Genomic DNA, 230,686 nt, shown 5'->3' with positions numbered 1-230,686 from the left:
TGTACGGACGCAACGGCACGCCGTGAGACCGACGTGATAGCGACGTGAGGCCGCCACCAGGCCGCCATTAGCCTATTACGGCGCGGGTTGCTTTCGCTGCGTCCGCATTCCTTCAGCGCTGCGCCGACGTCGCCTCGGCCAACGTCTCGCGCATGACCTCGGCCAGCGCGATGACACCCGCTTCGATGTGCTCAAGCCGGATCGACGAAAAGCCGAGCCGGAACATGTTGCGCGGCGGGCGATCCCCCATGAAAAACACGTCGCCCGGCTCGATCAGAATGCCGCGCGACTTTGCCCGCGCCGCCAGCACGTTCGCGTTCAACTGCGACGGCCCCTGCACCCAGCACGACGCTCCGCCCTTCACACGCACGAACGACGCTTCCGGCATGTGCGTCGAGAGCGCCGCGCTCAGCACTTCGGCACGCTTGGCGTACGTGTCGGCCAGACGTCGCAACAGCGCGTCGTGATGGCCAAGCGCGAGGAACATCGAGAACGAACGCTGAATGAACGCCGACGGGTGACGGATCATCAACCGGCGCAACGCACGCAGCTCATTGACCAGCGCCGCTGGCGCGACGATATACCCCAGCCGCAATCCGGGCGCAAACGACTTCGACAGACTGCCGATGTAAATCACCCGGTCGCTGCGGTCCAGACTCTTGAGCGCCGGAATCGGAATGTCCGAATAGCTGTTCTCGCTCTCGTAATCGTCCTCGATCAACACGAAGTCGTCGGCCTCCGCGCGACGCAGCAACGCCTCGCGATGCGCGAGCGGCATCGTCGTGGTCGTGGGGCACTGGTGCGACGGCGTGACATACACGTAATCGCACTGCGACAAGCGCTCGTCCACCGGCAACCCGTGCTCGTCGACCGGCAGCCCGACCAGCTTCGGCGTGCGCATCGCAAAAATGTTTCTGGCATCGGGATAACCGGGGTCTTCGACGCCCACGGTCGTGCGTGCGCCTACCAGCAAATCCGCGAGCAGATACAGCGCCTGCTGCGCACCGTTGGTGAGCACGATCTGATCGGCATCGGCCCACACGCCGCGACGCGGCAACACGCGCGTGCGAATTTGCTGGATGAGCGTTTCGTCGTCGCGCGCGATCATGTCCGGCGCCCAGTCGCGAATCTCCATGACGGTAAGCGCCTTGTGGCAGCACTCGCGCCAGTCGGCAGTCGGGAACATCGTGGGATCGAACTGCCCGTAAATGAAGGGGTACTGGTACTGCTGCCAGTCGATGGGTTTGACGATGTTGCGCTGCGCCGAAGGCCGCACGACGTAGCGTCCCTCCCAGTCGGGCGTGGACGGATCCAGCGGCGCAATGGTGCCAGCGGATTCCATCGCGTCCCGTCCTTCCTGCGCGTGCTTCCCATCACGACCGTCACGACCGTCACGCCCCCCCCGGTCGCGCGCACTCGCGGGCTGCGACCCCACGCGCGGCGCGAGGATATCGCCATTGACGAAGTAACCACGCCGCTCCCGCGCGATCAGATAGCCTTCGTCGACCAACTGCTGGTAGGCCAGCACCACCGTGTTGCGCGCCACGCCCAGCCCTTCGGCCAGCTCGCGTGACGACGGCACGGCCGCACCGCGCATCAGACGCTCGTCCAGAATCGCCGACACGAGCATCTGACGAATCTGGCTCTGCAAACTCATGCCCGCTCGCGCCGACACCAAAAACAACTGGTTCCACATCGCCGCGGAAATCCGGCTCGACATCGCGTCCCCTTTTTGTCTGTCACTTCTAGAACGTCAATTATTACTCATGAGACGGTGACGTTTATTCCGAATTGGGGTTTATCCGCAGACGAGCGAAAACAGGCGAGATTCGAGCATTCATGCGGCTTGCAGGCCGATCATGGGGCAACTGGACCAGTTGGCATCATCAAATGCGGCCAACTGGCTCTAACGAACAAAAATGTGCGCGGCAATGATGCAGTCACTTGACGCCGATTTGTCATGCCAGATGCGTCAACCCGAGAGTTCCACCGAAAACCTTTCGAACCGAGGTGAACCATGACTGGACTTCCGAACCGACTGCGACGGGTGTTCGCGGCGACGGCGCTGGCGGCTGCGGCCTTGCCCGCAACCCTGGTGCTCGGATTGGCGGCACCCGCAACAGCGCAGGCGCAGGAGAAAGAGGTGACGATTGCGTACCAGCAGATCGTCGATCCGTGGCTGGTCGCCATTTCGAGCGGCGAATTCGAGAAAGCGACGGGTTACAAGATCCACTGGCGCCAGTTCGAATCGGGCGCCAAGGTCGCCACGGCGCTGGCCTCGGGCGACATCAAGATCGGCGTGCTTGGCTCCAGCCCGATGGCGGCGGCCGTCTCGCAAGGGCTCGACCTGCAACTCTTCTGGATCCTGGACGACATCAATCAGGCCGAAGCGATGGTCGTGCGCAACGCGTCGAACATCAAGACGCCGACCGACCTCAAGGGCAAGAAGATCGGCGTGCCGTTCGTCTCGACGACGCACTACCACACGATGTTCGCCCTGCAGCAATGGGGCATCAAGCCGACCGAAGTCCAGGTCCTGAACATGCAGCCGAACCAGATCGTAGCTGCATGGGAGCGCGGCGACATCGACGCGGCTTACGTGTGGGATCCGGCACTCGCGCAGATCAAGCAAAGCGGTCATGTGCTGATCACGTCGGGCGAATTGTCGAAGCAGGGCAAGCCGACGTTCGATGGCATCGCGGTCGACCGCAAGTGGGGTGAGGCGAACGCCGATTTCATGGCGAAATTCGTCAAGGTGATCGCCAGCGCCGATGCGGCTTACCGTCCGAATCAGGCGGCGTGGACGGCGGGCTCCCCGCAGGTGAAATCCATCGTCAAGACGATCGGCGGCAAGCCGGAAGACGTGCCGGGCGCACTGTCGCTCTACGCTTATCCGTCGGCCGAGCAACAGGCATCTGCGGAATGGCTCGGCGGCGGTAAGGATAGCCGCGCAGCGAAGGCACTGAAGGACACCGCCGACTTCCTGAAGCGTCAGCAGAAGATCAACGCTGTCAAGGCGGACTACACGCCGTTCGTCACGTCGCGTTACGTCGACGCCGCGCTCAAACTGAAGTAAGCCGCACCGGGGCCGACGCGCCGGGCAGTCGTGCGGCGCGCCATCCCCTCCCCCGATCGCTGGATTCGCTGGATCGACTGGAGAAGGGCTTCATGGAACAACTCATCGTCAACGACGTGAGCGTCGTATATCCCGGCCGGCGTCCCGGCGAGCAGGTGCAGGCGCTCGCCCACGTCGATCTGACCATCGCACCCGGTGATTTTGTTGTCGCGCTCGGCGCTTCGGGCTGCGGCAAGACCACGCTGCTCAGTCTGATGGCTGGCTTCATCGCCCCGACGTCCGGTGAATTGCTGCTCGGCGACGCCCCCATCGAGGGCCCCGGCGCCGACCGTGGCGTCGTCTTCCAGAAGCATGCGCTGCTGCCGTGGCTGAGCGTGATGGAAAACACCGAATTCGGTCTGAAGCTGCAAGGCATTCCCAAGACGGAGCGACGCGCCCGTGCTGCACGCAATCTCGCGCTCGTCGGCTTGCAGGACTTCCACAATCACATGATCTATCAGCTCTCTGGGGGCATGCAGCAGCGCGTGGGGATCGCGCGTGCGCTGACCTGCAATCCATCGATGCTGTTGATGGACGAACCGATGGCAGCGCTCGACGCGCTCACTCGCGAGACCATTCAGGAACTGTTGCTCGATGTCTGGCGCGAGACGCAGAAGATGATCTTCTTCATCACGCACAGCGTGGAAGAAGCGTTGTTTCTCGCGAGTCGCCTGATCGTGATGTCGCCGCGCCCCGGACGCATCACGCACACCTACGAACTCGACTTCAACAAGCGCTATCTCGAATGCCGCGATGCGCGCGCCATCAAGTCGAGCCCCGATTTCATCGCCATGCGCGAGACGGTGCTCAGCATCATCTACGGTGACGAGCGTGCCGGGCAGACTGCGTCTGCCGGTGCGGTCGCGGCCTGATGTGTCTGATCGAAGCCGGAGACGAGCCATCATGTTGACCAAACCCGTCACTACCCCGCAGGCGCCGTCCGCCACGAATGGCAGCGGCATGCAGCGCCCGCCCTCTGCCCTGAATACGCCGCGCGCACCGCGCCGCAAGGGGTTCTTCGCCCGCATGTTCGCTCCGCGCCCCGTGAAGGCCGGTGAATCGTTCGGCGCACCCGGTCAGGGACCGAGCCTGGCCATCAGCGTCGTGACCGTCTTCGCGCTACTGGCGATCTGGATCGCCATTACGTCGTCGGGAATGATCAAGCCTCTTTTCCTGCCGGGACCGCGCGCCATCGTCGAGAAGTTCATTCAGGTGTCGACCGAGGGTTTTGCAGGCTCGACGCTGTGGCAGCACACGCTCGCCAGTCTGTACCGCGTGTTCGGCGCGTTTGCGCTCGCATGTGTGACGGCGATTCCCGTCGGCATTCTGATGGGCGTCTCGCGCATCGGACGTGGCGTGTTCGACCCGCCCATCGAGTTCTATCGCCCGTTGCCGCCGCTGGCCTATCTGCCGCTCGTGATCATCTGGTTCGGCATCGGCGAGTTCTCGAAAGTGTTCCTGATTTATCTGGCGATCTTCGCGCCGCTGGCGATTGCGGCGCGGGCGGGCGTTCGCTCCGTTTCGATGGAGCAGATTCACGCGGCGTATTCGATGGGCGCATCGCCGCGCCAGATCGTGATGCACGTGATCGTGAAATCGGCGCTGCCGGAAATCTTCACCGGCATGCGCATCGGTATCGGCGTGGGCTGGACCACGCTGGTGGCCGCCGAAATGGTGGCGGCATCGAGCGGTCTCGGTTTCATGGTGCTCAACGCGGCGGAATTCCTCGCGTCGGACATCGTGATCATGGGGATCATCGTGATCGGCTTCTTCGCCTTCGGGTTCGATCTCATCATGCGCTATCTCGAGCGCGTACTCGTGCCCTGGAAAGGCAAGGTCTGACAAGGCAGAAGCAGTTGCGTTGGTCATCACAAAAAGACGCAGGGCGGCGCGCCCCCCGGTTCCTACCGCGCCGCACCTGAGGTCAAACAAGGTGTTAAGGAGGTTGTGTGGCAGTTGAGACATTCATCGGCAGTTCCCCCCTCGTTGCAGTCCTCGCAGTGATCCCCCGCTTCGCGCACCCGCTCACAGGAGGTCGTCATGGCCAATCGTGAAAACGGAACGCATCTGCAATCGAGCCTCAAACAACGTCACATGAGCATGATCGCGCTGGGCGGCGTGATCGGTGCCGGTCTGTTCGTCGGCAGCGGCGTGGTCGTGCACGCGGCAGGCCCCGCAGCGGTGCTGTCGTTTCTGATTACCGGCGCGCTGGTGGTGCTGGTCATGCGCATGCTCGGCGAAATGGCGTGCGCCATGCCTGCCGTGGGATCGTTCTACGAATATGCGCGGCTGGCGTGGAACGACAAGCCGGTCGGCGGCGAACTGGCCGGTTTCCTGACGGGTTGGATGTATTGGTACTTCTGGGTGATCGTGGTCGCCGTCGAGGCCGTGGCCGGTGCGAACCTGATCCAGTTCTGGTTGCCGGACATTCCGGCGTGGGCCATCAGTCTCGTGCTGCTCGTGGTGCTCACGCTGACGAATCTGGTGTCGGTCGCGTCATACGGCGAATTCGAATTCTGGTTCGCGTCGATCAAGGTCGCGGCGATCGTGGTGTTTCTGTTCCTCGGTGGACTGTTCGTGTTCGGCATGTGGCCGGGCGCGGTCGCCAGCACCGGACATCTGCTCTCGCACGGCGGCTTCATGCCGAACGGCATCGGCCCGGTGATGTCCGGAGCGGTAGCGGCGACAGGGTTCTACTTCGGTGCGGAGATCGTGACGATTGCCGCTGCCGAAGCCGCCGAGCCGCAGCAGGCGGTGGCACGTGCCACGAACTCGGTCATCGGCCGGGTGCTGTTCTTCTACATCGGCTCGATTCTGCTGGTCGTGATGCTCGTGCCCTGGAATTCGGCCGGTATGGCAACGCCGTATGTGAGTGCGCTCGAAGCGATGCGCATTCCGGCAGCCGCGCACATCATGAACGCCGTGGTGCTGACGGCGGTACTCTCCGCACTGAACTCGGGGCTGTACGCCTCGTCGCGCATGCTCTTTGCACTGACGCGTCGTGGCGACGCACCGCGCTCGCTTGCGAAACTGAACTCGCGCGGCGTGCCGGTGCGGGCGATTCTCGTCGGCACACTGTTCGGTTACGTGGCTGTGGTGATGTCGTATGTCTCGCCGGATACCGTGTTCGCGTTCCTCGTGAACTCTTACGGCACCGTGGCGATCTTCGTGTACGTGCTGATCGCGTTCTCGCAGTTGAAGCTGCGCAAGCGACTCGAGCGCGAAGCACCGGGCCGGCTCAAGATTCGTATGTGGGGATTTCCGTACCTCACGTGGGTGGCGATTCTCGGGATGTTGTCCATCGTCGGTGCGATGGCCTTCATTCCCGATCAACGCACCCCGCTGGCGCTGGGTGTCGTGAGTCTGACGGTGCTGCTGGTCGCGTTCACCGTGCGCTCGATCTGGCGCAAGCTGCGCTCGTCGGATCCGGAGTTCGACTCGCCAGTCTAGGCGGGAAAGCCGGAATTCGATGCGCAAGAGAGGCGACATGTGGGTACTGGCGCCCTCTCTTGCGCATCGCGTTATGGTGGAGCGCGACTCACTCGGACCGACGTGTGGCATCAGGCGGGGCGGCCCTCGATCGCTCGAGTCTTCTCTCGCCTAACAAACTTCTTATGTTCGACAAAAGTTGCGAGTGTATTTCCTCGGCCCGTGACAGTTGCCTCGCCCACGCAGCCTCAAAATCAGACCGGCTGATGTGTTCGACAAGCGCGGGGAGCGGCACGGGTTCATCGCCCGCTCCGGTTGTTGCTGGCACGTGCAAACGGCGCACACCCCTTAACTCGGCTTCCCCCGCGTACGCGCACAGTGCCATTTGCTGGCTAGCGACGGCTCTGCTAGTTCGACCGTCTTTCCAAAGCGCGAGCGCATCTCTGGCGAGCACGCTTGCCGCAAGCTTAGCTGCGTCTGCACCTTCGGCTGCGTTGCGTTTAGCGGAATAGAATTTCGCAAGCCTCAATAAGGCAGCCCCACAGTGCATATGATCCCCGACAAGAAAATACGCCTGCGCGCTATTGACGAGCATACGACGGATTGGAAATTCCTCGGTGTCCCCGTGCGTGCAGACACGGTCCGTAAGCGTCATCAGGGTAAATGCCAGTGCTTCCAGAACCGCCTTCACCTCGCTGAATTCTGCAATCGGTCTGCGATCAATGTATCGGTCGATCAGGTCGGACCAGACATGACATGTCTCGGTATCGGGTGTCTGCTCGTCAAAGTGCGCAAGCTTTGCGGAAAATATCTCCAGTAGCCAGTGACATCCATCCTCCTGATACATCAGCAGCCCCCGTACCTCATGGGTCGTCAATGCACCCTCGCCGGTTCCTAGCGAGGTACGTCCGAGAGGGATATGCAACCCGATATCCGGGACGGGAAGGACGATCTGCCCCCGAGGACCCACGTACGCGCGGTCGATCATCTTCGCTCTAACCTCTGCGGACAACGCGCCAAGCAGCGCTGCGCAATCCTGATCGACGAGATGAAGCTGGTTGGATTTGGCGAGAAACTCGCGGCCCCGACCGAACGAACCCACGTGGCAGCGCGCTGCGGCACGCAGGATCTCCTCCTTTTTTTCTTCGGACAGCCCGCGAAGCACAGGACCCAACAGTTCCGTGGAATCGAAGTTCCGCATGAAGTCGTCGATCACCTGCTCCGAGGGACAGTTGCCATCGTTGAACTGACGAGTGAAATCTTTCAGTTGAGCGATGGCGCTATCGCGATGACTTTGGGGCGGCGCGCCCGATACCGTGAGGATCTGGCCAATGATTTCAGAGATATTTGGCATACAGGATTACATCGGTTAAATACGAGATTTACGTTCGGCCCACAACGTTTCAAATTCGGATTGAGAGATATTTGTGCCGAGCGTGAGAGACGGCGAAGATCCTTCCTCCTCGGGAGGTACGGTGGCGCTCGCCTCACCTGCGGCGGCCGCTAACGCCCTTTCGGTCACATAGGCCGTGTATGCCAATTGTCGGCACTCGTCTGCATCCACATATCGCCCGACGTTCCAGAGGCCGAGCGCAGCACCGGCAAGAACATTTGCCGCAATCTTGTTCGCCCATGCCGCGTTGCGAAAATCGCTTCTTCGTTGGTGAAAATCGCCCATTTCGATCAAGCTTTCCGCACAGGATTTGGGATCGTCGGCATGAAAATACGCTATCGCACTATTGGTGAGCATGCGTGGTATTGGAAATTCGTGATGGAGCCCGCGCGCCGATACACGACCCGCCAGTGCTCTCAGTACAAATGCCAACACGCCCAACATCGTCCGATCATTGCTGAACTGATCGATCGGCTTGCCGTCGACGCATCGCTCAATCAAGTCGTTCCAGACATGGCATGCCTCGTTGTCCGGGTAGGCTGCATCGACACGCCCGAGCCCGGCGGAGAACTTCTCCAGCAGCGATTCCGACCGTCCTTCCTGATACATCAGCAGTTGCCTCACTTCGTACATCGTCAATGCGCCCTCTCCGGTACCTAACAAGGTACGTCCGAGGGGAATGCGCAATCCGATGCCCGGGAACTTGAGGACGATCTGCCCGCAATCGCCGAGACTTGCGAGAGTGATCATCGTCTCTTTGATCCGCGCGGGAAGCGCACCGATCAGGTCTGCAGAATCCTGGTCAACTTGGAGGAGCAGCCCACGGCGCTCAAGAAAATCGCGGCCCGCGCCGAACGTCGCCACGTGACTTCGCACCGCGCGACACAAGATCGCTTTCTTGTCCTGGTTGGCCAGCCAGTCAAGCGCCATATCGCCCGGTCCCATATGTGCAAAGCGACTCATGACCGCGTCGATTGCCGCGTCCGTGGGCGGGTCTGCGTCGACGAACAGATCGGTGATGCGCGTCAACTGATCGATTCGGCTTTCGCTGAGCCTATGGTTCGGATAGTTCGGGACCCGAAAGTTTGGCGGCGGGGCGGAATAGATTTCTGGCATGAACGTCGTCTCGCAGAGGCTTGGAGCCACCAGTCTGCGCCGGGGCTTGAGACGTTCTCTTTCAGTTTTCGCCGCGCTCGCGATCAGCGAATTCCCATCATCGGCGCGGCGAAGCCTTCATGAAGGCAAGTGAGATCTTGAACGCTGGTCTACGGGGTATCGCTATGGATTCCCGCAGCATTTACCGGTTCGTCCGGGGCTGCGTGCGCCTGCGCGACGGTCGAGCCGGAAGTGCCGCTGCTCACCGCCGCATTCGCGCGATGAGCCGCCGCCTTTTCATAAGCGTCATGCGCTTGCACCAGGCATTCGTTCCCTTCGGCCGACTTCCCCTGCGCCATCAATCGTTCAGCTATCTGATGGAACCTTCCCCCGGCACGCATGTACGCGCTGCTCGCGCGTTGTTCATCTCCGGCTTGCAAGTGGTAGCCCGCGATATCGATCCATCCTAATGCGACGTTCTTCCCATCCTGTGCGTGGTCGAATGCCTCCAGGCTGTCGCCAAGAATCCGAAAAAGCGGAAGATCGCTGGCGTACGAACATCCGGATACCCGGCTTCCCAACGCTCGCAAGGCCAATCCGAGTGTTCTCAATTCGGCGGGATCTGCGCTGAATTCTCTGATCGGTTTTCCACCAATGCAGCGCCCGATACAGGCATACCATGCCGCCCAGACGTCAATATCGGAATACGGCGTACGGGTATGGTCCATCTCATTGGAAAATTGCTCCAGAAGCGATGGTGTGTCCCCGTCGCGACCAAGGAGCAGTGCCCTGGCCTCGTCGTACGACAGCGCCCCCGGCTCGGCCCCGAAACACGAACGCCCCAGCGGAAGGTTCAGCGCAAGTTCGGGAAATGACAGGACGATCTGGAAACGCGGGCCAATCCACGCGCGCCGCAGCATGTGGTCCCGGGCATCGGAATGCAGTGCGCCCAGCAACTTTTGGGAGGCATCGATGGCATGACCCAGCATTTGATCTCGCACCAGAAAATCCCGTCCAGCGCCATACGACGACACGTGACATTGCCCGGCCCAGATCAGAATGTCCTGCTTGTGCCCGCAGGTAAAGCAATTACGTAGCGTGTCGATAGGCCCAAGATTCGCGAACCGCGCCAGGAAGCCCCGAAACTCGGCGTCGTCGGGCCACCCCGCTTCTTCCAGACGGCGGTTGAAGTCGTCGAGCAACGCCATCCGTCGCTCGCTAAGATTGGAATCCGGGTAGCGCTGTACAGGAAAGTTGGCGCCAGTGAGGGATGAGGTCGAAATCATGACTGTCGGGCAGACGGAGTGGGAGAACAATTAGTCTGAGTCCGAATGCACGATGCCACCTTTCATTTTTCGCCGTAGGGGTATCATCTGTCTTTCGCCACGGATCCGGTAAGCGCAGGTCCGCAGCAGGTGCTTGGACGAGCCCTGCTAGGCAAGACAGGGCGATGATTCGAGACGAGTCGCCTCCAACGCACTTTCGAATTTCGAGATTTCCTCATCCGACAGCACGCCGATGAAGACCATCGACGACGGCTGCACAGGCAGTTCCGGGCGCGCTCTGAATGTCACGCGTGCCCCCACGACATGCATCTCGCTGATGCCACCGGTCGGCGACACGACGAATCCTTTCGCTCGCAACAACTTACCCCGGAACATCAACATTGCCGCCCGCAGGCGATTGCGGTCCAACGCGCCGTCCATTTTCCAGACGAAGCTTCGCAGACCACTCGGCAACGCGTGCCCCGATGCGCGCAGCGGCCTCGGGCTTAGCAAACCGGGCAAATTCAGCGCTTCGTCGGGGAACAGAATCGCCGGTGGCACCACGCCGTTATCTGCCGTCACGACGATCTGCGTCGCACCGAGTCCGGCCAGCCGTTGGCGCGCCGCCTGCAACGCGTCGGGCGTCACGAGATCCGTCTTCGTCATGACGAGCGTGCTCGCCGCCATGATCTGCTTATGGGCGATGTCGCCGACATAGCGGTCGGCGAGTGTCTCCTCGACGCCGCACGCGTCAACCGCGACCAAAATGCCGTGCAATCGAAACGCTTTGTCCAGCAGCCCCACCTGGGCGATGCGCATGGGATCGGACACCCCGCTCGCTTCGATCACAAGCAGGTCGGGGCGCTGTGCGCGCTCACCGATGGCGATGAGCGTCTCCACAAGGCGCCCGCCGATGGTGCAGCACACGCAACCGTTTTCCAATCCGATCACGTCGTCGCTACGCTCCCGGATGAGCGATGCATCGACGTTGACCGAGCCGAAGTCGTTCACGAGCACCGTTACGCGTAAGCCATCCGCGTTGCGCAGCAGCGCGTTGACGAGGGTCGTTTTTCCAGCACCGAGATAGCCACCAAGGACGATCATCGGCACCGGTTCCCGTGCGACTTCGGCGTGGACTCGCGCGTCGGGCGTCTGGACGGTCATCATGTCGGCGCGCGGAAAATTTCGCCACCGAGGACAGTGCCCCACACAGGCATCTGACGCAAATCGTCGGTGGGCACCTCGTAAGGATCGGCTTCCAGCACCGCAAAGTCCGCGTACTTGCCGACTTCGACGCTGCCGATCAGATGATCCATCCCCAGCGAGAATGCTGCCCCCAGCGTAACGGCACGCAAGGCGTCGTCGACCGGCAAGCGCAACGACTCACCAAGCACCCGGCCGGACGACGTCTCGCGTTTGATGGCGCACCACGCGGTGAACAGCGGATTGAGTTGCGTGATTGGCGCGTCGGAGTGCAGTGCAAACGGCAAGCCCATCCGACGTGCGATCTCGGCCGCATCCATGCGATTCGCGCGATCCGGCCCCATCGTCTGCGTGTAATGCGCGTCGCCCCAGTAGTAGACGTGATTCGCGAAGAAATTCACGCACATGCCGAGGCGCTGCGCGCGCGTGAGTTGTGCGACGTCGGCCATCTGGCAGTGCTGCAACGTGTGACGATGGTCGGCGCGCGGATGCACTTCGAGCAGTTTCTCAATGGCGTCGAGCACCACTTCCGTGGCTTCGTCGCCATTCGTATGAATGTGCATTTGCAGCCCGGCCGTGTGGAACGGCAGGAATGTTTCGACCAGTTGCGACGGCGCGATCAGCCACAATCCGTTGGGCTTGCCGTTGTGATAGCCCGGCCAGCGAAGACGCGCCGTGAACCCTTGAATCGAGCCGTCAACGATGAACTTCACCGGTCCGTAATGCAACTTGTCCGTGTTGCGTTCGCGCGCATCGAGCACGCGTTGCGGCCCACCCTCTGGGCAACGCTGCGGGGCGAAGGCGGGCACGATGCGAATCGGATACTTCGCATCGGCCGTCGCCTCATGGAGATTTGTGTTGCCGGTCGGCGTCAGGTCGTTGACGAGATCGGTCGCCGTGGTCACACCGGCGAGTTGCGCGACACGGCCGAAATTCCAAATCGCGCGCGGACTCTCGCTCGCTGCAATCGACAGCCCCTCGCCGATGACGCGATACACCGGAAACATCGCCGCGAACTCCTGCAACTCTCCGGTCGGTTCGCCATCGTCACCGAGGACGATGCCCTCGACGTCCGCGTCGCCATCGATACCTGCGAGTTCTAGCATCGGCGTGTTCACGTTCATCAAATGGACGCTGGCATGCAGGATCGCGATGGGACGCGTCGCCGACACCGCATCGATATCGCGCGCGACCAGCGGCGCGTCGTCGAAGAAGATCGGATCGTAACCCCACGCGAGCAGCGGTTTGTGGTCGTCCGTCATGCGTTGCTCGGCGTCGCGCAGGCGGGCCAATACGTCGGACGGCGTCTTCAACCCTTCCCACAGATGACCGTCCGGGCCGCGCCGGTCGTAGTAACCGACATACACGGCGTCCCACATCGCGCCTTCCATCAGGTGGCAATGCCCCTCGACCAGACCGGGCATCAGCACTTTGTCGCGCAGCGTGTCGATGGGCGCAGCAGCCGTCCAGCGGCGCATGTCGTCGGCACCGCCCACGGCGAGAATCCGGCCATCGCACACCGCAACGTGGGTGGCCACAGGCTGCGCCGGATTCATCGTCACGATCTTGCGGGCGACGTACACGCGAATGTCGTCGCGGCTGGCGGTGTTGCTGTCCTGGTTGCTGTCTCCGCTGCTGTCTCTGCTGCTGTCTCTATCTGTCATCTTCACTTCTTGTAGGGGGAAAGCGTGCCCACCCCGGCGTCCATCGAACGGGCGGCGCGATGGCCGCCGAGGAGCAGGTTGAGCACCGACGTCACCACGACGTTGACGATCAGGCAAATCAGCCCGAGGTTGACGCCGCCGAGGTCCGGATTCTTGTAGTAAAGCACGAGTGCGAGGCCCTGCCCTGCCAGCACACCGGCGGCGACGGCAGTAGCGCGCACGCGCATGCGGAACACCACCGCGATCACGCCCGGCAGGAACTGCGTCACGCCGTAATACGCCATGTTGATGAGCGTGAGCATGAGGTTCGGCGTGAACAGCGTCAGCACGATGGAACCCAGCAGGTACAGCACGATCACCCCCTTCGAGCTGGCCTTCTGACGATGCTCAGGCATACCCGACAGAATGTTGCGCGTAACGATGGGGCCGAGCGCAAGGCAGATGCCTGCGAGCACGAGCAATCCCGAGAGCGCCGCCCCTGCGGCCACGAGGCCGACGAGCCACGACGGCAGCAACTGTGTCACGGCGGCGAAGAACGCTTCGTTGGGCGAGGCGAGCTGGATGTTCTGGCTGATCGCGTAGTACGACGCCAGCACCAGGAACGGATACATCAGCATATACAGCGGCATGGCGACCTGCGTGCGCCGGATCGTGGACGCACTCTTCGCGGTGAAGAAGTTCTGCACGCCAAACGGCATCACGTACATGCCGAGCGACTGGAACACGATGGTCGTCATCGCGAACGTGAGTTGTTGCGTGCTCATCGCGTTGCTCACGTGCTGGCTCGCGGCCTGAAAGACGGGCGTCACGCCGGACTCCCACGCCACCGCGACACCGGTGATCACGATGGCGGCGACCATCAGCACGTCTTTGAGCACCGCGATGTAGGCAGACGCCCGTACCCCGGCAATCGCGATGTAGACGAACGCCAGCAACGCGGAGAAGCTGATGAGCCACAGCGGCTGAAAATTCCACCCGAGTCCCTTGAGCGCCGCCACCAGCCCGGTGAACTGCAACTGCCCCCAAGGCAACAGGAAGACGATAGCCGTGATCGCGACCACCAGTTCGAGAAAGCGATTCTGGAAGTGCCCCTTGAACAAGTCAGGCAGCGTGATCGCGTTATAGCGCTTACCGGCGTCCCAGATTTTCGGGCCGAGAAAGTAGCCGACGGGATAGGCCAGCAGAATGTAGCCAAGGAACCACACGCCGTAGGTCGGCCCTTTGGCATAGATGCCGCCCGGAAAACCGACCATCGTGCCGATGCTGTAGATCTCACCGGCAGCGAGGAAGAATACGAGCCACGCGCCGAACTGGCGCGATGCGACAAAGAAGTCGTGCACGCTCTGCGGGCCGCGTCCGCCGCGCGCTCGCAATGCGAGGTAGACCGACAACAGAATGAAGCCGGCAAAGATGAGGGTTGCCATCGACGCAATCTCCGGAATTCGGAAAGTAATTCGGCACGTACGCGGGATCGGGGTGCCGTGGGTGCTGGCTCGGGTGAGCGCAGCACCGATTCAATGCGCGCTAAACGCGCCTGAGGCGAAGTCGCTAAGGAAGGACGCAGGACGTGCGCGTGGCGCATCGCATCACGCGGGGTCCTCGACGATATGCCGGTCGAAGAGCGTCCAGCACAGCCACAGGCAGACGGACGTGAGTACGAACCACAGGAAGATCCAGCCGTAGATAAACGGCACGCCGAGCACGTAGCGCTCGACGGAAGCTGCCCAGGGCAGCAGACCTACAACCCCGAGATACGGCAACCCGAGGCCAATCAACAATCTGAGCATGTCCCTTCTCCGTTGCGATCGTTACGGCCGCGAAAGTTCACGCGCCTGAGGGCGGCGCGGACCAGCAGACCTGTTGTGAGATTCAGTATCCCCGGCCAAAAATCGCGCCGTTTAGAGCCACATGCCAGAAAAGTTTGGTGCCAGAGAGGCGTGATACGCGACGCGTCTCATGTATCCGCAGCTTGGTGCCGACTTACGGTCTATAGCACTAAGTGCTACAGTTTTCGGCCATAATGCACGCATGAAAGCCATATGCCTTTAGCAAGGAAGGGAGTCAGCGAAAGCTGTGAGGGGAGAGTGCGGGTCTTCAAAACCCGAAGGTTTGCAAATGATGCCCGGGCTGCCGAAATATCCAACGATGAGTTGTACCGTGTGGCGATGAGGTGGGCCAGCGAAGGGGTTTGCGGTAATGCGCTGGACGCTGGCGTCGTCAAGGCGCGACTACGTAATGGAGATTTCCGAGCGCTACTCGTCGAGAAGGAAGAGGTATGGATCATCTTCGCATATCTGTTTGATAAGCAAGATGAAAAGAACGTCGGACCGAAAGCGCTGAAGGGCTTCAAGAAGCTGGCCAAAGACCTCAAGGGATTGCCGAAAAAGGGCATTGGAGACCATATTGCAGGCAGGTGCCTTAGTGGAGATTTGCGGAAAATGACCAAACCAGTTGTGGTATCCAAAGCCGCGGCCAAGCCTGGCCGGAAGGCCGCCATCAAGACGACCGATGCCTCATCCCGAACACGCATTGCGAGAGTGCGAAATCGCTCCTGTGTCGATGAGTCCGAGGCGCTGACCGCTATTCACGAGATTGCGAAAGACATGCACGTCGCTGGCGGCATCAATAAGCGGACGATGCGCGAATATGACGAATTGTGCGTTCCCACCGTTCCCAAGTACACAAAGACCGCGATCATCAAAATTCGCAAGAGCGTTCATGTAAGTCAGGGTGTTCTCGCGGCATATCTCAACACCAGTGCGTCGACGGTTCAAAAATGGGAAGCGGGCACGAAGAGGCCGAGCGGTGCAGCGGCAAAACTGCTTCAAGTCATCGAAAAACATGGACTCGCGGTGCTGGCGTAATCAGTCCACTACGCTGGCGCCATGTTCACGAAAAATGTGGCGCCAGTCAGGGACTTCCCTGACGAAGTCCAGGCCGTAGCCATGCGGCGATGCACTGGCACCATCACAAGTCTTCGGTGGTACTAATCCCACGAAATTGTTCTTGGCAGTATTGGCTCATTCTTTTCAGGAGCCAAACGTGGGTACGATTGAATCCTTCGCGCTGGATCGTCGCTCCGCAGCGCCATACGATCCGCTTTACGATCCGTTAGTCTCGTCCACCCCCGGGCTGGGCATGGACTATGCGCCGACCTATTGGGTGGCCACCGCAGGCGAGCCGCCGGAAGACGACGGACCGCTCGCAGGCGATGCCGATGTCGACGTGGTCATCGTCGGCGCAGGCTTCACCGGCCTGTCCACGGCGCTGTTCCTCGCACGCGAACACGGCATCCGGGCCACCGTCCTCGAAGCGAACCAGACGTGTTGGGGGTGCACCAGCCGCAACGGCGGTCAGGGCCAGAACGCCAGCGGACGTCTCTATCGTTCGCAATGGATCGATCGCTGGGGCAAGGACACCGCACTGCGTCTGGACGCCGAAATCCGCGAAGGCTTCAACACATTCAAATCGCTCATCGCCGAAGTGCCCGAGTGCGACCCGCAGCCGGGCGGCCATCTCTACATCGCACACCGCGACCGCAAGATGGACTTCCTGCGCAACGAAGCGCGCGTCATGCGCGATGTCTTCGGCTACGACACCCGCATCCTCTCGCGCGACGAAGTCCGCGAACAATACGTCGACGATCAGGAAAACTGCGGCGCACTGCACGAGCCCGACGGTATCGGCGTACACCCGCTCAAACTCGCCTTCGGCTATCTGCGCATGGCGCGTGCGCTCGGCGCGCGCGTGCATCCGTCGACGCCGGTGCTGGGTGTGGAGACGGTCAACGGCGTGCATCACGTGCGCACGCCGCGCGGTGTCGTGCGCGCCAAGGCCGTCGCGTTCGCCACCGGCGGCTACACGCGTAACGACGTCACGAAAGCGCTGCGCTCGAAGATCATGCCGATCCTGTCGAACTCGCTCGTCACACGCGTACTGACGCCAGACGAGATCGCCGCAACGAACTTCCGCACGCACGAGGTCATCACCGACACGCGCACGCTGCGCTATTACTACCGTCTGCTGCCCGATAAGCGGTTGCAGATCGGCAGCCGCAGTTCGATCACCGGGGCCGATGCGCAAAATCCGAAACACATGGCCGTGCTGGTCGAAGGCCTGCATCGCAAATTCCCCGCGCTCAAGGGCATTCGGATCGACTATTCGTGGTGGGGCTGGGTAGACGTGAGTCACGACATGATGCCGCGCGTCACACAACCCGATCCGCGTCAGAACCTCTTCTATGCCGTGGGCTACGGCGGCAACGGCGTGTCGTTCTCCGCACACGCCGGACGCCGCCTCGCCCAACGCATTGCCGGGCAGCGCGACCCGTCGTGGGATCTGCCGATCTACGACTCCGCGCTGCAATACCCGAACGTGTTCGGCACGGTGCAATGGCAAGGCTTCGCGCCATTCCGCCGCATCGGCCAGCGCTTTCTCTATCAGCGATATCACGCGCAGGACGAAGCCCGCTGATCGCGCCCATCCCGCCTATCCCACCTATCTCGCCTCTCTCTCGAATTTGGAATCTGCAATGACGACTCAGAACGACACCGCCGCCATCCAGTTGCTCACCACGTTCAACGACGCCTGGAACCGCCACGACATCGATGCCCTCATGGCTTGTATGACCGACACATGCGTGTTCCATGCCGTCGCGGGCCCCGACATGCTCGGGCGCACCTTCGAAGGCCGTGAGGCCGTGCGCGCGGCGTTCCAGTCCGCGTCGGAGAACTTCCCCGATGCGTCGTGGACCGAGGGCGTGCATTTCGTGGACGGCGATCGCGCCGTATCGGAATCGACGTTCCGCGGCACGAAGGCGGATGGCTCGCGTGTGGAAGCGCGCATGGTCGACGTGTTCACCCTGCGCGACGGCAAGATCGAAGTGAAGAATGCGTTCCGCAAGGACCGCCCGGCGTTCTGATCACGCCCTGAAGAATGCCCAGCTTGCCCGCCCCGCCCGACGGGGCGTTTTTTCTGAACGACGGCGACAGGCCTTCCTCGTCATCCAACAAACGTTTATTTATTTTTTTCAATACAAAACGTACCAAATAATAAAAATACCAATTGACGACGACGGCTTGATCCCCTAGATTTCAAATCAATCAACGAAATCGGAATTATTTGTTCCGTTTATTTTTCACTGGAGACACCCCATGAACGCCAAAGATCCGGCTACGGCCACCCAGCAACTGACGGCTTCCGATGCCGGTCCGCAAACGATGACGCCCTCGGAAGCGTTCGTCGAAACGATGGTCGCCAATGGCGTGAGCGAGATGTTCGGCATCATGGGTTCGGCCTTCATGGACGCGATGGACATCTTCGCGCCGGCCGGCATCCGTCTGATTCCGGTGGTGCACGAGCAGGGCGCTGGCCACATGGCCGACGGTTACGCTCGCGTGTCGGGCCGTCATGGTGTCGTGATCGGCCAGAACGGCCCCGGCATCAGCAACTGCGTGACGGCCATCGCCGCCGCGTACTGGGCGCATAGCCCGGTCGTGATCGTCACGCCCGAAGCGGGCACGATGGGTATCGGCCTCGGCGGTTTCCAGGAAGCGAAGCAACTGCCGATGTTCCAGGAATTCACGAAGTACCAGGGTCATGTGACGCACCCGGCACGTATGGCCGAGTTCACCGGCCGCTGCTTCGACCGCGCCATGGCCGAAATGGGCCCGACGCAACTCAACATCCCGCGCGACTACTTCTACGGCCAGATCAAGGCCGAGATTCCGCGTCCGCAACGTCTCGATCGCGGCGCTGGCGGCGACGAGCGTCTGAACGAAGCCGCCGAGCTGCTCGCGCAAGCCAAGTTCCCGGTCATCATCTCGGGCGGTGGTGTGGTCATGGCCGACGCCGTCGAAGAGTGCAAGGCACTGGCTGAGCGCCTCGGCGCACCGGTCGTGAACAGCTACCTGCACAACGACTCGTTCCCGGCCAACCATCCGCTGTGGTGCGGCCCGCTCGGCTATCAAGGCTCGAAGGCAGCCATGAAGCTGCTCGCACAAGCCGACGTCGTCGTCGCGCTCGGCTCGCGCCTCGGACCGTTCGGCACGCTGCCGCAGCACGGTCTGGACTACTGGCCGAAGAACGCCAAGATCATCCAGATCGATGCCGACCACAAGATGCTCGGCCTCGTGAAGAAGATCTCCGTGGGTATCTGCGGCGATGCGAAGGCTGCGGCCGTCGCCCTGTCGCAACGTCTGGCTGAGCGCACGCTCGCCTGCGACGCCACGCGTGCCGCCCGCGCCGACCAGATCGCCACGGAAAAGGCCGCCTGGGAGAAGGAACTCGACGACTGGACCCACGAGCGCGATCCGTACAGCCTTGACATGATCGAAGAGCAGAAGCACGAGAAGACGTTCAACGGCGGCGAGTATCTGCACCCGCGTCAGGTGCTGCGCGAACTCGAAAAGGCGATGCCGGAAGACGTCATGGTCTCGACCGACATCGGCAACATCAACTCGGTGGCCAACAGCTACCTGCGCTTTAACAAGCCGCGCAGCTTCTTCGCCGCCATGAGCTGGGGCAACTGCGGCTACGCGTTCCCGACGATCATCGGCGCGAAGGTGGCCGCACCGCACCGCCCGGCCGTGTCGTACGCGGGCGACGGCGCGTGGGGCATGAGCCTGATGGAAACGCTCACGTGCATGCGTCACAACATTCCGGTCACGGCCGTGGTCTTCCACAACCGTCAATGGGGTGCCGAGAAGAAGAACCAGGTCGACTTCTACAACCGTCGCTTCGTCGCCGGTGAACTGGACAGCCCGAGCTTCGCCAACATCGCCCGTGCGATGGGTGCGGAAGGCATCGTGGTCGATCGTCTCGAAGACGTCGGCCCGGCGCTCAAGAAGGCCATCGACATGCAGATGAACCACGGCAAGACGACCATCATCGAAATCATGTGCACGCGCGAACTGGGCGATCCGTTCCGTCGCGACGCGCTCTCGAAGCCGGTGCGCATGCTCGACAAGTACAAGGACTACGTCTGACGCGGTAGCGGTGCTTCGTGTGACAGCGCTCCCGGCTCTGTGGGTGCCGGGGGCGCATTTTTTATTTCTTCGACATCATGAAAGCCATCAACCGCATTATCGATACCGCGCGCCGTGCCCCGATGCGCATCGTGCTGTGCGAGTCGGACGACGCGCGCGTGCTCGCGGCCGCCGCGCGCGCCACGCGTGAGGGCATTGCGCGCATCGTGCTCGTCGGCGACATCGCCCGAACGCAGCGCGCCGCTGGGGACGCCCGCATCGATCTCGCCGGGATGGAGCTGATCGATCCGGCGACCTCGGACATGACCGAAGCCTTCTCGCATATCTGGTACGGCGTCCGCTCGAAGAAGGGCATGACGCGCGAGCAGGCGCTTGCGGAAATGCGCACGCCGCTAGGCTTCGCCAACATGATGGTGCGCCTCGGTCACGCGGACGGCTCCGTCGCGGGCGCCGTCAACACCACGGCCGACGTGGTCCGTATGGCGATTCAGATCATCGGTGTGCAGCCGTCGTTCAAGCTCGTGTCGAGCTTCTTCCTGATGATGCTCTGCGAGCCGTTCCACACGATGAAGGGCGGGCTGATCTTCTCGGACTGCGCGCTCGTCGTCGATCCCGATGCAGAACAACTCGCGCAGATTGCGCTTGCCGCGGCCGATAGCGCCGCTGCGTTGCTCATGGAGCCACCGCGTGTCGCCATGCTGTCGTTCTCGACCAGCGGCAGCGCCAAGCATGCGGCTGTCGACAAGGTCGTGGAAGCGACGCGTCTCGTCAAAGAAGCACGGCCGCAACTGGCCATCGACGGCGACGTTCAGCTCGACGCCGCCATCGTCTCCGAAATCGCCCAGCGCAAAGTCGTGCACTCGCAGATCGAAGGGCACGCCAATACGCTGATCTTCCCGAGTCTGGACGCAGGCAACATCGGCTACAAGCTGGCGGAACGCATCGGCGGTGCGAAGGCCATCGGCCCGCTGCTTCAGGGGCTTAACCGCCCGGCGAACGACCTGTCGCGCGGGTGCAGCGCCGACGACATCTACTACGTGATCGGCGTGACCTGCGTGCAGGCGCAAGCCGCTCGGGCCAAGCTGACCGGCGTGTCGCCGCTCGCCATTCGTGCATGAGTGCGTATGAGCGGACATGAACGAGCATGACCTGGCACGCCGTGCTGACCGGGCTGCTGGCCCATCTGCCGTTGATGTTGTTGTTGGGCTTCGCCACGTACTTCCAGACGGTGACGGGGTTCGGCCTTGGGATGATCGTGCTGGGCGGGGCCAGTGGCTTCGGACTGGCGCCCGTGGCCGACGTCGCCATCCTCGTGAGTCTGGTAACGCTTGTGAACAGCGCGCTGGCGTTGCCCGGCACGTTGCATCTCATCGACTGGCGGGCGGTGCGGGCGGCAACGCTCGGCATCGTCCCGTCGGTCGTGGTCGGTGTGCTGCTGTTCGATTATCTGAATGGCACGGCCTCCAACGTGCTGCATCTGCTGCTGGGCGCAGTGGTGCTGTATGGCGGCATCGGCTCCGCCCTGCGTCCCGCGCCGAAGACTGAGCGCTCCGCCGATACGGGCTTCTTTCTGAGCGGCATCTTCGGCGGTTTGCTGAGCGGGATGTTCGGTATTTCCGGGCCACCGCTGATTTTCTACTTTTATCGTCAGCCGCTCACACTGGTCCAGATTCGCTGCGCGTTGATTCTGCTGTTCGCCGTCACCGCGACGATCCGCACCACCTATAGCGCCTTTGCAGGGCAGTTACCGGCGTCGATGTGGTGGCAAGCGGCGTTCGCGTTTCCCGTCGTCACATTCGCCACGCTATTCGCACGACGTCATCCCCCACCGCTTTCAGGCGTCACCACGCGCCGTCTCGCGTTCATGACGCTGATCTTGCTTGGCGTGCATCTGATGGTGAGCGCAGTGCTGGAGATAGTCTGACGCCGGGGGGTGCCGCGTCAGTCGCCTGACCGACGCCCGCCGCTGCCGATCCAGTCGACCAGCTTCACCAGCATCGTCATGTCAGGCGACGACGTGAGATCGAGCGCAAGCGAATTCCGGTAATACGGGCTGAGATCGAGGCCGACGCCAAGGCCCAACACATCCACATCGCCACGCGCCTGCTGCTGAGCCACGACTTCCCGAAGGTGATGGTCGAGGTAGTGCGCGTCGTTGACCTGATTGGTGGCGGCGTCCATCGGGCTACCATCGGAAATCACGATCAGCAGGCGTCGGTTGACGCTACGCGAACGCAGACGACCGCACGCCCATTCGACCGCTTCGCCGTCCACGCCTTCGCGGAACAGGTCCGCCTTGTACAGCGATGCGATGTCGGTCCGCGCACGCCGCCAAGGGGTGACGGCATCCTTGAAGACGAGATGCGAGACCTCGTTGAGACGGCCGGGAAAACGCGGTTTGCCACGCGCGAGCCAGTCGGTGCGGGCACGTCCGCCGTTCCACGCACCGGTGGTAAAACCCAGAATTTCGTTGGTGACGCCCGCCGCATCGAGCGCGCGGGAGAGAACGTCCACAATCATCGCGACGGCGTCGATCTGCGCCTTCATCGACCCGGAGCAATCGATGAGAAAACTCACCATCGATTCGGCAATGAGCGTGTGCTTCTCCAGCCGAAACAGACGCCGCTCGGCAGGCGAACTGACGAGTTGCGCGAGCCGTCGTCCGTCGATGCGGCCTTGCTCTTCGCCGAACGACCAGCCGTCGCGCTGCGGTACGGCGAGCGCCGCCTTGAGCGAGCGCGCCAGCCTCGGCACATTGATCGCCTGAGCGACGATGCGCTCGTCGAGCCGTTCGCGGAACTCGGTCAGCAACGCGCGGCGCACGAGCGTGCCCGCGTACAGTTCACGATCGTAGCGATTCGTGAACACGCGATAGCCTTGCTCGGACGCCGTCAGCACACGGCTGTCGCCCGAATGCGCGAGCGTGATGCCTTCGTCCTCCTGCTCGTCGAAATCGAGAAACAGTGAGAACGCGTTGCGAACGCCCTTCTCGTCTTCCTCGTCCTTCGCCTCGTCTTCCTCGTGCTCACCGCCTGCCGCACGGATCAGGCCCGCGATGTCGGCGGCCAGTTCCAGCGCGTAAGCCGCGAACGCCGCCTGATCGGTACGCGTTCGACGCATCCCCGCGAGCGCGCCGCCAATGCGCGGCGCGATGGCCATGCGCGTGGCTTCGATCAGCCCTTCCGTCTCTTCGATGACGGGGTAGCCAGTCAGTCGCGACCAGCTCATCTGCGCCACCGTGTACAGCAGCAACCCCACGTGACTGTCCGCAACGCCCGTGACGTGCATCGCGCGCGACCACGCTTCGAAGCGCTCGCGCAGATTGCTGGCGAGGCCGGGCATACCGGCAGGAATGAACGTCTCGCAGCGCAGTTGCTCCAGCAGTTCGAAGAGCAGTCGCTCCAACGGCGCATCCGGTTGCAGACGGCGATGCAATGCCGCGTCGCAGTGACGCAGCCGAAGCGCCGCGCCGTCCGCCGCACCGCGCAACGTGGTCAGTGGGTCGGCTGGCGGTGGCAGCGTTTGCAGATGAGGCGCATGCAACGGCAACGGTCGCATATTCCGGCACAGGCGCGCCCCGCTGTAATGCAGCGCGGGGTCGCCAGTCAGCGCGCGCACCGTGGCGGCGCACAACGCCTCGCCGCATGCGGCGCGTCGGGCCGCCTCGCGCTCCGAGAAGGTCCCACGCGTCATGAGGCATCGGCCAGCAGCGAGCGGCTGCCGTCGGTCGACGGCAATTCGCGGCCGAACGCGCGCTGGTAATACTCGGCCACCACGGCGCGCTCCGCTTCGTCGCACTTGTTCAGGAACGTGAGACGGAACGCGAGACCGGCGTCGTGGAAGATGCCCACGTTCTCCGCCCAGTTGATCACTGTACGCGGCGACATGAGCGTGGACAGATCGCCCGTGGCAAAGCCCTTGCGCGTGAGTTCCGCCACGCCGAGCATCGATTCGATCAGCGTGCGGCCAGCGTCGTTGTCCAGTTCCGGCACGCGCGCGAGTACGATGCCCGCTTCGTCTTCACGCGAGAGATAGTTGAGTGTCGCGACCACGTTCCAGCGATCGATCTGCGCGTGATTCAGCACCTGCGTGCCGTGGTAAAGACCGTTGAGATTGCCCAGACCCACCGTGTTGGTCGTCGCGAACATGCGAAAGCCGGGATGCGGATGGATCACGCGGTTCTGGTCGAGCAGCGTGAACTTGCCGTCGCGCTCCAGAATGCGCTGAATGACGAACATCACATCGGGACGTCCCGCGTCGTACTCGTCGAAGATCAGCGCGACGGGACGTTGCAGCGCCCACGGCACGATGCCTTCCTGAAACTCGGTGATCTGATGACCGTCTCGCACGACGATGGCGTCCTTGCCGACCAGATCGAGGCGGCTGATGTGGCCGTCGAGGTTCACGCGCACGCACGGCCAGTTCAGCCGCGCCGCCACCTGTTCGATGTGGGTGGACTTGCCTGTGCCGTGCATGCCCTGCACCATCACACGCCGGTTGTTTGTGAACCCGGCCAGGATCGCCAGCGTGACGTCCGGATTGAAGCGGTACGCCGTGTCGATCTCGGGCACGTGGTCGTCCCGCTCGCTGAACGCCGGTACCTGAAGATCGGTATCGATGCCGAATACGGTGCGGGCATCGACCATGCGATCCGGCTGTTGGGTTGCGATCTCCATCACGACGTCTCCAAAGGGCAAGCCATGCCCAGGCAATACCAGGCAATACGCCCCATCGAGATGCGGGGCAGTTTCAGCGCATCATAGCGTTAACCATTTTTAGATACAATTCGTTCCGATTAATTAAAACACTGATTGACGATGTGCCGTGGCGTCGACTAGATTCGAATGAACTGAACCCGAACCTAACCGAACCTTTTGTATCTGGACCCTGCCAATGCCGGTCGATAACCTGTTTGGGTACAATACCGCTGATCCATTTTCCGGAACGGCGCATATGAACGATGTAGCGATTGCCCACGACTCCCCGTCGGACAACAAGGCGGACACCCCGACCCTGCGGGCGTTCGCACTGCTGGAATACCTCGTGGCGGCCGACGCGCCCGTCTCGCTCGCCGACATGGCGCACGATATCCAGATGCCCAAGGCGTCGTTGCATCGCATGCTCGGCTCGCTTGAAGCGGGCGGTCTCGTGATCCGCGAACCGGGTCAGAAGAACGCTTATGTGATCGGCCCGCGCTTGGCGCAGTTGAGCCTGGGCGTCATGATGCAGGCGGGCGCGCGCCGGATGCGTCACGCGATTCTCGGCCGTCTCGTGGCCGATCTCGGCGAGACGTGCAATCTCACGATGCTGCATGAGACCGAGGTGCTGTACCTCGACCGCATGGAAGCGCCGTGGCCGTTGCGTCTCGATCTTAAGCCCGGCTCGCACGTGCCTGCGCACAGCAGCGCGAGCGGCAAGCTGCTGCTGGCGATGATGCCCCGAGAGCAACGCGCGGCGTTGCTGCGCGCCATGAAGCTGCAACGCTTCACGCCCAACACCCTCACCGATCCCGAACTGCTGGAAAGCGAACTCGATCGCATCGCGCACAAGGGTATTGCCGTCGATAACGAGGAATTCGTACTGGGGATTGCCTGCGTGGCCGCGCCTGTCCTCAAGGAAGACGGCGGATGTATCGCCGCAGTGGCGGTGCACGCGCCGGTGTCGCGCACGTCGCTCTCCAAGGCGATGGAATTCGTGCCGCGCCTGCAAGAAGCGGCCCGGGAACTGGCGAAGACGTTCTGACGCGTCAGCTTGCGGACTTTTCCGTCGTTGGGACGGCCTTCGCGTCCTGCGCGTCCGCCCGCTTCGCCAATGCCTCCAGCTTGCTTGCCCGCTGCCAGTCGAGCAGCGGCGCGAGCGCCGTCGCCGTCTCGCGCAGCGTCGGCACCCATCCCATCAGTTGTTCCAGCGTGACACGCGCCGTCGGTCCATGTACGGCGAGGACCGCACGCACGTGTCCGTCCCCCGGCGCACATACGGGCACGCCTACGGCGACCATGCCGCGCACGAACTCTTCGTTGTCGATGCCGACGCCGCGCGCCGCCAGCCGGTCGAGTTCCGCTTCCAGCAGGCTCGCGTCGGTCATCGTGCGCGGCGTCATGCGTTTGAGCGACAGCCGCGAAATCACCGCGCGACGCTGCGCCACCGGCATTTGCGACAGGAACAGTTTGCCGCTCGCCGTGCAGTGCAGCGGCACGCGCATGCCGGGATGCATCTGCATGCGCAACGGCTCGTTCGTTTCCACGCGTTCGATGTAGAGCACCTCGTCGCCATCGAGTGCCGTGAGGTTGACGGTCTCGCCGACGCGGTCGACGAGCGCACGCAGTAGCGAGCGTGCCGCGCGCGTGAAATTGTTGTTCGCCAGCGTGACCAGGGCGAGCCGCGCCGCACGCGGGCCTAGCGACAGCCCGCGCTCCGAGCCTCGCGAATCCGGCACATGCGAGACGTAGCCACACACTTCCAGCGCCTCGATCAGGCGCATCAGCGTGGCCTTCGGAATCGACAGGCGCGTGGCGAGCTGCGACAACGTGTAGGGCTGGCCTGCCATGGCGAGCCGCTCAATGACGGCCAGCGCGCGCAGATTTCTCGCTTCGTCGCTCGCACGCAACTCGGCATCGTCGAGCGTACCCGCTTCCCGGGCCCCCTCACGTACGCCCTCGCGCGTCCCCTGCGTCCCACGCGTTTCGTGCATTCCGCCTCCTGCTGTCATCGCTTCGAATCGTCTTCCGGCGTCTGACGATTCACGCCGCTCGAAACTCGCCGCGAAATAAAAGAAACAAAATATACCAATTAATTGACATCCATCAGCCTCGGGAATACCCGTGAGGGTCGTGCGATGTCGCGGCAATGGCGTTCGTCCCATCCTCTGCATCGCCGCCGCATCGACTCAGTGAAACCCCGCAGATGCGCTGCAGCAATTGCCTCGTTCTGAGACGCCAAGCGCGAATTCCGTTTCAGTTTCCGTCTCCCGACATTTTTTCGCTTGGCATTTGCCGATCGCTCGCCGACATTGAATCGAAACAAACCGAAACGGATCGTTTCATCCTGCGGGAGAGACGTCGTGAATTGTTCAGCAGGAGACAGGCAGTATGGAATACGAAGTGGACTATCTGATCGTCGGTGCGGGCTCTGCCGGATGCGTGCTCGCCAATCGTCTGAGCGCAGATCCCGCGAACCGGGTGCTGCTGCTCGAAGCCGGCGGCCCCGATAACAATCCCTGGATTCACGTGCCGGTCGGCTACTTCAAGACCATGCACAACCCGGCGCTGGACTGGTGCTATCGCACCGAAGCCGACGCCAACGTGGCGGACCGTCAGATCGACTGGCCGCGCGGCAAGGTACTCGGCGGCTCCAGTTCGCTCAACGGCCTGTTGTACGTGCGCGGCCAGCGCGAGGACTACGATCATTGGGCGGCGCTTGGCAATCGCGGCTGGGGTTACGCCGACGTGCTGCCCTACTTCCGCAAGTCGGAAGATCAGGAACACGGCGCAAGCGAGTATCACGGCGTGGGCGGCCCGCTCAAGGTCTCGGACTTGCGACTGCGCCGCCCCATTGCAGAGCACTTCATCGCCGCCGCGAAGGACACCGGCATCCCCTTCAACGAGGACTACAACGGCGCGACGCAGGAAGGCGTCGGCTATTTTCAGCAAACGGCCTTCAAGGGCTTTCGCTGGAGCACCGCAAAGGGATTTCTCAAGCCGGTACGCGAGCGCCGCAATCTGATCGTGCAGACGCGCGCGCAAACCTGCCGCGTGCTGTTCGAAGGCAAACGCGCGGTGGGCGTCGAGTACTTGCAGGACGGTCAGCGCAAGAAAGCGCGAGCCAGAGTGGAAGTGATTCTCGCCGCAGGGGCCATCGGTTCGCCGCAGTTGTTGCAGAACTCCGGCGTCGGGCCGACGACGGTCCTCGCGAAGGCCGGTGTCGCGCTGCGACATGTGTTGCCGGGCGTCGGTCGGAATCTTCAGGACCATCTGCAAGTGCGGCTCGTCTTCAAGACCCGTGAGCGCACGCTTAACGACGAAGTGAACAACCCGCTGCGAAAGGCGCTTATCGGCCTGCAATACGCGCTGTTTCGCACCGGCCCGCTCACGCTGGCTGCCAGTCAGGTGACGATCTTCACGCGCTCGCGCCCCGACGTCACGCGCCCCGACATCCAGTTCCACATGCAACCGTTGTCGGCCGACAAGCCGGGTCAGGGCGCGCATCGCTTTTCCGCCTTCACGTCGTCCGTCTGCCAGTTGCGGCCGTTCAGCCGGGGCAGCGTCGACATCCGCTCCAACGATCCGCTGCAATACCCGGCGATTCACGCGAACTATCTGTCCGACGAGCGCGACCATCGGGTGGTGATCGACGGCATCAAAGTGGCGCGTCGCATCGCGGCCGCCTCCTCGCTCGCGCCGCACATCATCAGCGAGTTCATCCCCGGCGCGCATTACCGGAGTGACGACGAATTGCTTCAGGCCGCGCGCCAGTTCAGCCAGTCGATCTATCACCCGGCAGGCACTTGCAAGATGGGCGACGACAACATGGCCGTCGTCGACGATCGTCTGCGTGTGCATGGACTTGCGGGGTTGCGCGTCGTGGACGCGTCGATCATGCCCGAGCTGGTGTCGGGCAACACGAATGCACCGACCATCATGATTGCCGAGAAGGCGGCCGACATGATTCTCGAAGACCGCAAGCGCGCGTCGGGCATGCAGGAAGACATCCACGGTCGCGAGGAGGCGCCCGCAGAAGTCGCCCTGACGGTTGAGTCAGTCGCGTAAGGCGCAACAGTCACGTTAGCCCCCAACCAATACAAGATTCGGAGACAACCATGAATGCATCGACCAGGACCGACCCGCGGCAGATGCGCCGTGTCGTCGTCGCCAGCCTCATCGGCGCCACCATCGAGTGGTACGACTTCTTTCTTTACGGTGTCGTCGCCGGCATCGTGTTCAACAAGCTGTACTTCCCCGGCAGCGACCCGCTCATCTCGACGATGCTCGCCTACGGCACGTTCGCGGTGGGCTTCCTGAGCCGTCCGCTCGGGGGCGTGATCTTCGGTCACTTCGGCGACAAGCTCGGACGCAAGAGCATGCTCGTGATGACGCTCACCATCATGGGCGTCGCCACCATGCTGATCGGACTGGTGCCCACCTATGCGCAGATCGGATTGTGGGCGCCGATTCTGCTGCTGTTGCTGCGCGTGCTGCAAGGTATCGGCCTCGGCGGCGAATGGGGCGGCGCAGTGCTCATGGCGTTCGAATATGCGCCGAAGGAAAAGCGTGGCTATTACGCGAGCATTCCGCAGGTCGGTCTTGCGCTCGGCCTGTGTCTCGCGTCGGGTGTGGTGGCCGTGCTGTCGTACACGCTGACGAATGCGCAGTTCCTCGCGTGGGGCTGGCGTCTGGCGTTCTTCCTGTCGGTCGGGCTCGTGGCCATCGGCATGTACATTCGCCTGAACGTGATGGAAACGCCGGAGTTCGCGAAGATCAAGAAGGCAGGGGCCGAGATCAAGATTCCGATTGCGGAAGTGCTCACGAAGAGCCCCGGCAACGTGCTGGCCGGTATGGGGGCGCGCTTCATCGACGGCGTGTTCTTCAACATCTTCGGCGTGTTCTCGATCGCCTACCTGACGCAGACGCTCAAGCTCTCGCAGACCGAAGCGCTCACCGGCGTGATGGCGGCTGCGTTCGTGATGATCTTCACCATCCCGTTCTTCGGCAAGCTCTCCGACCGCATCGGGCGCACGCGCATCTACTTCTGGGGTTCGCTCGCGACCGGCCTGTCGTCGTTCGGCGGGTTTTGGCTGATGAAGGCGAGCGGCGGCAACGTGATGCTCGTGTGGTTGTCCATCGTCATTCCGCTAGGGGTGATCTACGCGTCGGTCTACGGTCCCGAAGCCGCCCTCTTCTCCGAACTCTTCGACGCCAAGGTTCGCTATACCGGCATCTCGTTCGTCTATCAGTTCTCCGGCATCTTCGCGAGCGGCCTGAGCCCGATCATCGCCACGTACCTGTTGCAGAAGAATGGCGGCGAGCCGTGGATGATCTGCATTTACGTTCTGGTGGCCGGGCTCATCAGTGCACTGTCGGCCGCGTGGATCGGCAGTCGCAAGCGACGGCAGCAGGTGTGGCACGGCGCTGGGGTGACGGAGCACTGATCTCCGTCTGACGCATCCGATGCACGACGCCGCTGACGAGGAAGCGGCGCTGACACAAGGCGTATCCTGCATCGGGACACGCCTTTATTTTTGGTTCATTGAGCATTACCGGGGAAGGCGGCGCGGATTTTGAGGAAGAAGTATTCCTGGTCTCGGTAGCCGTAGGCGCGCCGCTTAATGACCTTGATAGTGTTGTTAATGCCCTCAACGATGCTGGTGTTTAGACGATGTCGGCATCTGGCCAGGATGCCATGCAGATAGCCTTTCAGACGCTGAGCGAAGGTGTTCAAGGGGGCTATTCCGCTTTGCTCGGCCTGCTCGCACCAGTGGTGCCAGGCTTGTTTTGCCCAGGCAGGTCTTCGGTAGAACCAGAGCCGCTTGAGTTCGTCCCTCAGGACATAGACCGTCAGCAGCGGCTGGTTGGCTTGCAGCAATTCGTCGAGCCGGACGGCCTGCTGCCGGTCTAGCTTGTCGCGGTTGCGCAATAACAGCCAGCGGCTCGATTTGATGACCCGGCGCGCGGGACGGTCCTGGCGCAGTTGGTTGGCCTGATCCACGCGCACCCGATCAATGACCTCTCGTCCGTACTTGGCCACGACATGGAACAAGTCATAGACGATCTCCGCCCGTGGGCAGTGGGCCTGGATTTCTAACTCGTAGGCCGTAGTCATGTCGATGGCTACGGCCTTGATGCGTTGGGCGACCCCACGCGGCAATTGCTCGAAGAACGCCCGAGCCGTCTCGCGTGAGCGTCCTGGGCCGATCCACAGCACCTGCCTGCTGATCGGATCGACGACTACCGTCGCGTACCGATGCCCTTTATGCAGGGCGAACTCGTCCATCGCTAAATACTCGATCCTGGACCAATCCGGTTCGCGCACTGACGCTCGGAGCCGGGCCTTGTCCAGCGTCTTGACGGTATGCCAACCCAGCTCGAAGAACCTCGCCACCGCCTGCACGTTGCTCGATTGCAGCAATTGGCTGCAGGCCGCCGCAAGCCGATCCGTCACCCGCTGGTAGCGACCCAGCCAAGTAAGCCGCTCCAGGCGCGGGCCACCGCATTGCTCACACAACAAGCGCCGGCGTGGAACATGAAGAACAACCCGGTACTCAAATAACGGCAGATCTCGCACCCGGCGCACCGTGGTCTCATGGACCTGGCGACATCGTGCGCCGCACTGCTCGCACAGCATCACCTTGGCGGTTGGCTTCAAATAGATCGACAGCGTGCGCCCTGTGCCCTCGGGCCACTCCACGCGTTCGACGGCATAGCCCTGCCAGCCTCCCAGCGACTCCAGCAGCTTGCGATCCAGCATCTCCACGCACTCCTGATGGCAAATTCCTGCCATCAAGAGTACGAAAACTTGTCAAATCCCTCCACGCTATTGCGCGATGAACCTTATTTTTTGGGTACGACAGTGCACGCGTCACCGTGGTCAGTTCGCCTAAGTGTCGTCATCGTGCGATGATGAAAGCTCGTGCAAGCCTTTGCCCCCAATTCTCTGGCCCGCGAGCCCTCGCAATCGAATGCAACGCGATCCGTCGCTAGATACTGCCATTGCCGAAGACGAGCCCGATCGTCCCGGCCCGCTGTCCGAAGCCTCGCTGCTGGGCGCGCCATCGACGCCGCCCGGCCCAGCCCCGGCCGACGCCGTCCCCCTGCCCATCAGCGTCTATCCCGCGCTCATGGGCATTCTGCTGGGCTACGGCGTGCTGGTCGTGGGCAACGGGCTGTTCGTCACCGCTGTGCCATTCCGTGCCCTGAAATTCGGCGCATCGACGTTCACCATCGGGGTGATCCAGTCGTGCTACTACGCGGGCTTTCTGCTCGGCGCGTTCTGCAACCGGTCGCTGATCGAGCGCATCGGGCAGCATCGCGCGTTCGTGGCGTTCACCGCGCTGGCAGCGCTCTTCGTGATGGGCTTCGCCGTCTCCGAATCGATGCCGCTGCTTTGCCTGCTGCGCGTGGGGACGGGCCTCGCGCTGATGGGCATGTACACCACGGTGGAAAGCTGGCTCAACGGGTCGGTGCCGAACACCATGCGCGGACGCGTGTTCGGCTCCTATCTCACGATCAACTACCTCGCAGTGAGCACCGGCCAGTTCCTGCTTAATATCGGCGAGGCGGGCAGCGAGGGGCAGCTGCTGCTCGTCGCCGGATTGTTCGTCGCCGCCATTATGCCGATCACGCTCATGCAGGGCTGGCCCACGCGCGTGGCCGACGAGCGCCTCGTCAAACAAGCGGCGACGAGTCTGTTCGACAGCATCGCGGAAATGGCGCGCGCCACACCGATTGCCATTCCGGGCTGCATTCTCGCCGGGTTCTTGTACAGCGCGTTCTACGCGATGATGCCGGTGTATCTCACCCGCATCGGCTTTTCCATCGGGAGTCTGTCGACGCTCATGGGCGTGGCGCTGTTCGGCGCGCTGCTCATGCAATGGCCGGTGGGACGTCTGTCCGACCGTATGGACCGGCGCACGGTGTCGCGGCGTCTGGCGCTCGCGTCGGTCGTGTTCTGCGCACCGCTCATCTTCATTCAGGCGCACTGGCTGGTCTTCGTGCTGATGTTCCTGTTCTCGGCCGTGAACTTCACGCAGTACGGGCTGATCGTCTCGCATGTGAACGACCGCACCGAGCCGGAGCGACGTATCGGCGTAAGCGCCACGTTGCTCATCCTCTTCTCTGTCGGCGGCCTGCTCGGCCCCATGATCGCCTCGCTGGCGGTGACGCTGCTCGGCCCGGGCGGGCTGCACGTCTTCAATGCGGTCTGTGCGCTGGCGCTCGCACGCGTGGCCCGGCGGGCGCAGACGCTCGCGCCGTAAATGCAGGGACGGGGCGTCGGATCGCTCCCATTGCAACGTCCCCCCCGATAGGCCCAGTGGTCTGCGGCGCGGCGACGCCGCAAATCCAAGCGCTCCCCTCTCCGGTCTCCATGCCCCACTTTGGGGCGAACGCAGCACGCTCTGGTGCGTCGCGTCACAAGTCTCCCGAAAAACGCCTTGAAAATCGGGGACAATAGCGCGCGCCTTTGAGCACGCTTCTTGCTCTCCTATTCTGTACATATCCTTAAGCCTAGCCCCCGCGCCTGTCACGACTATGACCATCGATCTCGACGCTCCCGGACTCCTGCCGCCACGAATGACGGCGGCCGACGACGGCCGGCGCATCGTCATATACGGCGATTTCACGATCTCCAGCGTCTTCCAGCCAGTGTTCTCGGTCTCGCACCGACGTGCCATCGGCTATCACGCTTCGCTGCGCGCCCACGACGCGCAGGGCCGCCATATGCCGTCGCACGAAGTATTCACGATGGCCGCGCGTCATGGCGACATGCTGGAGCTTGGGCGGCTCGCCGAGTCGCTGCACCTGGGCAACTTCCACGAATTCGACAGCCGCGATGCGTGGCTCTTTCTGAATTTGCACCCTGCGGCGCTGATGGATACGGTCTACGGCGATGCGCTGATCGCCACGCTCAAGGCGACGGGTCTGTCGCCACAGCGCGTGGTGCTTGAAGTGCCCGAACAGGCGGGCGGCGACACGCCGCGCTTTGGCGCGATCGTCGGCAGCCTGCGCAAGGCCGGTTTCCTGATCGCGTTGGGCGGCTTCGGGGCGAAGCACTCGAACATCGACCGTGTGTGGGATCTGCGTCCGGATATCGTGGTGCTGGATCGCGGCATTCTGGCGCAGGCCGCCGAGCAATCGCACCTCGCGCGCGTGCTACCGGGCCTCGTGTCGTTGCTTCACGAATCGGGACAGTTGGTGATGATGGGCGGCCTCACGACGGATCGCGAGGCGCTGATCGCGCTGGAATGTAACGTCGATTTCGTGCAAGGCCAGTATTTCGCCGCACCGGACTTCGATCCTGTGCCGCCGAAGGTGGCGGCCGAGCGCATGGACGCGCTGTCGTCGGCCCTGCGCACGCAGACCGTCGAGCGCGAGCGGGCACAACATGCGCGACTCGCGCCGTACGTCGCGGGCATCGAATCGGCGGCTGCGCGCATCGCTCAGGGACAGGACATTCGTCAGGCGACGCACGACCTGCTCGCCCTGCCCGACGCCGCACGCTGCTTTCTGCTCGACGCCGTCGGCCGCCAGATCGGCGACAACGTGCTGCCGCACAGCCATTCGTCGCAACGCGCCAAGCGCTTCCGTCCGCTGCTGCATTCGGAAGGCGCGAATTGGGCGCGGCGTCCGTACTTCATCGAGGCCATGCGTGCACCCGGCGAAGTGCATTTCACGCCGCCCTATCTCTCGATCAACGAAGCGCACCTGTGCGTGACGGCCTCGATTGCGTCGCCCGCGAAGCAGGGGCTGCATGTGCTTTGCGTGGATATCAACTGGTAAAGCGCGGCTTTTCAATCGTTGCCACGTCCTCGTCGCCCTTCGACACGTTGGGCGAACTCCCACTCGAAATGGCAAGACATGACCTCCCCCGATTCACCTTCGTGACGTTGCCCAACGATACGTCACGCGATCGTCACACCTTTTCGTTGGGCAGGAACAGCATTCACGAGTGAGTCATCAAAGACGTCCAAGTTGCGAACGGCGCAACGCAAAGGGTGTCAGCGCAGCCGAATGCCCGATATGGAATCTCGTGAAAATGCCCAGCGTCGAAAACACAGGCGTCCAGCCTGTCTCCCCCCCTCCCTACTGCCTGCCGGATCGCTCTGCGGGGTTCGAAGCGCCAATCGCTGGGGACCTCGTCGACGTAAGACCTGCCCTTGCCTCACCCGCGCCCCCGGTACCTTCGGAACCTCGTCGTGCTTTACCGGCAGCGACACAACTTCGCTGCGAGTTCGAAGGCGCGCATTGCGCTTTCGCAAACGGACGAGCGCCGAGACGGACACCGTTGCAGGAGAGGGCATTTACGGAGCGTCTGACATCGCTCACGCCGAAAACCCGATTGGGGACTAAGTCCGACACGCCACCCGGCAGGACGTTGGCGCATCATATCGGCGCAGCACGGGTCGACCCAATCCCCCTTACCCGAAACGTCGACGGCGACTCGCTGGCCGCGCTGCTTGCCGAAACGCTGGATCACCTTCCTCGCGTCTGCTCGCATCGCGTTGCGCGTGCGCGAAGCCATGAATCGACAGCCATGTCTCACTCGGGAAGCACTCACAGAGCGCTGCCAGCCGTATCGCAGGCGCAGTTTCTGTCGTGTCTCTCGGAGGCGGGCAAGCGTCGCGATGGCGCGCCTCTCGATGTCGCAGCGTGCCTGACAGCGGCCGGGTTCTCGACGCAATTGTCATCCATCACGCTTAGCGCCGACACCCCGCTGACACACGCTCTGCTCTGCGGCGTGCAGTTTCTCAATTGCACGATCGACTGGTGCTCGTTCAATGCGTCGAGTCTTTCGGGCAGCCAATTCATCGCATGCAATCTGAGGAACGCGTCGTTCATCGATGCCTCAATCGAGAACTGTCTGTTCCGGGACTGCATCATGCGCGAAGTCATGATGGCGTGCGCCTCGCTCGACGGCGTCGGTTTCGAACGGTGCGACCTCGTCATCGGGAGCTTTGAAAACGCGCGAATTCTGAGTTCTCGTTTCGACACGGTCACGATGGCCGGAACCCATTTCCTGAACGCCGAGGTCAGGGACTCGTCGATTCGAAACAGCAATCTGGAGAATTCGGTGTTCTTCGATGTTTTGCGCGATTTCGATGTGGATAGCGACTCTCGCAAGACGGTCGGGACTACCCGGCCGACGGCTGTCCTGCCGGTCGATCCGGCGGATCGCGGCACATCGATTCCCAGAGTCCTCGTGAAGCTCGATCAGGCCGCTGGCATGATCCCGCTGCGTATTGCCATGCGCTCGCCTTCGATAGATCGCAGAAAATTCGATCATGAGATTGGCGTCGCGTTGCAGCGCATCGCGGTGAGTCCGGCGGGCGGCCTCCCGATCCCCCAGCGCCTGCTGCAAACGGTCGACGACGACCCTGAGACATTCGCGCAGTTGGCCAGCATCACGGCAAAGGCGAAAACGTTGAGCGCAAACGTCAATGCCATCGTACTGCCTGGCGGTGAGGATATTCCTTCAGCCTTGTATGGAGAGGAGGAAGACACGCCCCGTTCGGGGAGCGACTACCGTCGTTCTCTGCTGGAGTTGGCGCTACTGCGCGAATCCCTGAATCGGGGTGTTCCCATGATGGCCATTTGCCGTGGCTTCCAGTTGGTCAACGTGTACTTCGGCGCGAAAATGTTGCAAAACGTTGAGGGACAGCGTGGCACGCGAGATTTCAATCTGACGCAGGGCAGCCGAAACGGGATATACGGCGAAGCCATGCGAGAGACGCTTGCCAGCGTGGTGTCGCACCATCAGGCGATCCCCGTATCCGCGCAGTCGCTTGTCGAGCATCTGAAACCCTCTGTCGTACACGAAGGACTGGTCGAGGCGGTTGAAAGCCCTCATGCGGGAGGAGTGCCGGCCCTCATGCTGCAATTCCATCCTGAGTTTTTCAGGACGGAACCCATGTACAGAGCGCCAGAGAGCTTCGTCTCCCGCAGTGAGAGCCTTCCGATGTCTGCGGCCAACCAGATTTTCTGGCAGATATTCTCCGACGCCGCCGGCGCCCACCGCGCGAAGCAAGCGGTTATCCGCGAATTGAAAGGCCCTCGCTCCGTGCCCCCGTCTGCCTCTGCCATCTGACGAACGCAAGCGCAAACGCCAACGCCCCCGGCGTCTTACGACGTCCGGGGGCGTTGTATTTCAGGCTATGCAGCGGCCCGCTTGATCTGACTTAGGCGGCACGCGGTGCGCGATAGCGCTCAAGCCAGTGGGCGTAAGGGGCGGGCAGCACCCACGTCGGGCGCTTCTCGTCGAGTTCGCGCGCAGCGAAGTACGGCCAGTGCGGGTTCGCCAGATGAGCGCGGCCCACCATCACGAGATCCAACTGGCCGTCGGCCACGATACGGTTGGCAACGACAGGATCGTCGATGCCCCAGGCCGATGCCACGGGAATGCCCGCTTCCTTCTTCACGCGCTCCGAAATCGGTGCGAGGAACGGCGTCCCCCACGGAATGTTCGCCTTCCGCGTCGAGAAGCCGACGCTCACGCTCAGCAGATCCAGACCGCCCTCGCGCATCTGACGCGCAAGCGTGATCGATTCGGCCAGCGTTTCTTCGTCGCGGCCATCGTATTCGATGACGCCGAAACGCGCGGTGAGCGGCAGATGCTCCGGCCACACTTCGCGCACGGCAGCCAGGGTCTCCAGCAGGAAACGGCTGCGGCCAGCGAGGTCGCCACCGTAGTTGTCTTCGCGATGATTGGCGTGCAAAGAGAAGAAGCTCTGCGCCAGATAACCGTGGGCAAAGTGCAGCTCGAGCCATTCGAAGCCAGCGGCGAGCGCACGGCGTGCGGCGGCGACGAAGTCTGCCTTCACGCGGGCGATATCGTCAAGCGTCATGGCCTTCGGCACCTTGCCGAGATCGCCGCCGAAGGCGACGGCGGACGGCGAGATCGTCGGCCAGCCGCGCGGGTCGTCTTCACCAATATGGTCGTCGCCTTCCCACGGACGGTTGGCACTGGCCTTGCGTCCCGCGTGGGCAATCTGGATGCCCGGCACCGCGCCATGCGACTTGATGGCCGCGGCGATGCGCGCCATGCCAACGGTCTGCTCGTCGTTCCACAGACCGGTGCATCCCGGCGTAATACGGCCTTCGGGCGACACGGCGGTCGCTTCGACGATCACCAGACCCGCCCCTCCACGCGCCAGGCTGGCGTAGTGGGCGAGGTGCCAGTCGTTGGTCACGCCGTCGACGGCGCTGTACTGGCACATCGGCGGGATCGCAATGCGGTTGCGCAACTTCGCGCTCTTCAGTTCAAACGGGGAAAACAGGGCAGACATGAGGTTTCTCTAATGGGGGGGCATTGTCGGGGCACAGCGGTGCCGGTCGGCGGAGCCTGCGGCTCGGGCCGGTCTTCACGGCATCTCGACCGGTTCGGTCGACGCAAGCAATGGTAGCCCCACATAGCTATAATGGAAACTATCTGCAAATTATAGATTCGATAACACTTCATTATGGTTAATCCCCAGTGGCTCAAATCCTTCGCCACGCTTGCCGAGTTGGGTAACTTCACTCGTACCGCCGACCAGTTGGGGCTGACGCAGGCAGCGGTCAGCCAGCACATCAAGCATCTCGAAGAGGAATTCGGCCCGTTGCTCGTGCGACGCCCGCGTGCCGTGGAACTGACGCCCGCCGGTCAGGCGCTGCTCGTTTATTGCGAACAGGTAGAGTGCGCGGGCCGACACTTGCGCTCCAGCCTCGAGGACGCGAACGAGGAGTGCGGCAACATCAACCTCATCACGCCGGGGAGCATCGGGCTGTATCTGTGTCCGATCCTGCTCGACATGCAACAGGCGAATCCCGCGATGGCCGTGCGTCATCGTTTCGCGCCCGACCGCGAAGTGCTCGAAGGCATTCTTCAGAATCACTTCGAGTTGGGTCTCGTGACGCTGCGCCCCGACGATCCCCGTCTCACGGCGACGCCTTTCACGCAGGAGCCGCTCGAACTTGTGGTGCCCGCTGGTGAGGACGTGCACAAGTGGGAAGATCTCAAGCGCATCGGCTTCATCGATCACCCCGATGGCGAGGCGATGTCGACGCGCTTGCTCAGTCGCCGTTTTCCGGGCAATCCGGGGGTGCAGAGTCTGCCCTGCAAGGGATGCACGAATCAGATCAGCCTGATTCTCGAATACGTCGCACGCGGTCTCGGGTTCACTGTCATCCCGCAGTACGCGCGGCAGGCGTTCGCGTCACAGGATGCCATTCGCGTCGTGGATTGCGGCCCGCCCGTAGTGGACACGCTGTGGCTGATTCATCGCGCAGAGTGGCCGCTGTCGGCACGCGCACAACGGGCGGTCGAGTTGCTGCGCGAGCGCGTCGATGCGCCGCGTCCGCGTGCGTTCGGTGGAGAAAAGGTGTTGCAGCGGGCGAGCGCCTGAGATTCTGCCCGCCCCGCCAACGGCCCCGCTGGCAGGAAGTGCGGCATCGTTGTCATTGCGGGTGTTCGACGGGAATCGGTACGCTGAGAGCCTTCTCGTTGCATTCGCCCTGTCATGCGCTATCCCCGCCTTTTGCTCGCCGCATTGGTCTGCCTCTCCTTCGTGACGGCAGGCGCAGCAGCGGACTCACCTGAAGTCGATGCGGTCCCGCAAGCGCGTCAGGATTTGCTCGCTGCGCTCGCCAACCGACCGAAGGACCCCGTCGTCGCCGTCATGGCGCTCAACGATGGCACCGAGACCACCGATTTCCTCGTGCCCTACGGCGTACTCAAACGAGCGGGCATCGGGCAGGTCGAGGCCGTCGCGGTCGAAGCGGGAGACGTCACGCTGATGCCTGCGTTGCGCATTGTCCCCGACACCACGCTGACCGCTTTCGATGCGCGTTATCCTCGCGGTGCCGACGTCGTGATCGTTCCCGCCATGCACGTCGACAACGATCCTCGTGTGCTGCAATGGCTGCAACGTCAGGCGGCGAATGGCGCGCTAATCGTCGGCATCTGCTCCGGTGCCAAGGTGTTGAGTCAGGCTGGCTTGTTGCGTGAGAAGCGATTCGCGGGCCATTGGTACGATCGCGACGATCTGCGCAAAGACAATCCCACCGCTCGCTATGTGTCGGACGTGCGCTATCTGTATGACGACGGCATCGTCACGACGACCGGCGTCAGTGCGTCGTTACCGCTATCGTTGGCGCTGGTGGAAGGGATTGCCGGAGAGAAGCGTGCAGCAGACGTCGCACGTTCGCTCGGTGTCACCGACTGGTCGGCGCGCCATGCCAGCGCGGGATTCCGGCTCGATGCGTCGAGACTCTGGACGATTGCCAGTCACTGGCTAGCCTTCTGGCGACACGAAACGCTCGCCATTCCCGTCAGCGATGGCGTCGACGACGTCTCGCTCGCGCTGGTGTCCGACGCGTGGTCGCGCACCTGGCGTAGCGAGGCCATCGCCGTGCATGAGGGGACGCGGACCGTCAGAATGGCCAGCGGGTTGCGGCTTGTTCCTCAGATGGACATTTCCGTAACACCGGTGCGCACCATCGCGCTCGCATCCCACACATCGGCAATGGCGAACTTCACGGCAGCGCTCGATGCTATCGGGCAACGGTATGGCGCATCGACGCGCGACCTCGTTGCGCTGTCGCTGGAGTATCCGGACGGCTTGCGCTAGCGCCGGACGCCCCCCCCATCACTGGACCTGCCGATGCGCCGACACCGGCTCGCCAAACGCCTCGCGAAACGCCCGTTGAAGTGCATCGACGCTGCGAAAGCCGCTGCGCTGCGCGATGCGCGCCTGCGTCCACGCCGTCTGCCGTAACAACGATCTGGCGAAATGGACCCGCGCCCGCGTGACGTAACGGGCAGGCGACACACCGGTATCGCGGGAGAACGCCCGGGAGAAATTGCGAGGACTCATGCGGGCGACGGCGGCCAATGCGTCCACACTGAGATCGGCATCGAGATGGCTCTCGATCCATGCGATGACATCTCTCACCGGCGACGTCGCACCCTGCTGCATCGCCAGCGAATGGCTCACTTGCGATTCCGCGCCGCCGCGCAGCACGAACAACGCCAGATCGCGCGCGATATCCATCGCGACATCGCGGCCGAGATCCGCTTCGATCATGCCCAACGCCATGTCGATGCCGGTGGTCACACCGCCCGACGTCCAGAGATCCCCGTCGCGTACGAACACGCGGTCGTGCTGCACGTCGGTGGCGGCGCACATCGATGCCAGCAGATCGCACGCCCGCCAATGTGTGGTCGACTGACGCGCATCGAGCAGCCCTGCTGCCATCAGCACGAACGCCCCGGTGCAGACACTTGCCATGCGACGCACGTGCGGCGCCGCCGAGGCAACCCACTGTTGCGCGCCATCTTCGAGTACGGCGCGGCGCAACGCGTCCTCCTCGCCACCTGCCACGATGATCGTGTCGAAGCCGGACGCAACGTCCAATGACGAGAGTGGCGTCGTATCTGCAATGGCGAGACCCGCGCTCGTGAGGACGTTGCCGCCACGCGGCGAGGCCACCGTCAGACGATAGGCGTGCGGCACCGCCATCGAAGCCTTCGCGAAGGCGCTTGCCGGACCGGTGATATCGATGGCTTCAGCGCCGTCGAACACCACGATGACGACGTGACGACTGATGGTTGGCGCGCCGGAAGACGGCGCGCTGGGAGCACTGGCTGACACGCAATTCCCCTGAGAGACGGGCGCCCCGCCCGCCGGATGGCGTGCATTGTAGCCCTTGCGTGTGGTTCGCCGGTGCTTAATGTCTGCTTAATGCCTGCTTAATGCGTGCTTACTGTGTGCGATGCAACTCGCTTACCGCGCCGCCTGCGTGAACTTGTTGAACGACGTATCGAAGAGGCCGCGCACGTCGAAGCCCTTCGTCAGCGTGCCGGTTTTAACGAAGTCGTCGACGCTCTTCTGCGCCTCGGCAATGGCGGCGTCGGTCAGCGGTTCATACCGAATGCGCGAGGTGCTGAACCATTGATGCGCCAGCTTCGGATCGACGCGCGACTTCGCGGCCCAGACGTCGGCGTAGCGCTCGATGTGCTTCGCGTCCGCCAGCGACCATTCGCGCGCACGTTGATAGCGCTGCACGAAGTCCCCCAGCAATTCGCGCTTGCTGTCGATCACCTTCTGCGTCGTGGACAGATAGCTCTGCGCGGCGATCAGGCCACGTGCCGTCACAACGGTGCGCGCGCCCGCCTGACGCAAGCGTGTCACGTACGGCTCCCACGTCGCCGTCGCATCGACCTTGCCCGCCTGTAACGCGGCGGCCGAATCGACCGACGCCAGATACGAGTACTTCACCGAATCGAGCGGCAGCCCGGCCGACACCAACGCCGCCTGCACCAGTTGCTGCGACCAGCCGCCGCGCGTGATGGCCACCGTCTTACCCTTCAGATCGGCGACCGTCTTGATCTGTGTGTGCGGTCCCGCGAGCAGTACCACGCTGTCCGGACTGTCGCGATAGATGCCGATGACCTTGACCGGCGCCCCCTGCGCGGCGAGGAACAGCACCGGGCCGTCGCCCTGCAACCCAACGTCGAGCGCACCGGCATTCACTGCTTCGACGACCGGCGTGCCTGCGGGAAATTGCTTCCACGAAACGGTATAGGGGGCGTCCTGCAAAGCGCCGGACGCTTCGAAAAGACTCTGCGCGTTGTACGCCTGATCGCCCACGACGAGCACCGGCTTGTCGGCTGCGCGGCTCGAGAACGGCAGGATCGCCGCGACGCTCAGCGCCAGCGCCGCCCCACGACGCAAGCGCGCACGCCACGTCGGCCAGCGGCCTTGCGCACACGCTCGCAGGTCGCGCTTCGCCGAGCGTGCCAGCGTGGCACGCACCATCGCGGCCCGCGACGGAGCGGAGACGTAGAGCCCGAAGGCGATGGCGGACGCCGCAATGAACGCGTCGAGCACGGGACTGACCGGCGGGGCGGCATGAGAGGCAGTGTTCGTCATGGCATGTCGCCGCGCATCGGCGCAGCTTTGAGAGTGGGAGGATGTGCCAGTCTAGGCACGCCCCGGCGCATTCCCAACCATCGATTGGTGCGATCCATAGCCCGTGGCGCGCGAGTTTGCTTATGGCGGTTTGCTTATCTGATTTCGTTGTTTGTGGCGACGTGTGTCGTGCGCCTATCGTTATCGTTTACCGAAATCGAGAGAGCAAGCCCATGACGCAACCTGCCCGCAAACTCCGGCTGGGCGCCTACATGTCGGGTTCCGGCGTGCAGGGCGACAGCTGGCGTCACCCCGACACCGACACGGACGCCGACTCGCAGTTCGCGCGCTACCGACACTACGCGCAAGAGTTGGAGCGCGGTCTGTTCGACGCCCTGTTCTTCTTCGACAACCTCTTCGTGTCGACGGACCCGGTCGCGCTCGCGCACAGCCCGGGCGCGCCGCGCTGGGACCCGGTCGTGCTGCTCGCAGGACTGGCCGGGGCGACGAAGCACATCGGCCTCGTCGCCTCCGTCAGCACCACCTACAGCGAGCCGTACAACGTGGCGCGCGCGTTCGCATCGCTCGACCATCTGTCCGGCGGGCGCGCCGGATGGAATCTCGTAACGTCCACCGGCGGCGGCGAAAACTTCAATCGCGACGATCACGTCGACCACGCGGTGCGCTACGAGCGCGCAAACGAGTTCTATGACGTCGTCACCGGCCTCTGGGACAGCCACGCCGACGACGCCTTCCCACGCGACAAGGCGACCGGCCAGTGGGCCGATCCGTCGCGCATCCGCACGCTCGATCACCGGGGTAAGCACTTCCGCGTGCGCGGGCCGCTCAGTGCGCCGCGTCCGGTGCAGGGCTGGCCGGTCATCGCGCAGGCAGGGTCGAGCGAGGCGGGACGTGAGTTGGCCGCACGTGCGGGCGAACTGCTTTATACGGCGGCACAGGATATCGAGGATGCCCGCGCGTTCTATACCGACGTGAAGACACGTGCGTTGAAGTACGGACGCCAGCCGGAACACATCTTCATCCTGCCGGGTGTCTCGCCCATCGTGGGACGCACGCAAGCGGAAGCGGAAGACCTTTACGACAGCCTGCTGTCGCATCGCGATCCGGCGGTCGTGCTCAATGCGCTGACGAACTATGCGAGCCTCGGCATCGATCTCGGCAGCCTGCCGTTCGACGCGAAGGTGCCGCTGCCCGACCACGTGCCTGAGACGAACTCGCACAAGAGCCGTCAGAAATTGGTGGTGGACTGGATACGACGCGAGCAGCCGACCGTGCGCGAGCTATATACGCGCTTTACCGGGGGCGGACACCGCGTGCTGGTCGGCACACCGGCATCGATTGCCGACGATTTTCAGCACTGGTTCGAGACGGGCGCGGCCGATGGCTTCAACATCATGTTCCCGAGCGCACCCGCAGGCATCACGTCGTTCGTCGATCTGGTGGTGCCGGAGTTGCAGCGACGCGGCCTGTTTCGCACGCAGTACGAAGGCCGCACCTTCCGCGAGAATCTCGGCGTACCGGCAGTGCCCAACCGGTACTTTGCGCCGCGCGACGTTGCATCGGCGGCGCATGCTAGCTCAGTGGATCAACCGGCCGAGACGGCTGCCGCAATCGCCTGACCCACTTCGGTCGTGTTCGCGCGCCCGCCCATGTCGCCGGTGCGCGGACCGTCTTTGATGATCTGCGTGATGGCGGCGAGGATCGTGTCGTGGGCGGCGCGCGTACGCGCATCGCCCCGACCGATGAAGTCGAGCATCATCGCGGCGGTCCAGATCATGCCGATCGGGTTCGCGATGTTCTTGCCCGCGATATCCGGCGCCGAGCCATGCACCGGCTCGAACAGCGACGGGAACTTGCCTTCGGGGTTCAGGTTGCCAGACGGCGCAATGCCGATGGTGCCGGTACACGCAGGCCCCAGGTCCGACAAAATGTCGCCGAACAGATTCGAGGCGACGACCACGTCGAAGCGATCCGGATTCAGCACGAAGCGCGCGCACAGAATGTCGATGTGCTGCTTGTCCCACGTGATGTCGGGATACTTCGCGGCCGTCTCGGCCGCACGCTTGTCCCACCACGGCATCGAGATCGAAATGCCGTTGCTCTTCGTTGCGACCGTCACATGCTTGCGCTCGCGCTGCTGCGCAAGCTCGAATGCGAACTTCAGCACGCGCTCCGTGCCCTGACGCGTGAACACCGACTCCTGCACGACGAACTCACGCTCCGTGCCTTCGAACATCACACCGCCAATCGACGAATACTCGCCTTCGGTGTTCTCGCGCACGATCATGAAATCGATGTCGCCCGCCTTGCGATTCGCGAGCGGCGACGGCACACCGTCGAACAGACGCGCCGGGCGCAGGTTGATGTACTGATCGAACTCGCGGCGGAACTTCAGCAGCGATCCCCACAGCGAAATGTGATCGGGCACCGTCTCGGGCCAGCCCACCGCACCGAACAGAATCGCGTCCACGCCATCAAGCTGCTGCTTCCAATCATCCGGCATCATCTGACCGTGCTGAACGTAGTAGTCGCAGCTCGCCCACTCGATGTGCCGATACTCGACGGGAATGCCGAAGCGCTTGCTGGCGGCGTCGAGCACGCGCAGGCCTTCGGGCATCACCTCTTTACCGATGCCGTCGCCCGGGATCACGGCGATCTTGAACGGACGCTGGGGGCGTTGGGACGCTTCGGTCATGGTCTGTCTCCTGAACGTTTGACGAATGTTGCTAGGTTATTCCATTCCAACGTGGATAAAATCCCCCAATCGGTTAATCCACTATCCACGAATCGTGAATAAACCCCTGCCCGTCAATCCCAATCTCGACGATCTGCGCGTGTTCTGCCAGGTCGCGCGCCGCGCCAGCTTTTCGGCAGCGGCCGAGGCGCTGGGCGTCTCGCCAGCCTACGTGAGCAAGCGCGTGGGCATGCTGGAGGCCGACCTCGGGACACGCCTGCTGCACCGCTCGACACGGCGCGTGGCAATCACCGACGCCGGCGAGCGGGTCTACGCGTGGGCAGAGAAGATTCTCGACGACGTCAGTCATCTGATGGAGGACGTGTCGAGCACGCGTCAGGTGCCGCGCGGCACGCTGCGAGTGTCGAGCAGCTTCGGCTTTGGGCGGCACGTCGTGGCGCCCGCGATGTCCCGGCTCCGTGCGCTGCATCCGCAACTCAATGTCCGGCTGGACCTGTTCGACCGCATCGTCGACGTGGCGGCGGAGGGTTACGACCTCGACGTGCGCATCGGCGACGAGATCGCACCGCATCTCATTGCGCGCAAGCTCGCGGATAACCATCGCGTGTTGTGCGCATCGGCAGCGTATCTGGAAGCGCATGGCACGCCGCGCCAATTGAGCGATCTCGCGGGGCATGCCTGCATCGTCATCAAGGAACGCGATCACCCGTTCGGCATGTGGCGGTTGCAGCAGCGCGGCGAGTCCGTCTCGCTCAAGGTGACGGGGCCGCTCTCGACGAACCACGGCGAAGTCGCGGTGCAGTGGGCGCTCGACGCTCAGGGCATCGTGCTGCGGTCGATGTGGGACGTGGGTGCGCTGATTGCGCGCGGAGAACTGGTGCAGGTGCTGCCGGACGTCACGCAGCCTGCCAATGTCTGGGCGGTGTATCCGTCGCGCGTGGCGTCGTCTGCCAAAGTGCGCGCCTGCGTGGAATTCCTTGCGGGGGAATTCCAGTCGCAGGCGTGAGGCTTACCGTTATTGAAGCGTGAACGTCGCTTGCTGGACGTTCTGCGAATCGAGCCCGATCTGCACGTTGAAGTCGCCCGGCTCCGCCACGTATTGCAGCTTCGCGTTGTAGAACTTCAGCAGGCTCTCGTCGATGGCGAACTGCACGGTGCGCGACTCGCCCGGCTTCAGGTTCACCTTCTGGAAACCCTTCAGTTCCTTGATCGGACGCACGATCGACGCCGCCACGTCCTGCAAGTACAGTTGCACGACCGTCTCGCCTTCGCGCTTGCCGGTGTTGCGCACGGTCACGCTCGCCTCCACCTTGCCGCCGCTCGCCAACGTCTTCGCCGAGAGCTTGACCTTCGACACGTCGAACGTCGTGTAGCTCAAGCCGTAGCCGAATGCGTACAGCGGACCGGCGTCCTCCTCGAAGTATTGCGACGTGTAGTTCGCAGGCTTGCCCGGCGTGAACGGACGGCCGATGCGCAACTGGTTGTAGTACGTCGGAATCTGACCGATGGAGCGCGGGAACGAGATCGGCAGCTTGCCCGACGGGTTGTAGTCGCCGAACAGCACGTCGGCCATCGCATGACCGCCTTCGGTGCCCGCGTACCACGTCTCCAGCATGGCGTCGGCATTGACCTTCGCCCAGTTCAGATCGAGCGGACGGCCGTTCATCAGCACCACGACAAGCGGCTTGCCCGTTGCCTTGAGCGCCTGCAACAACGCCAACTGGCTGCCCGGCAACATCAGGCTCGTGCGGCTCGACGCTTCATGCGACATACCGCGCGATTCCCCCACGGCCACGATCAGCGTGTCGGCGTTGCGCGCGACCTGCACCGCTTCGTCGATCATCTGCTGCGGCGTGCGCTTGTCCTGCACGACTTCCGGATTGTCCCAGTCGAGGAAGTTCAGGTATTCGACCACGCGCGGATCGTCGGTGATGTTCGCCCCGCGTGCGTACGTCACCTGCGCTTTGTCGCCAAGCGTATCGCGCACGCCTTGCAGCAGCGAGACGGCCTGCGCCTGCTTTCCCGCCGCCGACCAGCTGCCCATCATGTCGAGCTTCGAATCGGCGAGCGGCCCGATCACGGCGACCTTGCCCGTCTTCTTCAGCGGCAACGTGTCGTGCCGGTTTTCGAGCAGGACGAGGGACTTGCGCGCGAGATCACGCGCAGCGTCACGGTGCAGACGGTCGTCGGCGTACACATCTTTCGGGTCTTGCGCCGCGTTGCCGATACGACGATAGGGATCCGCGAAGAGGCCCATGTCGTACTTCGCGCCGAGGACTTCGCGCACGGCGTCGTCGATGAAGCGAATCGGCACGTCACCAGATTTCAGGAGATCGGGCAACTGCTTGAGGTACTGCTGATCCGCCATGCTCATGTCGACGCCCGCCTCGATGGCGAGCTTCGCGGCTTCACGGCCATCCTTCGCCACGCCGTGACGCATCAGTTCTTCAATCGCGCCGTGATCGCTCACCGTCACGCCCTTGAAGCCCCATTCGTCACGCAGCAGGTCGCGCAGCAGCCACTTGTTCGACGTCGCGGGCGTGCCGTTCACGGAGTTCAGCGCGATCATCACGCCACCTGCGCCTGCATCGATACCGGCGCGGTACGGCGGCAGATAGTCCTGATACATGCGCATCGGGCTCATGTCGACGACGTTGTAATCGCGTCCGCCCTCCACCGCGCCATACAGCGCGAAGTGCTTCACGAACGCCATCAGGCTATCCGGATTGGCAGACGAGGTGCCCTGAAAGCCCTGCACGCTGGCGCGCGCGCTCTGCGACACCAGATAGGGATCTTCGCCGAAGCCTTCCGAGGTGCGGCCCCAGCGCGGGTCGCGCGAGATGTCGACCATCGGCGCGAACGTGGCGTCCAGACCGTCCGCGCTCGCTTCCTGCGCGGCCACGCGTGCCGCCTGCCTGACGACCGTCATGTCCCAGCTCGACGCGAGGCCGAGGCTGATCGGGAACACAGTGCGATGGCCGTGCACGATGTCGTAAGCAAAGAAGATCGGAATCTTCAGACGGCTTTGCTTGACGGCGGCGTCTTGCAGCGGACGATTCTCGCTGCGCGTGACCGAATTGAACGTGCCGCCCACGCGACCGGCCGCGATTTCCTTGATGAGTTTCGGCTGCGGCATGTCCGCGCCGATGCTGATCAGACGCAGTTGACCGATCTTCTCTTCGAGCGTCATGCGCGCGATGAGATCGTCGACGAAACGTTGCTTGGCGGACGCCGAGGGCATGGCGACGGGAACACCGCCGTTGCTGCCGTTGTCGGAGGCTTGAGCGGCGTTGGCAAAGGCCGGCGCCATCACGGCCCCGGTGGCGAGACTGGCAGCGAGGGCCAGCGCGGAGAACATTGTCATCTGTGAGCGATCCAATGTGGCGCGACGCAAGCCGGGAGCGATGTCGCGGGCATCGGCAAATGCCGACGCGTCGACACCATACCGCCCGGTCCCGTCGTATCAACTGGAGTTATGCCGTGCGGGCCGTCAAAACCGCAGACGCCCCGGATGCATAACGCGAAGTGCGATACTTTGCCACAATTGAAATTTTCTGAGCGATTTCGCTTCGCTATCGGTCGCGCCCTTGCATGACAACAGGCGCCGACCGGCCTACATCGAGCAACACGGGACACGGTGCGTCGCCGCATCCGGGCGTCCCCCAACTACTGGAGAGATTCGTGGTTCAGTTTTCCCCCGCCATGTCCTGGCATCGACGCGCTCGTGCGCTCGTGCCCACGCTCCTGGCCGGTGCCGCCCTGCTGGGTGCCGCGCATGCCAATGCGTTCTCCCTCGACGACGTGACCGCCCGCGCGAAGGCGCTCGCCGACAAGCCCTACGCGGCCCCGGCGAGCAACCTCACACCGGCTTTCGCAAAGATGCAGTTCGGCGACTACATCAAGATCCAGCCGCGCCGCGAAGCGTTCGAATGGAACGACCAGCCAACGGCGTTCAAGCTCGGCTTCTATCATCAGGGCATGCAGTTCAGCACGCCGGTGAAGATCAACGAGATCGTGGGCAGCGGCGCTAACGCGAAGATCGACGAGATCAAGTACGACAGCAAGCGCTTCGATTTCGGCGATCTCAAGCTCGACCGGAGTGCCACGCACGACCTCGGCTATGCGGGCTTTCGTGTGCTCTACCCGATCAACGAACCCGGCAAGCTCGATGAAGTCATGAGCGTGCTCGGCGCGAGCTATTTCCGCGTGATCGGCAAAGGCCAGATCTACGGTCTGTCCGCGCGCGGTCTTGCCATCGACACCGGCCTGCCCATCGCCGAAGAATTCCCGGCGTTTCGCGAGTTCTGGATCGAACGCCCGAACGCGGGCGACAAGCATCTCGTTTTCTACGCATTGCTCGATTCGAAGCGCGCCACGGGCGCTTATCGCTTCGATCTGACGCCAGGCGAGGATTCCGTTCTGAAGGTACAGGCGCGTGTGTTTATGCGCGACAAGGTGACCAAGCTCGGCATCGCGCCGCTCACCAGCATGTTCCTGTTCGGACCCAACCAGCAGCGCGACCCGTACAACTTCCGTCCGGCGCTGCACGATTCGAACGGCCTGGGCATTCACGCGGGCAACGGCGAATGGATCTGGCGTCCGCTGAACAATCCGCGCAACGTCGCCATCAGCCAGTTCCAGGTGACCAATCCGCGCGGCTTCGGCCTGCTTCAGCGGGGGCGCGATTTCTCGCAATACGAAGATCTGAAGGACCGCTACGATCTGCGCCCGAGTGCGTGGGTCGAACCGCAGGGCGATTGGGGCAAGGGACACGTGGAACTGGTCGAGCTTCCGTCGCCGGACGAAACCAACGACAACATCGGTGCGTTCTGGACGCCCGATCAACTGCCGCCCAAGGGCACGCCGTTGCAGGCCGACTACAACATCCGCTGGACGATGAACGAGCGCGGCATCGTCGAGCGCAATCTGGCATGGGTGAAGCAGACGCTGCGCACCGCAGGCGAAATCACGCAGGCCAATCTGATTCGTCACTTCGACGGCAGTACCGGCCTGATCGTGGACTTCGACGGCGGCCCGCTCGCCACGCTGCCGCCCGGCGCGATCACACCGCAAATCAGCGTGAGCGATAACGCCACCATCATCGAGCAGACGCTGCAACCAAATCCGGTCACGCACGGCATGCGCCTGAACCTGCGCGTGATGGTCAAGGACCCGGCCAAGGTCGTCGAACTGCGCGCCGCGCTCGTCTCGGGTGGGAAGGCGATCAGCGAGACGTGGAGCTATCAACTCCCGCCCTTCTCCGTCGCCAAGCAATAAGTTGCATTGATTCTGTCCGTGCGGCGGTGGTCTGCCGCCGCACACCCTACCGCTCCCACCACATCTCCCGCCACAATTAAACAAATACTTACGAGCGGCGTTTTCTCATGTAAAACCCTAGAAACGTCAAATTCGCCTTGCAGTCGACGTCCGTTTCGCGTTTACTGCATGCACGATATTGCATGAATAGCCACCCATCGCAGGACATAGAGGTGGTTTGCTTCTTTGGTGACGGCCTCACGCTGCCCCACTGAAGCTCGGCCTAGCTGCCGCGTGCGTCGGTCATAAAAGAATTCCCAAAGACTCTCCGCGATCCGACGGAGGGCGGATTCGTTTATGGAGACACCCGCATGCGACACATCGACGTACATCATCTGGCCGACGAAGCGCGCTTCAACGGCTATCACGGACGCATCCTGCTCTGGTGCGCACTCATCATCATCTTCGACGGCTACGACCTCGCGGTCGCGGGCATTGCGCTGCCGTCGATCATGAAGGCGATGAATGTCGACGCGACCAGCGCCGGTTTCATGGTCAGCTCCGCCCTCTTCGGCATGATGTTCGGTGCGATCGTGATGGGCATGGTCGCGGACAGCATCGGCCGTCGCAAAGCCATCGCCATCTGCGTGCTGATGTTCTCGCTGTTCACCGCAGCGGCCGGTCTCACGCATGAGCCGATCAGTTTCTCCGTCACCCGCTTTCTGGCTGGCGTCGGCATCGGCGGCGTGATGCCGATTGTCGTGGCGCAGATGACGGAATACTCGCCGCGACGTCTGCGCGGCACGCTCGTCACACTCATGTTCTCGGGCTACTCGGTCGGCGGCATGCTCGCAGCACTCCTCGGCAAGGGGCTGATCGAGTCGTACGGCTGGCAGTCCGTGTTTCTCGCAGCCAGCGTGCCCGCGCTGCTCGTGCCGTTCGCGATGAAAGCACTCCCCGAATCGATGCCGTTCCTCATTCGCCGCGGACGTCTCGACACGCTCAAACAAGTCCTCGGCCGCCTCTCGCCTGACTATGTTGCGCAACCGGGCGATCAGTTCGGGTTGCCAGGCACGGACCGCAAGCAAGCTGCGCCGCTCTCGCGTCTGTTCCAGGACGGTCGCGGCTTCAGCACGGTCATGCTGTGGGTCGCGTTCTTCATGTGCCTGTTCATGGTGTACGCGCTCAGTTCGTGGCTCGCGAAGCTCATGGCCAGCGCCGGTTACAGCCTCGGCTCGGCACTCACGTTCGTGCTCGTGCTGAACTTCGGCGCGATGCTCGGTGCAATCGGCGGCGGCTGGCTCGCAGATCGCTTCAACATCAAATACGTGCTCGTGGGGATGTATGCACTCGCCGCCGTGTCGATCACGTTGCTCGGTGTGAAGGTGCCGACGCCGGTACTGTTCGTACTCGTGGGACTGGCTGGCGCATCGACCATCGGCACGCAGATCGTGACGTACGCCTACGCGGGTCAGTTCTATCCGATGGCAGCGCGCGGCACGGGAATCGGCTGGGCATCCGGTGTGGGACGCAGCGGTGCGATTCTCGCGCCCATCGTGATCGGTGTGCTCGTGAGCATGTCGCTGCCGTTGCAGCAAAACTTTATGGCAATCGCGATTCCCGCCGTCATTGCGGTGATCGCCGTGTTGCTCATCGACCACAAGAAATCGGCGTCGGTGCAGCAGCAGGCCGCGATGCACTCGAAGGGGCGTTCGACGGGATTGGCGAACGGCGCGGGAGAACCTGCGTAATCTCGCGCGTCAAGCGCGGTTCGGGTGAATTTTTGCGCGCAGGCATGACGGCACGGCGACGTGTCGTCATGCGAGAATGCGCGCCGCGGCGGTCACGGGAACGACTGCGGCTTTCGATGTAGCGGCACGCCGAAGCAGGGGCAAACCAATATCGGCAAAGCGTGCGCGCGACACACGAAAAACATTCAACCCGAGCGCCTCAGGCGCCGTTATCCAGATATCCGTCCCAACGGACGATCTGGGGAAGACCAACATGCCGCGTCTCGCTTCGCTGAGTGCTTTCGTGCTGGCCGTTGCCAGCGCTTGTGTTTCCCTCTCCACCGCCGCTGCCACACCCGACGACGCCAGCGTCGTCCAGCTCTCCACCCGGCAGACCATCGCAACGGACGCCGTGTTCAACGGCCATCCGACCGTCGTCGCATCGCTTGGCGCCGATGCGCTGCGCGACGCTCACGGCAGCTTCGGCGTGAACGCCGCCGCCGGTGCGCTCAACGTGCAGTCGAATCAGATCGTGATCGCGCAAGCGAGCCGCGTGTCGATCGACACGACCCAGACGATCCGCAATGCGGCCACGGTGACGGGCGCGATGAACGCGTCGCTCGGCGAGTGCGCGCTGATGGGTGCCGCAGGCAACATCGGCGTGAACGTGGCGGCAGGTATCGCGAACGCGCAGTCGAACGCGCTGGCGATTCACTGACGCCACGCGTTGGCGCTTTACCGTCACCACCGTCGCTATGTCGCTATATCGCCGTGGTGCGCTGCGCACGCATTGCGTCGTCGGGACGCTGACGTCAGCCCTCTGCCGGGAACTGCGCTTGCAGATTCCGGAGCCAGCGCGCTACGACGCGCAGCTCGGCTTCGGTGAAACCGTCGTGTAACAGGTCGTTGAGTTCGGCCAGCACTTCGCGCGCACGTGCGATGGCTTTGTGACCGGCGGCGGTGATGCGCAGACGCGTAGCACGGCCATCGTTGGCGTCGGCCCAGCGTGTGAGCAGACCGGCGACGACCATACGGTTCGCCAACCCGGTCATGGATGAGGGGGAGAGTTGCAACGCTGCGCCGACTTCGCCGACGAGCGCGTCCTCATGATGCAGCAGGTAAAAGAGCACGCCCGCCTGCGCGGCGCTCACGCCCGCGTTCTCGGATGAGCGCGCGTCGATCCACTGCTGCACTCGACGTTGTCCGACATTGAGCAGGAAGAACAGGCGTCGGTCGGCCGCTTCGGTCGTCGACTTGCTTTGCCTCACAGTTTTTTCGGTCGCAGGGGACGCCTGGCGTTTGGGCATGCCGTCTCGTCAGTCTGAAGGATTCGGGATCAAGGGATTGCGGGCGATCCTGCCGTCGTACGTCGACACATCCGCTCCCGTGCGACGCTCCCCGGCATTCACTGCGCCCGTCGACAACAACCAGTCGATGGTGTCCGGCCATGCAAATGCGCCGGAACGCTGGCGGAAGTATCCCATATGCCCGATCGATCCGGTGTCCGAAAGACTTGCCGAAATCTCCCGGCGCGTCACGCTCGCGTGACGAAGCCGTGATACGAGCATGTCGATGCCCAAGATCGTCGTCGACACCGAGTGAGAGGATCGGCGTGCGCACGCGGGCAAAACGAGCGTCGGCATCCAGCGACGGATCGTCGAAGAAGTAGTTCGGCAATCTCGTCCAGCCACTCCATTCGAGCAGAACGTCTTTCGGCAGGTCCTCACCGATGCCGAGGTGGCTGCCCGGCATATAACCCACGAGACGCGCGAGCGGCGGTGCGAGCCAATGCATCAGCAATGTCACGCGTATGCGTTCGCGACGGTTCGTCACCACGCGCATCGCCCCCGCATGCGACGCCACCTGAACCGCTGCGCGCAGCAGGTTCGAGCTTTCGCACAATCCGATGGCGTGACCGCCGAAGCTATGACCTACGGCATAAAGCGGCAGCGACGGGTAATGAGTACAAGCCCAACGCGTGACGCCCTCGGCATCCAGATCGGCCCAGTCGCGCATACGCGCCTGAAATCCTCTGAGCGAAGACGGACGCGATCCGTCAATGCCCCGATAGCTGTAGGTGACGGCAATCAAACCACGCTCGGCGACGTATTTCGCAAACGCGAAGTAAAGCCGCTCAGGTACGGCCGTCGCCGGGTGCACCAGCACAAGGCCCTTCGCGGGTAATGCCTCGGGATACCAGACATGCGCGCCGAGCGGATAACCGTCGACAGCAGGAATCTCAGCAGCAAGTGACGTCATGATACGGCTCCCCGGCACTCGCATGTCCGGGGGGATGTGCAGCACCTTTCAGTAACCTATTTCCAAGTCACACATAGTTCGCACACGAAGTATATTTTAATTTTTATTTCGTGCACGAAATAAATTAGAGGGGGACGTCTGCGCAACGCACCCTCAACGAATCTGAGGCAATGAAAAACGGGAACCGAAGTTCCCGTGTTTTATTCAAGTTCGCGCCTGTTGTGCGATTGTCACCGCACCTATCACTGCACGCCCGCCAGACACGCTGTCGACAACGCCGACTTCACGCGTTGCGAGAACGCAGGCCAGCGGCACGCCCTGGCGTGCGGTCCGTCGTTGCAATCGGGCAGCGCGAGGGCGACGCGCTTCGCCGGTTCATCCAGCGACAGCGACGTCAGTTGACGCAGTTGCTGCATCGACTGATACACCAGTTCCACGCGAACGAACGGTTCGCCCGCCGGATTGCGCCACAGCGAGAAAACGAGTGCGCCGTCGGGCGGCGTGTTGTCCGGCTGGCCCGGCAGTTGCCAGTCGAGCTTCAACATGCCTGCGAGGTTGGCGAGATTAGTGTCGTGTCCCGTCAGCACGAAGACGCGATTGCCCGTCGGCAGCGCCGGGCCGCGTACGGCGGTCGTTGGCGTTGCACTCGTCGCTTCGGCGCGCGTGAGTGCGTCGAGCACGGTCGCGAGCAGCGGCGTGCCGTTCGTCGCGGCGAGATACGGCGTCTTGTTCAGCAGGTCGCGCTGCGCGTTGTGCGCTTCGAGCAGCAGCGTCCAATCCTTGTCGTCGCGAATGCGTCCCCACGCCACCTGATTGTCAGGCAAGCCTTCGGCCGCTTGCAGCAAGAAAACTTCCGACGCCTTCGCCGCGCTGCCCAACGCGCCACGCAGCGTTACACCGCTGCCGTCGCCTTCGACACGCAGACGTGTCGGCACTTCCTCCAGCTTGCATCCGCCCGGCGCGCCGCAGGCGGGACTGTGCGCATAGTCGAGCACCTCGCCCATGCGCGCGAGTGTTGCGCGGTAACGCTTGTTCAGACCTGCGACGCCCTCCGGCGCCAGACGCGACTCGATGGCCCCACGCGCCGCGCCCGGATCGAGCGGGCAATCGCCTGCTGCGACCGGCTGAAAGACGGCGTCATACGTCGTGAGATCGGTCTGGTGCGACGTGCGCATGTCGCACCCCGGTGCGATGCCTTGCAGCAACGCATTCCCGGATTCGCGCGTGCGCTGATCGATGTCGGCCCATCCGTAGACAGCGCCGGGGGCCGGACAGGCATTCTCCGGCAGTACGCGCCGCGCGCGCAGCCAGTCGCCGTAGTAACGGCCCATGCGCTCGGACAGCGAACCGCCGCGTGCCGTCAGATAACCGGCGGGCACCGGCCAGCCGGGCCAGGCGTCCGGGCTAAGTTTGTCCAGTGGGGGATGGGCGTGAGTCGGGGATCGTACACCGTGCCGGCTCACGATCACGGTGGAGACGAGTGTCCAGTCGGCGGGCATGCCGTCGATGCGGACGGCAGATTCAGGCGGTTTCGCGGGGCCGGGCTGCTGCTGCGTCGGGGTCGTGCAGGCGCTCAGTGCACCTACGACGCTCAGCGCGACGATACATGTCCGCCACCGCGCGCCGTGGCGCGTGAGTCCCCTGAGTCGCCTGAGCCACCGGCGGGCCGGAACACGCTTATTGAAAACGTCGGGAGATCGAACGGGCTCACGGGTCATCGCGCGGGTCATGGCAGCAGTCATGGCAACAGGTCGGGGTGGCAGGGAAAAACGAGGGAAACGAGGGGAACGGCGAGAGCGCGGGTGGCGCTGACGTTCATCTTACCGTGCGTGCGCGTCTCCTCGGCGACCATCTGCCCGGCGTGGCGGAAATACGTCGCCGTAGGCCGAACGACTACGCCGACGCCTCGTCCATGCGCCCCACCGCGCCGAAACGCCACGACAACCGATGCGCGGCAGCCCGCAGCGCTTGCGAGGGGGCGGCGTCAAACGCGGTTTCGAAACTGCCCGTCGACCCCATCAGCGCGAGCACCAATGTCACCTCGCCGGTGTGATCGAACACCGGCACCGCAATCGTATCGATACCGGGCACCGGATTGCTCAGCGCCGTATCGAATCGCTGCTCGCGAATCCCGCTCAGACGCGCGCTGTAGTCGGCAGAGGGTTTCCCCGCGCGCGCCTCCGCGCCCAGGCCGGCCATGCGCACCGGCTCCTGCGCGAGCAAACCGTCGAGCACGGCCCGGGGCAGAAAGGCGGCAAACGTGCGGCCGATGGCCGTGTTCACCAGCGAGAGTACGGTGCCGATGCGCAAGCTCACGTGCTGCGGACGCATCGCCTCTTCAAGACGCACGACCGTCGGTCCCACCGGCCCCAGGACCGCCATCGCGGCCGACAGCCCTGTCGCCTGCGCTAGCGCCAGAATTTCCGGCTCGGCTTCGCCCGTCGGCGACAGCCGCTGCAACGCCATCAGCCCGAGATCCAGACTCAGCGCGCCCGCTTCGAAATTGCCGTTTTCGTCACGCGAGAGCAGGCCCGCCCGCTGTAGGCTGACGAGATGCGGGTGCGCCTTCGCAGCCGCCATTCCGGCTTCGCGCGCGAGCGCGTTGAGCGGCAGCGGACGTCCCGCCGCCACCAGCGCCTCAAGCAACACGCCCGTGCTCTCCAGCGCCTGAATGCCGCGTTGCGGCTTGGCGATACCGCTTCCCATCTCGTCCTTTTCCATCTGGGGTTCGCTACGGTTCCGGGTCGCGCTCATGCCGCCCCCTCGCCGTCGCCGCCCGAGGTCCCGATCTGCGCTGCGATGGCGGCGGCCGTCGCCCGCAAGGCGTTCGCGGCGGCACCGTCCCACGCAACGTCGAGCGCCGCCGTCGGACCGATGGCCGTCAGCGCGAGGCGCAAATGCCCACTGGCATCGAACACCGGCGCACACAGGCTACTCACCGATGGGCTGGGCGTATTCACGCTGCGCGACATGCCGTGCTCGCGCGTCTCGTCGAGCAAGGTGTCGAAGCGCGCCCGCTCTGCCGCGTCGCCCGCCATCTGTTCGTGCCACGCCGGGGACCATTGCGTCTGTGGCGTGAAGGCGCAGAACGCGCGGCCGGTCGACGTCGTCGTCAGCGACATGACCGAGCCCACATGCAAGTTCACATGCAACGGGAACGCCGCCCGCTCGAAATGCACGACGACCGGCCCTTGCGGCGCGCAGGTGCAGATTGCCACGCAGAAGCCCGTCTCGCGCGCCAGCGCCATCACGCGCGGCACGGCGGCGCGGTAGGCCGGATCGTTTTCGAGATGCAGGAGCGCGAGGCGCAGCGTCATCGGCCCCGGCGCGTAATCGCCGGACATGGGATCACGCTTGAGCAAACCCAGCCGCGTGAGACTCACCAGATACGGATGCGCCTGTGCGGGCGGCAGCCCTGCGAGCGTGGCGATATCGCCGGGGCTCAGCGGGCGGCGCGCCTGCGCCAGCGCCTGAAGCACGCGCGCCGCGACATCCACGCTTTGCACGCCACGCGAACCACGGCCGGGCTGGCCTGCCGCCTGCGCACCGTCAGTCGCGTCGGTCGGGCTGTCCATCGGAATTCGATTCATGCAGTTTCGGGAGCTGCGCTCCCTCGAGAAAATGGCCTAGATTTTAAACGGGTAGGCAGCGAGATTCCCGGACATTTACCGAATGCCACAGGGTTAACCCGCGCCGAAAACCCGCCTCGATCACTCACGCCGCAACATTAGCAAATAACAATCAGATTTGTCATTGACAAATAATCTGAGCGTTTCGTAAGATGCCCTCACTTAGGATCTGTTCGCCCTACAGCACCCTCCCCGCAGACGAGATAAGAGAGAGACAAGCATGGCCAAAGCATTCGCCTCGCAAGCCGACCTGGAAGCCAAGAAGGTCACGTTCACCCAACTGTCGGAAAACACGTGGGCCTACACCGCCGAGGGCGACCCGAACTCGGGCGTCATCATCGGCGACGACGGCGTGATGATCGTCGACACGACGGCCACGCCCGCCATGGCGCAGGACCTGATCGCCAAGATCCGTACCATCACCGACAAGCCGATCAAGTACGTCGTGCTCTCGCACTACCACGCCGTGCGTGTGCTGGGCGCGTCGGCCTACTTCGCCGAAGGCGCACAGCAGATCATCGCCAGCCGCGGCACGTACGAGATGATCGTCGAGCGCGGCGAAGCCGACATGAAGTCGGAGATCGAGCGCTTCCCGCGTCTGTTCGCCGGTGTCGAGACGGTGCCCGGCCTCACATGGCCGACGCTCGTCTTCGAAAAGGAAATGACGCTGTTCCTCGGCAAGCTCGAAGTGAAGATCGCGCACCTCGGTTCGGGTCACACGAAGGGTGACACGGTGGTGTGGTTGCCTTCGCAGAAGGTGCTGTTCTCAGGCGACCTCGTCGAGTACGACGCCGCCTGCTACACCGGCGACGCACAACTCGCCGAATGGCCGGCCACGCTCGACGCCCTCGCAGCCCTCGGCGCTGAGAAGCTCGTGCCGGGTCGCGGCCCCGCGCTGACCACCCCCGACGAAGTCGCCAAGGGCCTCGCGTACACCAAGGATTTCGTGACGACGCTGTTCGAAGCCGGTAAGCAAGCCGTCGAACAGAAGCTCGACCTGAAGGGCGCGATGGCGCTTACGCGCAGCCAGATGGATCCGAAGTTCGGCCACGTCTTCATCTACGAACACTGCCTGCCGTTCGACGTGACGCGCGCGTTCGACGAAGCGTCCGGCATTACGCATCCGCGCATCTGGACGGCGCAGCGCGACAAGGAAATGTGGGCCGCGCTGCAGAACTGAGGACGCAGCGTTAGCTCCGGGCGCAGCCAGGCACGGTGCGCCCGCGGTAGCAATCAGCAGTCAAAGCAAAAGTAGAAAAACGTCACCCACCGACGCTTGCGCGCCGGTGCGGTGCCGACGATGGAGACTTTGCATGAGCAGCATCGATTACCAGCGCCTGACGTTCGAATACCGGTCGTGCGCCGAACAAAACGCGCACGCCGACCCCGTCACGCATCCCGTCATCGTAGTCGGTGCAGGTCCCGTCGGCCTCGCCACCGCCATCGACCTCGCGCAGCAGGGTGTGTCCGTGATCGTGCTCGACGACGATTGCACGCTCTCGAACGGCTCGCGCGCCATCTGCTTCGCCAAGCGCACGCTCGATATCTTCGACCGTCTGGGTTGCGGCGAGCGGATGGTGGAAAAAGGCGTGCGCTGGAACGTGGGCCGGGTATTCCTGCGCGATCAGGAGGTCTACAACTTCGATCTGTTGCCCGAAGCAGGCCATCATCGTCCGGCCTTCATCAACCTTCAGCAGTATTACGTCGAAGGCTATCTGTTCGAGCGCGCACGCGAACTGCCGAACATCGAGATTCGCTGGAAGAACAAGGTCGTCGGTCTCACGCAGCAGGGCACGCCCGGCTCGGCGGACGCGAGCGTCACGCTCACGGTCGAGACGCCGGACGGCGAGTACCAGACGACTGCGCGCTACGTCGTTGCGGCGGACGGCTCGCGCAGCCCCGTGCGCAAGCTGATCGGCGTCGACAGCCACGGACGCACGTTCAAGGACCGCTTCCTGATTGCCGACGTGAAGATGACGGCGGACTTCCCCGCCGAGCGCTGGTTCTGGTTCGATCCGCCGTTCCACCCGAATCAGTCGGTGTTGCTGCATCGTCAGCCGGACGACGTCTGGCGCATCGATTTCCAGTTGGGATGGGACGCCGACCCGGTCGCAGAGAAAGCCCCCGAGCGCGTCATCCCGCGCGTGCAGGCGTTGCTCGGCCCCGATGCGAAGTTCACGCTGGAATGGGTCAGCGTCTATACGTTCTCGTGTCTGCGCATGGACGACTTCCGTCACGCTCACGTGCTGTTCGCAGGCGACTCCGCGCACGGCGTGTCGCCGTTCGGCGCGCGCGGGGCCAATAGCGGTGTGCAGGACGCCGAGAACCTCGCGTGGAAGCTCGCGCTGGTGCTGGCCGGTCATGCACCCGACACGCTGCTCGACACGTACGCTCGCGAGCGTGAGTACGCCGCCGACGAGAACATCCGCAACTCCACGCGCTCCACCGATTTCATTACGCCGAAGAGCCCCGTGTCGCGCGTGTTCCGCGACGCCGTGCTGACGCTCGCCCGCGATCATGCGTTTGCGCGTCAACTGGTCAATAGCGGACGTCTGTCCGTGCCCGCCGTGTTGCACGAATCGACGCTGAACACCGCACAGACCGACGCCTTCGCCGGACGCATGACACCGGGCGCCGCTTGTGTCGATGCGCCGCTCGCGCGGCATCGTCAGGAGGGCTGGCTGCTGCCGCGTCTGGGCGGACGTTTCGTCGCGCTCGTGTTCGGTGCGCCTTCGTCGCTCGATGCGGCGTCGCTCGCCGCGCTCGAAGCCCTCGCGTCGGAGAGCGTGCCAGTGATACCGGTGTTCGTCACGCCGGATCTCGAAGCGGCATGCGATACCCACGACACGCACAGCATCTGGCACGACACGCAAGGCCTTGCCGCACAGCGTTACGACGCCGCGCCCGGCACGGTGTATCTGATTCGTCCCGACCAGCACGTGTGCGCGCGCTGGCGTTCGGTCGACGCGACGGCCATCGCCGCCGCACGCGAACGCGCGCTGGGACGCACCGCACCGGAAGTCGCGCCGCTGCAATGCGCAGCGTGAGTGCATAACGTCAATCCGACGACACAAGTCAAGCAGGCAGGAGGCACTTCATGGCACTCGATACTCAACCGCGACTGACGCGTCCCGACGACTTCTACGAAGCGCTCATCGACATGCATCGCGATCTCGACGAAGCGCAAAGTCAGGCGGCGAACGCGCAATTGATTCTGCTGCTCGCCGATCAGGTCGGCGATCACGACACGCTGCTCTCGGCGATTCGTCTTGCGCGCGCCGGGGCGCTCGGCAACGCAGCGCACTGAGCGTCAGCCATTCGGCTGCGTTAATGCAAAGGGGGCATCCGTAAACGGGTGCCCCCTTTGCTTGCGACGACGTTCGCCGTGTCTAATCGTTCATCAGCGTTACACCACCACCATCTGAGAGATCTTCTGCGCGGCCCGTTGCAGCGGTGCGAGGAATTTCGTTTCCATCTCGGCGGCCGACGTCCGGTTCGCCTGACCGCTGACGTTCATAGCGGCGATCACCTGCCCGCCGCGATTGCGGATCGGCGCAGCAATCGAGATCAGCCCCTCTTCCAGTTCCTGGTCGACGAGCGCCCAGCCCTTTGCGCGCACATCGAGAATTCGCGTGCGCAGCGTGTCGATGTCGGTGACGGTGCGTCGGGTGTGCTGGCGCAGGTCGGCGCGACGCAGGATGGCGTCGAGTTCGTCGTCCGGCAAAGCAGACAGCATCACGCGGCCCATTGATGTGCACCACGCTGGCAGGCGGCTGCCGATCGAGAGATTGATCGACATCACCTTGCGCACCGGCACCCGCAGCACGTAGACGATATCGTCGCCGTCGAGCACCGACGCGGAGCTACTTTCCTGCACCTCCTGGACCAGCGCCTCCATGAACGGCTCGGCCAGATTCCACAGCGGCATCGACGTCAGATACGAAAAGCCGAGATCGAGAATGCGCGGCGTCAGACGAAACAAACGCCCTTCGCTGCGCACATAACCCAGTGCTTCGAGCGTAAGCAGAATGCGGCGCGCCCCGGCCCGCGTGAGACCGGACGCCTGCGCCACTTCGGAGAGCGTCTGCGCCGGGCGCGTCGCGTTGAACGCCTTGACCACGGCCAGCCCGCGTGCAAACGACTGTACATAGGAGTCGCCCGGCTTCTTGTCGGTCGCATCGGGGGTGTCGTTCGTCGCTGGGGTCATTGGGTCGGTGAAAGTCGGAGAAAGTTGAGCTTTGCGTGAACGGCAAGCGTAATGGATTTGCGCCGCCGGTTCTACCGTGCGCATTCGTCCCCTGCTTCCATCTTGCTTCCGTCTCGCTTCCGTCCTTCTCAGGACCGTCTCACGCCGTGCGCATCGCAAAGACTCCGGGCAGCCCCTCGCTTGACGGCCAACGACGGAAGGCTTACGCTGTTCTTATAGCGAATATTTGTTCGCTATAAGAACATTATGCGCCAGACGATGCCGCCGCACAAGACGTCATCGCCCGGAGACAGCCGCCGCAAACGCGATTGCCTTAGCGCGTTCATCCGGTTGGAATGTGGATTTGCGAATTGACGGAAATGCCCAGGAGGCACGTGTGATCAACAAGATTTACGACTCGCTCGCCAGCGCTGTCGCGGACGTCCACGACGGCGCGACGATCATGATTGGCGGCTTCGGCAACGCCGGGATGCCCTCGGCGCTCATCGACGCGCTGATCGAACAAGGCGCCCGCGACCTGACCATCGTCAACAACAACGCCGGCAACGGCGAAACGGGTCTCGCCGCCCTGCTCAAGGCGGGGCGCGTGCGCAAGATCATTTGCTCGTTCCCGCGTCAGACCGACTCGCAGGTGTTCGACGGCCTTTACCGCGCTGGCAAGATCGAACTGGAACTGGTGCCGCAAGGCAACCTGGCCGAGCGCATTCGTGCCGCAGGCGCGGGCATCGGCGGGTTCTTCACACCGACCGGCTACGGCACGCTGCTTGCCGAAGGCAAGGAAACGCGTGTGATCGACGGCAAGTCGTACGTGCTCGAATCGCCCATCCACGCCGATTTCGCGCTTATCAAGGCGCTCAAGGGCGACCGCTGGGGCAACCTCGTGTATCGCAAGACCGCCCGCAACTTCGGTCCGATCATGGCCACGGCGGCGAAGTGCGCCATCGTTCAGGTGAGCGAAGTCGTCGAACTCGGCGCGCTGGATCCGGAAGCCGTGGTCACGCCCGGCATCTTCGTGCAGCGTGTGGTCGCCGTACCGTCCACCGCCGCCTGATCCCCATCTGAACCGGAGCAAGACATGAACCGACTGACCCGCGACCAGATGGCCGCCCGCGTCGCCCAGGATATTCCCGACGGCGCTTATGTGAACCTCGGCATCGGCCTGCCCACGGCAGTGGCCAATCACCTGCCCGCCGAGAAGGAAATCATTCTCCAAAGCGAGAACGGCGTGATCGGCATGGGCCCGGCCCCCGCCAAGGGCGAAGAGGACGAAGACCTCATCAACGCTGGCAAACAACCCGTCACCCTGAAGCCGGGCGGTGCGTACTTCCATCACGCCGACTCGTTCGCGATGATGCGCGGTGGCCACCTCGACTTCTGCGTGCTGGGCGCGTTCCAGGTTTCGAAGACCGGCGACCTCGCCAACTGGCACACGGGCGCGCCCGATGCGATTCCGGCCGTGGGCGGCGCGATGGACCTCGCGAGCGGCGCGAAGCAGGTGTTCGTGATGATGGAACACCAGACCAAGCAGGGCGAGAGCAAGATCGTCGAGCAATGCACGTATCCGCTCACCGGCGTGGGTTGCGTCACGCGCATCTACACCGACCTGGCGGTCATCGACGTGACGCCCGAAGGGCTGCGCGTCGTCGATATGGTCGAGGGCCTCGCGTTCGACGAACTACAACGCCTGACCGGTGTGACGCTGTTGCCCTCACCGGCCGTTGCCTGACACTGCGCAAGACACCTTCGCCGGGACATCCCATGATGTGACCGGCGATTTTTTTGACGTGAGCGCGCCCCCTGCCGTGTCCGGCCAGCCCCACGTCACACGTTCCATCCATTCGGTGAGGTAGTCAAATGAGTGAAGTCTTCATCTGCGACGCGATTCGCACCCCTATCGGCCGCTACGGCGGCGCACTGTCGTCGGTGCGCGCCGACGATCTCGGCGCGATCCCCCTCAAGGCGCTCATGGCGCGCAACGCGAACGTCGACTGGACGCAAGTCGCCGACGTGATCTACGGCTGCGCCAATCAGGCCGGCGAAGATAACCGCAACGTGGCGCGCATGTCGGCGCTGCTCGCGGGCCTGCCGCAGGACGTGCCGGGTGCCACGATCAACCGTCTGTGCGGCTCGGGCATGGACGCCATCGGCACCGCCGCGCGCGCCATCAAGGCAGGCGAAGCGGGTCTGATGATTGCGGGCGGCGTGGAAAGCATGAGCCGTGCGCCGTTCGTGATGGGCAAGGCAGCCAGCGCGTTTTCGCGTCAGGCGGAGATGTACGACACGACCATCGGCTGGCGTTTCGTCAATCCGCTCATGAAGGCGCAGTACGGGGTGGATTCGATGCCCGAGACGGGCGAGAACGTGGCGACCGATTTCGGCATCAGCCGCGAAGATCAGGATCGCTTTGCCGTGCGCTCGCAGGAGAAGGCGGCGCGCGCTCAGGCAAACGGCACGCTGGCCGAGGAAATCACACCGGTGTCCATTGCCCAGAAGAAGGGCGAAGCGATCCTCGTGGATCGCGACGAACATCCGCGTGCGACGAGCATGGAAGCGCTCGCCAGACTTAAGGGCGTGGTACGCCCTGATGGCACCGTGACCGCCGGTAACGCTTCTGGCGTCAACGACGGCGCCTGCGCTCTGCTGCTGGCAGACGAGGCGAGTGCGGCGCGCTATGGCCTGACGCCGCGTGCCCGTGTGTTGGGCATGGCGACGGCAGGTGTAGCACCGCGCATCATGGGCATCGGTCCGGCTCCCGCAACGCAAAAACTGCTCGCGCGGCTCGGTATGTCGCTCGATCAGTTCGACGTCATCGAACTTAACGAAGCGTTTGCGAGCCAGGGCCTGGCCGTGTTGCGCCAACTCGGCGTGGCCGACGACGATCTGCGCGTCAATCCGAACGGTGGCGCCATTGCGTTGGGCCATCCGCTCGGCATGAGCGGCGCACGTCTGGTGACGACGGCGATGTATCAGCTGCGGCGTACGGGTGGTCGCTTTGCGCTGTGTACGATGTGCATTGGGGTCGGCCAGGGCATCGCTATCGCCATCGAAGCGGTGTAATACGGCATCACCACCGATGTTCTCGGGCCGGGAGTGCGTGCGCTCACCGGTAAGTTCCGCCGCGCCGCTCCCGATGTCCCGCCCGCACGATCAGTGCGGGACGGGACGCTTCTGCCCAATGTCTCCTTCAGTCCTTCCTGTCATTCCTTAGCGTTCGCTGCTCAGACCGCCTTCGCCACGTCGCGCATCACGGCGTCGAAGAACTTGGCCTGTGCGTCGGCATCGCTGCGTGCGTAGGCACGGTTGATGCCGCTGATCACCGCACGAATCGAGGCCGTCGTCAGATTGGCGTCGATACCCACGCCGAACGCGCTGCCCACAATCGTTTCGCCCGCCATTTCCGCGATGGCGATGGCACGTGCGTCTGCGCCCTGCGTCAGTGCGCGCTCCTCGTAGTGCTGCACGCGAACCGGCGTGCGCATCGCGTTCATCAACGCGTCGAGCGGACCGTTACCGGCCCCCGACACCGTCGTGCGCTGGCCATGCACGTCGATGGTCACGGCGATGTGCTGGCGGCCGTCGCGCTCGGACAGCGTGTGCGCGACGTAAGCCACCGGATCCGTCGACGCCACGTATTCCTTCTGGAACAGTTGCCAGATCTGCGAGGCAGTGACTTCCGCGCCCGTCTCGTCCGTGTAGCGCTGCACGGCCGAGCTGAAGTCGACTTGCAGGCGACGCGGCATCTGCACGCCGTACGTCTGCTCCAGCAAGTAAGCGATGCCGCCCTTGCCCGACTGGCTATTCACGCGAATGATCGAGTCGTACGTGCGGCCAAGATCGCTCGGGTCGATGGGGAGATACGGCACTTCCCATACGGCATCCGACTTCTGCGCGGCGAGGCCCTTCTTGATGGCGTCCTGGTGCGAACCGGAGAACGCGGTGAACACGAGATCGCCGACATACGGATGACGCGGGTGCACCGGCAACTGCGTGCATTCTTCCGACGTGCGGGCGATTTCGTTGATGTTCGAGAAGTCGAGTCCCGGATCGACGCCCTGCGTGTACAGGTTCAGACCGAGCGTGACGAGATCGACGTTACCCGTGCGCTCGCCGTTGCCGAAGAGGCAGCCTTCGATGCGATCGGCCCCGGCCATCACGGCCAGCTCGGCGGCGGCGACCGCCGTGCCACGGTCGTTGTGTGGGTGGACGGAGAGAATCAGCGAGTCGCGACGCGCGAGGTTGCGGTGCATCCACTCGATCTGGTCGGCGTAGTAGTTCGGTGTGCCGATTTCGACGGTCGCGGGCAGGTTGACGATGCACTTGCGCTCAGGCGTCGGCTGCCATACGTCGAAGACGGCGTCGCACACTTCCTTGGCGAAATCGAGTTCGGTGCCCGTGAACGTCTCCGGGCTGTACTGCAACGTCCATTGCGTTTCGGGCGCGGCGTCGGCGCAGCGCTTGATCGTCTTCGCGGCGGACACGGCGAGCGCCTTGACGCCCGGCTGATCGAGATTGAAGACGATGCGGCGGAATTCGGGAGCCGTGGCGTTGTAGAGGTGAACGATGGCGCGCGGTGCGCCCTTGAGCGAAGCGAAGGTGCGTTCGATGAGGTCGTCGCGGGCTTGCGTGAGCACTTCGATGGTGACGTCGTCGGGAATGTGACCGCCTTCGATCAGCTCGCGCACGAAGTTGAAATCGGTGTCGGAGGCCGACGGGAACGCCACTTCGATTTCCTTGAAGCCGATGGCGACGAGCGTCTTGAACATGCGCATCTTGCGCTGAGCGTCCATCGGCTCGAAGAGCGCCTGATTGCCGTCGCGCAGATCGGTGCTCATCCAGATCGGGGCACGCGTGATGGTGCGGCTCGGCCATTGTCGGTCGGGAATGTTGACCGGGTTGAACGGGCGGTACTTCGTAGCGGGGTTCTTCAACATGGCGGTATCTCGATTGTCAGCAAAAGTGTCAACCGGACGACGCACAGACGCAGATAAGCTACGACCTCCGGTTGGATGAACCGGGGCTCAGGTCGGCGTAACTGGGGAAAATCAGCGGTGCTTCAGTGAGGAATTCAGACGATGCACGCGCGCAGCAACGGACCAAGCCCGGTGGAGCGGGCTAGTAGTCGTAGCGAGAGGGAGAATTGCGCGGTGATCATGTGGCACATGAAATCACAGATTTTCGGACGCTGTCAACCATGATGTGTCGCCTCGCGAGTTTCCCACGACATGAAATGGGCGCCGTCGCCGATCGGGACGCATTGCCGCCATCAAAGCGGCACGGCCGACGTGCACTTGATCTCGTCGAGACAGACGCTCGACTTCACCGCGCTCACGCCGGGGATGCGCATCAGCGTATCGAGCAGAAACTCGGACAGCGCCTTCAGATCGCGCGCCACGACTTTGAGCACGTAGTCGATGTCGCCCGTCACGGAAAAGCACTCCTGAATCTGCGCGAGTTCCGCGACCAGTCCCTTGAAGTTCGACAGGTCGCGGATATGGCCGCGCTCCATCGTCACGTGGACGAACGCGACCACGCTGAAGCCGAGCCGTTGCGCGTCGAGCCGGGTGTCGTAGCCCTTGATCACGCCCATTTCTTCGAGACGCCGATGACGCCGCAGCGTCTGCGCGGGCGAAAGCTTGATCGCTTCGGCCAGTTCGAGATTCGAAATCCGTCCGTGGCTCTGCAATATCCCCAACAAGCGTACGTCAATCCGATCAATTTCAATGCTCTGCATTTTTATTTCCCATCAATGCCGATTTACGAAATATTAGTGCATAACCTAGGGTTTCCCTAGCGCATTTACGAAATCCTATTTTGCGCCGACGCACTTACACTGCCCCTGATGAAATGACGAAAATGGGCGAGAAACACTTGCAACAGCAAGGATTTCGACGAACGGAACCCGCGGATTGCGATTACCCGACCCACCGGTCGATAAAGCACAATTTTGTTGCACGATCCGAAGTCGTCTGTATTGGCCGGGACGTCACCTCCGGCCGGCCCATGCGTCCAACGAATCTGTCATCCCTGCAAATCACTTCACCCAGCCGAGACGATCATGGCCGACCTGTTTGAAAATCCGATGCAATTGATGGGCTTCGAATTCGTGGAATTCGCTTCGCCTACGCCGAACGTCCTAGAACCCATTTTCGAACAGATGGGCTTCACGCTCGTGGCGCGTCACCGCTCGAAAGACGTGGTGCTGTACCGTCAGGGCGAGGTCAACTTCATCGTGAACCGCGAGCCGAACAGCGAAGCGGCCTACTTCGCCGCCGAGCACGGCCCGAGCGCCTGCGGCATGGCCTTCCGCGTGAAGGACTCGCACAAGGCCTACGCCCGCGCGCTGGAACTCGGCGCACAGCCCGTCGAGATCGAAACCGGTCCGATGGAACTGCGTCTGCCGGCAATCAAGGGCATTGGCGGCGCGCCGCTGTATCTGATCGACCGCTTCGAAGAAGGCAAGTCGATCTATGACATCGACTTCGAGTACATCGAAGGCGTCGACCGTCACCCGGTCGGTCACGGGCTGCGCCTGATCGATCACCTCACGCACAACGTCTATCGTGGCCGCATGGCTTACTGGGCCAATTTCTACGAGAAGCTGTTCAACTTCCGCGAGATTCGCTACTTCGACATTTCGGGCGAATACACCGGCCTGACCTCCAAGGCGATGACCGCCCCCGATGGTAAAATCCGCATTCCCCTGAACGAGGAATCGGCCAAGGGCAGCGGCCAGATCGAGGAATTCCTGATGGCCTTCAACGGTGAAGGCATTCAACACATCGCCTTCCTCACCGACAACCTGCTTCAGGTCATCGACAACCTGCAAATGGCAGGCGTCGATCTCATGACCGCGCCGAACGACTTCTACTACGATGCGCTCGAGACCCGTCTGCCGGGTCACGGTCAGCCGGTGGGCGAACTGAAGGCGCGCGGCATTCTGCTCGACGGTACGACCGAGAACGGCAAGCCGCGTCTGCTGTTGCAGATCTTCTCGAAGACGCTGCTCGGCCCGGTGTTCTTCGAGTTCATCCAGCGCGAAGGCGACGACGGCTTCGGCGAAGGCAACTTCAAGGCGCTGTTCGAATCGCTTGAGCGCGACCAGATCGAGCGCGGCACGCTCAAGGTCTGAGTTCCGGGGAGACAAGATCGTCCGCTCGCACGGACGATCCCAAAGGACACGGCGATGGCGCCATAAGCGCCGCGCCGTGGCGGCTCAACGCTTCCGGTTCGTGCTCACCGCATGAAAACAGAGAAGCGCGTCGCGTGAATACGAAGGTAGGGTAAGGAACAGACATGTCCGCCAACGCAGCAAAAGATGGCTCGCTCCACCGCGGCCTGAAGAATCGTCACATCCAATTGATCGCGCTCGGTGGCGCGATCGGCACCGGCCTCTTTCTCGGCATCGCTCAAACCATCAAAACCGCTGGCCCCTCAGTCTTGCTGGGCTACGCCATTGCGGGCGTCGTCGCGTTTTTCATCATGCGCCAACTCGGTGAAATGGTCGTGGACGAACCCGTTGCCGGGTCGTTCAGCTACTTCGCCAACAAGTATTGCGGTCAGTTCGCGGGCTTCGTCTCCGGCTGGAATTACTGGGTGCTTTACGTCCTCGTCTCGATGGCCGAACTCTCCGCCGTCGGGATCTACGTTCAGTACTGGTGGCCCGGCATTCCCACGTGGGTCTCGGCGCTCGTTTGTTTCGGCGTCATCAACGCCATCAACCTCTCCAGCGTGAAGTCGTATGGCGAGATGGAGTTCTGGTTCTCCATCGTCAAAGTCGCCGCCATCGTCGGCATGATCGGCTTCGGCGGTTATCTGCTCTTCTCCGGCAATGCAGGTCCGCAAGCGAGCGTCGCCAACCTGTGGCAACACGGCGGCTTCTTCCCGAATGGCGTGTCGGGCCTCGTCATGGCGATGGCGGTCATCATGTTCTCGTTCGGCGGGCTTGAGCTGGTCGGCATTACGGCGGCGGAAGCGGACGACCCGTCGCGCACCATTCCGCGCGCGACCAATCAGGTCATCTACCGCATTCTGATTTTCTACGTCGGCGCACTCGGCGTGCTGCTCTCGCTGTATCCGTGGGAAAAGGTGGTCTCCGGCGGTAGCCCGTTCGTGCTGATCTTCCATGAACTGAACAGCAACTTCGTCGCGCACGTACTCAACGCCGTGGTGTTGACCGCTGCGCTGTCCGTCTACAACAGTTGCGTGTATTGCAACAGCCGCATGCTGTACGGTCTGGCCGGTCAGGGCAATGCGCCGCGCGCGCTGCTCAAGGTCAACTCGCGCGGTATTCCGCTGACCGCCCTTGGCGTCTCGGCAGTCGCAACGGCCGTGTGCGTGGTGATCAACTACTTCATGCCGGGCAAGGCGTTCGAACTGCTGATGGGCCTGGTCGTGTCGGCCCTGATCATCAACTGGGCAATGATCAGCGTGATCCATCTTGCTTTCCGTCGTGCCAAGGCACGCGCTGGCGAGACCACGTTTTTCAGGAGCCTCGGCTACCCGTTCACGAACTACCTGTGTCTGGCGTTCCTCGCAGGCATTCTGGTCGTGATGTATCTGATCCCGGATCTGCGCATCTCCGTGTATCTGATCCCGGTGTGGCTGGTCGTGCTGGCCGTCGGCTACCGTCTGCGTCAGAAAAACGCGGCCACGGCGGTGCCGGTCAGCGCAGCGCGCTAAATCGATCAACGTCGCACGCCGGGCTTTCGACGCCCGGCGTACACCCGGCAGTGCCGCACTAGCGGTATCATCGGAAGTTACCCATCGTTATTCCATCGCTATTCCAGGAACTGCCATGTTCGAACACATCGATGCCTATCCCGGTGACCCGATCCTCTCGCTCAACGAGAATTTCGCGAAAGATCCGCGTACCAACAAGGTCAACCTGAGCATCGGCATCTATTACGACGACGCTGGCCGCCTGCCGGTCATGAACGCGGTTCGTCAGGCCGAAGCGCTGCTGCTGGCCGAAGTCGGTCCGAAGCCGTATCTGCCGATGGCTGGCTTTGCCAACTACCGCGACGCCGTGCAGGGTCTCGTGTTCGGCGAAGACTCGCCCGCGCGCAAGAACGGCAGCATCGCCACCGTGCAGACGCTCGGCGGCTCCGGCGCCCTGAAGGTGGGTGCAGATTTCATCAAGCGTTACTTCCCTGGCTCGCAAGTGTGGGTGAGCGATCCGACGTGGGATAACCATCGCTTCATCTTCGAGCGCGCCGGTTTCACCGTGAATACGTATCCGTATTACGACGAGGCGACCGGCGGCCTGCAATTCGAAGCGATGGTCGACGCCATCGACAAGCTGCCTGCACGTAGCGTCGTTCTGCTGCACGCTTGCTGCCACAACCCGACCGGCGTCGATCTGAACGATGCACAATGGGTGCAACTGATCGAAGTGCTCAAGAAGCGCGAACTGCTGCCCTTCGTCGACATGGCATATCAGGGTTTCGGCTCGGGCATCGAGGCCGACGCCTTCGTGATTCGCGAACTGGCGCGTCAGGGCCTGCCCGCATTCGTCGCCAACTCGTTCTCGAAGAACTTCTCGCTGTACGGCGAGCGTTGCGGCGGCCTGTCGGTCATCTGCGAATCGTCGGAAGCTGCCGATCGCGTGCTGGGCCAGTTGACGAGCGCCGTGCGCTCGAACTACAGCAATCCGCCCACGCACGGCGCGAAAATCGTCGCCAAGGTGCTGAGCACGCCGGATCTGCGCAAGTCGTGGGAAGAAGAGCTTGCGGCCATGTGCCAGCGCATCACGCGCATGCGCGGCGCGATTCACGACGGTCTGCGCGGCCATGTGCCGGACAACATGCTCTCGCGTTATCTGGAACAGCGCGGCATGTTCACGTACACGGGGCTGACGGCCGCACAGGTCGACGTGCTGCGTGAAGCCCACGGCGTCTATCTGATCCGCTCTGGCCGCATGTGCGTGGCCGGGTTGAACGAGAGCAATGTGGCTGTGGTGGCCGAGAGCATCGCCAAGGTGCTGAACGGCTGAGCTTGCGCTCACCGACGAAAAAAGGGACGGCGATGCCGTCCCTTTTTCATTGGCGCGACGAAAGGCTTACGACGCCTTCTTCAGGAATTCAAGCAAATCCGCGTTCACCTTGTCCGCCTCGACCGTGCACATGCCGTGCGCGCCCCCCGGGTAGATCTTCAGCGTTGCGTTCTTGACGATCTGCGCGGTGAGCTTGCCCGAAGCGTCGATCGGCACGATCTGATCGTCGTCGCCATGCAGCACGAGCGTCGGCACATCGATCTTCTTCAGGTCTTCGGTGTAATCGACCTCCGAGAACTCCTTCACGCACAGGTACTGGCCGAGGTGCGAACCCCACATGCCCTGCGCCCAGAAGGCGTCGATCACGCCCTGCGATTTCTTGGCGTTCGAACGGTTGTAGCCGTAGAACGGAACCGCCAGATCCTGATAGAACTGCGAACGATTGGCCGCGACATTTGCGCGAATTTCGTCGAACACACCGATCGGCAGACCGCCCGGGTTCTTGTCCGACTTGAGCATGACGGGTGGCACGGCACCGATGAGCACGGCCTGCGCCGCGCGCTTCGTGCCGTGACGGCCAAGGTAATGCGCGACTTCGCCACCGCCGGTCGAATGGCCGACGAACGTCGCGTCGTGCAGATCGAGATGCTCGACGAGGGCGGCGAGGTCGTCGGCGTAGGTGTCCATGTCGTTGCCGGTGCCCGGTTGATCCGAGCGACCGTGCCCCCGTCGGTCGTGCGCGATCACGCGATAGCCGTGCTGCACCAGAAACAGCATTTGTGCGTCCCAGGCGTCGGCGCTCAGCGGCCAGCCGTGGGAGAACACGACCGGTCGGCCCTTGCCCCAGTCCTTGTAGAAAATCGCGGTGCCATCCTTCGTCTTGAACGTGCTCATGGTGTCATCCTTGAGTGAGGGGGAGTTCGTGCACCGGCAAGAAGGTCGGCGCGAGCGAAGGCTTTTAATTTAAGGCGTCGATGAGCGCCGTTACAAGGTGAGATTTTTTGATGCGCGCGTGAGTAACATTCACGAAACCTGTCCCATGGCTGTCATGAAGTTCGGAGCCCTCAGGGTCCGGCACAACTGCGCTGCATGCAACGACGTCGACGGTGCACGCGCCAGCACGTCCGCACGCTTGGCGTTATATTGGGCGTCCCGCGGCGCTGTTGGCCGCTCATCCCGAATGCGTCGATCCCCATGTCCGATCAATCCGCCGAGTTGTCCCAGTTTCCGATCACGCGCAAGTGGCCTGCCGCGCACCCGGAACGTCTGCAACTGTATTCGCTGCCCACGCCCAACGGCGTGAAGGTGTCGATCATGCTCGAAGAAATCGGGCTGCCGTACGAGGTGCATCTGGTCAATTTCCAGACCAACGATCAGCTCACGCCGGAATTCCTCTCGCTCAACCCGAACAACAAGATTCCCGCGATCCTCGATCCGAACGGTCCCGGTGGCAAGCCGCTGCCGCTGTTCGAGTCGGGCGCGATCCTCTGGTACCTCGCCGAGAAGACCGGCAAGCTGCTGCCCGTCGATCCGGCCGCGCGTTACGAGACGCTGCAATGGGTGATGTTCCAGATGGGCGGCGTCGGCCCGATGTTCGGCCAGTTGGGCTTCTTCAACAAGTTTGCAGGCAAGGACTACGAGGACAAGCGTCCGCGCGAGCGTTACGTCGCCGAGTCGAAGCGCCTGCTCGCCGTGCTCGATGCGCGTCTGGCCGACCACCAGTGGCTGATTGGCGACGAATACACCATCGCCGATATCGCCACGTTCCCGTGGGTTCGCAATCTCGTCGGCTTCTATGAGGCGGGCGATCTCGTTGGCTTCGATCAGTTCAAGCACGTGCAGCGCGCGCTGGGGGCATTTGTGGCGCGTCCGGCGGTGATTCGCGGGCTGGAGATTCCGAAGCGTCCTGCCTGAGCGCGGCGTGATTTGACGTGACGTGCGACCCGCGACGCCCAAAAAAGACCGGTGCATCGAGACGACGCACCGGTTTGAGATCGCGATGTTGCACGAGGAGGTACGCCCCCGCGGGACGTCGGACCGACGACCCGGCGGGTACAGCCATGAGGTACTCGTTGCGGATCGGACGGTTCTCGAAGTAGCACTCCAGGATTTCACGCGTACCGGCGGCGTAACGTGTCTGCGCCGACAGGCTCGTGCCCGAGATGTGCGGGGTCATGCTGTGGTGCGGCATGCTGCGCCACGGGTGATCGGACGGTGCCGGTCGCGGGAACCAGACGTCGCCGCCGTAGCCCGCGAGCTGGCCGCTTTCGAGCGCCGCCGCGACGGCGTCGCGGTCGCACAGCTTGCCGCGCTCCGTGTTGATCAGGTACGCGCCGCGCTTGAAGTGCTTCAGGCTGTCGGCGTTGATCATGTGCTCCGTTTCCGGGTGCAGCGGGCAGTTCAGCGTGACCACGTCGCACACCTTGGCAAGGCTCTCAAGGCTCGTGTGATGCGTGAGGTTGAGTTCCTTCTCGACCGATTCCGGCAGACGGTGACGATCGAGGTAGTGCAGATGCGTGCCGAACGGCTTCATCAGCCGCAGCACGCGCAAGCCGATACGCCCTGCTGCCACCGTGCCCAGATCGTACGAGCGCTCGACGCAGTCGGCGATGTTCCAGCCGTCCTTGCTCGAGGTCACGACGAGTTCGTGGCCGTTCGATTCGAGATACTTGCGCAGCCCCAGTTCGCCCGACACGCTACCGAGCAACGCGCGCGGCTGGAAGTCGATGGCACGCGGCGTGGGCAGCGTCTGGCCATCGGGGTAGCACTCGATCTTCGGCAGATCGTCGCGGGCGTAGGTCTTCGGGTAGCCGGTAACGGGGTCGTCGTACAGTACACAAACAATCTTGGCCATGGTGTCTCGCTCCTGAAGGGTTATCTGCAAGATGTCTGCTTGGCGACGCTGGCGTCGTTAGCGTCGCTGCATTGAGGCCAATAATCGGTGTATGCGTTTCGTCTGGAAAATCGTTCTGACCGATCGGTTGATCGGCCAGACCTATCAAAGCGATGTGGATGACGCGCGGTGACGTCAGACGTCGCCAGACGGTGCACGTGCGCGAAGGTGCCAGCATGCCGAGGTGAAGCGCACCTCGCCCTGCGCGACGAATGGCGCGTAGGCGTCGACGATCGCGTCTACGACGTGCGCCCGCTTTGCCGGATCGAGACCGGCCAGCGCCAGTCCTACTGGCCCGAGACGCGACGCGTAATCGCGCAAGTCGGCCTGCGCGAACGTGCAGTCGAAGTGCACGGGCTCAAGCCGGACATCCTCCCACCCTGCCGAAGACAAGATGGACGCGACGCGCTCGCGATCCGCGAAGCCGAACTGTCCCGGCGCACCCGGCTGTCGGGGCGGCAGACCGGAGAACAATGGCGCGGCGGCACGCTCGGCCACGGTCATGAACGGATTCTCCGACGGGCCTCGCCACACGAGCGCGTGGAGCGCCGCCCCCGGGCGAGCGCACGCGCGCAAATTTGTGAAGGCGGCGACAGGATCGTCGAAGAACATGACGCCAAGTCGAGAGACGATGAGATCGAAGTGCGCTTGCGCAAACCCATGCGTCTGCACATCGGCGCAAAGAAACTCGACCGGCGCACGCGCATGGGCTGCGCGCGTGCGCGCCGTCTCGATCATCGGTGCGGAGATGTCGGCCCCCGTGAGTTGCCAGGAACGGCCCAGCGCGGTGGACAACGCGAGCGTTGCGCCGCCTGTGCCGCATCCGACGTCGAGCAGGCGCCCCGAAGGCGTTTGTTGCGCAACTTCGCGCGCGCGGTCGATAAGAAACCGCGCGAGCGGCAGGAACATCTGGTCGAGCGCGGCACGGTTGTCCACCCATGCACTGCCCGAGCGGCCGTTCCAGAGTTCGGACTGGTCGTGATTGGCGTTGTCGGTCATTTGGCATCTCTCATGTCGATACGATGGAGGCGCATGCCAATGCGGACGTCGGTCGATCCCCGCGATGTCCCGAACTTCCCCCGGCATGGCGCATGTCGTGCAGTGTCGCAATTCAAGTCGACTTTAGGTCAAGAGCTTTTTGCCCGATTACCTGCCACCCGGCGCTGGCAACGACTCACGCGGTGGCGTTGAACGCGTCGTGATAGGCGACTGTACCGGTCGGCATCGGGCCGTCGAAATGCGTCATCTGAAAATACTCGGCGGGCACGTCCGGCAAACGCCAGGACGGGTCTGCGCGGAACCCGAACCGTCCGTAGTAGGACGGCTCGCCCAGCACGACGCACCCGGCCGCATCGCGTCGACGAAGCGCCTCGATGGTGTCGACGTTACTGTGCGGGGGCCGAGGGGGCGGGGCTTTGCGGTGCGGGCGACGGGGAAAGCACGATCCCGCCAAGCGACGTTGAGGGTCCGGACGGTGCCGACGGCGTGACCGGTATCGATGCCCCACCCGACCCCGCCCCGGACGAACCGCCCGGTCCGTTCCACTCGCCCGGCACGCCCGGGATGGTCGTGCCTTGCGGAGAACTCGCGGATGGGGGGGCGGGTTGCGTGTATTGCGGCTGAGCGAGCACCGCCGATGCGACCGGCACGGGCAAAGGCCCGCTGTCGCTGGCAGCATCCGGCGTGGAGATCGATGGCGCGGGGGCCGGAGCAGGCGACGGCGCCTGCCGCTTGACCGGCGCTTTGGGCTTGGGCTCCGGCTTCCTGGCGAAGAGGCCCGTCACCCAGTCCGAGGCGCGCGTCCACCAGTCGCTGTACCAGTGGTGATTGTCAGGCGCTTCGAACTTCGCGCTGCCGTCGATGACCTTTGCGCGCAACGCACGCGAGACGACATCCCCGACAATCGGCAATGCGCTGTGTGCGCCCTGCCCCCAGTAATCGCTGCGTAACGTGATGCGGCTGTCGTTGAAGCCGACCCATGCGCCCGCCACCAGTTGGGGCTGCATCAGAATGAACCAGCCGTCGGCGTTGTCCTGCGTGGTACCGGTCTTGCCCGCGACGTCGGCCCGAATGCCGAAGCGCGTGCGAATCGCATTGCCGGTCCCGCGATTGATGACACCGCGCATGGTGTCGAGCAGCGTGTAATCGTCGTTCTCCGAGAGCGCGCGCTCGGGTCGCGCGGGTGAGAACGTCGCCAGCACGTCGCCTTCGCTGTTCGTGATCTGCGTGACCATTGTCGGCTCGCGATACTCGCCGCCATCGGCGATCGTGCCGTAGGCCGCGACCATCTCCTTGAGCGAGACCGGACTCGTGCCCAGCGCCAGCGACGGCACCGGGTCGAGCTTGCTCTCGCGCACGCCCATCGCGCGAGCAAGACCGACCACGCGCGACGGCCCGACATCCTGCATCAACTGCGCCGTGACGGTGTTGCGCGACTGCGCCAGCGCATCGGCGAGTTTCATCGGCTTGTTGGTCGGCGCGGTGTCGTCGCTGGGTCGCCAGATTTCGCCGCCGGCGAGCGGAATCTCCACCACCTGATCGACGATGGTGTCGTCCGGCTTGCGTCCCTTCACGAAGGCCGCGCCGTACACAAACGGCTTGAACGTCGAGCCCGGCTGACGACGCGCCTGCTGCACGTGATCGAAAGGATCGGTCGTGAAGTCGCGGCTGCCGACCCACGCGCGGATTTCGCCGGTGCGCGGATCGATGGCGAGGAAACCGGCCTGAACGCGCGTCTTCGTCGTGCGCAGGTTTTGCATGAACGTCTTGTCGGCTAACAGACGCTTCATCGCCGCTTCGGGCGCTTCACTGCTGGCCACGGCATTGCGGTATTCCGCCGTCTCGCGCACGAACGACTGGACCAGCGCCGTACTGTCGCGCCAACCGCCGCGTGCCGACCAATTCGCGTCGGCAATGCCCTGCAATTGATTCGCCTGACGCGTGAGCGCTTGGGTCGCCATCGACTGCAAGCGCGCGTCGATGGTGGTATGCACCACGAGACCGTCCGAGTAGATGTTGTAGTCGTTGCGATCCGCCCAGCCGATCAGCCACTTGCGCAATTGCTGTGCGAAGTGCGGTGCAGGCCCCGGCGCTTCGGTCTGACGTTCGAAGTCGACACGCAAAGGCCGCTTTTGCAGCGTCGCGAGCTTCGACGCGTCGAGGTCGCCGAACTTCACCATCTGCGCGAGCACCGTGTTGCGGCGTTGCAGCGCGCGCTCGGGATTGATCACCGGGTTGTAATAGCTGTTGCCCTTGAGCATGCCAACGAGCGTAGCGGCTTCGACGACGTCCAACTGATCGGCGGACTTATCGAAGTACGTGCGCGCGGCCATTTCGATGCCATACGCGTTGTACAGGAAGGGCACCGTGTTCAGATAGGTCTCGAGAATCTCGGGCTTCGTGTACAGCGCCTCGATCTTGAGCGCGGTGATTGCTTCCTTGAGTTTGCGCGTGAGCGTGGGGGCGCGACCGATGTCGTCCGGGTACAAGTTGCGGGCGAGCTGTTGCGTAATCGTCGAGCCGCCCTGACGATCACCGGAGAACGTGCGCAGCGCCGCCCCCGCCGTACGCTTCAAATCGATGCCATGGTGTTCGTAAAAGCGATGATCTTCCGTCGATACGAGCGCCTTGACGACGTTGGGCGAGATGTCCTTCAACGCCACCCACTCGCGATTCGACGGCCGGAACTCGGCCAGCAGTTTCCCGTCGACAGACAGGACCTGCGCAGGCTGGTCGACCTTTGCCCGGCGAATGTCGCGAATGCTCGGCGTGAACGGAATCAGAATCAGCGTGTAAGCGACGAGCAGACCAGGAAGCGCTGCCATGGCGATCAGCACACCGCGACGCGTGGGATGGCGCAGGTGATGCCAGGCGCGCGCCGCATACGGACAGAGCGGTTGCAAAAGGCGAAGACCCCGCCGACCCGCTTGGGCGACGGCGTGCAGCAGCGAAGAAAACAGCGACGAAATCGGGCGCTTCACGATGGGGGAATGCGTGGCAAAGTCCGCATCCTACCAAAACCGCGGCGCGCGACAGTTTGTCGCATCACGCGTGCGCGCTGCCTCTGGCTTGACGCGCATCAAGTTCCGCAGCGCATCGTGCTTCTACCATCGGTCGTGCTCTCTCACGACTTTGGACAACATCATGAAGCACTCCCTCGGCGCCACGGCTCTCGCCGCCGCACTGGCTATCGGTGCCGCCCTCTCCAGCGCATCCGCATTCGCACAAAGCACGGCACCGGCCACCGACAATGCGGCCACCACGAAGACCTTCGGGTTCATCAAGGACAGTTCGCAGGGCATCTACGCAGGCGACATCCTCGCGCGCGTACGCGCCATCGGCATCATGCCGGACTCGCATGCGAGTGGCAGCGTTCTGCCGACGCTGGGCGTCACCGTCAACAACGCCATCGTGCCGGAACTCGACTTCACGTACATGATTCTCGACAACGTCGGCGTCGAACTCATTCTCGGCATGTCGCGCCATCAACTCACGTCGAGCCTCGGGCATCTCGGCGGCGTAAACGTGCTGCCGCCGACACTGCTGCTGCAATACCACTTCAACCACGCAGGGAAGGTGCGTCCCTATGTCGGCGCGGGCATCAATTACACGCGCTTCTGGAATAGCAACCTCAATGCAGGCGGCACGCCCATCTCGATCAAGAACCACAGTGTGGGACCGGCGCTGCAAGCCGGTGTGGACATCCAGATGACGAAAAACCTCTTCTTCAACATCGACATCAAGAAGATCTGGATGAAGACCGATACGTCGCTCGCGGGCACCGACCTCGGCACGTTGCATATCGATCCCCTGATCGTCGGCGTCGGCGTTGGCATGAAGTTCTGATATCCGGTGTGGGGCGCCACGTGCCGGGGGGCCGCGGCGCCTTTTTTTTGGTTCCAACGGACGACGCGGCAAATTGTCGCGCCGTCCCTACATGCGAACGCAAAGCATTTACGCCCCTCGACAAGACACCCTACAATGCCTCCTTTCCCGAGCGCCGCCTGAGCCGCGTCTTTGCCGTCGCGGTTATCCGATTACGTGATGAGCTTATGACGTAACCGTGAGATGCGCTCGCAGGATGAGCCGCCAGACGGCCCGGCGATTCCCGTATTTTTCGTTCATCCGCTTAATCCGCTTAATCCGCTTATTCCGATCCGGCCCAGCATGCGCAAGCTTCGTCAGCATCGCGTCGCAATCGGGATCGCCCTGCTGGCGATCCTGCTGGCTGCGCTCATGCCCGCGATTGCGCAATGGCGCGCCGCCATGCAGGCGGATCCGTTTGCGGTCTACTGCACGGTGCAGGGCACGCAGGCCTCGCTGGGCACGAACACCACCGCGCGCGCCGTCGCCCAACGCGAACCTGCGCATGACGGCCACAGCGGCCATGACGACGCGCAGGCGCCGCCCGCGCATCGTGCTCATCCCGTACCTCCCGCTCAGGCAGAGGTCACCGGACTGCATAGCGAGCACGGCAACGTCGGCCACTCGCTCGACTCGGCAGATCATTGGGAAAAGTGCGGTTATTGCGCCTTGTGGACGCATCAGCCGCTCGTCACCACTGCCTTCCAGCTCCCCCCGCCTGTCGCGTCGGCGGGTATCGTTGCCGCCCCCCGGGCGCCGATACCGCATTTCCCGCGCGCCCGTTTCTCCGACGCCCTAGCCCGCGCGCCACCGTCCCTCGCCGTCTGATCCTCCCGCCTTCCGGCCATTGACCGTCAATGCCGGTGGTTCCCGTCGAACCCGTTTTGCGCTGCGTGCCTTCCGGCTGGCCCTGACGTTCGCGCTCGTCTCGCGAACGTGTGGCTCGCCATGCGTACCGGGCCGTCGACGCACACGTTCGACACTCACGATCATCAGGCGGCCGTCATTCGGTCGCGAGAGAGACATTCATGTCACGTTTCATGACGCAGAAGCCGTTGCAAGCGGCCATCGCGCTCGCCTTCGCCTCGCTAGGCAGCGCAGCACACGCACTCACATCGAACCCCGCAGCTTCGGTCGCCCTGGCGGGCGCCGCTGCCGTGAATCCTGCGGCCCCCGTGGCCACAACGGTCCTTGCCGCAGACACATCCGGAGTCGCCGCGACGACCGCACCCGCCACGCCTACCGCCACGTTGCCCGTCACCCACGTGAGCGCCCCGGCAGAGTCGCTCACGTCCCCCAATGTGGAGGAGCAGAAGGCCAACCTTTTCCAGACCGCCGGATCGGTCGGCTTCGTTGACGCCGACAGCTACCAGAACACCTACGCGTTCAACCTGCGCGACGTGCTGAAGGACAGCCCCGGTGTGTATGTCCAGAATCGCTACGGGCAGGAGCTACGCGTGTCGATTCGCGGCTCCGGTATCGCACGCGGTTATCACGTACGCGGCCTCGAACTCCTGCAGGACGGGATTCCCACCAACTCGGCCGATGGCAGCGGCGACTACTATCAGATCGACCCGATGGGCCTGCGCTCCACCGAGGTCTACAAGGGTGGCAACGGCCTCACCTACGGTTCAACCACACTGGGCGGTGCGCTGAACTTCGTCACGCCCACGGCCTACACGGCAGAGGCCCCCAACCAGTTCCGGCTCGAAGGCGGTAGCTTCGGCACCGTTCGCGCGAGCGGACAGATGTCGCGCATCTTCGGGCCGCTCGATGCGCTCGCGACCGTGACGCTCAACCGGTCCGACGGTTATCGCGATCACGCGAAAGGCAACTATGCCCAGATCAACGCGAACATCGGCTACAAATTCTCGCCGCGCGTGGAAACGCGTTTCTTCTTCGGCGCGTACATCGTCGATCAGAAGCTGCCGGGCACGTTGTCGCTGTTCGACGCGCTCAACAATCCCACCAAGGCCGCGGCTTCCGCAGTCGCCGGCGATCAGGCGCGTAACACCCGCACCGAGCGTCTGGGCAACCTGACCACGATTCGTTTCGACGTCGGCCAGCTCGATATCGCGTCGTGGGTCATTCACAAGAGCCTGTATCACCCGATCTTCCAGGTCATCGATCAGGACGGCTGGACCTACGGCGTAGCTCCCCGCTACGCGGCGAACCTCACGCTCGCGGGCATGCGTAACGACCTGATCGTGGGTGCGCGCTTCTTCGGTGGCAATACGAAGGCCGATCAATACGTCAACGTGAACGGCAATCGCGGTGCCCAGACGCTCGACGCCCGCCAGAGCGCTTACAACTACGAGGCGTATTTCGAGAACCGCCTGTTCTTCCTGCCGACGCTCGGGCTCATGGTCGGCGCCAAGGCGTACCGCGACGTGCGTCAGTACATCGATTACGGCGGCGTACCCGGCGACGTCAACTATCGCTCCACCAGCGCCGCCTACTCCGGCGTGAATCCCAAGATCGGCCTTCTCTGGGAGCCGCGCAAGGACGTTCAGGCGTTTATCGACATCACCCGTAGCGCCGACGTGCCCGACTTCACCGATCTGTCGCAGACATTCGGGGCGACGTCGCGATTCGTGCCGCTGGCATCGCAACATGCGTGGACGATCGAAGTCGGCACACGCGGCAAGCTCGATCGCGTGGCATGGGACGTCACAGCCTATCGTTCGATCGTGCGCGACCAACTGCTCCAGTACACGACGTCTCCCGACGTGCCGGCATCGACCTTCAATGCGAACAAGACCGTGCTTCAGGGTCTTGAAATCGGCGCGTCCGTCGACCTGTTCAAGAACGTGGCGACCACCGGCGACCGCGTGACATTGACGCAGATCTGGAACTACAGCGACTTCCGCTTCCGTGACGATCCGCAATACGGCAACAACCGCATTGCAGGCGTGCCGACCAATGTGCTGCGGACAACGCTCGGCTATGCGCTGTCGAATCGATTCCAGATCGCGGCGTCCCTCGACTGGGTGCCCACTGGCGCGTGGGTCGATTACGCCAACACGATGCGCGTGCCCAGCTACACACTGATCGGCTTGCAGGCGTCGTATCTGATCCAGCGAGGCGTGACGTTCTATGTCGATGCGCGCAATCTGACCGACAAGCGTTATGTATCGGATTTCAGCACCGTCACCGACGCACGCACGGCCAACACTGCCGTGTTCTACCCGGGAGACGGCCGCAGCGTGTTTGCCGGTGTTCGCGTCGCGTTCTGATCAAACCACACGCGCGCTCGAAAAAACTTCGGGCGCGCGATTCTCTCGCGTCGCCCTCATCCGCTCGGATCGAATCCTCACAGCATGCGACGCAGCGTGTCGTCACGACGGAAATAGTGATGCCACAACGCTGCCAACGCATGCAAACCGATCACCCAGTAGAACGCGCTTCCCAGCGTTTCGTGAATCTGCTTGATGGAGCGACGCATTTCGTCGTCTTTGCCGATGACCTGCGGCAGCGCGATATCCAGCCCCGGAATCGTCAGCACATGCCCGCCTGCATTCAGCGTGAGATAGCCCAGCACCGGCTGCGCGAAGATAAACAGGTAAAGCAGCAGATGCACGAGTGACGACCCCATGCGTACAAGCCATCCCTGACCGGGCAGCGGCCCCGGCGACCCCTTGATCAGACGCCAGAGCAAACGCGGCACGGCGACGACCAGCACGGCAATTCCCGTCCACTCGTGGATCGCCATGCTCAGCACTCGCGGCGCACTGCCTTTCGGCAGATATCCCTTCGTGATCACAGCGGCATACGCCATCACGATTAGCAGCGCCACCAGCCAGTGAAAAAAAATCGCGGGCGGTGCGTAGCGCTGAGCGGAAGAGAGCGGTGAGTCGAGTGAGTGGAACTTGATCGCTTTGGCCATCTCGGGGGGGACTCCTCTACTTTTTTTAGGTTCATTGAGCATTACCGGGGAAGGCGGCGCGGATTTTGAGGAAGAAGTATTCCTGGTCTCGGTAGCCGTAGGCGCGCCGCTTAATGACCTTGATAGTGTTGTTAATGCCCTCAACGATGCTGGTGTTTAGACGATGTCGGCATCTGGCCAGGATGCCATGCAGATAGCCTTTCAGACGCTGAGCGAAGGTGTTCAAGGGGGCTATTCCGCTTTGCTCGGCCTGCTCGCACCAGTGGTGCCAGGCTTGTTTTGCCCAGGCAGGTCTTCGGTAGAACCAGAGCCGCTTGAGTTCGTCCCTCAGGACATAGACCGTCAGCAGCGGCTGGTTGGCTTGCAGCAATTCGTCGAGCCGGACGGCCTGCTGCCGGTCTAGCTTGTCGCGGTTGCGCAATAACAGCCAGCGGCTCGATTTGATGACCCGGCGCGCGGGACGGTCCTGGCGCAGTTGGTTGGCCTGATCCACGCGCACCCGATCAATGACCTCTCGTCCGTACTTGGCCACGACATGGAACAAGTCATAGACGATCTCCGCCCGTGGGCAGTGGGCCTGGATTTCTAACTCGTAGGCCGTAGTCATGTCGATGGCTACGGCCTTGATGCGTTGGGCGACCCCACGCGGCAATTGCTCGAAGAACGCCCGAGCCGTCTCGCGTGAGCGTCCTGGGCCGATCCACAGCACCTGCCTGCTGATCGGATCGACGACTACCGTCGCGTACCGATGCCCTTTATGCAGGGCGAACTCGTCCATCGCTAAATACTCGATCCTGGACCAATCCGGTTCGCGCACTGACGCTCGGAGCCGGGCCTTGTCCAGCGTCTTGACGGTATGCCAACCCAGCTCGAAGAACCTCGCCACCGCCTGCACGTTGCTCGATTGCAGCAATTGGCTGCAGGCCGCCGCAAGCCGATCCGTCACCCGCTGGTAGCGACCCAGCCAAGTAAGCCGCTCCAGGCGCGGGCCACCGCATTGCTCACACAACAAGCGCCGGCGTGGAACATGAAGAACAACCCGGTACTCAAATAACGGCAGATCTCGCACCCGGCGCACCGTGGTCTCATGGACCTGGCGACATCGTGCGCCGCACTGCTCGCACAGCATCACCTTGGCGGTTGGCTTCAAATAGATCGACAGCGTGCGCCCTGTGCCCTCGGGCCACTCCACGCGTTCGACGGCATAGCCCTGCCAGCCTCCCAGCGACTCCAGCAGCTTGCGATCCAGCATCTCCACGCACTCCTGATGGCAAATTCCTGCCATCAAGAGTACGAAAACTTGTCAAATCCCTCCACGCTATTGCGCGATGAACCTTTTTTTAGCGGGGTCCTATTATCGCGCCCGCCTCATGCCGCGAACAGGCCGCAAATCGTCACATTTTGTTACGCAAAAATTCTCCTCGACATTCGGATTCCTCCTCCCCATCGATTCGCCGACTGTGCCGACAATATCCCCTCGGCGCACAGACTCGCTGCGGTGCCACATCGATGAACCTCCTTGGCCGGCGCACGCCCGGCCGGCCTTTAAAGCCCCGCTCGCGGGGCTTTCTTTTTCTCTCCTTCCGCTCTTTCGTCCGCATCGTTCGACAAGGTCCGACACACATCGCAGGAGCCATCACCGAGCCGTCTCGCTGCGGAGCAACATTCGCAATGTGCATCGGTGAGATCAGCCTATCGCGTCGCAGCGATGAAAGGTTTGTGAACTATCCGAGAGAATGGGTACACGAATGCAGAAGCGGCAATGTCTGCACCGTGACTAGGACGAATCCGATCCAAAAGATAGGACGACACCTTGAAGTGTTGCGTGAAGCCCTCACAGCACTGGTCACGGCTCGACTTGCAGGCAGATAATGTTTATCAAAATCCAGGAGGACAGATCATGCGAAACATCACTTTCCCCCAAGGCGACACCGTGCCGGTGCTCGGGCAGGGCACATGGATGATGGGTGAGAAACCCGAGCGCCGTCGCGACGAGATCGCCGCGTTGCGTCTGGGCGTCTCGCTCGGCATGACGCTGGTCGATACCGCCGAGATGTATGGCGAAGGCGCGACGGAAAGCCTCGTTGGCGAAGCGCTTGACGGCTTGCGCGACGAGGTGTTTCTCGTGAGCAAGGTGTATCCGCATAACGCCTCGCAACGTGGCGTCATCGCGGCGTGCGAACGAAGCCTCAAGCGTTTGCGCACCGACCGCATCGACCTGTACCTCTTGCATTGGCGTGGCGATGTTCCGCTCGAAGACACCATCGCCGGTTTCGAAGCGCTGGTCGACGCGGGCAAGATCCGCCAATGGGGCGTGAGCAATTTCGATCTGGACGACATGGACGAGTTGTTCGACGCACCGGGCGGCACAGCATGCGCGACGAATCAGGTGCTGTTCAATCTTTCGCGACGCGGCCCCGAATACGATCTGATGCCTTGGCTTGCGACGAATCGGCTGCCGATGATGGCCTACTCGCCGATCGAACAAGGGCGCTTACCGACGAATGGGGTCCTTAGCGAGATCGCACGCAAGCGTCACGTCGAGCCGCTTCAGATCGCGCTGGCCTGGGTGCTGAGCCGTCCCGGCGTCATCGCTATCCCGAAGGCCGGGTCCGAGGCCCATGTGCGTGCGAACCGTGCGGCGCACGACATCAAGCTGAGCGACGAGGAACTGAATCTGCTCGATCACCACTTCGAAGCGCCGTCCCGCAAACGTCCGCTGGAAATGATTTGATGCCGGATCTGCGCCCTGATCGGGAAATGGCCTGGAGAACGCACCGGGATTTTGAGGGCGCTCGGTCGCGCAGGCCTGACGCAGTACACTAGACGTTTTCGAATTTTCGCAGGACGTCTTCATGAGCGATTCACGTCCCGTCGTCGTTATCGGGGGCGGTTTGGTCGGCGTGTGTACCGCCGCATATCTTCAGCGCGCGGGGCACGCCGTGACGCTCGTCGACCGGCAGTCGACGCGTCAGGCGGCGTCGCTGGGCAATGCCGGGTGCATCAATGGTTCGTCCGTCGTCCCTATCGCGATGCCGGGTGTGCTCTGGCAAGTGCCGGGATGGCTGATGCAACCGGATGGGCCGCTGGTGCTTCGGTGGGGCTACCTGCCACGTATGGTGCCGTGGTTGATGCGCTTTATCGCGGCGAGTCGGCCCGCACGGGTCGCCCAACAGGCACGCGCGTTGCGCGCCCTGCTCGGCCCGGCACTCGACGCCTATCAACCCCTGCTCGACGATGCCAACGCCAACGATCTCGTGACCCGTCGCGGGTATCTCATTGCCTACTCCAGTGAGAACGGCATGGCAGGCGACGAAGGTGGCATGGCCTTGCGGCGTGACAACGGCGTGCAGATCGAAACGCTGGACGCCGGCGCGCTTCGCGAGTTCGAACCCACGCTATCGAACGATTTCATCGGCGCGCGTTATATCAGCGAGACGGGGCACACCTCGGATCCGGGTGCGTTGGTGGCGCGTCTGACCGCTCAGGTCGTGGCGCGAGGCGGACGCCTCGTCGATGCGGCGGCGACAGCCATCGAGACCAACGGTGCACAGGCCGTTGCAGTGCATACGGACAAGGGACGCGAAGCCGCGAGCGCCGTCGTCGTCGCGGCCGGCGCGTGGTCGGCCCCCTTCGTGCGGCAGTTGGGCGACAGCATCGTCTTCGACACCGAGCGCGGCTATCACGTGGAGATTCCGACGCCACACGAGATGCCGTCGCGTCCCGTGATGTGGGCGGAAGGGAAGTTGTTTGCGACGCCGATGAACGGCCGCCTTCGCGGTGCGGGCACGGTGGAGCTGGCAGGGCTCCAAGCGCCGCCGAATTGGCGACGTGCCGATCTGCTGCTGGGCCAGCTTCACAAGATGTTCCCCGGCGCGGTGCCGGGAGTGAAGTCGACGCAGTCGGTCGACGGCGCACGCTGGCAGGGTTTTCGCCCGAGCACGCCGGATTCGCTACCGGTACTGGGGGCTGCGTCGAAAGTGCCGAACGCCTTTTATGCCTTCGGACACGGCCACGTGGGTCTCACGGCGGCGGCCTCGACCGGACGCACGATCGCGGGGCTGGTGAGCGGCGAGCGGCCGTCAATCGACCTCTCACCGTTCTCCATCGGGCGATTCCGCTAGCGCATCCGGCGCGCCCGCCCCACGCGTCCCCCATCCGGCACCGTCTGCGGCATCGCCTTTGCGCCCAATCAGCGCTCAGTCCTTGCAGACGGACGCGACGATGTCGCACGAACGCAAGCGCAGCGCCGGATCGTAGATGTCGGTCACGAGCATCAGTTCGTCGGCTTGCGTGCGTTCGACGAGATCGGACAGGCCCGATTTGATTCGCTCCGGCCCGCCGACGACGGCCACGCCGAGGAACGCCTCCACCGAGTGCTGCTCCGCCGGATCCCAACGCTCGTCCATATCGTTCACCGGCGGCTGCAACTTCAGGCTCTGCCCACGCATCAGCGCGAGGATCTTTTGCTGCGACGACGTCGCAAGGAATTTCGCTTCCTCGTCCGTGGGGGCTGCGACGACGGGCGCGCCGACCATCACGTACGGCTTGTCGAGCACGGCCGACGGGCGGAACATCTCGCGATAAATGCGAATCGCATCGAACAGGAAACGCGGCGCGAAGTGCGATGCGAAGGCGTACGGCAACCCTAGATGCGCCGCGAGCTGCGCCGAGTAAAGCGACGAGCCCAGCAACCACACGGGAATGTCGCTGCCCGCGCCCGGCGTGGCGACCAGTCGTTGCCCCGGTTGCGCCGGCGCGAGCAACGCGCGCAACTCCGCCACTTGTTCCGGAAAGTCGTCGCCATTGCCGAGACGGTCGCGTCGCAATGCGCGCATCGTCGCCTGATCGGCACCCGGCGCGCGTCCGAGGCCCAGGTCGATGCGTCCCGGGTACAGCGCGGCGAGCGTGCCGAAGTTCTCGGCGACGACCAGCGGCGGGTGATTCGGCAGCATCACGCCGCCTGAACCGACGCGAATGCGCGACGTCTTGTCGGCAATGTGCCCGATCAGCAACGCGGTGGCAGAACTGGCGATGCCATCCATGTTGTGGTGTTCCGCAAGCCAGAAACGCGTAAAGCCCAGACGCTCGACATGCTGGGCCAGTTCCGTGGACTGCTTCAGGGCTTCAGCCACCGTGCCGCCCGCGCGCACCGGCACCAGATCCAGCATCGAGATGGCTGTTTTCGACAAACTGCTCATGGAGTTCTCCGTTAGCTTGCGCGCGTCGCACCCCGGTCGGTCGATGCCTGATCTCGTCTGATCGGCGCACTCCAGGTGACGCGTACTATCGTGCCAAAGTATAGTGACGAAGGGTCAAAATCCCCAGTAGGCACCTTTTAGTTGAATAGTCACCATTTAGTTACCATGAGCAAACCCGAACCCTTCGTTTTCGAGGAAACCTGCGTGCCGCGTCGCGTGCTGGAGCTCTTCAGCGTGAAGTGGACGAGCATGGTGCTCTACGCGTTGCAGTGCGGCACGACACGTACAGGCGAGCTTCAGCGCCGTCTGCCGGGCATTTCGAAGAAGATGCTTACGCAAACGCTGCGCGAACTGGAGCGCGACGGCCTGATTCACCGCGAGGTGTATCCCGTCGTGCCGCCCAAGGTCGAATACCCGCTGACGCCGCTCGGCGAGCTTTTCATCGAGCCGATCGAAATGCTGTACCGCTGGGGCAACCAGCACGCGGACGTGCTCGCGCAACTGAGTCTGCGTCGTGGCAAACCGTCGCAGGACCTGGCGGGCGGTGGCACCGATGACGAGGTTGCCCATTTCACGGTTATCTGAGACAGTGGTTATGTTGCAGCGCAAACTGCGTACCTGCTGCAACCGTACTCTCGTAACGACCCCCGCGGCTGACGCCCCCCGGCACGACGCCGCATCGCCGAGGGATCATGCCACGCTCCGAATCCACCTTGCGGGCGCAGCCATCGCCCGCTGCGTCAGCCGCCGCGACCGGCGCACGCGCCACCGCCCACGGCGCGCTGCCGGTCGATCTCGCCCTGCAAGGCGGCGGCGCACATGGCGCGTTCACCTGGGGCGTGCTGGATCGTCTGCTCGAAGCCGTTTCGCACGACACCGACAACGCCCCCTTTCGCATCGAGGGCATTTCCGGCACCTCCGCTGGCGCAATGAATGCCGCCGTGCTTGCGACCGGATACGCGCGCGGCGGCCCCGACGCGGCACGCGGCGCGCTGGAACAGTTCTGGCGAGATGTGGCGCATGCGGGACGCTTCAGCCCGTTGCGGCGCACACCGCTCGACATCGTGCTCGGGCGCTGGTCGCTCGATAACTCGCCGTTCTTCATGTTCTTCGATCTCGCCGCCCGCGTCGTGTCCCCCTACGATCTCGCGCCGCTCGAATTCAACCCGTTGCGCCGCCTGCTGGCCGATCACATCGACTTCGACGGCATCTCCAGACGCGCCGACGCCAACCCGATCCAGCTCTTCATCACAGCGACTAACGTGCATACCGGACGAGGTCGCGTCTTCCGCAACGCCGAAATCACCCCGGACGTCCTGCTCGCCTCAGCGTGCCTGCCCATGCTGTATCGCGCCATCGAGATCGATGGTGAGCCCTACTGGGACGGCGGTTACGCGGGCAATCCGTCGATCACGCCGCTGGTGCGCGAGACCGTGTCGTGCGACACCATCCTTGTGCAGGTCAATCCGGTCGAGCGCAACGAGGTGCCGCGTTCGGCGCGCGAAATTCTGAACCGCGTCAACGAAGTTCCCTTCAACGCCACGCTGCTCAAGGAGTTGCGCATGATTGCCGTGCTGCGTCAGGTCGTGGATGCCGGGAGCGACGAAGGCAAGCGCTGGGCGCAGATGCGAATGCACCGGATCGCGAGCGACATGATGACGACGCTCGGCTATTCGTCGAAGCTCTCGGCGGAATGGGACTTCCTCGTGATGCTGCGCGACGAGGGCCGTCGCTGCGCCGACGCCTTCCTGCACGAACACGGCGCCGATCTGGGCAAACGCTCCTCGCTCGATCTCGATGCCCTGCAGGAGACCCTCTGAATGGAGCTTGCCGGCATTCTTATCGGTCTGGCGCTGCTCGTCTGGCTCGCCTATCGTGGCTGGAGCGTGCTGCTGCTCGCCCCGGCCGCCGCCATGCTTGCTGCGGCGCTCTCAGCCGAACCTGTGCTCGCACACTGGACGCAGACGTTCATGCAGAACGCCGCGCGCTTCATCGCGCAGTTCTTCCCGTTGTTCCTGCTCGGGGCCTTGTTCGGCAAGTTGATGGAGGACAGCGGAGCCGTACGCGCTATCGCCGCGTTTCTCACCGAGAAGCTCGGTTCGCGCCGCGCGATGTTCGCGGTGGTGCTGGGCGGCGCGCTCGTGACATACGGCGGCGTGAGTCTTTTCGTGGCGTTCTTCGTCCTCGCCCCGATGGCGCACGCGCTGTTCCGTGAAGCCAACATTCCCGTGCGACTGATGCCCGCTGCCATTGCGTTGGGGACGTCCACCTTCACGATGTCCGCCATGCCCGGTACGCCTGCCATCCAGAATGCGATCCCGATGCCCTTCTTCGGCACCACGCCCTTTGCCGCGCCGGGGCTGGGGCTGATGGCCTCGGCCATCATGCTCGGCGTAGGCCTCTGGTGGCTGTCGTGGCGCGAGGCACAGGCGCGCCGTGCAGGCCACGGTTATGCCGAGAATGAAGTGTGGGACAAGAAGGCGGACCCGACTGTCGTGCGTGAGCGCGCCAGCGTGGCACGCGAATTCGATCCGGCGGAAATCGACGCCGGTCATCGCAACAACGCGCTGCCGGGGATTCTGACGGCCGCATTGCCATTGCTCGTGGTGATCGGCGCCAACTTCGTGATGAACGTGATCGTCTTCCCGCGTCTGAACGCAAGCTTTCTCGCGGAGCCGAGATGGGGCGGCATTACGCTGCAAAGTGTGGCGGGCGTGTGGGGCGTATGCGTCGCGCTCGCAAGCGCGATCCTCGTGCTCGTGATCCTGCAATGGCGACGCCTGCCCGCACTGCGCAAGACGATGGACGCCGGTGCAAACGCGTCCGTCCTCCCGATCATGTGCACGGCGAGTCTGGTGGGCTATGGCGGCGTCATTGCCGCGCTGCCCGGCTTCGAGCTGGTGCGCGACTGGGTGCTGTCCATCGACGGCGGTCCGCTCGTGTCGCTGGCGCTCTGCGCGAACCTGCTTGCGGCCATCACCGGGTCCGCCTCGGGTGGTCTGACGATTGCCCTGGACGCGCTCGGTCCCGCCTATGTCGGCCTCGCTGCGCAGCACGGCATCGATCCCGCGCTGATGCACCGTGTGGCCGTGATGGCGTCCGGCACGCTCGACAGTCTGCCGCACAACGGCGCGGTCGTCACCTTGCTGGCGGTGTGCGGCAGCACGCACCGCGAAAGCTACTTCGACATCGTCATGACGAGCATTGTCAGTGCGCTGATCGCCCTCGTCGCGGTCATCGCGGTCGGCTCGCTCGTCGGGACATTCTGAACGTTCTGAACGTCCTCGCAGCAACGAAAAAGGGCCGAGATAATCCTCGGCCCATTCGGAACGACTCAGCGACTGACGTCCGTCTTAGCGATCCAGCAAGCGCCCCAGACGCATCATCGTGACGTTGACCCCGAGGTGACGCATCGACGGCTGCACGATCACGCAGTTGTCGTAAGGCGTGACGATCACTTCGTCGCCGTCGCGGGCAATTTCGGTGCCCGCCTTCTCGATCACTTCCAGTCCCGTGAACGGCTGCGAGAAACGGAAGTCCATCGAACGCGCCACGACCGGCTGCGTGATTTCCACAAACTTCTGACGCGCAGGCGCTTGCGTGAGGAACCGCGCAACGTCGGCCTCTGCCACCACGCCCGCGTGCAGCAGGAAGCGCGCTGCGCTGTCGAGCGCCACATCGCGCGCGCTCTTGGCGAAGTGCTGTCCCGTCTCGATAAGCAGCGCGTTCTTCGGGCTGGCAGGATCGCCGAAGCCACCGTAATCGCGCATGCGCGTGCCATTGGCGTGACCCTTGTCGATGATGACGTGCTCTGGCGTGCCGAGTTCGGCCGCCAACGCAATCGCCTTTTCCAGCGGACCGGTCATCATCAGCGGCGCCGACGCTTCGTGCATCGAATGGATGTCGAGCAGCAGATCGACCGTGTCGATGAACGGGCGCATCGCACGGGCGCGCGTCAGTTCGCGGCTCTGACGTTCGCCGTCGAGCGTCGAAGGCGTCCACACACGGTTCATGTCTTCGTCGAGAAAGCGCGTAGCGTCTGCATTCTCGGCGCTGAACTGTTCGTACGCGCCGATGTTGCCAAAGCCCAGCGAAACGCGGCCCGACGACGGACGCAGTCCGGATGCGAGCAGCGCGTCGACGGCGATTGCGCCGCTCACTTCGTTGCCGTGCGTGAGCGCGAGGATCATCACGTGCTTGCCGGGCATGCCGCTATCGAACGTGTGTAGATAGTCGATGCCGGTGTTGCCTTCGCGCCAACGGGTGATGTCGGGGAACGAGACTTCGATGGGGTACGCCGGCAAGGCGGCGCGAATCGCTTCGAGCGTGGTCATGGGTAAAGCTCCGCAAGGGATGCCGCAAAAAAAGAGACGACGTCGCCCAGGGGGGTGGCGGACGTCGTCGTTGCGGCTCAAATCAGGACATCGAATATTGGGACGAAGTTATCGAACGCTATCGGGTCTTAGGCCTTGGTCGCACGCGGCGAGGCGTGCGACTGGCTCGTGAGCCCGGCGATCTTGCCTGCACGCACACGGCGGGCCAACGCCGTTACAGCCGCCACACTGAGTACTGCGGTTGCCATCACGTAGAAGCTCGGTGCGAGCTTGTTCTGCGTGGCGTCGATCAGCCACGTCACGATCAGCGGGGCGAAGCCGCCGAACAGCGTGACCGAGAAGTTGTACGACAGCGCCAGACCCGTGCCACGGGTGCTCGTCGGGAAGATGTCTGCGAGCAAGGCGGGCAGCGGGGCGAGACTCACGGCGATCAGCAGACCGACCAGTGCCTGCACCAGCAGCAGCGTCTGGAACGTCGGATAACGGTTGAGCAGCACAAACAGCGGGTAGGTCGTCACGCCCACGGCGATCAGCGCGTAGAGCATCACGCGAATACGGCCGAAGCGGTCCGACAGATGGCCGACGACCGGTGCCGCGATCATCAGCATCACGCCGGTCACTACCGCACCGATGAACGACGACGTCGCCGGAATGTGCAGTTGCTTGACCGCATACGTCGGCATGTACAGCTTGTGGACGTAGTTGAACGCGGTGGCCGCAGCCACAACGCCTGCGCCGAGCAGCATGTTGGCGCGGTCACGCCCGAAGACTTCGCGCAGCGGCGACTTCTCGCGTTGCTTTTCGCCGAGCTTCTTGAAGTCGGCGGTTTCGTCGATGTTGCGACGAATGTACAGACCGACCGGGCCGATGAGCAGACCGACGGCGAAGGCGATACGCCAACCCCACGCACTCAGTTGGTCAGCGGTGAGCAGCAGGCTCAGTAGTGCCGATACGCCGGCGGCGAGCACCGTTGCGAGACCTTGCGTCGACATCTGCCAACTGGCGAAGAAACCGCGACGCTTGGCGTCCGCATGTTCGACCATGAAGGCCGTGGCAGCGCCGAACTCACCGCCCGTCGAGAAGCCTTGCAGCATACGCGCGACGATGATCATGAGCGGCGAGAAAATGCCGATCTGCGCATATGTCGGCGCGAACGCGATCATGGCGGTGCCAACCATCATGAGGCCGATGGACACCGTGAGCGACGCCTTGCGACCGGCGCGGTCGGCGTAGCTGCCGAGGATGATCGAGCCCAGCGGGCGCGTGACGAACGAAATGCCGAAGGTGCCCACGGAGAGCAGCAGCGAGGTCGTTGCGTCGTGAGCGGGGAAGAACAACTGGCCGATGACGATGGCGAAGTAGCCATAGATCAGCAGATCGTAGAACTCCAGTGCGTTGCCGATACTCGCCGCGCAGATCTCGCGCCACGGGTTGTGGGGTTTGGTGTTGCCGGTCATTCCTGCTCCTCGGGATCGCTGGCGTTGGAAGTCGATGTTTGGACGCCCCCGCATACGCCCGTTGCATACCGTGCAACAAGGTCGAGCCGGGGCCATCTGCCAGTCTCAGGAAGCGGAGTGTAGGTGGCGGAAAAAACAACTCCGTGCCGTTTCGGCACGCAAAGGTGCTAATTGAGGGCGAGGGCCGCAGGTGGTGTAGTGGTCAATCGACACTCCGGCCTGCCTGGCGCGCCCGATTGCGAACAAGATGTCGCTCGGGACGACGAAGGCACGCTGAGCAGCGCGGAACGCTCCTGAGAAAACTAAACCGATTCCTTGAAGCTTTTCGTGACGCGTTGTGCATCATGGAAACCGCCAATCGATGATCTGAACGAAAACAGCGGGATGTAGTACCGGATGTAAGCCAGCAGCAAAAGCAGATTGAGATAGAGGCAGCCAACGCCCATGTACGGCGCAAATATGCGGTCGAAGCGATGATTCAGAACGATCGCGTTGTACCAGACGACGAACGACACCGGCAGCAGCAACACCAGCCCAAATGGCACAAAGATGTCAAACAGCAGACATAGCCCGCCCAGGATCTCGCAGGTCTTCACGATATGGAATAGTCCGATCGAGATCATCGTCACCAACATATCGTTCGACGCGGGCAACGTCCCCAACGGCTGCGGCCACACTGGCGTATAGCCCCACACCGGCAGCCAATAGCTCAGCCCGCTGACGATCATCCATCCCCCGAGGTATAGCCGCATTACCGTCAACACGGCGCGGCCCAGCGAACGCGGTTCGGTCAGCGTTTTCTGCAGTTGTTCAATCATCTTTTGTCTCCGGATTTTTTGACGGGGTAGTGCTCAACGCGCGGTAGCAAACATTGCGCAGCGCTCATCCGAGGCGGCCGGCTGCGCTATACGAGTTCGCTCCACGATGCGCCCGTTCTTCGTGCGGAAAATGTCAACAGCGTTCAGCGCCGGGTCATCACCTGCAGCCGAAATGCAATGGTGCACCGCCACTGAGAGCCCCTGCGCGACGACGCCCAGGGTGTCATGACGAATTGGCGGGCCATCTTTTCGATCGGCCGAGAGCGGATTCCGGTCTTTCGCGTCCGGCGTGAAGTAATCCTTCGCCGCCTGCACGCCCCTGCCATCGCCATAAGCCTCGCTCATGAATCCCTGGACGATTTCCACCGGTAACTTGCCGGCGCCCGGCCCCCAGTCCCATTTGGTATTGAAGTGCAGGTCGTACGCGATCCAACACGTCAGCGCGATGCCTAACAACGTGACGCCAGCGGACTGACGTTTGAGCTGTCGGCGCGTCCCCTCACGATGGATGCCTTCGCCCGCGACTACGCCTTTCATTTCCATTTGCCGTCTCCCTCGGTCGATCAATTCATTTGCATTCTGTTTTGAATGCAAAAATTCTAGACAAAAGATGATTGATCACGCAAGTGCTGACACATGATTCACGGGTTTACACCGGGACACCGTCGCCGATTAGCCTCACTGCCGCCTCGTGTTAACCCCGAATCGGAGGAATTCGGATTGCCTCATCGGCGCACAATAAATACTATTAAGAATACAAACTTAAATACTATCAACGGAGACAACATGAACTTCCCCCTCGGGTACGCGACCTCTCCCCCGCCCCGGTCGATTGCCCCTTCCGCTCACCTAAAGCGCATTGCCAAATTCTGCATCGTCGGTATCGCTTTGAGCGTCGCTGTCATCAAACCCGCGACCGCAGCCAATGTCATGCTCTACGGCGTGATGGACACGTTTCTCGGCTACTACAAGAACCATGAAACAAGCGTGGTGAACCTGAACTCCGGGGGTCTCGCCGGATCACGCTGGGGTATGCGCGGCGAAGAGGATCTGTCCGGCGATCTCAAAGCCCGGTTCGTGCTGGAAGGCGGCATCAATGTCACCACGGGCACTGCGGCGCAAAGCGGCCGCTTGTTCGGGCGGCGCGCCACCGTGGGCCTGATCAGCAAGTCGCTGGGCAAAATCGAAATCGGCCGACAGCCGACCCCCGGTTACGACTGGGGCACGATCTTCGACCCGATCCTGGTTGCACCGGCGTCGGTTATTGCATCGCTCACCGGCGAAATCGACAACCCGTGGATGTTCAATCCTTTGACAGACCCGGCGCGACTCGACAATCTGATTCGTTACAACTCCCCTCTTCTCGCGGGGCTGTCGATTTCGTTGTCGCACTCGATCGCCGGCAACACGTCACCCACCAATCAGGTCAAGACCTACGATGTCGGATCGTTGATCTATCAATACCAGGGACTTCAGTTGGGATATGGCTTCGGTCGAAGCAGCGGCACCACCGACCTCACGCCCGATACGAAGCGTCAGATCGAACATGCTTTCGGCGCGATCTACAGGTTTCCCTGGTTCTCCGTCTACCTGACATATCAGTTGCGTATGCCGAAGGACTCGTCGGCCGACAAGGCATGGCAGGTCGGGATGCGCATCCCCTTCGGTATTCGGCATGCGGTACACCTGGGTTGGGGCGGGCGCAATGGTGGTTTGCCAGACGCGGCGCCGGCAAACACGCTCACGCAAGACGTTCGTGTGTGGGCCGCAGCGTATATCTATGAGATGTCGAAACGAACGTCGCTCTACGCCTACTTCAAGCGACTGGAGAATCGCGGAAGCTCCAGACTGACCATTCTGCCGCCAGCCGGTCTGCCGAATCCTGCACATAACGGGGAAGACGTCACGACCTTCGGTATCGGTATCAACCATCGCTTTTGAGCGCGCGCAGCGTCGTGTCCGGGCAAATCGATCGTCCGGACACGGTGCAAGAACCAGTCCTCGCGTGTCAGAGGCCGCGCCCTGCCAGCACCGCAATCATCGCGGCCATGATGCCTTCGCGCTCGGCCTGATACACCGCCAGTAATTGCTCGCGATCCTTCGTCGCGATGGCATCCAGCAGCGCGTGTTCGAGGTGCGCTTTCAGACGCTCCCCCGGGCGCCCCGACTCCGTCGCAAGCGCCCGATACCGGTCCGTCAGCTGAATCAGGCGAAGCGCTTCGCGACGGATGATCTTCTGCGGAGACAGGTCGAACAGGAAAGCATAGAACGCGTAGTACTGATCGATCCATTCGGCGCGACGGTGATCTTCAAGATAGCCGTCGAGCAACTTCAGCATGGCTTTGAGTTCGCGGGTCTGCTCGCGATTGGGCCACTCGATCGACTCGAACAACTCGCGCTCCACCAGATAGCGATACCGATACAATTGCCGGGCTTCATCGGAAGACAATGTCGCAACGAAGAACCCCCGGTTCGGGTCATGAACGACGACACCGGTCGCCGACAACAGGTTCAGTGCTTCACGCACCGGCACACGGCTGATGCCAAACCGATCCGCCAGTTCCGACTGCCGCAGTTGCACCCTGGGCGAAAGCACGCCCTGGTTGATCAGTTTGCGGATCTCGTTCGCCACCTGCGCGGGAACATCAGTGTCTTTCAGTTCGATTGTGCTCACTTTGTCGTCGGTCGAGTGATTTGCAGCCGGTATTCTATTTGATTCCGGCAACGGCACGACGAACGACACAGGCAAGGCTGGTCGGCGTTCTCAATTCTCTTGCAGCACCGCAGCGCTCATGCGCGGCAAGCCAGTTCGATAGGCCAGCGACGCCATCAGGTAGCCGATACCGCAAATGGCAAGCGCTATCGGCGCAGACAGGTAAGCCGCGACCCAGCCCCAAAAAAGCGCCCCCAGCGGCGAGACCCCCATAAATGCGACGACATACAACGTCGCGATGCGCGCTCGCATCCCCGACGGCGCGGTCAGTTGAAGAACGGTATTGATCGACGCAGACGTCAGGATGGTTCCCATGCCGATCAGGAACAGCATCGCCATGGCAAACCCGATACCCGGCGCAACGCATAGGCCAAGGGTGGCCAGTGCGGCAACGATGCTCGAATGCATGGCGGCACGAATGAGTCCCGCCAGACCTCTGCGTGTAGCAAGATAAGCCAGTCCAGCCAACGCCCCCAACCCGGCCATGCCCATCAGATTTCCGAGTGCGGCGGCATCGGCATGAAACCGTTCCCGCACGAACCAGGGCATCAGGCTCGCGTGCGTCTGGATCGTGAAGCTAAGGCAGGCAAGCAGAAGCAATCCGTTACGGCATGGCACGTACGCTCTGGCGTGATTGAGCCCTTGCGCGAACGAATGCCACCACGACACGCTGAGCACCGGTCTCACTGCGGCTATCGTTCGGACAGCCCCGAGTGCGGCAATGACCGCCACGCGCAGCGTGGCGTTCGCACAAAATGCGCCGACGTGCCCGAACCACCCGATCGTGTAGCCCGCCAGCATTGGGCCAATGAAGCGTGCAGCCGACATCATGATGGAATTCAGCGCGATGGCGTTAGGCAGATCGTCGGCCCGATCCACCATTTCGGAGACCAACGCCTGGCGGCCAGGCGCATCAATAGCGTTGATAATTCCCAACACGAGGTTACCGGCAACGATGTGCCAAACGTCCATGACGTCCAACCATAGCAGGCTCAACATCGCGAGCGACTGCACACACGCGACCGTGTTTGTCATCAGCAGGATCCGCCGCGCCTCGAATCGATCCAGCATTGGCCCCGCCAGCGGCGCAACCAACAGCATCGGGATCTGCAACGCGAACGCCGCAACGCCGACAAGCAGCGTTGAGCCTGACAAGGTGTATGCCAGCCACGACGTGGTAATCAGTTGTTGCCAGTTGCCGATCTGCGCGCAACCCTGGCCCGCGATAAAGCGGCGGAAATTGGCATAGCTCAGCGCTCGCAGGCCGTAGGGAAGAGTCATCGGGTAGGAAAATTGATCCACTGCCAGTGGACGGAACAACGAAGAAGCGCCCCAACGACGCTTTAACGCGTGATGGGGCGCGAGTGAAAAACCGACCGCCGGGATCGACTACTGACCGGCTAAAGCTCAGACGTTATGCCCGCCCGGCCCGGCGATCCATCAGCAGCGTGACGATAAAGCCCGCCCAAGCCACTCCGAGGCCAAAGTAGTCGAAGTTCCGTAGCGGACGGTAGTCCGCATAGCCCAACCCTGTCGATCCGATACATGCCAACACGGTGAGGAACAGGCAGATCCACACGGCAATCCAGGTTTGCTTTTTCATCATCTTCCCCCTTAAACGTTGCTATGTTCCGCCTTCGGCATCGAGATCGGGGCATTTCGCGTGCCCGGTTCATTCACCTTCGCACCATCCCAGAGCCATTGAGGCATCAGACGCGGCCGGAAAATTGCTGCCATATAGCCGCTGTACGCCAACAGCAGTAGCCCGTTCATCAGCAACTCCTGCGGACCGGTAAACAGTTGGCGCGGCGTCGCGACGATAAACGTGTTGAGCCAGAAAATCGTGACCGTCGTCGGCATTTCCAGCACCAGCGCAAGCAAAACGAAGCGGTTCGAGAGCAGCATCAGCCCGAAGATGCACTCCATGTACTTGACGGCCGGATACAGATAAATCGTCGTCGCAGCATTCACGTAGGCGCCGCCGTCCCCCGGAATTTCGGGAACGTAGCGCGTCATGATGTAGCGAATGCCAGAGTAAAAAAGGTGGGCACCAAAATAAAGTCGGAGCCAGGTCACCACGTAATACCAGGGGGCTCGATCTGCACTGCTCATAGTTTGTCTCCTGAGGGGTTGAGTTATTGCTTACGAAATCGGCGTCCGGCATCTTCCGTGCCTGATCGCGCGCGCCGAATGCCCGTTGGCGACCACCCCGTTCACCCGCCGCTTCCCCCCGAAAGCAACAGACAACGACGTGGCCGCCTCCGAACAATTCGGAAGTTAAAGAGCCGCGACCCTGCCAGCCTGTCCTGGCGTACGAATGGTTTCCAACAGGGCTTCATTGATGCGAATGCCGAAGCCGGGCGCGTCGTTTGGCACCACGCAACCGCGTGCGAAACGCTGACCGTCGAGCGCCAGGTCTTGCCCGGCAGGGATAAGATCGCTATGCCATGCGGCATGCACCGCGAGCGGCCCGGCGCTTTCGCTCATGAACTGAGACGCCCAATGGTTGGCGACCCACAGATGCGTGCTCGGGCAGGCCTCGACACCGGAGCCAATGAGCGTGCTGCAGAACACAGGGAGATCGAGCATCTGAGCGACGCTCAGAAAGCGCTGCGCCTTTATCAGCCCGCCGACCTTCTGTATCTTGAGAATCACACCGTCTGCCGCGCGGCGATCGGCGATTTCGCGCAAATGATGGAGCTCCTGCGCACCTTCGTCCGCATAGATCGGCGTTCGAACCCGCTCGCGCAGGCGCGCCATCCCGTCGAGATCCCAATGGGGGAGCGGTTGCTCGATGAAGTCCAGATCGAAGGCGTCGAGACGACGCACGGTGCGCAGCGCCTGCTCGTAGTTCCATGAACCATTCGCGTCGAGACAGATACGCGCGCGATAGCCGATGGCCTCGCGCACCGCCTGCGCCGTCGCCACATCGTTGTCGAAGGTACCCCGTCCGACCTTCAGCTTGAAGGCCGTGAAACCCTCTTCGAGGGCTACCAGCGCCAGCTCGGCCACCTTATCGGGTTGCCCCGCCGAGAGCACCCACCCCAGTGGCACCGATTCTCGCGTTCGGCCACCGAGCAGTTGATACACGGGAACGCCAAGGTGCTTGCCCTTCAGATCGTGAAGCGCGCAGTCAACCAGTGCCTTGGCCTGATTGTTGTCGCGTGCGAGGGTGTCCATCGCACCGACGATTTTCTCGATGTTGCACGGGTCTTCTCCCAGCAGTATGCGTGGTGCGAAGACGTCGCAGATCATGGCCGATATCGACGCCTGAGTCTCGCCCCGATACCAGGAAGACGTGTCGCCAGACTCAGCGACGCCCACCAGGCCGTTGTCCGCATGGATGCGCAGCAGGACTGTGTTCAGACAGGTGATAGTGATGTTCGGAAGCACGATGGGCTTCGCCAACGGCATGGACACCGGTGTGCATTCAACGCGAGTGATTTTCATAGGATTGAGCATGAACAGGTGACGATCAGGCCGCCTTCAATGACGACTGACGAATGGTTCGGGATACACGCACCAGCATCAGGACCGCGATCGCTACCGCCAAGACGTAACACGTGACGAACGCGTGACCAAGGGCATTCGGTCCCGCAAAAAAGAGCTTCGCCGCGAAGGCAATGACCGTCGGTCCGAGCGCCAGACCGAACAGGTTCGTGACCAGGTAATAGATGGCGGTCAATTTGCCCATCATGTTGCCCGGCGTGAGATTGGCCATCGTCGCGCCGCCGGCGACTGCAAAAATTGCAAAGAAGAAGGTTTGCGCAGCGTAAGCCGCAACGCCCACCATAGGCGATTGAATCAGTGGAAACAGCGCTGTAACGACGGCTGCGATGGCGGTCGATCCGATCGCCACACGCACCGGCGCATCGACCATGCCGCGCTTTTGCAGCCAGTCGGCCAGGCTGCCCATGATGAGCAAACCAGCGGGCGACGCCACAAGGGCCGCCGCACCAAGCGTCTGGCCAATCACCGGACGCTCGATACCCATCGACCGGGAAATGATTTCCGGCAACCACGCCATCTGACTGCCAATGGCAATGCCGTATAGACAGATCGCCACCCACAGGGGAAGGTAAATGCCCTTGTGAGCCCACACGTAACGGAGTGCTTCGCGGTAGGTCACCTTATCGTCCGAACGCACGTCGCGACGCGCCGGTTCGCGCAACATCCACACAATCAGCGCGAGCGGAATGCCCATCAGCCCCGGGACTACCAACACGAACTGCCACGGCTTGAGCGAGCCGAGCAGCGGGACGCCCGCCAGGTGTCCCGCCGATGCGAAGTGCAGCAGGAAGCCGCCCAGCATCAGTGCAAGTCCCGTGCCCAGTAACGGCCCGATGTTGTAGATGCCGAAGGCAAGTCCGCGACGTTCCGGCGGAAACGCATCGCGAATCATCGAGGACGCCGCCGGCGGCAACACCGCCTCCCCCACCCCCAGACCGATGCGTGTGACGAACAAATGCATGTAGGTCTGGCTAAGGCCGCAAAGGATCTGGACGCCGGACCACAGCAAAATGGCACCACCGAGTAAACGCTTGCGCCGATACACATCGACGAGATATCCCGCCGGAATGCCCAGCACGCTGTAGAGCAGCATGAATGACAAGCCCAGCAGCCAGCTCACCTCGAGATCGGAAGCGCCAAGGTCTTCCTTGATCGGACCGACGACCAGTGACATGGCACCGCGATCGATGAAGGACACGACGTACACGATCGTGAGAATCGCAAGCAGCGGCCAGCCGCCTCGCGCAACCGATGCCTGAGTCGCGCCGGTTGTCTGTGCTGCGCTTGTGGCGGGGGGTGCATCTACGGATGTCAGCGGCGCGCCGTCTCTCGGCGCGGTGCCTGCTGTGGGGGTCTCGTACATGGTTGTCTCCTGTGTTGCCTTTATTTTTTGTAAACCTCGGCGGGACACGCAAGCGGTATCAGTCGTCCCAGGCGTGCTGCTCCATCGCGTCTCTCGCTGCGGTGGTGCCCGATACGATGAACTCTGCGATATCACCCATCGAGTTATACGACGGTCCCCACAGCGACCCACACTCGCCGATCGCGTACAACCGTGGGATCGGATCGTCACGATGATCGAGCACACGTTGTTTCGCGTCGTGCTTCGGCCCGCCGTGAGTGTTCAGGTAAGTGGGGAACATCGGGCCGACGGCATAGAAGGGACCGGTATCGAGAGGCACCAGGAAGTTTTCGCGCCCGAAGTCCGGGTCGGTACCCGCCTGGCAGTTCGCGTTGTAGCGCTCGACGGTTGCCTTCAGTGCTACCGGATCAAGATGACCTGCGCGTGCGACGCCGGGGATGTCGGGCCATTGGCATTTCAGTGCCAGTTCCTCCAGCGTGTCGGCGCGAATCACCGTACCCTCCTCCAGCTCGGCGAGGTTGTCGGCACTCCACGCCGGTGTGCGCGAATTGAGCGTAGTCATCGCCGCGCCACCCGCACGCACCTTCTCGTCGAAGATCTGGAAAGCCGGGACATGCGTGAATTCCGGCACCTCGGCCGTTGTGGCCAGCCATGTGTCGCGATTCGCAAGACCGTGGCGAACGTCGGCGGTATCGGTGGTTTCGTTATGGAAGCGCCGAGCGTGCTTATCCACCCACAACAGGCTGCCTGCGTCCTTGAACGCGCCCGAGTTGTAGCCGAAGCCTGCGATGCGGTTCAGGTCGTACGTGACGTAGACGTGTCCACGCTTCGATTTCACGCCCCAGCTCAATGGTCCTGCGACGGCGTTCATGTGCCACAACTGCGCACCGACTTCCTGCGCCATCCGGATACCGTCGCCGGTCAGATTCTGGCTGCCCAGGAAATAGATGGGACACGGCGTGAGGAACTGGCGGCACATCTGCTCGTCGGCCTCAAAGCCTCCGCTGGCGATGACCGTCGCCTTGCGCCCCTTGATCGCGATCGCTTTGCCCTCGGCGGAAATTGCCTCCACACCGAGCACCTCTTTCGTCACCGGGTTCTGCACGAGACGCGTAACGGTCGTCTTGCACTGCACACGTGCGCCATGTTTTTCGGCGACCGCAGCAATTGCGTTGTACAGTCCCGCGCCACCCGGTGCCGCGACGACACTCATTCCCTTCACGCTGTCACTGCCCGGTGCGCCGGGAAACTCCGGAAAGAATCCGGGCGCGGCGAACGGCTTTGGATCGGGCTTGAGGGGAAGCTCAAGCTTATGCTGAAAAGCCGGAATCTCTTTCAGGCCGCTGACGAAGTGGCGCAACACCGACGCATCGGTCTGCCCCGCGCAGAGCCAGTTCATGTAGTCGAACGTTGCAGCCTCGTCGACGGACGTCATGATCAATCCGCCAGCCACGCACACCGAGTTCCCGCCGCCCTGTTCGCCTTTCTCCAGGACGAGGACGTCCGCGCCGTTCTCCGCAGCAGCGAAGGCGAAGGTCGCGCCCGCACCGCCATAGCCGACGACAACGAAGTCGGCCTCCTGATCCCACTTCGGTGCGCGCCAGCTGACCACCGTCTCATCGTTTTTCATAGATGACGTCTCAATACGGTTGGTCACGCTCAGGCGGCGGCTTCGGCTTGTGGCTTTTCCTGCTCGCGCAAACGGTCGTAGATCTCGTTGTAGCGAAGCACCGGTGCGTCCATCGCGAGCATGATCATCTTGCGCTCGGGTGAACGGTCGATCAGGTTCTGCTGCACTTCGATAATGGCTTTGTCCTCCTGGAATGCGGCGGCCGCAATGCCGAAGCAATGCGCCTTCAATGCGTCGCCGTTCGCCCACGGACCAAAGTTGTAGAAGAATTTCGACCGGGTCTCACTGATCGGCGTGATCATCTGGTTCGTGCAACGCGCGAAGATGGGAGCCTCCGTTGCCTCGCCATCGACCAGACGGTCCTGAATACCCGGTGCATAGGAATGGATCGTGAGGATAAACACGCCCGGCACGAGGAACGTGCTGACAACCCGATCATCGGACGGGACTTCGCCAAAATAGGGGTTCGACTGACGTCCGCTGTGCCAGCGGTCGGCGCGTACACCACGATCGAGCACAGTCACGCCTCGCTTGTTCTCGCCGTCCTTCATGAGCTTGAGCGACTTCATGTCGCTCGCGCCGAACGTCGATTCATGCACGAAGGGGGCGTGCGACAGGTCGAGGAGATTGTCTGAAATCAGTTCGGCGTTGGCTTCGATATCGAAGCTTGCGCACACCATCGACCATTCCGGATTGTCCGGGCCGATGATCGGCGGAATCAGCGCCTTGTCGGCCTTCTCCGCCTCACCCATCCAGACCCAAGCGGCGCCATGCATTTCTTCGATCGGGTAGCTGCGCACGCAGACCTTCGAAGAAATACGATCCTGACCGGGAATTTCCGTGCAGCGGCCGTCTGCAGCGAACTTAAGTCCGTGGTACATGCAGCGCAGCTCATCGCCTTCCTTACGACCAACGGTCAGCGGCACGAGGCGGTGCGGGCAACGGTCTTCCAGTGCGCTCAGGCTGCCGTCCATCTTGCGATAGATCGCCAACGGCTCGTCCATCACGGTGAATGGCACGATTGCGTCCTGCGAAAAATCCGTGCTCCAACCCACCATATACCAGGCGTTGCGAATAAACATTGCTTGTCTCCTCTTCAATGCGCCCGTGCCGGCAATGGAGGCCGATGCGCACGGCGTCGGTACGAAACTATTGGCGATTGCCTCGTCAAATAGTATTCAATTTAGTATGCATCATGTTATACGCTGAGAGCCGGATGGTTCAAGCGATAACGATGACGGGTTTACCCGCGACGGTTACAGTCCGCGAGCTTCAAGCGATGCGACGAGCGAACATTCGACTTCGCTGCGATCGTCGTGATAGACGCGCAGTAATGCGTCGCGATCATGCATGGCCAGTGCGTCGACGAGGTTGTGTTCCGGCTTTGCCGGATGTTGTGTGGCCCCGAGCGGCATCCGCGGGGCAAGCGCCCGGTAGCGATCGGTTTGGCGCATGAGACGTAGCGCCTCTCGTGCCATGATTCGCTCCGGAGAAAGCCCGAAGATCAACGAGTGAAAATGTCGGTGAGCTTTCAGCCACGCAGCGCGCTCCGACATCGCGAGAAGGTTATCGAGTTCGGCAAGACGAGCGCGTAGTACGCTGAGTTCGTCGTCGCTTGGCCAGCGTACGGTCGCCAACACTGCCGATTCGATCAGATGCCGCACACGGTACAACTGGCGTGCTTCGGTGCTCGAAAGACGCGCCACCTGAAACCCCTTGTTGGGATCGTGTTCAACAACGTTCTCTGCCAGCAGCAGTTTCAGAACCTCGCGAATCGGTGCCCGACTCACACCAAAGCGTGCGGCCAATGCATGCTGCGCAAGCTGCGCGCCCGGCGCCAGGATGCCGTCGTTGATCAGTTCGCGGATGTCCTGCGCAAGCCTCGACGGCAGATCCACGGGATCGAGCGAGGTGATGTCATCGAGACGCTGATCGACGGCAGCAAGGCCCGCGAGCACACCACGCTCATCGATCGTCGCTGTGTCTGCCCAACCGCCGCGCAACATTTTATTCGCCCCAATACACGGCCGCCGCAGTGCCGTGCAACACCTTGCGTTGATCGGCGCAGGAGAGCGAAGACACCGATTCGTGGGCCATCCCGACCATATCTGCGTATTCGCCTTTCGACTGGGCAACGTCGGAGCCCCACATCACCCGATCTGCGCCAAACGAACGGACCACGCGCTCGACCACCGGCGCAGACGGCAGCTTCAAGGCTGCGAGTTTTCCGAGGTTGATCATCGAGTACAGCAGATAGACGTTGGGCGCATCCACAAAGCGCAAAAGCGCGTCGTCAACGCCATGGTCGGGCGCACCAGCTTCCCCCACGATATTGGAGAAGTGATCCAGCACCACGGGTGTGTTGGGATAGCGCCGCACGATCGGTGCGAGCGCTTCTAGTGCAGCCACCCGATTCCATCGATAGAAGTGCAGACGTACCGAACCGCCGGCGTCCGCAACGGCATCCCACGCGCGAAGGGCGGCATCGGCGGCAAACCAACTGCAATCAGCGCCCTTATGCGGCTCGGTCATGCGGATTCCCACCGACCCGCGCTCGCCGACCCAATAACGTACGGTTTGCGCGGCGTCGTCGGCCAGTGCGTCAATCATGCACAGCGCTCGCAGTCGCTCCGGATACTGCGCCGCGGCGTCGCAGACATAGTCGTTCTTGAACCCGTAGATGTGGGCGCGCTGCACCGCCAGCGCGCGATCGATGCCGTTCGCATCGAGTAGCGCCAGCAGACGCTCCGCAGTCACGGGATTGTCGAACGCGCTGTCTTCCAGCGTTCCGCTAAGCGGCGCCGGTACATATCTCACCCGATCGTCCGAGATCAGATGGGCGTGGCTGTCAATCATGGTGTCTCCTGCAAGAAGTCGTTGTCCGTACGGCGCATCCGTTCTCGACGTTGCACCGGGTAGATAGGTGTCGGGCTACTTCCACGGGTCGACGCAAACATGAATCGCCCCCTCTACACCACGCCCTGCCGTTGCGAGAATCGCTTCATGCGTTTGCGCCAGACCGAACGTGTGCGAACACACTTCGTCCAACGGATATTTACCCGACGCGATGTAGCGCAGCGCCAGTTCCACGGCGCCATAGCTACGCCCGCGTGGCGCGCGCACCGTGAGATAGCGCTTCTTGATTTCGCCGATAGGTACGTGCTGATCCAGCCCGTTGAGGCTCAGGTATGCGCCTTTGGCCGCCAGTTCGATTGCCTGCGCTACCACGGTTCCCTCGGGATCGCCGGTCGTATCGACAACGACATCGACTCCCCGGCCGTTTGTCAGGCGCATCACCTCGGCTTTGAGATCCTTCTCCTGCACATCGATTGCGTGGTCGGCCCCAAGGCGCGTGGAGAGGTCGAGTCTTGTCCGGTCGCGCGTCATGCCCGCGAGGATGACGGTCAACGCTCCTGCGGCTTTAGCCGCGAGCACACAGCCAAGACCTTGCTGGCCAGGTCCAAAGACAAGCACCGTTTTCCCCGGTCCCGCTCCGCCGTCGTTGCACGCCCACTGAACGCCGTTGCCGAACGGCACCGCCAACGTCGCGTGCGTTGCGGGCAAGTCGTGTGGAATCTTGTGCATGACGGTATTGAGCGGGAGATGCATGTACTGTGCATACCCGCCCCAAAGGTGCGGCGCAATTTCACACGTCGACATGCCGAATCGCAGCGTATTCAGGCGATCCTTGACGTTGAAGAAATCGACTTCCATGCACAGCCGGAAATCGCCTTTCATGCACCATTCACAGTGCCAGCACGGCAGGTACTCGTGCAGCGCCACGCGATCGCCTGCCTTTACGCCCCAGCGCCGTTCGGCGATAGAACCGACGGCTTCGAGCGTACCGACGTTCTCATGCCCCATGATGACCGGCACGTGGCCGGGTTTGCGGTACACCTCCGGATCGCTGCCGCCAACGCCACTCGCTTCAACGCGCAGAATGCCGCTGTCCGGCGCAAGCGACGGGTAGTCGAACTCGCGCAGTTCCGTGGTTTCGACCGCAGTCTTGACTGCGGCCAATACTTTTTTTGTCATGTTTCTCTCCTGCCGTCTTGCATCGTGATTCTGGAAATTGCGAAACGCGACCCAGAACGATCTAGCGTGGACCGAAAACGCGTAATGCGTTGCCACCGAAGATCGCTGCGAGCGCCGAATCGGATTCGCAGCCCAACGCGGCTCGGGGAATGCCCAGCGACTGCCCATAACCTTCTCTCGAGCCGACCACGGGGAAGTCGCTTCCCCACATCAATCGCTCGGGCCCAAAGACGACCAGCGCATCGGCAACCGCTGCGGGCAAGCCTTCACCGAATGGCCGACCGTCACGCAATGCCGACGGCGAGCGCGTCACCACTTCGCCGAAGCCCGGCAACTTGAGCATCACGTTGGGCAACGCTGCAAGTGCGAACACGTTGCGGCGCGCCGCGATTTCCGCTTCGGTGGACGGCGCCGTGCTCGTTGCGCCAAGATGTTCGAGTACGACGGAAATCTCGGGCAGTGCTTTCAGCAACGTGGTGAAACCCGCGTCTGCAAATGCCGCACTATTCCCCACGCAACTGATCGCCAATCCGCACGCCGCCGCCGCGGCCCACGCCGACGGCAGCGCTTTATTGGCGGCATGCACGGCAGGCCGTAGCCGGATGCCGGATGCGCCCTCCTGCGCATGTCGCTCGATCGTCGACACAACATCGGGGGCGTCAACATCTACCCAGACCACGCTCGTAAAGCGGGTCGGGTAGCGTTTGACGCACGCCGATTGATAGCTGTTGTCCGTCTGCCCGATCATCTGTGTCAGGACGGCACGTTCAACGCCGTAGCGGTCCATCTGACACAGGAGCGCTTCCACCGGCTCGTACCAGATGGGCGACACATGGGCGTGGCTATCGACGATCATGTGACTCACGTCGTCAGCGCCACATCGGGATTGAGCGGCACTTCCTGCTTCCAGGTCCGCTCGTTGCTGAAGATCACCGTCGCCGCCCGGATCTGTTGCCACGGAATCGTCGCGCTCAAAACGGTCGGCACTTCCTTGCGATCTGCAAATGCGCGTGCCGTGCGAATCATCTGGCGACGCCAGGCGACGACGGCGACGTCCGAGGTGCCCAGATGCTCTTTCGTACGATCGAGAATGCGACCCTGCGTTTCGCTCACCGCATGATCCTGCGTGAGAATTCCCTTGATGCCGGACATCGACGCCGTCTTCATTGCCTCACGATCCTGCTCATACCAGTTGTCGATGTTGAGTTTCTTGCGGAAGTTCTCATCTACCCAATGACCGCCCTCTTCGACGCGGTAGGCAATATCAACGGGTTGCGTTTCGTCGAAGAACCATTGAATGTGCCACGTCGATTCGTCGTCACGCGGCACGAACGCATTGGCCATGCGACGGTTTTTGCGCACTCCGAAACCGTCCGGCGGAATCAACGTGAAGAACGGCAGCACCACTTCCGTCACACGGGCGTGGAGCTTTCCCTCTTCGCGGAAGTTGCGCACACCGGCGTAGCGCAGACCGTACTTGGTGTATTCGACCTCGATCTTCGGCTGCAAATCGCGCTCGTGATCGTATTTCGCGGGCGCGCTCCACGGTTGCTCGCGGTGCAGCACACCGGCGTGCGCCGAGTCGATCGTGCCTTCCACGGCCTGCGCGTAGTTGCAGTCTTCAAGCACCTTGAACGGTGCCACATTCGCGGTGGGGTATGACAGAAAGTCGAACTCGGGGAACTGGGGAATGTCGGCCTGATCGCCCATGTACGCCCAGATCACGCCCGCCACTTCACGCGTGGGGTAGGCGAGTGCACGAATGCGCGAACAGAAGGCCGAGCCACTGGGTTCGGTCGGTGTGTCGAGGCAAGTGCCGTCGGTCGCGAACTTCCAGCCGTGATACAGGCAGCGCAGACCGCCGTCGGAGTTGTCCCCCAGCGCGAGCGATGCGCGGCGATGCGGACATTGCTCTTCGAGCAGGCCGACCTTGCCGTCGGTGTCGCGAAACGCGACCAGGTCCTCGCCCATCAGGCGAACGCGTACCGGCTTGCCGCCCGGCTCCGCAATTTCCGATGCGAGCAGCGCCGGAATCCAGAAGCGACGGATCAGTTCGCCCATCGGCGTGCCCTTGCCGACCTGCGTGAGAATGTTGTTGTCTTCGCGAGAAAGCATGTTTCCTCCTGGCTTTGATATAGCTTTGCTATTAGTTGAGTGGGGGGGGCGCAGCGCTCAGGCGAGCGACATCGCCTGTGACAGCCGCGAATTCGCACCGGCGGTGTCACTGTCGTTACCAATCAGATCGTGCGCTTCGATAATCAGTTGGCGCAGGCAGAGCAGTCTGGAGAGCGCCTGATCACCCAGTCCGATACGGCCAGCACTGGCAACATCGGCATCGAGCAGACGCCAGACTTCGTCCAGCTCGGACTCCCGATACACCATGTGCTCGACTTCGCTCGAGACAGCAATGCGTTGCGAGATCGCCTGCAATGTGGCGGGGGAATAGTCGTCTATCGATACGAGATCGTCGGCGTGCATGGAAAGCTCCTGTCGATTGGCTAAGCGAGATGAGGTCAGCCTTCTCAGCGTCCCTTAGGACCGAATTTCGACGGCGGCAAACCAAGCGCCGTGCGGCCGTAGTTCGTCATAGCGCTGTCCCAGGTGAAGGCAAAGTGCTGCGCGGCCGAATTGGCGTCGCGCCATACGCGCTGCAACTCGGAATCGTTGTAGATCCCCGTGCCGCCCGCCGCCTCGAAGAGACTGTTGACGGCACGACGCGCGGTTTGCGCGGCGAACGCCCAGTCGCGAGGGATACGCGACCATTGCAGCGCCGAGATAGTTTTGGGATCCGCCGCCGAATCGACCATGCGAGCGTCTTCGCGAACCAGGGCGAAGGCAGCATCGATCTCGGCCGATGCCTGGGCAAGACGGGACATCGTGGTCGACTGCTCAGCCATCTGTTCGCTGTCGAACGATTTCAAACGCGGGCACAGACCGTCCGAGAACGAACGAATCGCGCCACGAGCCATGCCAAGGGGTGCGCCGATCAGCGAGAACGGCGTGACGTTCTGGAACGGCATACGGTAGATCGGCGCGCGCACAGAACCGGCGGCATCGGACTGGCCCGACATCATTTCTTTAACCGACACGGACCGATGCGCCGGGATGAAAGTGCGCGCGATGCGAATCGAACGGCTGCCCGTGCCGCGCATTCCGGCGGTGAACCAGTCGTCAATCACTTCGACGTCTGCGATCGGCACAACGAAGAATCGCGGCTCTGGCGGCTGACCTTCGCGTTGCACGGCGTTGCCGACAATGACCCACTGTGCATGGTCGATGCCGGAGCAGAAGCGCCCTTCGCCGCCTACCAGCTCATAGCCGCCATCGACTTCGGTCACCGTGCCGCCAAGACGGAACACCGTAGCGGTCAACGCACGATCGTCGCCCATCACGTCACGCTGCGCCTGGAGCGGAAAAAGGTTAAGCATCCAGCTATGGCCGGCCAGTACGCCGAACACCCAGCCGGTCGAACCACATGCCGACGCAAGTTCGGCGGTCACTTCCACCAGAGTGGCAAAACCCAGCTCCGATCCACCGAACAGGCGTGGCGTCACGATGTTAAATAGCCCGGAGTTGCGCAGTTCGTTAATGGTCTGCGCCGATACGATGCGATCACTCTCGGTTTGCACCGCACGCGAGCGGATGCTTTCGTGCATGGCGCGCGCGGCCGCCACCGCATCGTCGTGGGTCGCGAACGCAGGCAGTTCGCCAGCGGCGGAATCGGCCGGGGCGTTGGGGGATGTGCTCACGGTTGTCTCCTGTGTGAGTCCCGGGCAGCGCGTCTTGTGCAACTGCTCCGGATGCTTTCTCTGAATTTCGTCGAATGCCGTCGTTTGGCACTCAGCCGTTCGCGCGCATCTTTTCTTCAACGCGCTCGCGTTCGCCGACATCGAGGAACCAGCGGTAATGACCGCCTTTCGATACGGGGGGCAGTTCGTCCGACACGACGTACCAGTTCGCGCCCTCGTCTTCCGTGGCGTACACCTCGCCCGTCGCCGTTCCGGCAATGAGCATGATCCGGTCGCCCCAGTGATAAAGACCCATGCCCTCGATGTTGCCGATGATCTCGGCAGGAAGACCATTACGGATCGCCTGCCACGTCTCGCCGCCGTCGGTGCTGCGCAGCACCGTGGCATCTGCGCTCTTCTTCGCTGCCCAGTCGCGCGGCGCGTTGCCGGGACCGCCAAGGTAAAGGGTGTTTTCGTTACGAGGGTCGATGAACATGGCATCGGGGTAACCGATGGTGTCGGCACGAGTCATCAGATGCCGCCACGTCTCGCCCGCATCCGCGCTGTAGTGCAATCCCTCGCCGCCACACATGAAAAGCTGCGCGGGATTTGAGCGGCGAATCAGCACGCGATGATTGTCGTGATAGAACTTGTCGTTTTCCGACTCATAGCTGCGCGGCTCGGTCCATGTCTTGCCGCCATCTACCGTTTTGAGCAAGGCACCTTGTTCGATGCAGACATACAGCGTTTCAGGCTCGGCAGGATGGAACGCCACGTTCTTGACATGCGCCACGTGCGGCGGCGGTGGGAAGGTCCATTTCTCCTGTCCCGGGACAGTCATCATTTCCTTGATTTCCACCCACGACAGACCCAGGTCCGTGCTGCGATACAGCGCCGATGGCTCGGTGCCCGCATAAAGCACGACGCCCGCGTTAGTTTCCTGCGCCGCAAGCGTGTAGATATGACCGCCTGCGATGCCGGTGCCGCGTGCCGCCCACGTAAGCCCGAGGTCGGAACTCACCCACAGTCCGCCGTTGCCGTGCGCACCGGCAAAGAGCAGGCCGGACTTGGGCTCATACAGCAGCGCGCTCACGTGCAGATGTTCGAGCGCGCGGCGTGTGGGTCGCCATGACTCTCCTGCAGAGCCTCGTTCGAACACATGCATGCCACGCAATGTGGCGACGAGCAGCATCGTTGCCGCCTCGTCGCCATGGGTCACCGTGCCGCCATTACAAGACAAGATCGCGATCAATTTCTTCCCTCCGTTGGATTTCCACCAGTAAGACCCTCCCGCCACGCGGTGACATCGCCGCGACCTGACCTCGGGATGACCCTTACCGAGAGTCTTTGACTTTTCTTTTGTTAGTCGAAATAATATGCAAAAAAGAATTACGGGTCAACTAACAATCTTTCGGGAAATGCGCCTGACGCGTGTTGACGGCACGTTGTCACTCGAAGGCGCGCGTAGCGCGATGTTGTGTTGGCAGACCCAGAACGAAGGACAAAATGGAAATCAGGAGATGGTCATGAACGAGCCCAATTCCCCCGCCGGCGCGCTGTTGAAGATGCGCCTGGCATCGATTCAATATCTCGCTCGCGACACGCTCGCCTATGCATTCGAAAGTCTCGACGGCTCGCCGTTGCCGGCGGCCGAGCCCGGTGCGCACATCGGTTTGCATCTGCCGAACGGTCTCGTGCGGCAGTACTCGTTACTCGAAGGCAATGCGAATCCGCGCAGCTACCAGGTAGGCGTCAAGCGCGATGCGAAAAGTCGCGGTGGGTCGCGCTTCATGCACGAGGAATTGCGTTGCGGCACGGTGCTGTCGGTCGAAGCGCCGCGCAACAACTTCCCTTTGCACGAAGACGCGGCACATACGGTATTGATTGGGGGCGGCATCGGTATCACACCGGTGCTTTGCATGGCGCGACGACTCAAGTCGCTAGGCCGGTCGGCCTCGCTTTATTACTCGTGCCGTGAGCGTGTCGACGTTGCATTCGCCGACGAACTGGCGCGCTACGACAACGTGCCTGTACACGTCGACGCCGAAGTCGGCGGTGTTTTGAACATGGCGAAAATCGTCGCAGAACACCCGGCCGGTGCGCACTTCTACTGCTGCGGTCCCGGCCCCATGCTTGCGGCTTTCGAAGAGGCCACCGCCTCGCTGCCTCGCGAGCAGGTACACGTCGAGTACTTCACAGCCAAACAGGAAGCCGCTCTCGACGGCGGCTACACAGTGGAACTGAGGCGCAGCAACAAGACGCTGTCGGTCCCACCTGGGCAAACGATTCTGCAGGTGGTTCGCGATGCGGGCGTGGACGTGCCCTATTCCTGCGAGCAAGGCGTGTGCGGCGCATGCGAGACACGCGTCATCGAGGGCCGTCCGGACCACCGGGACGCAATCCTCTCCGACCCTGAAAAAGCTGCCAACGAAACGATGATCATCTGCTGCTCCGGCTGCAAAGGTGATCGCCTCGTTCTCGATCTTTAAGTTCCATTACCCGAAGGAGACATCTGATGATTATCGATTGCCATGGTCACGTGAGCCCGCCCGCCGAACTCTGGGTCTATAAGGCCCACATTCTTTCGCATCGCGGTGAACACGGCCGGAAGATGCCCGAAGTCACCGACGAAGAAATTCTGCATTACGCGAATCGCAAGGAAATGGGGCCCGCCGGTCACATCGATCTGCTGGATCGCGCGGGCACGACGGTGCAACTGCTCTCACCGCGCCCGTTTCAGATGATGCATAGCCAGAAGCCGGGCAAGCTCGTGCACTGGTTCACGGAAGAGACAAACAACATCATCGCGCGCACGGTGAAGCTGCTGCCGAAGCGGTTCATCGGCGTGGGTGGCCTTCCGCAAGTCGCCGGAGATCCGATCGAAGTCGTTTTGCCCGAGCTTGAGCGCTGTGTGAAGGAACTGGGTTTTCGCGGCGTGCTGCTCAACCCCGATCCGTTCGAGAACAGCGGTAGCGAAGCGCCACCTCTGGGCGATCGCTACTGGTATCCGCTGTATGAAAAGCTTTGCGAACTCGATATCCCGGCACACATCCACGCCACTGGCTCGCATTCCGCACGCTCACCTTACACCGTTCACTTCATCAATGAAGAGACGATTGCCGTGTTCGGCCTGGTCAATTCGGACGTGTTCAAGGATTTCCCGAACCTGAAGATTCTCGTCTCGCACGGCGGCGGATCCATCCCTTACCAGATTGGCCGTTTCCAGTCCGGTGCGGCGCGCGCCGGTCGCGACTTTCTGGCCGGCATGCGCAATCTCTACTACGACACCGTGCTGTACTCGGAAGAGTCACTTCGTCTGCTGATCAAGACGGTCGGCGCCGATCGTTGCCTCTTCGGTGCCGAGTGCCCGGGCGTCGGCTCGGCACTCAACCCTGCAACCGGCCGCACATTCGACGACATCAAACCCTTTATCAAAGGCTTCGACTGGTTGTCACCGGAAGAGAAGGACATGATTTTCTTCGGCAACGCCCGAGATCTCTTCAACCTCGACCTGTCGGCTTACCGCTGATCGTTCTGCGCGGAGTCATTTCATGGCGAAAATCGTTCTGGGCATGGGGACATCCCACGGCCCAATGCTCGTCACGCCCCCGGATACCTGGGGTTCGCGTCTTCCCGACGACAAGCGCAGCGTGCATCACTTCGAAGGCCGCACCTGGCAATTCGACGAACTCGTTGCCTATCGCGCGCCGGAGAACCTGGCCAGTCAGATCACCCCTGACGCGTGGCGTGCGCGTCATGTCCGGTGCATGGACGCCATCGAGCGCATGTCGCAGATGCTCTCCGATGCCCGGCCCGACGTCGTGGTCATCGTTGGTAACGATCAGATGGAGATCTTCGGCAACGACTGCATTCCCGCGTTCAGCGTGATGTGGGGCGAGACCATCGTCAACAACATGATCAGCGACGCCAAGCTCGCGGCACTGCCTCCTGGTGTTGCCCACGCGATGCCTGGATATATGCCCGACACGGCAACCTACGAGGGCGTACCCGCGCTGGCGAAGCACATCATCGAACGTGCAACGGCCGAACGTTTCGATGTCGCGGCGTTAAAGCGTTTGTCGGAAACCGAAACGCCGCACGCGTTCGGTTTCGTGTTCCGCCAGTTGATGAAGGATCGCGTGGTGCCCACGGTTCCGGTCCTCATCAACACTTTCTATCCGCCGAATCAGCCTACCGCCGGACGTTGCCACGAGTTCGGTCGAGCGCTTGGCCGAGCGATCGAATCGTGGGACAGCGATGCGCGTGTGGCAATCATTGCCTCGGGCGGGCTCACGCACTTCGTCATCGACGAGCGCGTAGACCACCTGATTCTCGACGCAATGAAAGCACACGACTTTGCCCCCGTCGAGGCATTGGGCGAGGCGATCTTCCAGGCGGGGACGTCCGAAATCAAGAACTGGATTCCGGTGGCCGGGGCCATGGACGAGCTTGGTTTCGACATGGAAGTCATCGATTACGTGCCGTGCTATCGCAGCGAGGCAGGCACCGGAAATGCGATGGGCTTCGTGTGCTGGCGCCCGCCTCAGAACGTCGCCTGAACTCACCCCGCCAACAACGCAGCAAACAGTAAGGATGGAATTTATGACTCAGGAAAAGGACTTCGTGCGACGTCTGCGGCGGCTCGATTGCTGCGCGCTGTCGGATGCCATCGACAAAGTCGGACTCGGCAGCGTGGTCACCGGCGTGCCGCAACAAGCCGGCGACAAACGCGTTGCCGGGCGCATCGTCACGATCAAGCTCGGTACCGGCGCGCCGCCGTCGGGCACGCCACGTCACCTTGGCACCACGGCGATAGAACTGGGCACGAGCGACAACGTGATTGTTGTCGAGCAACGCTCAGGCGTTGAGGCGGGTAGTTGGGGGGGTTTGCTTTCGCTCGGTGCAAAAGTGAAAGGCATCGCCGGGGTCATCGCCGACGGTCCGGTACGCGATATCGATGAAGCCCGGGAGATGGGTTTCCCCGTGTTCACCAGCGCGTTGACCGCACGCACGGCGCGCGGCCGGATCGTTGAGAAGGGAACGAATGTGCCCATCGAGGCGTTCGGTGTCGCGATTGAACCGGGCGATTACGTCGCGGCGGATCGGAGCGCGCTGATTTTTATCCGTGCGGCAGACATCGAAACCGTGCTTACGGCAGCCGAGGCCATCGTCGCACGTGAAGCGCATATGGCCAAAGCCGTGCTCGCCGGCGTCCCCATGAGTGAGGTCATGGGCGGCAACTACGAATTCATGCTTAAGGACTAAATCATGACGACGCAAATCGACAATAACGTCGCACGAGCCGCACGCCTCGATACGGCGACGCTCAGCGATGCCATGGATCGCGCAGGTATTAACGGTCAGTGTCGCGCCATCAAACCGCGAGATGCTCGCTTTCGATTCGCGGGACGCGCCTTCACGGTGCTTTACGGTCCGGCGGCGACGCCGCCGGGAACGGTTGGCGACTTCATCGACGATGTGCCGCCCGGTGCTGTGATCGTGCTCGATAACGGCGGGCGCACCGATGCCACGGTGTGGGGCGACATCATGACCGAGATCGCCCATCGTCGCGGCATTGCTGCGACGGTGATCGACGGCATCAATCGCGACGTGTCGCTGTGTCTCGAATTGGGTTATCCCGTGTACTCACGTGACAACTGGATGCGCACCGGCAAGGACCGTGTTCAGGTTGAAGGCGTGAACGTGCCGGTAAACATTGGCGACGTGCGCGTCGCGCCGGGTGACCTGCTGCGTGGCGATGCCGACGGACTGATCTCCATTCCGCACGAGCACGAAGACCGGATTCTCGCGATTGCGGAGGAGATCGAAGAGGCGGAGAACGCCATTCGTGCTGCGGTGGCGACCGGTATGCGCCTGGACGACGCCCGCCGCGAATTCAAGTACCACCAGTTGCAAACCCGTGTGACGCAGACGTCGGAGGCGAAATCGTGAGCGAACACATTGATCGGTTCGATCCGCGCGAAACCACACAACTCGACATCCGGAGACTGAGTCCGGCCCTCGTCGAAGCAGCCCGCCAACTCCCCAGCGCAACGTTGCATGAAGCGGCAGGAAAGGTAGGTGCGTTGCCGGCCGCCATTAAACCTGCTGCGCCGTCGTTTCGGGTTTGCGGATCGGCGGTGCCGGTGCACGCGCCCGGCGGCGACAACCTTTGGCTTCACCGCGCGATCTACGCGGCAGCACCTGGCGATGTGCTGGTGGTCTCGGTTGCAGACGCATACGAGTACGGCTACTGGGGCGAGGTGATGTCGACTGCGGCGCTCGTCCGACAGCTGGGCGGTCTGGTGATCGACGCCTGTGTGCGCGACGGCGGGTTGCTCGAAGGCATTGGCTTTCCTGTCTTTGCGCGCGGTCTCGCAATCCAGGGCACAGGAAAGGACTTTGGCGCTCGCGGCTGGATCAATGCCCCCACCCGGATGGGCGGCGTCACCGTCCATCCGGGCGATTTGATCGTCGGTGACGAAGACGGTGTGGTTTGCATCCCGCACACGTCGGTCGAAACGGTCATCGCGGCGTCTCATGCCCGCGAAACGGCAGAGGCGGACCAGCTGCGCCGACTGAAGGCCGGGGAAACCACGCTCGCCATTTTTGGGTGGGAATAACCGGGTACACAGCGCGCTGAGCGGGTGTCGTTAGCCGGGAACTGGCGGTAGTCGACATCCGCGCTCATTTCACGAGGGAACCAATGAGCGCTCAGGAATCGCAGTTTAAGGCAGCGATGCGCTGCCTGACCGGACACGTATGCCTGATAACGACGGGTTCGGACGAGGGGCGCCGCGCAGGCCTGACAGCCACCGCGGTGTGCTCAGTCAGCGCCGTACCACCGATGTTGCTTGTGTGCGTGAATCGCGCCAATGCGTCGAGTCAGAGCATTCTCGCGGCCGGACAGTTCTGCGTGAACGTTCTGCCCTGGTCTGGTGTGGGATTGGCGAATCACTTCGCCAGTCCTGTCGCACCCGAACAAAAGTTTCTTGAAGGCGACTGGCAAACCGGAAGCACCGGATTACCGCTGCTCACCAGCGCGCTCGCCACATTCGAGTGCCGGATTTCCCAAATTGTCGAGGCCGGCACACACAACGTCTTCATCGCGGATGTGCTCGGCACCATGGTTCGACAGACCGATGCCGGTCCTCTGCTCTATTCGGGCGGCGCGTACGGGCAACTCGCGCCTGCCGGCACCCGCGCGATTCACGAACTGCTCTGGGTCTCCAACTGGGACCCGGAGAACACATTGAATACGACATTACTTACGGAGGAGACCGGCACCATCAGATAAGCCACAGGCAGTTGCGCTTCACTCACTAAGCCGTCGGGTAACAACCCACCAATAATAATGAGGAGCACACATGAAGTCCCGAATGATCGGAAGGAGACACCGATCCACATTGCCGTTGGTATGTGCATTGATGTGTTCAGGCGCTGCGCCAGCGTTCGCGCAAAGCGGCGTCACGATAGGCGGATTCCTTGACGAAGGTGTCGCCGTGTATCGTGATTCAGGCGGTGCCCGCCTGTACCAGATGCAGGACTCAGCCATTTTCCCCAGCAAGTTTTTCATCCGTGGCAGCGAGGATATGGGTGGTGGACTGAGGGCGAACTTCAGCCTCGACTCGATGATCAGCCTGAGCACTGGCTCGCTCGATCCGCAATCGCGCGGCGCGCTCTTCGAGAACTCGTCATGGGTCGGACTAAGTCAGACCGGGATCGGCAGTTTCCGCATCGGACGGCAAAACGATTTCGCCTTCGACTATTACCTGATCGGTGGGATCGATCCCGCAACGGGTGTGGCAGGTGGCATGCTCAACTTCCGAACGGGGAGCTTCGGCGCGGATCTCCTGGGTGTTTCCGGCCCGGCGCAGATTGCCGGTGCAGTGGCAGGCGGGCCGTATTCGCCCGTCACAACAAATGGTGCGATCTCGGGTCTTGCCGCCATCAATTGGGACCGTGTCGGCGGCAAGCGCATGTCGAACGCGGTGAAGGTTGTCTCCGATGAATATGCGGGGCTGTCTGCCGGCGTGATGTACAGCTTCGGCGGCACTGCCGGTGACTTCAACAACGGCTCGGGAAAAAGCGCTGCGATCAGCTTTCGCCATGACGAGACGCGCGCCGCCGTCGTCTATACCGAGCAGAACTATGCGCCGGTCAACGGCGGACATAGTGGCATTGCCAACCTGCTGGCAGGCGCGCGTACCAAATACGCCGGATTCACGGTGGCAGGGCTATACAGTCAGGCACGCAACACTTACACCGGTGCAAAGATCTACGCGCTCTCGGGTGGTGTCGGGTACGACTTCTCGCCCGCGTGGAATCTCGGCGGAGCTTATACGTATGAAAAGGGGAATGACCTGTTGAAGAACGTGGTGATCAACCAGGCCGCGCTTCAGCTCACCTACTCCATTTCGAAGCGTACAGCGGTATATGCAGTGGGCGTATTTCAACGCACCAATGGCGCGTACGCCGCAGAAATCGGCAATATTGTCGCCAACGGCAACATCCAGTCGGTCGCCGAACTGGGCATGATGCATCGCTTCTGATGCGCGTCTGACTCGCGGCGGCGGTGGCAATTTTCGTCATCGCTGCTGCGGGAATCACGCCTCAAATTCATCCAATGCGCCGTTCGGCATTACGTCTGCAAGTGCGCTCAGGCACCACGTGCAGCCAGCACCGCCATCAGACCGCCCAACACGATTGCTCGACCCTTGTCATACGTTTCCCGAAGCAATTCGCGGTTCTTCGTCTCCAGCGCCTTCACCAGTTGCTTTTCGATTTTGGCGTTGAGATGTTCCCGCTGTGACGAGATATCGGCGGCAAGCGCCCGATAACGATCCGTCAGGCGCATCAGGCGCAGGACCTCCCGCTTGAGAACCTTTTTGTCCGAGAGATCGAAGATCGAGTCGTGAAAGGCGCGGTGACGCTCAATCCACCCATCGCGGTTGCCCTGGGCCAAAAAATCGTCGAGTTCGGCGAGCATCGCTTTGAGTTGTTTGAGCTGTGCCGGCTTAGGCCACTCCACGCTGGCCAAGAGCTCCGCTTCAAGCAGGTGGCGCATCCGGTAAAGTTGGCGAGCCTCATCGCTGGAGAGCTGCGCGACAAAGTAGCCGCGATTCGGATCATGCTCAATGATGCCTTCAGCGGCAAGTAGCTTGAGTGCTTCCCGGACCGGCACCCGGCTGATGCCAAATCGATCGGCGAGATCGGACTGTCGCAGTTGAAAGCCCGGAGCCAGCGTGCCCCGATTGATCAGCTTTCGCGTTTCCAACGCGATCTGAGTGGGAAAGTCGACCCCGTCAAGCTCTGGAAGTGCCACGGCATCCTCTTAGCAAAGATTTTTTTATACAAAATAGTATTATATATGGAAGTCAAAGTGCACCGGCAATACTGCGGTCGAAAAACAGAGATTTGGAATATTCGCGGCGTCAAAGCACCATATCCCCGGACCAGAATCACAGGGGAATAGATCAAGGAATGTGTCTTCTCGGCGGATTTAGGGTGCCTGAGCCCGGCCGGATTCCGTCGGGTTAGCAAATGTCGCGCGACCACTGTGGCCGTGATCGTCTGGAGACGGCTCGAACCGCAAGCGGCCGGGATTGCCCGCACGCGTGCTGTCGCGAGAACAGTTTCTTGCGATGTCGCACATCGCAGTGACGTCGACGGACTCAAGCCATTTTCTGATCGAGGAGACGCTCAACGGTGGAGGCTTGCAGCGCAGGCTGGCGATCAGCGTGCCGCACTTTACGATCGTGCCGGAGATCCTCGAGAGGACAGATCGGGTTGCGACATTACCCAAGGGGGTCGCGCAGATCCTGAATGCCTCAGGGAAGTTTGCGATTTACCCGTTGCCGATTGAAGCGCCCGAAGCGGAGTCGACAGTCCACTGGCATCAGGCATTCGACGCGGACGAGGGGATAAAGTGGTTTCGTCAGTTCGTGGTGTCGGTGGTGGATGCTATCGGGATCGACCATGGAGGCAGAGGTGCAACGAGAACTGCGTTGCACCCCGGATCGAAAACCCGACGCGCCTGAGTTTCAGCGCAGGACAAGGCCGACCGAATGTCAATGCGCCAGAAAATCGAGGACCATGCGATTGAACGCCGCGGCGTGCTCCCACTGCACCCAGTGACCGCAGCGATTGAACACGTGCAGTTGGGCGTTGGGCAGCCCGGCAAGCAGGCGCAGACCAACGTCCATCGGGACGAAACGGTCCTCGCGCCCCCATACGATTAACGTAGGCGCAGCGATTTCGCCAAGACGGGCGCCGTAGTCCGTGAACTGCTTCGGGTTCGCCGCGAGGCTCTTCACGAAATTGTCGAGATGCTCGCGAGACGCGAGCATGTTGTCGAGCCTCGCCTGCATCAGATCGTCGGTGATCGCGCTGGCATCGAAGACAAACACGTTCATCATCCGCTTCAGATTCTCGATGGTCGGCTCCTTGTATAGCCCGTTGAGCAGCTTGATGCCCTCGGTGGGCATCGCCACGAACTGGCTAGGCCCGCCAGTGCCGCCCCCCATCAGAATCAGCTTGCCGACACGCGACGGGTTCGACAACGCAAAGGCGACCGTGCTGTGGCCGCCCATCGAATTGCCGATGATGTGCACTTGCTCGATATGGAGTTCATCGAGTACCGCCTTGAGCACACGGGCATTAAGCTCCGAACGCGATCCGGTGTTGACCACGGGATCGCTTTTGCCCCAGCCGGGGCAGTCGACGAGCAACACGCGATATCCGGCGTCGACCAACGGTTCGACGTTTCGGTTGAAATTGGCCCAGCCCGTGGCACCCGGCCCCGACCCGTGCAGCATCACGACCGTCTGCGTGCCGCTGCCGGTGTCGTTGTAGTGGATGCGAAACACGGTGTCCGCGTCGCGAATGGTGACGAAGCGACTTGTCGACGCTTCAGTGATTGCCGTCATGATGACCTTCCCTAATCAGAATCGGTGACTCGGAGATTCAAGAACTCAGAATCGAAAAATTTCAGCGTTTCGAAAAGCGCATGTTCAACGTCCCGGCTGGACTACGCCCGCCACGACACGCGGCGCGAATGTGCCCACGACGGTCAATGCGGCGAAGGCCGCGATCAGGATCAGTGGAATGCTCGACGACACGAGCATCGACGCGCTCTGCCCCAGCGCAAACAATTGCCCGGCAATCAGCGGTCCGAGAATCGAACCGAGCCGACCGATCGCCACCGCTGCGCCAACACCCGTTCCGCGAATTTCGGTGGGATAAGCCTGTCCCGCCATCGAGTACAGCACCGACTGCCCGCCCACGAGAAACAAGCCGCAGAAGAACGCACCGCAAGCCATCGTCAACGCTCCGATAGCGCTCGACAGCCCGGCCAGCGACAGCGCAATGCCGAGATACATGCCGATCACCGTCAGGCGCGGCGAAAAACGGTCCATCACGTTGGAAATTCCGATGGCGCCGAGGCCGCCACCGATGTTGAACATCATGATTGCCACGCCCGCCTGCTCGCGGGACAGCCCGTTGGCCACGACCATCGACGGCAGCCAGTTCATCAGGAAATACAGCACGATCAGCGTGCCGAGATAGCTGACCCACAGCGCAACGGTCGTGCGCGTGCGGCCTTCTTTCCACAGCGCGTGCGTTACCCCGGGTGTCACGTTCGGCAATGCGGCATTCGAAGTCCGCGCAAGTCGCGTTGCGACGAACTGCGCGGACTCGCGCAGGCACAGGCCAAGCAATGGCACCATCAGCAACGGCCCCAGGCCGCCGACGTAGAACACATGACGCCACCCCTCCTCGCTCGGGCTGACGATGCCGATGACGGCGGCGAGCGCCGCGCCGAAAGGCATGCCGCAGTACATTGCACCCACGGCAATGTTGCGATGCCCTTGCGGCGCCGCTTCGGCACACAACGCAATGAGGTTAGGCATGGCAGCACCGAGGCCCAGACCGGTGAGAAACCGTGCCGTCAACAGCGATTCGAAACTCCACACGTGTGCCGTAAGTAGCGAGAAGACGCCGAACAACGCGACGGACAGCATCAGCAAGCGTTTGCGGCCCCAGCGATCGGCCAGCCGTCCGCCCAGCGCCGCACCCGGCAGCAGTCCAATGGCGCCGGCGCTGAACGCCCACCCCATCTGCGCCACGCTCAGACCGAACTCCTTTGCGATGCGTGGTGCCGCCACGCCAGCCGATTGCAGATCGAGGCCTTCGAGCAGTGCGATGGCCAGACACAAACCGATCGTCGCGAGGCTTCCCTTCGAGGGCGCGACGCCCTGGGATGATGCGTTCATTGCTGAGTCTCCAGATTTACGAGATCCGCTCTTGATGGCGGTCATGTTGTCGACGGCGAAATCACCGCCATGGCGGGCGACGCCGGTGTTGCCCTGTAACGCCGGGGGATCGGATATCGGACGCCACCTGCCTCACGCAAAAACGGCGCGTACGCTGCCCAGTCCCCCGATCTCGGTGACGAACGTGCCAGCCTCCATGACGGGCACCATCGGACCGAGCGCACCGGTGAGCACGACATCGCCCGCACGCAACGGCGTGCCAAGTTGCGCCATGCGATCCGCCAGCCAGACAGCCGCGTTGAGAGGATTGCCGAGGCACGCCGCGCCGTTGCCGCGCGACAGCACCTCGCCGTCGCGCGAAAGCGTCATCGCGCAGTCGGCGAGATCTACGTCAGAGAGTTTCACGGGGCGGCTGCCAAGCACGAATAGCGCGCTCGATGCGTTGTCGGCTACGGTATCGACGAAGCGGATATTCCACTGCTCGATACGGCTATCGACGACCTCTACGGCCGCCACGGCGTAGGCGCTCGCGCGAAGGATGTCGGCAAATGTGTGCTTCTCGTGCGTCAGATCATGTTCGAGCACGAGTGCGATTTCGGCTTCGACCTTCGGCTGGATGAGGCGGGCAAGCGGCATCGGTTGCGCATCGCCGTACGCCATGCTCGCGAACAGTGCGCCGAAGTCGGGCTGGTCCACGCCGAGCTGCTTTTGCACGGCAAGCGACGTCAGGCCGATCTTGCGACCGACGATGCGCTCGCCGCTGGTCACACGCGCATCCACATTGCGCTGCTGCACGGCGTAGGCGGTCGCCATGTCGTCGAGCGCGATCTCGCCGCGCACGGGCGCAATCGTTTGACGCGACGCCTCCGCGTCACGAAGGCGGTCGGCAAGCGTTTGAATCAGTTGGGCATTCGACATCGGAAAATCCTCTTGTTCGTCTCGCTCTTCTTGATCAGGCCGCAGCGGCCAGCGACGGTTGAGACACCGCGTGCATCGCGGCAAAGCCCGCGATCCATTCGGGAATCGGACGGTAGTAATCGACACTCGCGTGGTATTCGCCATAAGCCGCGAGCATCGCGAACGCGGCAACCCACGTGCGGATCTCGTGCGCAGATTTGCCGCCTTGTCGCGTAATCGTGTCGTTGCTCATCGCGTCGACGGCGCGCCAGTCGCCCTCCGTCAGGATTTGGAGGAATTCGCGGTCCCATTGCGGATTGAGCGGATGCATGTGGCTGTCGCCCGCCGTGAAGGCCTTCGCCGCAGCAACGGTGCGCGCCTGACGCGCGGCACGAGATTGCGCCGACGGATTGCGTCCGGCGATCAGACGCTCGGCAACTTCATCGGTCGCGCCGATAAGCTCGGGAACGGGAGGCTCGTGCGAAATGCCGCCCGAGCCGATCACGAGCACGCGCTTGTCCGTTTGCGCGAAGAAGCGGCCGATCGCATCGCCAAGCAACCGTGAGCGGCGAAGTGTCGCCATCGGGGGCGCGACCGAGTTGATGAATACCGGCACGACGGGGTACGCGTCCAGACGGCCCGTCAGGACTTCCAGTGCGTAGGCGAAGCCATGGTCGACTTGCATGCGGTAGGACAGCGCAACGTCGATATCGACCGACAATACGTGCTCGGTCAGTGCATGCGCGATGTTCGACGGCACAGGCAACGGGCCTGCCAGGCTCTTGAAGTCGCCGATAGCCGTGGCCTTTGCGCCAATACAGAACGCGGGCATGACGTCGTAAAAAAAGGTTCATTGAGCATTACCGGGGAAGGCGGCGCGGATTTTGAGGAAGAAGTATTCCTGGTCTCGGTAGCCGTAGGCGCGCCGCTTAATGACCTTGATAGTGTTGTTAATGCCCTCAACGATGCTGGTGTTTAGACGATGTCGGCATCTGGCCAGGATGCCATGCAGATAGCCTTTCAGACGCTGAGCGAAGGTGTTCAAGGGGGCTATTCCGCTTTGCTCGGCCTGCTCGCACCAGTGGTGCCAGGCTTGTTTTGCCCAGGCAGGTCTTCGGTAGAACCAGAGCCGCTTGAGTTCGTCCCTCAGGACATAGACCGTCAGCAGCGGCTGGTTGGCTTGCAGCAATTCGTCGAGCCGGACGGCCTGCTGCCGGTCTAGCTTGTCGCGGTTGCGCAATAACAGCCAGCGGCTCGATTTGATGACCCGGCGCGCGGGACGGTCCTGGCGCAGTTGGTTGGCCTGATCCACGCGCACCCGATCAATGACCTCTCGTCCGTACTTGGCCACGACATGGAACAAGTCATAGACGATCTCCGCCCGTGGGCAGTGGGCCTGGATTTCTAACTCGTAGGCCGTAGTCATGTCGATGGCTACGGCCTTGATGCGTTGGGCGACCCCACGCGGCAATTGCTCGAAGAACGCCCGAGCCGTCTCGCGTGAGCGTCCTGGGCCGATCCACAGCACCTGCCTGCTGATCGGATCGACGACTACCGTCGCGTACCGATGCCCTTTATGCAGGGCGAACTCGTCCATCGCTAAATACTCGATCCTGGACCAATCCGGTTCGCGCACTGACGCTCGGAGCCGGGCCTTGTCCAGCGTCTTGACGGTATGCCAACCCAGCTCGAAGAACCTCGCCACCGCCTGCACGTTGCTCGATTGCAGCAATTGGCTGCAGGCCGCCGCAAGCCGATCCGTCACCCGCTGGTAGCGACCCAGCCAAGTAAGCCGCTCCAGGCGCGGGCCACCGCATTGCTCACACAACAAGCGCCGGCGTGGAACATGAAGAACAACCCGGTACTCAAATAACGGCAGATCTCGCACCCGGCGCACCGTGGTCTCATGGACCTGGCGACATCGTGCGCCGCACTGCTCGCACAGCATCACCTTGGCGGTTGGCTTCAAATAGATCGACAGCGTGCGCCCTGTGCCCTCGGGCCACTCCACGCGTTCGACGGCATAGCCCTGCCAGCCTCCCAGCGACTCCAGCAGCTTGCGATCCAGCATCTCCACGCACTCCTGATGGCAAATTCCTGCCATCAAGAGTACGAAAACTTGTCAAATCCCTCCACGCTATTGCGCGATGAACCAAATTTCAGCCGATCCGGTCCAAACTGCCACGTCTCATAAGACGAGAACGAACGCCAGGAACGGCTGAACCGCCCGTCAATGCGACGCCAGCCTCGTGAGGCCCCCACGAGCGCACGCCGCGCACTAAGCAAAGCAAAAAGCATCAGTTGGGCTAAGACCGGCACGCTTTTAGAATGGGGAGGTCGTCCATTCTCTGTCGGGAGCTGTCGTGTCCAGTCGTTATGTCCCGGGGGGCCGTTTGTCCGCCTTCGTGCCCACCATCTCGTTTACCTCCCTCGCCCCGTTCTCCCTCCAACGCAGCGGAGGTCAGGCATGAGCCAGATTCCCGCACCGGTACTCGATCACGTCGTCATCAACGTGAAGGGCGAACTCGAAGCGTCCGTCGACACGTATCGCCGTCTGGGCTTCGCCCTGACCGAGCGTGGTCATCACTCGCTCGGCACCAGCAATCACCTGGCGATCTTCGGCGAAAACTATCTTGAGCTGCTCGGCTTCGAGGCTGGCAAATCGACCGCACGACCCGATGTGACGCAAGCCCCGCTCGGGCTGACCGGCCTCGTCTTCAAGACGCAGGACTCGCACGCTCTGTTCACCGCCTTGCAGGAACGCGGTGTCGGCGTAGAGACACCGGCCGAATTCTTCCGCCCGGTGCGTCTGCCCGACGGCACGACACAAGACGCTCGCTTTCGCACGGTGCGACTTGCCAGCGAACTGGTTCGCAACGGCCGCACGTTCTTCTGCCATCACTTCACACCGGAGCATGTCTGGCGCGACGAATGGCGCGATCATCCAAATGGCGTGACCGACATCGTCGGCTACGTCGTTTCGACGCCGAATCCCGCAGTCACTGCGGCCCTTTACGACCGCGTCTTCGGCCCGGGCATCCTGAGCGCCACCGGTGACAAGGGGTATACCTTCACCGCCGGGCGCGCCCGCGTCCACTTCGTCACACCTGCGGAAGCGGCGCAACGCTTCGGCAAAGTCGAGACGACGGACGACGGCAGCGAGCGCAGCGTCGCACTGATCCTGCGCACCCGCTCCCTTGCCCAGACCCAGGCCACGCTGCGCGAAAACGGCGTGCCCTGGACGACGCTCGACGATGGCGCCGTGCTCGTGGCCGCCGCCGACGGCTTCCACGTCGCGCTCCAATTCGTCGAAGGGGAGGCAGCATGAGCCTTCAGCCAACCTGGTGGCAGGCGTTCGGCGTCGACTATGCAGACGCCCGTCAACGCTTTCGCACCGCGGCCGACCACGCAGGCGCGAGCCTGACCTCCTATGTTCACCCCGATGCCACAGCCCCGGACGGCAGCGAACTGAGCGTCGACGTCGCACGGCTCGGTCCGGCGCATGCACCGCATCAGTTGCTTGCCATTAGCGGCACACACGGTCTGGAAGGCGGTGCGGGATCGGCCGTTCAGACGGCCTGGCTGACGCATGCGGCGCAGACGTTGCCGCCCGACGTCGCCGTGACCTTCGTGCACGCCATCAATCCGTACGGCTTCGCACACGCCACGCGCACGACAGAACACAACGTCGATCTGAATCGCAATTTCATCGACCACGACAAGCCACATCCGGTCAATGCGCATTACGCGTCGCTTCACGACCATCTGATTCCGCGCGAGTGGACGTCCGACGGACTGGCGCAAAGTGCGCGCGCCATCGACGCCTTTCGCGCCGAGCACGGCCCCGACGCACTTTTCAACACACTCGCGAGCGGTCAGTACACGCACGCCGACGGCCTGATCTACGGCGGACGTTCCCGCGAATGGTCGAACGTCACGTTGCAGACCATCGTCGAGCGCGAACTGTCGCAAGCGCAGCGCATCGGCCTGATCGACTGGCACACGGGCATCGGCGAATACGGTGAGCCGTTCTTCCTGTGCTTCAACGCGGAGGGTAGCGACGCGCAACGCGAGGCTGCCCGCTGGTGGAGCGCCGAGCGTGTGCTGAATCAACGCCCGCACGGGTTGCAGCGTCCCGACTATCAGGGCCTCGTGTTCCGTGGCGTCGAACAGTTCGCCAAGGGACGCCCGGTGATCGGCGCTGTCGTCGAATTCGGTACGCGGGGCTCGAATGCAAGTATCGCCAACCGCCTCGATCAGTGGCTGCGCTCACGCGCGCAGGCCCATCCGGACGCGGCACGCGACCGCCTGCTGCGCGCCGACGTGCTGGACGCCTTCGTGCCCGTCTCGTCGGTGTGGCGCACCAGCGTGCTCACGCATGGGCTGCATATCACGGCGCAGGCGCTGCAAGGCCTCGCGACGTCCGCCTAGGCGCACCGGTGCTGAGCGTATGAACGCGTAAGCGCCCGAAGCCACTCACCTCTTTCCGTTTATCAACAAGGATCGGCGCGGCCCGAGGGGCTCGCTCATCCCGAAATCGACCGAAGACCCAGCATGAAAGCCATCGTATTGCGCGAGCACGGCGACAACAGTGCACTCAAACTCGAAACCGATTTCCCGGACCCCGTCGCGGGCGAAGGCGAAGTCGTGCTGCGCGTGCGCGCGTCGTCGCTGAACTACCACGACGTGTTCACCCGACGCGGCATGCCCGGCATCAAGCTGCCGTTTCCCGTCATCATCGGTCTGGACGTTGCGGGCGAGATCGCCAGCATCGGCCCCGGTGTGCAGGGCTGGTCCGTCGGCGATCGCGTGCTGGTCGACCCGATTAATCGGGTGACGGGCGGCCTCGTCGGCGAGACAACCCACGGCGGGTTGGCCGAACTGTGCCGCGTACCCGAACATCAACTCGTGCGCCTGCCCGACGGCGTGTCGTTCGACGATGCCGCCGCGCTGCCGGTCGCCTACGGCACCGCGCTGCGCATGATGCAGCGTATCGGTCAGATCAAGGCCGGGGAGCGCGTGCTGATTCTCGGCGCGAGCGGCGGCGTGGGCGTATGCGCCGTGCAACTGGCCAAGCTCGCCGGTGCCGAAGTCATCGCCTGTGCCGGGTCGCGAGAAAAGGGCGAACGCCTGCGTGAGCTGGGTGCGGACGACATCATCTATTACACCGAGGAAGACTTCGTCGAAGTCGTGCGTGCGCGCTACGGCAAGGCGGCGCGTCGGCGCGGTGCTGCCAACAACGGCGGTGTCGACGTTGTCGTGAACGTCACCGGCGGCGACACGTGGACGCGCTCGCTGCGCACCCTGCGCCAGGGCGGGCGCGTGCTGACGTGCGGCGCGACGGCGGGCTTCGACCCGAAGGAAGACCTGCGCTTCATCTGGACCTTCGAGTTGCAGATTCGCGGCTCGAACGGCTGGGATCGCGAAGACCTCCACGAACTGCTCGAACTGATCGCCAGCGGCAAGCTGCGCGTGCTGGTCGACAAGAAGTGGCCGCTGGAAGACGGCGCACAGGCGCTCGCGTCGCTAGAGAACCGCCAGATCGTCGGCAAGGTCCTGGTGGGCGCATGAGCACGACGCCCCGCACCCTGTCTGTCGAGCAGGTTCAGCAAGCCTTCGACAACTCGACGTTCATCGCATGGCTCGGGATGCGCGTCACGGCGCTCGACCACGAAGCGCAGACCATCGAAGTCGACATCCCGTTTCAGAACGCATTCGAGCGCGGCGCCGGTACGCGTCAGTGGCACGGTGGCCCGCTTGCCGCCGTGATCGACACGGTCGGTGACTTCGCTGTCGGCATGCTCGTCGGCCGTGGACTGCCGACGGTCAACTTTCGCGTCGACTACCTGCGCCCGGCCATCGACACCGATTTGCGCGCCATCGCCCGGGTGCGACGGCTCGGCAAGAGCATCGGTGTAGCCGACGTCGATCTGGTCAACGCGCAAGGGGCGCTCGTCGCCATCGGTCGCGCGAGTTATGCCACGTTGCCGCCTGCGTAGCGTACGTCGGCATCGCGCCGACCACCCGTTTCCACCCCTTAGCTGATTGAAGATCATCAGATTGAAGACGTCGGCGAGATCGCACCGGCGTCGCGTTTTTCGGAGTTCATCATGCGTAAGTTCCGGGGTTCGTCCCATTCCCGTTCACGTCGTCAGTTCCTGTATCGCAGCGCTGGCGGCGCGCTGGCCGCCACCTCCGCTGCGCTCGCGGGAACGACCGGCTGGCTCGTCTCACCGACGCGCGCCGTTGCGGCGGATGCGTCCAGTGCCGTCACGCCGCGTCGCGGCGGCACGCTCGTGGCCAGTTGGGGCGGACTGGAACCGCAGGCGCTGTTCGTGCCGGGCGGCGGCGGCTCCAGCCCGTTCATGACGTCGACCAAGATTCTCGAACGTCTGCTCAAGATCGACGAGAAACTCGCTTTCCAGCCCGTGCTCGCAACGGACGTCAAAGCGTCGGCCGACTTCAGGACATACACCGTTGCCCTGCGCAAGAACGTGCTCTGGCACGACGGCAAACCGTTCACCGCGGACGATGTCGTCTACAACGTGCAAGAGCACTGGAAGCCCATCTCGGCCGGTGTCGCGCTCAAGGCGCTCAAGCGCGTAAGCGCCCCCGATGCGCACACCGTCAAACTCGAATTCTCCACGCCGGTGCCGGAGTTCTTCTTCAAGTCGATCCTTGCCGGTCAGTATCAGGTGGTCGTGCCGAAGCATCTTTACGCAGGTAAGGACATCATCACCAACCCGCTCAACAATGCGCCGGTGGGCACCGGTCCGTGGAAGTATGGCCAGTGGGTGCGCGGCAGCTACGTCTCGTACACACGCAACGAGCAATACTGGAACGTCGCACAGCCGTACCCCGACAAGCTCGTCGTTCGCTGGTGGGGCGACCCCGCTTCGCGCTCGGCCGCACTCGAGACAGGCGAGTTGGGCGTTGCCTTCTCGAACCCGGTGCCGGCGCGCGATATCGACCGCCTCGTCAAGACGGGCAAGATCGCCGTCGACACGCGGGGTTACGAAAATGCCGCGTGGACCGTGACCGTCGAGTTCAACCAGCGCCGCGATCACGTCAAACGCAGGGAAGTCCGTCAGGCGATCCTGCATGCCATCGATCGCAAGTTCATCATCGACACGATCTACTTCGGTCGCGGCAAGCCCGCCGTCTCCCCGATCTTCCGCACCAATGCGCTGTTCTTCACGGACGACGTTCCGAAGTATCCGTTCGATCCCGCCAAGGCCAACGCGCTGCTCGACGCCGCCGGTCTGCCGCGCAAGAACGGCACGCGTTTCTCGGTCAATCTCGTGGCTGCGGCGTGGTTCGAGGAAAACGCCAAGCTCGGGCAGTACCTCAAACAGGCGCTTCAGGATGTGGGTATCACCGTCAAGCTCGACTCGCTCGACCGCGCCACGTCGCTCAAGCGTATCTACAGCGATTACGACTACGACATCGCCATCTCGAACTTCACCGCGCCGCTGGAACTTGTCCCGGTGGTCACACAGTTGTTCACGACGGACGGCATCGTCAAGGGCGCGGCCTTTCGCAACGCCACCGGTTATTCGAACCCGGCCATGGACGCACTCGTCGACCGCCTGACCGTGGAGACCGACAACGCGAAGCGTCAGAAACTCGCGCACGACTTCGCCAGGCTGGCCGCCACGGAAGTACCGCTCGTGCCGCTCGTCGAGATGGAATCGTTCACGCTCTCGCGCACCAACGTGCGCAATGCGACGACAAGCGCCAACGTGCAGGGCGACGCACTGGCCGATGTCTGGCTCGCCTCGTAATCGGGTGAGGAGACCGCTGTCATGGTGATGCGTCTATTGTTACGCCGGGTCCTTCAGGCCATTCCGTTGCTGCTCGGCGTGATCGTCATGAACTTCTGCCTGATCCAGTCGGTGCCCGGCACGTTGCTCGACGTGATGACGGCCGAACAGCAGGTCACCGACCCCGCGCTCATCGAGCGTCTGCGGGTGACGTACGGCATGGACAAGCCGCTGTGGCAGCAGTTGCTTCACTACATCGACGCCGTGGCGCACCTCGATCTCGGCTATTCGTATCGGCACAACCTGCCAGTGTTCGACGTCATCATGGCGCATCTTCCCGCCACGCTCGTGCTGATGCTGGCGAGCCTGCTCGTCGCCGTGATCGTGGGCGTGAGCGCTGGCGTTGTTGCAGCCGTGAACGTCAACACATGGCGCGACACGCTCGTCTCGATCGCGGCCGTCGTCTGTTTCGCGGCGCCGAGCTTCTGGCTCGGAATCATGCTCATCATCCTGTTCTCCGTGAAGCTGGGCTGGTTCCCGGTGGGCGGCATGACTACCATCGGGATGGACTACGGCACCGGGATTGCCAGCGCGTGGCACGCCTCGCTGGACGTGCTTCACCACCTCACGCTGCCGGCGCTCACGCTCGGTCTGTTCTACGCCGCGACCTATGCGCGCGTCATGCGAGCGTCGATGCTCGAGGTGGCGCGTCAGGATCACGTGCGCACCGCGCAAGCGAAAGGACTCACGCGCCGCGCGATCATTACCCGTCACATGGTGCGCAACGCGATGCTGCCGGTCGTCACGCTGCTCGGACTGCAAATCGGCACCGTCCTCGGCGGGAGCATCGTCGTGGAAGCGGTCTTCAGCTGGCCGGGTATCGGCGGGGTGCTGTTCGACAGCGTGATGAGCCGCAACTATCCGGTCGTGCTGGGACTGCTCGTGCTCAGCTCGGCGCTGGTCATCGTCGCGAATATCGCCGTCGATCTCGTCTATACGCGCCTCGATCCTCCTATCCGCACACATGCCTCGTGATCCCTGGTCTCACCTTACCGTAATGAACTGGTCTGCAACATGACGTCTTCCGCCGAACCTGCTCTTCCGACACCCGACACGCACGATGCAAGCGCATCGTGCGCGCCCTCGCGCCCTCCACGCCGTCGCTCGGCCACCTGGCAGCAATTCGCCCGTCATGGCGGCGCCGTCGCTGGCGCGGTGCTGCTCGCGCTGATCGTGATCGTCGCCGTGTGCGCGGGCTGGTGGTATCCCGGCGATCCGCTGCGCATCGTGGCCACACCGGAAATCTGGCCGTTCGAGCAGTGGCAATACCCGCTCGGCACCGACGCATTGGGACGTGACATCGCCGCCATGCTCGCGCACGGCGCACGGGCGACGCTGGCCATCGGCCTCGTCGCGAGTGTGGCCGCGACGGTCATCGGCGTGTCCATAGGCGCCGTCGCCGCATGGTGGGGAGGATGGGTCGACGAGGTGCTGATGCGCTTCACCGAACTGTTCCAGATCGTGCCGAACGTCGTGTTCGTGCTGACGGTCGTCGCCATCCTCGGGCCGCGCATCGAGAACACGGTGATTGCCGTGGCGCTCGTGTCGTGGCCTGCGATTGCCCGACTCACGCGTGCCGAATGCCTCTCGTTCAAGTCGCGGGAATTCGTACAGGCGTGTCGCACCGTGGGACTGTCGTCGTGGCGCATCGCCCTGCGGGAGGTACTGCCGAACGCGCTGCCACCGGTACTCGTCATGGGCACGCTGGTCGTCGCTGGCGCCATCCTCTACGAGTCGGTCGTGTCCTTCCTGGGGCTCGGCGATCCGAACATCGCCAGTTGGGGACGCCAGATCGGCGAAGGCCGCACGTTGATCCGCTCGTCCTGGTACCTGTGCGCCGAACCCGGCATCGCCATCATGCTTGCCGTGCTGGCGCTCAATCTAGTCGGCGATGGTTTGAACGACGCGCTGAATCCGGCGCTTCGCAAGCGCTAATCGCCGGGTTGATCCCACCGAACACTCAAGAACACTATTGCTTCACTAAACGCTATGACGCACCGTTGGTATAACCTCGGCGACCTCGTCGACCGATCCCTCAGTCTCGACGCGACGGCCATCGTCGACTTGCGCGACGGCGACCACCCACGCACCTACACGCACACCGACATCGATCGCCTGGCGAACGGCGTGGCGACGGCCCTGCGGGCGCGCGGCCTGCCGCAAGGCGCGCACGTCGCCATTGCGTCGCTTAACCGCGCGGAGTATCTGATCGCCTACTTCGGGATCATGCGTGGCGGCTATGTCGCGGTGCCCATCAACATCAAGCAATCGCGCGAGATCCTCGATTACGTCATCGACGATGCGGGCGTCTCGCTGGCATTCGTCGACGGTCCGCGTCGCGACGCCCTGTGCGCACGCGTGCCCGTCATCGACTTCGACGACGAGGGTCCGGACGGCTTTGCCGCGCAAATTCGGCCTGCGGAGTTCGATGTCGTCCGTGCGGCGCACGACGACGTCGCACAAATGCTCTACACCTCCGGCTCGACGGGCAAACCGAAGGGCGTGCCGCTCACGCACGCCGGGCAGCTATGGGCGCTGGGCGCGACGTACGTCCAGCCGTCACATCCGTCGACGGAGCGCTTTCTGCTCGCGCAGCCACTGTTTCATATGAACGGGCTGTTCATGGCCAAGCGTGCGTTCTCCGTGAACGGCACGCTGGTGATCCTGCCGTCTTTCGATGTGGCGACCTACGTCGACGCGCTGGAGCGCTACCGCATCACCGTGCTGGCCGCAGTGCCGACGATGTTTGCGCGCATCGTGAAAGATCCGCAGACGCTCGCCGGGCGCGACGTCTCGTCCCTCTCCCGCCTGATGCTCGGCTCCGCACCGATGAGCACCGCTCTGCTTGCCCGCATTCAGGCCGCGTTTCCCACCACGCATATTCACCACGGCTACGGTACGACGGAAGCAGGTCCGAGCATCTTTGGCCCGCACCCGGATGGCATTCCCCTGCCGCCCCTGGCGCTGGGCTATCCGCTCTTTCCCAATACGGTGAAGCTCGTCGACGGTCCCGACGCCAACGAGGGTGTGCTGTGCATGCGCAACCCGGCGGTCATGCACGGGTATCACCGTCTGCCCGAGAAATCGGCGCAAGTGCTCAATGACGGGTGGTACTACAGCGGCGACGTGATGCGACGCGATGCCAACGGCTTCTTCTACTTCGTAGGACGTGCAGACGACATGTTCGTCTGCGCAGGCGAGAACATCTATCCCGTGGAGGTGGAGAAAGTGCTCGAAGCGCATCCCGAAGTGCGTCAGGCGAGCGTGGTGCCACTGCCCGACGAGGAGCGCGCCGCCGTGCCGGTCGCCTTCGTGGTGCGCCAGCCCGGCAGCACGCTGAGCGTCGAGGCACTCAGGCAGCATGCGCTCGCGAACGGCCCCGCCTATCAGCATCCGCGTCGCGTGGCGTTCGTCACCGAGCTGCCGTGGGCGGGGACCAACAAGGTCGACCGTCATTCGCTGCTCCAACAAGCGCGCGCACTCGAAGCGACGCACGGATGGAGCGACCAACATCAGAACTCAGCCCCGCTTACCGGAGCCATCGCATCATGACGCAACTGTCCGACCTTCAGGATCCGATTCGCCTCGACGGCAAAGTCGCCCTCGTCACCGGGGCGAGCCGCGGCATTGGCCGCGCCATTGCAACCGCCCTGGCCGCTCGCGGGGCGAGCGTTGCGGTGCACTACAACGCCGCGGCTGCCGATGCCGACGCTCTCGTCAGTCAACTGCGTGCGAGCGGCGCCCGGGCGTTTGCCGTGCAGGCCGACTTGTCGTCGCAGGACGGCGCTCGCGTCCTCGTCGAACGCTTCATCGGCGCCCTTGCGTCGCACGACCTGCCGCCACAATGGGACATTCTCGTGAATAACGCTGGCGTGGGGCTCCGGGCACGCATCGACGCCGTGACACCGGAGGACTTCGACCGGGTGCTGCAAGTGAACCTCAAGTCGCCGTTCTTCCTGATCCAGCATGCTCTGAAGCACCTGAGGGATGGTGCGCGCATCGTCAACGTCTCATCCATCGGCACACGTGCGGCCTATCCGGAGATGAGCGTCTATGCGCCCGCCAAGGCAGCACTCGAAGCACTGACGCTTTCACTGGCCGCCGATCTCGGGTCGCGAGGCATCACCGTCAACGCTGTGCTGCCCGGCGCGACGGCGACCGACCTGAACCAGCGCGCGAGCGATCCCGTCGCCAGTCAGGCCATCGCCCAGACCGTTGCGCTGGGACGCGTCGGACAACCCCGAGACATCGCGGACATCGTGGCCTTTCTTGCCAGCGACGCCGCCCGCTGGGTGACGGGACAAGCCATCGATGCCAGCGGCGGTCAGCGTCTTTGACGCCCATCGCCACCGCACGTCCACCCCACGCCCGCCGCCCTCCCAAACTGACGCCTACTGCCCGGACACGTCCCATGACAACCCTGCTCGACGTCGAACACCTCACGCTCGATCTGCCGCCCAATGCCGATCGCGCGCACGCGCTTCATGACGTTTCGTTCTCGCTCGCACGTGGCGAGATCCTCTGTATGGTCGGGGAAAGCGGTTCGGGCAAATCGATGACCGCCAGCGCACTGCTCGGCCTGTTGCCCCCCGGCGTGCAACCGAGCGCCGGAAGCATCGCGTGGGAAGGCGCAGGCAATCTGCTCGCGCTGCCCGACGCCGAGCGCCGCCGCTGGCGCGGCTCGCGCATCGGCATGATCTTTCAGGAACCGATGACGGCGCTCAATCCCCTGCGCACCATTGGCGATCAGATCGGCGAGGTCTATCGCACGCACACGCGACTGACCGGCAGCGCCATTCGTGCACGCACACTGGAATGGCTCGACGCCGTGCAGATTCCGTCGCCGAACGAAACCGCAAAACGCTATCCTCACGAGTTGTCCGGCGGCCAGCGACAGCGGGCCATGATCGCGATGGCGCTCGCGCTGGAGCCCGAACTCCTGATCGCCGACGAACCGACAACGGCGCTCGATGTGACGACTCAGGCGCAGATCCTCACGCTGATACGCGACTTGCAGCAGCGTAAAGGAACCGGCGTACTGTTCATCACGCACGACTTCGGCGTGGTGGCGGAAATCGCGGATCGCGTGGCCGTCATGCGTCATGGGGAGATCGTTGAACAGGGTGAGGCGCAGATAATCCTGACGCGTCCGGCGCACGCATACACGCGTGCGCTCATCGCCGCGGTGCCGTCGTTGCCATCGGCAGCACCGACTGCGGCGCGCGAGAGCGTGACGTTGACGACATCGGAAGATGCAGCGTCGCCTGTCGCGCCGCCGGTGTTGCGCATCGAGCAAGTCCAGAAAACCTACGCGAAACGTAGCTGGCTCAGCAAGAAGACGCACGCCCACACGGCGGCGTTGCGCGACGTCAGCCTCGATGTCGGCAGCGGCAAGACGCTGGGAATCGTGGGAGAAAGCGGCTCAGGCAAGTCGACGCTCGCGCGCACCATTCTTCGACTGATGACACCCGATGCCGGACGCATTCTCTATCGCGACATCGACCTTGCCAATGGGACGCTCGATGCGCAGTCACGTCGCGACGCGCAGGACATTCAGATGGTATTTCAGGACCCCTTCAGCTCGCTCAATCCGCGCCGGCGCGTCGGAGACATCGTCACGCAGGGGCCTATCGCCCGCGGCGAGCCACCGGGTCAGGCGCATGCGCACGCGCTCGAACTGTTCAAACGCGTCGGTCTGAGCGCAGACTCGCTCGAGCGCTTTCCTCACGAGTTCTCCGGCGGTCAACGACAGCGTATCGGGCTGGCGCGCGCGCTCGCGATGCGTCCGAAGGTACTCGTCGCGGACGAACCCGTCTCGGCGCTCGACGTCTCCGTGCAGGCCCAGGTGCTGCGACTGCTCGCGCGACTGAAGGCCGAACTGGGTTTGTCGATGATTTTCATTACGCACGATCTGCGCATCGCCGCGCAACTGTGCGACACGCTCGCCGTCATGAAGTCGGGGAGCGTGGTCGAGTACGGCGATACGACGGCGATCTTCCGTGCGCCTTCACACCCGTACACACGTGCGCTGCTCGACGCGATTCCCGGGCGCAATCGCGAACTTCGCAATGATGCGCAAGCGCTCTCTGCCGCCTGACGATCGACGCCTCTCTCTACTTACGCAGATCGGCAATGGACAGGTAAGGCAACCATGTGCCGGACGCCGACAGGCTCGCGAACACGTGCTCTTTCGTCTGCTGGAGGAAGGTCTCGATGTGCTGCCGTGCGAGCGCTTCCGCGCGCGGCGCATTGCCTGTCACGAGCGCGGCAATGATGCTCTCGTGATCGTGTTCGATACGCGGCCGGATGCCCTGCACTCCGAAACCCAGCGAGACGAGACGGGCCATGTCATCCATGAGACCCGCCAGCGTTCGGTACAGACGTGCGTTGCCGCTTGCCGCAGCAATCGTCAGATGGAATTTTCGGTTCGTGTGCAAGAACCACTCGATCTGATGGTCGATGGGCTCATGCGCAAAGGGCACTTCGCACGCTTCGTTGAGTCGTTGCAGGAGCTCGGTGTCGACGTTGCCGCACGCCAGACGCGCAGCCATCGGCTCGAGTTGCCCTCGCAAGTTGAAAATTTCCTCGACGTCCGCCAGCGTGACCGGCGAGATCCGATACCCCTGTCGCGGGATAGCGCGCGCGAATCCCTCGTGGACCAGACGCACCAGTGCCACCCGGCAACTCGTGCGCGCAATGTCGTAGCGACGCATCAGCTCCGCCTCGGTGACGATGGCGCCCGGCATGATGACGCAAGTCAGCACGTCGTGCCGGATGCGTTCATAGGCATCGTCGCCGCGCGCAATCGCAACGGCGTCTTCGGTGTCGTGGGAGGCGGGAGCCATGATGTTCAGTACCCTCTTGTCGCGTCATAGACGAACGGCAACGGTGCGCCGCGAAGATGTGCGCCGAGCACGTCGGCCACCTGACGCGCCCTCGCCGCATACGACACCGTCGACGCGATGTGCGGCGTGACGAGAACCTTCGGGTGATGGCGCAGGGCATCGTCGGGTGGCAATGGCTCGATATCGAAGACATCGACAACCGCCGAGCGCAGACGGCCGCTATCGAGCGCGTCGAGCAATGCTTGCCGGTCGAGATGCACCCCTCGGCCGACCTGAATCAGGCTGGCCCCGGCCGGGAGTTGCGCAAACAGTTTGCGTCCGAGAATGCCTCGCGTGGCATGGGTGTCGGGCAGCAGATTCACGAGAATGTCGGTCTCGGCGAGCAACGCGTCGAGCTGCGCTTCGCCCGCAAAGACGTTCACGCCCGCCAACAAACGTGGCGTTCTCGCCCAACCGTTCACCTGGAAGCCGTTCGCGCGCAGACGCGTGGCGACCGCACTTCCCAGCTCGCCGAGTCCCAGCACACTCACGCGCGTGTCGCGTGCGAGACGTCCGGTGAGTTCGTTAGCCCAGCGTCCGTCGCGCTGCGCGGTGATCAGCGCCGGTACGTCCCGCGCGATGGCCAGTGCGGCGAACGCGACGAAGTCGCTCATGCGCTCGCGCGTTTCCTCCGTCACCATGCGCACGATGGGTACGCCCGATGGCAAGGCCGGATCGGCCAGAATGTGATCGACGCCTGCCGCTGCGCTCAGGATCAGTCGCAAACGCGGGTAGTGGGCGAGACGTCCATGATCGGGCTGATAGACGAGCGCGTACTTCACGTTGCGCGCATCGACGAACGGGTCGTCCCAGCCGTACACGCGCAGGCCCGGCATGAGCCGCGCGAAATGATGTTGCCATTCGGTCAGTGCGGCAGCGCCGCCCGACTTGATCAATAACGTGTCGCCTTGCATGACTTCGGGGGAGGATGCCTCGCGTCGGTACATCGGACGTCGGGGCTTCGGAAGAGAAAGCGGCAGCTCATCCTACCGGGCGTGCCCTGCGCCACTAAGCATTTGTTATCGAATAGCTTATGACGGCGCGACGGGAATGCTCGTCGGCGCGAGACATAAGAACGATCGACAGGCGTCGCTCAGGCGAAATCTCGCCGGATGAGAAGCGCCGATGCCCCGGGTCATGCCCCGTTCAGAAAAATATTTTGCGGGTTTTCGGGGCTTCGTCCCGTGTACCGAAACGCTCACCACGCTGCGCAAACGTCCGCCCGGTGGGCGTCGTCACCATGCTGCGGCGCAACAATTCACCGGATTGTTTCTATATTCACAATAATCAATCCAGCGTCCGGGCATTGTCTGTTCCCGCTGTGACCCGCTATAGTTGGCCCGCCCCCGCGACGCGATAGGCCCATTCCCTCGTATAAGCAGTGTATGAAGTGTTATCGAGGCGAACGAGCGGATCTGCGTCATGTTGTAAACGTAGTTATCAATGCGATGCCCCCATCGTCAGTAGAAATGAGAGACACAGCTACATCCAACGCCGGAATCGACAACAAGCCGCCCACCCCCGAAGAAGTGCGCAAACGCGTGTTCGCGATTGTCGCGGCATCGTCCGGGAATCTGGTCGAGTGGTTCGACTTTTACATCTACGCCTTCTGCGCGATCTACTTCGCCCCGGCGTTCTTCCCCAGTTCGGACCCGACCGCCCAGTTGCTCAACACGGCAGGCGTGTTCGCGGCCGGCTTCCTGATGCGCCCCATCGGCGGCTGGATCTTCGGCCGTATCGCCGACCGTAATGGCCGGAAGAACTCGATGGTCATCTCCGTGATGATGATGTGCCTCGGCTCGCTGCTGATCGCTGCGCTGCCCACGTACGCCAGCATCGGCAATTGGGCGCCTGCGCTGCTGCTGTTCGCGCGTTTGCTGCAAGGGCTGTCGGTCGGCGGCGAATACGGCACGACGGCAACGTATATGAGTGAAGTGGCGCTCAAGGGCCGTCGCGGCTTCTTCTCGTCGTTCCAGTACGTGACGCTCATCGGCGGTCAGTTGCTCGCTGTGCTCGTGGTCGTGATTCTTCAGCAGTTGCTCAGCGAAGCCGAACTCAAGGCATGGGGCTGGCGTATTCCGTTCGTGGTCGGTGCGATCACGGCGGTGGTAGCGCTGATGCTGCGTCGTACGCTGCACGAAACGTCGACGAGTGCGAGCCGCAACAACCGCGATGCGGGTTCGATCGCCGGACTGTTCCGTCATCACAAGGCGGCGTTCTTCACCGTGCTGGGTTACACGGCTGGCGGCTCGCTGATCTTCTACACGTTCACCACTTACATGCAGAAGTATCTGGTGAACACGGCGGGTATGCCGATCAAGACGGCGAGCTACATCATGACCGCCTGCCTGTTCGTCTACATGTGCATGCAGCCGATCTTCGGCATGCTCTCGGACAAGATTGGTCGTCGCAACAACATGTTGCTGTTCGGTGCACTCGGCGCGATTGCCACGGTGCCGATTCTGACGGCACTCAAGACGGTGCAAAGCCCGATCGCGGCGGGCGTTCTGATCTGTCTGGCGCTCGCCATCGTGAGCTTCTATACGTCGATCAGCGGTATCGTGAAGGCCGAGATGTTCCCGATCGAAGTGCGCGCACTGGGCGTGGGTCTGGCCTACGCGGTCGCCAACGCGATCTTCGGCGGCTCGGCAGAGTACGTGGCGCTGGGTCTGAAGAAGGCGGGCATGGAGCCGACGTTCTACTGGTACGTCACCGGCATGATGGTGCTGGCATTCGTGGTGAGCTTGCGCCTGCCGCGTCAGGCGAAGTATCTGCACCACGAGCATTGATCGTGTGCTGATATAGCGGCAATACGAAGGAGGCGCAATATTGCGCCTCCTTTTTTTCGGCCCTGCGTTTTGCAAAAAACGCGCAACGCCTCGAATTCTCCGACCTCCGGCGAAAGCCGCGCATCCCCACATCCCGCTTAAAATCGCTTGACCCTCACGTTGCGTGAGGCTTCAGCCTTGTCACACGCCAGAAGATCACGGGAGTTTCCATGCGGCTCACCGAAAGTATCTCGACGACGCGGAATACCGCTTCCTCGCGGCCAACTACCTCAACCATACGGACGAGTGGCCCGTCCTCATCGGGGCGTTGCGCGACCAAATGGAAGCTGGCGCGCCGCCCGAATCGCCGGAAGTGCAGGCGCTCGTGCGTCAATGGCTGACGTACTTCCGCTCGTATGCGGGCGACAATCCCGACACCCATATGAAGATCCGTGAGGCGCATCGTCTCGAACCCGAACTGATGGAAGGATCCTTCATCGACATGCCCCTGCTGGAGTATGTGAAGCAGGGTGTTGCGGCGGCGACGAGCGCGAGGTAGGCCTGAAGGTCAGGCGTCTTCGCCAGCGGCGAGGCGCGCGCTTTGCCAGATGGCGTCGAGCACGGGGTGTGGCTGATGGCGACGCCGGTAGAGCGCGATGTCGAAGCCGATCTGCCAGTCTTTCCCGCCGACGATGGCGAGCGTGCCACGTGCGACGTCGTCGGCCACCAGACGCTGCGGCAGCCAGGCGATGCCTGCACCGCGCCGCGCCATGGCGAGAATCGCTTCGTAGGAATCGGCCTGATAAACCGGCTTGAGCGTCGGACGGTTCGGCATCTCGGCGAGATGCCGCGCGAGCACGGCACGCAGCGTCAGCGTACGCGTGAACGCCAGCCACGGAATGGGCGACGGCCCGGCCGCAAGCCGATACTTCGCCCGTCCCTTCGCATCGAGCGCACTGACCGGCACCAGCACCTCACGCGCTACGCTCAGCCAGTCGAAGCGGTCCTGATCGATGAGCAGCCGCGTGTGCGCGCTGGAATAGACGATCAGCAGGTCGACCTCCCCCGCAGCCAGCCTCAGGATGGCTTCCTCCGCGCCGCCAGTGGACAGGGTTGCGGTAAAGAAGCCGATGCGCGAGACGGTCTCGTCGTACCAATCCGGGAAGAACGTCGCGGCCAATGTGCGGCCGGTAGCGATCTTCAGGTTGTTTTCAAGCGTGGGCGCGGCGTCCTGCAATTGTGTGCGGGCGCTATGAAGGATGTCGAGCGCGTTGGTGGCCGCGTCGAGAAATACGGTACCGGCAGCCGTGAGTTCGAGCGGTTTGCTCCGCTCGACGAGACGCGTGCCCACCCATTCTTCGAGCGCGCGAATACGTCGACCGAATGCCGGATGCGTGACGAATCGGTTCTCCGCCGCCCGCGTGAAGCTGCGCGTGCGTGCCAGTTCGACGAAGTCTTCAAGCCATCGCAGTTGCATGCCGCCTCCTCACTCTGCGTCCACTCCCGTGCCACTTCCTTGCGCGCATCAGTCGAATCGCGCCCGCACGGGCGAATCGCTCAGGCCTTCGACAGCGACTTGAGCGCGTGTTTGATGCCGTCCGACACGCTCGTGCCGTCGGGCACGGTCTTGACCGCCGCAAGCGCTTCCTTGTCGGAATAGCCCAGCGCGAGCAGCGCGTTGACGACATCGCTCTTGTGATCGTGCGGTGCAGCGGCCCCGGCGATGGTGCCGAGTTGCGCGCCGAGCTTGCCCTTGAGTTCGAGCAGCAGACGCTCGGCCGTCTTCTTGCCGATACCCGGGATCTTGGTCAGACGTCCGGACTCCTGCAACGTGACGGCCTGCGCGATGTCGGCCACGCTCATACCCGAGAGGATCGCGAGTGCGGTGCGTGCACCGACGCCCGAAATCTTGAGCAGTTCGCGAAACGTGTTGCGCTCGTCCGGCGAGCCGAAACCGAAGAGCAGTTGCGCGTCTTCGCGCACGATGAACTGCGTGAGCAACGTCACACGCTCACCGACGTTCGGCAGGTTGAAGAAGGTGCTCATCGGCACCGAGATTTCATAACCCACGCCCTGGCAATCGACCAGGATGTGCGGCGGATTCTTTTCCAGCAGCGTGCCGGAGATGCGGCCAATCATTGACGCCCCAAGAGAGTGACTTCGACAGGCGGCAAGTTTAGCAAACCGTCCGGGCCGCTTTGGGGTTTGGGGGTCGGGTTTGCATAGATGGCACGCGGGGCATGGGGAAGTTCGGATAAGTGCCCGCTCGGGGTCGGCGCTAAGCCATTGAAAGCTATGCGTTTGTAGGGAAACCGCTTCTTTTCGGGTGTCAATGGACGACGGCGATTCTTGCGAGACTGTGCGTCCCTTTCGAAGGAGTCTTTACGCCGTGATCCACCATCCCTCCCGTCCACGATGTCTCAAGCACCATTCCGATACGTTCGACGGACATCCCATCGCACGTCCCGCCTCAACGTCGCAGGAGCAAAAAATGGCGAAGCGTTTGATGCTGTTCAATTCCACTGGTGGCGTGAGCAACACCATGTCCATCTACAACCTCGGCTGGCTGATGGCGGAGAAATATCGCGTATTGCTGGTCGACGCGGACCCCAAATGTGATCTGACCGGGCTGATGCTTCGCGCCCGATTCGATGCACACTATTCGGAGGAACGAACCCGGCGGCACAACCTGAAAGACGCGACCAGTGCGGCGTTTGAACTCGACACCCTTGGCATTCGGGAAATCGACTGCCCCTGTGCCCCGGAAGCCCCCAATCTTCGTTTACTGCCAGGACATGCCAATCTATCCGAGTACGATTTCTATCTGATGCTCGCACAGGATGCGAACGACAAACGTGATTCCCTTCAGGGCACGCCCGGCGCGTTTAATCGCTTGATTTCCCTTTGTGAGCGCAAATATGACATCGATTTCACGTTGATCAACGTCGCTACCGGATTTGGAGGAATCAATGCCAACCTCTTCATGCACAGCGATGTTTTTGTTATCCCCGTTATTCCCGACCCCTTCGCGATTCAGGCATTGGACACGCTGAAATATGTTCTCGCCCGATGGCTCAACTGGAAGCTCCATTCGATGGACGATCTGGCCTCGTCGTCATACCCACTGCGTGAAGGGACACCCAAATTGGGCGGGGTGTTGATGTACCGGCATGCTCCTCGGAAGGGAACGACCCGTCGTCATCGTCAAGACATCGCCTCGACGATCAGGTCTGCAATTTCCGGTGACTTTGTTCCCCATATTGCGAAGCAGCGTATGACGTTTTCTCCGAACATCTACGCCAACTCGATTAACGCAAACGACTATTGCCTTCAAGAGATCTGCGAGATGGAAACTCTGACGGCAAAAGCACTCGAAGTCGGCGTCCCGGCTTTCGCGCTGTCGGACACGCACGTCGGGCAGATTGCAGACCCTACGAGGGACTGGATTCGACAGCGAGATGAGCTCCGAGGACAGCTTGAAAACGTCGCCGATCAACTTGTCTCGCTCCTGAATCATGCCTAACGCCCTGAGTTCATTTAAGGATTGAGCTACATATGGCCCGAGAGCCGCAAATGGAAACGCATCGCAACGGCGATGGGAGAGGACGAAGAGACGGTTCGTTCAACGTTGACAGAGATCGTCGCGCGGCGCAATGCGATTGCCCACGAGGCGGACGCACAAGCCCTTCGTACTACAAAACGCTCGATAGATCGTAAGCTGACCGGTGATTTTTCTCGCTTTCTCAGACGACTGGGCGAGACCGTTCACGAACTAGCCAGATAATCTCGACGCCGCCGCCACAATGCGGCGGCTCGCCTGACTTTTCACCCCTCTCCCCCAACTCCCTCCACCAAATCCCCGGTAGAGCGCTTCGCTGCGGACCGCAGGCATTCAAGCGCTTCGACCACGGCCGCGCGATTCGCACCATCGTCGCGCCAGTACATCGAGACACCGCCGAACCCGGCCAGGCGCAGCGGCACAATGCGTAGTGCCCCAAGCGCCTGCAAGCGGCTCGCCGTGCGGTGCGACGCCAGACCGATCATGTCGCTGTTGTTGAGTAGCGTGAGATTAAGAATCGTCGAGTTCGATTCGACGGTGTCGTTCGGCAGCGGATACCCCGCTTCGGCCAACGCCGATTCCAGCGCGTTGCGAATCGGCGTGCCTCGCGGCCAGACGACCCAGCGATAGCGCTGGATATCGGCCCAATCCACCGTCGATTGCGAAAACACCGGATGCCGCGTGCGGGCGACGAAGTGCAGCGGCTCCAGATACAGCGCTTCGGTGCGCACGTTTCGGTCCTGCAGCTCGGGAGCCGAGCGCCCGACGACGATGTCGATCTCGCTATGCGCCAACTGATTCATCAGCCGGTCCATCGTATTTTCGACAACGCGCGCCTGCACGCGGGGCATGCGTTGCAGGAGCAGCAACACCGCGAGCGGCACCGTGTCCGCCGACGACGCCCCCGACGTCCCGATCGCCACCAGCCCGCTCCCGCCCTCCCGCATGGCGTCGAGATCGTCGCGCGCAGTGTCGAGCTGCGCTTCGATGCGTCGCGCGTGCTGAATCAGCGCCTCGCCGTACGAAGTGGGCCGCAATCCGCGCGCCTGACGCTCAAACAGCGGCAGGCCGATGTCGTCCTCCAGATCTTTGAGCCACTTGGACAAACCGGGCTGTGTCGTGTTGAGCAGCGCGGCAGACTGGCTCATGTTGCCCGTCTCCGCGAGGGTCAGCAGCATCTGCAAGTTGCGCAGACGTAGTCGTTGCGTCCAATCCATGCGCTGTCTCCGGGCACCTCGGGCGGGCACCGCTCAAATCCCTCGATCCATACGTTTTTTCGTATGGATCCGATGATTTTTTCATTTCAAAGAATATGTCTCGCCGAGTATAACGCTATTTATAGACCCGAAAAGCACCACGCAACGCCGTCTGCGACACCCGCCAGGCGAGCCAACCGGGCCCTTTCCAACATGGAGACAAGCATGTCCGACCGCGCCCCCAGCGCCGAACGCGCTGCCTATTACGAACACATCGGTCACAACCACATGGCCCCGCTGTGGGAATCGCTGCACAGCCTGGTGCCGCCGCAGCCGCGCCCGCGCGTCGTGCCTGCCATCTGGAAATACAACGAAGTGCGCCCGCTCGTGATGGAAGCGGGCCGCGTCATCAGTGCCGAAGAAGCCGTACGTCGCGTGCTGATTCTGCAGAACCCCGGCACGCCGGGATCGTCGAGCATTACCGGTTCGCTCTACGCCGGTCTGCAACTGATCCTGCCGGGCGAAATCGCCCCGAGCCATCGCCACACGCAATCGGCGCTGCGCTTCATCGTGGAAGGCAGCGGCGCCTGGACGGCCGTCAACGGCGAGCGCACGACGATGCACCCGGGCGACTTCATCATCACGCCGTCGTGGACGTGGCACGACCACGGCAATCCGTCCGACGGCGAGCCGGTCGTTTGGCTCGACGGCCTCGACATCCCGCTCGTGCAGTACTTCGACGCCGGGTTCGCCGAGAACTACCCCGAATCGCAGCAACCCGTGCAGCGCCCCGAGGGCGACAGCTTCGCGCGCTACGGTTTCAACATGCTGCCGGTGCATCACAAGGTCAGCGATCCGACGTCGCCGATCTTCAGCTACCCGTACGCCCGCTCGCGCGAAGCGCTCGACACGTTGTATCGCAACGGTGAACTCGATCCGTGGGACGGCATCAAGCTGCGCTACGTCAATCCGGCGACCGGCGGCTGGCCGATGCCGACGATGGCGACGTTCATGCAATACCTCCCGGCTGGCTTCCAGGGCAAGACCTATCGCAGCACCGATGCCACCGTGTTCTCGGTCGTCGAAGGTCGCGGCACGGTGCGCATTGGAGACGACGTGTTCCAGTTCGAACCGCGCGATCACTTCGTGGTGCCGTCGTGGGCACCTGTGCAACTCGCCGCGCTCGACGACGCCGTGCTGTTCAGCTACTCCGATCGCCCGGTGCTCGCCGCGCTGAACCTGCTGCGCGAGTCCCGCACCTGAGCCACCAGCCCCCTCTTTCATTCACCTTATTCGCTGAGTCAATCACCATGTCCTACGTCTTCACCCCGCCCGCCGTCGTCGGCATTCCCGTTGTCGGCAGCAACGACCAGTTCGCCGTGCGTCGCGTGTACTGCGTGGGCCGCAACTACGCCGCCCATGCCCGTGAAATGGGCTTCGATCCTGACCGCGAACCGCCGTTCTTCTTCTGCAAGCCGGCCGACGCCGTGCTGCCGGTCGCTTACGGCGACACGCTGGAACTGAAGTACCCGGCGCAGACGAGCAACTACCACTACGAAGCCGAGCTGGTCGCCGTGATCGGCAAGGCCGGTTCGGACATTCCGCTCGATCAGGCCCTGGAACACGTCTGGGGTTACGCCGTCGGTCTGGACATGACGCGTCGCGATCTGCAAATGAAGATGCGCGAGATGGGCCGTCCGTGGGAAATCGGCAAGGCCTTCGATGCGTCGGCACCGATCGGTCCGATCCATCCGGTCTCCAGCGTCGGTCACGTCGAAAAGGCCGCGATCTCGCTGACGGTGGACGGCGTGCAGAAGCAAAAGAGCGACGTCACGCATCTGATCTGGTCGGTCGCCGAGACGGTCTCCTACCTGTCGCAATTCTTCCGCCTGGAACCGGGCGACCTGATCTACACGGGGACCCCGGAAGGTGTCGGCCCCGTCAAGGCAGGCGAGACGATGGTCACGGCCGTCGAAGGTCTCGGCGAGATCACGGTGCGCGTGGTCTGAGGCAACGGTCATGCAGCTCTACAGCTTTTTCAACAGTTCGACGTCGTACCGCGTACGCATCGCCCTCGCGCTCAAGGGACTTGCGTTCGACACGATTCCGGTGAACATCCGCGTCGGTGAGCATCGCGCGCAGCCGTATGTCGACGAAGTGAACGCGTCGGCCACCGTGCCCGCGCTGGTCGATGGCGACGTCTCGCTCGGTCAATCGCTCGCCATCATCGACTATCTCGACGCGAAGTATCCGCAGACGCGTCTGGTGCCGCAGGACATCGAAGCACGTGCGCGTGTGCTCGAACTGTCGATGCTCATCAGTTGCGACATCCACCCGGTGAACAACCTGCGCATCCTGAAGTATCTGCAAGGGCCGCTCGGCTTGTCGGCCGAGCAGAAGGACGCGTGGTATCGCCATTGGGTCGCAGAAGGCATGGCCGGCGTGGAGCGTCTGCTGGTGAAGTACGGCCACGGCGCATGGTGCTTCGGCGACACGCCCACGCTCGCCGACATCTGCCTGATCCCGCAGATCGCCAACGCGCAGCGCATGGGTTGCGATCTGTCGGCATATCCGCGCGCGATGGCGGTGTTCGCGCTGGCGCAAACGCATCCGGCGTTTCTCGCGGCGGCCCCCAGCCGTCAACCGGACTACTCGGCGTGAGTGAAGTCACGCCAGCGTTCTCAGACGACGCTGGCGGCATGCGCGGGAAGTGAACGAAAAAGCAGGAGGGCAGGCAATGCCCGAGGAGACAAGCATGACGCAACCCCATCAACCCAAAGCGCTGGTCGTCGGCGGCGGCATCGGCGGCCTCGCCGCTGCGCTCGCGCTCGCCAATCAGGGCGTGCAGATCGAGCTGCTGGAACAGGCCGAGACCATCGGCGAAATCGGTGCGGGCATCCAGTTGGCAGCCAACGCCTTCGCCGCGCTCGATGCGCTCGGTGTCGGCGAGGCCGCGCGAGGACGCTCGGTCTTCACCGATCACATCACGCTGCGCGACGCCATCGACCGCAGCATCATCGCGCAAGTCGACGTTGGCGCGCCGTATCGCGAGCGCTTCGGCAATCCGTACGCCGTGATCCATCGCGCTGATATTCATCTGTCGATCCTCGAAGCCGTGCAACGCAATCCGAGAATCCAGTTCCGCACGGCCACCCGCGTCGTGTCGCTGGAACAGGATGCGCATGGCGTCACCGTCGTCGACCAGCACGGCGAGCGTCACACCGCCGACGCCGTGATCGGCTGCGATGGCGTGAAGTCCGCCGTGCGCGCCGCACTGATCGGCGACGAGCCGCGTGTAACGGGCCATGTGGTCTACCGCGCGGTGGTCGATGTCGAGAACATGCCGAAGGACTTGCAGGTGAATGCGCCGGTCGTGTGGGCCGGTCCGAACTGCCACCTCGTGCACTACCCGCTACGCGGCGGCAAGCAATACAACCTCGTCGTCACGTTCCACAGCCGCGAACAGGAAGTGTGGGGCGTGCGCGACGGCAGCAAGGAAGAAGTGCTGTCGTACTTCGAAGGCATCGACGCGTTGCCGCATCAGATGCTCGACCGTCCGACGTCGTGGCGTCGCTGGGCCACCGCCGACCGTGACCCGGTCGAGCAGTGGAGCTTTGGCCGCGCGACGATCCTCGGCGACGCTGCACATCCGATGACCCAGTACATCGCGCAAGGCGCGTGTCAGGCACTCGAAGACGCCGTCACGCTCGGTGCGGCCTACACGGCAGCGAACGGCGATTTCACCGAGGCCTTCCGTCGTTACGAATACGCCCGCATCCCGCGCACCGCGCGCGTGCTTTACGGCGCACGCGACATGGGCCGCGTCTATCACGCCAAGGGCGTGGATCGCTGGGTGCGCAACTCGCTGTGGAAGGGCCGCACGCAGACGCAGTTCTACGACGCCCTGCAATGGCTGCACGGCTGGCGCGCCGAGAACTGCCTGTCGCAAACCCCGTGGCTGGCCGACGCATAAGGCGGTAACCGCAATACCCCACGCGGAACAAAAAAATTCCACCGCGTGGACCCGTCGCGCGACCGCTCACCTGCGCTCGCGCGGCTTCTGGCACCTCAGAGGAGACACCCCATGCCAGCGAATCCCATCAACGTGACGGCATTCATCGACCGGCATCGCATCTCGCCGTTTCAGATGATGATCGTCGTTCTATGCTTCCTGATCGTCGCCATCGACGGTTTCGATACCGCGGCCATCGGCTTCATCGCCCCCGCCATTCGTGCCGAATGGTCACTCACGCCCGCGCATCTCGCCCCGCTGTTCGGCGCAGGACTTGCCGGTCTCATGGCCGGTGCGTTCCTGTTTGGCCCGCTCGCCGACAAGTTCGGACGCAAGACCATCCTCATCTTCTCGGTGCTGTTCTTCGGCGTCGCGAGTCTCGCGTCGGCCTGGTCGATGGACCTGTGGCACCTCGTCGCCCTGCGCTTCCTGACGGGCCTCGGCCTCGGCGGTGCGATGCCGAACGCGATCACGCTGACGTCGGAATACTGCCCCGACTCGCGCCGTTCGTTTCTTGTGACCACCATGTTCTGCGGCTTCACGTTGGGCTCCGCCCTGGGCGGTCTCGCCTCGGCAGGCCTGATCGAAGCGTTCGGCTGGCGTTCGGTGCTGGTCGTCGGTGGTGTGATGCCCGTCGTACTCGGCGTGATTCTGATCCGCGCGTTGCCTGAATCCGTGCGCTATCTGGTGATGGCGGGCAAGTCGCCGGAGCGCGTGGCCGCGTCGCTGCAACGCATCGCGCCGCATGAGGATCTGCGCGGTGCTACGTTCAATGTGGCGATGAAACCGTCGACCACGTCGCCGGTGCGGCATCTGTTCAAGCCGGAATTGCTGCGTGGCACCCTGCTCTTCTGGGTGACGTTCTTCATGAGCCTGCTGGTGATCTATCTGCTCTCGAGCTGGCTGCCGACGTTGCTTCGCACGAACGGCCTGACACTGCGTAACGCGGCCATCGTCACGGCGATGTTCCAGGTCGGCGGCACGCTCGGGGCCATCGTCCTCGGCTGGCTGATGGACCGCTTCAATCCCCATTACGTGCTCGCAACCGCCTACGTACTGGCAGGCGTGTGCGTGGCCGCCGTCGGCCCGTTGGCCAGTTCGCCGGTGCTCGCTTCGGTCGCCGTGTTCTGGGCCGGGTTCTGCGTCTCGGGCGGTCAGGTCGGCGCGAACGCACTCTCCGCCGAGTTCTATCCGACGGATTGCCGCGCGACCGGCGTAAGCTGGGCAAACGGTGTCGGACGCATGGGCTCGGTGGTCGGGTCGGTGGGCGGTGCGTCGATGCTCGCCATGGGATGGTCGATGCCCGCGCTGTTCGCCGCCATCGGCGTGCCTGCGGTGCTGGCCGGTTTCACGATGCTCACGCTCGGCCGCATTCGCCACCGCCAGGCCGCGCTCGCCGTCGAAGCGGCGGCATGATCCGGCGCTGATGCGCCGCGCAATCCGTCGCGGATAGGGATAGAGTGTCGACTGACGGCGAATCGAGGTGCCTGCCCACCTGTCGCCGTCGGTCCAAATTCCTCTGACGGAGATTGAAGGTGTCGCTGCCCCCCTTGCTGGTCATCATCCCGATGCATCCCGAGCAGTCGTCCGAACTGCAAACCCGTTTCGAAGTGATTTACCGCCCGAGCCACCATCCGACGCCGGAAGGCTGGGGACCGGAAAGTGAGCGCGTGCGTTTCGTGCTCACCAACGGCTCGCGTGGCATGAGCGCTGCCGAACTGACGCAGTTGCCGAACGTCGAGCTGGTCAGCGCACTCGGCGCCGGTTACGAGAATCTGGACATTCCGGCGATGCGCGCGCGCAACGTCGTGGTGGTGCATGGCGCAGGTGCCAACGCCCCGACCGTGGCGGATCAGGGCTTCGCCCTGCTGCTCGCCGCCATTCGCCGCATTCCGGAATATGACGCGGCATGCCGCAAGGGCATCTGGCGCGACGCGCTGCCCATGCAACCGGGTGTCGCCGGGAAGAAGCTCGGGGTCGTCGGCCTTGGTGCGGTGGGCCGCCAGTTCGCCAAACGCGGCGAAGGCTTCGATATGCAGATTGGCTACCGAAACCGGAACCGTCGCGACGACCTCCCTTCGCACTATCAGTACTTCGACAGCGTGACGGCACTGGCCGAATGGGCCGACATTCTGGTGGTGACGGCGCCAGGCGGCGCGGAATCCCATCACATGATCAATGCCGACGTGCTACGCGCGCTCGGCAAAGACGGCTTTCTCGTCAATCTGGGGCGCGGCAGCGTCGTCGACACCGCAGCGCTTGCCGATGCATTGCGCAACGGTGTGATCGCTGGCGCGGGGCTGGACGTCTATGAAGGCGAGCCGTCGCCGCCCGCCGCACTCATCGACTTGCAGAACATCGTGCTGAGCCCGCACGTGGCGGGCCGTTCGCCAGAAGCGGAAGCGGCCACCCTCTCGATGTTCATGGAGAATACCCGCCGCTATCAGGCGGGCGAACCGGTGCTGACGCCACTGTAAGCCGCTGTGAACCGCTGACGCTTGCGACGATTACGCCGCGATTCAGTGATTATCGAGCCCGTCGATGCTTCGTTCGGGAGACGGCGACAGCGTCTCGCCGTCGTTGACGGGCTCGAACTCGATGCTGCTCCTGGCGTTGCACGTCGCGAAAACGGTATCGCAGGTCGGGCACTTCACTTCGGCCTCCGAATGGAGATAGTCGTGCAGCGCCTGAACGCTCGGCTCACTGGCCGCCACGGCGAACCGGGCCTTGCAGGTCGGGCAAACGACGAAACCGGTATGGATCGACAGCATTGTCAGCCTCCTGAACAGTCATTAAGGAACGCAATCGTTCTACAGCCAGTCGGTGCGCCGGGGCCGTTCGCGGGTCTCGTCGCGGGTCGACGGGGTGTGATCGGTAGCGCCTTCGCGGCCCTCGCGGTCTTCACGGTCTTCGCGAGTACGGTGCTCGTTGGCCGCCACGCCAATCGTCGGCTCGGCTTGGGGCTCGGCGTCGCGCGCCGAGGACGCGCGCTGTGCATGATGTGCGTGCTGCACCGGATCGAAGTCGCGCCATTCGCCCCCTTCCCACACGCCATTCGCCTGCTCGATTTCCGCCGCGCCCGCATCGCGCAGCACGGCAATCGCCGTACCCGCCGTGGATTCGCTGACGTGTGTGGCTAGTATCACCCCAGCGTCTCGCATACCTGCCTGCTTTGCCGATACGCGCTCGCGGCTCTGCATGCGTCGCAAAGCGCCGAGGAAGGCGCCCAGATAGGCCCCCGCCATCATGCCGACGACAGGCACGAGCCAGAAGCGCCAGACCGCGACGTATAACAACGCGCCCAGCGCAAGTCCGAAGGCCCCACCCGCGATGACGCCCTGCGCCGCGCCCCGGCTCGCCGGACGCGCCGCAGCATCGGCATCCACATCGCCGCCCAACGCAAACTTGGCGTGCTGGCCGGTGGGATTCAGAAAGAACACCGACACGTCGGACGGTCGAAAGGACCGGTCGTATAACCGGCTCGCCACCAGATTCGCCTGATCGAACGTCGTGAATCGCCCTGCCACGATCATCGCCATTGCCTATCTCCCCTTGCTGATGTCACGCATCGATTCCAATGGGATGAGCGTCTTGCCGCTTTGTTTCATCAAGGAATCCTTATGACATGGCCATCGGCATTGAGAAAATCAATGCAGGGGAACCGGCACGCCTCGGGATGAATCGCAACGTAATAGGGCGGCCATGCGGCATGCAAGCGCGCGGGTGATGCCTATACGGGATTTCCTGCACGTTCGGCGCTGCTCTGCTTCGTGCACTCCCGGAACCCCACATTCGGTCACAGCATTGGGAGCATCTATGGCTCGCGCAATCTGGAAGGGCGCCATCAGCTTCGGACTGGTCAACGTACCCGTCACCCTGTTTCCTGCCTCGACGACACACAAGCTCGATCTGGACTGGCTCGACAAGCGCACCATGTCGCCGGTCGGCTACAAGCGCGTGAACAAGGAGAACGGCAAAGAAGTGCCGCGCGACCAGATCGTGCACGGCTACGAGTACGAGAAAGGCAACTATGTCGTGCTCAGCGACGACGAGATCCGCTCGGCCAATCCGACGGCGACGCAGACCGTCGACATTCTGGCGTTCGTCGATGCCACGGACGTCTCGTTCATGTATCTCGATACGCCTTACTACCTCGTGCCCGAGCGTGGCGGCGCAAAGGCCTACGCGCTGCTGCACGCGGCGCTCATCAAGGCGGGCAAGCTGGGCATCGCGCGCGTGGTGATGCACACGCGCGCGCATCTCGCCGTGCTCGCGCCAGCGGGCGACGCGCTCGTACTCGACACCCTCAGATGGCAGGACGAGATGCGCGATCCGGCCGAGGTCGGGTTGACGAAGGAGAAGTTGCAGAAACTCGCCGCGCCCGGCGAGCGCGAACTGGACATGGCGATCCGGCTGATCGACGAGATGTCCGGGCCGTGGCATCCCGGCGATTATCACGACACGTTTCAGGACGACCTCAAGGCGCTCATCGACCGCAAGATCGCGTCCGGTCAGACACGCGAGGTCGCACAGATCGAAGCGAGCGCCCCGAAGCTGGCGAGCGGCGGCAGCGTCACCGATTTGATGGCGCTACTCAAGCAGAGCCTCGGGACGAAGGGCGAGCGCGATGCCGGGACCGTCGATGCGCAGGACGTCGAGGCGAAGCCTGTGAAGGCGCGTAGTTCGGAAAAATCGTCGACGAAAGCGTCGGACAGCAAGACGACTAAGAAGACGGCGGCCAAGAAGGCATCGGTCAAGCGCGCCAAGTCGACTAAATCCACCAGAACCAAGTGAGCGCGACGATGCCAAGACGCGCCTCAGACAAGCCGACCAAAGCGACGAGTGCGAAACCGGGTCGCCGTCGCACATCCGCCGATCCACTCGCGGCGTACGATGCGAAACGCAACTTCTCTGCGACGCCAGAGCCGCGCGGTAAGCGTGCATCCCGCCAGCATGCGCTGCGGTATGTCATCCAACGGCATGACGCCAGCCATCTCCATTACGACTTCCGTCTGGAACTCGACGGCACCCTGCGTTCATGGGCGCTGCCGAAGCAACCGAGTCCGGATGTCAGCCGTCCGCGACTGGCGGTTCAGGTCGAAGACCATCCGCTCGCTTACGCCGACTTCGAAGGCGACATTCCCGCAGGCAACTACGGTGCGGGGCACGTCGACATCTGGGATCGAGGCATCTGGATACCCGACGGCAACGCATCGCGCGATTACGCGAACGGCAAGTTGTCGTTCACATTACAAGGCGAACGACTCAACGGACACTGGACGTTGGTGCGCACCGACAAACCCGCGCGCCAACCGCAATGGTTGTTGATTCACCGGCATGACGACGGGCATGCATTACCGCATACCGAGCCGCCGACGTCGAAACCTGCGACGACACGCAGATCGTCGACGAAACCACCCGACGAGATGCGTCCGATGCTGGCGACACTCGTCGATCAGGCACCGTCGTCCGAAGGCTGGCACGCCGAGTTGAAGCTCGACGGATATCGCGTCCTCATCCGCATTGCGGGCAACGACATTCGCGTCTTCACACGCTCCGGGCAAGATTGGACGCGCCGCTTCCAACCCGCCGTGACCGCCTTGCGTGAGCGCGGTCTCCCCAACGCGTGGCTTGATGGCGAGGCGGTCGTCGCCAACGAGCATGGGTTACCGGACTTTCAGGCGTTGCAACGTGCGTTCGACGAAGACGCCCAGAGCGCCATCGTCATCTACGTCTTCGATCTGCCATGGTGTAACGGCGAGGATTTGCGCGAGGCGCCGTTGCACGAGCGACAAGCAAGGCTATCAAGCATGTTCGAAGGCAAAGAGACGGATGCCGTGCGCGTGCTCCAACCTGTCGCAGGCGATCTCGGATCGCTCTGGCACGGCGCGTGCGAAGCGGGCCTCGAAGGCATCATCGTCAAGCGCGACGACTCGACCTATGTCGACGGTCGCAGCGACGCATGGCGCAAGCTCAAGTGCTCGCAGCGTCAGGAGTTCGTCGTATTGGGGTTCACGGAACCCGCCGGCTCGCGACAGGGATTCGGCGCGTTGCTGCTCGGTTATTTCGACGATGACGGCAAGACGTTGCGCTACGCGGGCAAGGTCGGCACTGGCTTCGACGCCAAGGCGTTGCTGCGCATGCGCAAGCAACTCGACGCGATTGAGACGCCCCGCCCTGCACTGTCCCCTGCGCCGCGCCCGGGGGGGCAGGCGCGTGTGCACTGGGTGCGCCCGACGCTGGTCGCAGAAATCCGCTTCGCCGAGTGGACGCGCGACGGCCATGTGCGTCAGGCCTCGTTCCACGCGATGCGCACCGACAAACCGGCGAAGGAGATTCGCCGCGAGACGCGCCGCAGCGGTGCCGTCAACTCATCGAAGGAGAAACCGCCCATGCCGCAATCATCCGCGCTTCCAGTGAAGATCACACACGGCGAACGCGTAATGGACACGCACTCGGGCGTGACGAAGGTCGAGCTCGCCGAGTATTACGACGCCGTCAGCCAATGGATGCTCCCGCACCTCGCCGACCGACCGGTGGCTGTGCTGCGTGCGCCGGAAGGTATCGGCGGCGAGATGTTCTTCCAGAAGCATGCAGCGAAGACGATCACCGGCGTACGCATGCTCGACCCGTCGCTCGATCCGGACCACGAACCGCTGATGCAGATCGACGATACGCGCGCACTCGTCGGGGCCGTGCAGATGGGGTCGGTGGAGTTCCACACGTGGAATGCGCGCAGCGATCTGATCGAGCGTCCCGATCGCGTGATCTTCGATCTGGACCCCGGCAAGGGGGTGACGTTTGCGCAGATTGTGGAAGGCGCGCAGCTCATTCGGGGGCTACTGGACGAATTGGGGCTGACGGCTTTCGTGAAGACGAGCGGCGGCAAGGGGCTGCACGTGGTGACCCCCTTGGCGAGGCGTCACGAATGGGACTTCGCGAAGGCGTTCGCAGAAGCCATTGCCAAGCATATGGCGCGCGTGTTTCCCGACCGGTTCACGGCGACGATGGGACCGAAGCATCGCGTAGGGAAGTGTTTCATCGACTATCTGCGCAACTACCGGGGGGCGACGACCGTATGCGCCTACTCGGCCCGGGCGAGAGAAGGCATGGCGGTATCGGTGCCGGTCCATTGGGAGGAATTGTCCGATTTGCCCGGTGCCGACGCCTGGACCGTGCGCAACGCTCTAGACCGCCTCACCGCACTGAAAGAAGACCCGTGGGCAGATTACGATAAGGCGTCGCAGCAACGCGTGACGAAGACGATGCTGGATCGGCTAGGGGATTGAACTCACCCCCGCGACGCCCCCACATCCCCATCCTGTAACCACCGGCGCTTATCCCGTAGCGGTGCTTCGCCGAAGACGCGGGCGTATTCGCGGCTGAACTGCGATGCGCTTTCGTAGCCCACCGCCTGTGCCGCAGACGACACGGCAACGTCCGCCACGAAGATCAAACGACGCGCTTCCTGCAGGCGCAACTGCTTCTGATACTGCAACGGGCTCATCGCCGTCACCAGCTTGAAGTGGTGATGCAACGACGACACGCTCATGTGCACCTCTTGCGCCAGCGACTCCACGCGCAACGGCTGCGCATAATGGTCGCGCAACCACCGCACCGCATTCGCGATCCGGTTCATCTGGCTGTCCTGCATCACCATCTGACGCAACAATACCCCCTGCCCGTTCATCAGCAGCCGGTAGATGATCTCGCGCTTGATCATCGGCGCAAGAATCGGGATGTCGCGCGGGGCATCGAGCAGACGCAGCAAGCGCAGCACCGCGTCCAGCAACGCAGCGTCGAGCCGGTTGACGTACAACCCGCGCCCGCACGGCGACGGGGCCGGTGGCGGCAGATGCTCGTCGCCGATGAGCGACGTGACGTCTTCCGCCACCAGATTCAGACGCATGCCCAGATAAGGCGATTGCTCGCTCGCCCCGGACACCTGCGCCACCACCGGCAAGTGCACCGACGAGACCATGTAATGCATCGGGTCGTACGCGTAGTTTGCCTCCCCGATCTGCAAACGCTTCTCGCCTTGCGCAATCACGGCGAAGGCAGGTTGCTGCAACGCAGGCTTCGGCCCACCGGGATGCAGGATGCGATGCACCATCAGACCGTCCACCGCCGTGGGCGCTGTGCCTTCCAACCCATGCGTCGCGCGTTCGAGCAAACGCACCAGTTCCGCGCGGGCGGCGTGCGACGGATCGGCGGCGCGACCGTCTTGCGGTGGTGCGCCGTGAAGCGACGCCGGTGGCGATGTTTTGACGAGATGCATGGCAAGTCCTCGATTCAGGGTGGCCGTCTCCGACATTCCCGGCCGCAATGAACCGAAGCATACGCCTGTCATAAAAAATTGCCTGATCCTCCGGAGTCACATCCACACGTTCAGGCACGAAATCCGGAGAATCCGGCAAGATCCGACACGCACCGTCGATCCTCCGATCCCAGGCCCGGACAGTCCTCCGTCACCTGACCGCCATGTTCGACAACGCTTTCCCGCTGCATGCCGGTCCAGACGACACCCCGCCATCGCGTCCGATTGCAGAATCAGGCAGGAAATGTGCAGAAACAGGTACTGCTTGCCTGATGCCCCGCGACGCATAATGCATCCCATCCCGTGCACACCGTCTCCCTCACCGACGGCCACCTGCGACGGGCAGCTACTCAACGGAGCGATGCAATGCGACAACGGAAACTCGGCAACACCGGCCTCTTCGTCTCGGAACTGTGCCTCGGCACGATGACCTTCGGCGGACAGGGCGACATGTGGAGCAAGATCGGCCAATTGCAACAGAACGATGTCGACGCGCTCGTCGGTCGTGCGCTCGACGCGGGCATCAACTTCATCGATACCGCCGACGTCTATTCGGAAGGGCAGTCGGAGATGCTCACCGGACAAGCCCTGCGCAACCTCAACGTGCCGCGCGACAGCGTGGTCGTCGCCACGAAGGTCTTCGGCGTCACCGGCGCACAGGGCAGCAACTCGCGCGGCCTGTCGCGCTATCACATCATGGACGGCGTCAAGGCCAGCCTGAAGCGTCTGCAACTCGATCACATCGATCTGTATCAGGTACACGGCTTCGACCCGGTCACGCCCATCGAAGAGACGCTCAGCGCGCTCGACACGCTGGTGCGTCAGGGCCACGTGCGCTACATCGGTGTCTCGAACTGGGCCGCCTGGCAGATCGCCAAGGCGCAAGGCATCTCGGCACGCCTGAACCTCGCGAGCTTTGCTTCGCTTCAGGCGTATTACACCGTCGCCGGACGCGATCTCGAACGCGAAATCGTTCCGATGCTGCGCAGCGAGAACGTCGGTCTGATGGTGTGGAGCCCGCTGGCAGGTGGCCTGCTCTCGGGCAAGTACACGCGTGACGGTCAGTCGGAAGACGGCGCGCGCCGCCAGAGCTTCGACTTCCCGCCGGTGAATGTCGAACGTGCTTACGACGTGATCGACATGATGCGCGGCATCGCCACGGAAAAAGGCGTGTCGGTTGCGCAGATCGCGCTCGCCTGGCTGCTCGCGCAACCGGTCGTCTCGACGGTCATCATCGGGGCCAAACGCGCAGATCAACTCGACGACAACATCGCCGCTACGCGCGTCACGCTGAGCGAGCGCGACCTGTCGGCGATCAACGCCGCGAGCGCGCTGCCCAGCGAGTACCCGGGCTGGATGCTCTCGCGTCAGGGCGATCCGCGTCGCGCGCAACTCGCCGAAGCTGGCCTGCTGTAAGCGATCGACACCGAACGTCTTCGGCGTTCGGAACGGGAAACGGCGCACTGAGAACACAGTGCGCCGTCTGTGTTTCATGCGGTCAGAACGTGTGCCGCATGCCGACGTTCACCCCCAACTGACTCGTCCCCGCCGTGGGCGATCCCCCCGCCCCGCCGGAACTGACCGAGTAGGCCGCATGCTCGCTGTTGCCCAGCCAGGCGACTTGCGTGTACACGGCGGTGCGCTTCGACAGGAAGTAAGTGCCGCGCAACGTGGCCATCGTCGCACGCGCGTTCTGACGGGCGTTCAGCATGCGGAAGACTTCGCCGTCGAGCGCAAATGCCGGTGAGAACTGATACAGCGCCCCGACATAGAACATGTCGGAGTTCACATCGGCGACGGCGGCCGACGCGGTCTGCACGCGACGTCCGAGCCATCCCGCGCCCGCCTTCCAGTTGCCGCCCTTCACATAGCCGTTCAATTGCCAGCGGGTGTCCTTGTCCGACGAACTGGTCAGCGGCACCGCCGCCGCGCCATTGAAGAAGCTCGCGGCAGCGCCTGCGCCGCCGCGTTGCTCGTCCCACGCTCCGGCCACGCCGAACCATGCCGTGTCGTACTTCAACATCGCGGAGACCTGGCGACAGGCGGTCATCTGCCCGGGCGTCTGACCGGCACAGGTGCCTTGCCCCGGCGAGTTGCCGGTGCCGCCGCTGTCCCGCCCGAACGAGTAGGTCGCGCCAACGGTCAGGCCGCTGAATACCCCCTTGTAGGCGACGGTGTTGTCGCTGCGCGCGTTGGGGATGTAGTTGTCGAGCGAGCCGCTGCCGTACAGGTCGGGGCCGAGAATGTCGGCATCGCTCATCACCCAGAACGTCATCGAATATTGACGCCCAAACGACAGCGTGCCGTACCGATTCGACAACCCGGCCCACGCCTGACGTCCGAACAACCGCCCGCCCTGATTCAGATCGCCTGCGCGCACGTTGAAGCCGTTCTCCAGCATGAATAGCGCGTGCAGACCGCCGCCCAGATCTTCGTCGCCGCGCAGGCCCCAGCGCGACGGCAGCGAACCGGTGTTGGCGGGCATGCGTACGAGCGAACTGTTGTTGGGCCCGGCGTGCGAGATGTATTCGATGCCGGTGTCCAGAATGCCGTAGAGCGTCACGCTCTGGGCCGAAGCGAAAGTGGTGGCCAATGCGAGGCCGGCAGCCAGCGCGAGCGCAGGCAGTCCCTTGTGGATCACGGTGGTGTCTCCATGGATACGTGTGGTGGCCTGACCTGTGCCGGTCAGTTGCAGCGCCACCGCAGCGCCGTCGGGGGACGTGCGGTTGCGGTGGGTACTTCGCAGACGCACGTCGGTGGTTCGGCGTGCATCCGTTGATGCGCTCAGGCGAGGATCAAACGGTGCCCGGTGCGGGCTGCGTCGCCGCTGCGGCGAGCGAGCCGCCGCGTCCGACGCGACGACGCATCACCAGCATGAGCGCCGCCGCAAGAAACGCCGGGATCGCGACGATCTGGAACGCCTGCGCCGTACTCGACGCCGAGGCGATCAGCACACCGCCCAGGCTCGACCCGAGGATCGAGCCGAGACGGCCGACGCCAAGCGCCCAGGCCACGCCCGTCGCACGGGAGGCGGTCGGGTAGTACGCCGCCGTCAGGGCGTTCGCGCCGGTCTGCGATCCCGCAATGCCGAAGCCCGCGAGGAACACGACGAACATGAGCCAGCCCGACTGGTGCGTCACAGCGCCCAGCACGCACAGCGCGATACCGGCCATCACGTAAGACGCCGCCAACACGCGGTACGGACTCGTGCGGTCCATCGCGAAGCCGATCATCACGGCACCGACCGTGCCGCCGAGCGGCAACATCGCACCGATACGCGCTGCTTCCGAGAGCGTGTAGCCGGAATCCTTCACGACCAGCGGCAGCCAGCTCGTGAGCAGGTAGAACGCGCAAAGCGTGCAGAAGTACGTCGCCCAGAGCAGCAGCGTGCCCATGATGTATCGACGCGTGAACAGGCCGCCCACCGCCGAGTTCGTCTGCCCGACAGGCGTTACCTCCGGATCGATGCGTGTGACCTGCGGGTCGATGTGACGGGCGATTTCCAGCAGTTGGTCGGCACGGTCGCCGCGCGCTGCAAGGTAGCGCATCGACTCCGGCAACCAGCGCATGAGTACCGGCACGAAGGCAATCGGGACCACGCCGCCTGCGATCAACACACCGCGCCAGCCGATGTGCGGCAGCGTCTGGGCGACGATTTCGCCGCCGATGGCGAAGCCCAGCGTGAAGCCGCAGAAGGTGGCCGTCACGAGCAGCGAACGCATGCGCTCGGCGCAATACTCGGAACTGAGCGTGATGGCGTTGGGCATTGCACCGCCCAGACCGATCCCCGTGACGAAGCGCAGTACGGCGAGCTCCGTCGGGCTATTCACATAGGCCGAGGCGATGCTGCCGAGTGAGAACAGAATGACGGAGAGGATCAGCACGCGCTTGCGGCCGATGCGGTCGGCGAGCGGCCCGAACACGAAGCAGCCGAGCATCAGGCCGCCGAGGCCCGCGCCGAACACCGTGCCGAGGCTGGTCGTCGCCATCGCCCATTCGCTGCGGATGGCCGGTGCGAGGTAGCCGATGGCCGCCGTGTCGAAGCCGTCCAGTGTGACGATCAGAAAGCACAGGGCAATCACGCGCCATTGAAACGGCGTGATGCCTCTGCGGTTCATCAAAGCGGATATTTCCATGTCTGTCTCCTGTGCGGCAATGACCGCAAGAGCAGCGGGCCGTGGCGTCTGTCGGCGACGCTCTGTGCAAGGGCTCGCTGCCGGTTGGGGGCGATTACATCAAGAACGGTGGTGTGAAGAAGATGAAGATGAAAGCGCAACTGTGCCGGGCAACTCCGGGTCGCCCGCCGACAGGTACTCCCACATGCGCTCGATGATCCGGCCCGAGCGCGTGGCGCGTGCGCGGCATTCGTCGTCGCTCAGCACGGCGGCGGGCAGCGACGCGTCGAGCGCGAGCACGTCGAGATCCACGCGGGCGGCGTCTTCGGGATACCACGTGAGCGCGACCATCGCTTCGAGCGTATCCGCCGCGACGACGGCCCCGTTGCCGCGCATCACGACCGCAGCATTCGTGCCCATCGTGGCGATCACGGCGGCGGCCTGTTCGTCGGAGCGAATCAGTTGCGGGTCGTCCCAAAGCGGCACGCCGGGGGCGAAGTAGGTGCCCGGCCCGTGCAGCGCGCGCGGCGTTCGGCGCAGCGTAGAGAGCGACATGGTCTTGGGCGGCATGGAGCGCGCAATTGCGCCGATGTCGGCACGCGTGCGATAGATCTGCTGATGCAGACGGACTTCGCCGAGCACGCCGTCGGGTAGCGGGCCGTCGATCGGCACCACGGTGCCCTTCTCGCCAACCCCGATGAGCCCCATCGGGCGGGCGGCGCAGACGACGAAGCGATCCGCATCGAGACGCGCGCTGCAATGCCCGTATGCGTGCGCCAGCCCGGCACGTGCCAGCGTGCGGGCGGCCACGCGCACGGCGCGGTCGATGTCGGCCATGCCGTCGTGACGTGCGGCATCGAATGTAACTTGTGTCATGGGGATACCGGCTGGCAGATCAGGACGAAAACTCGGGAATCTCGGGCTTCGCGCCCCACATGCAGAACCCGGTCGGATCGAACGGGAATTGACGCGGCACGTACGTGGCTTCGTCCTCCGGCGCGATCTTGCGCACGCCCGTGGAGTATTCGTAGACCATGCCGTCCGGCCCCGCGAAGTACAGGAACATCGCGTGCGACGTCGGGTGACGCCCCGGACCGAAGCGAATCGGCACGCCCTGCTCGCGCAGGAAGTACCACGAGCGCATCAGGTCGTCGATGCCGTTGACCTGAAAGTTCACATGCTGAATGCCCGCACGCTTGGCCGGGAACAGCGCGATCTTGTGGTGGACGTCGTCGATACGCAGCAGCGGCGCATCGCCGATACGGTCCGACACACGCGCATTGCACACACTGGTCCAGAAGGCTTCGTCGCGACGCGCGTCCGTCGTGCACAAGCCGACGTGACTAAACGAATCGATGCCTGCGTCGCGCTCGCCGTGATAGCCGCGTCCGGTCTGCGCCGCGCGCAGTACCAGCTCGATCTGGTTGCCGGTGGGATCGCGGAACGTGAGGAAATCGGCCACGCGCCGCAGGTCGGCCTCGTCGCGCGTACCGCGTCGAAACTCGATGTGCATGGCGTCGAGTTGCGCTGCTGCGGCGTCGAAATGCGCATCGCTGGCGACGTCGAACGCCACCGTGTGATCGGCGGGATCGCCCTCGAAGTAGCACACCGAATGATCGCGGCTGTCGCTGCGAAGGAATACGAAACCGGCTTCCCGCCGCACTTCCTGCAACCCGAGAATGGTGCGCGCATAGCGTGTCGCACCTTCGAGGTCGCGCGTCCCCAGCCGCACGTAACGAATGTCGTGCAGATTGATCACCGCTTGTCTCCTGCGGATATTGTTCGTGTCCCGGACGTGCGCCCGGTGACTTCAATGTCGTGAGGGATACGATAAGGACCGGCGTCGCATGACGCCAACAAATTGCGTAAATGCGCGGTATTTACGTCGTGAATTGGGGGTGCAGCATGCGGGCGTGGCGGTGCCACGCCCGCGGCGAGCATGTACCGCCAGACAGGAGGACGATCAGTCTTCGCCGTGGAACAGGCGGAAGATGGTGCTGCGCAGCCAGCGATGGCCTGCATCGGTGTGAAAGCGCTCGTGCCAGAGTTGCGAGATGTCGAACTCGGGGCCGTCGAATGGGAGCGCGTAAGTGCGCAGGTCGGCAGCGGCCTTGAGGGCGCGCCCCAGACGCGTCGGCACGCACACGACCAGATCGCTTGCCGCGATCAGCGCCGAGAGTCCCATCGAGTGCGCCATGCGCAGCGCCACGTGACGCTGCTGCCCCGACTGCGCGAACCAGTGCTCGACGGCGGTCTCGAACACGTCGTGATGACCGGCCGTGGGACGATAGACGGCGTGCGCCGCCTGAAGGAAGGTCTCGGCGGTGAGTTCGCCGCGAATCGTCGGATGCCCTTCGCGCACGAGGGCCACATAGTGTTCGCGGAACAGGCGCTGCTGATGGAAGCCCGACGAGAAACGGGTGAACAGGCCGAGCGTGAGATCGATGTCGCCCATCGCCATCGCGTTCTGCGCTTCGCGCGGCGTCGTGTCGACCGTGACGATGCGAACACCTGGCGCTTCGACGGCAAGCGTCGCCATGAGCTTCGGCATGAAGATCAACTGGCCGATGTCGCTCAGGTAAAGACGGAACGTGCGTTGCGCGTTTGCCGGGACGAAGTCTTGCGGCGCTTCGACGGCGCCGCGAATCAGGCCAAGTCCCTCGGTGATCGGTGGAGCCAGCGATGCGGCGAGATCGGTCGGCAGCATGCCCTGCGGTGTCTTGACGAACAACGGGTCGCCGAAGGCGAGCCGCAGACGCTTGAGCGCGTTGCTCACCGCCGATTGCGTGAGATTCAGTTCCTCGGCCGTGACCGTCGTGCTGCGCGTGCGCAACAGCGACTCGAACACGAGCAACAGATTCAGATCGAGCGAGCGTAAGTTCATCTCTGCCAGGCAGTCCTGCAAGAAGCGTCCCGCATTTTAGGCAACCCGCAGTAGCCCGCGCAGTGCGGGAAACCCCTGCGCTGCGCGCGGCTGCGTTCATGGTATTTACGTGCGCGCATCCTCGCGCGCCAGCGCGTGCAGACGCGCGATCACTTCGAGCACTTCCGGGCGCTTTTCGCGCTTGGCCGTCACCACGTGGTACTGCAACGGGCAAGCGACTTCGGTATCCGACAGTCGCACGAGACGGCTGCGCGCCATCCACTCGCTCGCCAGCGGCGCACGGACAAGCGCAATGCCCAGCCCCGCTTCGGCCGCCGCAAGCACCACCGTGTAATCCTCGAAGCGACGGTCGCGCGCACGCGGTCGCAGCGACACGCCGTGCGCGCCGCACCACGCGCGCCAGCCCGTGAGATCGGAGTCGTGCAGCAAGGGCATCGCCAGCATCTCGGACACACTCGCGCCCTTCAGACGCTGGGCCATCTCGGGCGAGGCCACCGGGTACAGCATTTCGCCCATCAACGGCTCCGAATCGACGCTCGCCCACCCGCCACGTCCGTAGCGCAAGGCGATGTCCACTTCGCCCGCGCCCACGTCGGCGTTGCGATGCTCGGTCGTCACATGAATGTCGATGAACGGCTTGCCCGCTTCGAGCGATTGTAGGCGCTCGAGCAGCCACAGCTTGGCGAACGACGGCACCACGCTCAGGCGCACCGCCGGGGCCTTGCGCGCCTGATGCCACTGATCGGCCGCCGCATCGATCACGTCGAAGGCATGTTCGATGCGGCCCAGAAACCGCTGACCGTCGCACGTCAGGCTCACCCCCCGCCCGTGCCGCTCGAACAACGCACAGCCGAGCCAGTTTTCAACGGCGCCGACCCGGCGACTGATCGCGCCATGCGTGAGGCCGCTCGCTTCGGCGGCCGCCGTGAACGAGCCATGACGGGCGACGAGACAGACGGTTTCCAGATTCGCCAGCGGCGGACGGGCGCGAGGTTCGGCGTTCATGGTTCAGGGATGTCGAGTTGGCGTGCGGGCAAATATTGGGGACAGATCGGCGCGCGAAAGTGCGCCGCAAGCTGTGAATCTGGCTCACATCTTGCCAGCGATTTGTGCAGTAGCTTATCACCGCAGACGTACGGCAACATAAGCATCTGCGGGCAATTTCGCCCCTCGCACCTTCCCTTCAGGAGCCCACCGTGTCAGCCGCTGCCCCCGCCTCTTTCACGCTTTACGTCGACGCCCAGTTCACCAGCCCTTACGCGCTGTCGGTTTTCGTCACGCTGCGCGAGAAAGGTATTGCGTTCGATCTGCGCACCGTCGATCTCGATCAGGGCGCGCATCACGAAAGCGGCTTTGCCGACCTGTCGATCACGCGTCGCGTGCCGACGCTCGTGCACGGCGATTTCACGTTGTCCGAATCGTCCGCCATCGTCGAATATCTGGAAACGATCGCCCCCGACGTGCCGGTATATCCGGCCGACGTTCGCGAGCGTGCGCGTGCCCGGCAAGTGCAGGCATGGCTGCGCAGCGATCTCGGTGCACTGCGCGAAGATCGTTCGACGCAGGTGATCTTTTACGGCCCGTCCGATGCCCCGCTGACCGATGCGGGCTACGCCGCGGCGAGCAAGCTGATCGCCATCGCCGAGAGCCTGCTGCCGGACGGGCGCATGTCGCTGTTCGACAAGTGGTGCATCGCCGACGTCGACCTCGCGGTCATGCTCAACCGTCTGGTCTATAACGACGACGTCGTCCCGCCTGCACTGGCCGAATACGCGCGCCGTCAATTCCTGCGCCCGGCGGTGCAGGAGTGGATTGCGATGACGCGTCCGCCGCGCGAATGCGACCTGGTGGACGGTAAGGCCGCTTAGTGGGTATCGATGTGCCTTGACGGGGGCCGCTTCGTCCTCAGGCAGCAACCATCGCCAGTTGCTGGCGGTGGATACGGATATGCAGCAGCACCAGAAGACGGTTCGGGCAGTCGTCGCGCAACGCGACGCTGCCTGTGCCGCGCCGACCGTCGGCACGTTCAACGCCATCGAACATGACATGCCGACTGGCGAGCGCCGCCTGAAACGCGGCGCACGCCAGGGAGCGCGACGCGAGCAACAGCAGCAGCAAAGACGCCGCCATCGCAATGCGAAAGTCGGCCGAGGTGAAGACGCGCTCCGGCACATCGAAGATGAGCATCGCGATGACGACGCAAGCGTCGATGCACACAGCGCCCAGCGAGGCCACGATCAGATACGCGCGCAACATTCGAATCGTTGTCGACTTCATCCGTCTCCTCTCCCACTCTTGATCTACGGGCGGAACGTCCGCGCATCGCCTGCGAGGACGTTCCCGACATCATGCGCCTTAGATATTAAATGTCGAGTGTCGGCAGACCCGCGACCTGAAATGATTTTTTACACACTGTTACCCTGCGCCGCATCGGTTTCATGGCAGACGTACGTCGACGCGACCTTCGGCAAATTACGCACTTTTCTTGCAAAAATCGCGCAAATTCCGATATTTTTCAGCGCCATATCCCCCAGAAGCCCATCGTGACGGGAGAAGCGGTGAATTCAGTCGACAGGCAGGCCCCGAAAGGAGGAAAATACGCACCTTGCCGTTTACGTTAACGGCACTGACGACTGAAGCCACCTCTGCCGAGACATTTGAAGAAACATGAGCGCCGATAACCAACTGCGTTTTGTCGTGGAGCCGCACGCCAACCCCACCCCCGCCGACCAGATCACCGCCGCACTGGCGAACCCGGTATTCGGCCGCGTATTCACGGATCACATGGTCACGATCCGCTGGACCGAAGGTCGCGGCTGGCATGACGCAAAGGTGGAAGCCCGCCGCCCGTTCCAGATCGATCCGGCGTGCGCCGTGCTGCACTACGCGCAGGAAATCTTCGAAGGCATGAAGGCTTATCGCGGTGAAGACGGCAAGATTTCGCTGTTCCGCCCGCAAGCCAACGCCAAGCGTTTTCGCGAGTCGGCCCAGCGCATGTCGATGGCCGATCTGCCGGAAGCCGTCTTCCTCGAAGCCGTGGAAAAGCTGGTCGACATCGACCGTGCATGGATCCCGGGCTCCGAAGGCAGCAGCCTCTACATCCGTCCGTTCATGTTCGCCTCGGAAAGCTTCCTGGGCGTGCGCGCCGCGCATGAATACATCTTCTGCGTGATCGCCTGCCCGGTCGGCCCGTATTTCAAGCCCGGCAAATCGGCGGTGACGGTGTGGGTCTCGGACCAGTACACGCGCGCAGCACCCGGCGGTACCGGTGCAGCGAAGTGCGGCGGCAACTACGCCGCCAGCCTGATTGCGCAAACCGAAGCGAGCGCCAAGGGCTGCGATCAGGTCGTGTTCCTCGACGCCGCACAACATCGCTGGATCGAAGAACTCGGCGGCATGAACGTCTTCTTCGTGATGGACGACGGCTCGCTCCAGACGCCGCCGCTCTCGGGCACGATCCTGCCGGGCATCACCCGTGCGTCGATCATCGAACTGGCACGCCGCGAAGGCCTGACGGTCAATGAGACACCGTACGAGTTCGCACAGTGGCAGGCGGATGCAGCCAGCGGCCGTGTGAAGGAAACGTTTGCGTGCGGCACGGCGGCGGTGGTGACGGCCATCGGTCAGGTGCGTCACGCCAACGGCGAATTCAACATCGCCGACGGCGGCGAAGGCCCGGTCACCAAGCGTATCCGCGATCAGCTCACGGGCATTCAACGTGGCAAGGTGGCCGATCCGTTCCAGTGGGTCCACCACGTCGCGTAATCGCGCGTTAACACCGTTACACGGTAACTACATAACAAGCTGTGAAGCTGCGCGTCGCCCGAGACAGCGACGCGGGAAATCTTCGGCGGCGCGTTCCGGCATCAGGAGAGCCGGGCACGCCGTCTTGTCGTTCCTGACTTACTGATCATGAAACACGATACGGGCGCTGTATCCGGCGCCATTGCGGCAACCGACACAATCGGTGTACCGCACTCCGTGGTCGAAGACATCTATGCGATGGTCATCGGCATGGCATTTGTGGTGGTCGGTCTGGTGCTGCTCAAGGCTGCCGGGTTGGTTACCGGCGGCGTGGCTGGCATCGCACTGCTCGCCTCTTACGTCTTTCCGCTGCCGGTGGGCACCATCTTTACGCTGGTGAACATTCCGTTCTTCCTGTTCGCGTACTTCACGATGGGCGCGCGCTTTGCGCTCAAATCCACGGTCGCGAGCTTCGGCATTACCTTCGCCCTCGCGGCCATGCCGCAAACGTTCGACATCGCCTTCGTCAATCCGCTGTTCGCCGCGTTCGTCGGCGGCACGCTGTGCGGCATGGGCATTCTGGCGCTGGCGCGGCACGGAGCGGGCGTGGGCGGCACCGGCATCGTCACGCTGTGGCTGCAACGCAAGCGCGGCATCAATGCCGGTATCACGCAGGTGTGCATCGACACGACGATTCTGATCGCGTCGCTCGCCACGATCCCGGCCGGACGCGTCGCCTGGTCCGCCATCTCGGCCATCGCAATGAGCGCGATGGTCGTCGCGTGGCACAAGCCGGGACGTTACACGGGACGCTGAGCGCGCCCGTCATTTAACAATATCGAAGCCCAAGCCGCTATCAAACTGTAGACAGCAGCAATGCGAACGGAAGTCTGGGCCCCACTGTAGCGGCCCGCAACTACCGGTCATGAGCGGCTTTTTTCTCGTCGCGTCGTTGCGAATAGTCTTATTCGCGGAACCTCGGTCGCAGGCGTTTACACGCCTGCTTGGCCGCGGCGTTCATAATCAAAGCTGCATGCGGACCAAGTCTTGCGGCTATGGCCCCTCACCGTCGTGCCAACCAACATCTGTCCTACGTCCGCACACTCCTGTTGTGATGCAGTACCATCCATGCAAATACCATATGCTGACGGAAAAATGACTCTCGATATCCACGGCGGCCTTAAGAACACCGCAATCAACACTAGCGACTACATTGTGTTCGAAGAAATGCTCTCGAACGCTATCGATTCCTATCTGATTCGCCAGAACGCAGAAAAGGAAGCGCCACCGTTTTCGGTGGAGATTCGGGTGGAGATCGTCAGCACCTCATTGTTCGACGATGGCTTTGATGTGGAGATCTGCTGCACCGACAATGGTGCGGGGTTTGGAGAGGAGCAAGTAAAAGCGTTCATCACGAAGGACTCGACTTACAAGGACCGCCTCAAGATTCAGGGAATTGGAAAATGCAAAGGTGCGGGCCGCATCCAGTTTTTCCATCATTTTGAGCGGCTCTCACTTGATAGCGTCTTTAGACATGGGGACGACATTCGTCGAAGGACGCTCAACATCGAAAGTGCAACCCGGGAAGTATCTAGAGAGTCGTTTGCCGAGGAATCTGCGTTGGGCGCCGATTTGTACACGACCGTTACCCTACGACGACGACGCACCGCGGCAAGCATAGGTGATGCGAGATCCGAACGGGGAGCCACTCCCGACACGTTCTCTTGCGGTGGCATTGCTGACCACCTGTACACATCATTTCTCCAACGCCTTATCGTATTGAGAGGCTTGATCGGTGATTTCACGATCAAGATAGCTTCCACGTGTTCAGGAAAAACTGAGACCGCCACCATCGCCGGGAATGATCTCCCAACTCCGCTGGAAACGCTGTCCCTACCACTGATTTGCGAGCACGGCAAAGGCGCTCAACCGACCTCGACGTTGGAGATTACTCGCTACAGTTTCCTAGCAAGCAAATTCCCGAGCTTTCAACACGAAGTAGCCCTCTGCGCGAACTCTGCCATCGTGCAACAACTCACGAAGCGATACCTGAAATCAGCTTCAGATAGACACAAACCGATTGACGGCAATTTTGAACTTATTCTGGTGGAGAGCCCGCTCCTGGAGGAACGGGTAAATCTCCAGCGAGACGGTTTCGATATCCCTGCGGAGTGCGGTACAACCGAGGATCTAGACGGACAATTCTCGCTCGACGATGTGATTGACTCTCTTGAAGATTATGTCTACGGGATTATTACTCCCAAAGACTTCGACAGAGACGCCTTGGTCCGAGCCACCGAGGTGAAATTTGGCATCACTCAGCAGATGCTCGAAGGAGGGTAATGCCCCCTGAAATCCACCGCTAGGAGAAGTAGAATTTTCTCGTTAAGAGGGAGTTCTGCAGATGAAGAAGTCGAGATTCACGGACAGCCAGATACTGGAGGCGCTCAAGCGCGCGGAGGCTGGGCTGGCGGTGCCGGAGCTGTGCCGAGAACTGGGCATCAGTTCGGCAACGTTTTATAAGTGGCGCTCGAAGTACGGCGGCATGGACGCGTCGATGATGTCGCGCATGAAGGAGCTGGAGGCGGAGAATACCCGGCTTCGCAAGATGTGCATCGAGGAGAAGCTCAAGGCTGAGATTGCCTCGGAGGCCCTGCAAAAAAAGTTCTGAAGCCATCTCGTCGGCGCGAGATGGCAAAGCAAGTTGTGCAACAGCGGCGCGTGTCAATTCGTGTGGCGTGCGCGGTGCTCGGCATCAGCGAGTCGTGCTACCGGTACGCGGCGAAGTTGAACACGGAGAACGAAGAGATTGCCGACTGGCTACTGCGTATTACGGGCTGCCATCGCAACTGGGGTTTTCTGCTGTGCTACTTCTACCTGCGTAATGTGAAGGGATTCGGCTGGAACCACAAGCGCATTTACCGGATTTACCGGGAGCTGGAGCTGAACCTGCGCATCAAGCCGAAAAAGCGGCTGGTGCGCGAAACGCCGCAGCCGCTATCGGTACCGGAGGCCATCAATGAAGTGTGGTCGATGGACTTCATGCATGACCAACTGGTTGACGGGCGCAGTATCCGGACGCTGAACGTGATTGATGATTTCAACCGCGAGGCGCTGGGCATCGAGGTGGATTTCTCGTTGCCATCCGAGCGGGTGATTCGCACGCTGAAGCAGCATATGGAATGGCGAGGCAAGCCGAAGGTCATCCGGTGCGACAACGGCCCGGAATATTTGAGTGCGGCCATCGTGACATGGACGCAGAAGCAAGGCATCCGGCTGGAATACATCGAGCCGGGCAAGCCGCAGCAGAATGCGTATATCGAACGGTTCAACCGGACTGCGCGATACGAATGGCTGTCGCAGTACCTGTGGGAGGACCTGGAGCAGGTTCGCGAAGCGGCGGCCGACTGGATGTGGATTTACAATCACGAGCGCCCGAATATGGCATTGGGCGGTTTTACCCCGAAGCAGCGGCTTGCCATGGTCGCTTAGTTTCTACTTCTGCTGACCGTGGAAAACGGGGGCATTACCGGAGCAAACGTCAAAATCCGGTACAGCGACACCGAAGAGAATATTGCTCAACGCGTTCTAAAAAGATTTCAGGAAGACATCGTTGATGACACATCGAATCTCTTCAAAATTAAAGACGAACTGCTAAAGCTCGACCCGAGAACTCCCGATTTTCGCATCAAAGTCAACGAATTATCGTGGAAGTACACAAGCACTATCAAGAAGATGGATATGACCAACTTGTCTCAATTGGTTGTCCGTCGAACAGCAATGATCGAGGTTCTTCGGCATGCGGTTGAAAAACTATTAGAATGCCAGAAACACGTCGATGGAAAGAGAAATGACCACGAGCGTATTATTCACAACGTCTTCTTCCCAACGGGAAAAGACAACTCCGACACGAAAGACCATGACATCTGGCTCCTCAATGAGGAGTATCAATATTTCGAACACATTGCCTCGGACAAGCCATTACATTCCTTGAAGTGGCTAGACGGCAAAAATCTCTTCGAGTCAGATGTCGATTCAAGCCTTGAAGCACTATTTTCCGAAAACAACTCCGAACATAGTGCTAAACGGCCCGACATAGCCCTCTTCAATCAGGAAGGTGCTGCGATCATTATAGAATTCAAAGCCCCAGACGTTGAAATTCAAGATCACATTAATGACTTGACACAATATGCTCGATTACTGGCAGCCAAATCCAACGGCAGAATTAAAAAATTCTACGGCTACCTTATCGGAAACAAGCTGAATCACTCGCGTATGCCAACCGAGTGGAAGCGATTCTCCAGCACCAAAGGCTACTTTCACACCGGAACACTCGAAGATCCGGAAACTGGAAAACGATACGGGGAGTTATATTCGGAATTGCTCTTTTATAGTCATTTCATTGATCGAGCAGAGTTGCGCCTGGGCATCTACAAAGACAAACTCAAGATTCAGCTGGATTAAATCAACTTTTTCCCGATCCCGGCTGGACGTGGGGTCTAGCCATCAACTTATGGCCATCAAGCGGGGCGATAGTCCGGGCGGTACGTCGGCCGATACGCTTTCGCCTGATCGAGCAGCCACTCGCGGAAAACGCTGAGTGGCTGCCCGTGTGTCAGTTCCGTCGGGTAGACAAGGTAGTAGGCCGACTCGGCCACGCTCTTCACGTCGAACGGAATCGTGAGACCGAGCGTCGCCAACTGTCCTTCGACGAAGAACTTCGGCACCAGCGCAATCCCCAACCCTGCTGCCGCGCCCGCAATGAGCATGGTGTGAAGCTCGTAGCGCACGCCCTGCAACGCCCGATGGTCCTCGACGCGCTGCTCGGCAAACCACTGCGACCAGGCGCTCGGACGCGTTGTCGAGTGCAACAGCGGATACGTCAGCAAATCCGCCGCAGTGCGCACCGGTCCCTTCAGGATCGACGGACGGCATACCGGCACCACTTCCTCCCCGAACAGATAATCCGACGACGTACCCGGCCACGTCGGCTGCCCGAAGTGAATCGCCGCCTCGAAGTGCGTCTCGTCGAACGTGAAGAGGTCGGTGTGAACGCCCATGTTCACGCGAACGTCCGGATGCCGGTCGTCGAAGTCCTTCATTCTCGGAATCAACCACTCTGACGCGAACGTCGGCAGCACCGCCAATTCCAGCGAACCGCCGCCGCTGCCGTGGGCCATGATGGACAGGGTGTCGCGATCCAGTTGTTCGAGCGTACGGCGCACCTGCGTGCCATAAAGCCGTCCCGCGCGGGTGAGCACCACGCGCTGCTTGGCGCGTACGAACAGCCGCACGCCCAACTGCGTCTCCAGCGTGGCGATCTGACGCGACACCGCGCTCTCGGTCAGAAACAGCTCGCGGGCCGCGTGGGTAAAGCTTTCGTGCCGGGCGGCCGCCTCGAACGCCAGCAGCGCCGCCGTGCCAGGCGTCTTGAATTTGCGCATGTTGATTCCAAAAACGCATCAAGTGGCAATTTTATCTCGCTTTACGCGAGACGCATCCGTTCCAATAATGCAGTCACTGCAAGAAGGCATGACGGTGCGCCGCATGCCGTGCCCTGACACCTTCACCCTGTGATGCCGCACGAGACGGCGTCCCCCTGCGAGACAACCTGATGCGCAACGCCAACGTGCAGTCCTTGCTGGTTTCCCTGATCGGGGAGGCGCGTACCGACGCGCTTTTCGCCACGCTCAATTCGCCGTCGATCCTGGCCGACTTCGAGCCGGGGCGCGTCACGCGCGCCGAACTGGCGCAAGCCATGAATATGGCGCTGTTCGAAGGGCTGCTCGCGCGCTCGCAAAACGGGCGCACCTACACCGAGGAGGCGATTGCCGCCGGGGGTGGGGTCTACTTCGATCACGGCGCGCTGCGCACCGTGCGCTGGGACCAGAACGGCGCCCTGCCGCCGGGCGAAGCGGCGTTCACGCGCATCCTGCGTCCGCTCGGTTTCAAGCTCAACGGCCGCTATCCGCTGGACCGTCTCGGCATGACGGGGCGCGCCTACGCACACGAAGACGCCCCCGACGAGATCTCGCAATTCTTCGTGAGCGAACTGCACCCCGAGCGTTTCTCGGAGACGTTCCAGCAAGCCGTGTCGCGCGTCGTCGGCACCTCGAAGGACCCGCTGACGCCAGCGGCCATCGGGCAGTTGTGGGAACTGGAGCGCGACGGCACACTGCCGCTTGAGAGCGCGCAGGCGCTGCTGCCGGTGATCGTGGGCGCGTTTGCGCGTCAGCACGACGTGCCGAGCGAGGCGGACTACGAACTGTTGCTGGCAGAATCGGCCGAAATGGCGTGGATCTCCACCGAAGGCAATGCGTTCAACCACGCCACCGACCGCGTGGAAGACGTCTTCGCACTGTCGGACGCCGAGAAGGCCAAGGGCCGCCCGATGAAACCCGAAGTCGAGCGCTCGCGCTCGGGTCGTGTGTTCCAGACGGCCTATCGCGCCGACACCGTGCGTCGCGAGTTCCGTGGCAAGCACGGTGAGACCGTGACGCGCGACGTGCCGGGTTCGTTCTACGAATTCATCACGCGTCACCGCGAGTACGACACCGCCAATCGCTGCTGGAAAATCGACCTTCGCTTCGATGCCGGTAACGCGCAGGGCATTTTCAAGATGACGGCCAACGCCAAGTAATCAACGAATCAACGCTGAATTCCATAAGGGTATTAACGTGAACGCGACCTCCATCCTCAACGAACTGGGTATTGCCAAACTGGCCGAAGCGGGCGACATCGCCGTGCACTCGCCGATCAACGGCGAATTGATCGGCCGCGTGGCCAGCGCGTCGGTCGTCGACGCACAAGCCGCCCTCGCCCGCGCACACAAGGCATTCACTGCATGGCGCAATGTGCCGGCCCCGCGTCGTGGCGAGCTGGTGCGTCTGCTCGGCGAAAAGCTGCGCGACCGCAAGCAGGCACTGGGCGCGCTCGTCACGCTCGAAGCGGGCAAGATACTGCAAGAAGGTCTGGGTGAAGTGCAGGAAATGATCGACATCTGCGACTTCGCCGTCGGCCTGTCGCGTCAACTGTACGGCCTGACGATCGCCTCGGAACGCCCCGGCCACCGCATGGCCGAGACGTGGCATCCGATGGGCGTGTGCACCGTCATTTCCGCCTTCAACTTCCCCGTAGCCGTGTGGTCGTGGAACGCTGCGCTGGCGCTGGTGTGCGGCAACGCGGTGGTGTGGAAGCCGTCGGAGAAGACGCCGCTGACCGCGCTGGCCGTCAACAAGCTGATGGAAGAAGTAATCGCCGAATTCGGCGACGCGCCGGAAGGCCTGACCGCGCTGATCATCGGCGGTCGCGACGTGGGTGAGGCGCTCGTCGCCGATCCGCGCTCGGCCATCGTGAGCGCCACGGGCAGCACCGAAATGGGTCGCAAGGTCGGCGTGGAAGTCGCTCGCCGCTTCGGCCGCTCGATCCTCGAACTCGGCGGCAACAACGCGGGTATCGTGACCGAAAGCGCCAACCCGGAACTGGCCCTGCGCGGCATTCTGTTCTCGGCGGTGGGCACCGCCGGTCAGCGCTGCACCACGCTGCGCCGCCTGTTCGTGCATGAGAGCGTGTACGACAAGACCGTCGACCGTCTGAAAACGCTGTACGGTAAGGTCGCCATCGGCAACCCGCTGGAGCGCGGCACGCTGATGGGCCCGCTGATCGACGAAGGCGCATTCAAGCGCATGCAAGGCGCGCTCGATCAGGCACGTGCACAAGGCGGCAAGGTCACGGGTGGCGAACGTCATACCGTAGCGGGCAACGAAGGCGGTTTCTACGTGACGCCGGCGATTGTGGAAATGCCGTCGCAAACGGAAGTCGTGCTGACGGAAACGTTCGCACCGATTCTCTACGTGCTCAAGTACAGCGACTTCAACGAAGCCATCGACGCCAACAACGCGTCGTCGCACGGCCTGTCGTCGTGCGTGTTCACGAACGACCTGCGCGAAGCCGAGCGCTTCACCTCGTCGGCCGGCAGCGATTGCGGCATCGCCAACGTCAATATCGGACCGAGCGGCGCAGAAATCGGCGGCGCATTCGGTGGCGAGAAGGAAACCGGCGGTGGCCGCGAGTCGGGTTCGGATGCATGGAAGGGTTACATGCGTCGCGCCACGAACACGGTGAACTACTCGTCCGCCCTGCCGCTCGCGCAAGGCATCGACTTCTCGATCGAGTGAAGTCGCGGTAGCGAACCGACATGTACGACTTTACGACGCCCTTCGCGAATCCGGCCGGCTCGCCGATTCGCGAGTTGTTCAAATACTTGTCCGAGCCGGGCATGATCTCCTTCGCCGGCGGTTATCCGGCGAGCGATCTGTTCGACGTCGACGGTCTGGCGGCGGCGCAGGCGCGCGCGTTCGCTCAGCCGACGCGCTGCCTGCAATACGGCCCGACCGACGGCCTCGCGGAACTCAAGGCGCAGATCATCGCGCTCATGGCACAACGCGGCGCACCGTGTGCGTCCGAAGAATTGCTGGTGACGACCGGCTCGCAGCAGGGGCTCGACCTGTTGCTGCGCGTGATGGTCGCACCGGGCGATGTCGTCGTGACGGAACAGCCCGCCTATCCGGCGACGTTGCAGGCGCTGCGTCTTCAACAGGCGAAGATCGTCACTGTGCCGGTCGATGCCGACGGTCTCGACGTCGCACAGTTGAGCATGCTGCTGCGCGACGGCAAGATCGCCGTGCCGAAGCTGCTCTACACGGTGCCGACGTTTGCCAATCCGACAGGCGCCACGCTCTCGCGCGAGCGCCGTATCGCACTGCTGAAGCTGGCCGTGGAATACCGCTTCGTGATCGTCGAAGACGATCCGTACGGCGATCTGCGTTTTGCCGGCGAAGCCGTGCCGACGATGCTCGGTCTGACGGCCGAAGTGCCCGGATCGCGCGACTGGGTGGTGCATTTCTCGAGCCTGTCGAAGATCGTCGCGCCCGGATTGCGGGTGGGCTGGACGGTCGCGCCGCCGGAGATTGCGCGACGTTGCGTCGTCGCCAAGCAGACGGTCGATCTATGCAGTGTGCCGTGGACACAGGCCGTCGCCGCCGAGTATCTCGCGGAAGGGACGCTTACCCGGCATCTGCCGAAGATCACCGAGGCCTACCGTCTCAAGTGTGAAGCGATGTGCAACGCGCTGCGCGACAAGCTCGGCGATGCGATTCGGTTCCACGCACCGCAGGGCGGCATGTTCGTGTGGGCGCGTCTGGCGGCGGTGAAGACGAGTGCACTGTTGCCGAATGCGATTGCCGAGAAGGTGCTGTTCGTGCCTGGCACGGCATTCTTTGCCGACAACGCGGACGAAGCGTCGCTGCGCCTGTCGTTCGCGGCCCCGGCCGTGACGGCGATTGAAGAAGGTGTGGCACGTCTCGCACGAGCGATGGACGCGACGGGCAAGTAAGTCGCGTCATCATGACAAGGGCCTCGCGCACCATCCGAATGCGACGGTGCGCGAGGCCCTTGGCGTTTATGTCGCCCCGGCGTCAGCGCTTACAGCTTCACGCAGACGTTACGCAGCTCCGTGTAGAACTCCAGCGAGTGCACGCCGCCTTCGCGTCCGATGCCCGACTGCTTTGCACCGCCGAACGCCGTGCGCAGGTCACGCAGGAACCACGCATTGATCCAGCACACGCCCACTTCCAGCGCAGCACCCATGCGGTGTGCGCGGCTGACGTCCGACGTCCACACCGTGGCGGCCAGCCCGTAAGGCGTGGCATTCGCCATCTCGATCACTTCCTCTTCCGTATCGAAGGGCGCGATGTGGCAGCACGGCCCGAAGATCTCCTCGCGGATCACCGACGCCGTCTCCGGCAGGCCCGTCCAGATAGTCGGCTGCACCCACGCGCCGTCTTTCATCGACGCAGGCATGTCGGGAACGCCGCCACCGGTCACGACCGTCGCCCCTTCTTCGCGCGCCTTCGCGTAGTACGACAACACCTTCTCGCGATGCACCTGCGACACGAGCGGGCCGAAGGTCGTGCCTGGCGCGTACGGATCGCCGATCTTCAGCGATTCGGCACGCTCCTTGAGCGCCGCCACGAAGCGCTCGAAGATCGGGCGCTGCACGTACACGCGCTCCGTGCCGAGACACACCTGACCGCTGTTATCGAACGCCGAGCGCGTGATGCCCGCGACGGCTTTGTCGAAGTCGGCGTCCGCAAATACGATGCCCGGGTTCTTGCCGCCCAGCTCGAACGACACCGGCCGCACGCCATTGGCTGCGGCCTTCATGATCGCTTCGCCGGTACGCGTCTCGCCGGTGAAGGTGATGCCGTTCACGCCCGGATGCTCCGTCAGGAACGCACCCGCCGAGTCCGGCCCAAAGCCGTGCACGACGTTGTAGACGCCCGGCGGCACGCCGACTTCGTTCATGACCTCGCCGAGCAGCGTGGCGGTCGCGGGCGTTTCTTCCGACGGCTTCACGACCACGGTGTTACCGAACGCCAGTGCCGGGCCGACCTTCCACGTCATGAGCAGCAACGGCAGATTCCACGGGCAGACGACGGCGATCACGCCGCGCGGCGTGCGCTCGCCATAGTTGAGCGCGTTACCGCCGTCGGGCGTCGTCATCGCAAACGACTCGGTCGGCACGTTCTTGATCATGTCGGCGAACACCTTGAAGTTCGCCGCACCGCGCGGGATGTCGAGATGGCTCGCGAGTCCGTGCGGCTTGCCGGTGTCCGCAATCTCTGCGGCCAGAAAGTCGTCGAAGCGGCGGTTGATGCCGTCGGCCACCGCGTGCAGCAGTTCCACGCGCTGTGCGACGGTCATCTTGCCCCACGGGCCGTGAAGCGCAGCGCGGGCGGCGCGCACGGCGGTGTCGACTTCGCTGCGCCCGGCTTCGTGGACGAGCCCAATCACGCTGTTGTCCACCGGATTACGGTTCTCGAAGGTGCGCTGGCTGGACACCCACTCACCGTTGATGAAGTTCTGGAAATCCTTCATGTCTCACGCTCTCTGTCTGGTTGGATGCGGATGAGCGTCAGCCCCCCAATACCCGATCACGGGCAAGGCGCTGACGTCGGCATGGAGCACACAATAAATCCGTCGCCCGATCCTCGTCAACATTTTCTCGAGAATTTTTATTTATCTCGATTATTTGTCGATTTTGCGACAATCCGAAGGAAGCCGCTTATACTTTCGGCACTCGTTCCTACATGTCCTGACCGCCTGACATATGCATAGCCCGACCGCCCCCTCCGCCCCGGCTGCGCCCGCCGCAGATGCCACGTTGGCGCAAAGCGCCTACATGCGTCTGCGCAACGACATCGTCGAGGGGCATCTCGCGCCGGGCGAGAAGCTGCGCGTCGAGCATCTGAAGGATCGGTATGAAGTGGGTGCGGGAACGCTGCGCGAGGCGCTGGCGCTACTGGTGGCGGACGCACTCGTCGTCCAGCACGGCCATCGCGGTTTTCGGGTGACGCCGATCTCGCTGGCCGATTTCATCGATATCACCGAGACACGCGTGCAGTTGGAGACCGAGGCGCTACGCCAGTCGGTCGCGTTGGGAGACGATGCGTGGGAAGCCGATCTGACGAGCGCCTTCCACCTGCTCACGCTCGCCGAGGAACGGCTGGGGAAGGATGGCGAGCAGGACGTCGGGCAATTTGCCCACTGGGAAGCGCGAAACCGCGCGTTTCATGAGGTGCTGATTCGTGCGTGTCCGTCGCGCTGGCTGCATCACTTTCTGACGATTCTCTATCGCCAGTCCGAGCGCTATCGACGGCTGTCGATCACGCACCGCCCGGTGCCGCGCGACGTCCATGAAGAGCATCAGGCCATCTTCGACGCGTGCCTCGCACGCGACGCCGAGCGCGCAGCAACGCTGCTCGCCGCCCACATCCGCAAGACGCTGGAAGCCGTTCGCGAACTGCCCGACGCAGTGATCAACGCCGGGACGGTGCCGCTCGCGGCTGTTCGCTAAGCGGGTGGTGAGCGGGTAAGCGGATAAGCGCAGCCTCTCAGCACGGCAAGCTGTCGCGCACGATCTGCGCGAAGTAGCGCGCGCCGAGCGGCAAGATGGCGTCGTTGAAGTCGTAGCAGGCGTTGTGCAGCGGAATCGCGCCGGGCTCGTCGCCGCTACCGTTGCCGATAAACGCGAAGTTTCCCGGCACATGCTGCAAGAACACGCCGAAGTCTTCCGACGCCATCACCGGCGCGATCTCCGCGTCGACCATCCCCTCACCGGCCACGGTTCGCGCGGCACGAACGGCCAGCGCCGTGTTGTCGGCCCAGTTCATCGTCGGCGCAAACTCGTGCGTGTATTCGAACTCGCAGTGCGCGCCGTGCATCGCACACGCGCCCATGCAGATGTCGCGCATGCGTGCTTCGAGCAGTTGCTGCACATCCGGCGTGTAGCTGCGTGTGTCGCCCCGAATTTCGACGTTCGTCGGAATCGCGTTGCGAATGCCGTCCGTGATGAACTCGGTGCACGACACCACCGCCGAGAGTCCCGGGTCGACGCTGCGCGACACCACCGTTTGCAACGCCACGACAATCTGTGCGCCAATCACGAGGGGATCGACGCCCATGTGCGGCCGCGCCGCGTGCGTGCCCTTGCCACGAATCCGAATGACGAAGTTGTCCTCGCTGGCCATGATGCCGCCCACGCGTGTGGCAATACGCCCCGTCGGAATGCCCGGCATGTTGTGAACGCCGTAGATCGCATCGATGGGAAAGCGCTCAAGCAGCCCGTCGGCAATCATCGCCTTTGCACCGCGACCATGCTCCTCGGCGGGTTGGAAGATGAAGCGCACCGTGCCGTTGAAGTCGCGCGACTCGGCGAGCAGCTTCGCGGTCCCCAGCACCATCGACATATGCCCGTCGTGACCGCAGGCGTGCATCTTGCCGGGGACTTGCGACGCGTAGTCGCGCCCCGATGCCTTCTCGTCGATCATCAACGCATCCATGTCGGCACGAATACCGATCGCGCCCGTGCCGTCGCCGACGCGCAGATTCGCCACAATCCCGGTGCCGCCGATGTTGCGATGCACGTCCAGCCCGAGGCTCTCGAGAATCGTCGCCACCGTCTGCGAGGTGCCGACTTCCTCGAACCCCGTCTCGGGTTGACGATGGAACGCGTGCCGCCATCCGGTGAGCGCCCTGGCGAAATACGTCTCTTGTTCGATGTCGTGACTCATACCTGGCTCCGGCAATAGGCGTGTTGGGTGACAAGATTAGCGTGCGAGCCACGCCTGCTGGCGTGCTTCGACCGACGTGGCTGGCTCGCCCACCAGTTCGGCGTAGACGGACGGGGCCGTCGCGCCCTCGGTGCTGATGAGCAATACCCGCGAGTCTGACGTGAGGCCGAGCGCCGCCGCCATCGCTGGCGTAGCCGCCGCCGGCATCAGCCCCGCCAGCCCGGCCACGCCGGACTCTCCGGCGACGAACGGCACATCGTTGTCGGTGCCACGGGCCAGCCGCTGCATCGCCTGCACCGCCTGCGCGTCCGTGACGGTCATGAACGCGTCGACCGACGCCTGGAGGAAACGCCACGCAAGGGGCGACGTCTCGCCACACGCCAGCCCGGCCATCACGGAATCGACCGATCCGGACGCCGACGTGGCTTTTCCCGCGATGGCGCTCCGATACAGACAGTCCGCCTGCTCGGGCTCGACGACCACGAACGTCGGACGCCACACGCCCCAGCGCTCCCACAGATAGCTCACGATGCCCGCCGCCAGTCCACCCACACCGCCTTGCAGGAAAACGTGCGTGACGGGGCAGGCCGAGTCCTGTTGCGACGCATCGCCATCCAGCGCTTCCGAGACTTCTGCCGCCACCGTGCCGTAACCTTGCATGACGTCGCGCGGGATGACTTCATACCCCTCGTAGGACGTATCCGAAACCACATGCCAGCCGTGACGCGACGCCAGCGCGGCCGCTTCTTCGACAGAGGCGTCGTAGTTGCCTGCGATGCGCACGATCTCCGCGCCATACGCCGCAATCGCTTGCTCCCGCTCGTCGCTCACGTGCGCATGCAAAACGATCACGCAGCGGCAGCCGATGCTTTGCGCCGCAGCCGCCAGCGCGCGACCGTGGTTGCCGTCCGTCGCGCTGATCGCCGTGAAACCGGCCAGCGCGTTGCGATGCTCGCCACCCAGCAACGACTTCGCGGTGAAACCCTTCGCCTCGAACTGACGCAACAACAGGCGCACGAGGGCAATCGGCGCGCCCAGCGCCTTGAAACTGCCGAGTGCGGAGCGTAGCGCTTCGTCCTTCACCAGCACGTTGCCCACGCCGAGTGACGCCGCCAAATCCGGCAGCGAACGCAGCGGCGTAGCGCCGGGTGTCAGTCCGTCCCAGTGTGCAAGCCACTCACGACTCTGCTGTGCGCGAGCGATGCTCATGATGTCCTGAAGGTCGGCCGGGTACGGCGCGCGCGTGGCTTGCGGATTGACGTAAAACATGGGGGGCTCCGGTATTGCGGGATGTGACGGGATGTTCCTGAGTGCAGCCGCGGATCTACTGCGACACGCCCAATCGCTGCGCGACGACGTCGAGCAACACCTCGGCACCGCGAACGAGTTGGTCGTCATCGGTATGTTCGCGCGGGTTGTGGCTGATGCCGCCCCGGCTCGGCACGAAGATCATCGCGGCCGGGGCGATGCGCGCGATCATCTGCGCGTCGTGTCCTGCGCCCGACGTCATGCGCTTGTACGACAGACCGCGACGCTTGACGCAGGCTTCGATCACATCGGCCAGCTCGGCGTTGAAGACCACCGGCGTGAAGCGCGCCAGACGCTCCGTCGAAATGCGCACGCCTTCGGCCTGCGCGATCTTCGTGAGGAAATCGGCCAGACGTGCCTCGCTCTCGGCAAGACGCGCTTCGCTCGGATCGCGCATGTCCACGGTGAACACCGCGCGGCGCGCAATCACGTTGATGACACCCGGTTCGAACTTCATCGTGCCCACGGTTGCGAGCGTCGTGCCGGATTCGACGGCAATCCGGCGCAGTTCGGTCACCGTCGCCGAGGCCACGTAGCCCGCATCGTGACGCAGACGCGTCGGCGTCGTGCCCGCATGGTTGGCGTTGCCCTGCACGGTGATCTGCTGCCACGAGATGCCCTGCAAGTTCTCGACGACGCCGATCTCCAGCCCCTCGGCTTCGAGAATCGGCCCCTGCTCGATGTGCAGTTCGAGATATTCGTGAGGGACGAGCATGCCCGGCGCCATGTCACCGGCGTAGCCGATGCGCGCGAGTTCATCGCCCAGACGCGCGCCGTCCGTGCCGATAGCATCGAGCGCTTCGTCCACCGACAGCCCGCCCGCGTGCACGAGCGAGCCCATCATGTCGGGGTGAAAGCGCGCGCCCTCCTCGTTGGTGAACGCCGCCACCGTGATCGGACGCGACGGCGCGATGCCTGCGTCGCGAAACGCCCGCACGACGGCCAGGCCGCCGAGCACGCCGTAGCATCCGTCGAGTGCACCGGCGTTGACGACGGTATCGATGTGCGAGCCCATCATCAGCGGGCGGGGTACTTCACCCGACGCGTCCTTCGTCGCCGAAGGCAACGTACCGAAGATGTTGCCGATGCGGTCGATCTGCACATCGAGATCCAGCGCGCGCATCCACGCGACGACCTGATCGCGACCGGCTTTCTCGTCGTCGGTCAGCGCAACGCGCGTGCGGCCACCTGCGACGGGATCGGTGCCGATCTCGCCGAGTTCGCGAAGTTGTTGGAGCAGGACGGCGCCATTCAGGCGAAGCGCGGGGGTTTTCGTGTCGGACATGAGGCGGTCGGTTGTTCTCGTAGGGGGCGAAAGCGCGCTGCGGTACGGACTTCGGAGGGTCGCCGCTAGCGGAGTATCATCGGACAGCCTGAATAATATTCCGCCGTGCGCGTACGATTTGCGCGTTTTAGGCGTCTTAATCGAATTTTTATTTCGCAAATGAGCCTCGACAGTTACGACATCGCCCTCCTTGCGGCGATTCAGCGGGATGCGACAACGCCTCAGCATGCGCTGGGGGCGCAGGTCAATCTGTCGTCTGCGGCGGTGAACCGGCGACTGAAAAAGCTTGCGGAGGAAGGCGTGACGCGCAAGACCGTCTCGCTGGTCGACCCGGAGCAGGTCGGCTATCCGCTCACGATCATCACGGAAGTCGAAGTCGAGAACGAACGTCTTGATCTGCTCGACGCGATGAAGCGGAGTTTTCTCGCGTGCCCGCAGGTGCAGCAGTGCTATTACGTCGCGGGGGAATGCGACTTCGTGGTGATCATGGTCGTGCAGAACATGGCGCAGTACACGGCGCTCACGCGCACGCTCTTCTTCGAGAGCAACAACGTCAAACGCTTCAAGACGCTCGTCTCGATGAGCAACGTGAAGGTCGGGCTGGAGGTCCCGCTGGACGCCGTCGCAGCGTAGCGCGTCGACGGCGCAGAAATCAGGCCGTCGAACGTGGCGTGGCGATTTCGTCGCGCAGCAGCTCGACGTAAGCACGCATGGTGGCGATGCGGCGTTCTCCGATGCGCCGCGCCGTAGCGGTCGTCAATCCGTCGGCGAGATGCAGAAGCTTGGTCTCGAAGTGATCGAGTGCAAAGCGCCGGTCGTCCAGCTCGCGATCCGTGGCGAAAGGATCGAGCGGATCGTAAAGCCGCGAGCCATTGCGACCTGCGACGTAGAACGTGCGGGCGATGCCGATGGCACCGATGGCATCGAGCCGGTCGGCGTCGCGCAGCACGCGCGCCTCGTTCGTCCGGGGTTCGATCGCTGCCGAGAAGCTATGCGCTTCGATGACGTGCGCGGTGGCATCGATGCGGGCGGCGTTCCAACCAAGTGTGCGCAGTACCTCGCTCGCCTTCTCCGCCGAGAGCCGCGACGCCTGTGCGCGGCGCGGGTCCGTTTTCTCCACTTGCACGCAGTCGTGCAGCAGCACCGAGACCGCCAGCATCTCGAGGTCGAGCGCCGGGTCGTCGGCGGCGATTTCCGCCACCAGTTTCCACACGCGAATCAGATGCGACCAGTCGTGCGAGCCGTCGTCGCTATCCTGCCCGTCGGCGCAAACCCCCATGATCCGGAGCACGGCGGCGATCACGTCGCCATAGGGGAAGAAGGCTTGCAGCAGCGGATGCGTCGTAGTGTTCATAGCGTTCGGATTGTCTGTGCACCGGTCTTGCCGCTCTCAATGACGAAGCGTTTGCTCGTCGGGACGGTGCCACGCAAATCCCCCTCGAACCGTGAAGCGCGAAGGGGTGTCTGCTACAGACGCTTGGCTTGCCGAATGCTTCGCAGGAAAGCACGCGTGCGCTCCTGCTGCGGGTCGCCGAAAATCTGCTCAGGCGGCCCCTCCTCGCATACCGCGCCGTCGCACAGGAAGCAGACCTTCGAGGCCACTTCGCGTGCGAAGCCCATCTCGTGCGTGGCGAGCAGCATCGTCATGCCCTCGTGCGCCAGATCGCGCACGATGTTGAGCACTTCGGACACCAGCTCCGGGTCGAGGGCCGATGTGATTTCGTCGAGCAACAACACCATCGGGTCCATCGCCAGAGCACGCACGATGGCCACGCGTTGTTGCTGCCCGCCCGACATGCGGTCCGGATACTCGTTCGCCTTATGCGCCAGACCGAAGCGTTCCAGCAACGCCATCGCGCGATCTTCCGCTTCGCGTCGGGGTTGCTTTAGCACGCGAATCGGCGCGAGTGTGACGTTCTCCAGCACCGTCATGTGCGGGAACAGATTGTAGCCCTGAAACACGATACCGATGTCCCGACGCAGCGAATTGACGTCCACGCCGGGGCCGGTAATGCGGTCGCCGTGCACGAGAATCTCGCCCGCGTCGATCGACTCCAGTCCGTTGATACAGCGCAGCAACGTCGACTTGCCGGAACCGGACGGACCGATCAGGCACACCACCTGATGCTCCTCCACCGTCATCGCCAGACCGTTGATGACCGATACGTCGCCGTACGACTTGGCAATGTCGCGAATCTCGATGAATGACATGGTCGTTCGCTCCTCAGGCACCGCCGGCACGCATGCGGGCGCGGTCGCGTTTGGCCATCCGTTCCACGAAGCGCACCTGCGGAACCGAGATGATGATGAACAGGATGGCGACGGTCGTTGCCGCCGACAGGTTGTAGTGGTTCGACGCGATCACCATCGACTGGTTGAAGGCGTCGATCACCCCGACGACGTTCACGAGCGCCGTGTCCTTCTGCAACGCGATGAAGGCGTTGAGCAGCGGCGGAATGATCTGCCGGATGCCCTGCGGCAACACCACGAAGCGCAACGTCTGCGTGTACGACAGGCCCAGCGAGCGCGCCGCCGCCACTTGTGACCAGTGCACGCCCTGAATCCCGGCGCGATAGATCTCCGCCACGTAGGCGCCGACGGTCAGCGTCAACGCGATCACGACGTAGGTGGTGAGCGACAGGTCCTTCAGGATCGGCACGCCGGTGAGCGGCAGGCCGAAACCCACCAGATAGATCACCAGCACCGCAGGCATCGCGCGAAAGATGTCGACGTAAGCCGTAGCGATGAAGCGCAGCGGCTTGCCTGCATTGCCCGGTGCGAACATGGCGAGTGCGACGACCAGGCCCCAGATCAGCACGAAGACTTCCGCAATCAGGAAGATCTTCACGTTCACCCAGAAGGCGTCGAGTACGAGCGGGAACGTCTTGACGATGAGCGGGACGAGGAAGAACGTCTTCGCCACCGCCAGGTCGTTCGCCAGCACGAACTGCAACGCGAGCACGACGATCAGTTGCGCAAGCGTGTAGCCCAGCGTGATCCAGCTTTGTACCCCGGCTTCGGCCTTCGCCACACGCGCCGCGACGATGTCACGGCGCGACGTGGCGCGACCGAAGTCCCGGTAACGCGCAAATGCACGCACCAGCGGAATGAGCACGAGCAACGAGGCCAGCCCAAGCAGAACCGTACCGACGGGCACCCACCAGCCACCCAGTTGATTGACCATCAACCCTTCACGCAGGGCGGCGATCGTATAAACGCTGCTGGCGACGGCAATCGCCGCGCCCAGCAATGCGCACAGACACAGCACCGTCGGCGCAGACGGCGTGCCGCCCACGTTCAGACGGCGCTCCCGGCCCATGCCGCCGAGGATGGACCCCGGCGCCTTTTGAGAGGATTCGCTCATATGGATAGACTCGGGTCGCGACGCCTCACGGCGTCAGGATCGGCAGCTTGGCGGGATCGGCACCGAGGCTCGGCACGAGGTATTGCGTCGCCAGACGGTCGAACGTGCCGTCCTTCTTCATCTCGGCGATCAGCTTGTTGAAGGCGGCGAGATTCGGCGAATCCTTGTTGACGAGACCGCCCCACTGTTCGCTCGTGTCGTAGCGGCCGACGACTTCGAAACGGCCTTCGGACTTCTTCGCGATGGACAGCACGTTCGGCGTGTCGTACAGCACGGCGTCGACCTGACCGGCGGCGAGTGCGGCGTACATGGCGGCGGCGTCGGTGTAGACCTTCGGGTGTTCGGCGACCTTCACCTTGTCCGTCAGATAAGGCAGGATCGTGGTGCCTTGCTTCACGCCCAGACGCATCTTCTTGATGCTGTCCTTGTCGACCTTGGTGCCCGTCTTCACGAGAACGCCCTGATCCGAACTGAAGTACGGATCGGTGAAGTTGACGACCTTCTTGCGCTCGTCGGTGATGGTGATTTCGCTCAGCGCAATATCGAAGCCCTTGGCCTGCCCCGTCACCACTTGCGCGAACGAGCGGTTGACGACGATCACGCGATCCAGACCGGCGCGGTGGGCCATGTTGGCGGCCATGCAGTATTCGAAGCCGTCCTTGATGGTGTCGGGCGAATCGCCGTTCCACCAGCCCGGTGCGGGCAACACGGGACGCACCGACAGTGCGCCCGGCGTAACCGTTTCGAGTTTGACCGAGCCGCGCGTGCCGGTGACCTGGCAGTTGCCGAAGTCCGGCGCTGCGCAGGCGGCCGTCGACACGACGCAGAGGCCGCCCAGCACGAGCGGAATGAGCAGCGAGCGCAGATGAGTCGTCTTGCGGGTTGCGCGGTTCTTGTCTTGCTGTTCGATCGGTTTCATGAGGGGGTCTCTCCTTGCGTCTTTGGTCTGTGATTCGGGGCGCGAGCGCGGGGGCTTCAGTGTTGCAGCGGGTCAGGCGGGCAATGCCGCAGCCGGTTGAGCGATGCCGCCATGCGGCTTGCCCGAGGCGACGTCGCCCCACAGGACGGCGTGATCGTCGGGCAAGGCGCGGGAGTTGGGCATCGACAGCCACAGGCGCATGAGCATGCGGTCCTGACCGGTCTGCACATCGTCCACGAAAGCCGTACGGCCGTGGTACACGATGTGGTTGTTGAGCAACTGAATGTCGCCCGGCGCGAAACGCATCTGGAAGCACTCTTCTTCTGCCAGCGCCATGAGCATCTGGATGGCTTCGTGTTCGGCGTCGCTCAGCTTGCGCACGCCCGGCAGCATCTGGGCGTTCTCAATATAGGTGAGAGAGAAGTGGCTCGTCAGCTTACCGTCTCGCACGCCGAAGATCGGCAGGTCATAAGCGATGTGTTCGCCACCGGCTTCTTCGCCGAAACGGCTGCGCGGAATCGGTTTGCACAGCAGTGCATGCAGATCCGGACGGCGCTTGAGCATCTCGTTGTAGACGGTAGCACTGCTCGCTAGTTTGCTCACGCCGCCTTCCGAAGCCTGACGCACGCACAGCAAACCGACCACGTCGCAACGGTCCGTGTGAAAGCGCAGTTGTCCCGGTGAGAGGGTACGCGCGCCGGAGGAGAGGAATGGCTTGCCCGAGCTGTCGACGGTCGCGCCGTAGAGCTTCGCACCGACGCCCATGCCTTCGTCCTTGATCTCGCGCATGACTTCGCCACGGCAGTTCTGGAACATCGGTGTGCCAAGGTGTGCACCCAGCGCGTACCAGATACGGCGCAGTTGTTCGGCGTCATAACGGCTGACGTCGAGACCGCGAATCTTGACCATGCCGGAGCCGTTTTCGAGTTCTTCACGAACATCGTCAAAGAACGCGCCCGCGTCGGGCAGCGGGAAGTTCTGACGATTGATGTTGCGCCAGTCGACGTTGTGCGTTTGCGCCAGCGCGGCATCGATCTGATCGAGCACGTGTGCCGGGAACGTTTTGACCCAACGGTCGTTGTTCACCATTTCGGCACCGCGCCAGACGGCAGCGCCCTGAAGACTCTTGGACTCGGACATGAAACCTCCTGATAGATGTAATGAGTAGTTCGTCCTGCGTTGTATATACATGTAAAGACATTACACCCAGTTTTTCGATTCCGGCAATCAGGGGTTGCGTCGAATCAGGGAAAGTCCTAGCGCTGGAAAACAACACAGCGGCAAGGTGTCCTGGGTGCGCTCTACATCGCAGTGCGGGCGCGCGCAGCGCCTCTCTGGCAGACGACAGACGAGACAAGCAACGGGCTCATGGCCCCGCGCGGGACGGCCCGAACAGCCGGGTACGCAGAACCCGGGTCACATGGACTATACGCGAACAAAATTGTGCCCGTATATCATTTATTACTTTCGTATACGATTTTAAACGTGTCAGGGCGACGGATGGCGAAGAGAGATGTCGCTTAAGCCTTCCCGTTCAATCGGAAATACGCCATCACTTCGCGTTGCGTTTGTTCCAAATGTTTGCGCAGCAGGCGTACAGCGGCTTTCGTGTCGCCCGCAGCGCAGGCCTGGTGGATGGCGATGTGCTCGTCGGTCGAGCGCTGGTGGTCGTTGACGGCCGAGAGGTGCGCGCGCAGAAAACGTCCCATACGCTCCTGTGCTGCCTGCGCCGTGGCGACGAGGCGCGGGCGGTTCGCGGGCGCGTAAAGCGCCTGATGAAATGCGAGATTCAGTTCGCTCCACGATTGCGGTGTGTCCGCCTTCGCGTAACGCTTGAGCAATTGTTCGGCCAGCGCGAGATCGCTCGGCGCCATGTTCGGCACCGCGATCTCAAGCGCGCGACATTCGAGTGCGATGCGCATGTCGAGCATCTCGACGCAATCGCTTACCGTGAGCGGCGACACCATCGCCCCCGCATGACGCTTGAGCGTCACCCATCCCTCGGATTGCAGACGCATCAGCGCCTCGCGCACCGGAATCTTGCTCACGCCCATTTGCGCCGCGATCTCGTCCTGACGAATCGGCGCACCTTCCGGCAGTTCGCCCGACACGATCTGACGGCGAATGGCGTCGTAAGCGCGGTCTGCCGTCGAGAGTGAAGCTTCGTCGAGCGTGGCAGTGGCGGCAAGGTTGCCGGTCGCGTCGCCGCGTGAGGATTTGGTCACAGCGCAGAACCCGTGGAGGCCGAAATGGATAACGCAACGATTATACAAATTCCCAATTCCGTATACGTCTCAACTTCATCGCTCGCTTGAGTTTTTCTCGGACATCCGGCTACCGCATGCCCGCTCAAGCGTTCCGCGTCGATTGTTCCGCCCATGCAACTTTAAGTTACCGGGACACATATTTATTGCCGCTTATCGCATCGATATGATGAGCGCCACCTGCGGCAGCACATCACGCAGGAACGCATCAATGCCGACGTCTCTGTCGAATGAAATTCGCTTTTTGGATGAAAACAATCACCATGCATCGTTTCAATATTCAGTGGTTTGCACGGGTGCTGATGTCGGCCCTGTTCCTGATCGCCGGGGTTCGCAAAATCTTCGCTTTCAAGGCGACCGTCGGCTATTTCGCGGCCATCGGCCTGCCCTTCGCGGAAGTCGTGACCGCGCTGGTCATCGTGATCGAAGCCGGTGGTGCCATCGCACTGATTCTCGGCTGGCGTCTCAAGCCGCTGGCGCTCCTGCTCGCGATCTACACCGTGGCAACGGCGCTCATCGGCCATAAGTTCTGGGCCGCCGATCCCGCACAGTTCAGCGCTCAACTGAATAACTTCTTCAAGAACATTGCGATTGCCGGTGGGTTCCTTCTGCTGGCGGCGCAACCGGATACTTCTTCGTCGAAGGCGTAAGCCGGTTACCCCGTCGGTCGGTCCGACGCCATCGGGCGCGTACGTCCGGACAACACCCCGAGCGGCTTACGGCCCTCGGGGTGTTCGTTTTAAGCAGATGCCGAAAACACAACGCATCGACGTTGGAGAATTGTCGAGTTTTGTCGCCAGGCAATACCAGCGCAACGGAACTCGTTACACTCGCGCAATCTCCCTTCAGCATCCACATGTCCGCCCGCATCCTTCTCGTTGAAGACGACGCCCGTCTGTCCGCCCTGGTTTGCGGCTACCTTCAGAAGCACGGCTATCAGGTCGAATGCGTGCTCGATGGCGCACGTGCCGTGCAAACGATCCTGCGCCGCCGCCCCGATCTGGTGATTCTCGACGTCAATCTTCCAGGCAAGGACGGCTTCGAGATCTGTCGTGAAGCGCGCGCGCAGTACCGCGGCATCGTCATCATGGTGACGGCGCGCGACGAGGAATTCGACGAAGTGCTGGGGCTGGAGCTGGGGGCGGACGATTACGTTCACAAACCGGTGGAGCCGCGTGTGCTGCTCGCCCGCATCAAGGCGCAACTGCGTCGCAACGAACACCTGATTCCCGCGAGCAACGCCCCCGAGAGCATTACGCTCGGCCGGTGCCGCATCGACCGGGGCACCCGGTCCGTCACGCTGCCGAACGGCAAGCAGCCCGACCTGACCTCCGCCGAATTCGATCTGCTCTGGGCACTGGCCTGCTCGGCGGGCGAAGTGGTGACGCGCGACACGCTGGTGCGCCACTTGCGCGGCGTGGAGTTCGACGGCATCGACCGCTCGGTCGACGGCGGCATCTACAAACTGCGACGCAAGCTCAACGACGACCCCACCGCGCCGCAGTGCATTCTGACGGTGCGCGGCAAGGGCTATCAACTCAACAAATCCTGCTGGGACTGACCCGGCACGACCTCACGACCGGCCAGCCCGGCGCACATCATGCCCGCCAACCCTTTCCAGCCGTATCGATACTGCCGGCTGCGGTGGCAGCGATTTCGCCGTTCATGGACGGACACGCGCGCCGACCGGCGTCCCAGTTGGTCGCGGCTCTTCGTGCGCACGTACACGAAGCTACTGGGGCTTTGTCTGCTGGTGCTCGTCATCCCGGCGTTCTTCATCGTGCTTGACGCACCGGACAGCGCATGGCTCACGCGTCTGGGGACGGCGCACTTTCTGGTCCCCGCGATACTCAGCACGCTGCTGTTGCCCGCCATCGTCGCGTATCGGTGGATGCGTCCGGTCTGGGTCGATCTCGTCATGGTGCGCGAGCGCGCCATCGACTTCAGCGGCGGCCGCTTCCATACGCGTGCGAAGGAGTCGTACAGCGTCATCATCGGTCCACTGGCGCGCACGCTCAACGCACTGGCCGAGCGCATGGAGAAACTGATCGCCACGCAGCGCGACCTGACCAACGGCATCTCGCACGAACTGCGCACACCGCTCGCGCGCCTGCGCTTCGCGTTGGAGATACTGCGCGACCCGACGTCGCCTGCCGACGCGTGTGAGCAAGCGCTGGCGAGCATCGATCTGGACGTGACCGAACTCGACGAACTCATCGACATGAGTCTGACCTTCGCTCGGCTGGAATACAGCTCGCTTCAGTCGAATCTGGAAACCACGTCCGTTGCGCACTGGTTTGCGAATCAGGTGCGCGACGCCTCCCTGCTCTACGCCGAGCGCGACATCACGCTGGAGTGCAATCTCGCGCCGTCGTATCAGGTCGTCATGGACAAGCGGCTGATGGCGTACGCGATGCGCAATCTGCTGCGCAATGCGAGCCGATATGCGCGTTCGCGCATCGTCGTCGGGATGCAGTTGCGCCACGGGAACGTCGGCATCTACGTGGAAGACGATGGCCCCGGTATTGCGCCGGACGACCGCAAACGCATCTTCGACGCGTTCGTGCGACTCGACCGCCACACGGGCGGATACGGGCTCGGGCTCGCCATCACGGAGCAAGTCATGCGGGCGCACAACGGCAACGTTGCCGCCACGGATCCGGTCACCCTCGGCGGGGCACGCTTCGAAATCAGTTGGCCCGCCGTGGCAACCGCCGGTTCGCCCTCGGTGACGTCTTAGGCCAACTCAGTACGTTCGTCCCAACTGGAAGTAGATGTTGTTACGTCCGCCCGGCGCGAACGCCACGCCGAAGTAGATCGGACCGAACGACGTGGTGAGCGCGGAGAAGACGGTGACGCTGCGCTTGAGCGTACCGCTCCCGAACGCATCGTCCACGGACCACACATTGCCCGCTTCAAGGCTCACCCCGACGAACAGCCGCCGGATCGGCGACGCGCTGAACGACGCAATCCGGTTCATGTACGTGATGTTCCCGTACATCATGGAATTGCCCGCCAACTGATCGGCAGCGTACGCGGACAAGTGCTGGAAGCCGCCGAGCGTGAAGCCGAGCGGGTTCGTCACGTTCGTGCCGCCGAAGTTGTTGCCCGCCTCCATCGTGGCGCTTACGCTGTGGCGTCCGTAGCTCATCGCCACCATGCCCTTGCCGTACACCTCGGTATAGCTGTTGCTTCCCGCGAACAACGACCGCTCTGCGCGCAACTCCGTGAAATAACCGTGACGTGCGAATTGCGGATCGTCGAGCTGATCGATCACGAGCTTTGCGCGGGCGCTCAGCTGACGTCCGTAAATATCGGGGAAGAGTAGTTGACTGGTCGGAGACGCATCGTCGCCATCGCCAATCGGCAGGTTGTATTGCGGTACCGCCGTGCCGTGCGCATACGCCAGGCCGATACGGAAGTCGCCCAGCGTCGATATCGGCAAGCCGACGTCGACCCCGGCACGCTCCGTGGTGAGGCGGTATCGCGTCAGTCTGACGTCGCCCGAATCGTCGTACAGATTGGCGTGACGGCGCTGAATCTCCACGTAAGGCGCGATGTAGGCGCCCCACGGGTTCGCGAACGGTTGACGCAACTCGCCGTGAAACGCGAGGACGTCGCTGCCTAGTGTGGCGTCGGCGCGGGCTTCGAGACCGCTGCTCGTGAGCCACGGGCGGCGGTATCCGAGGTGCAGACGGAAGCTGCCTTCCTCCTTCGACGTCGCCGACAAGCCGAGGCCGAACAGCAGGAAGTTCGGTCCCCAGCGCTTCTCTTGCGCGGTGATGACGAGCTTGTGCTCGCCGTTCTCTTCCACCATTTGCTGCGTGACGCTCTCGAAATCGTCCTCATTGACGAGCGCCAGCAGGTCCTTGTTGACTGCGGCCGGGTCGTAGACGTCGCCCTCCTTCACATGCAGCGCCGCCCGGATGCGCTTCGCAGGCACCACGCCGCGCGAGTTGATCTCGACCTTGGTGATGCGTACTGCCTCGGCCGCAGTATTTCCATGCGCCGCGCGCCACGCGGCGTATTGCGCCGGACTCAGCGCGAGCCGCTGAAGCTGCGGCAGCGCAGCGCGTGCCGCGGCTTCGCCGGCGGCGATGCCTTGTGGTGCATTCTCGAAGTCGGTGAATGTCAGACGGCCCAGATCGGGTTGAATCAGCACGTCGGTCGAGCGAAGCTGCTCGCGCTGACGCGCGACGTTCTGGCGAATCAGAATGCCGACCATCTGCTGGAACACGTCCGCTGGCGACGACAGTGCGTTGAGCGGACGCAGCGGTGAGCCGATGTCCACGGCGATCACGACATCCGCCCCCATCGCGCGCGCCGTCTCGATCGGCAGGTTGCTGACGATGCCGCCGTCGACCAGCGTGCGGCCATTGACGTCTACCGGAGAGAAGAGACCGGGCAGCGCCATGCTCGCGCGAATGGCCTGCGGCAACGAGCCATGATCGAGCACGACCATCTGGCCGGTTTGCAAGTCGGCGGCAATCGCGCGGAACGGCACGGGAAGCTTGTCGAACGACACCGAGCCGCCGACGTTCGGCGTCCACTCCTGCAACAACGCCTGAAGCCGGTTGCCATGCACCAGCCCCGAAGGCAGCTGGAAGCCGTTGGGACCAAAGCCGAGGGAAAAGCTGTCGACGTAGTAGCGCTCGTCTTCGCGCTGCGACTGCGGAAGATCGCTACGGTCGGTGATGTCGAACGCCACGTCCGCGAGGTTCACGTGTTCAAGCCGCGCACGCATGTCGGTCGCACTCAGGCCGCTCGCGTACAAGCCGCCGACAACTGCGCCCATGCTCGTCGCTGCGACGCAGTCCACCGGAATCCGATTGTCTTCGAGCACCTTGAGCACGCCGAGGTGCGCGTAGCCTCGCGCGCCGCCACCGGACAACACCAGCCCGACGGACGGGCGTCCCGGATCGCCGCCTTCGACGCGGCAGATCGTGCCGGGTGCGGCGGACGCAGTACCCGCCGTCGACGTTGCAGCCCGTGCCGCCGGGGTGAGCAAGACGAACAGCCCACCGAGCAGCAGGCATGCGCCGAGCCAGCGAAAACCGTCCCCGTCGCGCAAATGAAGTTTGGGGAAACGGCTCATGGCTTACGGGGGGATTTGGGAAAACCGCAAGAATACCTGCTTTCCGTTTCACCTAATGGACCCGATCCCACGAATCACGTGTGGAGGATCTTTCGGACGGGAAAGGTACAGAGAGAGGGCCTCACGGCCCGATTCGACGGGGGCGAACTAGCTCGCCAGACATTTGAACAACAGGCGCAATGGCCCGACATCCGGCGCGACGGCCAGACGGGGCAGAAGGAAGGGGTCGTCGTCACGGTCGGCCCGAGCGCGTCGCGTGGTCGTGGCGTTGCGATACCCGGCGCGCTCGACGATGTCGCGCACGTGTCGGGTGACGTTGCCGTACGGGTAGCAGAACGCCTCGATGTTCGTCCCGCAAATCGATTCGAGCTGGTGCTTGGCGCCGACGATTTCTGCCGCGGCGTCGTCCAGCGTCAAATCCGGCAACGACACGTGATTGAGCGTGTGCGCGCCGACTTCATGCCCGCGACGCATCCACGTGAGGAGCCTGTCGCGGTCCATGAGCGGCGCGGGGGACGCGACGAGATGTGCGTCCCAGTGATTCGTGCCGCCCAGATGATCCGCCACGAAATAGCAGGTCGCCGTGAAGCCCACCGAATCGAGCACCGGCATCGCGTGATCGAAGACGTTCTGAAAGCCGTCGTCGAACGTGATGCCGAACACTTTGGCGCGTCCCGGCGCACGAAGATACGACTGAAGCTCGCCCATGCTCAGGCCCTGATAGCCGAAGCGGCGAAGCCCGGCCATTTGCGACGCAAACGTATCGGGATCGACGCACAGCCCCCGCAGCGGATTGTCGCGCGGTGGCACTGCGCAAATCTGGTGATACATCAGAATCGGAACCGACATGGCGATGGACTCAGGTGGCTCGATTCTGATGGCGTCTCTGTCGACGCAATGCAACGCCTGGCCACTGACGCAACGGGAGATCCGCTCGCGGCGGGTGTTGGGGCCGGACGCTGGCGGCAACGGCGTCCAGATACACGCCGTAGGTCGCCTCGACGAAATCGTCGAAATCGAACTCGGTCCGTCCCTTCATCCGCGCCATGTGCCCCATGTGCCGCATGCGCTCCGGTTTGTCGGCGATGTGCATCAGCACGTTGGCGATGGCTTGCGGATCGCGCGGCGGCACAATCCAGCCGTCCACCCACGGGGTGACGTTTTCCGGCAGTCCGCCGACCTTCGTCACGAGACTCGCGCAGCCAGCGGCCATCGCTTCCCGGCACGCGTACGACAGGCTCTCGTGATAGGAGAGGACGAACGCGATATCGGTCGCCGCAAGCAGATGGTGGACGTGATTGATCGGGCCCGTGAAGAGGATCTGCGCATCGAGACCGCACGCCTCGACCATCGCACGTTGCTCGATGCTCGGCTCGGTGCCCGCGAGCCAGACGCGAAAGCGCCGGCGTGTCGCTTCGGGCAGCAGCGTGAGCGCCATGACGAGGTCGGCCCAACCCTTCGCCGCGCCGGTGCCTGCCGCGCTACCGAGCACGATGCTGTCGTCGGCACTTGCACCGAGCAGGGCCGAGCGACGGCGCAGGCGCTCCTCCTCGTTAAGCGGCGCTGTCCCCGGCGAACGCACGCCATGTTTGACGACCACGATGTTCGGATAGGACGACTCGCGTCTGAGCATCTTGCGCACATAATCGCTCACGGCGATGGTCCGGCTCGTGCCGAAGCTTGCGCGTAGCCAGTTGCCCAACGAGTTGGCGGGATAGGTGTTGTGCTTGGTGAAGACAATTTCGGGGCGCACCGCGAGTCCGGTGACGGCGAGCATGACCTGACGATGATCGGGCGAGCCGTTGACGTGCACGACGTCGAAGCGGTGCTCACGAATCAGACGACGCAAACGCAGCGTCTCGCGCCAGAAGCGATACCAGCGCGGTTTGAAGTCGATGTCGACCGACGTGACGCGCGCCAGCCGTTTGATCTGCTCACCGAGCCAGCTACCGGGGGGTGTAGCGACGGTGACCTCATGGTCGCGGCTCATGGCGAGCGCGAGTTCCCGGACGTAGGTGTCCTGCCCGCCGCCGCAGCCGACGTGAAAGTTGGTGTAAAGAATCTTCATGCGTTCCGGCCCGATGGTGTCTCCACGAATGGTAGAGAGACCGGGGTCGGCACGGTGTCGAGACGCAATGACTTTTGTTTCGTTTTGTCGCCGGGCGTGTGGACCTATGGACGCATAGACGTAAAAAAACCCGGCAGCGCAACGCTTGCCGGGTTTTGTCGACGGGCGCGATGTCGCCCGGTCGTCTCGACTTAGAACGGAATATCGTCGTCCATGTCGTCGAAGCCGCCGCCGGACTGCTTGGCCGGGGCTTGCTGACGTGCACCGCCACCGCCGCCACCACCGCCACGCGAGTAACCGCCGCCACCGCCTTCGTCGCCACCACCGCCACCGCCGCGCGAGTAGCCGCCACCGCCGCCACCTTCACCGCCGCCGCTACGGCCACCCAGCATCTGCATCTGGTCAGCCACGATTTCCGTGCTGTAGCGCTCCGTGCCGTCCTGCGCCTGGTACTTGCGCGTACGGATACGGCCTTCGATGTACACCGACGAGCCCTTCTTCAGGTACTCGTTGACGATCTCCGCCAAACGGCCGAAGAACGACACACGGTGCCATTCCGTCATTTCCTTGAATTCGCCGGACTGCTTGTCCTTGTAACGGTCGGTCGTCGCCAGACGAATGTTCGCAACCGCATCGCCGCTCGGCATGTAGCGGACTTCGGGGTCGGCACCCAGATTGCCGACCAGAATCACTTTGTTGACTGATGCCATAAATCTTTCTCCGGTATTGCTGAAATCCGATCAGGATTGACGAGGCGCAGGCGTCCTCATCGGTGCGGCGATTATAAGCCACACGAAAGCCCCGGCTGCGCAAGTCAGGAAGATTGCGTTTTGACCGTAGTGGGTCATCAGAAAACCCCCTAGGGCCCCACCGCAGAAAAGGCCGAGTGCCTGAGTCGTGTTGTACACCCCGACGGCCGCACCTTTACGCTGTCCCGGCGCCAGCTTCGACACCAGCGACGGCTGCGACGCTTCGAGCACATTGAAGCCCAGGAAGTACACAAACAACACCACGGCAATCACACCGACCGTCGGCGGCAATCCGCCCAACGCGACCTGCGCGATAGCCACGAGCGCAATCGCCGAGAGCAGCACCGCCTTCATCTTGCCCCGCTTTTCGGCAGCAATGATCGCAGGCACCATCGCGACGAACGACAATCCCATCACCGGCAGATAAATCTCCCAGTGCTGCGCCACCGGCAATCCGGCCGCGACCAGCATGCGCGGCATCGCCACGAAGAGCGCCGTCTGCGTGGCATGCAGCACGAACACGCCGAAGTTCAGACGCAGCAGTTCCGGGTTATGCAGCACTTCCGAGAACGGCGCAGGTCCGGCCTTGGCATGGACGGGCGGCGTGGGCACCACCCACAGCACTACGAAAATCGCCAGCACCGCGAGTATGCCGATGGCCGAGAACAAGCCGCTCATGCCCAACCAGTGATACAGGAACGGCGCGCACACAATGGCCACGGCAAACGACACGCCGATGCTGCCACCGATCATGGCCATTGCCTTGGTACGGTTCGCGTCGCTCGTCAGATCCGCCACGCAGGCCATGACCGCCGACGAGATCGCCCCGGCGCCCTGAATCGCGCGGCCGACGATGATCCACGTCAGATCGTGCGCCATCGCCGCCACCAGCGAGCCGATTGCGAACACGATCAGGCCGAAGACGATGACCGGCTTGCGTCCGAGACGATCGGACGCCCATCCGTACGGGATATAGAGCAGGGATTGCGTCAGACCGTAGATACCGATGGCCAGGCCGACGAGGAAGGTGTCGTTGCCGCCCGGAATCGTCTGCGCGAAGACCGAGAACACCGGCATGATCAGGAACAGCCCGAGCATGCGCAATGCAAAAATCCCCGCGAGCGACGCGCTGGCGCGCACTTCTAGCGGGGTCATGCGGCCCCCTCGGCCGCGTGTCGAGGCAGGAGATGCGGAAGTCACGGAATCAGTCGACATTACGTCCTGAGAGATAAAAAAGCGCTTGCGGCCTCGGAATTGTCTGATGTTTGCATTCGGACGACGGGGTGTTTCGCCGCGCCCGACGGGTTCGCGCACGAGCCCCGGTCAGGTCCGGAATGCCTGACAGGCCCGACAAGATGGCCGGACGCCAGCCTCTGGAAATCGGGCGGTTCGTCCCCATCTGCCTCCCATGCCGCATCGGCGCCCGAGGCAGCCCGTCAGCAGGGATCGGCCCCGGCAATCAAACTTAGGTATATTAGCAGGTTTAGCCGCCCTGATTTCCCCCCAGCGGCCCGCCCGACCGCTCCCGCCGCCTGCTGCGTCGATGCCCGGCCAACGCCGTGTCGACGCGGTCCGACGTCCCGGGAAACTCAGGCTCTTGGGGGCCGGAAACCGCCCCGCGACAATTCGCCGCGCGGCTTCCTCGGCGACGACCCGGAACCGTCAATGGAAACCATTCGTATTCGTGGGGCTCGTACCCACAACCTCAAGAACGTCAATCTCGACCTGCCCCGTCACCAACTCGTGGTGATCACCGGCCTGTCGGGCTCCGGCAAGTCGTCGCTCGCCTTCGATACGCTGTACGCGGAAGGTCAGCGGCGCTATGTCGAAAGCCTGTCGGCGTATGCCCGTCAGTTCCTGCAACTGATGGAAAAGCCTGACGTCGACCTCATCGAAGGGCTTTCGCCAGCGATTTCGATTGAACAGAAGGCCACGTCGCACAACCCTCGCTCGACCGTCGGCACGGTCACCGAAATTCACGACTATCTGCGTCTGCTCTATGCACGCGTAGGTACGCCGTACTGCCCCGATCACGGACTGCCGCTCGAATCGCAAAGCGTTTCGCAAATGGTCGACGCCGTGCTCGCGCTGCCCGAAGACACCAAGCTCATGATCCTCGCGCCGATCGTCGTCGATCGTAAGGGCGAGCATGCGGACCTCTTCGAATCGATGCAGGCGCAGGGCTTCGTGCGCTTTCGTATCCGCTCGGGCGGCGGCGCGGCCAACGAAGGCAAGGCGCGCGTGTACGACATCGAATCGCTGCCCAAGCTCAAGAAGACGGAAAAACACTCCGTCGATGTGGTCATCGACCGCATCAAGGTGCGCGCCGATCTGAAGCAACGTCTGGCAGAGTCGTTCGAGACGGCGCTGCGTCTGGCCGACGGCCGCGCGATTGCGCTGGAAATGGATACCGACAAGGAACACGTCTTCAGTTCGAAATTCGCGTGCCCGGTGTGCTCGTATTCGTTGCAGGAACTCGAACCGCGTCTGTTCTCGTTCAACAATCCGATGGGCGCGTGCCCGACCTGCGATGGTCTGGGACAGATGACGTTCTTCGATCCGAAGCGCGTCGTCGCCTTCCCTGCCCTGTCGCTCGCGTCCGGCGCGATCAAGGGCTGGGACCGACGCAACCAGTTCTACTTCCAGATGCTGCAAAGCCTCGCGGCGTTCTACGACTTCGAAGTCGACACGCCCTTCGAGGAAATGCCCGAAGAGACGCAGAAGATCGTGCTTTACGGCTCCGGCGAGCAGGAAATTCCGTTCACCTACGTGAACGAGAAGGGCCGCACGTCGGTACGCTCGCACGCCTTCGAAGGCATCATCCCGAACCTTGAGCGACGCTATCGCGAAACCGACTCGGTCGCCGTGCGCGAAGAACTCGCCAAGTATCAGAACAACCGCGCCTGCCCGGATTGCGAAGGCAGTCGCCTGCGTCGCGAGGCGCGCTTCGTCAAAGTGGGCGAAGACAAGCAGGCACGCGCCATCTACGAGATCGGCAATCTGCCGCTGCGCGAAACGCTCGGCTACTTCCACGAACTGGTGCTGCACGGCGCGAAGCGCGAGATTGCCGACAAGATCGTCAAGGAAATCGTGGCGCGTCTCACGTTCCTGAATAACGTCGGTCTCGACTACCTCTCGCTCGAACGCAGCGCCGATACGCTCTCGGGCGGCGAGGCGCAACGGATTCGTCTCGCGTCGCAGATCGGCTCGGGCCTGACGGGCGTGATGTACGTGCTCGACGAGCCGTCCATCGGCCTGCATCAACGCGATAACGACCGCCTCATCGGCACGCTCAAGCATCTGCGCGATCTCGGCAACTCGGTGATCGTGGTCGAGCACGACGAGGACATGATTCTCGCGAGTGACTACGTCGTCGACATGGGACTCGGCGCGGGCATTCACGGCGGCACCGTGATTGCGCAGGGTAGCCCCGAGCAAATCGAGAACGCCGCGGAATCGCTCACGGGTCAGTACCTCTCGGGCGCACGACGCATCGAAGTGCCGACCGAGCGCCGCGCACCGGGCGAGGACTATCTGCGCATCGTCGACGCCACGGGCAACAATCTGAAGAACGTCAATCTGGACCTGCCGGTCGGCCTGCTGACGTGCGTGACGGGCGTCTCCGGCTCGGGCAAGTCCACGCTCATCAACGACACGCTGTATCACGCCGTTGCACGCCATCTGTATGGCTCGTCGGCCGAGCCGGCGCCGTACGAGCAGATCGATGGGCTGGAGCATTTCGACAAGGTCATCAACGTCGACCAGTCGCCCATCGGACGCACGCCGCGCTCGAACCCGGCCACCTACACGGGGCTCTTCACGCCGATTCGCGAACTGTTCGCCGGTGTGCCTGCCGCCAAGGAGCGTGGCTACGACCCGGGCCGCTTCTCGTTCAACGTGAAGGGCGGACGCTGCGAGGCCTGTCAGGGCGACGGCGTCATCAAGGTCGAGATGCACTTCCTGCCGGACGTGTACGTGCCGTGCGACGTCTGCCACGGCAAGCGCTACAACCGCGAAACGCTCGAAGTTCAGTACAAGGGACGCAACATCTCGGAAGTGCTCGACATGACGGTCGAGCAGGCGCACGAGTTCTTCAAGCCGGTACCGGTCGTCGCGCGCAAGTTGAAGACGCTGCTCGACGTCGGTCTGGGCTACATCCGTCTCGGTCAGTCGGCCACCACGCTATCGGGCGGCGAGGCGCAGCGCGTGAAGCTCTCGCTCGAGCTGTCCAAGCGCGACACGGGCCGCACGTTGTATATCCTTGACGAACCGACCACGGGCCTGCACTTCCACGATATCGAACTGCTGCTCACGGTGATTCACCGGTTGCGCGATCAGGGCAACACGGTCGTCATCATCGAACACAATCTCGACGTGATCAAAACGGCGGATTGGGTGATCGACCTCGGGCCGGAAGGCGGCGCAGGTGGCGGGCAGATCATTGCGCAGGGCACGCCCGAGCAGGTCGCAGCGAGCAAGGCCAGCTTCACCGGCAAGTATCTGGCACCGTTGCTCAAGCGCGGCAAGTAAGCTTTATCGGAAAAGGACGTCATCTCATGGAACCGCGCTCTGGCTGGACTCCGGACCGGAACTTCTGGGTCGAAGCCGCAAGCTATGTCTTCGCAGCGGCGGCCCTCTGGCTGATCCTCAGCATCCACCTGCTGTCGGCAGTATTGGCGGGCATGGTGGTGTATCAGCTCGTCCATGTGCTGGGGCCGCGCCTGCAATTGCGCATCTCGAGCGAGCGGGCACGGCTGGTCGCCGTGGCGCTGCTCTCGGCCCTTATCGTCGCCCTCATGACGGCGCTGGTGTTCGGCGTCATCAGCTTCTTGCGCAGCGACGCAGGGCACCTCGAACACATCAATGGCCGCATGATGGAAGCGATCGAGCAGGCGCGCTCGCAACTGCCGATGTGGGTGACCGATCGTCTCCCTGCGGATACCGAAGACATCCATCAGGCCGTAACCGAGTTCCTGAAGGATCACACGCAGGAGATGTCGCTCGTCGGCAAGGAAGCGCTGAACGCGATGGTGCACATCATCGTCGGGCTGGTGCTCGGTGCGCTCGTGGCGCTGTCGAGCGTGCGTCCGGTGCAGCACATGCGTCCGCTGGCCGCCGCCCTCACCCGCCGCGTGACCCTCTTCGGCGACGCCTTCCGTCGCATCGTCTTCGCGCAGGTGAAGATCTCGCTCATCAACACGGTTTTCACGGCCATCTTCCTGATCGGTATCTTGCCGTTGTTCGGCATCCATTTGCCGCTGCGCAAGACGATGATCGTGGTGACGTTCGTGGTCGGCCTGCTGCCGGTCGTCGGCAATCTGATCTCCAACACGTTCATCGTGGTGCTCGGCCTGTCGGTGTCGCTCTACGTGGCGATCTCGGCGCTGATCTTCCTGATCGTCATTCACAAGCTCGAATATTTCCTGAACGCACGCATCGTCGGCACGCAGATTCAGTCGCGCGCCTGGGAATTGCTGCTGGCCATGATCGTAATGGAGGCCGCATTCGGGTTACCGGGGCTGATCGCCGCGCCCATCTACTACGGCTATCTCAAGAGCGAACTGGCGGAGAAGAAGCTCGTCTGAGCGCCTAACGGCACACGACTACGCTCGCTGCCCGACGTCTCAATCGAGACGGAACGGCACCGGGCGTACTTTTTAACCTCAATTTGACATTTCGTCACTCAATGACATAATGTCAAATCATGAAATCCACCAAAGTTTCCACCACGGGCAAGCTCGACGAGAACACGCTGCTGTTGCGTGAGGGACGCAAGATCGTCGAAGCGCTCGGTCAGACCTTCGCACCGCTCGTGGAAGTGGTGCTGCACGACCTGACCGATCCCGACCATGCCATCGTGGCCATCGCCAACAATTTGTCAGGCCGCGAGCCAGGCGACGCCGTCACGGAGATGGGGCTCGCACGTATCGCCGACCCGGCGTTCCCCGAAGTCATCGCGAATTACGCCAATCGGTTTCCCGATGGGCGTCCGGCCAAGAGCACGTCCATCGGGCTGAAGAACAGCGAGGGCGAATACGTCGCCGCCATCTGCCTGAACATGGACATTTCGATGCTGGCGGCAGCGGCCGCGAGCGTCCAGCAGTTGGTGAGCGTGCCGAATCAGGCACCGGCCACCGTCAGCGAGACGCTTGCGAGCCGCCGTCTCGACGACATCCGCCCGCTCATCGCCGACTTCGCCGCGCAGCGCAACACCACGCCGCAGGGCCTGACGCTCGCGCAACGCCGCGAGGCGATCCGTCTGATCGAGGCGCGCGGTCTGCTGGACCTGCGTCACGCGCATGCCGAAGTGGCGCGCACGCTGGGCGTCGCCCGTTCGACCGTCTACACCTATCTCTCCGACTCGAAAGGTTCCTCATGACTACCCCCACGTTGGCGATCACGTATGGCGATGTCGTCGCCGCTCACGACCGAATTCGCGAAGCGGCGCACCGCACGCCGGTACTCACGTCGCGCACGGCCGACACCATGACCGGCGCCCGCCTGTTCTTCAAGGCGGAGAATTTCCAGCGCATGGGCGCGTTCAAGTTTCGCGGCGCGTACAACGCGATTTCCCAGTTCACGGCGGAGCAGAAGCGCGGCGGTGTGCTGGCATTCTCGTCGGGTAACCACGCGCAGGCCATCGCGTTGTCGGCCCGCGAACTGGGCGTGCCCGCCGTCATCCTGATGCCGCAGGACGCCCCGCAAATGAAGATCGACGCCACGCGTGGGTACGGTGCGGAAGTGATTCTGTTCGATCGCTACAAGGAAGATCGCGAAGCGCTGTCGACGCGTCTCGCGGCAGAGCGCGGCATGACGCTGATCCCGCCGTACGACCATCCGCATGTGATGGCCGGTCAGGGTACGGCCGTCAAGGAACTGATCGAAGACGCGGGTGAGCTCGACATGCTGCTGGTGTGTCTGGGCGGTGGCGGGTTGCTCTCGGGCAGCGCCGTCGCGGCGCGCGCGCTCAATCCGAATATCGAGATTTACGGCGTGGAACCGGAGGCCGGTAACGACGGGCAGCAGAGTTTCCGCACTGGCGAAATCGTTCACATCGAGACGCCCCGCACCATCGCCGACGGCGCGCAGACGCAGCATCTCGGTCAGTACACCTTCCCGGTGATCCGCTCGCTGGTGAACGATATCCTGACCGTAACCGACGATGAACTCGTGCAGACGATGAAGTTCTTCGCGAGCCGCATGAAGATTGTGGTCGAGCCGACGGGCTGTCTCGCAGCCGCCGCCGCGATGCAGGGCAAGGTCGACGTTCGTGGCAAGCGCGTGGGCGTCATTCTGTCCGGCGGCAACGTCGATCTTTTACGTTTTGCAAAACTTGCGCTCGGGGAGGCCGTATGAGCACGCAGGAACGAGGTATCGAATCGGTGAACGTACCGACATTGCAACCGCCGCGAGGCCACTATTCGCACGGGGTTTGCGCGAATGGTTTCGTCTTCGTCTCGGGACAGTTGCCGATCACGCCGGAGGGCGAACGCCTGGTCGGCGCGCCGTTCGCCGAGCAGGCGAAACAGGCGCTGGAGAACGTGGCGGCCATCCTTGCCGCCTGCGGCACCAGCGTCAGCCGTCTGGTGCAGGTGCGCGTATACATCACGAATGTCGACGACTGGGGTCCGTTCAACGAGGTCTACGCCGAGTGGGCGGGCGATGCGAAGCCGGCGCGCTGCGTGGTCCCGGTGCCAGCGCTCAGTCACGGTGTTGCCGTGGAAATCGAGGCGACGGCACTGGCGGGATGAAACTTGCGATGAATCCCGGGAATTCGAGGCGGGCTGGCCGATCAGACCGGTACACTTCGCTCCACGCATTCCTAAGTTCATCGAAACATGACGACCCCCGATTTCCCGACACCGACACGCGCGCCCTCCGATGCCCCCCTGCCTCCGTCTGCGCCGCTGACTCAGCAGCGTATCGACGACGAACCGCTGCGGCTGGCCACGAGCTTTAACGACATCTTCGTCGTCATCGCTTCGTGGCTGCTCTCATTCGGCACGGTGTGGCTCACGGCGTCGCTGCCTTCGTGGCTGCAGATGCTCATCGCCGCCGCCATCACGTGGGGACTCTCGGAGATCTTCGTGCGGCGCCGCCGCATGGCGCTGCCCGCGCTCTGCTTTTCGTTCAGCTTTGTGAGCACGGCCGCCATGCTCGGTTTCGGGAACGCTTCGTTGCTGCATCAGGGCGGAGAAAGCGTGCGTGCATCGATGAGTGGGTGGACGCTCGTCGGCACCTGCGTCTGCACCGCCCTCGGTGCCGCCCTCTTCTGGTGGCGCTTCCGGGTGCCCGCCGTGATCGCCATGGGCGTGGCCGGTGTGGTCGCCGTCGTCTGGGCGCATGTGCTGGTACTGACCGAGAACGATGGCTGGCTGCTGGTGGCGAATGTCGTCGTCGGGCTGGCGATCTTCGTCTGGGCGCTGCGCTGGGACGCACAGGATCCGCAACGCACGACCATCCGCTCCGATGTCGCTTTCTGGCTTCACCTGCTCGCTGCCTGCATGGTCACGCATCCGATCTTCTGGATGCTCGCACCGAACCATCCCGGCGCGGTCATCGCCGTGTTCGTGCTGCTCACGGCCGTGTCGCTCGCCATTGACCGTCGTGCACTAATGCTGTCGTCGCTGCTGTACGTCATGAGCGCAATCCTGCGCATGTTCATGACGCCCGCCGCGAACGGCGACGAACCCTACGCGCACGCCAGCATGTCGCTGCCAGCCACGGCGGTGATCGTCGGCGGTGTGCTGCTGTTGCTGTCGGTGTTCTGGCAACCGTCGCGTCGGGCCGTACTGCGCCTGTTGCCCTCGGCGTGGCGCGCGAAACTGCCGCACTGACGCGCGTCTCACGTCAAAAGCAGGTCGACAAACGAAAAATGGCCGCGCCGGAGCTTCCCGGCGCGGCCATTTTTCATCTCATCCGCATCACTGGATCGTCACGCGCTCCAGCACCAACATGAAGTGGTCGAGCGATGGCGTCTTCATGCCTGCGATCTTCGCGCGGTCGTCCCACCGACGCAGTCGAAGCGCCGCCTCGGCATGCTCGCGCGCGAGAAACGTCTTCGCTTCCTCATCGCTGAACACACCGCCTTGCAGCGCGAGACTGCGCACCGAATCCACCGATAGCTTGCCGTAATACGCCGGATCGATCGCGCAAAGGCAACGCTTGGCGTCTACGTGCAGACGAATCGGATCGAGGACGGCGTCGCCGAACAGCGGCCTGAGGAACGGCAGTGCAGAGTATTGATGCAGATCGTCGATGCCGCGCTCGGTGGGCGTTTCGCCCTGAAGATTGAGCAGGTGGCCGAGATCGTGGAGGAAACTGGCAGCGACGAGCGCCTCGTCGGCGCCCTCGCTCTCTGCAAGCGCGCCGCTTTGCAGCGCGTGCTCCAGTTGGGTGACGGGTTCGCCGCTGTATGCGATCGAACCGAATTTATCGAACAGGGTGCGGATGTCCGGCAGGCTCAGGGCCATCGTGAGAACTCTCGTTGTCGTCGCGAGATTCGGGGCCAGCCCCGGCAGCGGCCGTCGCGACATCGGCAAACGCCGCCAGTTTCGACGCCTTCGGTTCCTTCGGCGTCTTCATGTCCTTATTGTCCTTGCCTTCCTTGCCTTCCTTGCCGTCCTTCGCGTCCTTCGCGTCCTTCGGCTTGTCGCGCATGCGACTCTTGCGCAGTGCGCCTGCGTCGTCGAGCACCGGATACGCCGTCGAACAGAACAGCGAGTTCAGACGCTTCATGTCGCTGATGATGTCCAGATGCAGCGACGACGTCTCGATACTTTGCACCGACTGGCCCGCCAGACGATTCAGGTGGGTGTACGAATACGCGCGCTCCAGATCGCGGAAGCTTTCCTTTTCGGCCATCAGCCGCTGCGCGCTGCGCAGATCGGTATTCAGGAACACCGACAAACCGAGTTGCAGGTTCGTCACCAACCGCGCGTGCATGTCGCAAATCTCCTGCAAGCCCGCCTCCGAGAACGACAGCTTGTGCGAGATCTTCTTTTCCTCGACCTCCACCACCATGCGCTCGATGATGTCGCCCGCATGCTCCAGATTGATGGTGAGCGAGATGATGTCCGTCCAGCGGCGGCTATCCTGCTCGCTGAGGTTTTCGCGCGACACGCGCGTCAGGTACAACTTCACGGCGGTGTAGAGATGGTCGACGTCGTCGTCCATACGACGCGTTTCTCGGGCGCGCGCCACATCGTTGCTCTTGATGACGTCAAGCAAACCGTTGAGCATCTGCTCGATGAGGTCGCCCATGCGCAACGTTTCGCGCGTGGCATTGGCCAGCGCCACCGAAGGCATTTCCAGGGCGCTCTCGTCCAGGTGACGCACACGCGTCACGCCATCGGCTTCCGGCTTTTCGGCCAACAGGCGCACGCACAGACGTGCCATCGGCTCGGTGAACGCGAGGCAAACAAGGCAGCGAACGAGGTTGTACAGCACGTGGAAGTTGACGACGGCTTGTGCGGGGGCGTCCGAAAGCCAGCTCACCAGCACCGGCGCGTAGTCGACGAACGGCAGCACGATCAGGCAGCCGATCAGTTTGAAGATGAGGCTGCCGAACACCACACGACGGCCCGCCGCGTTCTGACCGGCCGACGTCAGCATCGCAAGCATGCCGCTGCCCAGATTCGCGCCGATCACCAGACATAGCGCCACTTTGAGCGAGATGACGCCGGACGACGCCAGCGTGGCCGTCAGCAGCACGGCCGCGAGGCTCGAATACGACACCATCGCGAAGAGCGCACCGATCAGCGTGTCGAGCATCACGTCGCCCGTGAGCGAGCCGAACAGCACCTTCACCCCGGCGGCTTCGGTCATTGGCGTGGTCGCGCCTACGATGAGTTGCAACGCCAGGATGATCAGCCCAAGGCCGATAGACACGCGGCCCAACTGGCCTGCGCGGGTTTGTTTTCGCGAGAGGAAGAAGATGACGCCGAAGAAGATCAGCAGCGGCGACAGCCAGTGCAGATCGAACGTCAGGATCCGCGCCATGACGGCGGTACCGACGTCCGCACCCAGCATGATCGACAGGGCGGGGGCCAGCGCGATCAGCCCCTGTGCGCCGAACGACGACACGATGAGCGCCGTCGCGTTACTGCTCTGCACGAGGCCCGTGACGAGCACGCCCGCCGCAAAGGCGAGGAAGCGGTTCGAGATGCTGTGCGACAGAATGCGTCGCAGGTCGGCGCCGTAGACGCGCAGGACCCCGGTACGCACAATGTGCGTCCCCCAGATCAGCATCGCCACGCCGGAAAGTAGGTTGAGCAGTGTCAGCATGCCAGTGTTCCGTGATCTTATTGTCGACGGGACAGGCCGCGCTTCGCGCCGCCAACATGACGCGTCCACTGGTTTGCCAAACCGGCATCCCGCGTCAGTCCAACACTGGCGTCGGGATGCGTATGAAGTTCACGCGTCATGCGTATCCCCAATCGATACACCGTACACCAATTTGACCAGCGCAACAATCCTGTCATCAAATTGTCACAAATTTTGCGCTGGTTCTGCTACGCCTCGCTCAGACGCCCCACGGCAAGGTGAAGGTCTTGGTGTTCGTGAAGCTTTTCATCGCCTCCTGAACCCCTTCCTTATAGCCCAGCCCGGAGTCCTTGATACCGCCGAACGGCGTCAGTTCGATGCGATATCCCGGCACTTCCCACACGTTGACCGTCCCGACCTGCAATTCGTTGGTAAAACGCGTCACATAATCAAGGCGGTTCGTGCAGACGCCGGACGACAGGCCGAACGCGGTGCCGTTGGAGATGGCGATCGCTTCGTCGATGCTGCCGAACGTGATGATCGGCGACACCGGCCCGAAGGTCTCTTCGCGCACCACCGTCATCTTCGGATCGACGCGATCGATCACCGTCGGCGAGTACAGCGCACCGTCGCGCTTGTTGCCGACCAGCAGACGCGCGCCCTGCGACACCGCTTCGTTCACACGCGACTCGAACAGGCGCGCGGCCGCTTCGTCGATCACCGTGCCCATGTCGTTGTCGCCATCGGCCGGATCGCCGTACTTCCACGCACGGGTCTTCTCGACCACGAGTTCGGTGAACCGTGCGGCGATGTCCTTGTGCACCAGCATGCGCTTGACCGCCGTGCAACGCTGCCCCGAATTCTTGTACGACCCTTGCACTGCGAGATCGGTGGCACGCTCCAGATCGGCGTCCTCCATCACGATCAGCGGGTCGTTGCCGCCCAGCTCCAGCACGATGCGGCGATAGCCCGCCTTGGACGCGATGTACTTGCCGATCGACACGCCGCCCGTGAACGTGATCATGTCGATGTTCTCGTTCGTGATCAGCTCGTCGGCAATCTCCATCGGATCGCCCGTGATCACTTGCAGCATCTCCGGCGGCAGACCGGCTTCATAAAGTGTGTCGGCCAGATAGTAGGCAGAAAGCGGCACCTTCTCGGACGGCTTGAGCACCATCCGGTTATTCGTTGCAATCGACGGCGCGACCTTGTGCGCCACCTGATTCATGGGGTGATTAAACGGCGTGATGGCCGAAATCGCACCCAGCAGCGGCTCGCGCTGCGTGACCACACGGCGCTTCTTGCCGTGCGGCGTGAGATCGCAGGAGAACGCCTGTCCGTCGTCCTTGAGCGCTTCGCCTGCGGCGAAACCCAGCACGTCGGCGACGCGGCCGATTTCGTAGATGGCGTCTTTCTTGCACAGCCCCGACTCCATCGTGATGATGGCCGCGGCTTGCGCCGTGCGTGCGCGCAACAGTGCGGCCGCCTTCTCCAGAATGTTGGCGCGCTCGAATCGCGTGAGCGTGGAGCGGTACTGCTTGGCAATCGAGAACGCGCGACGCACATCGTCGAGCGAGGCCTTCGGCACGGTGCCGACCAGATCGCCCGAATACGGATTGAACACTTCGATGATCCGTTCGCGGGTCACTTTTTCGCCACCGATGCGAAGCGCTTCGGCGCGGAACTCGGGGTGCAGCTTGTGCGGCGCGTTCATGGGGTTCTCCACTGCGTCTCCAACTGGACAGGGGCCGGGACGTGCAAACGTTCTGAGGTTTTCACGACGCTGGCGCTAATGCTCTGCTCTTGGGCCGGACGTCAACCCGACAGGGCCGAATGCGGCTTAATGCGGCTCAATGCGGCTCAAACGTGATTGAGCGCCACATCGAGGATGTCGAAGTTGCGAAGTCGCGCCTTGCCCGGAATCCCTTCGGTCTTGCGATTGAAGAGCAACGGCACCGTCTGCTCCGAGATACCGCCGTGCGAGCGCAGCGGCACCGTCAGCCCCGACAGATCGTGGCGGCTTGCGCTGGTGCCCAGCACGACGGACTGGTCGCTCACGACCACCAGATCGCCCACGCGATCGGGCGGCAACTCGAAGCGTGCGCAGGCTTCGGCGTTGGTCAGCACCACTTCAATGCCGGGCAGTGCGGCGATGCGTGCGCGGATGGCGTCGCGGTCCGCGTCGTTCGGCAGGTAGATCGTGGCGTAGGAACCGAGCGCACCGTGGTGCACCACGTACGGGTCGGTAATCGGCAGGATCACGCGCGCACCGCCCGCGTCCACGCCCTTGCCGAACCAGTCGTCGAGCAGGTCTTGCAGATAGATGACGTTGGGCTGGCCGGTCTTCGGATCGTGCTTGGCGTTCATGCCGTGATCGGCCGTCAGCCCGATGACCGCGCCGAGTTCGTCCATTCGCGCGAGGTACTTGTCCATCATCGCGTAGAAGGCGTTCGCGCCGTCCGTGCCCGGGGCCCACTTGTGCTGGATGTAATCGGTCGTCGAGAGATACATCAGATCGATGTGACGCGTCTCGAGCAGGCGCACGCCCGCCGCGAACACGAACTCCGAGAGTTCTGCGCTGTAGACGTCCGGCACAGGCATGCCGACGAGCTCGACCACGTCTTCGATACCGTTCTCTTCCAACGTGACCTGATCGGCCTTCTCCGACGAGAAGCAGATGCCCTTCATGCGATAGCCGAGCAACTTGCGCAGCTTGTCCTTGGCGGTCACGACGGCAAGGCTCGCACCGGCGTCGGCCGCTGCTGCAAACACGGTGCCCGCGCGCAGGTAGGCGGGGTCGTTCATCATGACTTCCGCACCACGACCGCCGTTGGCAGCCGGGTCGAAAAAGTAGTTGCCGCAGATACCGTGCACGGCGGGGGGCGCGCCGGTCACGATCGACAGGTTGTTCGGGTTGGTGAACGACGGCACGACACAGTCGCCCTGGAAGACGGCGCCCTCGGCGAGCAAACGCTTCAGATAGGGCGCGACGCCAGCGGCGGCAGCGGCTTCGATGTATTCGAACTGGCAGCCGTCGACGCATACGATCACGGTCGGTTGCTTCGGCAGGCGGTACTGACGGCCGTTCACTTGAATCTGTGCGGGCTGGTTCACGTCGGTTCTCCTCAATAACCACTCGGTTGACCGTAATGGGCATCGCGCTTCGTGCGATGGCCTGCATGCGGCCGAAATATCAACAAGACAAATCTTCAGGCCCTCAAGGGCGTTGCGCCGATTGCGCTCAGCCCGCCTTCGCCTGTGGGGCCGCCCCCGATGCACCGGGCGCACGCGCGAGCATTTCGCGAATACGCGTGCGGCCTCGCACCAAGTGGTCGCGCGTGACTTGCGCGGCACGCTCGGGATCGCGCGACGCAATCGCGCTCACGATGTCCCGATGCTCGCGCTCCGACTTCGGCGGTGCGGACGCGTCGCCCGTGAGCGCTTCGTGACGGAACAAGCTCAGTTCCTTGACCAGACGGCGATACGTCTCCAGCAACTTGCGGTTACCGACCATCTCGACGAGCGCATCGTGAAACGCCAGGTTCAGCCGGTAATAGCCCTCGCTGTCGCCGTTTTCCACCGCCTGATGCATCGCCTCGACGGATTCACGCAAGCGCGTGAGTTGCTCGGACGTGATCCCCTCGGCGAGCGTGCGCGCGACGTACTCGTCGAGCACCCCACGCAGCGCGTAAATCTCTTCGGCTTCTTCAATCGAGATGACCCGCACGAACACGCCGCGATTCTTTTCCGTGCGCAGCAGTCCGGCTTCTTCGAGCGCCCGGAACGCTTCGCGCACCGGACCGCGCGACACACCCAGGCTGCCCGCGACCTCGATCTCGTTAAGCTTGGTCCCGGGCGTGAGCGTGCCCGCCATGATCTGACGCTCGATTTCGTGCTGGACCAGCGTGGTGAGCGACTGGCTCTGCAACAACTCGATTGCGGTTGGCGACGTGGGCTTCGGAGTCATACCGGCCTTTCCTTTTCAAAACAGTGCTCTGGACATTGATGCCATCGCGCGACGTCGGCGCCCCAGCGCCGGACCACAAACCGATACGCCGTCGGCGTTTGGCAATTTGTGGCATCACGTGATTATTTTTGTTGTTGACATTCAAGCACAGCAATTTGTAGATTGTCAACAAAACACATCCGACGTTGCAGACAGATTTTGCAAAACCGTCGGGATGAGTCGGTTGCGGCAACGACAAAACCCTATCTGGATCAACGATTTCCATACTATTGGAGGTATTTGACGAACAGATGACAAAAGCCACGGGTTTCAAGAAAACGACATAATTTGCCAATAATATGCAACAAATCGCCTCACAGAAGGCTGTCGAGTGTACTTACCACGCGACCCTGATCGCGACCCACAGGAGCCATCCATGAATTCATCCTTGCGCCGTGCCATGCGTGCTGCCGCCGTCCTCGCTGCGGGACTCGTCTGCGCTGCACAGGCCGGTCACGCGCTCGCAAAGACCACGCTGACCGTCTATACCGCGTGGGAAGTCGAGGTCATGCGTCCATACGCCGAAGCGTTTCAGAAGGCGAATCCGGACATTGAGATCAAGTACGTGCGCGACTCCACCGGCGTAGTCACCGCCAAGGTGCTCGCGGAAAAGGCCAACCCGCAGGCGGATGTGATCGCGGGGCTTGCCGCGTCGAGCCTGGAACTCATCAAGCAGGAGGGCTTGCTCACGCCGTACGCCCCGAAGGGTTTCGATCAGCTCACGCGCGCCTACAGCGACAAGGCGAATCCGCCCTCATGGGTCGGTCTCGACGTGTGGGGCGCGACCGTGTGCTTCAACACGGTGGAAGCGGCCAAGCGCAATCTGCCCAAGCCCACGTCGTGGGAGGACCTCGCCAAACCCGTCTACAAGGGGATGATCGTGATGCCCAACCCGGCCACGTCCGGCACGGGCTTTCTCGACGTCACGGCCTGGTTGCAGATGTTTGGCAAGGACGGCGGCTGGAAGTACATGGACGCGCTCGACAAGAACATCGTGAAATACACGCACTCGGGCTCGAAGCCGTGTCGTGACGCCGGCGCGGGCGAGTACCCCATCGGCATTTCGTTCGAATTCAATGCGCATCGCACCAAGGCGGCGGGCGCGCCGATCGATCTCGTATTCCCCAAGGAAGGGCTGGGCTACGACATCGAAGCGGCGGGCATCGTGAAGACGACCAAGAAGCTCGACGCCGCCAAGCGCTACATGGACTGGCTCGCGAGCAAGGAAGCCAACGAGATGTACGCGAAGGACTGGGCCATCGTGGCTTACCCGGGTGTCGCGAAGAAGTTCGACACCATCCCGGCCAACTACCAGGACATGCTCGTGAAGAACGATTTCACGGACATCGCGAAGAGCCGCGAGTCGGTGCTTGCCGAGTGGCAGAAACGTTACGGCGCGAAGTCGGAGAAGAAGTGACGACGTGATGACGCAGCGTGCGGCCCGCATCAAGTGCGCCGCACGCGCGCACACGTACACCGGCAAAACCATGCAGGAGGTCTCCCGAATGAGCGACGACACGTATCTCCATCTAGCAGGCATCCACAAGCGCTTCGACAGCACCGTGGTGCTGCATGACATTCATCTCACCGTGCGACGCGGCGAAATGCTCTGCTTCCTCGGTCCGTCGGGCTGCGGCAAGACCACGCTGCTGCGCATCATCGCCGGGCTCGAGGCGCAGACGCAGGGCACGCTATCGCAAAACGGACGGGACATCTCGTCGCTGCCGCCGATGCGGCGCGATTACGGCATCGTCTTCCAGTCGTATGCACTCTTTCCGAATCTGAGCGTCGCGCAAAACGTGGCGTACGGACTGACGAACCGGCGTGTGCCGCGCGCCGAGCGCGACGCGCGCGTGGCCGAACTGCTGGCGATGGTCGGGTTGCCCGACGCGGGCGGCAAGTTTCCCGGTCAGCTCTCCGGCGGCCAGCAGCAACGCATTGCCATTGCGCGCGCACTCGCAACCTCACCCGGCCTGTTGCTGCTCGACGAACCGCTCTCGGCGCTGGACGCCCGCGTGCGCGTGCGCCTGCGCAGCGAGATCCGCGCGCTGCAACAACGGTTGGGCATCACCACCATTCTCGTCACGCACGATCAGGAAGAAGCGCTGTCGATGGCCGACCGCATTGTCGTGATGAACAACGGCGTCATCGAGCAGGTCGGCACGCCCGGCGAGATCTATCAGCATCCGGCCACGCCGTTCGTCGCGGACTTCGTGGGCAAGACGAACATCCTGCCCGCGCGTCTGGGCGACGCAGGACGCGTTCACGTCGGTCAGTACGAGCTGACGTGCGGCACGCTCAACGGCTGCCGCTCGGGCGAGGACATTCGCGTCTTCTTCCGGCCGGAGGACGTGCGCGTGCGCGATCTGGACGACCTCGACGACACCGCCAACGTGTTCGACGGCAACGTCGAGAAGATCGAGTTTCTCGGCGCCTTCTCGCGCGTGACGCTGCGCATGCACGCTTGTGACCACGCACTCTACGCCGACCTCTCGCCTGCGGACATGCAGGCTCTGCAACCGGCGACGGGCGGCGCGTTGCGCTTCTCGGTGCCGAGCGCCGCCGTGCGCGTCTTCCGTCAGGGGTAGCCACGATGAGTTCCTTAAGTTCAGCAGGCTCGACACTGACGACCAACTCGCAAGGTCACAGCGCGTCGGCATCGCCCACGACGGCGGATCGGCCACCGCCGTCCGCAGTTCGCCCGATAAGGCTCGCCTCGCACTGGACGGATCGTCTCGCACAGGCATTGCTGCTTGTCGCTGCCGGGGCCGGTGTGCTGTTTCTGCTCGCGCCCATGGCGGCGATTCTCGTCAAGAGCGTGCAGGACAACGACGGCCACTTCGTCGGGTTGCGACACTTTCGCGAGTACTTCCACTCCCCTGCGCTCTTCGGTTCGATCTGGAACAGCGTCTGGATCTCGATGGTGACGACCTGCATTACGGTGCCGCTCGCCTTCGTCTTCGCGTACGCGCTCACGCGCAGTTGCATCCGTCACAAGACCCTGCTGCGCAACATTGCGCTGATCCCGATTCTCGGCCCGACGCTGCTGCCCGCCATCTCGTTCATCTTCTGGTTCGGCAATCAGGGGCTGTTGCGTCCGTTCATGGGCGACGTGGACATCTACGGCCCGCTGGGCATCGTCATGTCGCTCGTGAACGCCACGTTCCCGCATGCGCTGATGATTCTGATTACGGCGCTCTCGCTCACCGATGCACGGCTCTACGAAGCCGCCGATGCACTCGGCACGCCTGCGCTGCGACGCTTTCTCACCATTACGCTGCCCGGCGCGAAGTACGGCGTGATCAGCGCGGCGATGATCGTCTTCACCTACGCGATTTCGGACTTCGGCATTCCCAAGGTCATCGGCGGCGATTTCAATGTGCTGGCCACCGATATCTACAAGCTGGTGATCGGACAGCAGGACTTCTCCAAGGGCGCGGTCGTCGGCCTGGTGCTGCTCGTGCCCGTCGGCATTACCTATCTGGTGGACTCGATCGTGCAGCGCAAGCAGCAGGCGCTGCTCTCGGCGCGCGCCGTGCCCTATGTGCCGAAGCCGTCACGCGGATTCGACTGGCTCATGGCCACGATGTGCTGGGGGATGGCCGCGATCATGCTCGCGATTCTGGGCATGGCGGTGTACGCGTCGTTCGTGAAGTTCTGGCCGTACAACTTCAGCCTGTCGCTCGGCACTACCGTTTCGGGCTGATCGAAAGCGGCGCGGTGGATTCGTACGTCAACAGCTTGCAGATGGCGTTCTGGTGCGCCGTGTGGGGAACGGCGGCGATCTTCGTCATTGCCTACCTGCTCGAGAAGACGCGCGGCATGGCGTGGGTGCGCGGCTTCATCCGCATGATGGCGGTGCTGCCGATGGGCGTGCCGGGGCTGGTGCTGGGTCTGGGTTACATCTTCTTCTTCGTCTCCGAGGCAAACCCGCTGCACAACCTGTACGGCACGCTCGCCATTCTGGTGATCGTCAACGTCGTGCATTACTACTCGTCGAGTCACCTCACGGCGGTCACGGCGCTCAAGCAGATCGACCCCGAGTTCGAGTACGTGTCGGCGTCGCTCAAGGTGCCCTTCTACCGCACCTTCTGGCGTGTGTCTGCGCCGATCTGCCTGCCGTCGATCATCGACATCAGCCGCTATCTCTTCGTCAATGCCATGACGACAGTCTCCGCTGTCGTCTTCCTTTACTCCGCAGATACGTCGCTCGCCTCGGTCGCCATCGTCAACATGGATGAGACCGGGTCCATCGGACCGGCCGCCGCGATGGCCACGCTCGTGGTGCTCACGTCGATGCTGGTGTGCCTGCTCTATCACGGCGTACAGATCGTGGTGGAGCGCTACACGCAGGCATGGCGTCGACCTTCCGGCAAGGTGCCGGGCGCACGCAACGGACATTGAAGTTGGTTTTCGTCACTCGTTTTGCTGACTCATTCGGTAGTTTCCCCGCTTAATAGGAGGCGGTCATGATTCTCGGTCAGGAACCGATTCTGCTCACCCCCGGCCCGCTCACCACGTCGCCGGCTACCCGACAGGCGATGCTGCGCGACTGGGGGTCGTGGGACGCCCAGGTCAACCGCATCACCGCGTCGCTGTGCCGCGATCTGGTGGACATCGTGCACGGCGGCGACGATTACGTCTGCGTCCCGCTGCAAGGCTCCGGGACATTCTCGGTGGAAGCAGCCATCGGTACACTCACGCCGCGCAACGCCCGCATACTCGTGCCGGATAACGGCGCGTACTGCCAGCGCATTCTGAAGATCTGCCGCTATCTCGGTCGCGACGCCGTCGCGCTGCCCATCCCCGAAGATCAGGCGGCCAGCGCGGCGGTCATCGACGAAGCGCTCTCGCGCGATCCGTCGATCACGCACGTCGCGCAGGTCCATCTCGAAACCGGCGCAGGCGTGCTGAACCCGCTGGCCGATATCGCACGGGTCTGCCAGAAGCACGGCAAGGGGCTGATCGTCGACGCCATGAGTTCGTTCGGCGCGGTGGAGATCGATGTGCGTTCGATGCCGTTCGACGCGTTGATCGCCGCAAGCGGCAAGTGTCTCGAAGGCGTGCCGGGCATGGGCTTCGTCATTGCCAAGAAGACGGTGCTCGAAGCGAGCGGCGGTAACAGTCACTCGCTGGCGATGGACTTGCACGACCAGTACACCTACATGCAGAAGACCACGCAATGGCGCTTCACCCCGCCGACGCACGTGGTCGCCGCGCTGCGCGCCGCCGTCGATCAGTTCCTCGCCGAGGGTGGACAACCGGTGCGCGGCGGGCGCTACCGGAAGAACTGCCGTGCGTTGGTGGACGGCATGGCGTCGCTGGGCTTTCGTCCCTTCCTCGAAGCGGAGGTGCAAGCGCCAGTGATCGTGACATTCCACGCGCCGACCGACAGCAAGTACGACTTCAAGGCGTTCTACGCGGCCGTGCGCGAGCGCGGTTACATCCTCTACCCCGGCAAGCTCACAGAGATCGAGACGTTCCGCGTTGGCTGCATCGGCGCCATCGACGACAACGAGATGCGTAACGTCGTCACGGCGATCTCGCAGTCGCTGGCGTCGCTGGGCATTCGTCAGGTCGCGCCGCTTACGCGTGCTGCGTAGGTAGCGACGCGTCGTTGTTCGTCCTCTTCCGTCGTAAAACGGCGAGCGGCCCGAGTGGTCGCTCGCCGTTGTTGATCTAGGGAATCGTCCGAAACTCTGCTTTTCTTGCGGCGCTGCAACGGCGTCGCCTCGTCCTACACAAGGCCGCGCACGGCCTTGATTCCCCTGCCAAATTCCGTGTCCCGCGATGTCACTCGGCGGGCCTCGTCAGCGCTACGTCCCGGGCACTTTCCCATCGCGCTTTTTAGAATGGCTCGCACATTTATCGCGCATTAGCGCGTCGTCCCGCAGCTCCGTCACTGCACTGCTGCTGTCGTCGCCTCCCCCCGAATGCCGCCGCCAGGGGCGCGTTGCCATCGCGCATCGCCCTTTCTGCACTCCATGCCATTGGGAACCGGAGCACGATGAACAAGCACCTCTATCGATTGGTCTGGCGGCATTGCCGCGTCGATGTCGTCCCCGTGCCGGAAACGGCGCGTCAAAATGCGGGCGCGACGGGGTCGCGTGTGCGTCGTGCAAGACGGTTCCCGACGCTTCGAGTGGCAGTTACCGCGATGTCGTTCACGCGCGTATGCCTTGCCTGCATCGTCGTGCTCGGCGCATTGGCACCCGCGACAGCCTGGGCGACTTGCACGGCAGCGGGCAACATCGTGACGTGCAGCGGTGCTGCGAATCCGCTCGCACCGTCCTACTCGAATGCGGGCAACAACTTGCAGGTCACAGTCAACAGCAGCGCCGGTGTCGGCGTGCTGCTCGGCGTGGGTGGCACCGCCCTGTCGCTCACGGGGAACAACATCACGCTCGTGAACGGCGGCACCATCGACCCTTCGCTGCTCGGCGGCATCGGGCTGCTCGCATCGGGCACCGTCATCGGCAATGGCAATGCCGGTGGCAGCACGCAGACGGTCACGAACAACGCGATCATGCGGGGCACGGTGGGTGTGTTGGGTGTCAGCCTGCCGGGGCTAACGGGTCTGGCACTCGCCGTGCAGAACGCCTCCGGTGGCACCACGACCATCAACAACAGCGGCACGTTGGGCGCCACCCCCATTCTCGGGGTCACGCTCACGGGGAGCGGCAGCGCACCGGTGGCGGTGGCCTACGGTGGTGCGGGCGTCAACTTCTCCAATACGGGGACCATTCTCGGACGCGTAGCCTTTCAACCCAACGCCACGACGGGTGCAGGCAATACGTTCAGCAATGAAGGCACGCTGAGCGGCAGCGTGTCGCTCGGCACGAACAGCAACAACACGTTCACCGCCGTTACCGGCGCTACGTTTAACGACGGAGGCAGTACCGGTGTCGGCGCCCTTCCCGTCGTCGGCTTCAATCTCGGCTTCGCGCCTGCGGGCGTGATCGACGGTGGCGCAGGCGGCACCAATGCGCTGGTCCTTCGCAATTCCGCTAACAACGCGACCACGACGGGCACCGGCACGCTGAACGGTGCGAGCTACGTGAACTTCACAAGCGCCACCGTGAATGGCGGTACATGGACGCTCACCGGTCCGCTGGCCGTTACGTCGACCACGCTCAACGGTGGTCTCGCCGTTTTCGATAACGCGGGCAGTTTCGGCACCGGCTCGCTCACGGTCAACGGCGGGGCCATGCAAGCGGCCAGTGCAGGGCTAACGATTGCGCTTCCGACGACATTAGGCACCAACGGCCTCTCTGTTTCGGGGACCCACCCGCTGACGTTGGGGGGTGTCGTCAGCGGTATCGGCAGCGTGTCGCTGGGAGGCACGGGAAGCCTGTCGGTCTCAGGCATCAACACCTATTCCGGAGGGACATTTCTCACCAGCGGTACGCTCATCGCGGGCAGCAGCACGGCGTTTGGCAGCGGCACGGTTCAGGTATCGGGCACCACCGGGGTACTCGACGCCAACGCACCGGTGTCGCTCGCCAACACGATTGCCATCGGTGGCGGCAGTACGTTGACGCTCGGCGGCAGCGCGGCGCTCACGCTGTCAGGTCTGATCGGCGGTAGCGGCAGTCTGACCAAACAGGGCGCGCAGACCGTCACGCTCACAGGGGCCAATACGTTCAGCGGGGGCGTCGATGTCGCGGCGGGAACGCTGGCGTTGTCGGGCGCGGGCAGCTTGCAGATCGGGGGCACCCCGCTTGCGCTTTCCGGGGCAAGCGCAGTCTTCGATATGTCGGCGGCGAACGGCGACAGAACCGTTTCGGCCTTGTCCGGTGTGGGCAACACGCAGATCGCACTTGGCGCCAACAATCTGACGCTCGGCAGCAGCGTTGACAGCGGGTTTGCGGGCACCATCGGCGGCACGGGCGGCATCGTGAAGACGAATGCCAACACACAGACACTGAGCGGCGCGAACACCTTTACCGGCGGCACCCGAATCAACGCGGGCGGCATTACGCTGGGGGCTGGCGGCTCACTGGCCGGCACCGGTGCGGTGTCTCTGCTCGGCGGCGGCACCACGTTCGACATCAGTCAGGCGTCAGCGCAAACGATTGGCGCGTTGTCGGGCATCGCCAACACGTCGGTCGTACTCGGCAACAACGTGCTGACCTTCGGCGATGCGAGCAACCAGACGTTCGCCGGTGCGTTCACGGGCAGTGGCGGGCGTCTCGTCAAACAAGGCGGCGGCACGCAAACGCTCACCGGACAGAACACCTTCACCGGTCAGATCACTATCGATCAGGGCACGCTCGCCCTTGGCGGCACGGGCACGCTGTCGGCGAATCCGGTCAGCATCGCGGGCGGTGCGGCGCTCGATATCAGCGCCGGTGGCAACCAGACGATCAGCGCACTATCGGGTGCGGTCGGCAGCACGATCGATCTGGGCGGCAACACGCTCTCCTTCGGCGACAACACCAACCAGACCTTCGCAGGCACGCTGACCGGCACCGGTGGCGGCATCGTCAAGTTCGGGACAGGCACGCAAACCATTACCGCCCAACAAACGTTGACGGGCAGCGTTGTCGTGGGCGGCGGCTCGCTCGTCATCGGTGCTGGTGGCGGATTGTCGGCGCAAAACGCCGTGACGCTCGGCGATAGCTCGACATCGCTGGACATCAGCGCCGCCGGTCCGCAGACCATCGGCTCACTCAGCGGCGGCACAGCGCAGGTGCAGTTGGGTGCGAACACGCTGACCTTCGGCGACAACACGGGGGAGACGTTTAACGGCAGCATTCACGGCACCGGGGGGCTGATCAAGCAAGGCCGCGGCGTGCAGACGCTTGGCGGTGCGAGCGACTTCTCCGGCGGCGTGACGGTCAACGCTGGCGGACTGCAACTGGGCAACGCGAATGCGCTCGGCACCGGTACGCTCGCGCTCGCCGATCAGACCACGCTCGACACGACGCAAGCGCTGACGCTCGCCAACAACATCACACTCGGCGGCACGTCTGCGGTGCTGGGCAGCGCGGATCTGACACTGACGGGGGCTGTGACGGGGAATGGCGCACTTCAGAAGGCGGGGGCTGCGACGCTCACGCTCGCAGGCGCGGGGAGCTGGACCGGAGGCACCACCATCAACGACGGGGTGCTCGCGCTCGGCAGTGGCGGCTCGCTGGCGTCGCAAGGCGCTGTCGTGCTGGGCGGCCCGACGGCGACGTTCGACCTTAGCGGCGCGGCCGCGCCGCTAACCATCGGCGCGTTATCGGGCACCGGCGGAACACTCGCGCTTGGCCCCACCATGCTGACCTTCGGTGACGCCACCGATCAGACACTCGCCGCCACGATCACCGGCACGGGCGGACTCGTCAAACAGGGCGCGGGCAAACAGACAATCACCGCAACGCAAATGTATGTGGGTGCCATCGCCATCGCCGATGGAACGCTGGCACTGGGCGGCGGCGCAGCGCTTCAAGGGGGTAACGCGCTATGGCTCAGCGGCGCTAACAGCGTGTTCGATATCAGTGGCGGTGCGGCATCGACCATCGGCACTCTTGACGGCGTGACTGGCAGTGCCATCTCGCTAGGTGGGCAGACGCTGACGTTGAACAACTCAAGCGACGCAACATACAGCGGTGCGGTTCACGGGACCGGCTCACTTGTCATCGCGGGTCGCAGCGTCCAGACCCTCGCGGGTGCCAGCGATTTCTCCGGCGGCGTGCGGGTCGCGTCTGGCGGACTGGTCGTCGGCAACGACCTTGCGATGGGTACGGGGGCAGCGACATTCGGCGACAACGTGACGCTCGACAGCACGCAAGCTGTCACCCTCGGCAATAGCGCCACACTGCTTGGCACGCTGACTGTCCTCGGCAGTCACGACCTCACCCTCAATGGCGCGCTGTCGGGAAGCGGTGGCATCACCAAGTGGGGCAACGCAACGCTCACGCTGGGCGGCAGCAATACGTATGCGGGCGCGACAATCATCAATGCGGGCACGCTGGCGCTCGGGGCCGGTGCGTCGCTCAATGCCACCGGCATCGTGAGCATCGCCAGCGGTGCAACGCTCGATCTTTCCGCCGGTAACGGAACGCAAGTCATCGGTGCAATCGACGGTGGGGGCACCGTGAACATCGGTGCACTGGTCACCGAAGTTGGCAGCGCGGGCAACGATACGTTCAGCGGTGGACTCACCGGCACGGGATCGGTCATCAAGATCGGCACGGGCACCGAAACACTCACCGGACAAAACAGCTACACAGGCGGCACCGTCATTCGGGCGGGCACGCTGGCACTCGGCGGCGCAGGCACGCTCGCTACGAATGGTGCCGTCACCCTCTCCAACGCAGGATCGGTGTTCGATATCTCGGGCGCTACGGGAGCGCGAACCATCGGTGGACTCTCTGCCGATGCCGGTACGCAGATTCGATTGGGGACCAACACGCTCACGTTCGGTGACGCGACGACGCATACGGTCGCGGCGGTCATTAGCGGTGCGGGCGATCTCATTAAGCAAGGCACCGGCGCGACGACATTGCTCGGCGCGCAACAGTACACCGGCGCCACCACAATTTCCAACGGCACCCTCGCGCTCGGGGCCGGGGCCAGCCTCGCGCCGGGCGCGTCCGTGGCGCTGACCGGGACCGGCGCTGTGTTCGACCTCAGCGCGGCGGGGAATCAATCGCTGGGACATCTGTACGGCACCGGCGGCCGCGTCGTTCTGGGCGGTGGTAGTTCGTTGACGCTCGGCAACAGCGATAACGACACGCTCGCGAGCGCCATCTCCGGGACCGGCGCGCTGATCATGGACGGCAGCGGCAGACTCACGCTCGGCGCGCAGAATACGTTCACGGGGAACGTCAACGTGAATAACGGCACGCTCGCGCTGGATGCCAATGGCACGCTGACGAATGCGAACGACGTGACGGTCGCGTCCGGCGCGACATTCGATGTGAGCGCCGCCACGACGCCCGTCATCGGCGCGCTGAGCGGCATCGCTGGCAGCACAGCCGACTTCGGCACACGGACGCTCACGCTGGGCAGCACCAACAACGCCATTTTCAGCGGTGCGCTCAATGGCACGGGCGGTCTCATCAAACAAGGCAGTGGCACACAAACGCTGAACGGCGGCGTCGCGTTGACGAGCGACGTCCGTATCGACGCGGGCACGCTGGCGCTTGGCAACGGCACGCAGCTAGGCGGCAAGAACGCCAATCTCAACGGCGCGACGGCCGTCCTCGACCTCTCCGCTGGCCCCAATCAGACCGCTGCGACGGTTAGCGGTGTCGCTGGCAGCACCCTCAATCTCGGCGGCACGACGCTGACGCTTGCCGACGCCGCAGGCAGCGCACTCGCGTCTGACGTTCACGGCGCAGGCGGCAGTCTCGTGAAGCTCGGCAGCAACGTTCAAACGCTTTCGGGCAATAGCGATTTCACGGGCGGCGTCGACGTTCAGGCAGGCGGCATTTCAGTGGGCAGCAACACGGCGTTGGGCACCGGCACAGTGAACTTCGCCGATGGGACATCGCTCGACGCCACGCAAGCCAGCACGCTCGGCAACCAGATCGCGCTCGGTGGCAATCTCACCGTCGTCGGCACGAACGACCTCACGCTTAACGGTGCGATCAGCGGCGCAGGTGGCATCACGAAGCACGGTGCGGCCACACTCACGCTCAACGGTCAGAACACATACGCCGGGGCAACCAACGTCAACGCCGGGACGCTGGCACTCGGCGCGGGCGCGAGTCTGAATGCAGCGGGTGTCGTCGATGTGCAGACCGGCGCGACCTTCGATCTGTCGGCGGGCAACGGCACGCAAACGTTCGGTGCGCTCACCGGTGGCGGCAACGTCAACATGGGCGGCAACACGCTGGAGGTCGGCGCGAGCGGGCTGAACGAGACGTACAGCGGCGGCGTGATGGGCACCGGTAGTCTGGTAAAAGTGGGGACCGGCGTCGAGACGATGACCGGTTCGAACACCTTTACCGGCGGCACGGTCGTGCAGGCAGGGACACTGGCACTCGGCGATGCGGGAACGCTTTCCTCCAACGGCGCAGTCGCGCTACAGAACGCGGGCGCAACACTCGACATTTCCGGCGCAAATGGCGATCGTGCGATCGGTGCGCTGACTGCACAGGCAGGTACCAACGTCACGCTCGGGAGCAATACGCTGACGTTCGGCGATGCGTCGAGCCACACGGTGAGCGGCACCATCAGCGGCACGGGCGGCATCGTCAAGCAAGGCAGCGGCACGCAAACGCTCCTCGGTCAGCAACAGTTCACCGGCACGACCACCGTTGCGGACGGCACGCTCGCGCTCGGCGCGACCGGTCAACTCGCCAACGGGGCGAACGTTGCGATCACGGGCGCCAATGCCACATTCGATATCGCAGCGGCCGGTAATCGAACACTCGCGACGCTCTCAGGCACCGGTGGCACGGTGAATGTCGGCGGCAATACGTTGACGTTTGGAGATGCGAGCAACCAGACGCTGGGCGCGTCCATCGCGGGCACCGGCGGCATCGTCAAAGCCGGTGCAGGCACGCAGACGTTGACGGGACAGAGTACGTTCACCGGTGGCATCGATGTCGCGGGTGGCACGCTGGCGCTGGGCGCGGGTGGCACGCTCGGCGGCGCGAACGACGTCACGCTTGCGAGCGGCACCGCACTCGATCTCTCCGGCGCAACGGCGCCGGTCACCGTCCGGGGGCTCGACGGTGCCGCCAACACCACCGTCTCGCTCGGCGGGCAATCGCTCACGCTGGGGGGCGCCGCGAGCAACGCTTTCGACGGCAGCATCACCGGCACTGGCGGCATCACGAAGCAAGGGAGCGGCACGGTGACGCTTGGCGGGAACAACACCTTCACGGGCGGCACGACGGTGAATGGCGGCGGCGTCACCGTCACGTCGCCCGGTGGGTTGGGCACCGGCGGGCTGACCGTCGCACAGGGCCGCGTGACCACGCAAGGGGTCAACGTCACACTGCCGTCGTTGAACGGCACGACACAGGGCGGACTCACGATTAATGGCGGTTCGGTGTCTGTGGCGTCGGGCAATTTCCCCGGCAGCGTTTCGGGCACCGGCGGTCTCACGAAGACCGGCGGCGGCACGCTCACGCTGGGTGCCCAAAATCCGTTGTCGGGACCGACGACCGTCGCCGGTGGCACGCTGGGTATCGGTGGACTGCCCAACTCACCGGTCACCGTCCAGACAGGCGCCACGCTGACGACACCCGCACCGGCCAGCGCCGGTGGCTCGGGTGCAGGCGCACAGACCGGTCCCCTGACAGGCGCGAGCGGAAGTCAGATCGTTGTCAGTGCGCCGGGGTCGACACTCAGCGTCGGCGGCAACCTGACGCTTGCGCCGGGGTCGACGTTGCAGGTCAACGCAGCCCCCGGTACCGCGCCGAGTCAGGTCAACGCCACCGGCAGCGCCACGATCGGCGGCAGCAACCTTGTCGTCAATGCGGCACCGGGCACGCAACCGTCCGATGCGTCCGGGGCCGTGATCGTGTCGGCGACGGGCGGCGTCTCCGGGCAATTCGCATCGACGTCCACCAACCTCCTCTACCTCACGCCACAGGTCAGCTACACGCCGACCTCCGTGTTGCTGACGTTCGCGCCGAACGGTACGCCCCTGTCCGCCGGTGCGGTCACACCGAATCAGCGCGCGGTGGCCGGTGCGGTCGCTTCGCTGGGCACAGGCAGTGCGCTGTATCAGGCCTCACTTGGCCTGACGGCCGCCACCGCGCCCGCTGCATTCGAAAGCCTCGACGGGAGTTTGCATGCTTCAGTGGCATCGATGCTGCTCAACCAGTCGCAGATTGCGCGCG

General features: G+C 63.1%; 192 protein-coding genes and 3 pseudogenes (2 of these 195 only partly in view). 100 read left to right on the top strand and 95 right to left on the bottom strand.

Annotation, left to right across the window (positions count from 1 at the left end; all coding sequences use genetic code 11):
- A protein-coding gene (locus tag MB84_RS03910; RefSeq protein ID WP_046290830.1) for a glutathione S-transferase family protein crosses the window boundary here: on the top strand, positions 1 to 26 show its end. Its footprint begins 604 nt before the window's first position; 26 of the gene's 630 nt are visible here — the last part of the coding sequence; the start codon falls outside the window, past its left edge; it ends in the stop codon at positions 24 to 26.
- An 86-nt stretch (positions 27 to 112) separates the two neighbouring features.
- Here MB84_RS03910 and pdxR read toward each other — a convergent pair whose 3' ends face one another.
- Positions 113 to 1,720, bottom strand: a complete 1,608-nt coding sequence (pdxR, locus tag MB84_RS03905) for a MocR-like pyridoxine biosynthesis transcription factor PdxR (RefSeq protein ID WP_046290829.1) — start codon at positions 1,718 to 1,720, stop codon at positions 113 to 115.
- A 297-nt stretch (positions 1,721 to 2,017) separates the two neighbouring features.
- Here pdxR and tauA point away from each other — a divergent pair, with 297 nt between their 5' ends.
- From tauA to MB84_RS03885, 4 genes are all read left to right on the top strand, one after another.
- Positions 2,018 to 3,076 (top strand): taurine ABC transporter substrate-binding protein, encoded by a 1,059-nt coding sequence (tauA, locus tag MB84_RS03900; protein WP_157122628.1) that lies wholly within the window; start codon positions 2,018 to 2,020, stop codon positions 3,074 to 3,076.
- Positions 3,077 to 3,168: 92 nt separating this feature from the next.
- Positions 3,169 to 3,987 (top strand): taurine ABC transporter ATP-binding protein, encoded by an 819-nt coding sequence (locus tag MB84_RS03895; RefSeq protein ID WP_046290828.1) that lies wholly within the window; start codon positions 3,169 to 3,171, stop codon positions 3,985 to 3,987.
- Between the two features lie 154 nt (positions 3,988 to 4,141).
- Positions 4,142 to 4,957: an ABC transporter permease subunit gene (locus MB84_RS03890; RefSeq protein ID WP_157122864.1), complete on the top strand. Its 816-nt coding sequence runs from the start codon at positions 4,142 to 4,144 to the stop codon at positions 4,955 to 4,957.
- A 198-nt stretch (positions 4,958 to 5,155) separates the two neighbouring features.
- Positions 5,156 to 6,565: an amino acid permease gene (locus MB84_RS03885; protein ID WP_046290827.1), complete on the top strand. Its 1,410-nt coding sequence runs from the start codon at positions 5,156 to 5,158 to the stop codon at positions 6,563 to 6,565.
- 88 nt (positions 6,566 to 6,653) lie between these two features.
- Here the strand turns inward: MB84_RS03885 and MB84_RS03880 are convergent, their stop codons facing one another.
- The 7 genes from MB84_RS03880 to MB84_RS03850 all read right to left on the bottom strand — a co-directional run bounded on the left by MB84_RS03880 (position 6,654) and on the right by MB84_RS03850 (position 14,951).
- Positions 6,654 to 7,898 (bottom strand): hypothetical protein, encoded by a 1,245-nt coding sequence (locus MB84_RS03880; protein WP_046290826.1) that lies wholly within the window; start codon positions 7,896 to 7,898, stop codon positions 6,654 to 6,656.
- A 15-nt stretch (positions 7,899 to 7,913) separates the two neighbouring features.
- Positions 7,914 to 9,053 carry a hypothetical protein gene (locus MB84_RS03875; protein WP_157122627.1) on the bottom strand — a complete coding sequence of 380 codons (1,140 nt, stop codon included), beginning with the start codon at positions 9,051 to 9,053 and terminating at the stop codon, positions 7,914 to 7,916.
- A gap of 149 nt (positions 9,054 to 9,202) precedes the next feature.
- Complete coding sequence (locus MB84_RS03870; RefSeq protein ID WP_046290824.1) at positions 9,203 to 10,240, bottom strand: hypothetical protein; 1,038 nt, start codon at positions 10,238 to 10,240, stop codon at positions 9,203 to 9,205.
- 225 nt (positions 10,241 to 10,465) lie between these two features.
- Positions 10,466 to 11,464, bottom strand: a complete 999-nt coding sequence (locus MB84_RS03865; protein ID WP_245725475.1) for a CobW family GTP-binding protein — start codon at positions 11,462 to 11,464, stop codon at positions 10,466 to 10,468.
- Positions 11,461 to 13,056 carry an amidohydrolase gene (locus tag MB84_RS03860; RefSeq protein WP_046293382.1) on the bottom strand — a complete coding sequence of 532 codons (1,596 nt, stop codon included), beginning with the start codon at positions 13,054 to 13,056 and terminating at the stop codon, positions 11,461 to 11,463. Before MB84_RS03860 ends, MB84_RS03865 begins: the two co-directional genes overlap by 4 nt.
- A gap of 110 nt (positions 13,057 to 13,166) precedes the next feature.
- The gene (locus MB84_RS03855) at positions 13,167 to 14,588 is read right to left on the bottom strand and encodes a sodium:solute symporter family protein (protein WP_046290823.1); all 1,422 of its coding nucleotides are present in this window, start codon (positions 14,586 to 14,588) and stop codon (positions 13,167 to 13,169) included.
- 162 nt (positions 14,589 to 14,750) lie between these two features.
- A complete protein-coding gene (locus MB84_RS03850; protein ID WP_039395941.1) occupies positions 14,751 to 14,951 on the bottom strand; it encodes a DUF3311 domain-containing protein in 201 nt (66 codons plus the stop codon).
- 252 nt (positions 14,952 to 15,203) lie between these two features.
- On the opposite strand from MB84_RS03850, the pseudogene MB84_RS30855 reads away from it, so the two are divergent.
- The 7 genes and pseudogenes from MB84_RS30855 to MB84_RS03820 all read left to right on the top strand — a co-directional run.
- Positions 15,204 to 15,506 (top strand): annotated as a pseudogene (locus tag MB84_RS30855) (type II toxin-antitoxin system RelE/ParE family toxin); the annotation flags it as partial.
- 261 nt (positions 15,507 to 15,767) lie between these two features.
- Positions 15,768 to 16,028 (top strand): helix-turn-helix domain-containing protein, encoded by a 261-nt coding sequence (locus tag MB84_RS30850; RefSeq protein WP_245725554.1) that lies wholly within the window; start codon positions 15,768 to 15,770, stop codon positions 16,026 to 16,028.
- Positions 16,029 to 16,206: 178 nt separating this feature from the next.
- Positions 16,207 to 17,637, top strand: a complete 1,431-nt coding sequence (locus MB84_RS03840) for an NAD(P)/FAD-dependent oxidoreductase (protein ID WP_046290822.1) — start codon at positions 16,207 to 16,209, stop codon at positions 17,635 to 17,637.
- A gap of 58 nt (positions 17,638 to 17,695) precedes the next feature.
- Entirely contained in the window at positions 17,696 to 18,085 is a 390-nt protein-coding gene (locus MB84_RS03835; protein ID WP_046290821.1) for a nuclear transport factor 2 family protein, read from the top strand.
- A gap of 232 nt (positions 18,086 to 18,317) precedes the next feature.
- Entirely contained in the window at positions 18,318 to 20,150 is a 1,833-nt protein-coding gene (gene xsc, locus MB84_RS03830; RefSeq protein ID WP_211279341.1) for a sulfoacetaldehyde acetyltransferase, read from the top strand.
- A gap of 77 nt (positions 20,151 to 20,227) precedes the next feature.
- Positions 20,228 to 21,268 carry a phosphate acetyltransferase gene (gene pta / locus MB84_RS03825; protein WP_046290820.1) on the top strand — a complete coding sequence of 347 codons (1,041 nt, stop codon included), beginning with the start codon at positions 20,228 to 20,230 and terminating at the stop codon, positions 21,266 to 21,268.
- A gap of 26 nt (positions 21,269 to 21,294) precedes the next feature.
- Positions 21,295 to 22,074: a sulfite exporter TauE/SafE family protein gene (locus MB84_RS03820; protein WP_046290819.1), complete on the top strand. Its 780-nt coding sequence runs from the start codon at positions 21,295 to 21,297 to the stop codon at positions 22,072 to 22,074.
- Positions 22,075 to 22,091: 17 nt separating this feature from the next.
- On the opposite strand, the gene MB84_RS03815 is transcribed toward MB84_RS03820, so the two are convergent.
- Both MB84_RS03815 and MB84_RS03810 read right to left on the bottom strand, forming a co-directional pair.
- Positions 22,092 to 23,843, bottom strand: coding sequence for a cobaltochelatase CobT-related protein (locus MB84_RS03815; protein WP_046290818.1), 1,752 nt, complete (start codon positions 23,841 to 23,843; stop codon positions 22,092 to 22,094).
- Entirely contained in the window at positions 23,840 to 24,826 is a 987-nt protein-coding gene (locus MB84_RS03810; protein ID WP_046290817.1) for an AAA family ATPase, read from the bottom strand. Before MB84_RS03810 ends, MB84_RS03815 begins: the two co-directional genes overlap by 4 nt.
- 277 nt (positions 24,827 to 25,103) lie before the next feature.
- Between MB84_RS03810 and MB84_RS03805 the strand changes: the two genes are divergently transcribed.
- Complete coding sequence (locus MB84_RS03805) at positions 25,104 to 25,892, top strand: IclR family transcriptional regulator (protein ID WP_046290816.1); 789 nt, start codon at positions 25,104 to 25,106, stop codon at positions 25,890 to 25,892.
- A gap of 4 nt (positions 25,893 to 25,896) precedes the next feature.
- Here MB84_RS03805 and MB84_RS03800 read toward each other — a convergent pair whose 3' ends face one another.
- Positions 25,897 to 26,697, bottom strand: a complete 801-nt coding sequence (locus MB84_RS03800) for an IclR family transcriptional regulator (RefSeq protein WP_245725553.1) — start codon at positions 26,695 to 26,697, stop codon at positions 25,897 to 25,899.
- Positions 26,698 to 27,238: 541 nt separating this feature from the next.
- Between MB84_RS03800 and MB84_RS03795 the strand changes: the two genes are divergently transcribed.
- Both MB84_RS03795 and MB84_RS03790 read left to right on the top strand, forming a co-directional pair.
- A complete protein-coding gene (locus tag MB84_RS03795; RefSeq protein ID WP_046290814.1) occupies positions 27,239 to 28,915 on the top strand; it encodes a GMC family oxidoreductase in 1,677 nt (558 codons plus the stop codon).
- 50 nt (positions 28,916 to 28,965) lie between these two features.
- Positions 28,966 to 30,294, top strand: a complete 1,329-nt coding sequence (locus MB84_RS03790; RefSeq protein WP_046290813.1) for an MFS transporter — start codon at positions 28,966 to 28,968, stop codon at positions 30,292 to 30,294.
- Positions 30,295 to 30,389: 95 nt separating this feature from the next.
- Here MB84_RS03790 and MB84_RS03785 read toward each other — a convergent pair whose 3' ends face one another.
- Positions 30,390 to 31,610, bottom strand: a complete 1,221-nt coding sequence (locus tag MB84_RS03785) for an ISL3 family transposase (protein ID WP_046289972.1) — start codon at positions 31,608 to 31,610, stop codon at positions 30,390 to 30,392.
- 211 nt (positions 31,611 to 31,821) lie between these two features.
- Between MB84_RS03785 and MB84_RS03780 the strand changes: the two genes are divergently transcribed.
- The 3 genes from MB84_RS03780 (at position 31,822) to MB84_RS03770 (ending at position 36,944) form a co-directional block, all read left to right on the top strand.
- Complete coding sequence (locus tag MB84_RS03780; RefSeq protein WP_046290812.1) at positions 31,822 to 33,117, top strand: MFS transporter; 1,296 nt, start codon at positions 31,822 to 31,824, stop codon at positions 33,115 to 33,117.
- A gap of 274 nt (positions 33,118 to 33,391) precedes the next feature.
- Positions 33,392 to 34,639, top strand: a complete 1,248-nt coding sequence (locus MB84_RS03775) for a sensor domain-containing phosphodiesterase (protein ID WP_046290811.1) — start codon at positions 33,392 to 33,394, stop codon at positions 34,637 to 34,639.
- A 595-nt stretch (positions 34,640 to 35,234) separates the two neighbouring features.
- Positions 35,235 to 36,944 (top strand): gamma-glutamyl-gamma-aminobutyrate hydrolase family protein, encoded by a 1,710-nt coding sequence (locus MB84_RS03770; protein WP_169834979.1) that lies wholly within the window; start codon positions 35,235 to 35,237, stop codon positions 36,942 to 36,944.
- A 91-nt stretch (positions 36,945 to 37,035) separates the two neighbouring features.
- On the opposite strand, the gene MB84_RS03765 is transcribed toward MB84_RS03770, so the two are convergent.
- Entirely contained in the window at positions 37,036 to 38,142 is a 1,107-nt protein-coding gene (locus MB84_RS03765) for an NADH:flavin oxidoreductase/NADH oxidase (RefSeq protein ID WP_046290810.1), read from the bottom strand.
- Positions 38,143 to 38,316: 174 nt separating this feature from the next.
- Here MB84_RS03765 and MB84_RS03760 point away from each other — a divergent pair, with 174 nt between their 5' ends.
- Together MB84_RS03760 and MB84_RS03755 are read left to right on the top strand one after the other, a co-directional pair.
- Entirely contained in the window at positions 38,317 to 39,240 is a 924-nt protein-coding gene (locus MB84_RS03760) for a LysR family transcriptional regulator (protein WP_046290809.1), read from the top strand.
- 114 nt (positions 39,241 to 39,354) lie between these two features.
- A complete protein-coding gene (locus MB84_RS03755; protein ID WP_052652924.1) occupies positions 39,355 to 40,464 on the top strand; it encodes a DJ-1/PfpI family protein in 1,110 nt (369 codons plus the stop codon).
- An 18-nt stretch (positions 40,465 to 40,482) separates the two neighbouring features.
- Here the strand turns inward: MB84_RS03755 and MB84_RS03750 are convergent, their stop codons facing one another.
- Positions 40,483 to 41,487: a GlxA family transcriptional regulator gene (locus MB84_RS03750; protein ID WP_084009593.1), complete on the bottom strand. Its 1,005-nt coding sequence runs from the start codon at positions 41,485 to 41,487 to the stop codon at positions 40,483 to 40,485.
- 132 nt (positions 41,488 to 41,619) lie between these two features.
- Complete coding sequence (locus tag MB84_RS03745; RefSeq protein WP_084009592.1) at positions 41,620 to 42,768, bottom strand: ABC transporter substrate-binding protein; 1,149 nt, start codon at positions 42,766 to 42,768, stop codon at positions 41,620 to 41,622.
- Positions 42,769 to 42,980: 212 nt separating this feature from the next.
- On the opposite strand from MB84_RS03745, the gene MB84_RS03740 reads away from it, so the two are divergent.
- On the top strand, positions 42,981 to 44,387 hold the full coding sequence (locus tag MB84_RS03740; protein WP_046290808.1) for an LLM class flavin-dependent oxidoreductase: 1,407 nt from the start codon (positions 42,981 to 42,983) through the stop codon (positions 44,385 to 44,387).
- On the opposite strand, the gene MB84_RS03735 is transcribed toward MB84_RS03740, so the two are convergent.
- Positions 44,354 to 45,463, bottom strand: a complete 1,110-nt coding sequence (locus MB84_RS03735) for a tartrate dehydrogenase (protein WP_046290807.1) — start codon at positions 45,461 to 45,463, stop codon at positions 44,354 to 44,356. The two genes, MB84_RS03740 and MB84_RS03735, sit on opposite strands and share 34 nt — an antisense overlap.
- A gap of 106 nt (positions 45,464 to 45,569) precedes the next feature.
- Here MB84_RS03735 and MB84_RS03730 point away from each other — a divergent pair, with 106 nt between their 5' ends.
- Positions 45,570 to 46,469, top strand: coding sequence for a LysR family transcriptional regulator (locus MB84_RS03730; protein WP_157122861.1), 900 nt, complete (start codon positions 45,570 to 45,572; stop codon positions 46,467 to 46,469).
- 9 nt (positions 46,470 to 46,478) lie between these two features.
- Here the strand turns inward: MB84_RS03730 and bglX are convergent, their stop codons facing one another.
- The gene (gene bglX / locus MB84_RS03725; RefSeq protein WP_046290805.1) at positions 46,479 to 48,821 is read right to left on the bottom strand and encodes a beta-glucosidase BglX; all 2,343 of its coding nucleotides are present in this window, start codon (positions 48,819 to 48,821) and stop codon (positions 46,479 to 46,481) included.
- Positions 48,822 to 49,165: 344 nt separating this feature from the next.
- Here bglX and MB84_RS03720 point away from each other — a divergent pair, with 344 nt between their 5' ends.
- The 3 genes from MB84_RS03720 to MB84_RS03710 all read left to right on the top strand — a co-directional run bounded on the left by MB84_RS03720 (position 49,166) and on the right by MB84_RS03710 (position 53,167).
- Complete coding sequence (locus MB84_RS03720; RefSeq protein WP_046290804.1) at positions 49,166 to 50,740, top strand: glucan biosynthesis protein G; 1,575 nt, start codon at positions 49,166 to 49,168, stop codon at positions 50,738 to 50,740.
- A gap of 350 nt (positions 50,741 to 51,090) precedes the next feature.
- On the top strand, positions 51,091 to 52,470 hold the full coding sequence (locus MB84_RS03715; RefSeq protein WP_046290803.1) for an MFS transporter: 1,380 nt from the start codon (positions 51,091 to 51,093) through the stop codon (positions 52,468 to 52,470).
- Between the two features lie 253 nt (positions 52,471 to 52,723).
- Positions 52,724 to 53,167, top strand: a complete 444-nt coding sequence (locus MB84_RS03710; RefSeq protein ID WP_052652922.1) for a hypothetical protein — start codon at positions 52,724 to 52,726, stop codon at positions 53,165 to 53,167.
- A 94-nt stretch (positions 53,168 to 53,261) separates the two neighbouring features.
- Here MB84_RS03710 and MB84_RS03705 read toward each other — a convergent pair whose 3' ends face one another.
- From MB84_RS03705 to MB84_RS03685, 5 genes are all read right to left on the bottom strand, one after another.
- Positions 53,262 to 53,717 (bottom strand): MarR family winged helix-turn-helix transcriptional regulator, encoded by a 456-nt coding sequence (locus MB84_RS03705; RefSeq protein WP_046293374.1) that lies wholly within the window; start codon positions 53,715 to 53,717, stop codon positions 53,262 to 53,264.
- A gap of 48 nt (positions 53,718 to 53,765) precedes the next feature.
- Positions 53,766 to 54,029 (bottom strand): hypothetical protein, encoded by a 264-nt coding sequence (locus tag MB84_RS30700; protein ID WP_211279340.1) that lies wholly within the window; start codon positions 54,027 to 54,029, stop codon positions 53,766 to 53,768.
- Positions 54,030 to 54,950: 921 nt separating this feature from the next.
- A complete protein-coding gene (locus MB84_RS03695) occupies positions 54,951 to 56,207 on the bottom strand; it encodes a histidine-type phosphatase (RefSeq protein ID WP_052652920.1) in 1,257 nt (418 codons plus the stop codon).
- Positions 56,208 to 56,601: 394 nt separating this feature from the next.
- A complete protein-coding gene (locus MB84_RS03690; RefSeq protein WP_084009590.1) occupies positions 56,602 to 57,462 on the bottom strand; it encodes an IclR family transcriptional regulator in 861 nt (286 codons plus the stop codon).
- Positions 57,459 to 58,298, bottom strand: coding sequence for an IclR family transcriptional regulator (locus tag MB84_RS03685; protein ID WP_052652918.1), 840 nt, complete (start codon positions 58,296 to 58,298; stop codon positions 57,459 to 57,461). Before MB84_RS03685 ends, MB84_RS03690 begins: the two co-directional genes overlap by 4 nt.
- Before the next feature lie 259 nt (positions 58,299 to 58,557).
- On the opposite strand from MB84_RS03685, the gene MB84_RS03680 reads away from it, so the two are divergent.
- The 3 genes from MB84_RS03680 (at position 58,558) to MB84_RS03670 (ending at position 61,644) form a co-directional block, all read left to right on the top strand.
- Positions 58,558 to 59,517, top strand: coding sequence for an MBL fold metallo-hydrolase (locus MB84_RS03680; protein WP_046290800.1), 960 nt, complete (start codon positions 58,558 to 58,560; stop codon positions 59,515 to 59,517).
- A 133-nt stretch (positions 59,518 to 59,650) separates the two neighbouring features.
- Positions 59,651 to 61,384 (top strand): FAD-dependent oxidoreductase, encoded by a 1,734-nt coding sequence (locus MB84_RS03675; RefSeq protein WP_046290799.1) that lies wholly within the window; start codon positions 59,651 to 59,653, stop codon positions 61,382 to 61,384.
- Between the two features lie 50 nt (positions 61,385 to 61,434).
- Positions 61,435 to 61,644 (top strand): DUF2783 domain-containing protein, encoded by a 210-nt coding sequence (locus MB84_RS03670; protein ID WP_046290798.1) that lies wholly within the window; start codon positions 61,435 to 61,437, stop codon positions 61,642 to 61,644.
- A 99-nt stretch (positions 61,645 to 61,743) separates the two neighbouring features.
- Here the strand turns inward: MB84_RS03670 and MB84_RS03665 are convergent, their stop codons facing one another.
- Positions 61,744 to 62,544: an IclR family transcriptional regulator gene (locus tag MB84_RS03665; RefSeq protein WP_046290797.1), complete on the bottom strand. Its 801-nt coding sequence runs from the start codon at positions 62,542 to 62,544 to the stop codon at positions 61,744 to 61,746.
- 376 nt (positions 62,545 to 62,920) lie between these two features.
- On the opposite strand from MB84_RS03665, the gene MB84_RS03660 reads away from it, so the two are divergent.
- The 3 genes from MB84_RS03660 to pcaF all read left to right on the top strand — a co-directional run bounded on the left by MB84_RS03660 (position 62,921) and on the right by pcaF (position 65,601).
- Positions 62,921 to 63,595, top strand: coding sequence for a 3-oxoacid CoA-transferase subunit A (locus MB84_RS03660; RefSeq protein WP_046290796.1), 675 nt, complete (start codon positions 62,921 to 62,923; stop codon positions 63,593 to 63,595).
- A 24-nt stretch (positions 63,596 to 63,619) separates the two neighbouring features.
- The gene (locus MB84_RS03655; RefSeq protein WP_046290795.1) at positions 63,620 to 64,270 is read left to right on the top strand and encodes a 3-oxoacid CoA-transferase subunit B; all 651 of its coding nucleotides are present in this window, start codon (positions 63,620 to 63,622) and stop codon (positions 64,268 to 64,270) included.
- Positions 64,271 to 64,398: 128 nt separating this feature from the next.
- Positions 64,399 to 65,601 carry a 3-oxoadipyl-CoA thiolase gene (gene pcaF, locus MB84_RS03650; protein ID WP_046290794.1) on the top strand — a complete coding sequence of 401 codons (1,203 nt, stop codon included), beginning with the start codon at positions 64,399 to 64,401 and terminating at the stop codon, positions 65,599 to 65,601.
- Between the two features lie 161 nt (positions 65,602 to 65,762).
- Here pcaF and leuA read toward each other — a convergent pair whose 3' ends face one another.
- Both leuA and MB84_RS03640 read right to left on the bottom strand, forming a co-directional pair.
- Complete coding sequence (leuA, locus tag MB84_RS03645; protein WP_046290793.1) at positions 65,763 to 67,475, bottom strand: 2-isopropylmalate synthase; 1,713 nt, start codon at positions 67,473 to 67,475, stop codon at positions 65,763 to 65,765.
- A gap of 332 nt (positions 67,476 to 67,807) precedes the next feature.
- On the bottom strand, positions 67,808 to 68,275 hold the full coding sequence (locus MB84_RS03640) for an Lrp/AsnC family transcriptional regulator (RefSeq protein ID WP_046290792.1): 468 nt from the start codon (positions 68,273 to 68,275) through the stop codon (positions 67,808 to 67,810).
- Positions 68,276 to 68,599: 324 nt separating this feature from the next.
- Here MB84_RS03640 and hppD point away from each other — a divergent pair, with 324 nt between their 5' ends.
- The 3 genes from hppD (at position 68,600) to MB84_RS03625 (ending at position 72,535) form a co-directional block, all read left to right on the top strand.
- Positions 68,600 to 69,673, top strand: coding sequence for a 4-hydroxyphenylpyruvate dioxygenase (gene hppD / locus MB84_RS03635; RefSeq protein WP_039395888.1), 1,074 nt, complete (start codon positions 68,600 to 68,602; stop codon positions 69,671 to 69,673).
- 164 nt (positions 69,674 to 69,837) lie between these two features.
- On the top strand, positions 69,838 to 71,223 hold the full coding sequence (locus MB84_RS03630; protein WP_046290791.1) for an amino acid permease: 1,386 nt from the start codon (positions 69,838 to 69,840) through the stop codon (positions 71,221 to 71,223).
- A gap of 115 nt (positions 71,224 to 71,338) precedes the next feature.
- Positions 71,339 to 72,535 carry an amino acid aminotransferase gene (locus MB84_RS03625; protein ID WP_046290790.1) on the top strand — a complete coding sequence of 399 codons (1,197 nt, stop codon included), beginning with the start codon at positions 71,339 to 71,341 and terminating at the stop codon, positions 72,533 to 72,535.
- A gap of 66 nt (positions 72,536 to 72,601) precedes the next feature.
- Here MB84_RS03625 and MB84_RS03620 read toward each other — a convergent pair whose 3' ends face one another.
- Positions 72,602 to 73,429, bottom strand: coding sequence for an alpha/beta fold hydrolase (locus tag MB84_RS03620; RefSeq protein WP_046290789.1), 828 nt, complete (start codon positions 73,427 to 73,429; stop codon positions 72,602 to 72,604).
- Between the two features lie 300 nt (positions 73,430 to 73,729).
- Here MB84_RS03620 and MB84_RS03615 point away from each other — a divergent pair, with 300 nt between their 5' ends.
- Entirely contained in the window at positions 73,730 to 74,449 is a 720-nt protein-coding gene (locus MB84_RS03615; RefSeq protein WP_046293372.1) for a glutathione S-transferase N-terminal domain-containing protein, read from the top strand.
- On the opposite strand, the gene MB84_RS03610 is transcribed toward MB84_RS03615, so the two are convergent.
- The 4 genes from MB84_RS03610 to MB84_RS03600 all read right to left on the bottom strand — a co-directional run bounded on the left by MB84_RS03610 (position 74,364) and on the right by MB84_RS03600 (position 79,387).
- Positions 74,364 to 75,389 (bottom strand): NAD(P)-dependent oxidoreductase, encoded by a 1,026-nt coding sequence (locus MB84_RS03610; RefSeq protein ID WP_052652916.1) that lies wholly within the window; start codon positions 75,387 to 75,389, stop codon positions 74,364 to 74,366. The genes MB84_RS03615 and MB84_RS03610 overlap by 86 nt on opposite strands.
- Positions 75,390 to 75,563: 174 nt before the next feature.
- Entirely contained in the window at positions 75,564 to 76,427 is an 864-nt protein-coding gene (locus tag MB84_RS03605; protein ID WP_046290788.1) for a class I SAM-dependent methyltransferase, read from the bottom strand.
- 175 nt (positions 76,428 to 76,602) lie between these two features.
- Positions 76,603 to 76,764, bottom strand: coding sequence for a hypothetical protein (locus MB84_RS29770; RefSeq protein WP_157122625.1), 162 nt, complete (start codon positions 76,762 to 76,764; stop codon positions 76,603 to 76,605).
- A gap of 49 nt (positions 76,765 to 76,813) precedes the next feature.
- On the bottom strand, positions 76,814 to 79,387 hold the full coding sequence (locus MB84_RS03600; RefSeq protein WP_425415900.1) for a penicillin-binding protein 1A: 2,574 nt from the start codon (positions 79,385 to 79,387) through the stop codon (positions 76,814 to 76,816).
- Between the two features lie 184 nt (positions 79,388 to 79,571).
- On the opposite strand from MB84_RS03600, the gene MB84_RS03595 reads away from it, so the two are divergent.
- The 3 genes from MB84_RS03595 to MB84_RS03585 all read left to right on the top strand — a co-directional run bounded on the left by MB84_RS03595 (position 79,572) and on the right by MB84_RS03585 (position 83,527).
- Complete coding sequence (locus MB84_RS03595) at positions 79,572 to 80,273, top strand: OmpW/AlkL family protein (protein WP_046293368.1); 702 nt, start codon at positions 79,572 to 79,574, stop codon at positions 80,271 to 80,273.
- Between the two features lie 321 nt (positions 80,274 to 80,594).
- The gene (locus MB84_RS03590) at positions 80,595 to 81,119 is read left to right on the top strand and encodes a DUF2946 family protein (RefSeq protein WP_052652913.1); all 525 of its coding nucleotides are present in this window, start codon (positions 80,595 to 80,597) and stop codon (positions 81,117 to 81,119) included.
- Between the two features lie 200 nt (positions 81,120 to 81,319).
- The gene (locus MB84_RS03585) at positions 81,320 to 83,527 is read left to right on the top strand and encodes a TonB-dependent receptor family protein (protein ID WP_245725474.1); all 2,208 of its coding nucleotides are present in this window, start codon (positions 81,320 to 81,322) and stop codon (positions 83,525 to 83,527) included.
- 77 nt (positions 83,528 to 83,604) lie between these two features.
- On the opposite strand, the gene MB84_RS03580 is transcribed toward MB84_RS03585, so the two are convergent.
- Both MB84_RS03580 and MB84_RS03575 read right to left on the bottom strand, forming a co-directional pair.
- The gene (locus tag MB84_RS03580) at positions 83,605 to 84,177 is read right to left on the bottom strand and encodes a cytochrome b (RefSeq protein WP_046290786.1); all 573 of its coding nucleotides are present in this window, start codon (positions 84,175 to 84,177) and stop codon (positions 83,605 to 83,607) included.
- 31 nt (positions 84,178 to 84,208) lie between these two features.
- Entirely contained in the window at positions 84,209 to 85,429 is a 1,221-nt protein-coding gene (locus MB84_RS03575) for an ISL3 family transposase (protein ID WP_046289972.1), read from the bottom strand.
- A gap of 648 nt (positions 85,430 to 86,077) precedes the next feature.
- On the opposite strand from MB84_RS03575, the gene MB84_RS03570 reads away from it, so the two are divergent.
- Both MB84_RS03570 and MB84_RS03565 read left to right on the top strand, forming a co-directional pair.
- Positions 86,078 to 86,911 (top strand): aldo/keto reductase, encoded by an 834-nt coding sequence (locus MB84_RS03570; RefSeq protein ID WP_046290785.1) that lies wholly within the window; start codon positions 86,078 to 86,080, stop codon positions 86,909 to 86,911.
- A gap of 121 nt (positions 86,912 to 87,032) precedes the next feature.
- Complete coding sequence (locus MB84_RS03565; protein WP_046290784.1) at positions 87,033 to 88,301, top strand: NAD(P)/FAD-dependent oxidoreductase; 1,269 nt, start codon at positions 87,033 to 87,035, stop codon at positions 88,299 to 88,301.
- Between the two features lie 75 nt (positions 88,302 to 88,376).
- On the opposite strand, the gene MB84_RS03560 is transcribed toward MB84_RS03565, so the two are convergent.
- Positions 88,377 to 89,378, bottom strand: coding sequence for an LLM class flavin-dependent oxidoreductase (locus MB84_RS03560; protein ID WP_046290783.1), 1,002 nt, complete (start codon positions 89,376 to 89,378; stop codon positions 88,377 to 88,379).
- Between the two features lie 165 nt (positions 89,379 to 89,543).
- Here MB84_RS03560 and MB84_RS03555 point away from each other — a divergent pair, with 165 nt between their 5' ends.
- The 3 genes from MB84_RS03555 (at position 89,544) to MB84_RS30690 (ending at position 92,647) form a co-directional block, all read left to right on the top strand.
- Positions 89,544 to 89,963: a winged helix-turn-helix transcriptional regulator gene (locus MB84_RS03555; protein ID WP_046290782.1), complete on the top strand. Its 420-nt coding sequence runs from the start codon at positions 89,544 to 89,546 to the stop codon at positions 89,961 to 89,963.
- 215 nt (positions 89,964 to 90,178) lie between these two features.
- Positions 90,179 to 91,198, top strand: coding sequence for a patatin-like phospholipase family protein (locus MB84_RS30695; RefSeq protein WP_245725552.1), 1,020 nt, complete (start codon positions 90,179 to 90,181; stop codon positions 91,196 to 91,198).
- Complete coding sequence (locus MB84_RS30690; protein ID WP_046290781.1) at positions 91,199 to 92,647, top strand: GntP family permease; 1,449 nt, start codon at positions 91,199 to 91,201, stop codon at positions 92,645 to 92,647.
- Between the two features lie 84 nt (positions 92,648 to 92,731).
- On the opposite strand, the gene MB84_RS03540 is transcribed toward MB84_RS30690, so the two are convergent.
- From MB84_RS03540 to MB84_RS03525, 4 genes are all read right to left on the bottom strand, one after another.
- Positions 92,732 to 93,712 (bottom strand): M14 family metallopeptidase, encoded by a 981-nt coding sequence (locus MB84_RS03540; RefSeq protein WP_046290780.1) that lies wholly within the window; start codon positions 93,710 to 93,712, stop codon positions 92,732 to 92,734.
- A gap of 128 nt (positions 93,713 to 93,840) precedes the next feature.
- The gene (locus MB84_RS03535; protein ID WP_046290779.1) at positions 93,841 to 95,169 is read right to left on the bottom strand and encodes an MFS transporter; all 1,329 of its coding nucleotides are present in this window, start codon (positions 95,167 to 95,169) and stop codon (positions 93,841 to 93,843) included.
- 302 nt (positions 95,170 to 95,471) lie between these two features.
- On the bottom strand, positions 95,472 to 95,987 hold the full coding sequence (locus MB84_RS03530; RefSeq protein WP_046290778.1) for a hypothetical protein: 516 nt from the start codon (positions 95,985 to 95,987) through the stop codon (positions 95,472 to 95,474).
- A 33-nt stretch (positions 95,988 to 96,020) separates the two neighbouring features.
- The gene (locus tag MB84_RS03525; RefSeq protein WP_157122624.1) at positions 96,021 to 96,530 is read right to left on the bottom strand and encodes a nuclear transport factor 2 family protein; all 510 of its coding nucleotides are present in this window, start codon (positions 96,528 to 96,530) and stop codon (positions 96,021 to 96,023) included.
- A gap of 177 nt (positions 96,531 to 96,707) precedes the next feature.
- Between MB84_RS03525 and MB84_RS03520 the strand changes: the two genes are divergently transcribed.
- On the top strand, positions 96,708 to 97,928 hold the full coding sequence (locus MB84_RS03520) for a porin (RefSeq protein ID WP_245725473.1): 1,221 nt from the start codon (positions 96,708 to 96,710) through the stop codon (positions 97,926 to 97,928).
- Between the two features lie 67 nt (positions 97,929 to 97,995).
- Here MB84_RS03520 and MB84_RS03515 read toward each other — a convergent pair whose 3' ends face one another.
- The 16 genes from MB84_RS03515 to MB84_RS03440 all read right to left on the bottom strand — a co-directional run bounded on the left by MB84_RS03515 (position 97,996) and on the right by MB84_RS03440 (position 114,218).
- Positions 97,996 to 98,661: a GntR family transcriptional regulator gene (locus MB84_RS03515; protein ID WP_046290777.1), complete on the bottom strand. Its 666-nt coding sequence runs from the start codon at positions 98,659 to 98,661 to the stop codon at positions 97,996 to 97,998.
- A 90-nt stretch (positions 98,662 to 98,751) separates the two neighbouring features.
- Complete coding sequence (locus MB84_RS03510) at positions 98,752 to 99,981, bottom strand: MFS transporter (protein WP_046290776.1); 1,230 nt, start codon at positions 99,979 to 99,981, stop codon at positions 98,752 to 98,754.
- 133 nt (positions 99,982 to 100,114) lie between these two features.
- Entirely contained in the window at positions 100,115 to 100,303 is a 189-nt protein-coding gene (locus MB84_RS03505; RefSeq protein ID WP_046290775.1) for a hypothetical protein, read from the bottom strand.
- A gap of 11 nt (positions 100,304 to 100,314) precedes the next feature.
- Complete coding sequence (locus MB84_RS03500) at positions 100,315 to 100,812, bottom strand: hypothetical protein (RefSeq protein WP_046290774.1); 498 nt, start codon at positions 100,810 to 100,812, stop codon at positions 100,315 to 100,317.
- A 165-nt stretch (positions 100,813 to 100,977) separates the two neighbouring features.
- Complete coding sequence (locus MB84_RS03495) at positions 100,978 to 102,150, bottom strand: mandelate racemase/muconate lactonizing enzyme family protein (RefSeq protein WP_046290773.1); 1,173 nt, start codon at positions 102,148 to 102,150, stop codon at positions 100,978 to 100,980.
- 25 nt (positions 102,151 to 102,175) lie between these two features.
- Entirely contained in the window at positions 102,176 to 103,573 is a 1,398-nt protein-coding gene (locus MB84_RS03490) for an MFS transporter (protein ID WP_084009587.1), read from the bottom strand.
- Positions 103,574 to 103,631: 58 nt separating this feature from the next.
- Entirely contained in the window at positions 103,632 to 105,203 is a 1,572-nt protein-coding gene (locus MB84_RS03485) for an FAD-dependent oxidoreductase (protein ID WP_046290772.1), read from the bottom strand.
- 29 nt (positions 105,204 to 105,232) lie between these two features.
- Positions 105,233 to 106,285, bottom strand: a complete 1,053-nt coding sequence (locus MB84_RS03480) for an aromatic ring-hydroxylating oxygenase subunit alpha (protein ID WP_046290771.1) — start codon at positions 106,283 to 106,285, stop codon at positions 105,233 to 105,235.
- A 174-nt stretch (positions 106,286 to 106,459) separates the two neighbouring features.
- A complete protein-coding gene (locus MB84_RS03475; RefSeq protein WP_084009586.1) occupies positions 106,460 to 107,209 on the bottom strand; it encodes a GntR family transcriptional regulator in 750 nt (249 codons plus the stop codon).
- A gap of 1 nt (position 107,210) precedes the next feature.
- Positions 107,211 to 108,059 carry an amidohydrolase family protein gene (locus MB84_RS03470; RefSeq protein WP_046290770.1) on the bottom strand — a complete coding sequence of 283 codons (849 nt, stop codon included), beginning with the start codon at positions 108,057 to 108,059 and terminating at the stop codon, positions 107,211 to 107,213.
- 75 nt (positions 108,060 to 108,134) lie between these two features.
- Positions 108,135 to 109,238 (bottom strand): zinc-dependent alcohol dehydrogenase, encoded by a 1,104-nt coding sequence (locus tag MB84_RS03465; RefSeq protein WP_046290769.1) that lies wholly within the window; start codon positions 109,236 to 109,238, stop codon positions 108,135 to 108,137.
- A 61-nt stretch (positions 109,239 to 109,299) separates the two neighbouring features.
- Complete coding sequence (locus tag MB84_RS03460; RefSeq protein ID WP_046290768.1) at positions 109,300 to 110,094, bottom strand: amidohydrolase family protein; 795 nt, start codon at positions 110,092 to 110,094, stop codon at positions 109,300 to 109,302.
- A 5-nt stretch (positions 110,095 to 110,099) separates the two neighbouring features.
- A complete protein-coding gene (locus MB84_RS03455) occupies positions 110,100 to 111,353 on the bottom strand; it encodes a Rieske 2Fe-2S domain-containing protein (RefSeq protein WP_046290767.1) in 1,254 nt (417 codons plus the stop codon).
- Between the two features lie 57 nt (positions 111,354 to 111,410).
- A complete protein-coding gene (locus MB84_RS03450; RefSeq protein WP_046290766.1) occupies positions 111,411 to 111,716 on the bottom strand; it encodes a hypothetical protein in 306 nt (101 codons plus the stop codon).
- Between the two features lie 44 nt (positions 111,717 to 111,760).
- Positions 111,761 to 112,987, bottom strand: a complete 1,227-nt coding sequence (locus MB84_RS03445; protein ID WP_046293361.1) for an acyl-CoA dehydrogenase family protein — start codon at positions 112,985 to 112,987, stop codon at positions 111,761 to 111,763.
- Positions 112,988 to 113,078: 91 nt separating this feature from the next.
- Positions 113,079 to 114,218, bottom strand: a complete 1,140-nt coding sequence (locus tag MB84_RS03440) for a WD40/YVTN/BNR-like repeat-containing protein (RefSeq protein ID WP_046290765.1) — start codon at positions 114,216 to 114,218, stop codon at positions 113,079 to 113,081.
- Positions 114,219 to 114,492: 274 nt separating this feature from the next.
- On the opposite strand from MB84_RS03440, the gene MB84_RS03435 reads away from it, so the two are divergent.
- From MB84_RS03435 to MB84_RS03400, 8 genes are all read left to right on the top strand, one after another.
- Positions 114,493 to 115,455, top strand: coding sequence for a PDR/VanB family oxidoreductase (locus MB84_RS03435; protein ID WP_046293360.1), 963 nt, complete (start codon positions 114,493 to 114,495; stop codon positions 115,453 to 115,455).
- A 26-nt stretch (positions 115,456 to 115,481) separates the two neighbouring features.
- Positions 115,482 to 116,495, top strand: coding sequence for an amidohydrolase family protein (locus tag MB84_RS03430; protein WP_046290764.1), 1,014 nt, complete (start codon positions 115,482 to 115,484; stop codon positions 116,493 to 116,495).
- A gap of 22 nt (positions 116,496 to 116,517) precedes the next feature.
- Entirely contained in the window at positions 116,518 to 117,525 is a 1,008-nt protein-coding gene (locus MB84_RS03425; RefSeq protein WP_046290763.1) for a DODA-type extradiol aromatic ring-opening family dioxygenase, read from the top strand.
- A gap of 43 nt (positions 117,526 to 117,568) precedes the next feature.
- The gene (locus MB84_RS03420; protein WP_046290762.1) at positions 117,569 to 118,231 is read left to right on the top strand and encodes an RraA family protein; all 663 of its coding nucleotides are present in this window, start codon (positions 117,569 to 117,571) and stop codon (positions 118,229 to 118,231) included.
- A gap of 3 nt (positions 118,232 to 118,234) precedes the next feature.
- Positions 118,235 to 118,918, top strand: a complete 684-nt coding sequence (locus MB84_RS03415; RefSeq protein WP_046290761.1) for an RraA family protein — start codon at positions 118,235 to 118,237, stop codon at positions 118,916 to 118,918.
- Complete coding sequence (locus tag MB84_RS03410; protein WP_046290760.1) at positions 118,915 to 119,589, top strand: RraA family protein; 675 nt, start codon at positions 118,915 to 118,917, stop codon at positions 119,587 to 119,589. The genes MB84_RS03415 and MB84_RS03410 overlap by 4 nt, the downstream gene beginning before the upstream one ends.
- Positions 119,590 to 119,672: 83 nt before the next feature.
- Positions 119,673 to 120,263, top strand: a complete 591-nt coding sequence (locus MB84_RS03405) for a flavin reductase family protein (protein ID WP_046290759.1) — start codon at positions 119,673 to 119,675, stop codon at positions 120,261 to 120,263.
- Positions 120,264 to 120,333: 70 nt separating this feature from the next.
- Positions 120,334 to 121,518, top strand: coding sequence for a porin (locus tag MB84_RS03400; RefSeq protein WP_245725472.1), 1,185 nt, complete (start codon positions 120,334 to 120,336; stop codon positions 121,516 to 121,518).
- Positions 121,519 to 121,625: 107 nt separating this feature from the next.
- Here MB84_RS03400 and MB84_RS03395 read toward each other — a convergent pair whose 3' ends face one another.
- Positions 121,626 to 122,291, bottom strand: coding sequence for a GntR family transcriptional regulator (locus MB84_RS03395; protein WP_046290757.1), 666 nt, complete (start codon positions 122,289 to 122,291; stop codon positions 121,626 to 121,628).
- A 292-nt stretch (positions 122,292 to 122,583) separates the two neighbouring features.
- Here MB84_RS03395 and MB84_RS03390 point away from each other — a divergent pair, with 292 nt between their 5' ends.
- The gene (locus MB84_RS03390) at positions 122,584 to 123,006 is read left to right on the top strand and encodes a type 2 periplasmic-binding domain-containing protein (protein ID WP_157122623.1); all 423 of its coding nucleotides are present in this window, start codon (positions 122,584 to 122,586) and stop codon (positions 123,004 to 123,006) included.
- Positions 123,007 to 123,036: 30 nt separating this feature from the next.
- On the opposite strand, the gene MB84_RS03385 is transcribed toward MB84_RS03390, so the two are convergent.
- The 5 genes and pseudogenes from MB84_RS03385 to MB84_RS03365 form a co-directional block, all read right to left on the bottom strand.
- Positions 123,037 to 123,894 (bottom strand): alpha/beta fold hydrolase, encoded by an 858-nt coding sequence (locus tag MB84_RS03385; protein ID WP_046290756.1) that lies wholly within the window; start codon positions 123,892 to 123,894, stop codon positions 123,037 to 123,039.
- Positions 123,895 to 123,978: 84 nt separating this feature from the next.
- On the bottom strand, positions 123,979 to 125,241 hold the full coding sequence (gene mhpT / locus MB84_RS03380; protein ID WP_046290755.1) for a 3-(3-hydroxy-phenyl)propionate transporter MhpT: 1,263 nt from the start codon (positions 125,239 to 125,241) through the stop codon (positions 123,979 to 123,981).
- A gap of 132 nt (positions 125,242 to 125,373) precedes the next feature.
- Complete coding sequence (gene mhpD / locus MB84_RS03375) at positions 125,374 to 126,159, bottom strand: 2-keto-4-pentenoate hydratase (RefSeq protein WP_046290754.1); 786 nt, start codon at positions 126,157 to 126,159, stop codon at positions 125,374 to 125,376.
- Between the two features lie 34 nt (positions 126,160 to 126,193).
- A pseudogene (locus MB84_RS03370) lies at positions 126,194 to 126,985 on the bottom strand (3-carboxyethylcatechol 2,3-dioxygenase); the annotation flags it as partial.
- 3 nt (positions 126,986 to 126,988) lie between these two features.
- Positions 126,989 to 128,209 carry an ISL3 family transposase gene (locus MB84_RS03365; RefSeq protein ID WP_046289972.1) on the bottom strand — a complete coding sequence of 407 codons (1,221 nt, stop codon included), beginning with the start codon at positions 128,207 to 128,209 and terminating at the stop codon, positions 126,989 to 126,991.
- 396 nt (positions 128,210 to 128,605) lie between these two features.
- Between MB84_RS03365 and MB84_RS03360 the strand changes: the two genes are divergently transcribed.
- The 10 genes from MB84_RS03360 (at position 128,606) to MB84_RS03315 (ending at position 140,058) form a co-directional block, all read left to right on the top strand.
- On the top strand, positions 128,606 to 129,466 hold the full coding sequence (locus MB84_RS03360) for a VOC family protein (protein WP_046290753.1): 861 nt from the start codon (positions 128,606 to 128,608) through the stop codon (positions 129,464 to 129,466).
- On the top strand, positions 129,463 to 130,569 hold the full coding sequence (locus tag MB84_RS03355) for a M14 family metallopeptidase (protein WP_046290752.1): 1,107 nt from the start codon (positions 129,463 to 129,465) through the stop codon (positions 130,567 to 130,569). Before MB84_RS03360 ends, MB84_RS03355 begins: the two co-directional genes overlap by 4 nt.
- 123 nt (positions 130,570 to 130,692) lie before the next feature.
- Positions 130,693 to 131,709, top strand: a complete 1,017-nt coding sequence (locus MB84_RS03350; RefSeq protein WP_046290751.1) for a quinone oxidoreductase family protein — start codon at positions 130,693 to 130,695, stop codon at positions 131,707 to 131,709.
- Positions 131,706 to 132,137 (top strand): PaaI family thioesterase, encoded by a 432-nt coding sequence (locus MB84_RS03345; RefSeq protein WP_046290750.1) that lies wholly within the window; start codon positions 131,706 to 131,708, stop codon positions 132,135 to 132,137. The genes MB84_RS03350 and MB84_RS03345 overlap by 4 nt, the downstream gene beginning before the upstream one ends.
- 111 nt (positions 132,138 to 132,248) lie before the next feature.
- Positions 132,249 to 133,922, top strand: a complete 1,674-nt coding sequence (locus MB84_RS03340; RefSeq protein WP_046290749.1) for an ABC transporter substrate-binding protein — start codon at positions 132,249 to 132,251, stop codon at positions 133,920 to 133,922.
- Between the two features lie 21 nt (positions 133,923 to 133,943).
- Positions 133,944 to 134,936: an ABC transporter permease gene (locus tag MB84_RS03335; protein ID WP_046290748.1), complete on the top strand. Its 993-nt coding sequence runs from the start codon at positions 133,944 to 133,946 to the stop codon at positions 134,934 to 134,936.
- Between the two features lie 39 nt (positions 134,937 to 134,975).
- Positions 134,976 to 135,896 carry an ABC transporter permease gene (locus MB84_RS03330; RefSeq protein WP_065225745.1) on the top strand — a complete coding sequence of 307 codons (921 nt, stop codon included), beginning with the start codon at positions 134,976 to 134,978 and terminating at the stop codon, positions 135,894 to 135,896.
- 54 nt (positions 135,897 to 135,950) lie between these two features.
- Positions 135,951 to 137,513: a class I adenylate-forming enzyme family protein gene (locus tag MB84_RS03325; protein ID WP_046290747.1), complete on the top strand. Its 1,563-nt coding sequence runs from the start codon at positions 135,951 to 135,953 to the stop codon at positions 137,511 to 137,513.
- A gap of 5 nt (positions 137,514 to 137,518) precedes the next feature.
- Entirely contained in the window at positions 137,519 to 138,298 is a 780-nt protein-coding gene (locus MB84_RS03320) for an SDR family oxidoreductase (RefSeq protein WP_425415899.1), read from the top strand.
- Between the two features lie 74 nt (positions 138,299 to 138,372).
- Positions 138,373 to 140,058 (top strand): ABC transporter ATP-binding protein, encoded by a 1,686-nt coding sequence (locus MB84_RS03315; protein ID WP_046290745.1) that lies wholly within the window; start codon positions 138,373 to 138,375, stop codon positions 140,056 to 140,058.
- Between the two features lie 16 nt (positions 140,059 to 140,074).
- Here MB84_RS03315 and MB84_RS03310 read toward each other — a convergent pair whose 3' ends face one another.
- Together MB84_RS03310 and MB84_RS03305 are read right to left on the bottom strand one after the other, a co-directional pair.
- Positions 140,075 to 140,806 (bottom strand): GntR family transcriptional regulator, encoded by a 732-nt coding sequence (locus MB84_RS03310; RefSeq protein WP_046290744.1) that lies wholly within the window; start codon positions 140,804 to 140,806, stop codon positions 140,075 to 140,077.
- Between the two features lie 5 nt (positions 140,807 to 140,811).
- On the bottom strand, positions 140,812 to 141,792 hold the full coding sequence (locus MB84_RS03305) for a 2-hydroxyacid dehydrogenase (protein ID WP_245725471.1): 981 nt from the start codon (positions 141,790 to 141,792) through the stop codon (positions 140,812 to 140,814).
- Between the two features lie 522 nt (positions 141,793 to 142,314).
- Here MB84_RS03305 and MB84_RS03300 point away from each other — a divergent pair.
- Positions 142,315 to 143,634, top strand: coding sequence for an MFS family transporter (locus tag MB84_RS03300; protein WP_039395759.1), 1,320 nt, complete (start codon positions 142,315 to 142,317; stop codon positions 143,632 to 143,634).
- A gap of 163 nt (positions 143,635 to 143,797) precedes the next feature.
- Entirely contained in the window at positions 143,798 to 144,172 is a 375-nt protein-coding gene (locus tag MB84_RS28765) for a TipAS antibiotic-recognition domain-containing protein (RefSeq protein WP_052652909.1), read from the top strand.
- A gap of 9 nt (positions 144,173 to 144,181) precedes the next feature.
- On the opposite strand, the gene MB84_RS03290 is transcribed toward MB84_RS28765, so the two are convergent.
- Both MB84_RS03290 and ruvA read right to left on the bottom strand, forming a co-directional pair.
- Complete coding sequence (locus tag MB84_RS03290) at positions 144,182 to 145,090, bottom strand: LysR family transcriptional regulator (protein WP_046290741.1); 909 nt, start codon at positions 145,088 to 145,090, stop codon at positions 144,182 to 144,184.
- An 80-nt stretch (positions 145,091 to 145,170) separates the two neighbouring features.
- On the bottom strand, positions 145,171 to 145,752 hold the full coding sequence (gene ruvA, locus MB84_RS03285; protein ID WP_046290740.1) for a Holliday junction branch migration protein RuvA: 582 nt from the start codon (positions 145,750 to 145,752) through the stop codon (positions 145,171 to 145,173).
- Positions 145,753 to 146,104: 352 nt separating this feature from the next.
- On the opposite strand from ruvA, the gene MB84_RS03280 reads away from it, so the two are divergent.
- Complete coding sequence (locus MB84_RS03280; RefSeq protein ID WP_046290739.1) at positions 146,105 to 147,136, top strand: ParA family protein; 1,032 nt, start codon at positions 146,105 to 146,107, stop codon at positions 147,134 to 147,136.
- Between the two features lie 302 nt (positions 147,137 to 147,438).
- Here MB84_RS03280 and MB84_RS03275 read toward each other — a convergent pair whose 3' ends face one another.
- Positions 147,439 to 148,389 (bottom strand): LysR family transcriptional regulator, encoded by a 951-nt coding sequence (locus tag MB84_RS03275; protein WP_046290738.1) that lies wholly within the window; start codon positions 148,387 to 148,389, stop codon positions 147,439 to 147,441.
- Positions 148,390 to 148,593: 204 nt separating this feature from the next.
- Between MB84_RS03275 and gtdA the strand changes: the two genes are divergently transcribed.
- The 6 genes from gtdA (at position 148,594) to MB84_RS03245 (ending at position 154,857) form a co-directional block, all read left to right on the top strand.
- Positions 148,594 to 149,631 (top strand): gentisate 1,2-dioxygenase, encoded by a 1,038-nt coding sequence (gene gtdA, locus MB84_RS03270; RefSeq protein ID WP_039395745.1) that lies wholly within the window; start codon positions 148,594 to 148,596, stop codon positions 149,629 to 149,631.
- A gap of 47 nt (positions 149,632 to 149,678) precedes the next feature.
- Positions 149,679 to 150,377: a fumarylacetoacetate hydrolase family protein gene (locus tag MB84_RS03265; RefSeq protein ID WP_046290737.1), complete on the top strand. Its 699-nt coding sequence runs from the start codon at positions 149,679 to 149,681 to the stop codon at positions 150,375 to 150,377.
- A gap of 10 nt (positions 150,378 to 150,387) precedes the next feature.
- The gene (maiA, locus tag MB84_RS03260; RefSeq protein WP_046290736.1) at positions 150,388 to 151,029 is read left to right on the top strand and encodes a maleylacetoacetate isomerase; all 642 of its coding nucleotides are present in this window, start codon (positions 150,388 to 150,390) and stop codon (positions 151,027 to 151,029) included.
- Positions 151,030 to 151,123: 94 nt separating this feature from the next.
- Positions 151,124 to 152,341: a 3-hydroxybenzoate 6-monooxygenase gene (locus MB84_RS03255; protein ID WP_046290735.1), complete on the top strand. Its 1,218-nt coding sequence runs from the start codon at positions 151,124 to 151,126 to the stop codon at positions 152,339 to 152,341.
- Between the two features lie 111 nt (positions 152,342 to 152,452).
- Positions 152,453 to 153,796, top strand: coding sequence for an MFS transporter (locus MB84_RS03250; protein WP_046290734.1), 1,344 nt, complete (start codon positions 152,453 to 152,455; stop codon positions 153,794 to 153,796).
- Positions 153,797 to 153,915: 119 nt separating this feature from the next.
- Entirely contained in the window at positions 153,916 to 154,857 is a 942-nt protein-coding gene (locus MB84_RS03245) for a 2-hydroxyacid dehydrogenase (protein WP_084009989.1), read from the top strand.
- A 42-nt stretch (positions 154,858 to 154,899) separates the two neighbouring features.
- Here the strand turns inward: MB84_RS03245 and MB84_RS03240 are convergent, their stop codons facing one another.
- Together MB84_RS03240 and MB84_RS03235 are read right to left on the bottom strand one after the other, a co-directional pair.
- Positions 154,900 to 155,151 carry an MJ0042-type zinc finger domain-containing protein gene (locus MB84_RS03240; protein WP_046290733.1) on the bottom strand — a complete coding sequence of 84 codons (252 nt, stop codon included), beginning with the start codon at positions 155,149 to 155,151 and terminating at the stop codon, positions 154,900 to 154,902.
- 39 nt (positions 155,152 to 155,190) lie between these two features.
- Positions 155,191 to 155,919 carry a hypothetical protein gene (locus MB84_RS03235; RefSeq protein WP_065225744.1) on the bottom strand — a complete coding sequence of 243 codons (729 nt, stop codon included), beginning with the start codon at positions 155,917 to 155,919 and terminating at the stop codon, positions 155,191 to 155,193.
- Between the two features lie 277 nt (positions 155,920 to 156,196).
- Between MB84_RS03235 and ku the strand changes: the two genes are divergently transcribed.
- Together ku and ligD are read left to right on the top strand one after the other, a co-directional pair.
- Positions 156,197 to 157,174: a non-homologous end joining protein Ku gene (gene ku, locus MB84_RS03230; RefSeq protein ID WP_046290732.1), complete on the top strand. Its 978-nt coding sequence runs from the start codon at positions 156,197 to 156,199 to the stop codon at positions 157,172 to 157,174.
- Positions 157,175 to 157,182: 8 nt separating this feature from the next.
- Positions 157,183 to 159,669 carry a DNA ligase D gene (ligD, locus tag MB84_RS03225; protein WP_084009988.1) on the top strand — a complete coding sequence of 829 codons (2,487 nt, stop codon included), beginning with the start codon at positions 157,183 to 157,185 and terminating at the stop codon, positions 159,667 to 159,669.
- 2 nt (positions 159,670 to 159,671) lie between these two features.
- Here the strand turns inward: ligD and MB84_RS03220 are convergent, their stop codons facing one another.
- Positions 159,672 to 160,658: an AraC family transcriptional regulator gene (locus MB84_RS03220; RefSeq protein ID WP_084009584.1), complete on the bottom strand. Its 987-nt coding sequence runs from the start codon at positions 160,656 to 160,658 to the stop codon at positions 159,672 to 159,674.
- Between the two features lie 405 nt (positions 160,659 to 161,063).
- Here MB84_RS03220 and MB84_RS03215 point away from each other — a divergent pair, with 405 nt between their 5' ends.
- Complete coding sequence (locus MB84_RS03215; RefSeq protein WP_046290731.1) at positions 161,064 to 162,113, top strand: aldo/keto reductase; 1,050 nt, start codon at positions 161,064 to 161,066, stop codon at positions 162,111 to 162,113.
- A gap of 82 nt (positions 162,114 to 162,195) precedes the next feature.
- On the opposite strand, the gene MB84_RS03210 is transcribed toward MB84_RS03215, so the two are convergent.
- From MB84_RS03210 to MB84_RS03185, 6 genes are all read right to left on the bottom strand, one after another.
- On the bottom strand, positions 162,196 to 163,335 hold the full coding sequence (locus tag MB84_RS03210; protein WP_046293352.1) for a porin: 1,140 nt from the start codon (positions 163,333 to 163,335) through the stop codon (positions 162,196 to 162,198).
- Positions 163,336 to 163,492: 157 nt separating this feature from the next.
- Positions 163,493 to 164,833 carry an MFS transporter gene (locus MB84_RS03205; RefSeq protein WP_046290730.1) on the bottom strand — a complete coding sequence of 447 codons (1,341 nt, stop codon included), beginning with the start codon at positions 164,831 to 164,833 and terminating at the stop codon, positions 163,493 to 163,495.
- A gap of 99 nt (positions 164,834 to 164,932) precedes the next feature.
- Positions 164,933 to 165,688, bottom strand: coding sequence for a class II aldolase/adducin family protein (locus MB84_RS03200; protein WP_245725470.1), 756 nt, complete (start codon positions 165,686 to 165,688; stop codon positions 164,933 to 164,935).
- A 19-nt stretch (positions 165,689 to 165,707) separates the two neighbouring features.
- Positions 165,708 to 166,571, bottom strand: coding sequence for a VOC family protein (locus MB84_RS03195; RefSeq protein WP_039395713.1), 864 nt, complete (start codon positions 166,569 to 166,571; stop codon positions 165,708 to 165,710).
- Positions 166,572 to 166,775: 204 nt separating this feature from the next.
- A complete protein-coding gene (locus tag MB84_RS03190) occupies positions 166,776 to 167,696 on the bottom strand; it encodes a LysR family transcriptional regulator (RefSeq protein WP_046290729.1) in 921 nt (306 codons plus the stop codon).
- Positions 167,697 to 167,801: 105 nt separating this feature from the next.
- A complete protein-coding gene (locus tag MB84_RS03185) occupies positions 167,802 to 168,701 on the bottom strand; it encodes a LysR substrate-binding domain-containing protein (RefSeq protein ID WP_046290728.1) in 900 nt (299 codons plus the stop codon).
- Between the two features lie 191 nt (positions 168,702 to 168,892).
- Between MB84_RS03185 and yfcF the strand changes: the two genes are divergently transcribed.
- Entirely contained in the window at positions 168,893 to 169,564 is a 672-nt protein-coding gene (gene yfcF / locus MB84_RS03180) for a glutathione transferase (protein ID WP_046290727.1), read from the top strand.
- Between the two features lie 37 nt (positions 169,565 to 169,601).
- Here yfcF and MB84_RS03175 read toward each other — a convergent pair whose 3' ends face one another.
- The gene (locus MB84_RS03175) at positions 169,602 to 169,973 is read right to left on the bottom strand and encodes a hypothetical protein (RefSeq protein ID WP_046290726.1); all 372 of its coding nucleotides are present in this window, start codon (positions 169,971 to 169,973) and stop codon (positions 169,602 to 169,604) included.
- Between the two features lie 390 nt (positions 169,974 to 170,363).
- Between MB84_RS03175 and MB84_RS03170 the strand changes: the two genes are divergently transcribed.
- The 5 genes from MB84_RS03170 to MB84_RS03145 all read left to right on the top strand — a co-directional run bounded on the left by MB84_RS03170 (position 170,364) and on the right by MB84_RS03145 (position 175,904).
- Positions 170,364 to 171,461, top strand: coding sequence for a branched-chain amino acid aminotransferase (locus MB84_RS03170; protein ID WP_046290725.1), 1,098 nt, complete (start codon positions 170,364 to 170,366; stop codon positions 171,459 to 171,461).
- A gap of 147 nt (positions 171,462 to 171,608) precedes the next feature.
- The gene (locus tag MB84_RS03165) at positions 171,609 to 172,256 is read left to right on the top strand and encodes a YitT family protein (protein WP_046290724.1); all 648 of its coding nucleotides are present in this window, start codon (positions 171,609 to 171,611) and stop codon (positions 172,254 to 172,256) included.
- Positions 172,257 to 172,595: 339 nt separating this feature from the next.
- Positions 172,596 to 173,783 (top strand): ATP-binding protein, encoded by a 1,188-nt coding sequence (locus tag MB84_RS03160; protein WP_046290723.1) that lies wholly within the window; start codon positions 172,596 to 172,598, stop codon positions 173,781 to 173,783.
- Positions 173,784 to 173,844: 61 nt separating this feature from the next.
- Positions 173,845 to 174,932, top strand: a protein-coding gene (locus MB84_RS03150; protein WP_157122622.1) for an IS3 family transposase whose coding sequence is annotated in 2 segments (ribosomal slippage) — positions 173,845 to 174,094 and positions 174,094 to 174,932 — 1,089 coding nt in all. Because the reading frame shifts where the segments join, the coding sequence is not laid out codon by codon here.
- Between the two features lie 18 nt (positions 174,933 to 174,950).
- Positions 174,951 to 175,904 carry a type I restriction endonuclease gene (locus MB84_RS03145; protein WP_052652907.1) on the top strand — a complete coding sequence of 318 codons (954 nt, stop codon included), beginning with the start codon at positions 174,951 to 174,953 and terminating at the stop codon, positions 175,902 to 175,904.
- 56 nt (positions 175,905 to 175,960) lie between these two features.
- On the opposite strand, the gene MB84_RS03140 is transcribed toward MB84_RS03145, so the two are convergent.
- Positions 175,961 to 176,884 (bottom strand): LysR family transcriptional regulator, encoded by a 924-nt coding sequence (locus MB84_RS03140; RefSeq protein ID WP_039395699.1) that lies wholly within the window; start codon positions 176,882 to 176,884, stop codon positions 175,961 to 175,963.
- A gap of 170 nt (positions 176,885 to 177,054) precedes the next feature.
- Between MB84_RS03140 and MB84_RS03135 the strand changes: the two genes are divergently transcribed.
- The 3 genes from MB84_RS03135 to MB84_RS03125 are packed head-to-tail and all read left to right on the top strand — an operon-like array spanning position 177,055 to position 180,834.
- Positions 177,055 to 178,080, top strand: a complete 1,026-nt coding sequence (locus MB84_RS03135; protein ID WP_046290721.1) for a DUF1338 domain-containing protein — start codon at positions 177,055 to 177,057, stop codon at positions 178,078 to 178,080.
- Between the two features lie 37 nt (positions 178,081 to 178,117).
- Complete coding sequence (gene amaB, locus MB84_RS03130; protein ID WP_046290720.1) at positions 178,118 to 179,617, top strand: L-piperidine-6-carboxylate dehydrogenase; 1,500 nt, start codon at positions 178,118 to 178,120, stop codon at positions 179,615 to 179,617.
- A 20-nt stretch (positions 179,618 to 179,637) separates the two neighbouring features.
- Positions 179,638 to 180,834, top strand: coding sequence for an aminotransferase-like domain-containing protein (locus MB84_RS03125; protein ID WP_046290719.1), 1,197 nt, complete (start codon positions 179,638 to 179,640; stop codon positions 180,832 to 180,834).
- Between the two features lie 89 nt (positions 180,835 to 180,923).
- Here MB84_RS03125 and MB84_RS03120 read toward each other — a convergent pair whose 3' ends face one another.
- Positions 180,924 to 182,378, bottom strand: a complete 1,455-nt coding sequence (locus MB84_RS03120) for a 2-hydroxymuconic semialdehyde dehydrogenase (protein ID WP_046290718.1) — start codon at positions 182,376 to 182,378, stop codon at positions 180,924 to 180,926.
- A gap of 232 nt (positions 182,379 to 182,610) precedes the next feature.
- Between MB84_RS03120 and MB84_RS03115 the strand changes: the two genes are divergently transcribed.
- Entirely contained in the window at positions 182,611 to 183,357 is a 747-nt protein-coding gene (locus MB84_RS03115) for a GntR family transcriptional regulator (protein ID WP_046290717.1), read from the top strand.
- 37 nt (positions 183,358 to 183,394) lie between these two features.
- On the opposite strand, the gene MB84_RS03110 is transcribed toward MB84_RS03115, so the two are convergent.
- From MB84_RS03110 to MB84_RS03100, 3 genes are read right to left on the bottom strand one after another with little or no spacing between them, the layout of a single operon-like run.
- Positions 183,395 to 184,573 carry a M20 aminoacylase family protein gene (locus MB84_RS03110; protein ID WP_046290716.1) on the bottom strand — a complete coding sequence of 393 codons (1,179 nt, stop codon included), beginning with the start codon at positions 184,571 to 184,573 and terminating at the stop codon, positions 183,395 to 183,397.
- A 36-nt stretch (positions 184,574 to 184,609) separates the two neighbouring features.
- Positions 184,610 to 185,842 (bottom strand): diaminopropionate ammonia-lyase, encoded by a 1,233-nt coding sequence (locus MB84_RS03105; RefSeq protein ID WP_046290715.1) that lies wholly within the window; start codon positions 185,840 to 185,842, stop codon positions 184,610 to 184,612.
- A 55-nt stretch (positions 185,843 to 185,897) separates the two neighbouring features.
- Entirely contained in the window at positions 185,898 to 187,166 is a 1,269-nt protein-coding gene (locus tag MB84_RS03100) for a Zn-dependent hydrolase (RefSeq protein WP_046290714.1), read from the bottom strand.
- A gap of 159 nt (positions 187,167 to 187,325) precedes the next feature.
- Here MB84_RS03100 and MB84_RS03095 point away from each other — a divergent pair, with 159 nt between their 5' ends.
- Positions 187,326 to 187,799 carry an Lrp/AsnC family transcriptional regulator gene (locus MB84_RS03095; protein ID WP_046290713.1) on the top strand — a complete coding sequence of 158 codons (474 nt, stop codon included), beginning with the start codon at positions 187,326 to 187,328 and terminating at the stop codon, positions 187,797 to 187,799.
- Positions 187,800 to 187,818: 19 nt separating this feature from the next.
- Here MB84_RS03095 and MB84_RS03090 read toward each other — a convergent pair whose 3' ends face one another.
- The 6 genes from MB84_RS03090 to MB84_RS03065 form a co-directional block, all read right to left on the bottom strand.
- The gene (locus MB84_RS03090) at positions 187,819 to 188,520 is read right to left on the bottom strand and encodes an HD domain-containing protein (RefSeq protein WP_052652905.1); all 702 of its coding nucleotides are present in this window, start codon (positions 188,518 to 188,520) and stop codon (positions 187,819 to 187,821) included.
- A 113-nt stretch (positions 188,521 to 188,633) separates the two neighbouring features.
- Complete coding sequence (locus MB84_RS03085) at positions 188,634 to 189,377, bottom strand: amino acid ABC transporter ATP-binding protein (RefSeq protein ID WP_046293348.1); 744 nt, start codon at positions 189,375 to 189,377, stop codon at positions 188,634 to 188,636.
- A 13-nt stretch (positions 189,378 to 189,390) separates the two neighbouring features.
- On the bottom strand, positions 189,391 to 190,530 hold the full coding sequence (locus MB84_RS03080) for an amino acid ABC transporter permease (RefSeq protein WP_046290712.1): 1,140 nt from the start codon (positions 190,528 to 190,530) through the stop codon (positions 189,391 to 189,393).
- 25 nt (positions 190,531 to 190,555) lie between these two features.
- Entirely contained in the window at positions 190,556 to 191,449 is an 894-nt protein-coding gene (locus MB84_RS03075; protein ID WP_052652903.1) for an ABC transporter substrate-binding protein, read from the bottom strand.
- 72 nt (positions 191,450 to 191,521) lie between these two features.
- On the bottom strand, positions 191,522 to 192,589 hold the full coding sequence (locus MB84_RS03070; protein WP_046290711.1) for a TauD/TfdA family dioxygenase: 1,068 nt from the start codon (positions 192,587 to 192,589) through the stop codon (positions 191,522 to 191,524).
- 380 nt (positions 192,590 to 192,969) lie between these two features.
- Positions 192,970 to 193,674, bottom strand: coding sequence for a GntR family transcriptional regulator (locus MB84_RS03065; RefSeq protein ID WP_084009583.1), 705 nt, complete (start codon positions 193,672 to 193,674; stop codon positions 192,970 to 192,972).
- 302 nt (positions 193,675 to 193,976) lie between these two features.
- On the opposite strand from MB84_RS03065, the gene MB84_RS03060 reads away from it, so the two are divergent.
- The 3 genes from MB84_RS03060 to MB84_RS03050 all read left to right on the top strand — a co-directional run bounded on the left by MB84_RS03060 (position 193,977) and on the right by MB84_RS03050 (position 196,453).
- Positions 193,977 to 194,363, top strand: a complete 387-nt coding sequence (locus tag MB84_RS03060; RefSeq protein WP_046293345.1) for a DoxX family protein — start codon at positions 193,977 to 193,979, stop codon at positions 194,361 to 194,363.
- A 206-nt stretch (positions 194,364 to 194,569) separates the two neighbouring features.
- Positions 194,570 to 195,274: a response regulator gene (locus MB84_RS03055; RefSeq protein WP_046290710.1), complete on the top strand. Its 705-nt coding sequence runs from the start codon at positions 194,570 to 194,572 to the stop codon at positions 195,272 to 195,274.
- A 39-nt stretch (positions 195,275 to 195,313) separates the two neighbouring features.
- Positions 195,314 to 196,453, top strand: coding sequence for an ATP-binding protein (locus MB84_RS03050; protein WP_046290709.1), 1,140 nt, complete (start codon positions 195,314 to 195,316; stop codon positions 196,451 to 196,453).
- A 6-nt stretch (positions 196,454 to 196,459) separates the two neighbouring features.
- Here MB84_RS03050 and MB84_RS03045 read toward each other — a convergent pair whose 3' ends face one another.
- From MB84_RS03045 to MB84_RS03025, 5 genes are all read right to left on the bottom strand, one after another.
- A complete protein-coding gene (locus MB84_RS03045) occupies positions 196,460 to 198,808 on the bottom strand; it encodes a patatin-like phospholipase family protein (RefSeq protein WP_084009582.1) in 2,349 nt (782 codons plus the stop codon).
- A 147-nt stretch (positions 198,809 to 198,955) separates the two neighbouring features.
- Positions 198,956 to 199,657, bottom strand: coding sequence for a polysaccharide deacetylase family protein (locus tag MB84_RS03040; RefSeq protein WP_046290708.1), 702 nt, complete (start codon positions 199,655 to 199,657; stop codon positions 198,956 to 198,958).
- Between the two features lie 10 nt (positions 199,658 to 199,667).
- Entirely contained in the window at positions 199,668 to 200,876 is a 1,209-nt protein-coding gene (locus MB84_RS03035) for a glycosyltransferase (RefSeq protein WP_046290707.1), read from the bottom strand.
- Positions 200,877 to 201,067: 191 nt separating this feature from the next.
- A complete protein-coding gene (locus tag MB84_RS03030) occupies positions 201,068 to 201,586 on the bottom strand; it encodes a single-stranded DNA-binding protein (RefSeq protein ID WP_046290706.1) in 519 nt (172 codons plus the stop codon).
- A gap of 30 nt (positions 201,587 to 201,616) precedes the next feature.
- Complete coding sequence (locus MB84_RS03025) at positions 201,617 to 202,780, bottom strand: MFS transporter (RefSeq protein WP_046290705.1); 1,164 nt, start codon at positions 202,778 to 202,780, stop codon at positions 201,617 to 201,619.
- Positions 202,781 to 203,290: 510 nt separating this feature from the next.
- Here MB84_RS03025 and uvrA point away from each other — a divergent pair.
- From uvrA to MB84_RS02995, 6 genes are all read left to right on the top strand, one after another.
- Entirely contained in the window at positions 203,291 to 206,155 is a 2,865-nt protein-coding gene (gene uvrA, locus MB84_RS03020) for an excinuclease ABC subunit UvrA (RefSeq protein ID WP_046290704.1), read from the top strand.
- 26 nt (positions 206,156 to 206,181) lie between these two features.
- Positions 206,182 to 207,210, top strand: a complete 1,029-nt coding sequence (locus MB84_RS03015; RefSeq protein WP_046290703.1) for an AI-2E family transporter — start codon at positions 206,182 to 206,184, stop codon at positions 207,208 to 207,210.
- A gap of 119 nt (positions 207,211 to 207,329) precedes the next feature.
- Positions 207,330 to 208,004 carry a helix-turn-helix transcriptional regulator gene (locus tag MB84_RS03010; protein ID WP_046290702.1) on the top strand — a complete coding sequence of 225 codons (675 nt, stop codon included), beginning with the start codon at positions 207,330 to 207,332 and terminating at the stop codon, positions 208,002 to 208,004.
- The gene (locus MB84_RS03005) at positions 208,001 to 208,981 is read left to right on the top strand and encodes a threo-3-hydroxy-L-aspartate ammonia-lyase (protein ID WP_046290701.1); all 981 of its coding nucleotides are present in this window, start codon (positions 208,001 to 208,003) and stop codon (positions 208,979 to 208,981) included. The genes MB84_RS03010 and MB84_RS03005 overlap by 4 nt, the downstream gene beginning before the upstream one ends.
- Entirely contained in the window at positions 208,978 to 209,376 is a 399-nt protein-coding gene (locus MB84_RS03000; RefSeq protein WP_046290700.1) for a RidA family protein, read from the top strand. Before MB84_RS03005 ends, MB84_RS03000 begins: the two co-directional genes overlap by 4 nt.
- A gap of 87 nt (positions 209,377 to 209,463) precedes the next feature.
- The gene (locus tag MB84_RS02995) at positions 209,464 to 210,462 is read left to right on the top strand and encodes a hypothetical protein (RefSeq protein WP_052652899.1); all 999 of its coding nucleotides are present in this window, start codon (positions 209,464 to 209,466) and stop codon (positions 210,460 to 210,462) included.
- Positions 210,463 to 210,549: 87 nt separating this feature from the next.
- On the opposite strand, the gene MB84_RS02990 is transcribed toward MB84_RS02995, so the two are convergent.
- From MB84_RS02990 to MB84_RS02970, 5 genes are all read right to left on the bottom strand, one after another.
- A complete protein-coding gene (locus MB84_RS02990) occupies positions 210,550 to 211,098 on the bottom strand; it encodes a phosphonate degradation HD-domain oxygenase (RefSeq protein ID WP_046290699.1) in 549 nt (182 codons plus the stop codon).
- Entirely contained in the window at positions 211,058 to 212,911 is a 1,854-nt protein-coding gene (locus tag MB84_RS02985) for a Na/Pi cotransporter family protein (RefSeq protein WP_046290698.1), read from the bottom strand. The genes MB84_RS02990 and MB84_RS02985 overlap by 41 nt, the downstream gene beginning before the upstream one ends.
- A gap of 238 nt (positions 212,912 to 213,149) precedes the next feature.
- A complete protein-coding gene (gene phnY / locus MB84_RS02980; RefSeq protein WP_046290697.1) occupies positions 213,150 to 214,604 on the bottom strand; it encodes a phosphonoacetaldehyde dehydrogenase in 1,455 nt (484 codons plus the stop codon).
- 146 nt (positions 214,605 to 214,750) lie between these two features.
- Positions 214,751 to 216,004, bottom strand: coding sequence for a phosphonoacetate hydrolase (gene phnA, locus MB84_RS02975; protein ID WP_046290696.1), 1,254 nt, complete (start codon positions 216,002 to 216,004; stop codon positions 214,751 to 214,753).
- A 127-nt stretch (positions 216,005 to 216,131) separates the two neighbouring features.
- Positions 216,132 to 216,857, bottom strand: a complete 726-nt coding sequence (locus MB84_RS02970; protein ID WP_046290695.1) for a phosphonate utilization associated transcriptional regulator — start codon at positions 216,855 to 216,857, stop codon at positions 216,132 to 216,134.
- A 415-nt stretch (positions 216,858 to 217,272) separates the two neighbouring features.
- Between MB84_RS02970 and MB84_RS02965 the strand changes: the two genes are divergently transcribed.
- The 5 genes and pseudogenes from MB84_RS02965 to MB84_RS29760 form a co-directional block, all read left to right on the top strand.
- On the top strand, positions 217,273 to 218,313 hold the full coding sequence (locus tag MB84_RS02965; RefSeq protein WP_046290694.1) for a putative 2-aminoethylphosphonate ABC transporter substrate-binding protein: 1,041 nt from the start codon (positions 217,273 to 217,275) through the stop codon (positions 218,311 to 218,313).
- An 88-nt stretch (positions 218,314 to 218,401) separates the two neighbouring features.
- Complete coding sequence (locus tag MB84_RS02960; protein ID WP_046293342.1) at positions 218,402 to 219,484, top strand: putative 2-aminoethylphosphonate ABC transporter ATP-binding protein; 1,083 nt, start codon at positions 218,402 to 218,404, stop codon at positions 219,482 to 219,484.
- Between the two features lie 5 nt (positions 219,485 to 219,489).
- Positions 219,490 to 221,300: pseudogene (locus MB84_RS02955) on the top strand (putative 2-aminoethylphosphonate ABC transporter permease subunit).
- Positions 221,301 to 221,365: 65 nt separating this feature from the next.
- Positions 221,366 to 222,499, top strand: coding sequence for a 2-aminoethylphosphonate--pyruvate transaminase (locus tag MB84_RS02950; protein ID WP_046290693.1), 1,134 nt, complete (start codon positions 221,366 to 221,368; stop codon positions 222,497 to 222,499).
- A gap of 539 nt (positions 222,500 to 223,038) precedes the next feature.
- Positions 223,039 to 230,686, top strand: the 5' portion of a protein-coding gene (locus MB84_RS29760; RefSeq protein ID WP_169834978.1) for an autotransporter-associated beta strand repeat-containing protein. 983 nt of this gene lie beyond the right edge of the window; only the first 7,648 of its 8,631 coding nucleotides appear in the window; its start codon is at positions 223,039 to 223,041; the stop codon falls past the right edge of the window.

The organism is Pandoraea oxalativorans (genome assembly GCF_000972785.3).
GTDB lineage: Bacteria > Pseudomonadota > Gammaproteobacteria > Burkholderiales > Burkholderiaceae > Pandoraea > Pandoraea oxalativorans.
Note: the sequence above shows the minus strand (reverse complement) of the source record. Positions and strands in the feature narration are given on the sequence as shown.

Excerpts from the sequence above, each read along its gene's own strand:
- MB84_RS03565 (WP_046290784.1), top strand. The coding sequence starts at position 87,033 with ATGAGCGATTCACGTCCCGTCGTCGTTATCGGGGGCGGTTTGGTCGGC.
- MB84_RS03010 (WP_046290702.1), top strand. The coding sequence starts at position 207,330 with ATGAAATCCACCAAAGTTTCCACCACGGGCAAGCTCGACGAGAACACG.
- MB84_RS03100 (WP_046290714.1), bottom strand. The coding sequence starts at position 187,166 with ATGTCCGACACGAAAACCCCCGCGCTTCGCCTGAATGGCGCCGTCCTG.
- MB84_RS03165 (WP_046290724.1), top strand. The coding sequence starts at position 171,609 with ATGAAACACGATACGGGCGCTGTATCCGGCGCCATTGCGGCAACCGAC.
- MB84_RS03665 (WP_046290797.1), bottom strand. The coding sequence starts at position 62,544 with ATGACCCCAGCGACGAACGACACCCCCGATGCGACCGACAAGAAGCCG.
- MB84_RS03785 (WP_046289972.1), bottom strand. The coding sequence starts at position 31,610 with ATGCTGGATCGCAAGCTGCTGGAGTCGCTGGGAGGCTGGCAGGGCTAT.
- MB84_RS03250 (WP_046290734.1), top strand. The coding sequence starts at position 152,453 with ATGCCAGCGAATCCCATCAACGTGACGGCATTCATCGACCGGCATCGC.
- MB84_RS03360 (WP_046290753.1), top strand. The coding sequence starts at position 128,606 with ATGAGCCAGATTCCCGCACCGGTACTCGATCACGTCGTCATCAACGTG.
- mhpD (WP_046290754.1), bottom strand. The coding sequence starts at position 126,159 with ATGTCGAATGCCCAACTGATTCAAACGCTTGCCGACCGCCTTCGTGAC.
- MB84_RS03535 (WP_046290779.1), bottom strand. The coding sequence starts at position 95,169 with ATGACCGGCAACACCAAACCCCACAACCCGTGGCGCGAGATCTGCGCG.
- ku (WP_046290732.1), top strand. The coding sequence starts at position 156,197 with ATGGCTCGCGCAATCTGGAAGGGCGCCATCAGCTTCGGACTGGTCAAC.
- MB84_RS03205 (WP_046290730.1), bottom strand. The coding sequence starts at position 164,833 with ATGGAAATATCCGCTTTGATGAACCGCAGAGGCATCACGCCGTTTCAA.
- gtdA (WP_039395745.1), top strand. The coding sequence starts at position 148,594 with ATGTCCGACCGCGCCCCCAGCGCCGAACGCGCTGCCTATTACGAACAC.
- MB84_RS03575 (WP_046289972.1), bottom strand. The coding sequence starts at position 85,429 with ATGCTGGATCGCAAGCTGCTGGAGTCGCTGGGAGGCTGGCAGGGCTAT.
- MB84_RS03495 (WP_046290773.1), bottom strand. The coding sequence starts at position 102,150 with ATGAAAATCACTCGCGTTGAATGCACACCGGTGTCCATGCCGTTGGCG.
- MB84_RS03655 (WP_046290795.1), top strand. The coding sequence starts at position 63,620 with ATGAACCGACTGACCCGCGACCAGATGGCCGCCCGCGTCGCCCAGGAT.
- hppD (WP_039395888.1), top strand. The coding sequence starts at position 68,600 with ATGGCCGACCTGTTTGAAAATCCGATGCAATTGATGGGCTTCGAATTC.
- MB84_RS03595 (WP_046293368.1), top strand. The coding sequence starts at position 79,572 with ATGAAGCACTCCCTCGGCGCCACGGCTCTCGCCGCCGCACTGGCTATC.
- MB84_RS03850 (WP_039395941.1), bottom strand. The coding sequence starts at position 14,951 with ATGCTCAGATTGTTGATTGGCCTCGGGTTGCCGTATCTCGGGGTTGTA.
- MB84_RS03425 (WP_046290763.1), top strand. The coding sequence starts at position 116,518 with ATGGCGAAAATCGTTCTGGGCATGGGGACATCCCACGGCCCAATGCTC.
- MB84_RS03005 (WP_046290701.1), top strand. The coding sequence starts at position 208,001 with ATGACTACCCCCACGTTGGCGATCACGTATGGCGATGTCGTCGCCGCT.
- MB84_RS30850 (WP_245725554.1), top strand. The coding sequence starts at position 15,768 with ATGCACGTCGCTGGCGGCATCAATAAGCGGACGATGCGCGAATATGAC.
- MB84_RS03835 (WP_046290821.1), top strand. The coding sequence starts at position 17,696 with ATGACGACTCAGAACGACACCGCCGCCATCCAGTTGCTCACCACGTTC.
- MB84_RS03070 (WP_046290711.1), bottom strand. The coding sequence starts at position 192,589 with ATGTCCGAGTCCAAGAGTCTTCAGGGCGCTGCCGTCTGGCGCGGTGCC.
- MB84_RS02960 (WP_046293342.1), top strand. The coding sequence starts at position 218,402 with ATGAGCGACGACACGTATCTCCATCTAGCAGGCATCCACAAGCGCTTC.
- MB84_RS03755 (WP_052652924.1), top strand. The coding sequence starts at position 39,355 with ATGCGCTATCCCCGCCTTTTGCTCGCCGCATTGGTCTGCCTCTCCTTC.
- MB84_RS03740 (WP_046290808.1), top strand. The coding sequence starts at position 42,981 with ATGACGCAACCTGCCCGCAAACTCCGGCTGGGCGCCTACATGTCGGGT.
- MB84_RS03045 (WP_084009582.1), bottom strand. The coding sequence starts at position 198,808 with ATGAGCCGTTTCCCCAAACTTCATTTGCGCGACGGGGACGGTTTTCGC.
- MB84_RS02965 (WP_046290694.1), top strand. The coding sequence starts at position 217,273 with ATGAATTCATCCTTGCGCCGTGCCATGCGTGCTGCCGCCGTCCTCGCT.
- MB84_RS03555 (WP_046290782.1), top strand. The coding sequence starts at position 89,544 with ATGAGCAAACCCGAACCCTTCGTTTTCGAGGAAACCTGCGTGCCGCGT.
- MB84_RS03610 (WP_052652916.1), bottom strand. The coding sequence starts at position 75,389 with ATGGCCAAGATTGTTTGTGTACTGTACGACGACCCCGTTACCGGCTAC.
- MB84_RS03715 (WP_046290803.1), top strand. The coding sequence starts at position 51,091 with ATGCGACACATCGACGTACATCATCTGGCCGACGAAGCGCGCTTCAAC.
- MB84_RS03085 (WP_046293348.1), bottom strand. The coding sequence starts at position 189,377 with ATGTCATTCATCGAGATTCGCGACATTGCCAAGTCGTACGGCGACGTA.
- MB84_RS03580 (WP_046290786.1), bottom strand. The coding sequence starts at position 84,177 with ATGGCCAAAGCGATCAAGTTCCACTCACTCGACTCACCGCTCTCTTCC.
- MB84_RS03775 (WP_046290811.1), top strand. The coding sequence starts at position 33,392 with ATGACCATCGATCTCGACGCTCCCGGACTCCTGCCGCCACGAATGACG.
- MB84_RS03670 (WP_046290798.1), top strand. The coding sequence starts at position 61,435 with ATGGCACTCGATACTCAACCGCGACTGACGCGTCCCGACGACTTCTAC.
- MB84_RS03870 (WP_046290824.1), bottom strand. The coding sequence starts at position 10,240 with ATGGCGTTGCTCGACGACTTCAACCGCCGTCTGGAAGAAGCGGGGTGG.
- MB84_RS03430 (WP_046290764.1), top strand. The coding sequence starts at position 115,482 with ATGATTATCGATTGCCATGGTCACGTGAGCCCGCCCGCCGAACTCTGG.
- MB84_RS03265 (WP_046290737.1), top strand. The coding sequence starts at position 149,679 with ATGTCCTACGTCTTCACCCCGCCCGCCGTCGTCGGCATTCCCGTTGTC.
- MB84_RS03015 (WP_046290703.1), top strand. The coding sequence starts at position 206,182 with ATGGAACCGCGCTCTGGCTGGACTCCGGACCGGAACTTCTGGGTCGAA.
- MB84_RS03220 (WP_084009584.1), bottom strand. The coding sequence starts at position 160,658 with ATGCATCTCGTCAAAACATCGCCACCGGCGTCGCTTCACGGCGCACCA.
- MB84_RS03305 (WP_245725471.1), bottom strand. The coding sequence starts at position 141,792 with ATGTACCGACGCGAGGCATCCTCCCCCGAAGTCATGCAAGGCGACACG.
- MB84_RS02985 (WP_046290698.1), bottom strand. The coding sequence starts at position 212,911 with ATGCTGACACTGCTCAACCTACTTTCCGGCGTGGCGATGCTGATCTGG.
- MB84_RS03765 (WP_046290810.1), bottom strand. The coding sequence starts at position 38,142 with ATGTCTGCCCTGTTTTCCCCGTTTGAACTGAAGAGCGCGAAGTTGCGC.
- MB84_RS03415 (WP_046290761.1), top strand. The coding sequence starts at position 118,235 with ATGACGACGCAAATCGACAATAACGTCGCACGAGCCGCACGCCTCGAT.
- MB84_RS02995 (WP_052652899.1), top strand. The coding sequence starts at position 209,464 with ATGACGACCCCCGATTTCCCGACACCGACACGCGCGCCCTCCGATGCC.
- MB84_RS03350 (WP_046290751.1), top strand. The coding sequence starts at position 130,693 with ATGAAAGCCATCGTATTGCGCGAGCACGGCGACAACAGTGCACTCAAA.
- MB84_RS03365 (WP_046289972.1), bottom strand. The coding sequence starts at position 128,209 with ATGCTGGATCGCAAGCTGCTGGAGTCGCTGGGAGGCTGGCAGGGCTAT.
- MB84_RS03060 (WP_046293345.1), top strand. The coding sequence starts at position 193,977 with ATGCATCGTTTCAATATTCAGTGGTTTGCACGGGTGCTGATGTCGGCC.
- MB84_RS03340 (WP_046290749.1), top strand. The coding sequence starts at position 132,249 with ATGCGTAAGTTCCGGGGTTCGTCCCATTCCCGTTCACGTCGTCAGTTC.
- MB84_RS03605 (WP_046290788.1), bottom strand. The coding sequence starts at position 76,427 with ATGACCGACAACGCCAATCACGACCAGTCCGAACTCTGGAACGGCCGC.
- MB84_RS03140 (WP_039395699.1), bottom strand. The coding sequence starts at position 176,884 with ATGCGCAAATTCAAGACGCCTGGCACGGCGGCGCTGCTGGCGTTCGAG.
- MB84_RS03875 (WP_157122627.1), bottom strand. The coding sequence starts at position 9,053 with ATGCCAGAAATCTATTCCGCCCCGCCGCCAAACTTTCGGGTCCCGAAC.
- MB84_RS03735 (WP_046290807.1), bottom strand. The coding sequence starts at position 45,463 with ATGACCGAAGCGTCCCAACGCCCCCAGCGTCCGTTCAAGATCGCCGTG.
- MB84_RS03030 (WP_046290706.1), bottom strand. The coding sequence starts at position 201,586 with ATGGCATCAGTCAACAAAGTGATTCTGGTCGGCAATCTGGGTGCCGAC.
- MB84_RS03090 (WP_052652905.1), bottom strand. The coding sequence starts at position 188,520 with ATGAACACTACGACGCATCCGCTGCTGCAAGCCTTCTTCCCCTATGGC.
- MB84_RS03240 (WP_046290733.1), bottom strand. The coding sequence starts at position 155,151 with ATGCTGTCGATCCATACCGGTTTCGTCGTTTGCCCGACCTGCAAGGCC.
- MB84_RS03420 (WP_046290762.1), top strand. The coding sequence starts at position 117,569 with ATGACTCAGGAAAAGGACTTCGTGCGACGTCTGCGGCGGCTCGATTGC.
- MB84_RS03505 (WP_046290775.1), bottom strand. The coding sequence starts at position 100,303 with ATGAAAAAGCAAACCTGGATTGCCGTGTGGATCTGCCTGTTCCTCACC.
- MB84_RS03815 (WP_046290818.1), bottom strand. The coding sequence starts at position 23,843 with ATGACGCGTGGGACCTTCTCGGAGCGCGAGGCGGCCCGACGCGCCGCA.
- MB84_RS03490 (WP_084009587.1), bottom strand. The coding sequence starts at position 103,573 with ATGTACGAGACCCCCACAGCAGGCACCGCGCCGAGAGACGGCGCGCCG.
- MB84_RS03300 (WP_039395759.1), top strand. The coding sequence starts at position 142,315 with ATGAGAGACACAGCTACATCCAACGCCGGAATCGACAACAAGCCGCCC.
- MB84_RS03315 (WP_046290745.1), top strand. The coding sequence starts at position 138,373 with ATGACAACCCTGCTCGACGTCGAACACCTCACGCTCGATCTGCCGCCC.
- MB84_RS03160 (WP_046290723.1), top strand. The coding sequence starts at position 172,596 with ATGACTCTCGATATCCACGGCGGCCTTAAGAACACCGCAATCAACACT.
- MB84_RS03290 (WP_046290741.1), bottom strand. The coding sequence starts at position 145,090 with ATGCAACTGCGATGGCTTGAAGACTTCGTCGAACTGGCACGCACGCGC.
- MB84_RS03640 (WP_046290792.1), bottom strand. The coding sequence starts at position 68,275 with ATGCAGAGCATTGAAATTGATCGGATTGACGTACGCTTGTTGGGGATA.
- MB84_RS03695 (WP_052652920.1), bottom strand. The coding sequence starts at position 56,207 with ATGCCCGCCGACTGGACACTCGTCTCCACCGTGATCGTGAGCCGGCAC.
- MB84_RS02950 (WP_046290693.1), top strand. The coding sequence starts at position 221,366 with ATGATTCTCGGTCAGGAACCGATTCTGCTCACCCCCGGCCCGCTCACC.
- phnY (WP_046290697.1), bottom strand. The coding sequence starts at position 214,604 with ATGAACGCGCCGCACAAGCTGCACCCCGAGTTCCGCGCCGAAGCGCTT.
- MB84_RS03680 (WP_046290800.1), top strand. The coding sequence starts at position 58,558 with ATGGCCAAAGCATTCGCCTCGCAAGCCGACCTGGAAGCCAAGAAGGTC.
- MB84_RS03235 (WP_065225744.1), bottom strand. The coding sequence starts at position 155,919 with ATGGCGATGATCGTGGCAGGGCGATTCACGACGTTCGATCAGGCGAAT.
- MB84_RS03080 (WP_046290712.1), bottom strand. The coding sequence starts at position 190,530 with ATGAGCGAATCCTCTCAAAAGGCGCCGGGGTCCATCCTCGGCGGCATG.
- MB84_RS03110 (WP_046290716.1), bottom strand. The coding sequence starts at position 184,573 with ATGAGTCACGACATCGAACAAGAGACGTATTTCGCCAGGGCGCTCACC.
- MB84_RS03275 (WP_046290738.1), bottom strand. The coding sequence starts at position 148,389 with ATGGATTGGACGCAACGACTACGTCTGCGCAACTTGCAGATGCTGCTG.
- MB84_RS03135 (WP_046290721.1), top strand. The coding sequence starts at position 177,055 with ATGCGCAACGCCAACGTGCAGTCCTTGCTGGTTTCCCTGATCGGGGAG.
- MB84_RS03780 (WP_046290812.1), top strand. The coding sequence starts at position 31,822 with ATGCAACGCGATCCGTCGCTAGATACTGCCATTGCCGAAGACGAGCCC.
- MB84_RS03810 (WP_046290817.1), bottom strand. The coding sequence starts at position 24,826 with ATGGAGATCGCAACCCAACAGCCGGATCGCATGGTCGATGCCCGCACC.
- MB84_RS03325 (WP_046290747.1), top strand. The coding sequence starts at position 135,951 with ATGACGCACCGTTGGTATAACCTCGGCGACCTCGTCGACCGATCCCTC.
- MB84_RS30690 (WP_046290781.1), top strand. The coding sequence starts at position 91,199 with ATGGAGCTTGCCGGCATTCTTATCGGTCTGGCGCTGCTCGTCTGGCTC.
- MB84_RS03895 (WP_046290828.1), top strand. The coding sequence starts at position 3,169 with ATGGAACAACTCATCGTCAACGACGTGAGCGTCGTATATCCCGGCCGG.
- MB84_RS03525 (WP_157122624.1), bottom strand. The coding sequence starts at position 96,530 with ATGGAAATGAAAGGCGTAGTCGCGGGCGAAGGCATCCATCGTGAGGGG.
- MB84_RS03450 (WP_046290766.1), bottom strand. The coding sequence starts at position 111,716 with ATGCACGCCGACGATCTCGTATCGATAGACGACTATTCCCCCGCCACA.
- MB84_RS03795 (WP_046290814.1), top strand. The coding sequence starts at position 27,239 with ATGGAATACGAAGTGGACTATCTGATCGTCGGTGCGGGCTCTGCCGGA.
- MB84_RS03480 (WP_046290771.1), bottom strand. The coding sequence starts at position 106,285 with ATGTTTATTCGCAACGCCTGGTATATGGTGGGTTGGAGCACGGATTTT.
- MB84_RS03000 (WP_046290700.1), top strand. The coding sequence starts at position 208,978 with ATGAGCACGCAGGAACGAGGTATCGAATCGGTGAACGTACCGACATTG.
- MB84_RS03215 (WP_046290731.1), top strand. The coding sequence starts at position 161,064 with ATGCGACAACGGAAACTCGGCAACACCGGCCTCTTCGTCTCGGAACTG.
- MB84_RS03585 (WP_245725474.1), top strand. The coding sequence starts at position 81,320 with ATGTCACGTTTCATGACGCAGAAGCCGTTGCAAGCGGCCATCGCGCTC.
- ruvA (WP_046290740.1), bottom strand. The coding sequence starts at position 145,752 with ATGATTGGCCGCATCTCCGGCACGCTGCTGGAAAAGAATCCGCCGCAC.
- MB84_RS03800 (WP_245725553.1), bottom strand. The coding sequence starts at position 26,697 with ATGGCAGGCCAGCCCTACACGTTGTCGCAGCTCGCCACGCGCCTGTCG.
- MB84_RS03050 (WP_046290709.1), top strand. The coding sequence starts at position 195,314 with ATGCCCGCCAACCCTTTCCAGCCGTATCGATACTGCCGGCTGCGGTGG.
- pcaF (WP_046290794.1), top strand. The coding sequence starts at position 64,399 with ATGAGTGAAGTCTTCATCTGCGACGCGATTCGCACCCCTATCGGCCGC.
- MB84_RS03025 (WP_046290705.1), bottom strand. The coding sequence starts at position 202,780 with ATGACCCCGCTAGAAGTGCGCGCCAGCGCGTCGCTCGCGGGGATTTTT.
- MB84_RS03435 (WP_046293360.1), top strand. The coding sequence starts at position 114,493 with ATGAACGAGCCCAATTCCCCCGCCGGCGCGCTGTTGAAGATGCGCCTG.
- MB84_RS03805 (WP_046290816.1), top strand. The coding sequence starts at position 25,104 with ATGAACGATGTAGCGATTGCCCACGACTCCCCGTCGGACAACAAGGCG.
- MB84_RS03630 (WP_046290791.1), top strand. The coding sequence starts at position 69,838 with ATGTCCGCCAACGCAGCAAAAGATGGCTCGCTCCACCGCGGCCTGAAG.
- MB84_RS03455 (WP_046290767.1), bottom strand. The coding sequence starts at position 111,353 with ATGCTTTCTCGCGAAGACAACAACATTCTCACGCAGGTCGGCAAGGGC.
- MB84_RS03675 (WP_046290799.1), top strand. The coding sequence starts at position 59,651 with ATGAGCAGCATCGATTACCAGCGCCTGACGTTCGAATACCGGTCGTGC.
- MB84_RS03185 (WP_046290728.1), bottom strand. The coding sequence starts at position 168,701 with ATGAACGCCGAACCTCGCGCCCGTCCGCCGCTGGCGAATCTGGAAACC.
- MB84_RS03405 (WP_046290759.1), top strand. The coding sequence starts at position 119,673 with ATGAGCGCTCAGGAATCGCAGTTTAAGGCAGCGATGCGCTGCCTGACC.
- MB84_RS03760 (WP_046290809.1), top strand. The coding sequence starts at position 38,317 with ATGGTTAATCCCCAGTGGCTCAAATCCTTCGCCACGCTTGCCGAGTTG.
- MB84_RS03105 (WP_046290715.1), bottom strand. The coding sequence starts at position 185,842 with ATGTTTTACGTCAATCCGCAAGCCACGCGCGCGCCGTACCCGGCCGAC.
- MB84_RS03255 (WP_046290735.1), top strand. The coding sequence starts at position 151,124 with ATGACGCAACCCCATCAACCCAAAGCGCTGGTCGTCGGCGGCGGCATC.
- MB84_RS03120 (WP_046290718.1), bottom strand. The coding sequence starts at position 182,378 with ATGAAGGATTTCCAGAACTTCATCAACGGTGAGTGGGTGTCCAGCCAG.
- MB84_RS03570 (WP_046290785.1), top strand. The coding sequence starts at position 86,078 with ATGCGAAACATCACTTTCCCCCAAGGCGACACCGTGCCGGTGCTCGGG.
- MB84_RS03035 (WP_046290707.1), bottom strand. The coding sequence starts at position 200,876 with ATGAAGATTCTTTACACCAACTTTCACGTCGGCTGCGGCGGCGGGCAG.
- bglX (WP_046290805.1), bottom strand. The coding sequence starts at position 48,821 with ATGTTCTCCGCGCTGGCCCTCGCTGCCAGTCTCGCCACCGGGGCCGTG.
- MB84_RS03710 (WP_052652922.1), top strand. The coding sequence starts at position 52,724 with ATGCCGCGTCTCGCTTCGCTGAGTGCTTTCGTGCTGGCCGTTGCCAGC.
- MB84_RS03860 (WP_046293382.1), bottom strand. The coding sequence starts at position 13,056 with ATGAATCCGGCGCAGCCTGTGGCCACCCACGTTGCGGTGTGCGATGGC.
- MB84_RS03345 (WP_046290750.1), top strand. The coding sequence starts at position 131,706 with ATGAGCACGACGCCCCGCACCCTGTCTGTCGAGCAGGTTCAGCAAGCC.
- MB84_RS03190 (WP_046290729.1), bottom strand. The coding sequence starts at position 167,696 with ATGAACTTACGCTCGCTCGATCTGAATCTGTTGCTCGTGTTCGAGTCG.
- MB84_RS03355 (WP_046290752.1), top strand. The coding sequence starts at position 129,463 with ATGAGCCTTCAGCCAACCTGGTGGCAGGCGTTCGGCGTCGACTATGCA.
- MB84_RS03055 (WP_046290710.1), top strand. The coding sequence starts at position 194,570 with ATGTCCGCCCGCATCCTTCTCGTTGAAGACGACGCCCGTCTGTCCGCC.
- MB84_RS03040 (WP_046290708.1), bottom strand. The coding sequence starts at position 199,657 with ATGTCGGTTCCGATTCTGATGTATCACCAGATTTGCGCAGTGCCACCG.
- MB84_RS03620 (WP_046290789.1), bottom strand. The coding sequence starts at position 73,429 with ATGAGCACGTTCAAGACGAAGGATGGCACCGCGATTTTCTACAAGGAC.
- MB84_RS03510 (WP_046290776.1), bottom strand. The coding sequence starts at position 99,981 with ATGACTCTTCCCTACGGCCTGCGAGCGCTGAGCTATGCCAATTTCCGC.
- MB84_RS03385 (WP_046290756.1), bottom strand. The coding sequence starts at position 123,894 with ATGACGGCAATCACTGAAGCGTCGACAAGTCGCTTCGTCACCATTCGC.
- MB84_RS03590 (WP_052652913.1), top strand. The coding sequence starts at position 80,595 with ATGCGCAAGCTTCGTCAGCATCGCGTCGCAATCGGGATCGCCCTGCTG.
- maiA (WP_046290736.1), top strand. The coding sequence starts at position 150,388 with ATGCAGCTCTACAGCTTTTTCAACAGTTCGACGTCGTACCGCGTACGC.
- MB84_RS03075 (WP_052652903.1), bottom strand. The coding sequence starts at position 191,449 with ATGAAACCGATCGAACAGCAAGACAAGAACCGCGCAACCCGCAAGACG.
- ligD (WP_084009988.1), top strand. The coding sequence starts at position 157,183 with ATGCCAAGACGCGCCTCAGACAAGCCGACCAAAGCGACGAGTGCGAAA.
- MB84_RS03335 (WP_046290748.1), top strand. The coding sequence starts at position 133,944 with ATGGTGATGCGTCTATTGTTACGCCGGGTCCTTCAGGCCATTCCGTTG.
- MB84_RS03485 (WP_046290772.1), bottom strand. The coding sequence starts at position 105,203 with ATGAAAAACGATGAGACGGTGGTCAGCTGGCGCGCACCGAAGTGGGAT.
- mhpT (WP_046290755.1), bottom strand. The coding sequence starts at position 125,241 with ATGAACGCATCATCCCAGGGCGTCGCGCCCTCGAAGGGAAGCCTCGCG.
- MB84_RS03560 (WP_046290783.1), bottom strand. The coding sequence starts at position 89,378 with ATGAGCAGTTTGTCGAAAACAGCCATCTCGATGCTGGATCTGGTGCCG.
- xsc (WP_211279341.1), top strand. The coding sequence starts at position 18,318 with ATGAACGCCAAAGATCCGGCTACGGCCACCCAGCAACTGACGGCTTCC.
- MB84_RS03465 (WP_046290769.1), bottom strand. The coding sequence starts at position 109,238 with ATGACAAAAAAAGTATTGGCCGCAGTCAAGACTGCGGTCGAAACCACG.
- tauA (WP_157122628.1), top strand. The coding sequence starts at position 2,018 with ATGACTGGACTTCCGAACCGACTGCGACGGGTGTTCGCGGCGACGGCG.
- MB84_RS03115 (WP_046290717.1), top strand. The coding sequence starts at position 182,611 with ATGCATAGCCCGACCGCCCCCTCCGCCCCGGCTGCGCCCGCCGCAGAT.
- MB84_RS03530 (WP_046290778.1), bottom strand. The coding sequence starts at position 95,987 with ATGATTGAACAACTGCAGAAAACGCTGACCGAACCGCGTTCGCTGGGC.
- MB84_RS03330 (WP_065225745.1), top strand. The coding sequence starts at position 134,976 with ATGACGTCTTCCGCCGAACCTGCTCTTCCGACACCCGACACGCACGAT.
- MB84_RS03880 (WP_046290826.1), bottom strand. The coding sequence starts at position 7,898 with ATGCCAAATATCTCTGAAATCATTGGCCAGATCCTCACGGTATCGGGC.
- pdxR (WP_046290829.1), bottom strand. The coding sequence starts at position 1,720 with ATGTCGAGCCGGATTTCCGCGGCGATGTGGAACCAGTTGTTTTTGGTG.
- MB84_RS03475 (WP_084009586.1), bottom strand. The coding sequence starts at position 107,209 with ATGTTGCGCGGCGGTTGGGCAGACACAGCGACGATCGATGAGCGTGGT.
- MB84_RS03170 (WP_046290725.1), top strand. The coding sequence starts at position 170,364 with ATGAGCGCCGATAACCAACTGCGTTTTGTCGTGGAGCCGCACGCCAAC.
- pta (WP_046290820.1), top strand. The coding sequence starts at position 20,228 with ATGAAAGCCATCAACCGCATTATCGATACCGCGCGCCGTGCCCCGATG.
- MB84_RS03470 (WP_046290770.1), bottom strand. The coding sequence starts at position 108,059 with ATGATTGACAGCCACGCCCATCTGATCTCGGACGATCGGGTGAGATAT.
- MB84_RS03865 (WP_245725475.1), bottom strand. The coding sequence starts at position 11,464 with ATGATGACCGTCCAGACGCCCGACGCGCGAGTCCACGCCGAAGTCGCA.
- MB84_RS03615 (WP_046293372.1), top strand. The coding sequence starts at position 73,730 with ATGTCCGATCAATCCGCCGAGTTGTCCCAGTTTCCGATCACGCGCAAG.
- MB84_RS03280 (WP_046290739.1), top strand. The coding sequence starts at position 146,105 with ATGGCGAAGCGTTTGATGCTGTTCAATTCCACTGGTGGCGTGAGCAAC.
- MB84_RS03460 (WP_046290768.1), bottom strand. The coding sequence starts at position 110,094 with ATGATCGTCGATAGCCACGCCCATGTGTCGCCCATCTGGTACGAGCCG.
- MB84_RS03720 (WP_046290804.1), top strand. The coding sequence starts at position 49,166 with ATGTCCTGGCATCGACGCGCTCGTGCGCTCGTGCCCACGCTCCTGGCC.
- MB84_RS03095 (WP_046290713.1), top strand. The coding sequence starts at position 187,326 with ATGAGCCTCGACAGTTACGACATCGCCCTCCTTGCGGCGATTCAGCGG.
- leuA (WP_046290793.1), bottom strand. The coding sequence starts at position 67,475 with ATGTTGAAGAACCCCGCTACGAAGTACCGCCCGTTCAACCCGGTCAAC.
- MB84_RS03625 (WP_046290790.1), top strand. The coding sequence starts at position 71,339 with ATGTTCGAACACATCGATGCCTATCCCGGTGACCCGATCCTCTCGCTC.
- MB84_RS03890 (WP_157122864.1), top strand. The coding sequence starts at position 4,142 with ATGTTCGCTCCGCGCCCCGTGAAGGCCGGTGAATCGTTCGGCGCACCC.
- MB84_RS03690 (WP_084009590.1), bottom strand. The coding sequence starts at position 57,462 with ATGAGCGCGACCCGGAACCGTAGCGAACCCCAGATGGAAAAGGACGAG.
- MB84_RS03500 (WP_046290774.1), bottom strand. The coding sequence starts at position 100,812 with ATGAGCAGTGCAGATCGAGCCCCCTGGTATTACGTGGTGACCTGGCTC.
- MB84_RS02990 (WP_046290699.1), bottom strand. The coding sequence starts at position 211,098 with ATGGCCCTGAGCCTGCCGGACATCCGCACCCTGTTCGATAAATTCGGT.
- MB84_RS03855 (WP_046290823.1), bottom strand. The coding sequence starts at position 14,588 with ATGGCAACCCTCATCTTTGCCGGCTTCATTCTGTTGTCGGTCTACCTC.
- MB84_RS03820 (WP_046290819.1), top strand. The coding sequence starts at position 21,295 with ATGACCTGGCACGCCGTGCTGACCGGGCTGCTGGCCCATCTGCCGTTG.
- MB84_RS03790 (WP_046290813.1), top strand. The coding sequence starts at position 28,966 with ATGAATGCATCGACCAGGACCGACCCGCGGCAGATGCGCCGTGTCGTC.
- MB84_RS03400 (WP_245725472.1), top strand. The coding sequence starts at position 120,334 with ATGAAGTCCCGAATGATCGGAAGGAGACACCGATCCACATTGCCGTTG.
- MB84_RS03125 (WP_046290719.1), top strand. The coding sequence starts at position 179,638 with ATGTACGACTTTACGACGCCCTTCGCGAATCCGGCCGGCTCGCCGATT.
- uvrA (WP_046290704.1), top strand. The coding sequence starts at position 203,291 with ATGGAAACCATTCGTATTCGTGGGGCTCGTACCCACAACCTCAAGAAC.
- MB84_RS03200 (WP_245725470.1), bottom strand. The coding sequence starts at position 165,688 with ATGACACAAGTTACATTCGATGCCGCACGTCACGACGGCATGGCCGAC.
- MB84_RS03685 (WP_052652918.1), bottom strand. The coding sequence starts at position 58,298 with ATGAATCGAATTCCGATGGACAGCCCGACCGACGCGACTGACGGTGCG.
- MB84_RS03745 (WP_084009592.1), bottom strand. The coding sequence starts at position 42,768 with ATGACGAACACTGCCTCTCATGCCGCCCCGCCGGTCAGTCCCGTGCTC.
- MB84_RS03310 (WP_046290744.1), bottom strand. The coding sequence starts at position 140,806 with ATGGCTCCCGCCTCCCACGACACCGAAGACGCCGTTGCGATTGCGCGC.
- MB84_RS03540 (WP_046290780.1), bottom strand. The coding sequence starts at position 93,712 with ATGACCACGCTCGAAGCGATTCGCGCCGCCTTGCCGGCGTACCCCATC.
- MB84_RS02970 (WP_046290695.1), bottom strand. The coding sequence starts at position 216,857 with ATGACTCCGAAGCCCACGTCGCCAACCGCAATCGAGTTGTTGCAGAGC.
- MB84_RS03885 (WP_046290827.1), top strand. The coding sequence starts at position 5,156 with ATGGCCAATCGTGAAAACGGAACGCATCTGCAATCGAGCCTCAAACAA.
- MB84_RS03175 (WP_046290726.1), bottom strand. The coding sequence starts at position 169,973 with ATGAAGTCGACAACGATTCGAATGTTGCGCGCGTATCTGATCGTGGCC.